At 69.1% G+C, this 225,562-nt stretch carries 207 protein-coding genes and 2 pseudogenes (2 of these 209 running past the window's edge); 137 read left to right on the top strand and 72 right to left on the bottom strand.

Annotation, left to right across the window (positions count from 1 at the left end):
• Positions 1-541, top strand: the 3' portion of a protein-coding gene (locus tag ACZ5PO_RS08455) for an SDR family NAD(P)-dependent oxidoreductase (protein WP_464192238.1). Its footprint begins 239 nt before the window's first position; 541 of the gene's 780 nt are visible here — the last part of the coding sequence; its start codon lies beyond the left edge, outside the window; the stop codon is at positions 539-541.
• A gap of 262 nt (positions 542-803) precedes the next feature.
• On the opposite strand, the gene ACZ5PO_RS08450 is transcribed toward ACZ5PO_RS08455, so the two are convergent.
• On the bottom strand, positions 804-1,514 hold the full coding sequence (locus ACZ5PO_RS08450; RefSeq protein ID WP_464192236.1) for a L,D-transpeptidase: 711 nt from the start codon (positions 1,512-1,514) through the stop codon (positions 804-806).
• A gap of 38 nt (positions 1,515-1,552) precedes the next feature.
• Here ACZ5PO_RS08450 and ACZ5PO_RS08445 point away from each other — a divergent pair, with 38 nt between their 5' ends.
• Complete coding sequence (locus tag ACZ5PO_RS08445; RefSeq protein ID WP_464192233.1) at positions 1,553-2,110, top strand: type II toxin-antitoxin system TacA family antitoxin; 558 nt, start codon at positions 1,553-1,555, stop codon at positions 2,108-2,110.
• 18 nt (positions 2,111-2,128) lie between these two features.
• Complete coding sequence (locus ACZ5PO_RS08440) at positions 2,129-2,611, top strand: GNAT family N-acetyltransferase (RefSeq protein ID WP_464192231.1); 483 nt, start codon at positions 2,129-2,131, stop codon at positions 2,609-2,611.
• Positions 2,612-2,710: 99 nt separating this feature from the next.
• Here ACZ5PO_RS08440 and ACZ5PO_RS08435 read toward each other — a convergent pair whose 3' ends face one another.
• Positions 2,711-3,301: a TetR/AcrR family transcriptional regulator gene (locus ACZ5PO_RS08435; protein WP_464192229.1), complete on the bottom strand. Its 591-nt coding sequence runs from the start codon at positions 3,299-3,301 to the stop codon at positions 2,711-2,713.
• Positions 3,302-3,426: 125 nt separating this feature from the next.
• Between ACZ5PO_RS08435 and ACZ5PO_RS08430 the strand changes: the two genes are divergently transcribed.
• Positions 3,427-4,458 carry an aldo/keto reductase gene (locus ACZ5PO_RS08430; protein WP_464192227.1) on the top strand — a complete coding sequence of 344 codons (1,032 nt, stop codon included), beginning with the start codon at positions 3,427-3,429 and terminating at the stop codon, positions 4,456-4,458.
• Between the two features lie 118 nt (positions 4,459-4,576).
• On the opposite strand, the gene ACZ5PO_RS08425 is transcribed toward ACZ5PO_RS08430, so the two are convergent.
• On the bottom strand, positions 4,577-5,674 hold the full coding sequence (locus ACZ5PO_RS08425) for an ISAs1 family transposase (RefSeq protein WP_464192225.1): 1,098 nt from the start codon (positions 5,672-5,674) through the stop codon (positions 4,577-4,579).
• Positions 5,675-6,085: 411 nt separating this feature from the next.
• Complete coding sequence (locus tag ACZ5PO_RS08420; protein ID WP_464192222.1) at positions 6,086-6,694, bottom strand: NAD(P)H-dependent oxidoreductase; 609 nt, start codon at positions 6,692-6,694, stop codon at positions 6,086-6,088.
• A gap of 75 nt (positions 6,695-6,769) precedes the next feature.
• Between ACZ5PO_RS08420 and ACZ5PO_RS08415 the strand changes: the two genes are divergently transcribed.
• On the top strand, positions 6,770-7,381 hold the full coding sequence (locus ACZ5PO_RS08415) for a TetR/AcrR family transcriptional regulator (protein WP_464192220.1): 612 nt from the start codon (positions 6,770-6,772) through the stop codon (positions 7,379-7,381).
• Positions 7,382-7,472: 91 nt separating this feature from the next.
• Here ACZ5PO_RS08415 and ACZ5PO_RS08410 read toward each other — a convergent pair whose 3' ends face one another.
• Both ACZ5PO_RS08410 and ACZ5PO_RS08405 read right to left on the bottom strand, forming a co-directional pair.
• Positions 7,473-7,901 (bottom strand): GFA family protein, encoded by a 429-nt coding sequence (locus tag ACZ5PO_RS08410; protein ID WP_464192218.1) that lies wholly within the window; start codon positions 7,899-7,901, stop codon positions 7,473-7,475.
• A 278-nt stretch (positions 7,902-8,179) separates the two neighbouring features.
• Positions 8,180-8,575, bottom strand: coding sequence for a winged helix-turn-helix transcriptional regulator (locus tag ACZ5PO_RS08405; RefSeq protein WP_464192216.1), 396 nt, complete (start codon positions 8,573-8,575; stop codon positions 8,180-8,182).
• 45 nt (positions 8,576-8,620) lie between these two features.
• On the opposite strand from ACZ5PO_RS08405, the gene ACZ5PO_RS08400 reads away from it, so the two are divergent.
• Positions 8,621-9,430: an SDR family NAD(P)-dependent oxidoreductase gene (locus ACZ5PO_RS08400; RefSeq protein WP_464192214.1), complete on the top strand. Its 810-nt coding sequence runs from the start codon at positions 8,621-8,623 to the stop codon at positions 9,428-9,430.
• 54 nt (positions 9,431-9,484) lie between these two features.
• Here ACZ5PO_RS08400 and ACZ5PO_RS08395 read toward each other — a convergent pair whose 3' ends face one another.
• The 3 genes from ACZ5PO_RS08395 to ACZ5PO_RS08385 form a co-directional block, all read right to left on the bottom strand.
• A complete protein-coding gene (locus ACZ5PO_RS08395; RefSeq protein ID WP_464192212.1) occupies positions 9,485-9,865 on the bottom strand; it encodes a cupin in 381 nt (126 codons plus the stop codon).
• Positions 9,866-9,911: 46 nt separating this feature from the next.
• Positions 9,912-11,402, bottom strand: a complete 1,491-nt coding sequence (locus ACZ5PO_RS08390; RefSeq protein WP_464192210.1) for a 4-hydroxyphenylacetate 3-hydroxylase family protein — start codon at positions 11,400-11,402, stop codon at positions 9,912-9,914.
• Between the two features lie 109 nt (positions 11,403-11,511).
• Complete coding sequence (locus ACZ5PO_RS08385; protein WP_464192208.1) at positions 11,512-12,030, bottom strand: flavin reductase family protein; 519 nt, start codon at positions 12,028-12,030, stop codon at positions 11,512-11,514.
• A 146-nt stretch (positions 12,031-12,176) separates the two neighbouring features.
• On the opposite strand from ACZ5PO_RS08385, the gene ACZ5PO_RS08380 reads away from it, so the two are divergent.
• The gene (locus ACZ5PO_RS08380; RefSeq protein ID WP_464192205.1) at positions 12,177-12,764 is read left to right on the top strand and encodes a MarR family winged helix-turn-helix transcriptional regulator; all 588 of its coding nucleotides are present in this window, start codon (positions 12,177-12,179) and stop codon (positions 12,762-12,764) included.
• Between the two features lie 147 nt (positions 12,765-12,911).
• On the opposite strand, the gene ACZ5PO_RS08375 is transcribed toward ACZ5PO_RS08380, so the two are convergent.
• The gene (locus ACZ5PO_RS08375) at positions 12,912-13,928 is read right to left on the bottom strand and encodes a zinc-binding alcohol dehydrogenase family protein (RefSeq protein WP_464192203.1); all 1,017 of its coding nucleotides are present in this window, start codon (positions 13,926-13,928) and stop codon (positions 12,912-12,914) included.
• A gap of 106 nt (positions 13,929-14,034) precedes the next feature.
• On the opposite strand from ACZ5PO_RS08375, the gene ACZ5PO_RS08370 reads away from it, so the two are divergent.
• Entirely contained in the window at positions 14,035-14,421 is a 387-nt protein-coding gene (locus ACZ5PO_RS08370; protein WP_464192201.1) for a winged helix-turn-helix transcriptional regulator, read from the top strand.
• A gap of 39 nt (positions 14,422-14,460) precedes the next feature.
• Positions 14,461-15,117, top strand: a complete 657-nt coding sequence (locus ACZ5PO_RS08365; protein WP_464192199.1) for a class I SAM-dependent methyltransferase — start codon at positions 14,461-14,463, stop codon at positions 15,115-15,117.
• A gap of 76 nt (positions 15,118-15,193) precedes the next feature.
• Here the strand turns inward: ACZ5PO_RS08365 and ACZ5PO_RS08360 are convergent, their stop codons facing one another.
• Entirely contained in the window at positions 15,194-15,883 is a 690-nt protein-coding gene (locus ACZ5PO_RS08360) for a FadR/GntR family transcriptional regulator (protein WP_464192197.1), read from the bottom strand.
• A gap of 192 nt (positions 15,884-16,075) precedes the next feature.
• On the opposite strand from ACZ5PO_RS08360, the gene ACZ5PO_RS08355 reads away from it, so the two are divergent.
• The 13 genes from ACZ5PO_RS08355 (at position 16,076) to ACZ5PO_RS08295 (ending at position 30,348) form a co-directional block, all read left to right on the top strand.
• Entirely contained in the window at positions 16,076-16,633 is a 558-nt protein-coding gene (locus ACZ5PO_RS08355; protein WP_464192195.1) for a gluconokinase, read from the top strand.
• A gap of 64 nt (positions 16,634-16,697) precedes the next feature.
• The gene (locus tag ACZ5PO_RS08350) at positions 16,698-18,239 is read left to right on the top strand and encodes an ABC transporter substrate-binding protein (protein ID WP_464192193.1); all 1,542 of its coding nucleotides are present in this window, start codon (positions 16,698-16,700) and stop codon (positions 18,237-18,239) included.
• A 127-nt stretch (positions 18,240-18,366) separates the two neighbouring features.
• Positions 18,367-19,308, top strand: a complete 942-nt coding sequence (locus tag ACZ5PO_RS08345) for an ABC transporter permease (protein ID WP_464192191.1) — start codon at positions 18,367-18,369, stop codon at positions 19,306-19,308.
• On the top strand, positions 19,305-21,062 hold the full coding sequence (locus tag ACZ5PO_RS08340) for a dipeptide/oligopeptide/nickel ABC transporter permease/ATP-binding protein (RefSeq protein ID WP_464192188.1): 1,758 nt from the start codon (positions 19,305-19,307) through the stop codon (positions 21,060-21,062). Before ACZ5PO_RS08345 ends, ACZ5PO_RS08340 begins: the two co-directional genes overlap by 4 nt.
• Entirely contained in the window at positions 21,059-21,913 is an 855-nt protein-coding gene (locus ACZ5PO_RS08335; RefSeq protein ID WP_464192186.1) for an ATP-binding cassette domain-containing protein, read from the top strand. The genes ACZ5PO_RS08340 and ACZ5PO_RS08335 overlap by 4 nt, the downstream gene beginning before the upstream one ends.
• A 59-nt stretch (positions 21,914-21,972) precedes the next feature.
• On the top strand, positions 21,973-23,466 hold the full coding sequence (locus ACZ5PO_RS08330) for a carboxylesterase/lipase family protein (RefSeq protein ID WP_464192184.1): 1,494 nt from the start codon (positions 21,973-21,975) through the stop codon (positions 23,464-23,466).
• Positions 23,459-24,382: a D-isomer specific 2-hydroxyacid dehydrogenase family protein gene (locus tag ACZ5PO_RS08325; protein ID WP_464192182.1), complete on the top strand. Its 924-nt coding sequence runs from the start codon at positions 23,459-23,461 to the stop codon at positions 24,380-24,382. The genes ACZ5PO_RS08330 and ACZ5PO_RS08325 overlap by 8 nt, the downstream gene beginning before the upstream one ends.
• 251 nt (positions 24,383-24,633) lie before the next feature.
• Entirely contained in the window at positions 24,634-24,909 is a 276-nt protein-coding gene (locus ACZ5PO_RS08320; protein ID WP_464192180.1) for a hypothetical protein, read from the top strand.
• A 122-nt stretch (positions 24,910-25,031) separates the two neighbouring features.
• Positions 25,032-25,988, top strand: coding sequence for an NUDIX hydrolase (locus ACZ5PO_RS08315; RefSeq protein WP_464196746.1), 957 nt, complete (start codon positions 25,032-25,034; stop codon positions 25,986-25,988).
• A gap of 58 nt (positions 25,989-26,046) precedes the next feature.
• Positions 26,047-27,030, top strand: a complete 984-nt coding sequence (nadA, locus tag ACZ5PO_RS08310) for a quinolinate synthase NadA (protein ID WP_464192178.1) — start codon at positions 26,047-26,049, stop codon at positions 27,028-27,030.
• Entirely contained in the window at positions 27,027-28,577 is a 1,551-nt protein-coding gene (locus tag ACZ5PO_RS08305) for an L-aspartate oxidase (protein ID WP_464192176.1), read from the top strand. Before nadA ends, ACZ5PO_RS08305 begins: the two co-directional genes overlap by 4 nt.
• A gap of 16 nt (positions 28,578-28,593) precedes the next feature.
• On the top strand, positions 28,594-29,445 hold the full coding sequence (gene nadC / locus ACZ5PO_RS08300) for a carboxylating nicotinate-nucleotide diphosphorylase (protein WP_464192174.1): 852 nt from the start codon (positions 28,594-28,596) through the stop codon (positions 29,443-29,445).
• 129 nt (positions 29,446-29,574) lie between these two features.
• Positions 29,575-30,348: an SDR family NAD(P)-dependent oxidoreductase gene (locus ACZ5PO_RS08295; protein ID WP_464192172.1), complete on the top strand. Its 774-nt coding sequence runs from the start codon at positions 29,575-29,577 to the stop codon at positions 30,346-30,348.
• A gap of 134 nt (positions 30,349-30,482) precedes the next feature.
• Here the strand turns inward: ACZ5PO_RS08295 and ACZ5PO_RS08290 are convergent, their stop codons facing one another.
• The gene (locus ACZ5PO_RS08290) at positions 30,483-30,728 is read right to left on the bottom strand and encodes a GlsB/YeaQ/YmgE family stress response membrane protein (protein ID WP_464192170.1); all 246 of its coding nucleotides are present in this window, start codon (positions 30,726-30,728) and stop codon (positions 30,483-30,485) included.
• Between the two features lie 495 nt (positions 30,729-31,223).
• On the opposite strand from ACZ5PO_RS08290, the gene ACZ5PO_RS08285 reads away from it, so the two are divergent.
• From ACZ5PO_RS08285 to ACZ5PO_RS08275, 3 genes are all read left to right on the top strand, one after another.
• Complete coding sequence (locus ACZ5PO_RS08285; protein ID WP_464192168.1) at positions 31,224-32,594, top strand: UDP-glucose dehydrogenase family protein; 1,371 nt, start codon at positions 31,224-31,226, stop codon at positions 32,592-32,594.
• Positions 32,595-32,817: 223 nt separating this feature from the next.
• A complete protein-coding gene (locus ACZ5PO_RS08280; protein WP_464192166.1) occupies positions 32,818-34,173 on the top strand; it encodes a nucleotide sugar dehydrogenase in 1,356 nt (451 codons plus the stop codon).
• Positions 34,174-34,677: 504 nt separating this feature from the next.
• The gene (locus ACZ5PO_RS08275; protein WP_464192164.1) at positions 34,678-35,262 is read left to right on the top strand and encodes a L,D-transpeptidase; all 585 of its coding nucleotides are present in this window, start codon (positions 34,678-34,680) and stop codon (positions 35,260-35,262) included.
• A 172-nt stretch (positions 35,263-35,434) separates the two neighbouring features.
• On the opposite strand, the gene ACZ5PO_RS08270 is transcribed toward ACZ5PO_RS08275, so the two are convergent.
• Positions 35,435-36,082 (bottom strand): alpha/beta hydrolase, encoded by a 648-nt coding sequence (locus ACZ5PO_RS08270; protein ID WP_464192162.1) that lies wholly within the window; start codon positions 36,080-36,082, stop codon positions 35,435-35,437.
• Between the two features lie 213 nt (positions 36,083-36,295).
• Positions 36,296-37,228, bottom strand: coding sequence for a ring-cleaving dioxygenase (locus tag ACZ5PO_RS08265; RefSeq protein ID WP_464192160.1), 933 nt, complete (start codon positions 37,226-37,228; stop codon positions 36,296-36,298).
• Positions 37,229-37,568: 340 nt separating this feature from the next.
• Here ACZ5PO_RS08265 and cobU point away from each other — a divergent pair, with 340 nt between their 5' ends.
• From cobU to ACZ5PO_RS08250, 3 genes are all read left to right on the top strand, one after another.
• Positions 37,569-38,111, top strand: coding sequence for a bifunctional adenosylcobinamide kinase/adenosylcobinamide-phosphate guanylyltransferase (cobU, locus tag ACZ5PO_RS08260; protein ID WP_464192158.1), 543 nt, complete (start codon positions 37,569-37,571; stop codon positions 38,109-38,111).
• Positions 38,108-38,728, top strand: coding sequence for a cob(I)yrinic acid a,c-diamide adenosyltransferase (gene cobO, locus ACZ5PO_RS08255; protein WP_464192156.1), 621 nt, complete (start codon positions 38,108-38,110; stop codon positions 38,726-38,728). The genes cobU and cobO overlap by 4 nt, the downstream gene beginning before the upstream one ends.
• A gap of 477 nt (positions 38,729-39,205) precedes the next feature.
• Complete coding sequence (locus ACZ5PO_RS08250) at positions 39,206-40,669, top strand: cobyric acid synthase (protein ID WP_464192154.1); 1,464 nt, start codon at positions 39,206-39,208, stop codon at positions 40,667-40,669.
• Between the two features lie 289 nt (positions 40,670-40,958).
• On the opposite strand, the gene ACZ5PO_RS08245 is transcribed toward ACZ5PO_RS08250, so the two are convergent.
• Both ACZ5PO_RS08245 and hrcA read right to left on the bottom strand, forming a co-directional pair.
• A complete protein-coding gene (locus ACZ5PO_RS08245; protein ID WP_464192152.1) occupies positions 40,959-41,774 on the bottom strand; it encodes an SDR family oxidoreductase in 816 nt (271 codons plus the stop codon).
• Positions 41,775-42,177: 403 nt separating this feature from the next.
• The gene (hrcA, locus tag ACZ5PO_RS08240; RefSeq protein ID WP_464192150.1) at positions 42,178-43,272 is read right to left on the bottom strand and encodes a heat-inducible transcriptional repressor HrcA; all 1,095 of its coding nucleotides are present in this window, start codon (positions 43,270-43,272) and stop codon (positions 42,178-42,180) included.
• Positions 43,273-43,499: 227 nt separating this feature from the next.
• On the opposite strand from hrcA, the gene rph reads away from it, so the two are divergent.
• Both rph and ACZ5PO_RS08230 read left to right on the top strand, forming a co-directional pair.
• The gene (rph, locus tag ACZ5PO_RS08235; RefSeq protein WP_464192147.1) at positions 43,500-44,213 is read left to right on the top strand and encodes a ribonuclease PH; all 714 of its coding nucleotides are present in this window, start codon (positions 43,500-43,502) and stop codon (positions 44,211-44,213) included.
• Positions 44,213-44,887 carry a non-canonical purine NTP pyrophosphatase gene (locus tag ACZ5PO_RS08230; protein WP_464192145.1) on the top strand — a complete coding sequence of 225 codons (675 nt, stop codon included), beginning with the start codon at positions 44,213-44,215 and terminating at the stop codon, positions 44,885-44,887. The genes rph and ACZ5PO_RS08230 overlap by 1 nt, the downstream gene beginning before the upstream one ends.
• 191 nt (positions 44,888-45,078) lie before the next feature.
• Here the strand turns inward: ACZ5PO_RS08230 and ACZ5PO_RS08225 are convergent, their stop codons facing one another.
• The gene (locus tag ACZ5PO_RS08225) at positions 45,079-45,429 is read right to left on the bottom strand and encodes a DUF2852 domain-containing protein (RefSeq protein WP_464192143.1); all 351 of its coding nucleotides are present in this window, start codon (positions 45,427-45,429) and stop codon (positions 45,079-45,081) included.
• Positions 45,430-45,722: 293 nt separating this feature from the next.
• Here ACZ5PO_RS08225 and hemW point away from each other — a divergent pair, with 293 nt between their 5' ends.
• Positions 45,723-46,898 (top strand): radical SAM family heme chaperone HemW, encoded by a 1,176-nt coding sequence (gene hemW, locus ACZ5PO_RS08220; RefSeq protein WP_464192141.1) that lies wholly within the window; start codon positions 45,723-45,725, stop codon positions 46,896-46,898.
• A gap of 12 nt (positions 46,899-46,910) precedes the next feature.
• Here the strand turns inward: hemW and ACZ5PO_RS08215 are convergent, their stop codons facing one another.
• Complete coding sequence (locus tag ACZ5PO_RS08215) at positions 46,911-48,089, bottom strand: penicillin-binding protein activator (protein WP_464192139.1); 1,179 nt, start codon at positions 48,087-48,089, stop codon at positions 46,911-46,913.
• A 280-nt stretch (positions 48,090-48,369) separates the two neighbouring features.
• Between ACZ5PO_RS08215 and rsmI the strand changes: the two genes are divergently transcribed.
• From rsmI to pnp, 12 genes are all read left to right on the top strand, one after another.
• Positions 48,370-49,302 (top strand): 16S rRNA (cytidine(1402)-2'-O)-methyltransferase, encoded by a 933-nt coding sequence (rsmI, locus tag ACZ5PO_RS08210; protein ID WP_464192137.1) that lies wholly within the window; start codon positions 48,370-48,372, stop codon positions 49,300-49,302.
• Positions 49,299-50,279 (top strand): ABC transporter ATP-binding protein, encoded by a 981-nt coding sequence (locus ACZ5PO_RS08205; protein ID WP_464192134.1) that lies wholly within the window; start codon positions 49,299-49,301, stop codon positions 50,277-50,279. The genes rsmI and ACZ5PO_RS08205 overlap by 4 nt, the downstream gene beginning before the upstream one ends.
• Positions 50,276-51,019 carry an ABC transporter permease gene (locus ACZ5PO_RS08200; protein ID WP_464192132.1) on the top strand — a complete coding sequence of 248 codons (744 nt, stop codon included), beginning with the start codon at positions 50,276-50,278 and terminating at the stop codon, positions 51,017-51,019. Before ACZ5PO_RS08205 ends, ACZ5PO_RS08200 begins: the two co-directional genes overlap by 4 nt.
• Positions 51,020-51,315: 296 nt before the next feature.
• Positions 51,316-51,960, top strand: coding sequence for a ribosome maturation factor RimP (gene rimP / locus ACZ5PO_RS08195; protein ID WP_464192130.1), 645 nt, complete (start codon positions 51,316-51,318; stop codon positions 51,958-51,960).
• A gap of 186 nt (positions 51,961-52,146) precedes the next feature.
• Positions 52,147-53,760, top strand: a complete 1,614-nt coding sequence (nusA, locus tag ACZ5PO_RS08190; RefSeq protein ID WP_464192128.1) for a transcription termination factor NusA — start codon at positions 52,147-52,149, stop codon at positions 53,758-53,760.
• A gap of 65 nt (positions 53,761-53,825) precedes the next feature.
• A complete protein-coding gene (locus ACZ5PO_RS08185; protein ID WP_464192126.1) occupies positions 53,826-54,497 on the top strand; it encodes an RNA-binding protein in 672 nt (223 codons plus the stop codon).
• Positions 54,498-54,733: 236 nt separating this feature from the next.
• Positions 54,734-57,469 (top strand): translation initiation factor IF-2, encoded by a 2,736-nt coding sequence (gene infB, locus ACZ5PO_RS08180; RefSeq protein WP_464192124.1) that lies wholly within the window; start codon positions 54,734-54,736, stop codon positions 57,467-57,469.
• Between the two features lie 431 nt (positions 57,470-57,900).
• Complete coding sequence (rbfA, locus tag ACZ5PO_RS08175; RefSeq protein WP_464192122.1) at positions 57,901-58,353, top strand: 30S ribosome-binding factor RbfA; 453 nt, start codon at positions 57,901-57,903, stop codon at positions 58,351-58,353.
• Positions 58,350-59,336, top strand: coding sequence for a tRNA pseudouridine(55) synthase TruB (gene truB, locus ACZ5PO_RS08170; RefSeq protein ID WP_464192120.1), 987 nt, complete (start codon positions 58,350-58,352; stop codon positions 59,334-59,336). The genes rbfA and truB overlap by 4 nt, the downstream gene beginning before the upstream one ends.
• A gap of 158 nt (positions 59,337-59,494) precedes the next feature.
• Positions 59,495-59,782: a peptide-binding protein gene (locus ACZ5PO_RS08165; protein ID WP_464192118.1), complete on the top strand. Its 288-nt coding sequence runs from the start codon at positions 59,495-59,497 to the stop codon at positions 59,780-59,782.
• Positions 59,783-60,054: 272 nt separating this feature from the next.
• Positions 60,055-60,324: a 30S ribosomal protein S15 gene (rpsO, locus tag ACZ5PO_RS08160; protein ID WP_464192116.1), complete on the top strand. Its 270-nt coding sequence runs from the start codon at positions 60,055-60,057 to the stop codon at positions 60,322-60,324.
• A 679-nt stretch (positions 60,325-61,003) separates the two neighbouring features.
• Positions 61,004-63,157, top strand: a complete 2,154-nt coding sequence (pnp, locus tag ACZ5PO_RS08155) for a polyribonucleotide nucleotidyltransferase (RefSeq protein ID WP_464192114.1) — start codon at positions 61,004-61,006, stop codon at positions 63,155-63,157.
• 336 nt (positions 63,158-63,493) lie between these two features.
• On the opposite strand, the gene ACZ5PO_RS08150 is transcribed toward pnp, so the two are convergent.
• From ACZ5PO_RS08150 to ACZ5PO_RS08130, 5 genes are all read right to left on the bottom strand, one after another.
• On the bottom strand, positions 63,494-63,844 hold the full coding sequence (locus ACZ5PO_RS08150; protein WP_464192112.1) for an HPr family phosphocarrier protein: 351 nt from the start codon (positions 63,842-63,844) through the stop codon (positions 63,494-63,496).
• 122 nt (positions 63,845-63,966) lie between these two features.
• Positions 63,967-64,368, bottom strand: coding sequence for a PTS sugar transporter subunit IIA (locus ACZ5PO_RS08145; protein WP_464192110.1), 402 nt, complete (start codon positions 64,366-64,368; stop codon positions 63,967-63,969).
• 163 nt (positions 64,369-64,531) lie between these two features.
• Complete coding sequence (locus tag ACZ5PO_RS08140; protein ID WP_464192108.1) at positions 64,532-64,987, bottom strand: HPr kinase/phosphorylase; 456 nt, start codon at positions 64,985-64,987, stop codon at positions 64,532-64,534.
• Positions 64,984-66,687, bottom strand: coding sequence for a stimulus-sensing domain-containing protein (locus tag ACZ5PO_RS08135; RefSeq protein ID WP_464196744.1), 1,704 nt, complete (start codon positions 66,685-66,687; stop codon positions 64,984-64,986). The genes ACZ5PO_RS08140 and ACZ5PO_RS08135 overlap by 4 nt, the downstream gene beginning before the upstream one ends.
• Before the next feature lie 229 nt (positions 66,688-66,916).
• Positions 66,917-67,615, bottom strand: a complete 699-nt coding sequence (locus ACZ5PO_RS08130) for a response regulator transcription factor (RefSeq protein WP_188607875.1) — start codon at positions 67,613-67,615, stop codon at positions 66,917-66,919.
• A 333-nt stretch (positions 67,616-67,948) separates the two neighbouring features.
• Between ACZ5PO_RS08130 and ACZ5PO_RS08125 the strand changes: the two genes are divergently transcribed.
• The 10 genes from ACZ5PO_RS08125 to ACZ5PO_RS08080 all read left to right on the top strand — a co-directional run bounded on the left by ACZ5PO_RS08125 (position 67,949) and on the right by ACZ5PO_RS08080 (position 79,560).
• Positions 67,949-68,677, top strand: a complete 729-nt coding sequence (locus ACZ5PO_RS08125) for a HugZ family pyridoxamine 5'-phosphate oxidase (protein ID WP_464192105.1) — start codon at positions 67,949-67,951, stop codon at positions 68,675-68,677.
• Positions 68,678-68,690: 13 nt separating this feature from the next.
• The gene (locus ACZ5PO_RS08120) at positions 68,691-69,671 is read left to right on the top strand and encodes a PAS domain-containing protein (protein WP_464192103.1); all 981 of its coding nucleotides are present in this window, start codon (positions 68,691-68,693) and stop codon (positions 69,669-69,671) included.
• Positions 69,672-70,034: 363 nt separating this feature from the next.
• Complete coding sequence (locus ACZ5PO_RS08115; protein WP_464192100.1) at positions 70,035-71,648, top strand: phosphoenolpyruvate carboxykinase; 1,614 nt, start codon at positions 70,035-70,037, stop codon at positions 71,646-71,648.
• Positions 71,649-72,162: 514 nt separating this feature from the next.
• On the top strand, positions 72,163-73,173 hold the full coding sequence (locus tag ACZ5PO_RS08110; protein WP_464192098.1) for a hypothetical protein: 1,011 nt from the start codon (positions 72,163-72,165) through the stop codon (positions 73,171-73,173).
• A complete protein-coding gene (locus ACZ5PO_RS08105; protein WP_464192096.1) occupies positions 73,170-73,790 on the top strand; it encodes an RES family NAD+ phosphorylase in 621 nt (206 codons plus the stop codon). Before ACZ5PO_RS08110 ends, ACZ5PO_RS08105 begins: the two co-directional genes overlap by 4 nt.
• Positions 73,791-74,271: 481 nt before the next feature.
• Positions 74,272-74,988 carry an ABC transporter permease gene (locus tag ACZ5PO_RS08100; protein WP_464192094.1) on the top strand — a complete coding sequence of 239 codons (717 nt, stop codon included), beginning with the start codon at positions 74,272-74,274 and terminating at the stop codon, positions 74,986-74,988.
• 29 nt (positions 74,989-75,017) lie between these two features.
• The gene (locus ACZ5PO_RS08095; RefSeq protein ID WP_464192092.1) at positions 75,018-76,007 is read left to right on the top strand and encodes an ABC transporter substrate-binding protein; all 990 of its coding nucleotides are present in this window, start codon (positions 75,018-75,020) and stop codon (positions 76,005-76,007) included.
• 12 nt (positions 76,008-76,019) lie between these two features.
• A complete protein-coding gene (locus tag ACZ5PO_RS08090; protein ID WP_464192090.1) occupies positions 76,020-76,841 on the top strand; it encodes an ABC transporter ATP-binding protein in 822 nt (273 codons plus the stop codon).
• A 40-nt stretch (positions 76,842-76,881) separates the two neighbouring features.
• Positions 76,882-78,555 carry a carbon-nitrogen hydrolase family protein gene (locus ACZ5PO_RS08085; protein ID WP_464192088.1) on the top strand — a complete coding sequence of 558 codons (1,674 nt, stop codon included), beginning with the start codon at positions 76,882-76,884 and terminating at the stop codon, positions 78,553-78,555.
• A 96-nt stretch (positions 78,556-78,651) separates the two neighbouring features.
• On the top strand, positions 78,652-79,560 hold the full coding sequence (locus tag ACZ5PO_RS08080; protein WP_464192086.1) for a LysR family transcriptional regulator: 909 nt from the start codon (positions 78,652-78,654) through the stop codon (positions 79,558-79,560).
• A gap of 29 nt (positions 79,561-79,589) precedes the next feature.
• Here ACZ5PO_RS08080 and ACZ5PO_RS08075 read toward each other — a convergent pair whose 3' ends face one another.
• The 6 genes from ACZ5PO_RS08075 to murJ all read right to left on the bottom strand — a co-directional run bounded on the left by ACZ5PO_RS08075 (position 79,590) and on the right by murJ (position 84,947).
• Entirely contained in the window at positions 79,590-80,075 is a 486-nt protein-coding gene (locus ACZ5PO_RS08075) for a GNAT family N-acetyltransferase (RefSeq protein ID WP_464192083.1), read from the bottom strand.
• 22 nt (positions 80,076-80,097) lie between these two features.
• On the bottom strand, positions 80,098-80,781 hold the full coding sequence (tsaB, locus tag ACZ5PO_RS08070; RefSeq protein WP_464192081.1) for a tRNA (adenosine(37)-N6)-threonylcarbamoyltransferase complex dimerization subunit type 1 TsaB: 684 nt from the start codon (positions 80,779-80,781) through the stop codon (positions 80,098-80,100).
• A 105-nt stretch (positions 80,782-80,886) separates the two neighbouring features.
• Entirely contained in the window at positions 80,887-81,450 is a 564-nt protein-coding gene (locus tag ACZ5PO_RS08065; protein WP_464192079.1) for a NifU family protein, read from the bottom strand.
• A gap of 114 nt (positions 81,451-81,564) precedes the next feature.
• Positions 81,565-82,065, bottom strand: a complete 501-nt coding sequence (locus ACZ5PO_RS08060; RefSeq protein WP_464192077.1) for a universal stress protein — start codon at positions 82,063-82,065, stop codon at positions 81,565-81,567.
• Positions 82,066-82,163: 98 nt separating this feature from the next.
• Positions 82,164-83,204, bottom strand: coding sequence for a tryptophan--tRNA ligase (gene trpS, locus ACZ5PO_RS08055; protein WP_464192075.1), 1,041 nt, complete (start codon positions 83,202-83,204; stop codon positions 82,164-82,166).
• 183 nt (positions 83,205-83,387) lie between these two features.
• A complete protein-coding gene (gene murJ / locus ACZ5PO_RS08050; RefSeq protein WP_464192072.1) occupies positions 83,388-84,947 on the bottom strand; it encodes a murein biosynthesis integral membrane protein MurJ in 1,560 nt (519 codons plus the stop codon).
• A gap of 275 nt (positions 84,948-85,222) precedes the next feature.
• Here murJ and ACZ5PO_RS08045 point away from each other — a divergent pair, with 275 nt between their 5' ends.
• The gene (locus tag ACZ5PO_RS08045) at positions 85,223-86,452 is read left to right on the top strand and encodes an MFS transporter (protein WP_464192070.1); all 1,230 of its coding nucleotides are present in this window, start codon (positions 85,223-85,225) and stop codon (positions 86,450-86,452) included.
• A gap of 214 nt (positions 86,453-86,666) precedes the next feature.
• Positions 86,667-88,040 carry a magnesium transporter gene (gene mgtE, locus ACZ5PO_RS08040; protein WP_464192068.1) on the top strand — a complete coding sequence of 458 codons (1,374 nt, stop codon included), beginning with the start codon at positions 86,667-86,669 and terminating at the stop codon, positions 88,038-88,040.
• Between the two features lie 60 nt (positions 88,041-88,100).
• Here mgtE and hslU read toward each other — a convergent pair whose 3' ends face one another.
• Together hslU and hslV are read right to left on the bottom strand one after the other, a co-directional pair.
• Entirely contained in the window at positions 88,101-89,408 is a 1,308-nt protein-coding gene (gene hslU, locus ACZ5PO_RS08035; protein ID WP_464192066.1) for an ATP-dependent protease ATPase subunit HslU, read from the bottom strand.
• Positions 89,409-89,508: 100 nt separating this feature from the next.
• Positions 89,509-90,072 carry an ATP-dependent protease subunit HslV gene (hslV, locus tag ACZ5PO_RS08030; protein ID WP_464192063.1) on the bottom strand — a complete coding sequence of 188 codons (564 nt, stop codon included), beginning with the start codon at positions 90,070-90,072 and terminating at the stop codon, positions 89,509-89,511.
• A gap of 201 nt (positions 90,073-90,273) precedes the next feature.
• Here hslV and ACZ5PO_RS08025 point away from each other — a divergent pair, with 201 nt between their 5' ends.
• Both ACZ5PO_RS08025 and ACZ5PO_RS08020 read left to right on the top strand, forming a co-directional pair.
• The gene (locus ACZ5PO_RS08025) at positions 90,274-90,786 is read left to right on the top strand and encodes an SAM-dependent methyltransferase (RefSeq protein ID WP_464192061.1); all 513 of its coding nucleotides are present in this window, start codon (positions 90,274-90,276) and stop codon (positions 90,784-90,786) included.
• Between the two features lie 61 nt (positions 90,787-90,847).
• Positions 90,848-91,072, top strand: a complete 225-nt coding sequence (locus ACZ5PO_RS08020) for a hypothetical protein (protein WP_464192059.1) — start codon at positions 90,848-90,850, stop codon at positions 91,070-91,072.
• Positions 91,073-91,208: 136 nt separating this feature from the next.
• On the opposite strand, the gene ACZ5PO_RS08015 is transcribed toward ACZ5PO_RS08020, so the two are convergent.
• Both ACZ5PO_RS08015 and ACZ5PO_RS08010 read right to left on the bottom strand, forming a co-directional pair.
• Positions 91,209-91,991: an enoyl-CoA hydratase gene (locus tag ACZ5PO_RS08015; RefSeq protein WP_464192057.1), complete on the bottom strand. Its 783-nt coding sequence runs from the start codon at positions 91,989-91,991 to the stop codon at positions 91,209-91,211.
• A 236-nt stretch (positions 91,992-92,227) separates the two neighbouring features.
• On the bottom strand, positions 92,228-93,226 hold the full coding sequence (locus ACZ5PO_RS08010; RefSeq protein WP_464192054.1) for an NAD(P)H-dependent flavin oxidoreductase: 999 nt from the start codon (positions 93,224-93,226) through the stop codon (positions 92,228-92,230).
• Positions 93,227-93,494: 268 nt separating this feature from the next.
• On the opposite strand from ACZ5PO_RS08010, the gene ACZ5PO_RS08005 reads away from it, so the two are divergent.
• On the top strand, positions 93,495-94,550 hold the full coding sequence (locus ACZ5PO_RS08005; protein WP_464192052.1) for a cyclase family protein: 1,056 nt from the start codon (positions 93,495-93,497) through the stop codon (positions 94,548-94,550).
• Positions 94,551-94,781: 231 nt separating this feature from the next.
• On the opposite strand, the gene ACZ5PO_RS08000 is transcribed toward ACZ5PO_RS08005, so the two are convergent.
• A complete protein-coding gene (locus ACZ5PO_RS08000; protein WP_464192050.1) occupies positions 94,782-95,534 on the bottom strand; it encodes a GntR family transcriptional regulator in 753 nt (250 codons plus the stop codon).
• 214 nt (positions 95,535-95,748) lie between these two features.
• Here ACZ5PO_RS08000 and ACZ5PO_RS07995 point away from each other — a divergent pair, with 214 nt between their 5' ends.
• From ACZ5PO_RS07995 to ACZ5PO_RS07965, 7 genes and pseudogenes are all read left to right on the top strand, one after another.
• Positions 95,749-96,972 carry a branched-chain amino acid ABC transporter substrate-binding protein gene (locus tag ACZ5PO_RS07995; RefSeq protein WP_464192048.1) on the top strand — a complete coding sequence of 408 codons (1,224 nt, stop codon included), beginning with the start codon at positions 95,749-95,751 and terminating at the stop codon, positions 96,970-96,972.
• Between the two features lie 283 nt (positions 96,973-97,255).
• Positions 97,256-98,191: a branched-chain amino acid ABC transporter permease gene (locus tag ACZ5PO_RS07990; RefSeq protein WP_464192047.1), complete on the top strand. Its 936-nt coding sequence runs from the start codon at positions 97,256-97,258 to the stop codon at positions 98,189-98,191.
• Positions 98,188-99,036 (top strand): annotated as a pseudogene (locus ACZ5PO_RS07985) (branched-chain amino acid ABC transporter permease); the annotation flags it as partial. The gene ACZ5PO_RS07990 and the pseudogene ACZ5PO_RS07985, both read left to right, overlap by 4 nt.
• Before the next feature lie 466 nt (positions 99,037-99,502).
• Complete coding sequence (locus ACZ5PO_RS07980) at positions 99,503-100,252, top strand: ABC transporter ATP-binding protein (RefSeq protein WP_464192044.1); 750 nt, start codon at positions 99,503-99,505, stop codon at positions 100,250-100,252.
• A 20-nt stretch (positions 100,253-100,272) separates the two neighbouring features.
• Positions 100,273-100,968, top strand: coding sequence for an ABC transporter ATP-binding protein (locus ACZ5PO_RS07975; protein WP_464196742.1), 696 nt, complete (start codon positions 100,273-100,275; stop codon positions 100,966-100,968).
• Between the two features lie 302 nt (positions 100,969-101,270).
• A complete protein-coding gene (pimC, locus tag ACZ5PO_RS07970) occupies positions 101,271-102,473 on the top strand; it encodes a pimeloyl-CoA dehydrogenase large subunit (protein ID WP_464192042.1) in 1,203 nt (400 codons plus the stop codon).
• 75 nt (positions 102,474-102,548) lie between these two features.
• Positions 102,549-103,709: an acyl-CoA dehydrogenase family protein gene (locus tag ACZ5PO_RS07965; protein WP_464192040.1), complete on the top strand. Its 1,161-nt coding sequence runs from the start codon at positions 102,549-102,551 to the stop codon at positions 103,707-103,709.
• Between the two features lie 128 nt (positions 103,710-103,837).
• On the opposite strand, the gene ACZ5PO_RS07960 is transcribed toward ACZ5PO_RS07965, so the two are convergent.
• Complete coding sequence (locus ACZ5PO_RS07960; RefSeq protein ID WP_464192038.1) at positions 103,838-104,521, bottom strand: histidine phosphatase family protein; 684 nt, start codon at positions 104,519-104,521, stop codon at positions 103,838-103,840.
• Between the two features lie 383 nt (positions 104,522-104,904).
• On the opposite strand from ACZ5PO_RS07960, the gene ACZ5PO_RS07955 reads away from it, so the two are divergent.
• Positions 104,905-106,278 carry a TAXI family TRAP transporter solute-binding subunit gene (locus tag ACZ5PO_RS07955; protein WP_464192036.1) on the top strand — a complete coding sequence of 458 codons (1,374 nt, stop codon included), beginning with the start codon at positions 104,905-104,907 and terminating at the stop codon, positions 106,276-106,278.
• Between the two features lie 114 nt (positions 106,279-106,392).
• Entirely contained in the window at positions 106,393-106,770 is a 378-nt protein-coding gene (locus ACZ5PO_RS07950; protein ID WP_464192034.1) for a hypothetical protein, read from the top strand.
• Positions 106,771-106,873: 103 nt separating this feature from the next.
• On the opposite strand, the gene ACZ5PO_RS07945 is transcribed toward ACZ5PO_RS07950, so the two are convergent.
• A complete protein-coding gene (locus ACZ5PO_RS07945; RefSeq protein ID WP_464192032.1) occupies positions 106,874-109,057 on the bottom strand; it encodes a mechanosensitive ion channel family protein in 2,184 nt (727 codons plus the stop codon).
• A 569-nt stretch (positions 109,058-109,626) separates the two neighbouring features.
• Between ACZ5PO_RS07945 and hisB the strand changes: the two genes are divergently transcribed.
• The 7 genes from hisB to coaA are packed head-to-tail and all read left to right on the top strand — an operon-like array spanning position 109,627 to position 114,260.
• On the top strand, positions 109,627-110,214 hold the full coding sequence (hisB, locus tag ACZ5PO_RS07940; protein ID WP_464192030.1) for an imidazoleglycerol-phosphate dehydratase HisB: 588 nt from the start codon (positions 109,627-109,629) through the stop codon (positions 110,212-110,214).
• A gap of 21 nt (positions 110,215-110,235) precedes the next feature.
• Positions 110,236-110,739 (top strand): DUF2628 domain-containing protein, encoded by a 504-nt coding sequence (locus ACZ5PO_RS07935; protein WP_464192028.1) that lies wholly within the window; start codon positions 110,236-110,238, stop codon positions 110,737-110,739.
• Positions 110,736-111,386 (top strand): imidazole glycerol phosphate synthase subunit HisH, encoded by a 651-nt coding sequence (gene hisH, locus ACZ5PO_RS07930; protein ID WP_464192026.1) that lies wholly within the window; start codon positions 110,736-110,738, stop codon positions 111,384-111,386. The genes ACZ5PO_RS07935 and hisH overlap by 4 nt, the downstream gene beginning before the upstream one ends.
• Positions 111,383-112,159 carry a 1-(5-phosphoribosyl)-5-[(5-phosphoribosylamino)methylideneamino]imidazole-4-carboxamide isomerase gene (gene hisA, locus ACZ5PO_RS07925; RefSeq protein WP_464192023.1) on the top strand — a complete coding sequence of 259 codons (777 nt, stop codon included), beginning with the start codon at positions 111,383-111,385 and terminating at the stop codon, positions 112,157-112,159. Before hisH ends, hisA begins: the two co-directional genes overlap by 4 nt.
• A gap of 1 nt (position 112,160) precedes the next feature.
• A complete protein-coding gene (gene hisF, locus ACZ5PO_RS07920) occupies positions 112,161-112,934 on the top strand; it encodes an imidazole glycerol phosphate synthase subunit HisF (RefSeq protein ID WP_464192021.1) in 774 nt (257 codons plus the stop codon).
• A gap of 1 nt (position 112,935) precedes the next feature.
• A complete protein-coding gene (locus ACZ5PO_RS07915) occupies positions 112,936-113,256 on the top strand; it encodes a phosphoribosyl-ATP diphosphatase (protein WP_464192019.1) in 321 nt (106 codons plus the stop codon).
• A gap of 17 nt (positions 113,257-113,273) precedes the next feature.
• Positions 113,274-114,260: a type I pantothenate kinase gene (gene coaA, locus ACZ5PO_RS07910; RefSeq protein WP_464192016.1), complete on the top strand. Its 987-nt coding sequence runs from the start codon at positions 113,274-113,276 to the stop codon at positions 114,258-114,260.
• Between the two features lie 210 nt (positions 114,261-114,470).
• Here the strand turns inward: coaA and ACZ5PO_RS07905 are convergent, their stop codons facing one another.
• From ACZ5PO_RS07905 to hemP, 4 genes are all read right to left on the bottom strand, one after another.
• The gene (locus ACZ5PO_RS07905) at positions 114,471-115,286 is read right to left on the bottom strand and encodes a heme ABC transporter ATP-binding protein (RefSeq protein ID WP_464192014.1); all 816 of its coding nucleotides are present in this window, start codon (positions 115,284-115,286) and stop codon (positions 114,471-114,473) included.
• The gene (locus ACZ5PO_RS07900) at positions 115,283-116,383 is read right to left on the bottom strand and encodes a FecCD family ABC transporter permease (protein ID WP_464192012.1); all 1,101 of its coding nucleotides are present in this window, start codon (positions 116,381-116,383) and stop codon (positions 115,283-115,285) included. Before ACZ5PO_RS07900 ends, ACZ5PO_RS07905 begins: the two co-directional genes overlap by 4 nt.
• A 363-nt stretch (positions 116,384-116,746) precedes the next feature.
• Entirely contained in the window at positions 116,747-117,604 is an 858-nt protein-coding gene (locus ACZ5PO_RS07895) for a heme/hemin ABC transporter substrate-binding protein (RefSeq protein ID WP_464192009.1), read from the bottom strand.
• A gap of 159 nt (positions 117,605-117,763) precedes the next feature.
• Entirely contained in the window at positions 117,764-117,946 is a 183-nt protein-coding gene (hemP, locus tag ACZ5PO_RS07890) for a hemin uptake protein HemP (protein WP_464196740.1), read from the bottom strand.
• A gap of 273 nt (positions 117,947-118,219) precedes the next feature.
• Between hemP and ACZ5PO_RS07885 the strand changes: the two genes are divergently transcribed.
• Both ACZ5PO_RS07885 and ACZ5PO_RS07880 read left to right on the top strand, forming a co-directional pair.
• A complete protein-coding gene (locus tag ACZ5PO_RS07885) occupies positions 118,220-120,337 on the top strand; it encodes a TonB-dependent hemoglobin/transferrin/lactoferrin family receptor (protein WP_464192007.1) in 2,118 nt (705 codons plus the stop codon).
• Positions 120,338-120,412: 75 nt separating this feature from the next.
• Complete coding sequence (locus tag ACZ5PO_RS07880; protein ID WP_464192005.1) at positions 120,413-120,745, top strand: antibiotic biosynthesis monooxygenase family protein; 333 nt, start codon at positions 120,413-120,415, stop codon at positions 120,743-120,745.
• A 157-nt stretch (positions 120,746-120,902) separates the two neighbouring features.
• On the opposite strand, the gene ACZ5PO_RS07875 is transcribed toward ACZ5PO_RS07880, so the two are convergent.
• The 4 genes from ACZ5PO_RS07875 to ACZ5PO_RS07860 all read right to left on the bottom strand — a co-directional run bounded on the left by ACZ5PO_RS07875 (position 120,903) and on the right by ACZ5PO_RS07860 (position 124,571).
• Positions 120,903-121,907 (bottom strand): adenosine kinase, encoded by a 1,005-nt coding sequence (locus tag ACZ5PO_RS07875; protein ID WP_464192003.1) that lies wholly within the window; start codon positions 121,905-121,907, stop codon positions 120,903-120,905.
• A gap of 107 nt (positions 121,908-122,014) precedes the next feature.
• Positions 122,015-122,572, bottom strand: coding sequence for a Smr/MutS family protein (locus tag ACZ5PO_RS07870; protein WP_464192001.1), 558 nt, complete (start codon positions 122,570-122,572; stop codon positions 122,015-122,017).
• 24 nt (positions 122,573-122,596) lie between these two features.
• Positions 122,597-123,706 (bottom strand): murein transglycosylase A, encoded by a 1,110-nt coding sequence (gene mltA / locus ACZ5PO_RS07865; RefSeq protein WP_464191999.1) that lies wholly within the window; start codon positions 123,704-123,706, stop codon positions 122,597-122,599.
• Between the two features lie 139 nt (positions 123,707-123,845).
• Positions 123,846-124,571: a Tim44/TimA family putative adaptor protein gene (locus tag ACZ5PO_RS07860; RefSeq protein ID WP_464191997.1), complete on the bottom strand. Its 726-nt coding sequence runs from the start codon at positions 124,569-124,571 to the stop codon at positions 123,846-123,848.
• 411 nt (positions 124,572-124,982) lie between these two features.
• On the opposite strand from ACZ5PO_RS07860, the gene ACZ5PO_RS07855 reads away from it, so the two are divergent.
• Together ACZ5PO_RS07855 and secB are read left to right on the top strand one after the other, a co-directional pair.
• Positions 124,983-126,053, top strand: coding sequence for a carboxylesterase family protein (locus ACZ5PO_RS07855; RefSeq protein ID WP_464191995.1), 1,071 nt, complete (start codon positions 124,983-124,985; stop codon positions 126,051-126,053).
• Between the two features lie 142 nt (positions 126,054-126,195).
• Entirely contained in the window at positions 126,196-126,687 is a 492-nt protein-coding gene (secB, locus tag ACZ5PO_RS07850) for a protein-export chaperone SecB (protein WP_464191992.1), read from the top strand.
• A gap of 83 nt (positions 126,688-126,770) precedes the next feature.
• Here secB and dnaQ read toward each other — a convergent pair whose 3' ends face one another.
• From dnaQ to ACZ5PO_RS07825, 5 genes are read right to left on the bottom strand one after another with little or no spacing between them, the layout of a single operon-like run.
• The gene (gene dnaQ, locus ACZ5PO_RS07845) at positions 126,771-127,481 is read right to left on the bottom strand and encodes a DNA polymerase III subunit epsilon (protein WP_464191990.1); all 711 of its coding nucleotides are present in this window, start codon (positions 127,479-127,481) and stop codon (positions 126,771-126,773) included.
• Between the two features lie 26 nt (positions 127,482-127,507).
• The gene (coaE, locus tag ACZ5PO_RS07840) at positions 127,508-128,122 is read right to left on the bottom strand and encodes a dephospho-CoA kinase (RefSeq protein WP_464191988.1); all 615 of its coding nucleotides are present in this window, start codon (positions 128,120-128,122) and stop codon (positions 127,508-127,510) included.
• Positions 128,119-128,955: a shikimate dehydrogenase gene (locus ACZ5PO_RS07835; RefSeq protein WP_464191986.1), complete on the bottom strand. Its 837-nt coding sequence runs from the start codon at positions 128,953-128,955 to the stop codon at positions 128,119-128,121. The genes coaE and ACZ5PO_RS07835 overlap by 4 nt, the downstream gene beginning before the upstream one ends.
• A 4-nt stretch (positions 128,956-128,959) precedes the next feature.
• Positions 128,960-129,580 (bottom strand): Maf family protein, encoded by a 621-nt coding sequence (locus ACZ5PO_RS07830; protein WP_464191984.1) that lies wholly within the window; start codon positions 129,578-129,580, stop codon positions 128,960-128,962.
• Positions 129,581-129,584: 4 nt separating this feature from the next.
• Entirely contained in the window at positions 129,585-130,415 is an 831-nt protein-coding gene (locus ACZ5PO_RS07825; RefSeq protein WP_464191982.1) for a pyruvate, water dikinase regulatory protein, read from the bottom strand.
• Positions 130,416-130,807: 392 nt separating this feature from the next.
• Between ACZ5PO_RS07825 and hemE the strand changes: the two genes are divergently transcribed.
• The 9 genes from hemE to ACZ5PO_RS07780 all read left to right on the top strand — a co-directional run bounded on the left by hemE (position 130,808) and on the right by ACZ5PO_RS07780 (position 141,544).
• Positions 130,808-131,821 (top strand): uroporphyrinogen decarboxylase, encoded by a 1,014-nt coding sequence (gene hemE, locus ACZ5PO_RS07820; RefSeq protein WP_464196738.1) that lies wholly within the window; start codon positions 130,808-130,810, stop codon positions 131,819-131,821.
• 2 nt (positions 131,822-131,823) lie between these two features.
• Positions 131,824-132,246 (top strand): protoporphyrinogen oxidase HemJ, encoded by a 423-nt coding sequence (gene hemJ / locus ACZ5PO_RS07815; RefSeq protein ID WP_464191980.1) that lies wholly within the window; start codon positions 131,824-131,826, stop codon positions 132,244-132,246.
• 155 nt (positions 132,247-132,401) lie between these two features.
• A complete protein-coding gene (gene rho, locus ACZ5PO_RS07810; protein WP_464191978.1) occupies positions 132,402-133,715 on the top strand; it encodes a transcription termination factor Rho in 1,314 nt (437 codons plus the stop codon).
• Between the two features lie 559 nt (positions 133,716-134,274).
• Positions 134,275-135,618 (top strand): tRNA uridine-5-carboxymethylaminomethyl(34) synthesis GTPase MnmE, encoded by a 1,344-nt coding sequence (mnmE, locus tag ACZ5PO_RS07805; RefSeq protein WP_464191976.1) that lies wholly within the window; start codon positions 134,275-134,277, stop codon positions 135,616-135,618.
• 8 nt (positions 135,619-135,626) lie between these two features.
• Positions 135,627-137,504, top strand: a complete 1,878-nt coding sequence (gene mnmG, locus ACZ5PO_RS07800; RefSeq protein ID WP_464191974.1) for a tRNA uridine-5-carboxymethylaminomethyl(34) synthesis enzyme MnmG — start codon at positions 135,627-135,629, stop codon at positions 137,502-137,504.
• On the top strand, positions 137,501-138,154 hold the full coding sequence (gene rsmG, locus ACZ5PO_RS07795) for a 16S rRNA (guanine(527)-N(7))-methyltransferase RsmG (RefSeq protein WP_464191972.1): 654 nt from the start codon (positions 137,501-137,503) through the stop codon (positions 138,152-138,154). Before mnmG ends, rsmG begins: the two co-directional genes overlap by 4 nt.
• Position 138,155: 1 nt before the next feature.
• Positions 138,156-138,974: a ParA family protein gene (locus ACZ5PO_RS07790; protein ID WP_464191970.1), complete on the top strand. Its 819-nt coding sequence runs from the start codon at positions 138,156-138,158 to the stop codon at positions 138,972-138,974.
• Positions 138,975-139,204: 230 nt separating this feature from the next.
• Complete coding sequence (locus tag ACZ5PO_RS07785) at positions 139,205-140,080, top strand: ParB/RepB/Spo0J family partition protein (RefSeq protein WP_464191968.1); 876 nt, start codon at positions 139,205-139,207, stop codon at positions 140,078-140,080.
• A gap of 210 nt (positions 140,081-140,290) precedes the next feature.
• Positions 140,291-141,544, top strand: coding sequence for an IS4 family transposase (locus ACZ5PO_RS07780; protein WP_464191966.1), 1,254 nt, complete (start codon positions 140,291-140,293; stop codon positions 141,542-141,544).
• A 118-nt stretch (positions 141,545-141,662) separates the two neighbouring features.
• On the opposite strand, the gene holA is transcribed toward ACZ5PO_RS07780, so the two are convergent.
• Genes holA through leuS form a run of 3 tightly spaced genes read right to left on the bottom strand, consistent with a single transcriptional unit; the run spans position 141,663 to position 145,910 of the window.
• Positions 141,663-142,697, bottom strand: a complete 1,035-nt coding sequence (gene holA / locus ACZ5PO_RS07775; protein WP_464191964.1) for a DNA polymerase III subunit delta — start codon at positions 142,695-142,697, stop codon at positions 141,663-141,665.
• 23 nt (positions 142,698-142,720) lie between these two features.
• A complete protein-coding gene (locus ACZ5PO_RS07770; protein ID WP_464191962.1) occupies positions 142,721-143,290 on the bottom strand; it encodes a hypothetical protein in 570 nt (189 codons plus the stop codon).
• The gene (leuS, locus tag ACZ5PO_RS07765; RefSeq protein WP_464191960.1) at positions 143,277-145,910 is read right to left on the bottom strand and encodes a leucine--tRNA ligase; all 2,634 of its coding nucleotides are present in this window, start codon (positions 145,908-145,910) and stop codon (positions 143,277-143,279) included. Before leuS ends, ACZ5PO_RS07770 begins: the two co-directional genes overlap by 14 nt.
• A gap of 260 nt (positions 145,911-146,170) precedes the next feature.
• Between leuS and ACZ5PO_RS07760 the strand changes: the two genes are divergently transcribed.
• Positions 146,171-146,896: a YggS family pyridoxal phosphate-dependent enzyme gene (locus tag ACZ5PO_RS07760; RefSeq protein WP_464191958.1), complete on the top strand. Its 726-nt coding sequence runs from the start codon at positions 146,171-146,173 to the stop codon at positions 146,894-146,896.
• Between the two features lie 9 nt (positions 146,897-146,905).
• On the opposite strand, the gene ACZ5PO_RS07755 is transcribed toward ACZ5PO_RS07760, so the two are convergent.
• The gene (locus ACZ5PO_RS07755) at positions 146,906-148,081 is read right to left on the bottom strand and encodes a calcium:cation antiporter (RefSeq protein ID WP_464191956.1); all 1,176 of its coding nucleotides are present in this window, start codon (positions 148,079-148,081) and stop codon (positions 146,906-146,908) included.
• A gap of 333 nt (positions 148,082-148,414) precedes the next feature.
• Positions 148,415-148,999 carry a L,D-transpeptidase family protein gene (locus ACZ5PO_RS07750; RefSeq protein WP_464191954.1) on the bottom strand — a complete coding sequence of 195 codons (585 nt, stop codon included), beginning with the start codon at positions 148,997-148,999 and terminating at the stop codon, positions 148,415-148,417.
• 202 nt (positions 149,000-149,201) lie between these two features.
• Here ACZ5PO_RS07750 and ACZ5PO_RS07745 point away from each other — a divergent pair, with 202 nt between their 5' ends.
• Both ACZ5PO_RS07745 and ACZ5PO_RS07740 read left to right on the top strand, forming a co-directional pair.
• Positions 149,202-149,888, top strand: coding sequence for a response regulator transcription factor (locus ACZ5PO_RS07745; RefSeq protein ID WP_464191952.1), 687 nt, complete (start codon positions 149,202-149,204; stop codon positions 149,886-149,888).
• Positions 149,889-149,898: 10 nt separating this feature from the next.
• On the top strand, positions 149,899-150,357 hold the full coding sequence (locus ACZ5PO_RS07740) for a Crp/Fnr family transcriptional regulator (RefSeq protein ID WP_464191950.1): 459 nt from the start codon (positions 149,899-149,901) through the stop codon (positions 150,355-150,357).
• A 99-nt stretch (positions 150,358-150,456) separates the two neighbouring features.
• On the opposite strand, the gene ACZ5PO_RS07735 is transcribed toward ACZ5PO_RS07740, so the two are convergent.
• The 6 genes from ACZ5PO_RS07735 to tesB form a co-directional block, all read right to left on the bottom strand.
• Complete coding sequence (locus ACZ5PO_RS07735; RefSeq protein WP_464191949.1) at positions 150,457-151,272, bottom strand: exodeoxyribonuclease III; 816 nt, start codon at positions 151,270-151,272, stop codon at positions 150,457-150,459.
• A gap of 71 nt (positions 151,273-151,343) precedes the next feature.
• A complete protein-coding gene (locus ACZ5PO_RS07730; protein WP_464191947.1) occupies positions 151,344-152,279 on the bottom strand; it encodes an outer membrane lipoprotein carrier protein LolA in 936 nt (311 codons plus the stop codon).
• Between the two features lie 239 nt (positions 152,280-152,518).
• Entirely contained in the window at positions 152,519-155,335 is a 2,817-nt protein-coding gene (locus ACZ5PO_RS07725; protein WP_464191945.1) for an FtsK/SpoIIIE family DNA translocase, read from the bottom strand.
• A 186-nt stretch (positions 155,336-155,521) separates the two neighbouring features.
• A complete protein-coding gene (locus tag ACZ5PO_RS07720; protein WP_464191943.1) occupies positions 155,522-157,027 on the bottom strand; it encodes an ammonium transporter in 1,506 nt (501 codons plus the stop codon).
• A 34-nt stretch (positions 157,028-157,061) separates the two neighbouring features.
• Entirely contained in the window at positions 157,062-157,400 is a 339-nt protein-coding gene (locus tag ACZ5PO_RS07715) for a P-II family nitrogen regulator (RefSeq protein WP_188607802.1), read from the bottom strand.
• 248 nt (positions 157,401-157,648) lie between these two features.
• Positions 157,649-158,551, bottom strand: coding sequence for an acyl-CoA thioesterase II (gene tesB / locus ACZ5PO_RS07710; RefSeq protein ID WP_464191940.1), 903 nt, complete (start codon positions 158,549-158,551; stop codon positions 157,649-157,651).
• Between the two features lie 157 nt (positions 158,552-158,708).
• On the opposite strand from tesB, the gene ACZ5PO_RS07705 reads away from it, so the two are divergent.
• On the top strand, positions 158,709-159,959 hold the full coding sequence (locus tag ACZ5PO_RS07705) for an FAD-dependent monooxygenase (protein WP_464191938.1): 1,251 nt from the start codon (positions 158,709-158,711) through the stop codon (positions 159,957-159,959).
• Between the two features lie 121 nt (positions 159,960-160,080).
• Here the strand turns inward: ACZ5PO_RS07705 and ACZ5PO_RS07700 are convergent, their stop codons facing one another.
• The 4 genes from ACZ5PO_RS07700 to ccmA all read right to left on the bottom strand — a co-directional run bounded on the left by ACZ5PO_RS07700 (position 160,081) and on the right by ccmA (position 162,322).
• Positions 160,081-160,377, bottom strand: coding sequence for a helix-turn-helix domain-containing protein (locus ACZ5PO_RS07700; protein WP_464191936.1), 297 nt, complete (start codon positions 160,375-160,377; stop codon positions 160,081-160,083).
• Complete coding sequence (locus ACZ5PO_RS07695) at positions 160,374-160,730, bottom strand: type II toxin-antitoxin system RelE/ParE family toxin (RefSeq protein ID WP_464191934.1); 357 nt, start codon at positions 160,728-160,730, stop codon at positions 160,374-160,376. Before ACZ5PO_RS07695 ends, ACZ5PO_RS07700 begins: the two co-directional genes overlap by 4 nt.
• A 198-nt stretch (positions 160,731-160,928) precedes the next feature.
• Positions 160,929-161,594, bottom strand: coding sequence for a heme exporter protein CcmB (gene ccmB / locus ACZ5PO_RS07690; RefSeq protein WP_464191932.1), 666 nt, complete (start codon positions 161,592-161,594; stop codon positions 160,929-160,931).
• A complete protein-coding gene (ccmA, locus tag ACZ5PO_RS07685) occupies positions 161,594-162,322 on the bottom strand; it encodes a heme ABC exporter ATP-binding protein CcmA (RefSeq protein ID WP_464191929.1) in 729 nt (242 codons plus the stop codon). The genes ccmB and ccmA overlap by 1 nt, the downstream gene beginning before the upstream one ends.
• A gap of 281 nt (positions 162,323-162,603) precedes the next feature.
• Here ccmA and acnA point away from each other — a divergent pair, with 281 nt between their 5' ends.
• Both acnA and ACZ5PO_RS07675 read left to right on the top strand, forming a co-directional pair.
• On the top strand, positions 162,604-165,288 hold the full coding sequence (gene acnA / locus ACZ5PO_RS07680) for an aconitate hydratase AcnA (RefSeq protein WP_464191927.1): 2,685 nt from the start codon (positions 162,604-162,606) through the stop codon (positions 165,286-165,288).
• Positions 165,289-165,461: 173 nt separating this feature from the next.
• Positions 165,462-166,883, top strand: coding sequence for a mannose-1-phosphate guanylyltransferase/mannose-6-phosphate isomerase (locus tag ACZ5PO_RS07675; protein WP_464191924.1), 1,422 nt, complete (start codon positions 165,462-165,464; stop codon positions 166,881-166,883).
• Between the two features lie 29 nt (positions 166,884-166,912).
• Here the strand turns inward: ACZ5PO_RS07675 and ACZ5PO_RS07670 are convergent, their stop codons facing one another.
• From ACZ5PO_RS07670 to ACZ5PO_RS07660, 3 genes are all read right to left on the bottom strand, one after another.
• Entirely contained in the window at positions 166,913-167,659 is a 747-nt protein-coding gene (locus tag ACZ5PO_RS07670; RefSeq protein ID WP_464191922.1) for an ABC transporter ATP-binding protein, read from the bottom strand.
• Between the two features lie 8 nt (positions 167,660-167,667).
• Positions 167,668-168,477 carry an ABC transporter permease gene (locus ACZ5PO_RS07665; RefSeq protein ID WP_464191920.1) on the bottom strand — a complete coding sequence of 270 codons (810 nt, stop codon included), beginning with the start codon at positions 168,475-168,477 and terminating at the stop codon, positions 167,668-167,670.
• A gap of 249 nt (positions 168,478-168,726) precedes the next feature.
• A complete protein-coding gene (locus tag ACZ5PO_RS07660) occupies positions 168,727-169,887 on the bottom strand; it encodes a glycosyltransferase (protein WP_464191918.1) in 1,161 nt (386 codons plus the stop codon).
• Positions 169,888-170,119: 232 nt separating this feature from the next.
• On the opposite strand from ACZ5PO_RS07660, the gene ACZ5PO_RS07655 reads away from it, so the two are divergent.
• The 9 genes from ACZ5PO_RS07655 (at position 170,120) to ACZ5PO_RS07615 (ending at position 179,879) form a co-directional block, all read left to right on the top strand.
• Positions 170,120-171,811 (top strand): glycosyltransferase family 2 protein, encoded by a 1,692-nt coding sequence (locus tag ACZ5PO_RS07655; protein WP_464191916.1) that lies wholly within the window; start codon positions 170,120-170,122, stop codon positions 171,809-171,811.
• A 141-nt stretch (positions 171,812-171,952) separates the two neighbouring features.
• Positions 171,953-172,234 carry an acyl carrier protein gene (locus tag ACZ5PO_RS07650; protein ID WP_464191914.1) on the top strand — a complete coding sequence of 94 codons (282 nt, stop codon included), beginning with the start codon at positions 171,953-171,955 and terminating at the stop codon, positions 172,232-172,234.
• Between the two features lie 98 nt (positions 172,235-172,332).
• Positions 172,333-172,797: a 3-hydroxyacyl-ACP dehydratase FabZ family protein gene (locus tag ACZ5PO_RS07645; protein ID WP_464191912.1), complete on the top strand. Its 465-nt coding sequence runs from the start codon at positions 172,333-172,335 to the stop codon at positions 172,795-172,797.
• The gene (locus ACZ5PO_RS07640; protein WP_464191910.1) at positions 172,794-173,936 is read left to right on the top strand and encodes a beta-ketoacyl-ACP synthase; all 1,143 of its coding nucleotides are present in this window, start codon (positions 172,794-172,796) and stop codon (positions 173,934-173,936) included. Before ACZ5PO_RS07645 ends, ACZ5PO_RS07640 begins: the two co-directional genes overlap by 4 nt.
• Positions 173,937-174,033: 97 nt before the next feature.
• Positions 174,034-175,317 (top strand): beta-ketoacyl-ACP synthase, encoded by a 1,284-nt coding sequence (locus ACZ5PO_RS07635; protein ID WP_464191908.1) that lies wholly within the window; start codon positions 174,034-174,036, stop codon positions 175,315-175,317.
• Positions 175,318-175,406: 89 nt separating this feature from the next.
• Positions 175,407-176,156, top strand: a complete 750-nt coding sequence (locus tag ACZ5PO_RS07630) for an SDR family oxidoreductase (protein ID WP_464191906.1) — start codon at positions 175,407-175,409, stop codon at positions 176,154-176,156.
• A gap of 160 nt (positions 176,157-176,316) precedes the next feature.
• Entirely contained in the window at positions 176,317-177,597 is a 1,281-nt protein-coding gene (locus ACZ5PO_RS07625; RefSeq protein ID WP_464191903.1) for a DUF2865 domain-containing protein, read from the top strand.
• Between the two features lie 111 nt (positions 177,598-177,708).
• Positions 177,709-178,731 carry a zinc-binding dehydrogenase gene (locus ACZ5PO_RS07620; protein WP_464191901.1) on the top strand — a complete coding sequence of 341 codons (1,023 nt, stop codon included), beginning with the start codon at positions 177,709-177,711 and terminating at the stop codon, positions 178,729-178,731.
• A gap of 77 nt (positions 178,732-178,808) precedes the next feature.
• Positions 178,809-179,879: a MaoC family dehydratase gene (locus tag ACZ5PO_RS07615; RefSeq protein ID WP_464191899.1), complete on the top strand. Its 1,071-nt coding sequence runs from the start codon at positions 178,809-178,811 to the stop codon at positions 179,877-179,879.
• A 260-nt stretch (positions 179,880-180,139) separates the two neighbouring features.
• Here ACZ5PO_RS07615 and ACZ5PO_RS07610 read toward each other — a convergent pair whose 3' ends face one another.
• Together ACZ5PO_RS07610 and ACZ5PO_RS07605 are read right to left on the bottom strand one after the other, a co-directional pair.
• Complete coding sequence (locus tag ACZ5PO_RS07610) at positions 180,140-180,925, bottom strand: enoyl-CoA hydratase/isomerase family protein (protein ID WP_464191897.1); 786 nt, start codon at positions 180,923-180,925, stop codon at positions 180,140-180,142.
• Positions 180,925-181,869 (bottom strand): LysR substrate-binding domain-containing protein, encoded by a 945-nt coding sequence (locus ACZ5PO_RS07605; RefSeq protein WP_464191895.1) that lies wholly within the window; start codon positions 181,867-181,869, stop codon positions 180,925-180,927. The genes ACZ5PO_RS07610 and ACZ5PO_RS07605 overlap by 1 nt, the downstream gene beginning before the upstream one ends.
• Before the next feature lie 424 nt (positions 181,870-182,293).
• Here ACZ5PO_RS07605 and sdhC point away from each other — a divergent pair, with 424 nt between their 5' ends.
• From sdhC to ACZ5PO_RS07580, 5 genes are all read left to right on the top strand, one after another.
• A complete protein-coding gene (gene sdhC / locus ACZ5PO_RS07600) occupies positions 182,294-182,713 on the top strand; it encodes a succinate dehydrogenase, cytochrome b556 subunit (protein WP_464191893.1) in 420 nt (139 codons plus the stop codon).
• Positions 182,714-182,724: 11 nt separating this feature from the next.
• Positions 182,725-183,126, top strand: coding sequence for a succinate dehydrogenase, hydrophobic membrane anchor protein (sdhD, locus tag ACZ5PO_RS07595; protein ID WP_464191891.1), 402 nt, complete (start codon positions 182,725-182,727; stop codon positions 183,124-183,126).
• 10 nt (positions 183,127-183,136) lie between these two features.
• Complete coding sequence (sdhA, locus tag ACZ5PO_RS07590) at positions 183,137-184,975, top strand: succinate dehydrogenase flavoprotein subunit (protein WP_464191889.1); 1,839 nt, start codon at positions 183,137-183,139, stop codon at positions 184,973-184,975.
• Between the two features lie 87 nt (positions 184,976-185,062).
• Positions 185,063-185,848 carry a succinate dehydrogenase iron-sulfur subunit gene (locus tag ACZ5PO_RS07585; RefSeq protein ID WP_464191886.1) on the top strand — a complete coding sequence of 262 codons (786 nt, stop codon included), beginning with the start codon at positions 185,063-185,065 and terminating at the stop codon, positions 185,846-185,848.
• 222 nt (positions 185,849-186,070) lie between these two features.
• A complete protein-coding gene (locus ACZ5PO_RS07580) occupies positions 186,071-186,736 on the top strand; it encodes an AprI/Inh family metalloprotease inhibitor (protein WP_464191884.1) in 666 nt (221 codons plus the stop codon).
• A 75-nt stretch (positions 186,737-186,811) separates the two neighbouring features.
• Here ACZ5PO_RS07580 and ACZ5PO_RS07575 read toward each other — a convergent pair whose 3' ends face one another.
• Complete coding sequence (locus ACZ5PO_RS07575) at positions 186,812-187,414, bottom strand: N-acetyltransferase family protein (protein WP_464191881.1); 603 nt, start codon at positions 187,412-187,414, stop codon at positions 186,812-186,814.
• 187 nt (positions 187,415-187,601) lie between these two features.
• Here ACZ5PO_RS07575 and zapE point away from each other — a divergent pair, with 187 nt between their 5' ends.
• From zapE to ACZ5PO_RS07525, 10 genes are all read left to right on the top strand, one after another.
• Entirely contained in the window at positions 187,602-188,825 is a 1,224-nt protein-coding gene (gene zapE, locus ACZ5PO_RS07570; RefSeq protein WP_464191879.1) for a cell division protein ZapE, read from the top strand.
• Between the two features lie 182 nt (positions 188,826-189,007).
• Positions 189,008-189,625 (top strand): TetR/AcrR family transcriptional regulator, encoded by a 618-nt coding sequence (locus ACZ5PO_RS07565; protein WP_464191877.1) that lies wholly within the window; start codon positions 189,008-189,010, stop codon positions 189,623-189,625.
• 171 nt (positions 189,626-189,796) lie between these two features.
• Positions 189,797-190,759 (top strand): malate dehydrogenase, encoded by a 963-nt coding sequence (gene mdh / locus ACZ5PO_RS07560; protein ID WP_464191875.1) that lies wholly within the window; start codon positions 189,797-189,799, stop codon positions 190,757-190,759.
• A gap of 91 nt (positions 190,760-190,850) precedes the next feature.
• Entirely contained in the window at positions 190,851-192,044 is a 1,194-nt protein-coding gene (gene sucC, locus ACZ5PO_RS07555; RefSeq protein WP_464191873.1) for an ADP-forming succinate--CoA ligase subunit beta, read from the top strand.
• 4 nt (positions 192,045-192,048) lie between these two features.
• Positions 192,049-192,933 (top strand): succinate--CoA ligase subunit alpha, encoded by an 885-nt coding sequence (gene sucD, locus ACZ5PO_RS07550; RefSeq protein ID WP_464191871.1) that lies wholly within the window; start codon positions 192,049-192,051, stop codon positions 192,931-192,933.
• 446 nt (positions 192,934-193,379) lie between these two features.
• Positions 193,380-196,340 (top strand): 2-oxoglutarate dehydrogenase E1 component, encoded by a 2,961-nt coding sequence (locus tag ACZ5PO_RS07545; RefSeq protein WP_464191869.1) that lies wholly within the window; start codon positions 193,380-193,382, stop codon positions 196,338-196,340.
• 173 nt (positions 196,341-196,513) lie between these two features.
• Entirely contained in the window at positions 196,514-197,827 is a 1,314-nt protein-coding gene (odhB, locus tag ACZ5PO_RS07540) for a 2-oxoglutarate dehydrogenase complex dihydrolipoyllysine-residue succinyltransferase (protein ID WP_464191867.1), read from the top strand.
• A gap of 88 nt (positions 197,828-197,915) precedes the next feature.
• Complete coding sequence (locus ACZ5PO_RS07535) at positions 197,916-198,560, top strand: LysE family translocator (protein ID WP_464191865.1); 645 nt, start codon at positions 197,916-197,918, stop codon at positions 198,558-198,560.
• 151 nt (positions 198,561-198,711) lie between these two features.
• Entirely contained in the window at positions 198,712-200,112 is a 1,401-nt protein-coding gene (gene lpdA, locus ACZ5PO_RS07530; protein ID WP_464191863.1) for a dihydrolipoyl dehydrogenase, read from the top strand.
• A gap of 51 nt (positions 200,113-200,163) precedes the next feature.
• Complete coding sequence (locus ACZ5PO_RS07525; RefSeq protein WP_464191861.1) at positions 200,164-200,700, top strand: hypothetical protein; 537 nt, start codon at positions 200,164-200,166, stop codon at positions 200,698-200,700.
• A gap of 200 nt (positions 200,701-200,900) precedes the next feature.
• Here the strand turns inward: ACZ5PO_RS07525 and ACZ5PO_RS07520 are convergent, their stop codons facing one another.
• Positions 200,901-201,827 carry a tyrosine recombinase XerC gene (locus tag ACZ5PO_RS07520; protein ID WP_464191859.1) on the bottom strand — a complete coding sequence of 309 codons (927 nt, stop codon included), beginning with the start codon at positions 201,825-201,827 and terminating at the stop codon, positions 200,901-200,903.
• 84 nt (positions 201,828-201,911) lie between these two features.
• On the opposite strand from ACZ5PO_RS07520, the gene ACZ5PO_RS07515 reads away from it, so the two are divergent.
• The 14 genes and pseudogenes from ACZ5PO_RS07515 to bla all read left to right on the top strand — a co-directional run bounded on the left by ACZ5PO_RS07515 (position 201,912) and on the right by bla (position 216,229).
• Entirely contained in the window at positions 201,912-204,131 is a 2,220-nt protein-coding gene (locus ACZ5PO_RS07515) for a primosomal protein N' (protein ID WP_464196736.1), read from the top strand.
• Positions 204,132-204,576: 445 nt separating this feature from the next.
• Positions 204,577-205,152 carry a F0F1 ATP synthase subunit delta gene (locus ACZ5PO_RS07510; protein ID WP_464191857.1) on the top strand — a complete coding sequence of 192 codons (576 nt, stop codon included), beginning with the start codon at positions 204,577-204,579 and terminating at the stop codon, positions 205,150-205,152.
• Complete coding sequence (atpA, locus tag ACZ5PO_RS07505; RefSeq protein WP_464191855.1) at positions 205,152-206,681, top strand: F0F1 ATP synthase subunit alpha; 1,530 nt, start codon at positions 205,152-205,154, stop codon at positions 206,679-206,681. Before ACZ5PO_RS07510 ends, atpA begins: the two co-directional genes overlap by 1 nt.
• A 98-nt stretch (positions 206,682-206,779) precedes the next feature.
• On the top strand, positions 206,780-207,667 hold the full coding sequence (locus ACZ5PO_RS07500; RefSeq protein ID WP_464191853.1) for a F0F1 ATP synthase subunit gamma: 888 nt from the start codon (positions 206,780-206,782) through the stop codon (positions 207,665-207,667).
• A gap of 14 nt (positions 207,668-207,681) precedes the next feature.
• On the top strand, positions 207,682-208,095 hold the full coding sequence (locus ACZ5PO_RS07495) for an organic hydroperoxide resistance protein (protein ID WP_464191851.1): 414 nt from the start codon (positions 207,682-207,684) through the stop codon (positions 208,093-208,095).
• Positions 208,096-208,130: 35 nt separating this feature from the next.
• Complete coding sequence (gene atpD / locus ACZ5PO_RS07490; RefSeq protein ID WP_464191849.1) at positions 208,131-209,579, top strand: F0F1 ATP synthase subunit beta; 1,449 nt, start codon at positions 208,131-208,133, stop codon at positions 209,577-209,579.
• 162 nt (positions 209,580-209,741) lie between these two features.
• Positions 209,742-210,142, top strand: a pseudogene (locus tag ACZ5PO_RS07485) (F0F1 ATP synthase subunit epsilon).
• 158 nt (positions 210,143-210,300) lie between these two features.
• Positions 210,301-211,041, top strand: coding sequence for a heme ABC transporter permease (locus ACZ5PO_RS07480; protein ID WP_464191847.1), 741 nt, complete (start codon positions 210,301-210,303; stop codon positions 211,039-211,041).
• On the top strand, positions 211,038-211,259 hold the full coding sequence (gene ccmD, locus ACZ5PO_RS07475; RefSeq protein WP_464191845.1) for a heme exporter protein CcmD: 222 nt from the start codon (positions 211,038-211,040) through the stop codon (positions 211,257-211,259). Before ACZ5PO_RS07480 ends, ccmD begins: the two co-directional genes overlap by 4 nt.
• Positions 211,256-211,876, top strand: coding sequence for a DsbE family thiol:disulfide interchange protein (locus tag ACZ5PO_RS07470; RefSeq protein ID WP_464191841.1), 621 nt, complete (start codon positions 211,256-211,258; stop codon positions 211,874-211,876). Before ccmD ends, ACZ5PO_RS07470 begins: the two co-directional genes overlap by 4 nt.
• A gap of 397 nt (positions 211,877-212,273) precedes the next feature.
• Positions 212,274-212,573, top strand: coding sequence for an HdeA/HdeB family chaperone (locus tag ACZ5PO_RS07465; protein ID WP_464191839.1), 300 nt, complete (start codon positions 212,274-212,276; stop codon positions 212,571-212,573).
• A gap of 13 nt (positions 212,574-212,586) precedes the next feature.
• The gene (locus ACZ5PO_RS07460; RefSeq protein ID WP_464191837.1) at positions 212,587-212,880 is read left to right on the top strand and encodes an HdeA/HdeB family chaperone; all 294 of its coding nucleotides are present in this window, start codon (positions 212,587-212,589) and stop codon (positions 212,878-212,880) included.
• 282 nt (positions 212,881-213,162) lie between these two features.
• Positions 213,163-214,911 carry an N-acyl-D-amino-acid deacylase family protein gene (locus ACZ5PO_RS07455; RefSeq protein WP_464191835.1) on the top strand — a complete coding sequence of 583 codons (1,749 nt, stop codon included), beginning with the start codon at positions 213,163-213,165 and terminating at the stop codon, positions 214,909-214,911.
• 430 nt (positions 214,912-215,341) lie between these two features.
• Complete coding sequence (gene bla, locus ACZ5PO_RS07450; protein WP_464191833.1) at positions 215,342-216,229, top strand: class A beta-lactamase; 888 nt, start codon at positions 215,342-215,344, stop codon at positions 216,227-216,229.
• Positions 216,230-216,429: 200 nt separating this feature from the next.
• On the opposite strand, the gene ACZ5PO_RS07445 is transcribed toward bla, so the two are convergent.
• The gene (locus tag ACZ5PO_RS07445; protein ID WP_464191831.1) at positions 216,430-217,122 is read right to left on the bottom strand and encodes a glutathione S-transferase family protein; all 693 of its coding nucleotides are present in this window, start codon (positions 217,120-217,122) and stop codon (positions 216,430-216,432) included.
• 310 nt (positions 217,123-217,432) lie between these two features.
• Between ACZ5PO_RS07445 and ACZ5PO_RS07440 the strand changes: the two genes are divergently transcribed.
• The 6 genes from ACZ5PO_RS07440 to ACZ5PO_RS07415 all read left to right on the top strand — a co-directional run.
• Entirely contained in the window at positions 217,433-217,636 is a 204-nt protein-coding gene (locus ACZ5PO_RS07440; protein WP_464191829.1) for a hypothetical protein, read from the top strand.
• Positions 217,637-217,875: 239 nt separating this feature from the next.
• Complete coding sequence (locus ACZ5PO_RS07435) at positions 217,876-219,402, top strand: class I SAM-dependent methyltransferase (RefSeq protein ID WP_464191827.1); 1,527 nt, start codon at positions 217,876-217,878, stop codon at positions 219,400-219,402.
• Positions 219,399-222,542, top strand: a complete 3,144-nt coding sequence (locus ACZ5PO_RS07430; protein ID WP_464191825.1) for a glycoside hydrolase family 99-like domain-containing protein — start codon at positions 219,399-219,401, stop codon at positions 222,540-222,542. Before ACZ5PO_RS07435 ends, ACZ5PO_RS07430 begins: the two co-directional genes overlap by 4 nt.
• A gap of 508 nt (positions 222,543-223,050) precedes the next feature.
• On the top strand, positions 223,051-224,061 hold the full coding sequence (locus tag ACZ5PO_RS07425; RefSeq protein WP_464191823.1) for a UDP-glucuronic acid decarboxylase family protein: 1,011 nt from the start codon (positions 223,051-223,053) through the stop codon (positions 224,059-224,061).
• 23 nt (positions 224,062-224,084) lie between these two features.
• Positions 224,085-225,095, top strand: coding sequence for a UDP-glucose 4-epimerase GalE (gene galE, locus ACZ5PO_RS07420; protein WP_464191821.1), 1,011 nt, complete (start codon positions 224,085-224,087; stop codon positions 225,093-225,095).
• Between the two features lie 339 nt (positions 225,096-225,434).
• On the top strand, positions 225,435-225,562 hold the 5' end (the start) of the coding sequence (locus ACZ5PO_RS07415; RefSeq protein WP_464191819.1) for a COG4315 family predicted lipoprotein. Its footprint extends 262 nt past the window's final position; only the first 128 of its 390 coding nucleotides appear in the window; its start codon is at positions 225,435-225,437; the stop codon falls past the right edge of the window.

Raw genomic sequence — 225,562 nt, 5'->3', positions numbered from 1 at the left:
CATCGGCGACATCGCCGCGGCGTTCGGACGGCTCGACATCATCGTCAACAACGGCGGCATCTCGGCCATGATGAAGATGGAGGATCCCAGGTATGACGAGACCTGGGACCGGGCGGTGTCGATCCTGCTGACGGCGCACCAGCGCATCGTGCGCACCGCGCTGCCGCACCTGCGCCGATCGGATGCCGCTCGCATCGTCAATATCGCCTCGACCGAGGGCTGGGGCGCAACTCCGAACGACACGATCTACGTGGCGGCGAAGACCGGCGTGATCGGCCTGACGCGCGCCATGGCGGTCGACCTCGGCCCCGAGGGGATCACGGTGAACTGCATCTGCCCCGGCCCGATCAACACCGGCATGACGGCCGCGATCGAGGACGAGCACAAGACGATCTTCGCCAAGCGACGCACGGCCCTGAAGCGCTACGGCGAGCCGGAGGAGGTGGCGGCGATCACCTTCAGCCTGTGCCTGCCGGCATCGTCCTACATCACCGGCGTCGCCATCCCGGTGGACGGCGGGCTGACCATCCGCAACGCCTGACCTTGGGCCATCCCGCGCGGCGCATGGCCGTTGCGGGATGGCCTGGCGCCCACAAGTGATGCTGCACAGAGATGAGCCGATTGGGGCACGGCGACCGCTTGGCTTTCAAGTGGATGGATGGCCGGGTCAAGCCAGGCCATGACGCTGGAAGGCTTGCGCCTCACGTTCATGCCGTCATGGCCTGGCTTGACCCGGCCATCCATCCGCTCAAAGACTCAAGGGCTCGGCCCAGTGCTCCCCGCACATAAGCTGAAGCGGCCGCCTATGCCGGCAGGACGACCACCTTGGTCTTGACCGGGGTTTTTGTATAGAGGTCGACCATGTCCTGGGTGAGGAGGCCGGTGCAGCCGCTGGTCACGCCGGTGCCGATCGTCTCGGGGTCGCTGGTGGCGTAGATCGTGTAGAGCGTGTACTTGCCGTTCTGATAGAGATAGAGCGTGCGGGCGCCGAGCGGGTTGTCGAGGCCGGGCGGCATACCGCGGGCGTATTTGGCCGCCTCGGGCTGGCGCGCGATCATCTCCTTGGGCGGTGTCCAGATCGCCCATTCCGCCTTGCGCCCGACATAGGCGTCACCGCTCCACAGGAACCCGGAGCGGCCGACGTTGGCGCCGTAGCGGGTGGCGTTGCCGTCACCTTCGATGCGGTACACATAGTAGTTGCTGGGATCGACGATGATCGTGCCGGGCGCTTCCTTGCTGTCGTAGCGCACCGTCTTGCGGAAATATTTCGGATTGAGCTTGTCGAGATCGACCGCCGGGATCGGGAATTTCTCCTCGGGCAGCGGCGCGTAATGCAGCGCCGCATCGGCGCGGCTCATGCCGTCGGGCGTCACGCAGCCGGCGAGCCCCAGCGCGCCGAGACTGGCGGCAGAGCCGAACAGAAACGACCGGCGGTTGAGACGCCCCGAGCCAAGCCCGCGCAGAGCTCCCTCGTTCATCTCTCCGGCATCGGCATTCCCACCGTCCATGATCATGATCTGGCCGTTCCCATATCCTGTCGCACGACGCGACAATGCGCCGGCCTACACCGGCCGCACGCCTTGCCGGGCTGACATTGCCGTCACACGGCGCGACTGGCAAGCCTGAGCCTTCGCTGCACCGGGCTTGGCATACACCCAAGTCGTTAACGTCCACCCGGTCTCGCAGCCTCACACCGCGCCAGCCTCGACAAAAACAGGCAGATCACGGCATTCGTGAGGGGTGCCTTGCGGTGCTTTTCGGACAAATCGCGCTTGTCGTGTCCGGCGAAATGCCGTACATTATGAGCCTGAAAGCGAGGTGCAGTGTGCCGCAATCATCGACGCGGACGGCGCGCATCGAAGCGCGCCTTTCGCCGGAGGCGCTGGCCATCGTCAAGCGCGCCGCCGAGATCCAAGGGCGCAGCGTGAGCGATTTCGTCGTCTCGGCGGCGCAGGAAGCCGCGCGGCGGACCATCGAGGACGTGCAGGTGCTGCGGCTCGCGGTCGAGGATCAGCGAGCGCTCGCCGCCGCCCTCCTCAATCCGCCGGAGCCTAACGACGCCCTGCGCCGCGCCGCGGCCGCGCATCGCCGGCTCGTCATCTCCTCGTAAATGCAAGACGGCTTCCGCATGGAGCTGCTGGCGGGCCAGGACCGCGCAGGCTTCGCCTCCGGCGTGGAACCGCTCGACCGTTATCTCAAGACCCAGGCCAGCCAGGACATGCGGCGGCGCGTGTCCAACTGCTTCGTCGCCCTGCCGGACGGGGCCACGGCGGTAGCAGGGTTCTACACGCTGGCCGCCGCCAGCATCCCGGTTCACGACCTGCCCGATGAGGCGATCCGCCGCCTGCCACGCTATCCCGTGCTGCCGGCGGCGCTCATCGGGCGGCTCGCGATCGGTCAGGGGTTCAGGGGGAAGCAATTGGGGGCGGCGCTGCTGTTCGATGCCGTCCTGCGTGCGCTGCGCGCCGAGCCGGCGGTGCTGACGGTGATCGTCGATGCCAAGGACGACACGGCCTCCGCCTTCTACCGGCATCACGGCTTTCAGCCGTTCGCCAAGCGCCCGTCTAGCCTCTATCTCCCGATCGACACGGCCGCGAAACTGTTGCGGTAGCTGAGGCTATCCAGCTTCCAGGCGTGTGAGCGCGGCGACCTCGCCGCCTCGGTGAGGCTGCCGCAGACCCGTAGCGCCCGTCCGAACAGCGCTCGAGCCTCAACCCGATGTCGCGCGCGGCTGCCGGCGAAGGCCGTCGAACAGCAGCGCCAGCATGCGCCGCGACTGGGGCGTCAGACCGCCGCTGTCGTCCGGCGCGGACAGGCGCGCAATCGCCAGCAGGACATCCACCGGGTCGACGTCGGATCTGATCTCGCCCGCCGCCGCCGCGGCGCCCAGCAATCCGCCCAAGGTCGGCGCCAGGCGATCCATCAGGTAGTTCGGCAGCGGCTCATAGGCCGGATCGCCGGAATGGAGCGCGGCGGAAAACCCGCGCTTGGTCGCGACGAAGCCGATGAAGCGCTCGAGCCAGCGGTCGAGGGCCTCGCCGGGCGGGTAGTGGGCCGACAAAGCGGGGGCTGCCTCGGCGCAGGCGTCGACCTCGTTGCGGAAGACCGCCACGATCAGGTCGGAGCGCTGGGGAAAGTGGCGGTAGACCGTGCCCACGCCGACGCCGGCCTTTTCCGCGATCATGCGGACCGGTGCGTCGACGCCGGCGACCAGAAAGACGTCCTTGGCCGCCTGGAGCAGGGCCGCGAGGCTGCGCCGCGCGTCCGCCCGGACCGGCCCGTCGCTGTTCGATTCCACCACTACGCCGCCGTCCGCTGCCTGCCGCTTGCAAAACGGAACATTGTTCCGTATTTAAAACGGATCGACGTTCCGTTTGCCCTCCTAGCACGGAGCGCGGGATTTTTCCATCGCGAGGGATCACGGCCATGCAGTACCGCCCGCTCGGACGAACCGGCATCAAGGTCAGCCCCTATTGCCTGGGCGCCATGATGTTCGGAAAGTTGGGCAACCCCGATCACGGCGAAGCCATCCGCATCATTCACAAGGCTCTGGACCACGGCATCAACTTCGTCGACACCGCCGATCGCTACAGCGACGGGGAGTCCGAAGAGATCGTCGGCCAAGCGCTCAAGGGACGGCGTGACCGCATCGTGCTCGCCACCAAGGTGCACGGCCCGATGGGCGACGATCCGAACATGCAGGGCAACTCCCGCCGTTGGATCACGCAGGCGGTGGAGGGGTCGCTGCGGCGGCTCCAGACCGATCATATCGACCTCTATCAGATCCACCGCCCGGCGCCGGACACCGACATCGAGGAGACCCTCTCGGTGCTCACCGACCTGATGCGCGCCGGCAAGGTGCGCGCCATCGGCAGCTCGACCTTTCCCGCCTCCGAGATCGTCGAGGCCCAGTGGGTGGCGGAGCGTCGCGGGCTGGCCCGCATGCGCACGGAGCAGCCGCCGTACTCCATCCTCGATCGCGGCATCGAGCGGGACGTGCTGCCCACCTGCCAGCGCTACGGCATGGGCGTGCTGGTGTGGAGCCCGCTGTCCAAGGGCATGCTCACTGGGCGCTACCGCAAGGAGCAGCCGCTGCCCGACTCGCTGCGCGTCAGGCACTTCCAGAAGCAGATGTCGGATGCGCGCAGCCTCGACACGATCGAGCGGCTGATCCCGATCGCGCAGGGCGCGGGCCTGTCGCTCACCCACATGGCGCTTGGCTTCGTCACGGCCCATCCGGCCGTCACGTCCGCCATCCTCGGGCCGCGCACCATGGAGCAGCTCGACGACCTGCTGGCGGCGGCCGAGGTGCGGCTCAGCGACGAGGTTCTGGACCAGATCGACCAGATCGCGCCCGCCGGGGTCGACATCGGCGTGAACGAAGCCAACTACAACCCGCCCGCCCTCGTGCATGCCGGGCTGCGCCGCCGGCCCTTATTGGACCGCAGGGCAGCGTAGGATCCACGTCGGCGTACATTTCGCGGTGGCAGGTTCTGCCGGCGTCGAGGCAACACCCCCACCAGTCCCTTCCGCGTCGCTTCGCTCCGCACGGGACAGCCTCCCCACAAGGGCAGGGCTATCGCATATGAGTGATGAGTCGGAGGAGATCTTGATCAGCCCATCTCGCCTTGAGCCGTTTGTGGCTGAGTGGGATTTTTTCGGGATCAGCTCTGAGGACATTGAGCGTCAGTCGGCGCAGGAGGGCGTGATTTGCTGGGGCGTTGTTCTTGCGCGCCCTGAGTTGATCTTCGCCGAGCAGGACATCGAGTTGCCAGTGCAGGTCATTCTCGATGCCCCAGTGACGTCGTACGGTGGCGAGCAACTCGTAGGCCGGCATTTTGCGCGACAGCGCATAGCAGCGGACCTCGTGGGTGGTCTTGCCGTCGACGGTGCGCCAGCTTTCGACCCGGCCGACGGCGCGCAGGTCGACAAGCGCGCTCTTGCCCGGCGTCTGGGAGAAGGGAACGACAAAGGCACGACGCACCTGGTGGCGACCATGCCCGTCCTCTTCGGTCTGATGGGTTGGTTGGCGAGCCGCCGCCGCATCGAGGGCGGCCTTGGCTTCGGTGGCCAGTTTCGACTGGTTGCCTTTGATGGCGATCACGTAGTGGCCGCCGCGGTCGCGGATGGTCTCGGTCATCCGGCGATGGCAGTGCAAGGCGTCGGCTGTGACGGTCAAGCCCTTGAGCGACAACAGCTCGAGGGCCGCGATGGCAGCCTGGGCCTCGCCCCCGGCTCCAGCCACGGTCTGGGCCAGGCTCATGAAGGTGTCGGAGGCGAAGACCGTGACCACCAGCGGCGGCATATGGGAGCACCCCTTGGCATAGGCTCTCCGCAGGCTCTTGCCGTCGATGGCGACATGGCCTTGGGGCGCATCGATGCGCGCCTGCTCGCCAAACGCCGCCATGAAGCGCATGAAGGCTTCGTTGAGCGCGACCGGATCGACCGCCGCCAACACCCGGCTGAAGGTGTCGTGACTGGGCACGCCATGCTCGAGCGGGACGAACTGCCGCAACAACTCCAGTCGCGACTTGGCAAACAGCTCCATCTCCGTGCAGTGCCTGGCTCCGCAAAGCACGGCCGCAAGTGCGACGAACAAAATCTCCGGCAGCGGGTGCTTGGCGGTGAAATCTCGCGGGTCTGGAACCTCGCTGAATATCTCCACAAACCCCATCGCGGCCTCCTCTTGGCGGGAAGCCCCTCAGAATCAATTTTCCACAGTCCCGCAAGAGTCCCATTCTACTCATGTGCGATTCCCCTGCCCACAAGGGGGAGGCCGTTCGTCTGGCCGCCTCGCCCAACTTCTCCGCGCTTGAAAATGAGGCTCCTCCCTCCCCCTTGTGGGGAGGGATTAAGGGTGGGGGTGAACCGCGACGCTTTCAGAACAACAGCTTAGGCGGCATGCCTGAAATGTGTGAATCCGACAGGCCTGCGGCCTGCCGCGGTCATGCGACCGGCCTGGGGCCTCCTCCGGCAGGCCCCCTCACCCGCCTTGCGCTGGCGCGCAAGGCGACCTCTCCCCGCAGGCGGGGCGAGGTACGCAGCTGAACTGTCAGCCGCCCTCAAAGGGCTCGATGCAAAACCCCTACGCCGCCACGGCGACCGCGCCCGCCGCGATCGACCGGCCGATGTCGCCGGCGCGCGCAAGCGCCGAGGCGGGGAACGGCGCCTCGGTCGGCAGCAGGAACTCGGACGTCAGAACCGGAGCGCCGCAGTAGCCGAAGATGCCGTGGTCGATCTGGGTGCGCATGGCGCGCCCGTAGCCGTGCCGCTCATAGACGCCGTCGTCGGCACCGCCGATGCCGACCAGATGCACGCGCAGCCGTCCGAGCAGCTTCGCCACCGACCCGCCGGCCTGCTCCTCATAGGCCCAGCCGTTCACGAACACCCGGTCGATCCAGCCCTTGAGCTGCCCCGGCATCGACCACCAGTACACCGGGTAGACCAGGACGAGCGCGTCGGCCCGGTCGACACGGGCCTGTTCGGCCAGGACGTCGGCCGGCGGCGGCACCCGGTCGCGGAAGTGGGCGATATCCGCGGCGCCGAAGCTCGGGTCGAAGCCCTCGGCCGCGAGGTCGGCGATCTCGACCACATTCACAGGATCCGAGGCCTGGACGGCCGCGGCGATGCGGGCGGCGACCGCGTGCGTGAGGGACGCGGGATCAGGGTGGGCGAGGACGATCAGCGTGCGCATGAGGGCTCGTCTCCGGGCTTGGAAACCAGGGGTGGGCGTTATATACTTTTAGTAAGTTACTTTTGGTATATAACGATGTCAACACGCCCGACCGACGTTCCCGCCAGTCCCCGCCGCCGCCTGTCGCGCGACGACCGCCGCCGCAACCTGATCGAGGTGTCGTGGCGCATCGCCCAGGCGGAGGGCGCCGATGCCCTGACGCTCGGCCGCCTCGCGGAGCAGGCCGAGGTGGCCAAGCCCGTGGTCTACGACCATTTCGGCACCCGCAACGGCCTGCTCGCGGCGCTCTACCAGGATTATGACCAGCGGCAGACCGCGGCGATGGAGGAGGCGCTCGCGGCGAGCCCCGCCACGCTCCCCGGCAAGGCCGGGGTCATCGCCGACGCCTACGTCGATTGCGTGCTCGCGCAGGGCCGCGAGCTGTTCGGCGTCGCAGCGGCGCTCGAGGGCTCGCCCGAGCTCGAGACGCTGAAGCGCGAGTGCAACGCGGCCTTCCTCGAGAAATGCAAGGCGGCGCTCGATCCCTTCGCGGCGGCAGGCGTGTCGCGGACGAGCCTGGTGGGAGCGTTCGGCGCCGCCGAAGCCCTGTCGCTCGCCGCCGCCGCGGGCGAGATCGGAACGGACGAGGCAAAACGCGAGCTTGCCGCGGTCATCCTCGCGGCGGCGCAGAGGAACGTCAGTGCCTAGATCGGGATGATTTATCTTCGAATCATCATCCCGCTCTCAGTCTTTGTTTTGAGCATGATCTTGTCCAAAAACCGGAGGCCACTTTTTGGGATCATGCTCTAGCCGGGATGAAGCGCAGCGTGCCTGCTCGACGCGTGGGCCGGCCGGTGTCGTTGGTGTGATTGACGCCATCCATGACAGGCACCTCGGAGAAATCGAATGGGCTTACCCCGTCCAGGCAAGCCACGTTCACGGCAAATAGATTCTGGTTGGATCGTCTTTGATGATGCGTGTATATCCCGCAGCGAGAACAGAAGAAGTGCTGCGCTGATCCGGTGTGGAAGCGGTAGCTTGTCAACGCATCCTCGCCTTGCAGGACCTTGAGCCCACCCATGTCCGCCATGACGACGACGGCGCCTCGCATCCGGCAGTAAGAGCACGTGCAGCGGCGGATCGAATTGAAGCCGTCGTTGAGCGTCACCTCGAAACGCACCGCACTGCAATGGCACCGGCCGGCCCGAACGGTCGTGTCGCCCACCATGTTGCCTGGGTCTCCTGTTCGGATCACGTCGACGCCCGGTCTTGGTGGGCGGACGAGAACGTTAGAACCGTGCAGCTATGATTATTTGCTGGCTGCGACAGATCTCAATACGGACGTATCTCTAAACTTTGGGCCGGACAACCCTTCAAGAATTCGCGCATAGTGTGAGAAAAATTCACGCGAAGGCTCGAAGTCGACCTCAACGGTGCCGCGAGCGGGGATCAGGGCCCATTTGTCCGGCCAGACGACAACTGTCGCCGCGATGCAGATCGCGCCGCTCAACCCCGTATGTCGCCAGCCGTCTCGGGATGATGACGGGAGAACTCCCTGACCGACATCAGGACCGGCATGAGACCGCGACCTGAATTCGTAAGCCCATACTCGACATGTGGCGGCTGCTCGCCGAAGTCTCGCCTCGCTATGAGCCCGTCGTTCTCGAGCTCCCTGAGATGCTGCGTCAGCATTTTCTGCGAGATGGTTGGGATATCCCGCAACAACTGCGAGGTCCGCATCGATGGTTCGGCGAACAGGCGGAACAAGATCGGCAGCTTCCATCGTCCGCTGATCATGCGGAGCACCCGGCTCACATGGGCGACGGAACCATCCGGGCCGAGGCAGATATCTCTCTCCTCCCCTTCTATAGGCACTTTTAAGTGCGTAATTGCCTCGCTCATCGTCCCGTCCTCATAAAGTCCCGGCACCAACATGGGAGTTGCGTGATGGATTTGAAGCTTGATGGACGGGTTGCCCTGGTCACGGGCAGCAGCAAGGGCATCGGTGAGGGTGTAGCCCGCGGGCTGGCACGCGAGGGCGCGATCGTCATCGTCCACGGCCGAAACAAGACCAAGGCGGAGGACGTCGCCCACGACATGATCGCCGAAGGCGGACGGGCCTATGTCGTCATCGGCGACCTGACGAACGACGACGACGTCCGGCGCCTTGTCGACGAGGCGCAGGCTTTCGTTAAGCCCGTCGAGATCCTGATCAATAACGCGGGCGGCTCCGGCGAGACGGAGGACTGGGCCACGACGCGCCCCGCGACCTGGGCGACCGGCTACGATCGAAACGTGCTCGCAGCCGTCAGGATCACCACCCGCGTCCTGCCACACATGCAGGCGGCGAAATGGGGCAGGATCGTCAACATATCCAGCCTTGCAGCGTTGATGCCTCCATCGGGGAGACCGGACTATGCGGCGGCCAAGGCAGCCATGATCGCTATGACCGCTTCCCTCGCGAAGGCCGTCGCGATGGATGGCGTCACGGTGAACACCGTCTCGCCGGGAACGATCCACAGCGGCCGCCTCGACGAGGCCTTCCGGAAGGTGGCCGTCGACCACGGGCATGCAGCGGATGCGCCGTGGCGGGAGATCGAACGAGCGGCGCTACCGGTCTTCGCCCAGGTTCCCATGGGACGGGTCGGAACGCTGGAAGAGATCGCCGATGCCGTCTCGTTCCTCGTCAGCCCCCGAGCCGGCTACATCACCGGCGCGAACCTGAGGCTCGATGGCGGCATGTGGCCTGGACTTTAGGAGTCCGCTTTGGCCGAAACCGTCATCTGACGCCCGGGCTGGGCAGGTGCCCCCTCACGCCGGATCGAAGTAGTGGATCTCCAGCAGCAGGCAGCCCGTGTTGGACTTGAACGGGCCGTGGTAGGCGCCCGGCGGGCGCACGGCGTAGGTGAAGGGGGCGAACGCCTCGCCACCGTTGCCCTCCGCGTCGTTGCCGACGGTGAGGTCGCCGCTGACGAGGAACACCTCCTCCCAGTATTCGTGCACGAACGGCGCCGTGGTGAACACGCCGGGCGCAAAGCGTAGCAGGCGGGTGCGCGAGCCGCGGCGGTTGGGCTCGTCGAGCGCGCCGGAGAGGATTTTTTGCTGGATGCCCTGGGGATAGCCCGGCGGCACCTCCCAGCCGGTGGCGAGGTCGACGGCCTTGAACTCGTCGTGCAGCTTGTTGATGGCCATGGCGGCGCTCCTTCAGGGCATCATGCGGGCGATATCGGTGTCGGGCCTATTCGGCCGCCTGCGGGCGGGCCGCCGCCGGGCTCACCTCGTCCGCCAGCCGGTAGCCGGCGAGCATGCGCTCGACGAGGGCCGAGGCCCCGTCCCAGTCGCAGGTGCGGAAGGCGTGGTTCTTCACCACGAAGCTGGCGCCGGCATAGAACATCTCGTACTGGGTGTGGCGCGAGGCGAATTCCGAGCCCACCGCGTCCCAGGCGAGCTTGTAGAACTTCACCTTCTCCTCGGCGCTGGCGGCCGGCGACTGCTGGGTCTTGGCGATCAGCGCCGCCACCTCCGGGTTCTCGTAGTCGTGCACCGAGGAGGGCAGCATGATCATGCCGCCGCCGGCGAGCTCGCGCAGGGTGGTGATGAACTTGCCGTAGAGCTGCTGGGCCAGCGTCTGCGCCGCGTAGAGGGTGTGCCGGTCGGGCACGAAGTACGGCCCGTGGAAGCGGCCCTTGGCCTCCATGGCGGCGACGAAGGCGTCGATCATGGCCGCCTCGGAGGCGAGCTGGCCCAGGGTCTCGCGCACCTGCGGGAAGCCCGTGGTGCCGTTCACCTCGCAGATGCGCCGGGCGAGGCCGAGCAGGAATTTCAGCTTCACCGAGAGGCGGATCTGCGCCTGGTAGTTCTGGTAGACGTGGGCCGGCGTGGCGTGGAACTGCTGCGCCGTCATGGCGATGTCGCCGGCGACGAAGACGCGGTCCCACGGCACCTTCACGTCGTCGAAGTAGAGCACCGCGTCGTTCTCGTCGAAGCGGCTCGACAGCGGGTAGTCGAACACCGACGGGGCGCCTGCCTCGTAGGACTTGCGCGACAGGATCTTCAGGCCTTTGGTGTTCATCGGCACGGCGAAGGAGACGGCGTAGGCCTCGTCGCCCGGCTGCAAAGGCTGGATGCAGGTGACGAACACCTCGTTGGCCATGATGCCGCCGGTGGCCAGCATCTTGGCGCCGCGGATGGTGAGGCCCTCGGCGTCCCGGTCGACGATGCCGGCCGACAGGAACGGATCCTGCTGGGCGGCGGCGCTCTTGGAGCGGTCCGCCTGCGGGTTGATGATGACGTAGGTCAGGTAGAGGTCGTTGTCGCGGGCGTAGCGGTAGTAGTCGGCGAGCGCCCGGGCGCGGGCCGGATCGTGCGCCTCGAACAGCTCCAGCCCCATGAACATGCCGGAGATGCAGGAGGCGACGTGGTCCGGGGCGCGGCCGAGGAAGCCGGCGTGCAGCTCGGTCCAGGCCTCCAGCGCCAGGCGCCGGCCCTTGAGCTCCTCGTAGCTGGTGGGCAGCTGCCAGATGCGGTTGGCGCGGGTGCCGGTGTCGGTCTCGAACGTCATCAGCTCGCGGTTCTCCGGCGCGCTGTGGAAGTCGAACATGCGCCCGACGGAGGCGATCGAGCGACGGAACGCGGGATGCGCCGTGGCGTCGGTGACGAGGCGGCCGTCGAGGAAGATCTCGCGGCCGTCCCTGAGGCTGGCGGTATGCTCGGCGCCGGTCTTGATCATGGTCTGGGTCCTTCGAGCTCGAAGCGGCTTCAGCTGGATGCCGCGCCGTCGCCGGCGGCGGCGAGCGCGCGTTCCGCGCTCACGATTCAAAGATCTGGAGCATTCCCGATCAGGTGGTTCCGTCCGATCGGGAGTGCTCCAGAGAATGGTAGCGGCCGCGGAAGAAGATGAGCGGATCGCCGGCGCCCGGTCCGCTGAAGCGCAAGACCCGGGCCAGGAAGATCTCGTGGTCGCCGCCGTCGTGATGGGCGAACGGCACGCATTCGAAATGCGCGATGGCGCCGTCGATGAGCGGCACGTCGTTGGCGCCGCGGCGGTGCTCCACCTGGTCCCACTTGTCGGTGAGCGCCCGGGCGAAGCGATCCGACAGGTCCGCCTGATGGTGGCCGAGGATGTTGATGCCGAAACCCTTCGCCGCCCGCATGGCCGGCAACGACTTGGCCGAGCGCGCCACCGAGAACAGCACCAGCGGCGGCTCGAGCGAGACGGAGTTGAACGAGCTCATGGTCATGCCCACGACCTCGCCGGCGGCGGTCGAAGCGGTGACGACGGCGACGCCCGTGGCGAACTGGCCCAGCGTCCGCCGGAACGCGGATGCGTCGAAATCCTGGCGCGCGGCTTCGCTCATGGTCGTGGCCCTTGCGTCCTTCATCGAATGAATTTAGCTTTGTTACAAAGCTAATATCATGAATGGATGGACGTCAAGGCTGATATTTCACTATGACATCACCCCGTACGCTGAAGACCCAAGACCGAACAGTGAGCCGCCGCCGCATGTCGTCCAAACCCGCCGGAACCGGACGGCCCTTGCCGTTGACCGCCTCCAGGCCCGCGCTGCTGGTGGATGGCTCCGATGTCGAGTTCCGCGATCTGGTGCACGACATGCTGGCGTTCGCGGCCGCCATCCAGGAGGTGCGCAACCGCCTGGGCGCGCTCATCGGGCTGTCGGGCACCCAGTACACCATCCTCACCACCATCGCCCGGCTCGGCACGCGGATGGCGGAGCCGGGCGTCAACCACGTGGCCGAGCACCTGCATCTCAGCGGCGCCTTCGTCACCATCGAGGTGAACAAGCTCGTGGCGGCCGGGCTGGTGACCAAGTCGACCAACCCGGAGGATCGCCGGCGCGTGGTCCTGGTGGTCACCGCGGAGGCCGAGCGGCGCCTCGCCGCCATGGCGCCGGTGCAGGCGCCGGCCAACGACGTGCTGTTCGAGCCGCTCTCCGCCGAGGACTTCAAGGCGCTGCGCGGCATCATCGCCAAGCTCGCCGGCACCGGCGACCGCACGCTGCGGCTGATCGACTACCTGGCGCCCGACGGCGTGCTGGACGAGGGCTCACCCCCGGCGCCCGTGCCGGGCTGATCGGGCGGCGCCTGAGTTCGCAAGTCGATGGATGGTCGGGTCAAGCCCGACCATGACGGGTTGGGGTCGGAAAGCCTTTATTCTCAACGTTATGGTCGGGCTTGACCCGACCATCCATCCGCTCAGAGACCCAGAGCGCTTAGGTGCTCACGCCCAGCCCTCGAGCACGATCTTGCCGCGGGCGGCGTGGCTTTCGATCTGCGCGTGGACGGCCCTGAGATTGGCCGCGCTGATCGGCGCCAGGCGCTCGGTCAGCGTGCTGGCGAGCTGGCTCGCATCGACCAGGCGCGACACCTCGCGAAAGATGGCGCCCTGCTCGGCCATGTCGGCGGTGGCGAACAGGGAGCGGGTGAACATCAGCTCCCAGTGCACCGAGACCGACTTGCGCTTGAAGGGAACGACGTCGAGCGTCGGCGGATCGTCGATCAGGGCGAAGCGGCCCTGCGGCGCGATCAGCGCGGCGATCTCGGCCACGTGGGCGTCGGTGTGCGTGGTGGAGAAGACGAAGGCCGGCGCGCCGAGCCCCAGCGCCGCGACCTCCGCGGCAAGCGGCTTGCGGTGATCGATGACGTGGTGGGCACCCATGCGGCGCACCCAGTCCACGGTCTCGGGCCGCGACGCGGTGGCGATCACGGTGAGGTCGGTGCGGGCGCGGAGCAGCTGGATGGCGATGGAGCCGACGCCGCCGGCGCCACCGACGATCAGGATGGCGGGGGCAGCCCCGGGGACAGGCGCCGTCACCCGCAGGCGGTCGAACAGGGCTTCCCAGGCGGTCACCGCGGTGAGCGGCAGCGCTGCGGCCGCCGCCCAGTCGAGCGAGCGCGGCTTGGGGCCGACGATGCGCTCGTCCACCAGGTGGAGCTCGGCGTTGGTGCCGGGGCGGTCGATGGCGCCGGCGTAGAACACCTCGTCGCCGGGCCGGAACGCGGTGACGTCCGAGCCCACGGCACGGACGACGCCGGCGGCGTCCCAGCCCAGCACCTTCCAGGCGTCGGCGGCCGGCCTGGCGCTCGCCCTGACCTTGACGTCTACCGGGTTGACCGAGACGGCCTTGACCTCGACCAGGAGGTCACGGCCGCTCGCCACCGGATCCGGCAACGTGATGTCGACGAGCGCCGCCTCCCGGTCGATCGGGCCTGGGGTCTGGTAGCCAACGGCACGCATGGCGCCTCTCCTCGCTTGTTGCAGGCGCAAGATGGCCGTTACGCTGCACGCAGGAAAGAACGCACAATTCTTGCCGATAGTGTCTCCGTGAGCTCATAGGATCAAAATGGATACCGTGAGGACGCCACCGCGCCATTCCCGCTTCGATTGCAGCCCCGGCTGCGCCGTCGAGGCGACGCTGAGCCTGATCGACGGCAAGTGGAAGGGCGTGGTGCTGTTCCACCTGCTCGACGGCACCCTGCGCTTCAACGAGATCCGCCGCCGCGCCGGCGACGTGACGCAGCGGACGCTGACGCACCAGCTGCGCGAGCTGGAAGCCGACGGGCTGATCGCGCGCAAGGTCTACGCCGAGGTGCCGCCGAAGGTGGAGTACAGCCTGACGGCGCGCGGGCGGACGCTGGAGCCGGTGTTGATCGCCCTCAAGCAGTGGGGCGACGCGAACATCGGGTTGTTCGCGTCGCGGCGGCCCAGCGCCGCCGTGGCGCAGGCTTGATCGGATCGCCTGATCACGCAAAGCAGCCGGGGCAGGCGCATGCAGGACCAAAGGGACTACTGGGATCGGGCGGCGGCCCGGAAGACGTTCACCCATCCCGTCGACCGGGCCTGGCTGGAGGCCTTCGTGCCGCGGACGGCCCGCATCCTCGATTACGGCTGCGGCTACGGCAGGACGATGGCCGAGATGGCCGCGCTCGGCTACGCCGACCTCGTGGGGATGGATGTCTCGCCGGCCATGATCGAGCGCGGACGACGGGCCCACCCGGCCATGGATCTCCGCGTCGTCGGGTCGCTGCCGACCGCGGAGCCGGACGGCAGCTTCGACATGGTGCTGCTGCTGGCCGTGCTGACGGCGATCCCCGGCGACGGCGACCAGCAGGCGGTCATGCGCGAGCTGCGGCGGCTGCTGCGGCCGGGCGGCCTGCTCTACCTCAGCGACATGCCGCTTCAGGAGGACGGTCGCAACCTCGCGCGCTATGCGGGCGACGCACCCGCGTTCGGCACCTACGGAGTGTTCCGGACCGATGACGGCGCCGTGGTGCGCCACCATGACGAGGCCAGAATGCAAGCCCTGCTGCAGGGCTTCGCGCCGCTGCGCACCGCCGAGGTGGGGCTCAGCACCATGAACGGTCATCCGGCGACGGCGATCCAGATCCTCGCGCGCCGCTCGGGCGAACCGGCGACGCCACCGTAGACCGTTGGAGCGGGTTCGCACCGGCGCCGGCAGGATGCACGCGGCGCCGCTGCCGCCGGAGCACAGCCGTCGCGCCTCAGTCCGCGGTGTCCCGCAGCTTGGCGACGGCCACCTTGACCTCCTCCAGCAAGGCCCTCATGGCCGTCTCGGCGGTGGTGGAATCGCCGCTGGCGACGCTGGCGGCCACCAGGCGGTGCAGATACTGGCCTTCCGGGTTGGGGCGTTCGGGCATCAGCTTGTGCTTCGTCCGGCCCTCCAGGACGGCGGCCACGCTCGTCGACAAGGCGCAGAACATCTCGTTGCCGCTGGCGCGCAAGAGCAGCTGGTGAAATTCGATATCGTGGACGAGAAACTGGTCGAGATCGCCCCGATCGCCAGTTTCCGTCATCAATGCGGCCAGTTTCGTCGCCCTTTTCCGCTGCTCGTCCGTCGCATTCACGGCGGCAAGTCCTGCGGCCGCCGGTTCGACGGCCTGTCTCAACTGCGTCAGCGACAGCAACTGGTTCTTGCGGTCCGGCCCGGCGAGACGCCATTCGATGACGCGTGGGTCGAAGACGTGCCAATTGTCCTGAGCTAAAACCACGATCCCGATCGAGCGGCGTGCCGCGATCAGCCCCATGGACTCAAGTACTTTCAGCACCTCCCGCACGACGGTACGCGACAGAACGAACTCGTCCGATAAAGCTTCAGTCTTCAGAACCTCGAGCGGGCGGTACGTGCCACCGCAAATCCTGGCCCCCAGAACGCTCAGCAGATCATCATGCATCGTTTGACGTGACAGAACGCAACCCCTTTCGTCGTCAATACATCAATACATCATGGCAGAGGGCCACCCGCCCGGTCCGGCACGCGCATCGAAGTTAGTATGACCAATCGGCGATCGCAACGACGCTCCCCGCCCGAATCGGCCGGATCTCGTCGCGTTGACACCCCTATCTTAGATGCTATGTAGTACTTAGTGAATGGCGCGAAGGCGCAGGGCAGCGCTCGCGGGAGGGGCATGGCAATCGCACCACGGCACTTCGTCGTCTTTGGGGTGTCCGGGGCGGGCAAGACGACCGTCGGCCGCAAGCTGGCCGAAGTCCTCGACCGTCTCTTCGTCGACGCCGACGATTTTCACTCGCGCGAGTCGATCAGGAAGATGGCGGCGGGAATCCCGCTGACCTGGAGCGATCGCGAGCCCTGGCTGAAGTCCATCCGGACCTGGATGGATGCGCAAGCGGCCGACGGCAGCAGCACCATCGTCGCCTGCTCGGCCTTGAAGCGCGCCTACCGCAATCAGCTGCAGGGCGCGACGGGCGGAGTGATGTTCATCTTTCTCTCGGGACCGCGCGAAACCATCGAGCAGCGCATGGCGGCGCGGGCGGACCACTTCATGCCCGTCAGCCTCCTCGCGTCCCAGTTCGAGGCGCTCGAGCCCCTGGCCTCCGATGAGTCCGGCATCGCCGTGGATGTCAGCTCGCCGGTGGACCGCATCGTGGAGCAGATACGAAGCGAATTCAGTCCCGCCTGCTGAGAGCAATCGTTTGCGGACGGAACCCGGAGAAATGAATTCGCAGCCCTGGAGGAGCACCAAGCGTATGAACAGATTGATGAAGCGCTGCGCCATTGCCGCGGCGGCCCTGACCATCGCGCTGTCGGCCGCCGCGTATACGGGCGACGCCTATGCGCGCAGCTCGACGATTACGATCGGTGTGCAGCGCGGTCCCAACTCCTTCGATCCGCTGCTCAGCGTCTGGGGCGGCCAGTACCAGATGTACCTGCTGCCGGTCTACGAGCCGTTGCTGCGCCAGAACACGGACGGCACCTATTCGCCGGGCCTCGCCGTCGAGTGGGGCTACCTCGACCCGGGCAAGCTCCAGTTCCGCCTGAAACTGCGCGAGGGCGTGACATTCTCCGACGGCAAGACGCCGGTGGACGCCGACGCCGTCAAGCAGAACCTCGACCGCCTGTTCAAGGTCACCGGGCCGCAGACCAAGGAGCTCGCCGACACGCTGCAAAGCGTCGAGGCGCCCGATGCCGCGTCCGTGGTCATCAAGCTGAACACGCCCAATCCGGACCTGGAGCGCATCATCAGCCAGCTGAGCGGCATGATCGTCAATCCGGCCGCGCTGGGCGAGCCGGGCAAGCTCGCCAACAATCCGGCCGGCGCCGGCCCCTATCTGCTCGACACCGCCAACACCATCGTCAACGACACCTACGTCTACACCAGAAATCCGAACTACTACGATCCGAAGGCCTATCCTTACGAAACCATCAACGTGAAGGTCTATGCCGACCAGAACGCCATGCTGGCGGCCTTGCAGTCCGGCGTGGCGCAGCTGGGCTACGGGGCGCCGGACAATGCGGAGGTCGCCAAGCGGTCGGGGCTGAAGGTGGTGAAGCAGCCCACCAACGTGTTCCACATCGTCCTCAGCGATCGCGCCGGCACGCTGGCGCCCGCGCTCGGGGACGAGCGGGTTCGCCAGGCCCTCAATTTCGCCGTCGACCGCGAGGCGATCCTGAAGTCCGTCTACCGCGGCGAGGGCACCGTCACGACCCAGATCTTCGCGCCCAACACCGAGGCCTACGATCCCGCGCTGGCCGGCACCTACACCTACGATCCCAAGAAGGCGAAGCAGCTGCTGGCCGACGCCGGCTATCCCAACGGCTTCACCTTCTCGACCGCCGTGTTCTTCCCGCAGCGCGACGGCGATTACGTGCAAGCGGTGGCCGCCTACCTCGACGATATCGGCGTGACCATGAACATCGCCTCGCTCGCCGGCCACGGCGCCGACGCCGCGACGCTGCGCAAGCATTCGGCCTTCGTCAACGGTTTCGGCGGGCAGGGCTCCTTCACCGACGCCAAGACGCTCTTCCTCTCGCAGGGGACCGTCTTCAACGCCTTCTCGTCGGTGGATCCCGAGCTCGGCAAGCAGTGGAGCGAGGCGGCCGCGCAGTCCGACACGGCCGCCCGCAAGGTCAAGTTCCAGGAGCTCAGCCGGGCCGTCACCCAGAAAGCGTGGTTCCTGCCGACGACCGTCGTCAACGCCATCGCCTACTACCGCGACGATGCGCTGACCGACGTGAAGATGACGCCCGGCGTCACAGTTCCTCTCTTCTATGAGCTCCGCAACAAGTAGGTCCTGGTACGGGGCTGGGGACTGCGGGGCGTCGCTCCGCAGTCCCTAGAGCATTTTGAATCTGGAGCGCTTCTCTTGCGATTGGGTGATTCTGCCCAATGGCAAAGCGCTCTAGGGAGGCAACCCTATGTTCTGGTTCGTGGCCAAACGGCTCCTCACGGCCATTCCCACCTTCTTCATCATCACGAGCCTGACGTTCCTGCTCGTGTACGTCCTGCCGGGGGATGCGGCCCAGACCATCCTGGGCGATCAGGCCACGCCGGACCAGCTGGCCCGGGTGCGCAGCGAGCTCGGCCTCGATCAGCCGCTGCAGCTGCAATACCTGGCCTATCTCGGCAATCTGCTGCGCGGCGAGTTCGGCCATTCCCTGGTGACCAAGCAGAGCGTGCTGCAGGCGATCGGCCAGCGCTCGACCGTGACGCTCACGCTGGCGATCGGGGCCACGCTCTTCTCGGCCATCGTCGGCATCACCCTGGGCATGTGGGCCGCGCTGAAGGGCGGCGCCGTCGACCGCGTGCTGCGCACCGTCACCAGCGCGGGCATGGCGATCCCGAGCTTCTGGGCCGGCCTGCTGCTCGTGCTGCTGTTCGCGGTGACGCTGAACCTGCTGCCGGCGAACGGCTTCGTCGCCTTCGCAACCAGCCCCTCCCGTTGGGCGCTCTCCCTCATCCTGCCGATCACGGCGATCTCGATCGCGGCGATCTCGACCCTGACCCGGCAAACCCGCGCCTCCTTCCAGGAGGTGCTGGGCAAGGACTTCATCCGCTCGCTGCGGGCGAGCGGGCTTCCGGTGCGGGTCATCGCCTTCAAGCACGGGCTGCGCAACGCGGCCATCCCGGTGATCACGGTCATCGGCCTGCAATTCGTGGCCCTGCTCGGCGGCGCCGTCATCACCGAGCAGGTCTTCGCGCTGCCCGGCATCGGCCAGCTCGTCGTCAATGCCGTGCATCAGCGCGACATTCCGGTGGTGCAGGGGGTCGTCGTCTACATCACCATCGTGGTCCTGCTCGTGAACCTCACCCTCGACCTCGTGCAGGGCTGGCTCAATCCCAAGGTGAGGCTGTCGTGACCCAGATCGACGTCGAAGCCGCCGCACCCGTCGGCGCCCGCCCGCCTTCCGCCCGCGCCGGCTATATGCGCAAGGTGCTGACGTCGCCCACCGCCGTCATCGGCCTCGTGTGGCTCCTGATCGTCGCCGGCTCGGCGATCTTCGCGGATGGGCTGTCGCCCTATTCGCCGCTCAAGAACAGCCTGTCGTCCACCTTCCAGCTGCCGTCGTGGGCGCATCCGCTCGGCACCGACCAGCTCGGGCGCGACATCCTCAGCCGCCTGATGCACGGCGCCGGCGAAGCGCTGCTGGGCTCGATGCTGGCCGTCGCCGTGGCCGTCGCCATCGGCCTGCCGGCCGGCTTGCTGGCTGGCTACTACGGCGGGGCCGTGGGCCTCTTGGCGAGCCGCTTTGCCGATCTGTTGCTGACCATCCCCGCCATCATCGTGCTGCTGGCGGTGCTCGCGGTGTTCGGCAACAACATGTACCTCGCCATGATCGCGCTGGGCGTGCTGCTGTCGGCCGGCTTCCTGCGCCTGTCGACGTCGGCGACGCAGGGGGTGGCCCGCGAGCTCTTCGTCGACGCGGCGCGGGTGTTCGGCGTCCGCGATCCGCGGATCCTGACCCGCCACGTGCTGCCCAACATGATCGGCCCGGTGGTGGTGCAGGCCTCGATGACGCTGGGCATCGCGCTGCTGCTGCAATCGGGGCTCAGCTTCCTCGGCCTCGGGGTGCGTCCGCCGTTCCCGAGCTGGGGCCAGATGGTCGCCGAGGCCTCCATGCAGGTCTACTCGCAACCCTGGCTGATGGTGCCGGCCGGCGGCGCCATCGCGCTGACCACCCTGGCCTTCAACTTCATCGGCGACGCGGCCCGGGATGCGCTGCCGCAGGCCCAGCGCGGCAACCTGCTCGCGCCGAGCCGCGTGGAGACGAAAGCCAAGCCCGACCGTGCGCCCGACGTTCCGTCGGACGTGGCGCTGTCGATCAGGAGCCTCGACGTGTCCTACCCCGACGCCGACGGCCGCGAGGTGCCGATCGTGCGCGGCGTGAGCTTCGACCTGAAGCGCGGCACCACGCTGGGGCTGGTCGGCGAATCCGGCTCGGGCAAGACGATGACGGCGCTGGCGATCCTCGGCCTGCTGCCGGCCCCGCTGCGGATCTCGGGCGGCAGCATCGTTCTCGACGGTAAGGATCTGGCCGGTGCGGACGAGGCCGGCTACCAGGGCGTGCGCGGCCGCCGCATCGCCTTGATCTCCCAGGAGCCGATGGCGGCGCTCGACCCCTGCTTCAAGGTGAAGACCCTGCTGCGCGGCCCGCTCATGCGGTTTCGCGGCCTGTCACGCCGCGACGCCGATGCGGCCGCCCTGGCGCTGCTGAAGACCGTCGGCATGCGCGATCCGAAGGCCGTGTTCGACAGCTATCCGCATCAGCTCTCGGGCGGCATGGCGCAGCGCGTCGCCATCGCCTGGGCGCTGGCGGGGCAGCCCGACGTGCTGATCGCCGACGAGCCGACGACCGCCCTCGACGTGACGGTCGAAGCCGGGATCCTCGATCTGCTGCGCGAGCTGCAGGCCGACCTCGGCATGTCGATCGTGCTGGTGACCCACGATCTCGGCGTCGTCGCCGACATCTGCCACGAGGTCGCCGTCATGCGCGACGGACAGGTCGTCGAGCATGCGCCGGTCGACGACCTGTTCCGGGGCCCGCGCCATCCCTACACGCAAGCCCTCCTGTCCCATGCCCGCGCGCTCGAGCGCGACCTGGGCACCGCATGACCGAAGCCATGATGGACGACACGCTGCTGACCGTCGACGACGTGGTCGTCGAGTATCCGGGCGTCGGCTTCTTCGCCAAGCCCAAGCGCGCCCTCAACGGCGTCTCCCTGGACATCCGAAGAGGCGAGACCGTGGGCCTGGTCGGCGAATCCGGCTCGGGCAAGACGACGCTCGGCCGCGCCATCCTGGGGCTCGCCGCCGTTCATTCCGGGCGGATCCGCTTCGACGGCAACGACATCACCCACACCGGCAAGGCGGCGCGCCGCGCGCTCAGCCGGCATATTCAGGTGGTCTTTCAGGATCCGTATTCGTCGTTGAACCCGGTGATGACGGTCGAGGAGATCCTGATCGAGCCCCTGCGCGTGCATCGCATCGGCGACATGTCCGACGCCCGGGCCAAGGCCGCACGGCTGCTGGACCGGGTGAAGCTGCCGTCCGACGCGTTGCGGCGCCTGCCGCGCGAGTTCTCGGGCGGCCAGCGCCAGCGCATCGCCATCGCCCGGGCGCTGATGGTCGACCCGAAGCTGGTGGTCTGCGACGAGCCCGTCAGCGCGCTCGACGTCTCCACGCAGGAGCGCGTCACCGCCCTGCTCACCGAGATCCAGAACGAGACCGGGGTCGCCTATCTGTTCATCGCCCATGACCTGGCGCTGGTGCGGCAGATGTCGCGTCGGGTGGCCGTCATGTGCCACGGCGACATCGTCGAGTGGGGCGATGCCGAGGTCATCGGCAGCCGGCCGCAACACCCCTACACCAAGCGCCTGTTGCTGGCGGCGCCGGTTCCGGACCCCGCTCGCCAGATGCAGCGCCGGCAGCGGCGCCGCGAGCTGGCGCAAGAGCAGGCGGCCTGAACCGGCGGCCTGAACACCAGCGCCGTTCTGTAGCGGCGGAACCGACGGGAAGATTTGGGATGAGCAACAGCTCCATCGTCGTGACCACCGAAAGCGGTGCGGTCGTCGGCTTTCGCAAGACCGCCGGGGCCCTGCACTTTCGCGGCATCCCCTATGCGGCGGCGCCGTTCGGGGCGCTGCGGTTCAAGGCGCCGCAGCCGCATCCGGGCTGGACGAGTGACCGGGATGCCACGGTGACGGGGCCGACGTCGCCCCAGAAGGAACCCGCGTTCCGCGGCCGCGGCTTCAACTACCGGGCCGTGTTCTCGCCGGCCTGGGTGCACGGGGACGAGATCCTCAACCTCAACATCTGGACGCCGGACGTGGCGGGCGGCGCGCCCGTCATGGTCTACATCCACGGCGGCGCCTTCGATCACGGCAACGGGGCGTTGCCGATGTACGACGGCGCCCGCTTTGCCGAGCATGGCGTGGTGCTGGTCACCATCAACTACCGGCTCGGCCTCGAGGGCTTTCTGAAGCTCGAGGGCGGCGACGCCAACGTCGCCATCTCCGACCAGATCGCCGCCCTGGCCTGGGTCAAGCGCAATATCGGCGCGTTCGGCGGCGATCCCGGCAACGTCACCATCTTCGGCGAGTCGGCGGGAGCCGCCAGCGTCAACCTGCTGCTGACCGCGCCGGGGGCGCGCGATCTCTTCCACAAGGCGATCAGCCAGTCCGGCATGGCGCCGGGGGCGCCGTCGGCCGAGCATGCGGTCGCCGTCGCGCAAGCCGTGGCGCAGGAGCTGGGCCTCCGGCCCACCATCGACGCATTCCGCGACGTCGGCCGCGAGCAGCTGCTGGCGGTCGTCGAGGCCGTTGCAGCCAGCAAGGCCAACCCGCTCGTCGCCTCGGAGGGGACGCTGCTGGCGCGCCCGCACGCCGATGGCGATGTGCTGCCGGCCAACCCGCGGGATGCCTTCATCGCCGGCGCGTCGCTCGGCAAGAAGGTCATCTGGGGCTTCAATACCGACGAGGCGACCCTGTTCACCGTGCCCAACGGCCTCCATGCCAAGGCGACGATGGCCGACGTGGAGCGCTACGCCGCCGGCGTGCACCCGGACCCGCAGGCGCTGATCGCTTACGTGCGCCAGCAGCTCGGCGCCGGCGCCACGCCCGGGCAGTTGCGCGACCGCATCCAGACCTGGGCGATGTTCGGCGCCGGCACGGTCTGGGCCGCCGGACAGCATGCGGCGGGCGGCGGTACAGCGTGGCTCTACGAGTTCGCCTGGAAATCCCCGCAACTGGACGGCGCCATCGGCGCTTCGCATCTGGTAGAACTGCCGTTCGTCTTCGACATCCTCGACAATCCCAACATCCCGGCCATGCTGGGTGACGGCGCGCCGCAACGGCTCGCCGACGAGATGCATGGGCGCTGGGTGGCCTTCGCCACGCACGGCGACCCCGGCTGGCCGGCCTACGATCGGCGACAGGCCGTCTCCATGACCTTCGACAGCGAGAGCGCCACGGCCGCTCATCGCCACAGCGCCGAGATGGAGATCTGGAGCCATGACTGAGCCACGACGAGCCGTGACGCTCGCTGCGCCCGACGAGGTGCTGGCCCAGGCGATCCGCGCGGGCGGCGGCGACATCGTCCCGCAAGGCCCGACGACGCGCGCGCTCGTCTGGAACCGGTTCCACAACACCGAGGCGTTGCGCGCCGCGCTGGGGCAGATGCCGGCTCTGGAATGGATCCAGCTGCCGAGCGCCGGTGTCGACGACTTCGCCCAGGCGGGCGTCCTCGATCCCGCCTACGTCTGGACCAGCGCCAAGGGGGCCTATGCGGCGCCGGTGGCGGAACATGCCCTGGCGCTCACCCTGGCCGGCCTGCGGCAGCTTCAGGTGCGGGCCAGAGCCAGCGCCTGGGGCAAGCAGGCGGGCAAGACCCTGTTCGGCGCGCATGTCGCCATCGTCGGCGCCGGCGGCATTGCCCAGGAGTTCATGCGCCTGACGGCGCCCTTCCACGTCCGGGTGACCGCCGTGCGGCGCAGCGCCCAGGCCGTCGACGGGGCTGCGCGAACCGTCCGGCCGGATCAGCTGCTCGCGGTTCTGCCCGACGTCGATGTGCTCCTGCTCGCGACGCCGCTGACGGACGAAACGCGCGGGCTCATCGGGGCGCGCGAGCTCGCCGCGCTGCCGAACGATGCGGTGCTGGTGAACGTCGGCCGGGGCGGCCTGATCCGCACGGACGATCTGGTGGAGGCGCTGAAGAACGGGCAGCTGGCCTGCGCGGCGCTCGACGTGACCGATCCGGAGCCGTTGCCGCCCGGCCATCCCCTGTGGAGCGAGGCGCGGGCGCTCATCACCCCGCACACCGCCGATACGGCCGACATGATCCGCCCGCTGCTCGCCCGGCGAATCACCGAGAATGTCGAGCGGTTCATCGCCCATCGGCCGCTGATCGGACACGTCGATCCCGCAGCCGGATACTGACGGGGCGCCCGCCGCCGCATCTGCCAGCTTACCAGATGCGGATCGCGACAAGTTACAAGGGTAGGTGAGGGGGCCGGCTGCGCGGCGTGACCGGCCTCGACTCTCTTGGGCGCCCCCCTCACCCGGCCTGCGCTGGCGCGCAAGCCGACCTCTCCCCGCACGCGGGCGAGGTGGGCAGCTGCGCGACGGCTTGGAACTCCCGCCGACCCGGGCCGTTCGTATGGATGGCCCGCCCATCCGACACCCCCCTCGTGCCCGTCGTCACAGTCCGCGCCGAGCAGGGGCCGATCGACATTCCCACCCTGCTCGACGCGCTGCGCTACGTCGAAAGCCGCCCGCGCGCCGCCGCCGGCAACCGCGAGGGCGTGATCTTCCGGCTCGAGGAGGCCCACACGGCCGACGAGATCGACGAGGCGGGCAAGGCCTTCATCGCCTGGGCGCAGGCCAACGGCCTGTTCGTGGGTGCCCATGACATCTCGGGCAGTGACGTGGAGCCGACGGCCGGCAGGCCGGGCCGCGCGTCCTGAGGCAAAGGTCGCAGGATTCCTCGGCTTGCTGGCGGCCGCCGGATCGCCGAAAATGCATACCGATTCCACGAACAGGTGCTGGAGCGAGGCGTCGGGTGGCCACCGCAGACCGTGCGCCTATCATCGAACCGGGTTCGCATGCGGTCGGCCCGCTCCCGGCCGAGCCAGCGCTTGCCCGCGCCGTCGCCGTCGACCTCATCGCCGTGCTCGTCGCGGTGACCGGCGGCGAGCCGCGGGTGATGACGCTGCAGGACGGACGGGCGCTGCCCTCCGGGCCGTTCGAGCTGGCGCATCGCTCGCTGCAATCGGGCCTGCGCGGCTGGGTCGAACAGCAGACGCGGCACCCGATCGGCTATGTGGAACAGCTCTACACCTTCGCCGACAAGGACCGCAGCAGCGACAGCGGCCAGCGCACCATCTCCATCAGCTATCTCGGCCTCACACGCGCCTCGAGTGAACGCGAGGCCGGCTGGCGCAGCTGGTACCACTACTTCCCGTGGGAGGACTGGCGCGCCGGCGAGCCTGCGATCATCGCCGGCCGCGTCGCGCCGCTGCTGCGGACCTGGGCCGAGGCGGGCGAGCGTGCCCCGCTGCGCCGCGATCGCTGGCAGCGCGCCTGCGTGACCTTCGGCCTCGACGGCGGCACCTGGAACGAGGAGCTCACGCTGCAACGCTACGAGCTGCTCTACGAAGCCGGCCTGCCGCCCGAGGCGGCCCGGCGCGCGGCGGCCACGGGTGAGCGCATCGACGGCTGCCCGATGATCGCCGACCACCGGCGCATCCTGGCCACCGGCATCGCCCGCCTGCGCGCCAAGATCAAATACCGGCCGGTGGTGTTCGAGCTGATGCCGCCCACCTTCACCCTGCTTCAATTGCAACGCTGTGTTGAGGCATTGGCCGGCCGCCTGGTGCACAAGCAGAATTTCCGGCGGCTCGTGGAGCAGCAGGAACTGGTTGAGGAAACGGGCGAAACCGCCGCCGAGACGGTGGGGCGTCCGGCCAAGCTGTTCCGCTTCCGCCATGCCGTGCTGGCCGAGCGCGAGGCCATCGGGACCAAATTACCGCTCGTTCGCTCTTGACAGGGGTTATGCTCAGAGTAAGCATATAGCCGATATATGCTCAAAGTGAGTATAGCCTATGCACGCCTCAGCCGACGTTCTCGCCCGCACCCGTCCCATTTACGAGCGCATGCACCGCGTCGTGCCGCCGGCCGAATGGGAGCTGTTCGCCGACGATGTCGACGCCATCCTGCGGCTCAAGCGCGAGCGCAACGCCGTCATCCTGGCGCACAATTATCAGACGCCCGAGATCTTCCACGGCGTCGCCGACATCGTCGGCGACAGCTTGGCCCTGGCCCGCGAAGCGACCAAGGTGGAAGCCGACACCATCGTGCTCGCCGGCGTCTACTTCATGGCCGAGACGGCCAAGCTGCTGAACCCGGCCAAGACGGTGCTGATCCCGGACACCGGGGCGGGCTGCTCGCTCGCCGACAGCATCACGCCGGCCGACGTGCGGCTGATGCGCGAGGCGCACCCGGGCGTGCCGGTCGTCGCCTACGTCAACACCTCGGCCGACGTGAAGGCGGAGTGCGACATCTGCTGCACCTCCGGCAACGCCAAGGCGATCGTGGAAGGCCTCGGCGTGCCGAAGGTGATCATGCTTCCCGACCAATACCTGGCGCGCAACATCGCCGCCGAGACCAAGGTCGAGATCATCGCCTGGGCCGGCCAATGCGAGGTGCACGAGCGCTTCACCGCCGCCGACGTGCGTGAGCTGCGCGAGGCCTATCCCGGCGTCACCGTGCTGGTGCATCCGGAATGCCCGCCCGAGGTGGTGGCGGAGGCCGACTTCGCCGGCTCGACCGCGGCCATGGCGGGCTACGTCGGCGACCGGCGGCCGCCCCGGGTGGTGCTGCTCACCGAATGCTCCATGAGCGACAACGTGGCCGTCCACTATCCCGACATCGACTTCGTGCGGCCCTGCAACCTGTGCCCGCACATGAAGCGGATCACCTTGGCCAACATCCGCCAGGCGCTGGAGCAGAACCGCCACGAGGTGACCATCGATCCCGCGCTCGCCGAGCGGGCGCGAGCCTCAGTCGAACGGATGCTGGCGCTATGACGATCGACGCAGCTGCCCTCAGGGACAGGCCCGTCGTCGTCGGCGGAGGCGTGGCCGGGCTCGCCACGGCGCTGTTCCTGGCGCCGGAGCCGGTGGTGCTGCTGGCCAAGGCGCCGCTCGGCCTCGAGGCGTCGAGCCCCTGGGCCCAGGGCGGCATGGCGGCCAGCCTCGGCGACGACGACGACCCGAGCCTGCATCTGGCCGATACGCTCGCCGCCGGCGACGGCCTCGGCGACGCCGCGGTGGCGCGGCGCATCGTCGACAGCGCGCCCGGCGCCATCGCCGCGCTCGCCCGCCTCGGCGTCCGCTTCGACCGGGATGCCCGCGGCGCCCTCGCCCTGGGGCTGGAGGCCGCGCACCAGCGTCGCCGCATCGTCCACGCCGACGGCGACGGCACCGGCCGCGAGCTGGTGCGGGCGCTGGGCGAGGCGGTGCGGCGCACCCCGTCGATCACGCTGATCGAGCACATCGACGTGCGCCGGGTGCTGACCGACGAGCGCGGCGTGGCCGGCATCCTCGCCGTCGGCCCGCAGGGGGTGCTGGTGCTGTCGACGTCCCGGGTCGTCCTGGCGACCGGCGGTGTCGGCGGCCTGTTCGACGACACCACCAATCCGCCGGGTTCCTTCGGCCACGGGCTGGCGCTGGCCGCCCGCGCCGGCGCCGCGCTCGCCGACGTGGAGTTCGTGCAGTTCCACCCCACCGCGCTTGCCACCGGCAGCCGGCCGCTGCCGCTGGTCAGCGAAGCCGTGCGCGGCGAGGGCGCCATCCTCGTCGACGCTACCGGGCGGCGCATCATGGACGGTGTCGCCGGCGCCGAGCTCGCCCCGCGCGACGTCGTCGCCCGCGCCGTCTGGCATGAGCTGGCGCAGGGCCGGTCCGTCTTCCTCGACGCCCGCGCCTGCCTCGGCGCGCGCTTCGCCGCCCGCTTCCCGGGCATCGACGCCGCCTGCCGCGCCGCCGGCTTCGATCCGGCCACCATGCCGATCCCGATCCGGCCGGCCGCGCACTACCACATGGGCGGCATCGCCGTGGACGGCGAGGGGCGCAGCTCGGTCGAGGGCCTGTGGGCCTGCGGCGAGGTCGCCGCCACCGGGCTGCACGGCGCCAATCGCCTGGCCAGCAACTCGCTCACCGAAGCGGCCGTGTGCGCCGCCTGGGTGGCGGAGAGCGTTGCCGGCGCCGGGCCGCGCCTGCAGGCCGGGCCGCGGTCGCTGCACGACGTGCCGCCGGCGCCGCGGACCGAGCGGGTGCGCGGCATCGTCTCGCGCCACCTGGGCGTCATCCGCGACGGGGCCGGCCTCACCGCGGCGGCGGCGAGCCTGCTGCCGCTCGCCCGCGAGGGCCGCGCCGCGGCCGACCCCGCCGTCGTCGGCCTGATGATGGCGGTCGCGGCCCTGCGCCGCACCGAGAGCCGCGGCGCCCACCTGCGCGTCGACCATCCCGGCCGCGCGCCGCACGCCGCGCACGCGCGCCTCACCCTGGAGCAGGCGGTGACGCACGCCGAGGCGCTCGCCCGCCCCGCCCTGCCTCTGGCCCAAAGCAACTAGACGAGCAGCAACTGCCATGAGTGACTTCTCCCTGCCCGCGCTCGTCGTCGAGCCGATCGTCCGCGCCGCGCTGCTGGAAGACCTCGGCCGCGCCGGCGACCTGACCACCGACGCCATCGTGCCACCCGCCCACCGGGCGCGCATGAGCCTCGTCGCCCGCCAGGACGGCGTCGTCGCCGGCCTCGACCTGGCCCACGCCGCCTTCCGCCTCATGGATCCGGAGATCACCGTGCGCCGGGCCGTCGACGACGGCGGCGGCGTCGAGCCCGGCCAGCCGATCGCGACGATCGAAGGCCCGGCGCGCGGCATGCTCACGGCGGAGCGGACGGCGCTGAACTTCCTGTGCCGGCTCAGCGGCATCGCCAGCGCCACAGCCTCGCTCACCCGCGCCATCAGCGGCCACAAGGCCAAGATCGTCTGCACGCGTAAGACCACGCCCGGCCTGCGCGCCGTCGAGAAGTACGCCGTGCGCGCCGGGGGCGGCAGCAACCACCGCTTCGGCCTCGACGACGCGGTGCTGATCAAGGACAACCACATCGCGGTCGCCGGCGGCATCCGTCCGGCCCTGGAGCGCGTCAAGGCGCGCGTCGGCCACCTCGTCAAGGTGGAGATCGAGGTCGACACGCTGGCGCAGCTGGAGGAGGTGCTGGCCTTCGGCGCCGACGCCGTCCTGCTCGACAACATGCCGCCGGAGACCCTGCGGCAGGCGGTCGGCATGGTCGGTGGCCGCATGCTCACCGAGGCCTCCGGACGGATCTCGCCGACGACGGCGCCCGCCATCGCCGCCACCGGCGTCGACCTCATCTCCGTCGGCTGGCTGACCCACAGCACGCCGATCCTCGACATCGGCCTCGACGCGGAGGTCTAGCGGGCTGTCGGATGGATGGCCGGGTCGAACCGGGCGATCCATCCGCTCGGCGGCAAGGGCGAACGGTGGCGGGGCGGAAGCGCATTTGTTAGCAAAGTGCATCCACACCCCAAACATCAGGAAACGCCCATGTCCTTCCCGCTGCCCAACTTCAGCTCGGATCTCTCCGGGCAGACCGCCCTCGTCACCGGCGCTTCCTCGGGCCTCGGCGTACGCTTCGCCAGGACGCTCGCGGCCTGCGGCGCCAAAGTCGCCATCACCGGCCGCCGGCTCGACCGGCTCGAGCACGTGGCGGCGGAGATCAAGGCCGCCGGCGGCCACGCGCTGCCGTTGCAGCTCGACGTCACCGACGCGGATCAGCTTCTCGCCGTGGTCGGCAAGGCCGAGGCGGAGCTCGGCACCGTCAGCATCCTCGTCAACAACGCCGGCATTCCCGACGCCCAGCGCGCGGTGAAGATGCCGGTCGAGCTGATCGACAAGGTGCTCGATACCAATCTCCGCGCGCCTTACATCCTGTCGTGCGAGTTCGCCCGCCGGCTGATCGCGGCGAAGAAGCCGGGCCGCATCGTCAACATCGCCTCGGCCGCCGCCTTCGATTACGGCGGCAACGGCGCCGCCCTCTACTCGATCAGCAAGGCGGCTGTGGTGCGCATGAGCGAGGCGCTGGCCGTGGAGTGGGCGCGCTTCCACATCAACGTCAACGCCATCGCGCCCGGCGCCTTCATGTCCGAGATGATGGAGGGCATGCTGGAGCGCATGGGCGACATCACCAAGCACTACCCGCGCGGGCGGCTCGGCGACGCCGCACAGCTCGACAGCACGCTGCTCTATCTGGTGTCGCCGTCGTCGGAGTTCGTGACCGGCACCTGCGTACGCGTCGACGACGCCCAGCATCACCGCTGAGCCGTCCGGAGCATTTCATTCTGGAGCGCTTCATTTGTGATTGGGTGAATCCACCCAATCGCGAAGCGCTCTAGGCCGAGGCACGCCTGATGCAAAGCCCGCCGCGCCGCCCCATGCCGGCGCGGCGGCGGCGGTCAGCCCGGGCGGACGATCTTGAGGATCACGAGCAGAATGATCGCGCCGATGGTGGCGGAGATGATCGAGTCGATCATGCCCGACCCCAGGTGCAGACCGAGGCGCGGCAGCAGGAAGCCGGCGACGAAGGCGCCGATGACGCCGACGATCAGGTCGCCGACGAGGCCGTAGCCGCCGCCCTTGACGATCAGGCCGGCGAGCCAGCCGGCGATCAGGCCGACCAGGAGAAACACCAACAACTGCATGAGCCCATCCCCAAGCCCGGCCTTCCGCCGGTAGCCATGAGGGTACCACAATCGGCGCCGGTCTCGGAGGCCGCGCGCCGGCCGCGGCGAGCGCCGGCGCGCAGCAGAAAATGCTTGTTGCTTCAGTAGCATGACGGGCGCGGGCGCGCGCCGGCGCGGACGCTGCAACCCGGCCCGCACGCGTCCGTCGGCGCTTGCGACATTTTTGCCGCAGGGGCCACTCGCGCCTCGCGGGCGAGGCGACGCCCAGGCGCGCCACGCCGACTGGCGCACGCTCCGCTTTGACGCCGCGTCACGCGGAGGTTGCAGCGTGGCCGGAGCCCGGCCGATCCGTTCGCACTTTGCCGACATCAGACCGACATCGTCACAATTTATGCTGCGCTGCGATAACAGCTGACATAAGCTTCGGTCTCGGAGCGAGCGTGACGACGCTTGCGGGTGCGGCCCGATCGGGGCTCGCTGTCGACCGGCTCTCAATCCGAAAGGATGGCAACGATGCGTGTAGCGATGATCGGGTCCGGCTATGTGGGCCTCGTTTCGGGAACTTGCTTTGCCGACTTCGGCCATCAGGTGACCTGCGTCGACAAGGACGCGGTGAAGATCGCCGAGCTGCAGAACGGGCGGGTGCCGATTTACGAGCCGGGGCTGGCCGAGCTCGTCGCCGCCAACGTGCGCCAGAAGCGGCTTGCCTTCACCACCGACCTGGCGGCGGCGGTGGCCGAGGCGGAGTGCGTGTTCATCGCCGTGGGCACGCCGTCGCGGCGCGGCGACGGCCATGCCGACCTGTCGTTCGTCTACCAGGCGGCGCGCGAGATCGCCGCGGCGATCGACGGCTACACGGTGGTGGTCAACAAGTCGACGGTGCCGGTGGGCACCGGTGACCAGGTCGAGCGCATCATCCGCGAGGCCAACCCGGCGGCGGACTTCGCCGTGGTCTCCAACCCGGAGTTCCTGCGCGAGGGCGCGGCGATCGAGGACTTCAAGCGGCCCGACCGCATCGTCATCGGCAGCGACGACGAGCGGGCACGGGAGGTGATGCGGGATCTCTACCGGCCGCTGTTCCTGAACCAGGCGCCGCTGCTGATGACCGAGCGGCGCACGGCGGAGCTCACCAAGTACGCGGCCAACGCCTTCCTGGCGATGAAGATCACCTTCATCAACGAGATCGCCGACCTGTGCGAGCAGGTGGGCGCCGACGTGCAGGAGGTGGCGCGTGGCATCGGGCTCGACAAGCGCATCGGCCCCAAGTTCCTGCACGCGGGCCCCGGCTACGGCGGCTCGTGCTTCCCCAAGGACACGCTGGCGCTGATCAAGATCGCGCAGGACTATGCCAGCCCGGTGCGGCTGATCGAGACGACGGTGGCGATCAACGACCAGCGCAAGCGGGCGATGGCGCGCAAGGTGATCCTGGCCTGCGGCGGCAGCGTCGACCGCAAGCGCATCGCGGTGCTGGGTCTGACCTTCAAGCCCAACACGGACGACATGCGCGAGGCGCCGTCGCTGGCGATCATCGCGGCCTTGCAGGATGCCGGCGCCACCGTGGTGGCCTACGATCCGGAGGGCATGGAGCAGGCGCAACACCTGCTGGAGGACGTGATCTACGCGGAGGACCCGTACAGCTGCGCCACCGGCGCCGACGCGCTGGTCATCGTCACCGAATGGGACGCCTTCCGCGCCCTCGACCTGGCCGAGCTCAAGCGGGTGATGAAGGAGCCGGTCGTCGTCGACCTGCGCAACATCTATCCGTCCGAGGATGTCACCGAGGCCGGCCTCTCCTATTGGAGCGTCGGCCGCAGCGACAGCGCGCACGGATCGCAGGCGGGCCTGACCGTCGTGCCGATGCGGCCGCTGCAGAAGGCCGGCTGAGGGCGCGTCGTCTCCCAAGGCGCCATGTCCGGACTTGACCGGACAGTTTCCCCGCGGCGTCATGGCCGGGCTTGACCCGGCCATCCATCCGCTAAGAAACCCAGCGACATGCGAATCGGGCCGGTTTTCGTCGGTCGATGGATGGCCGGGTCACGCCCGGCCATGACGCGTTGAGGCGGGTGGCCGGCCTTCGGCCGGGGCGGCGTAGGGACGGGTGCGGGACGTGCAGGACGAAGCCATCGACGCGCGCGCGCTGGCGGAGCGGCTCCGCCAGCGCCTGGACGACCGGTCCGCCGTAATCGGCATCATCGGCATGGGCTACGTCGGCCTGCCGCTGACCCTGGCGGCGCATCGCGCCGGCTTCACCGTCATCGGCTTCGATATCGACCCCGCCAAGGTCGAGGGCCTCAACGCCGGCCGCTCCCACTTGAGCAGCGTGCCTGAGTCGCGCGTCGCCGCCATGGTCGAAGCCGGCCGCTTCTCGGCGACCGCCGACTACGGCCGCATCGCCGACACGGACGCGATCCTGATCTGCGTGCCGACGCCGCTGTCGCGCCACCGCGAGCCCGACCTGTCGTTCATCCGGACGACCGCCGCGTCGATCGCGCCACGCCTGCGCCGCGGCCAGCTCGTGGTGCTGGAATCGACCACCTATCCCGGCACCACGCGGGACGTGCTGAAGCCCATCCTGGAGACCAGCGGCCTCAAGGTGGGGCAGGACGTGTTCCTGGCCTACTCGCCGGAACGGGAAGACCCCGGCAACATCGATTTCGAGACGGCGACCATTCCCCGCGTGGTCGGCGCCGACGACGAGCTTGCCGCCGGCCTGGTCGCCCGCCTCTACGCCACCATCGTCAGCCGCGTCGTGCCCGTCGCCGACACGGCGACGGCGGAGGCGGTCAAGCTCACAGAGAACATCTTCCGCTCCGTCAACATCGCCTTGGTCAACGAGCTCAAGCTGATCTACGAGCGCATGGGCATCGACATCTGGGAGGTGATTGCGGCGGCCAAGACCAAGCCCTTCGGTTACATGCCGTTCTATCCCGGCCCCGGGCTCGGCGGCCATTGCGTGCCCATCGACCCCTTCTACCTCACCTGGAAGGCGCGCGAGTTCGGCGTGCCGACGCGCTTCATCGAGCTCGCCGGCGAGATCAACACCGCCGCCCCCCTGCACGTGGTGGACCGGCTGATCGACGCCTTGAGCCGACGGCGGCGCCAGAGCATCGGCGGCGCGCAGATTCTCCTGGTCGGCATGGCCTACAAGAAGAACGTCGACGACACGCGCGAGAGCCCGGCGCTGGTGCTGATGGAGGAGCTCGAGCGCCGCGGCGCCGAGGTGGCGTTCTACGATCCGTTCGTGCCGGTCATCCCGCCGACGCGGGAACACCCGCTGCTGGCGGGCCGCCGCGCCATCGCCTGGACGCCCGCCGAGCTCGAACGTTTCGACGCGGCGCTCATCGCCACCGACCATGACGGGGTCGACTATGCGGAGCTGACGGCCCGCGTTCCCCTGGTCGTCGACACGCGCAACGCGACCGCCGCCGTCACCGCCGGCCGCGAGCGGATCGTCCGCGCCTGACGCGCCTCTTTCCGCGCCTGACGCGCCTCTTGCGCTGATCGCGACAGGGGCGCGACCGTGGGCCATTGCGGCGCTCGGACGACGCGCTGTGCGGCAGCGCACCGCGGCTCCGGCGCGCCGCCATTAACCTTAAGAAAAGGTTGATTTTTTGCGGCTTGCTTCAGCGCCGCGGCAGCCCTAGGGACGGTCGCCATGGTTCGCAACCTCCTCCCCATCCTGTTCGGCATCATCGCTCCGCTGCTCAGCACCGGCTGGCTGGTCTTCGTCCACGGTTAGGCCGAGTCCAGGCGCGGTATTGGCAGCAACCTGCGCGGCTAGACGAAAGTCGAGCCGCGACAAAATGCCGAGCTGCCGCCCCGAATACAGGGGCGGCCGGCGCGCCGGCGGCGAAGACTCGCCGGCCCTCGCAAGGCACCGCGTTTACCGTACACGTCATTGTAGCTTTACGTAACGCGTTGCTTAATGGATCATTAAAGTCGATCGCTTTTGCCAAAGGGGGCTACGATGCGTCTACTCGGTCTTGCAGCGCTCGTTCTCGGCGCGGTGCTCGCAACTCCCGCGAGCGCCGGTGTGACGGTGAACGTCAACCTGTCGTCTCAGCGGATGACGGTCAGCGTCGACGGTCAACCCAGGTACAACTGGGCGATCTCGTCGGCACGGGCGGGCTATATCACGCCGAATGGCGTGTATCGCCCGCAACGCCTCGAGAAGTACTGGTATTCGCGCAAGTACGGCGGCGCCATGCCGCATGCGGTGTTCTTCCGTGGCGGCTACGCCATCCACGGCACGACGGCCGTCGGCGCGCTCGGCAATCCCGCCTCGCACGGCTGCATCCGCCTTCATCCGGCCAACGCCGCAACGCTCTACTCGCTGGTCAAGAGCCAGGGCGGCACCCGCATCGTCATCACCGGCTCGCGGCCGGGCGCCGCCTATGCGGCGCGGAAGTCCAAGCACCGCGTGGCCAAGCACCGCGTGCGCACCCAACATCACTATGCCAGCCGCGGCACGCCGTCCCGCGCTCTCGCCTATGCGCCGGCGCAACGGGCGCCGGTCGGCTCGTTACAATACTGGCTGTCGAACCACCGCTGACGGCTCGCCTGATCGGATCGTGATCCGATCGACCACCGACTTGCGCGGTGCGGGACGATCGTCCCGCACCACGCCAGCCCGCACTCTAGAGCGGGATGATGTTTCTCTGTTTCATCATCCCGCTCTCGGTCTTCATCTCGAGCGTGATCTTTTTTGAGATCATGCTCTAGGTCTAGGTTGCCGTGCCACCGAGACGGCGCAGCCAAGCCTGCGCCAGCGCCACGTCGGCCGGTGTGAGCCCGTGCCCGACGGGCAGGGTGTGCTGCTCGACATCGGCTCCCGCCGCGCCCAGACGCTTCGCCAGCGCAGCCGCGTTGGCGGCCGGCACGATCGGATCGGCGGCGCCCGACAGCAGCAGCACCGGCTTGCCGGCCAGCTGCCGCTGCTCTTCCTCCGGCTGACGGGCCGCAAGCGGCACCATGGCACGGATGAGAGCAGCCCCGGCCAGCGCCTCCGGCTGCGCCAGCAGCACGGCCGCCGCGATATTGGCGCCGTTCGAGAAGCCGACGGCGATCGGCGCCGCCAGCCCGTAGCGCTGGCGGGCGTCGGCGACGAAGGCGGCGAGCTCATCGGCGCGGTGCCGGACATCGGCCTCGTCGAAGACGCCCTCCGCCAGGCGGCGGAAGAAGCGCGGCATGCCGTTCTCGCTCACCCGGCCGCGCGGCGACAGCAGCGCCGAGCCGGGCGACAGGGCCCGGCCGAGGGGCAGAAGATCATTTTCGTCGCCGCCGGTGCCGTGAAGCAGCAGTAGCGGCGGCGCGCCCGCGTCCCGCCCGGGCTCGAATCGATGGGTCCAGGGGCGATCCAGAATGGTCTGCATGGGGGCCTCCTTGCGGAGCCCCCGCGCCACGCCGGGCGGTCTGCACCCTGGCTGGAGCGGAGGCTCCGGAGTCGTCGTGTTTGACTGTATCGCTTGAGCATTTCGCCAGTGGACGGGGTCGTCCAATGGCGGGGAAATGCTCATAACCTTTTGAATCTGGAGCGCTTCTTCGCGATTGGGTGAGTCCACCCAATCGCGAAGCGCTCCAGACGTTCAAGCGACGGCCGGCAACACGGCTTCGAGCTGGCTGCGCCGTCCCTCCAGGAACGCCGGCAGCTTCAGCGCCTCGCCGAGCGCATCCACCGGCTCGTCCACGGCGAAGCCGGGGATATCGGTGGCGATCTCGAACAGCACCCCGCCGGGCTCGCGGAAGTACACCGAGCGGAAGTAGTTGCGGTCGCGCTGCTCGGTCGTGGCGATGCCATGGCGCTCGGCGAGCTTGCGCACCATCTCGGCCTGCTCGGCATCGTCAGCCGCGCGGAAGGCGATGTGGTGCACCGAGCCGCCGCCGGGCCGGCCGCGCAGGAAGTCGCCCGCGCCCCGCACGTCGACGATGCCGCCCATGGCGGTATCGCCGGCCTTGAGGCGCACCGTCGTGCCGTCGCGTCCGGCCTCGCTGAAGCCGAGCACGTCGGTGAGGATCGCCGCGGTGGGCGCGGTGTCCCTGACCAGCAACGTCACCCCGTGGAAGCCGCGGATAGCCGCATCCGGCCCGATGCCGTCGACCGTCCAGGCCAGCTCCGCCTCGCTGCCGGCGACGCCGACGAGCGCGAGCTTCATGCCGTCCGGGTCGGTAAACGCCAGCACGCTCTCGCCGAAGCGCTTGACGATGGCCTCGTGCGGCACGGCCGCAGCCACCAAGCGCTGGACCCAGAAGCCCAGCGCCGCCTCGGGGACGCGAAACGCCGTCTCCAGGGTCTCGCCGACGCCGATGCGCCCGGGCGCCACGTGCTCCCACGGAAAGAAGGTGAGGATGGTGCCGGGCTCGCCCGCCTCGTTGCCGAAGTAGAGGTGATAGGTGCCGGGATCGTCGAAGTTGACGGTCTTCTTGACCAGGCGCAGCCCGAGCACCCGCGTGTAGAAATCGTGGTTGCGACGGACCGGGCCGGCGATGGCGGTGACGTGGTGAATGCCAGGATGAGTCATGGTCAGCTCCATTGCGGAGACCGGGGCGCCGTGCGCGGCGCGGGCCGGTGTCTGCTGGTGTTGACGATGAAATAGTCCGATCGGCACGCAGCGCTAGCGGCAGAGCATTGCGTTGATGCAAGACGATTTGTGCATCTTGGATCATAACCTTGCATGTGAGCCATGGCGAAGCCCGCGCCTCAACCATCAGGGCCGGGCTTGACCCGGCCATCCATCGGCTCGAAAGAATGTCAGCCTGCCGGGGCTGGCCGACATGGCGCGGTCCTCAGCCGATGGATGGCCGGGTCGAGCCCGGCCTAACGGACCGTAAGTGCCCGACGCGAGGAGCGACGCGACGCCGATGCCCCCTGACCGCGCGCCGAGGCGCCTCACCCTGGTGCTGGGCGGCGCCCGTTCCGGCAAGAGCCGGCAGGCGGAGGCGCTGATCGAGCAGATGCCGGCGCCGTGGCTCTATGTGGCGACTGCCGAGGCGTTCGACGACGAGATGCGCGAGCGCATCGCCCTGCACCGCTCCCGCCGCGATGCCAATTGGCATACGCACGAGGCGCCGCTGGCGCTGGCCGACACCCTGGCCGCCCTCCCGGCCGGGCCGCTGCTGATCGACTGCCTCACCCTCTGGCTCAGCAACCACCTGCTGGCCGGCAGCGACATCGCGGTCGAGGGCGCCCGGCTGGAGCAGGCACTCGCCGCCCGGGCCGGCTCGACGGTGGCGGTCGCCAACGAGGTCGGTCTTGGCATCGTGCCCGACAACGCGCTGGCGCGGCGCTTCCGCGACGAGGCCGGCCGGCTGAACCAGCGCCTGGCGGCGCAGGCCGACCGGGTCTTGTTCATGGTCGCCGGCCTGCCCATGGTGGTGAAGGACGAAACCGGAGGCGGCCGATGACCGATCGAATCGACGAGGAAGCCGCCGCGCGCCACCGGGCCAAGATGGCCAAGCGCAAGTCCGTCCAGGACGCGGAGGTGGCCGGCAAGACGACGCACGAGAAGGGCCTGCTCATCGTCAACACCGGGCCGGGCAAGGGCAAGTCGACCGCCGCCTTCGGACTGGCGCTGCGCATGCTAGGCCACGGCCGGCGCGTCGGCGTGGTGCAGTTCATCAAGGGCGCCTGGGGGACGGGCGAGCGCGACGCCTTCGCCGTCTTCGGCGACCGCGTCGTCTGGCACACCATGGGCGAAGGCTTCACCTGGGAGACCCAGGACCTCGCCCGCGATATCGCCGCCGCCGGGCGCGCATGGGCCAAGGCCTGCGAGCTCATGGCCGACCCCGAGCTCGATCTCGTCGTGCTCGACGAGCTCAACGTGGCGCTCCGCTACGACTATCTCGACCGCGACGAGGTGGTGGCGACGCTGACGGCGCGACGCCCGTCCCTGCACGTCGTCGTCACCGGCCGCAACGCCAAGCCGGAGCTGCTCGCCGCCGCCGACCTGGTCACCGAGATGGGCCTGGTGAAGCACCATTTCGCCGCCGGCGTGCGGGCCCAGGCGGGCGTCGAGTTCTGATGGCGATCGAGCCCTTGCGCCGGGCGCTCGATGGGTTGGCGCCAATCGGGCCACGGCGCATCCTTTCCGCGGACGCGGGGTTATCGGATGCACACATCTCGTGCCAACCGCAGGATTGGACGGCGCGAGGGAGCTGCGTCTGGCCGTCCAGGCACGTAAGCGCTTGTTCTGAAGCCACAAAGCAGCTGGACCACCCCCCACCCCTACCCCTCCCCACCACTTCGTGGGGGAGGGAGGAGCATCATTTTGCGCGCTTGGAGGGTTGGCCGGGCGCCCTGCCGAACGGCCTCCCCCTTGTGGGGAGGCTGTCCCGAGCGAAGCGGAGGGACTGGTGGGGGTCGGCTCCCACCGCCTCAACGACAGCAGAACCTGCCTCGTCGAGATGTGTGCATTCGATAGGCGCGCGGGGAGAGGTGCGCAGCTGCACCGTTTCGCCTCCACGTCATCGGCTTGGCAGGAAGCGTGCGAGCCCGCGCCATGACCGCCCGCGCGCTGATGATCCAGGGCACCGGCTCGGACGTCGGCAAGTCGCTGGTGGTCGCCGGCCTCGCCCGCGCCCTCGTCCGGCGCGGCCTGACGGTGCGCCCGTTCAAGCCGCAGAACATGTCGAACAATGCGGCGGTCACGGCCGACGGCGGTGAGATCGGCCGGGCCCAGGCGCTGCAGGCGCGCGCCGCCGGCGTCGCCCCGTCGGTGCACATGAACCCGGTGCTGCTGAAGCCGCAGAGCGAGACTGGCGCGCAGATCGTCGTCCAGGGCCGCGTGTTCGGCGCCGCCCGGGCGGCGGAGTATCAGGCGATCAAGCCACGGCTGATGGGGGCGGTGCTCGACAGCTTCGGCCGGCTCAGGGCCGAGAGCGACATCGTCGTCGTCGAAGGCGCCGGCAGCGCCTCGGAGGTCAACCTTCGGGCGGGCGACATAGCCAACATGGGCTTTGCCCGCGCCGCCGGCGTGCCCGTGATCCTGCTCGGCGACATCGAGCGCGGCGGCGTCATCGCCAGCCTGGTCGGCACCAAGGCGGTGCTGGACGCGGCCGACGCCGCTCTGGTCCGCGGCTTTCTGGTCAACAAGTTCCGCGGCGATCCGGCGCTGTTCGCCAGCGGCATGGAGACGGTGGCGCGGCTCACCGGGTGGCCGGGGCTGGGGCTGATCCCCCACTTCGACGATGCCCGGCGCCTGCCGGCGGAGGATGCGCTGGCGCTGGCGGAGCTCGGCCGCGGGCGCAAGGCGGGAGCGCGCCTGCGCATCGCGGTGCCGATCCTGCCGAGCATCTCCAATTTCGACGATCTCGATCCGCTGGCCGCCGAGCCCGACGTCGAGCTGCTGCCGGTCCGCCGCGGCGAGGCGCTGCCGAGCGACGCCGACCTGGTGCTGCTCGTCGGCTCCAAGGCGACCATCGCCGACCTGGCGGCGCTCAGGGCGGATGGCCTCGACATCGACATCCTGGCCCACGTCCGCCGCGGCGGGCGGGTGCTGGGCCTGTGCGGCGGCTATCAGATGCTCGGCCGCGCCATCGCCGATCCGGACGGCGTCGAGGGCCAGCCACAGTCGGTGGCAGGCCTCGGCCTGCTCGACGTGCACACGACGCTCGGCGGCGACAAGCGCCTGGTCGAGGTGACCGGCGCGACCGCGGACGGCACCAAGTTTGCCGGCTATGAGATGCACCTCGGCGTCACCGCCGGGGCGGATACGGGACGTCCCTTCGCTCGCTTGGCGGACGGCAGCGCCGACGGCGCCGTCTCTGCCGACGGCCGCATCGCCGGCACCTACGTGCACGGCCTTTTTGCCCACGACGCCCAGCGTTCGGCCTGGATCGCCCGCCTCGGCGGCACGGGCGCCGGGCTCGACTACGAGGCCGGCGTGGAGGCGGTGCTGGAGCGCCTGGGCAGCCACATCGCCCGCCACGTCGACCTCGACCGGTTGCTTGAGATTACGCAGTAGTTCGCTGGCTAATGGATAGCTGGCTATCTAACTAGAGTGCGGCCGCACGTGCGCCTATCGTATGCGCACGTCTCGACTGGGACGAGCAAGGGCGAAACTCTGTTTGACGGCGTTTGCGTCGACGGAGCCGCCGCGCGCCCTCGCCCCACTTGTGGGGAGAGGGAGGGGTGAGGGGGCTTGCCGCGTGTCGTGACCGGCCTGAGCCTCCTCCGGGAGCCCCCTCACCCGCCTTGCGCTGGCGCGCAAGGCGACCTCTCCCCGCAAGCGGGGCGAGGTCCGCAGAGCGGGTCTAGGCGCCGCCGGCGCCTTCCATCTTCCAGCTGTTGCCCTCGAAGCCGCCCTTGCCGAAGGCGATGCCGCCGTCGACCGTGAGCGTCGAGCCGACCACGTAGTCGCCGGCGCGGGACGCCAGGAAGATGGCGGCGCCCGCCATGTCCTCCTCGGTGCCGATGCGGCCGGCAGGAACGCGCCTGGCGACGCCGTCGGCGTTGTCCCGCGCATCGATGTTCATGTCGGACTGGAACGGGCCGGGGGCGATGGCGGTGACGACGATGTGGTCGGCGATCAGCTTGGCGGCCATGCGCCGGGTCAGATGGATCAGGCCGGCCTTGCTCGCCGCGTACGAATAGGTCTCCAGCGGGTTGACGAAGATGCCGTCGATCGAGGCGATGTTGATGACCTTGGCCGGCTTCTCCGCCGTCGCGCCCTTGCGCAGCAGGGCGACGAGCGCCTGGGTCAGGAAGAACGGCGCCTTGAGGTTGAGGTTCATCACCTTGTCCCAGCCGTTCTCCGGGAAGGTGTCGAACTCGGCGGCCCAGGCGGCGCCGGCGTTGTTGACCAGGATGTCGAGCTTGGGCTCGCGTTCGCCGATCGCCTTGGCCAGGAAGCGGGCGCCGTCGACGGTGGAGACGTCGACCGGCAGCGAGATGCAGGTACCATGCTGCGACAGCTCCGCCGCGGCGGCGTCACAGGCAGCCGCCTTGCGGGCGGTGATGTAGACCTTGGCGCCGCTCTCGACGAAGCCCCTGGCGATCATCTTGCCGATGCCGCGCGAGCCTCCGGTCACCAGCGCGACCCTGCCCGCGAGCGAAAACAGCTCCTTCATCGGTCCTCCCAACAAAATCGTATAACAGATACACTTGCTGTTCTGCGCCCGGCGGACGCCCGAGACAAGCGCCGACGGCGCTCGTCCGTCGTCACGGCCGGGCGTGACGCGCTAGTGTGGTGGATCTGAAGTTCCTGCCCCCCACATGGCATCCACGTTCAGGAACTTCAGATCCATTAAACCACACTAGAATCATAGAGTTGCTAGTGTGGCTTGAGAATCCGAAATTCGCCCCCAGCGCTGCCCCGAGGTGGTGCGAATTTCGGATTCGCCACACTAGAGCATTTCGTCATTGGATGGGATCATCCAATGACGGAGAAATGCTCATAACCTTTTGAATCTGGGGCGCTTCGCTTGCGATTGGGTGAGTCCACCCAATCGCAAGAGAAGCGCTCTAGGGAGGTCACCGCCCCTCGTAGAGGATCGACACCAGCCGGGCGGTGTAGTCGACCATGGGGACGATGCGGGCATAGTTGAGCCGGGTCGGGCCGATGACGCCGACGACACCCACGATGCGCTGCTGGCCGTCGTGGAAGGGCGCCGCGATCATCGACGAGCCGGACAGCGAGAACAGCTTGTTCTCGGAGCCGATATAGATGCGCACGCCTTCGCCGCCTTCGGCCCGGGCGAGCAGGTCGATCACGTCCTTCTGCGTCTCCAGGTCGGCGAACAGCAGGCGCACCCGCTCCAGCTCCTCGCCCACGGTGACGTCTTCCAGCAGGTGCGCCTGGCCGCGCACGATGAGCTGGCGGGCGTCCATCGAGGTGCCGACGGCGATCGCCAGGCCCATGTCGACCAGCCGCGCCGTCAACGCATCCAGCTCGCGCTCCACGTCGGAACGGCGGCTGCTGATCTCGCGCTTCAGGTCCGCCAGCGTCTTGCCGCGCACCTGGGCGTTGAGGAAGTTGCTCGCCTCGATCAGCGCCGAGCCGGGCAGGCCCGCGGGCAGGTCGACGATGCGGTTCTCCACATTGCCGTCCTCGCCGACGAGCACCACCAGCGCCCGGCGCGGGTCGAGCCGGACGAACTCGACATGCTTCAGCAGGGCGTTGCTCTTGGTGGTCACCACGACGCCGGCGCTGCGCGACAGCCCCGACAGCATCTGGGTCGCCTGGGTCAGCGCGCTTTCGAGCGAATGGCCCGCGGCCGCAGCGCGCAGCTCGGCTTCCATGCGCCCCTGCTCGTCGGCGGCGAGATCGCCGATCTCCAGCATGGCGTCGACGAAGAAGCGCAGGCCGGTCTCCGTCGGCAGACGGCCGGCGGAGGTATGCGGGGCGTAGATCAGGCCCGCGTGCTCCAGGTCCGCCATGACGTTGCGGATCGAGGCCGGCGACAGCGTCATGGGGATGATGCGGGACAGATTGCGCGAGCCCACCGGCTCGCCGGTGGCCAGATAGCTCTCGACGATCTGCCGAAAAATCTCGCGGGACCGCTCGTTGAGCTCGGCCAATGCGCGGATGCGATCCGGAACGGTCCCGGCTCCGATAGGAACTGTCATCCACGGCCTCGCGCCATCACCGAAACATAAGTGGTGTTGAGCCTCTCTTTCAAGCGCCGGTGCCTGCATGAAGCGCGGAGCTCACCGGTTCATCCTGTCCCAGGCGGCCGGCCCGGGCTGCGGCCCCTGGCCGCCGCTCGCGCGGCGTGCATCGGCAAATAGCACTTCACACCTGTCTTCGTCCCGCTCTAGAAGCGCATTCCGGCACCGGTAACCAGGACTTGTTCATGCGGCCTTCCAAACGCGCTCCCGACGAAATGCGCAAAGTGACCCTCGAACGCGGGGTGGCGCGGTACGCGGAGGGGTCCTGCCTCGTCAAGTTCGGCGACACGCACGTGTTCTGCACCGCCTCGCTGGAGGAGCGGGCGCCGCCGTGGCTGCGCGGCCAGGGCCGCGGCTGGGTGACGGCCGAATATTCCATGCTGCCCCGCGCCACCCTCGAGCGCACCCGGCGCGAGGTCACCGCCGGCAAGCCGTCCGGCCGCACCCAGGAGATCCAGCGCCTCATCGGCCGCTCGCTGCGCGCCGTCGTCGACCTTCCGGCGCTCGGTGAGCGGCAGATCTCGGTCGATTGCGACGTGCTGCAGGCGGACGGCGGCACCCGCACCGCTGCCATCACCGGGGCGTGGGTCGCCCTGCATGATTGCATCGCCTGGATGAAGGCGCGTTCGATCGTGTCGGGGCAGCCGCTCAAGGACCACGTGGCGGCCGTATCCTGCGGCATCCACCAGGGGGTCCCGGTGCTCGACCTCGACTACGCCGAGGATTCGACCGCGGAGACCGACGCCAACTTCGTCATCACCGGCACCGGCGGCATCGTCGAGGTGCAGGGCACGGCCGAAGGCAAGCCGTTCTCCGACGCGGAGCTGCTCGAGCTGCTGCGTCTCGCCAGGATCGGCGCCGCCAAGCTGGTCGACCTGCAACAGCTGGCGGTGGCGTGATGGCCGGTCCGCTGCCCGTCCAGGCCGCGCGCCGGCTCGGCGGCCGCGTCGTCATCGCCACCCACAATCCCGGCAAGCTCCGGGAGATGCGCGAGCTGCTCGGGCCCTTCGGGGTCGATGCGGTGTCGGCGGGAGAGCTCGGCCTGCCCGAGCCGGAGGAGACCGGCACCACCTTCGCCGAGAACGCGGCGATCAAGGCGCGCGCCGCGGCCGCCGCGGGATGGCCGGCGCTGGCGGACGATTCCGGCATCTGTGTCGATGCGCTCGACGGTGCGCCCGGCATCTTCTCGGCCCGCTGGGGCGGCCCGACGAAGGACTTCGCCGCCGCCATGGCCCGCATCGACGCCGAGCTCACCCGCCGCGGCATCGGCCGGGATGCGGTGCGGAAGGGACACTTCGTTTCGGCTCTGGTGGTCGCCTGGCCGGAGGGTGAGGAAGCTCTGTTCGAAGGCCGGGTGTTCGGCGACCTCGTCTGGCCGCCGCGCGGCAGCCAGGGCTTCGGCTACGATCCGATCTTCCGGCCGGCGGGCATGGCCGAGACCTTCGGCGAGCTGCCGAGCGAGGCCAAGCACGGCATCGACTGGTCCAGGGCCGCGGCGGGCGGCGAGGCGGCGGCGTTGTCGCACCGGGCCCGCGCCTTCGTCAGCCTGGCGCGCAGCTGCCTCGGCGTCTGACAACAACGCGTCATGGTCGGGCTTGACCCGACCATCCATCCGCGCTGGGGAACGCCGGCGATAGCCGGCCCTGCGGGCCGATGTCGTCTTCGAACAATGGATAGTCGGGTCAAGCCCGACTACGACGTGCCGAAGGCATCAAAAACAAAATGGCCGGACCACGGGGCCCGGCCATCGGTCCGCCCTGAAGCTTACGCCTCGCGGGTGGTGTCGGCGGCGCGACGGCGGCGCATGTAGGCGTCGAACTCCTCGCGATCCTTGGCCCGCTTGAGCTCCTCGACGAAGGCCGCGAACTCGCGGGCCTCCTCGTCGAGCCGGCGACGCTCAGCCTCGAGGCGCTCCAGCTCGCCGCGACGATAGTCGTCGAAGTGGCTGTTGCCGGTCGGGGAGTAGGCGCCGTAGGTCGGGCGGAACGAGCCTTCCGACAGGAAGGAGAAGTTGCGCTCGACGAAGTCCTTGAGGTCCTTGGGCACGGGATAGCCCATGACCTTCCAGGCGATGTAGGCGACGGCCAGCGGCCAGAACCAGATGAAGGCGAACACGATGCCGCCAATCTCGAGGGCACGCTTGGGGGGCGGCCGCAGCGTTGGGCGGCAGCGTTGCCGTTCCAGGCGGAGGCAGAGGTGGACATCAACGTCTCCAAAAAGTGAACCAGGCTGGTATGTGGGGGGACGATCCTGGCGCTTTCAAGAAGTCGCGGCGACGATTTCGTTGAGCCGATCCGGCGCGGGCGTGCCAGGCGCTCGGATTCTCGCGCGTAGTCTGCGGAGTCGTTGCGGGCCTTGACCCTGCCCTCCATCTCCACTCAACACATGCCAATGGCCATCTCGACCCCATGATCAGCCCGACCGCAGATGCTCGACCGCCCTTCGACGCGGGCTTCGCCGTCTACGTGCACTGGCCGTTCTGCGCCTCCAAATGCCCCTACTGCGACTTCAACAGCCACGTGCGCCGGGCGCCGGTCGACGAAGCCCGCTTCCTCGCCGCCTTCGAGCGCGAGCTGGCGCACCGTGCCGCCGTCGCCCCCGGCCGCACGGTGACGAGCATCTTCTTCGGCGGCGGCACGCCGTCGCTGATGCAGGGCCGCACCGTCGGCGCCATTCTCGACGCCATCGGTCGCCATTGGGCGGTGGCCGGCGACGCCGAGGTCACGCTGGAGGCCAATCCCACCAGCGTCGAGGCCGATCGCTTCCGCGACTACCGGACGGCCGGCGTCAACCGGGTGTCGCTCGGGGTGCAGGCGCTCAACGACGCCGACCTCAAGCGGCTCGGCCGGCTGCACACCGCGGCCGAGGCGCTGGCTGCGGTCGCGGTCGCGGCGCGGCACTTCGAGCGCTTCTCCTTCGACCTGATCTACGCCCGCCCGGAGCAGAGCCCGGCGGACTGGCGGATCGAGCTGGAGCAGGCCCTGGCGCGCGCCGCCGAGCATCTCTCGCTCTACCAGCTGACCATCGAGCCCGGCACCTGGTTCGAGCGGCTGTACCGGGCCGGCAAGCTCACCATTCCCGACGAGGAGCTCGGCCGCGCCCTGTGGGACGTCACCCAGGAGACCTGCGAACGACACGGCCTGCCGGCCTACGAGGTCTCCAACCACGCCCGCCCGGGACGCGAGTGCCGGCACAATCTGGTCTACTGGCGCTACGGCGAATACGCCGGCGTCGGCCCGGGCGCGCACGGCCGCCTGGTCGGGCCCGAGGGGCGGCTCGCCATGGCGACGGAACCGGTGCCGGAGACCTGGCTCGCCGCCGTCGAGCGGCAGGGACATGGGCTGATCGAGGCCGAGCCGCTCACGGCCGAGGCCCAGGGCGACGAGCTGCTGGTCATGGGCCTGCGGCTCGCCGAGGGCGTCGACAGCGGCCGCTACACCATGCTCGCCGGCCGCGCCTTGCGCCGCGAGCGCATCGACGAGCTGGCGCAGGCCGGCCTGCTGACGCACGAGGCGGGCCGCCTGGCGCTGACCCCGGCGGGGTTTCCGCTGCTGGACGCGGTCATCGCGCGCCTGGCGGCCTGAGCCGACGGCGGCTCAGCTGCCGAGGCTTTTGGGCGCCGGACTCACCACCTCGCCGTCGCCGCCCCTCACCTCGTAGACGGCGAGGGTGCGCTCGTTGAGGCCGTCACGGCGGAAGCGGAACACCCCGTCGGCGCCGCTGAAGCCGGACGGATTGGTCAGCGTCGCCTCGGCGAAGCGCTTCTCCCCCTGCGTCCGTTCCAGCGCCGCCACCAGCGAGACGGCATCGTAGCAGACGCTGGCGACACGGGCCGGCGCGCCGCCGTACTTGGCGCGATAGCGGTCGGAGAAGGCGTAGAACCCGGTCGACGGCGGCGCCGCGAACCAGCCCCCTTGCAGGGCCGGAAGGCGCAGGAGCGAGCCGTCGTTCCATTGGCTGGTGCCGAGGAGCTTCACCTTGGCCTTGTCGAACTGCACGCTCGGCAGGGCGCCGGCGATCGACGGCAGCGTGGCGCCGTCGGGCAGGAACAGGGCGTCGGCGCCGGCCAAGGCGCCGCCGAGCCGCCGCACCGCGTCGGCCCCATTGTCACCGGAGAAGCGCTCCAGGCCGACGATGCGGCCCTGCCGCGCCGGCACCACCTGCTGGAAGGCGGCGGCCACGACGTTGCCGTAGGCGGTGTCGGGGATCGCCGCCGCGAACGCCGACCGGCCTTGCGAGGCGGCGTAGCTCACCACCCGCTGCACGTCGCTCTCCGGCAGGAAGCTCATCAGGTAGACGCCGGGGGAGGCGACGGAGGCATCGGTGGAGAAGGCGATGACCGGCCGCCCGGCCGCCTTTGCCACCTGGCCCGCCGCCGCCACCGCGGGCGCCAGCAGCGGCCCCAGGATCAGCTCGACGTTCTGGGCCACCGCCGCCCGCGCGGCGGCGCGGGCACCCTCCGCCGTGCCGCCGTCGTCGAACACCAGGATCTGGATGTTGGCCTTGCCGAACTCGGCGATGGCGAGATCGGCGGCATTGCGCATCGAGGCCGCGGTGCCGGCCATGCCGCCCTGCGCCGACAGCGGCAGGATCAGCGCCACCTTGACCGTGCCGGTGCCGATCGTCGCCGCAGGCTGCACCGGCTCGCTCGAGGTCAAGCCGGCCATGTCGTTGGTGCATCCGCCGGCCAGGCCGACCACCGGCGCCGCGGCGCCGAGCTTGAGGGCGAGGCGCAGCGCCTCGCGACGGCTCAGGGGATCGATCCAGACCGGCACCGGCTTACTCCCGTTCGTATCGGCCGATGAAAGGGCGGCCGCCCTGCACGAATAGCGGACGGCCAGGGCGTACAAAGCACAGTAGAGGGTAAATGTGTAGCTTCCGATTCATTTGCGATGCGCCGCTGGCTGCGCTGGCAGTCATCTTCGGCCACAGCGGTAAACGGGGGATTTCGTTTGACCTCGACTGGTTAGGCCGATCGCTGTCCTCCGGCGGCCGGCGGCGCTTCCGGTCGGCACCGGTTCCGTGCCAGGGTGCGGCGTGGGGTGAGGGTCGAGCGTGGCGAAGGTACCGGAGCAGCGGACGGCAACAGCGGCGGAGCCCTCGCGTTTCACCGCCTTCGGCCTGGCGGCGGAAGCCGATCGTATCGCGCCGGGGCTGCACCTGGTCGCCACGCCCATCGGCAACCTGAAGGACATCTCGTTCCGGGCGCTCGGCACGCTGGCGGCGGCCGATGCGGTGATCGCCGAGGATTCGCGCGTCACCAAGAGCCTGCTCGCCCACTACGGCATCACCACGCCGCTGCTGAGCTATCACGAGCACAACGCCGCCCAGATGCGGCCGAAGATCCTGGCGCGGCTGCGCGAGGGCCAGGCGCTGGCCCTGGTCTCCGACGCCGGCACGCCGCTCGTCTCCGATCCCGGCTACAAGCTGGTGGAGGATGCGCTGGCCGCCGGCATCGAGGTGACCAGCGTGCCCGGCCCCTCGGCGGTGCTGACCGCGCTGGTGGTGTCCGGCCTGCCGACCGACAGCTTCTTCTTCGGCGGCTTCCTGCCGCCGAAGACCGCAGCGCGGCGCGCACGCCTGCTCAGCCTGGCCCAGGTGCCGGGCACGCTGGTGTTCTTCGAATCGGCCCAGCGCCTGGCCGACATGCTCGAGGACGCCGCGGCCATCCTGGGGCCTCGCCCGGCGGCGGTGGCCCGCGAGCTCACCAAGCTCTACGAGAGCGTCGTGCGCGACGAGCTGCCGGGCCTCGCCCGCCATTACGCCGAGGCGGGGCCGCCGCGCGGCGAGATCGTGGTGCTGATCGGCGGTCCGATCGCCGCCGCCGTGGCGGACGACGACCTCGACGAGCGCCTCGGCCGCCTGCTCGGCGAGCATTCGCTCAAGGAGGCGGTGGCGCTCGTCACCGCCGAAACCGGCCTGCCGCGGCGGGACGTCTATGCCCGGGCGCTGCTGCTCGGCGCCAAGGACCGCCGGGGGCCAGAATGACCGCCGCCGCGGCACCGCCCGACGGCGCCGCGAGCGGGCGACCCGCGATCGTGTTCGAGGCCGTGACCAAGGCGCTCGGCGGTCGCACCATCCTCGACCGCCTCGACCTCGCCGTGCCGCCGGGCCGTTTCCTGGTGCTGATCGGCCCGTCGGGCTGCGGCAAGACGACGACGCTCAAGCTCATCAACCGGCTGGAAAACCCCGATCTCGGCCGGGTGCTGGTGGACGGCGAGGACATCGCCGCGCGCGACGCCGTGGAGCTCCGGCGCGGCATCGGCTACGTGATCCAGTCCGGCGGGCTGTTCCCGCATTGGACCATCGGCGACAACATCGCCACCGTGCCCCGCCTGCTGGGCTGGCCCAGGCCGCGCATCCGCCAGCGGATCGAGGAGCTCGTCGGCCTGCTGCGCCTGCCGGCCGAGCACATCGGCCGCTACCCGCACCAGCTGTCCGGCGGCCAGCAGCAGCGGGTCGGCATCGCCCGCGCACTCGCCGCCGATCCGCCGATCCTGCTGATGGACGAGCCGTTCAGCGCGCTCGACCCGGTGACGCGGCTCGACCTGCAGGACGAGATCAAGGAGATCCAGCGCCGCACGGGCAAGACGATCGTATTCGTCACCCACGACGTCGACGAGGCCATCAAGCTGGCGACCGACATCGCCCTGCTGAACGCCGGCCACCTCGTGTCGTTCGGCTCCCCGCGCCAGGTGACCGCCGCGGCCGCCGGCTCCTTCACCTACGATTTCCTCGGCGGCGGCGAGATCGGCCTGCGCCGCCTGGCGCTGGAGCAGGTGGCCGACCGGGTCCGGCCGACGCGGGCCGGCGACGGCGCCGAGGGGCCGCGGGTCGACGCCGCCGCCAGCCTGCGCGAGGCGCTCTCGGCCATGCTGGAGCAGCGCGCCGACCGGCTGAGCGTCGTCGACGCGGCGGGGCAGCCGGTGGGCACCCTCGACTGGTCGGATCTGGCGCCGCGATGAGCACCATGGCCGCGGCCGGCCGACGGCTCGGGATGCTGCCGGCGCTGCTGGCGGGCTGGCTCGCGCTGCTATGGGCCTTGCCCCATGCGGGAGCATTGTTCGCCGGGCTGGCGCCGGCTGGCGCCAGCCCGGTCTACGGGCGCTCGCCGCTGCTGGCGCTGGCGCTCAATCACCTGCTGCTGGTCGGCGTGGCCTGCACCATTGCCCTGGTGCTGGGCCTGGGCACCGCCATCGCCGTGACGCGCGGCGCCGGCACCGCGTTCCGCCCGCTGGCCGAATCGCTGGTGGCGCTGGGCCAGACCATCCCGCCCGTCGCCGTCCTGGCGCTGGCGGTGCCGATGATCGGCTTCGGTGCGGTGCCGACGATCGTGGCGCTGGTGCTGTACGGCCTGCTGCCGGTGCTGCAGACGGCGCTCGCCGCCTTCGACGGCACGCCGCCGCAGCTCAAGGAGGCCGCCGCCGGCATGGGCCTGAGCCCCGGCCAGATGCTGCGGCAGCTGGAGCTGCCGCTGGCCGCGCCGCTGGTGCTCGCCGCCCTGCGCACCAGCGCGGCGACGGCCATGGGCACGGCGACGATCGGCTCCGTCGTCGGCGCCTCCACCCTGGGCGATCCGATCATCGCCGGCCTGGTCGGCTCCAACCCGGCCTTCGTGGTCCAGGGCTGCATCGCCGTGGCGGCGACCGCCATCGCCGTCGACGCCGTGCTGCGGCGGCTGGAGCGGGCGAGCCGCCCGCGGTAGCTAAGGTTTGATGGCTTGCTGTCGACCAGGTCCTGGTGGCGTCGAGGTTCACTCCTCCCTCGCCCTGCTGGGGAGGGGTAGGGGTGGGGGAACCTCGCGCTTTCAGAACAAGAGCTTAGAGAGCGACGGCAAGACCTTGCAGTAAGCCGCCTTTTCGATTACATCTGCGCCATTCCAACATTCCAGACAGGTCCTTCAATGGACTTATCCGGAGAGTGGTCCTCCTGGCGGGGGCCGCTCTTTTGGCACTGGCTCGGCACATATCGGCCTGCTCGGCACCGGGGGACTGGCGGCTCATGACTGTGGAGACATCCGACAGACGCGTCATCGGCGAAGGCGGCGTGGCGGCGCGCGTGGCGGCGATCATCGAGCCGGTGCTCGCCGATCTGGGCTACCGGCTGGTGCGGGTGCGCGTCACCGCCCTCAACGGCTGCACGGTGCAGATCATGGCCGAGCGGCCGGACGGGACCATGAGCGTGGAGGATTGCGAGGCGGTGAGCCGCGGCGTGTCGCCGGCTCTCGATGTCGACGACCCCATCGCCCGTGCCTACCATCTCGAGGTGTCGTCGCCGGGCATCGACCGGCCGCTGGTCCGCCGCTCGGATTTCGAGCGCTGGGCCGACCATGAGGCCAAGCTCGAGCTCGCGGTGCCGATCGCCGGCCGCAAGCGCTATCGCGGCGTCATCCGCGGCGTGGACGGCGACGACGTGCTGCTGGAGCTGCCCGACGCGGGGGTGGGCGAGGACCGCCTGGTGCGGCTGCCGCTGGGCGAGATCGGCGAGGCGCGGCTGGTGCTCACCGACGCGCTGATCAGCGAGGCGTTGCGCCGCGACAAGGCGGCGCGGCGGGCGCGGGCCGATGCCACGCTCGACGACGAGGCCAACGAGGACGGCCAGGACGAGGACGGCGAGCACGATGGACCGGCCGGGCGGCCGCATTAGCGCGGCGGCCCAAGAGATCGGCCCAAGAGGTCGACCCGAAAGGTCGACCCAAGAGCAGACATCGGCTTCCGGGTGAACCGATGCCACCACAGAGTTTCTACGTCGTGAAACCGATGGTTTCTGGCGTTGCGCGCGGACAAAGACCCGAGGAGCCGCCCGCAACGATGGTTGAAGAAGGAGAATTCCATGGCCGTCAGCGCCAATAGGCTCGAGCTCTTGCAGATCGCCGATGCGGTCGCCCGTGAAAAGGTGATCGATCGGCAGATCGTGCTCGCGGCCATGGAGGACGCCATCCAGAAGGCGGCCCGCTCCCGCTACGGCAGCGAGACCGAGGTGCGCGCCGAGATCAACCCGAAGAGCGGCGAGATCCGGCTGTCGCGGCTGCTGCTCGTCGCCGATACCGTCGACAACGACGCCACGCAGATTTCCGTCGAGGACGCGCGGCGCCGCAATCCGGCGGCCCAGGTCGGCGACTACATCGCCGAGACGCTGCCGCCCTTCGACTTCGGCCGCATCGCGGCGCAGTCGGCCAAGCAGGTGATCGTGCAGAAGGTGCGCGAGGCCGAGCGTGACCGCCAATACGACGAGTACAAGGACCGCATCGGCGAGATCGTCAACGGCCTGGTGAAGCGAGCCGAGTACGGCAACGTCGTCGTCGACCTCGGCCGCGGCGAGGCCATCGTGCGGCGTGACGAGCTGATCCCGCGCGAGACCTTCCGGCCGGGCGACCGCGTGCGCGCCTACGTCTACGACGTGCGCCGCGAGACCCGCGGGCCGCAGATCTTCCTGTCGCGCACCCATCCGCAGTTCATGGCCAAGCTGTTCGCGCAGGAGGTGCCCGAGATCTACGACGGCGTCGTCGAGGTGAAGGCCGTCGCCCGCGATCCGGGCTCGCGCGCCAAGATCGCCGTGATCTCCCGCGACAGCTCCATCGATCCGGTCGGCGCCTGCGTCGGCATGCGCGGCTCGCGCGTGCAGGCTGTGGTCGGCGAGCTGCAGGGCGAGAAGATCGACATCATTCCCTGGTCGCCCGACCACGCCACCTTCATCGTCAACGCCTTGCAGCCGGCCGAGGTGGTCAAGGTGGTCCTCGACGAGGACAACGAGCGCATCGAGGTGGTCGTGCCCGACGACCAGCTGTCGCTGGCCATCGGCCGCCGCGGCCAGAACGTGCGGCTCGCCTCCCAGCTCACCGGCTGGGACATCGACATCATGACCGAGGCGGAGGAATCGGAGCGCCGCCAGAAGGAATTCACCGAGCGCACCGCCGCCTTCATGGACGCGCTCGACGTCGACGAGGTCGTCGGCCAGTTGCTCGCCTCGGAAGGCTTCAGCTCGGTCGAGGAGCTCGCCATGGTCGACCTCCCGGAGCTGGCCTCGATCCAGGGCTTCGACGAGGAGACCGCACAGGAGATTCAGATGCGGGCGCAGGAATACCTGGCCAAGGTCGAAGGCGAACAGGATGCGCGCCGGCGCGAGCTCGGCGTCGAGGACGCGTTGCTGGAAATCGACGGCGTCACCATGCCCATGCTGGTGGCGTTCGGCGAGAACGACATCAAGACGGTGGAGGACCTCGCCGGCGCGGTCACCGACGACCTGGCCGGCTGGACGGAGCGCAAGGACGGCGAGGCGATCCGCCACAAGGGCGCGCTCGACGGCTTCGATCTGTCGCGGGCGGAGGCCGAGGCGATGATCATGGCGGCGCGCGTCAAGGCCGGCTGGATCGAGGCGCCGGCGCCCGTCGAGGACGCCGAGGAGGCGGAGGACGACGCCGCCGGCGAGCATCAGCCGGACGCTTGAGACCAGCGTTCATCGTCATGGCCGGGCTTGACTCGGCCATCGACGCAACCGGAAGGACGACGTGATTGGCGCAGCGGCGCAGCAAGGACGACGACGGGCCGGAGCGATCGTGCATCGTGTCGCGCGAGGTCCGCGCGCCGCATGAGATGATCCGCTTCGTCGCCGGGCCGGACGGCGTGCTGGTGCCCGACCTCAAGGGCCGTCTTCCCGGTCGCGGCGCCTGGGTGGCGGGGCAGGCCGAGCTGGTGCGCGAGGCGGTGCGGCGCAAGGCCTTTGCCCGCAGCCTGAAGACGCAGGTCACCGTGCCGGCGACGCTGGCCGAGGACGTCGACCGCCTGCTCGAGCGGGATGCGCTGCAGGCGTTGTCCTTCGCCAACAAGGCGGGCGAGGCGGTCTGCGGCTTCACCAAGGTGGAAACTGCCATCGGCAAGGGCCATGTGGTGGTTCTGCTGCATGCCCGCGAGGCGGCCGCCGATGGCGTCCGCAAGCTGGGTCAGGCGGTGCGGCGGCAGGGTGATGCCGCGGCGGAGCGAATAATTGTCGCCGATGTCTTTGCCGGCGATGATTTGGGTTTGGCATTAGGGGCACCACATGTGATACATGCAGCCCTTATTGCCGGCCCGGCGAGCACAGGCTTCCTGGCTCGATGGCGACGGCTATCTTGTTTTCGGGGGTCGCGGCCGATCGAGCCGGTCGGCGGGCTCGATGGGCCCAGCGTCCCCGAAGCGGATAAATAGCACCAGTCGCAACGCGGTGCCCATGGGCACGGAGGCTAGAGTCCCGGCAGGTCTGGGGCTGCGCGTGGGCCGAATTCGGCCGGAACGGAACATCAGGGTCAGGGTGACCCGCCGGAGCACGTCTCGATCGGATGTTTCCGACCGGTGGAAATGCTCCCACTTTTCAGTCATGAGCGCATGTCGCTCGGGCGGACGACCCGACCGATGAGCGCTGAAGGGCGAGCGGCAGGAACGGAATGAGCGAGAGCAAGAACCCGGGCGACAAGACGATCAGCGTCGGACAATCCAAGACGTTGACGCTCAAGCGCCCGGTCGAGCACGGGACAGTACGCCAAAGCTTCTCGCACGGCCGCAGCAAGTCGGTCGTGGTCGAGAAGGTGAAGCGTCGTGCCCTGGGCCCGGGCGAGCTGAAAGAGGCGCCGCCGACCCCCATCGTGCGTCAGCCGCCGTCGCAGACCGTGCCCAGCCGCCCGGCCCCGCCGCAGCAGCGCCCGACCGGTGTGGTGCTGCGGACGCTGACCGAGGACGAGCGCGAGGCCCGCATCCGGGCCCTCACCGAGGCCAAGGGCCGCGAGGAGGAGGACCGCCGCGCCGCCATCGAGGAGGCCCGCCGCCGCGCCGAGCGCGAAGCCCGCGAGCAGGCCGAGCGCGACGCCGCCGAGGCGCGCAAGCGCGAGGAAGAGGAGCGCCGCCGGCGCGAGGACGAGAGCAAGCGCCGGGCGGAAGAGGAAGCCCATCGTCGGCTCGGCGACACGCGGGCCGCCGCCGCCGCGGCGGCGCGTGAGCCGACGCCGCCGCCGGCGCGCGCCGAGGCAGGCCCGGGCACGCCGACAGCCATCGTGTCGCGGCCGCGACACGACGGCCGTCGCCCGCCGGTGCTGCTGTCGCCGACACCGCCGGCACCGCCCGCCGCGAAGCCTGCGCCGACGACCTCTCAGCCGGCCGCGGCAGCACCAGCCGCCCGCGCCGCGCAGACGACCGACGAGGAGGCGCCCCGCCCCCGCCGGCCGCTGGGTGCCGGCGCCCCGGCGCGGCCCGCGCTCGCCCCCAAGCCGGCCAAGACTGCCGGCGACGCCCGCCAGCGTGGCCGTCTGACGGTATCGACGGCGCTGACCGCCGGCGACGAACGCACCCACTCGGTGGCCGCCTTCCGCCGCCGCGTGCAGCGCATGAACCGCGGCAGCGCCAACGAGCCGCGCGAGCGCCTGTCGCGCGAAGTGGTGGTGCCGGAGACGATCACCATCCAGGAACTCGCCAACCGCATGTCCGAGCGGGCGGTGGATGTCATCCGCATGCTGATGAAGCAGGGTGACATGCACAAGATCACCGACGTGATCGACGCGGACACCGCCCAGCTGATCGCCGAGGAGTTCGGTCATACGGTGCGGCGCGTCGCCGAATCCGACGTCGAGGAAGGCCTGTTCAGCGCCGACGACGCCGACGAGACGTTGAAGCCGCGGCCGCCGGTCGTGACCATCATGGGCCACGTCGACCACGGCAAGACCTCGCTGCTCGATGCGGTCCGCAAGACCAACGTGGTCTCCGGCGAAGCCGGCGGCATCACGCAGCACATCGGCGCCTACCAGGTGACCTCGCCGCTCGGCGGCAAGATCACCTTCATCGACACGCCCGGCCACGCGGCGTTCACCTCCATGCGCGCCCGTGGCGCCAAGGTGACCGACATCGTCGTACTGGTGGTCGCCGCCGACGACGGCGTGATGCCGCAGACGGTCGAGGCCATCAACCACGCCAAGGCGGCGCAGGTGCCGATCATCGTGGCGATCAACAAGATCGACAAGCCGGACGCCAATCCGCAGCGGGTGCGCACCGAGCTGCTCCAGCACGAGATCGTGGTGGAGTCGATGGGCGGCGACACGCTGGAGTTCGAGGTCTCGGCCAAGGTCGGCACCAACCTCGACAAGCTGCTCGAGGGCCTGCAGCTGCAGGCGGAAATCCTCGACCTCAAGGCCAACCCGGACCGCTCGGCCGAGGGCAACGTCATCGAGGCCAAGCTCGATCGCGGCCGCGGCCCGGTGGCGACGGTGCTCATCGACCGCGGCACGCTGCATGTGGGCGATATCGTCGTCGCCGGCAGCGAGTGGGGCCGCGTGCGTGCGCTCATCGCCGACACCGGCGAGCACATCAAGGAGGCGGGCCCGTCGGTGCCGGCCGAGGTGCTCGGCTTCAACGGCACGCCGGAGGCCGGCGACCGCGTGGCGGTGGTCGAGAACGAGGCGCGCGCCCGCGAGATCACCGAGTTCCGCGCCCGCCAGCGGCGCGACCTGGCGGCCGCGCGCGGCGCCGCGAGCGGCCGCTCGCTGGCCGACATGATGCGCGACCTCAAGGAAGGCGCCGGCAAGAAGGAGTTCACCCTCGTCGTCAAGGGCGACGTGCAGGGCTCCGTCGAGGCCATCCGTGGGGCGCTGGAGAAGCTCGGCAACGATGAGGTCACCGCCCGCATCCTGCATGCGGCGGTGGGCGGCATCACCGAATCCGACATCACGCTCGCGGAAGCCTCCAAGGCCGCCGTGGTCGGCTTCAACGTGCGCGCCAACAAGGAAGCACGCGAGGCGGCGGAGCGAGCCTCCGTCGAGATCCGCTACTACAGCGTGATCTACGACCTCGTCGACGACGTGAAACAGGCCATGTCCGGCCTGCTGGCGCCGACGCTGCGCGAGCATCGCCTGGGCGAAGCGCAGATCCTGGAGATCTTCGACGTGTCGAAGGTCGGCAAGGTGGCGGGCTGCCGGGTCACCGACGGCGTCGTCGAGCGCGGCGCCTTCGTCCGCCTCATCCGCGACAACGTGGTCATCCACGAGGGCAAGCTCTCGCAGCTCAAGCGCTACAAGGACGACGCAAAGGAAGTCGGCGCCGGCCAGGAGTGCGGCATGTCGTTCGAGAACTACCAGGACATGCGCAAGGGCGACGTCATCGAGTGCTATCGCGTGGAGGAGATCCGGCGCAGCCTGTAGCCGGCGCCTGGAACGGGGACTGGCGCCTTTCCCTGAAAGCGCCGCGGTTCACCCCCACCCCTACCCCTCCCCACAAGGGGGAGGGAGGCGCCTCTTTTTTAATGCGTCGAGAGTAGGCGAGGCGGCCAGCCGAACGGCCTCCCCCTTGAGGGGAGGCTGTCCCGTGCGGAGCGGAAGGGACTGGTGGGGGTGCTGCCTCGACGCTAGAGCGCTTTGCGATTGGGTGGACACACCCAATCGCGAGAAAGCGCTCCAGATTCAAAAGATTATGAGCATTTCTCTGCCATTGGATGGGTCTATCCAATGGCAGAGAAATGCTCTAGCCGAACAGGCCGCCGACGCCTTGAACATCAACTGTGCAGCGCTGCCAGAGCATGATCCCGAGCGGGATGCCTCCGGCGCGGGACCCGGTCCGATCCCGGGAGAAGACGATGAAGAAAGCAAGCCCCTCCTCCGGTCCGTCCCAGCGCCAGCTGCGCGTCGGCGAACTGGTCCGCCATGCCCTCGCCGAGGTCCTGTCGCGTGGCCATATTGCCGACGACGTCCTGGCACGACACGTCATCACGGTGCCCGAAGTCCGCATGTCGCCGGACCTGCGCCTGGCCACCTGCTACGTCATGCCGCTCGGCGGCAAGGACGAGACGGCGGTCGTCGCTGCGCTCGAACGCAACAAGAAGGCGCTGCGCGCCGAAGTCGCCCACCGGGTGAACCTGCGCTACGCGCCGGATCTGCGCTTCCAGCGCGATACCACCTTCGACGAGGCGGACCGCATCGATCGCCTGCTGCACACGGACAAGGTGCAGAGCGACCTCGCCAAGCCGCGCGCCGACGACAAGCCTCACGACGATCAGCCCCTCGACGACAAGTCCCGCGACACGCCATGACCAGCGATATCCCGCCGACGGCGGATCCGGCCGCCCAGCGCGCCGCCCCGGCCGACGCCTCCCAGCCGCGCCCGCCGCGACCCAAGAAGCGCGACGTCAACGGCTGGGTCGTGCTCGACAAGCCGGTCGGCATGACCTCGACCCACGCGGTCGCCGCCGTGAAGCGGCTGTTCCGGGCCAAGAAGGCAGGGCACGCAGGCACGCTCGATCCGCTCGCCTCGGGGCTTCTGCCGGTGGCGCTGGGCGAGGCGACCAAGACCGTTCCCTTCGTCATGGACGGCCGCAAGGCCTACGCCTTCACCGTCGCCTGGGGCGAGGAGACGGATACGGACGATGCGGAAGGCAAGGTCATCGCACAGTCCGACGACCGGCCGCAGCCGGACGTGATCACCGAGCTGCTGCCACGCTTCACCGGGACGATCCTGCAGGTGCCGCCGCGCTTCTCGGCCATCAAGATCGACGGCGAACGCGCCTACGACCGGGCCCGCGACGGCGAAGACGTGCAGCTCAAGCCGCGCGCGGTCACCATCGACCGGCTGACGCTGGTGTCGCACATCGAGGACCGCACGCTGTTCGAAGCCGAGTGCGGCAAGGGCACCTATGTCCGAGCCATCGCCCGCGACCTGGGCCGCGCCTTGGGCTGCTTCGGCCACGTCTCGGCGCTGCGGCGGACCCGGGTAGGGCCGTTCGGCCTGGCCGACGCGGTCACCCTGAACGACCTCGGCCGCGCCGCGGACGAGGGCGGCACGGCGGGCCTGCTGCCGGTGGCGTCGGCGCTCGGCGAGCTGACCCACGTCGAGGTGAGCCGCGGCGACGCGGCGAAGCTGGCACGCGGGCAGAGCATCCTCATCCGCGGCCGCGACGCCCCGATCCATGCGGGAACGGTCGCCGTCACCGCGCTCGGCCAGCTCGTCGCCCTGGGCGAGCTGGAGAACGGCGAGCTGCATCCCCGCCGCATCTTCAACCTCAATCCGCGGGGCTGAGCGCCGAAGGCGTTCGTCATGTCCGTTCGTCATGTGCGATGCCACCCGCCCCCGCTCCTCCGCCGGGAGCATGATCCCAGGGCTGTCGTCTCCGGCAGCGCCATGACGATGGCCGGCGCCACGGGACATCCGCGGCTGCCGCGCCGGCAGGAGGAGCCATGCGTCTTCAGATCGCACTCGCGAGTGCATTCATCGCCACCGTGGCCGCCGCTCAGGCACAGGCAGCGGGCCGCTGCGCAGTGACCGACCCGACGGGCACGCCCCTGAACCTGCGCGCCGCACCGAACGGGCGCATCCTCGCCTCGCTCAGCAACCGCCAGACCGTGCAGCTCCTCGACCAGGTCTACGACGGCCAGGGACGAGCCTGGGCGCTGGTCCGGATGTCCGGCGGCGGCGGCACCGGCGTGCGCGGCTATGTCTTCCGCGAGTTCGTGAGCTGCTACTGACGGCGCCCCGGCCGACGGCGGGCTCGCGAGAACGCGGGGCCCGCCCGGTACTCGCCGCGGCCGGAAACGCATGGCGGTAGCCAAGGCGGCCGCTTTCGTGCATAAGGTCCGCTCCGGATGGAGCTGACGGCTTCAGGCGGACCCACCGCGCACGACTCCGTCCATCACCGCCGGGCGTATCCGCCCGCCGGATAGGCGTTTGTCAAAGCGGTTCCCAGACCTCGCTGGACGACATCCCGGCCAGGCCAAATCTCTCAACGAAAGGACTATCGATGTCGATCACTGCCGAGCGCAAGAAGGCGCTCCTGTCGGAGTATGGGCTGAAGGCCGACGACACCGGCTCGCCCGAAGTGCAAGTGGCCATCCTGACGGAACGGATCGTCAATCTGACCGAGCACTTCAAGACTCACGCCAAGGACAATCACTCCCGGCGTGGACTGCTGAAGCTCGTCTCGCAGCGGCGCTCCCTCCTCGACTACGTCAAGCGGAAGGACGAAGCCCGCTATCGCTCGCTGATCGAGCGCCTGGGCATCCGTCGCTAACGGCTCCTGCTTGAGCATCGGACCCAAAGGCGGCCGTCGGCTTTGGGAAAAATCCGACGCTAGGACAAAGCTGGAGGGGCGGCTCCGATTCCATCGGAGCGTCCGTCGTTCCGGCGTCGAGGTCGCGGCCGGGCCTGACCCGGCCATCTGTCCGTCCGGACCGCGGCGAGAGGTCCCGTGCGGCGCTGCAGGCCACCACGCCGGCACAGGCTGCACGACAGCCAGGGCACGCAGGGCCCTGGGCTTGGGGATGATGGATGGCGGGGCCAAGCCCGGCCGTGACGACGCGGGGAGGGCCGACCTATCGTCCCCACCCGAGAGCGCTTCGCGAGGGGGCGGACTTGCCCAGTTGCACAGGAAGCGCTCCAGATTCAAAGTGTTGGAGCATGTCTCGCCGAGACCTGCTCCAGGCGGCGGTCGCCGCCGCGGACGCCCGATGGTCGGGCGTTCGGTCCCGACACCCGGCCCGACCAGGGCAGGATAGCCGGATGCTCGTGGCCTGAAGTGCTTCGCGATGGGCGGACTCCCCCGATCGCACGAGAAGCGCTCCAGGTTCAAAGACTTGGAGCATGTCCGTCCGATCGGATGCGCGCATCTGATCGGGCCCGGCTCCAGTCGCCAGCATCCCGCCGTCTTGCTCATGGCGCGCATGGGTGTGCATGCATGAGAAAGATGGACGATGTTCGATATTCAACGTGAAGAGCTAATCTGGGCCGGCACCAAGCTCACCCTCGAGACCGGCCGTATCGCCCGCCAGGCCGATGGCGCGGTGCTCGCGACCTACGGCGAGACCACCGTGCTCGCCACCGTCGTCGCCGCCAAGGAGCCCAAGCCCGGCATCGACTTCATGCCGCTGACGGTCAACTACCAGGAGAAGGCCTTCGCCGCCGGCCGCATTCCGGGCGGCTTCTTCAAGCGCGAGGGGCGCCCGAGCGAGAACGAGACGCTGGTCTCGCGCCTCATCGACAGGCCCATCCGGCCTCTGTTCATCGACGGCTGGCGCTGCGACACCCAGGTCATCGTGACGGTGCTGTCGCACGACCTGGAGAACGATCCCGACATCGTGGCGATGGTGGCCGCCTCGGCGGCGCTGACGCTGTCGGGCGTGCCCTTCATGGGCCCGATCGGCGGCGCCCGCGTCGCCTACAGCAAGGGTGAGTTCAAGCTCAACCCGACGCTCGCCGAGCAGGAGGCCTCGGACCTCGACCTGGTCGTCGCCGGCACGCAGGACGCGGTGCTGATGGTCGAGTCGGAGGCCAAGGAGCTCAGCGAGGAGGTCATGCTGGCGGCCGTCATGTTCGGCCACAAGCACTTCCAGCCGGTGATCGAGGCCATCATCCGCCTGGCCGAGCGCGCCGCCAAGGAGCCGCGCGACATCACCACCGCCGACAATTCCGAAGTCGAGAAGGTGGTGCTGGAGATCGCAGAGGCGGACCTTCGCCAAGCCTACGCCATCACCGACAAGCAGCAGCGCTACGCGGCGGTCGATGCCGCCAAGCAGAAGGTGGTGGGCGCCCTGCTGCCGGCCGGCGCCGAGCCGCGCTTCCCGGCCGAGACGGTCAAGGCCGTGTTCAAGGACGTGCAGGCCAAGATCGTCCGCTGGAACATCCTCGACACCGGCTCCCGCATCGACGGTCGCGACGTCCGGACCGTTCGTCCGATCGTCGCCGAGACCGGCTTCCTGCCGCGCACCCACGGCTCGGCCCTGTTCACGCGCGGCGAGACGCAGGCCCTGGTGGTCGCCACCCTCGGCACCGGCGACGACGAGCAGTTCATCGATGCGCTTGAAGGCACCTACAAGGAGACCTTCATGCTGCATTACAACTTCCCGCCCTATTCGGTGGGCGAGACCGGCCGCATGGGCTCGCCCGGCCGCCGCGAGATCGGCCACGGCAAGCTGGCCTGGCGCGCCGTCCGGCCGCTGCTGCCGGCCCACCACGAGTTCCCCTACACGGTCCGCGTCGTGTCGGAGATCACCGAGTCGAACGGCTCCTCGTCGATGGCGACGGTGTGCGGCACCTCGCTGGCGCTGATGGACGCGGGCGTGCCGCTGCGCCGTCCGGTCGCCGGCATCGCCATGGGCCTGATCCTGGAAGGCGAGCGCTTCGCCGTCCTGTCGGACATCCTGGGCGACGAGGATCACCTGGGCGACATGGACTTCAAGGTGGCGGGCTCGGAAGCCGGCATCACCTCGCTGCAGATGGACATCAAGATCGCCGGCATCACCGAGGAGATCATGCGTGTCGCGCTGGAGCAGGCGAAGGGCGGCCGCGAGCACATCCTCGGCGAGATGGCCAAGGCGCTGACCTCGGCCCGCGCCGAGCTCGGCCAGTATGCGCCGCGCATCGAGACCATGAAGATCCCGCAGGACAAGATCCGCGAGGTCATCGGCTCGGGCGGCAAGGTCATCCGCGAGATCGTCGAGAAGACCGGCGCCAAGATCGACATCAGCGACGACGGCACCATCAAGATCGCCTCGTCGGACTTGAAGTCCATCCAGGCGGCGCAGAACTGGATCAAGTCGATCGCGTCCGAGCCCGAGGTCGGCATGATCTACGACGGCACCGTGGTGAAGACCACCGACTTCGGCGCCTTCGTGAACTTCTTCGGCGCCAAGGACGGCCTCGTCCACATCTCCCAGCTCGCGCCGCAGCGCGTGCAGAAGGTGACCGACGTCGTCAAGGAAGGCCAGAAGGTCAAGGTCAAGCTGCTCGGCTTCGACGAGCGCGGCAAGGTGCGCCTGTCCATGCGCTCGGTCGATCAGACCACCGGCGAGGACCTGGAGGCGAAGCAGAAGGCCGACACCGACGAGGGTGGCCAGGCGGCGGAGTAATCCGCCCCTCCCAGCTGCCTCATGGCCGGGCTCGACCCGGCCATTCATCGGCTCAAGAGAAACGCCGGTCCTGACAGGGCCAGCGTTTTGCTGTGTTGGCCAAGCCAAGCGGATGGACGACCGGAAGACGTTGGCCTCGAGCTAACACCCCCCACCAGTCCCTTCCGCTTCGCACGGGACAGCCACAAGGGGGAGGCCGCTCGGCTGGCCGGCCCGCCTCATACTCCGACCCTGAAAAACTGAGGCGCCTCCCTCCCCCTTGTGGGGAGGGGTAGGGTGGGGGTGAACCGCGACGCTTGCGGGAGAAGAGCTCAGTCCTAGCCGAGCGAAGGCCCGCTACTCGTCCTCGCCGAAGCGTTCGGCCAGCAGCCGTTCGATGGCTTCCAGGCAGGGCTCGGCGTCGCCGCCCTTGGCGGTGACGGTGATGGTGGTGCCCTGCGCCGCCGCCAGCGTCAGCAGGCCCATGATCGAGGTGCCGCCGACGGTCTCGCCGCAGCGGGTGACGGTCACGTCGGACTCGAAGCGGTCGACCGTCTGGACGAACTTGGCCGACGCGCGCGCATGCAGCCCCTTGCGGTTGACGATGGGCAGCACGCGCACCAGCGCCCCCTCGGGCACCGGCGCGGGCGGGCAGTCCTCCTCGAGCTCCTGCACGAACGCGGTCCCTCCCCTAGAGCATTCCGCCATCGGATGGCGGCCATCCGATGGCCGAGAAATGCTCATAGCTTTTTGAAGCTGGCGCGCAAGCCATCCGTAATTGGATGACATCATCCAATTGCGCAATGCTCAACGCTTGGCATCCGGAGGGCTTATTTTCCGGCGAGCACCCGGCTCGCCACGTTGATGTACTTGCGGCCGGCCTCCTGCGCCTGCAAGACCGCATCGGCGAGCGGCTTGTCCTCGCGCACGCTCGCCAGCTTGATCAGCATCGGCAGATTGATGCCGGCGATCACCTCGACCTTGAGGCCGTTCATGCAGGAGATGGCCAGGTTCGACGGGGTGCCGCCGAACATGTCGGTGAGGACGACGACGCCCTCGCCGGTATCGACGCGCTTGACCGCGTCGAGGATGTCCCGTCGTCGGCCATCCATATCGTCGTCGGGACCGATCGTGACGGTCTCTACCTGTTTCTGCGGGCCGACGACGTGCTCGAGCGCGGAGCGGAATTCCGTCGCCAGACAACCGTGCGTCACGAGCACAAGACCGATCATTTGGGTGTCCGAGCGAGACGCCTCGACAGCGCCCTCCGAAGAGGGCTCATTTTGTGCATTGCGGCGCGAAGCGCAAGCCGGATGCGACCATTTAGTCATGGGCGTGTCACGCTTGCCGCAATTTGCGCCACCGGGCGCAACCGGAAAGGTTGCATCATGTCCCTCACACGATCCGGTCTGGGTCCCGGATCTGGCTGAGCGCCGCCCAGACGATGGCTTCGGCGTTGTCGTCGACCCGCACCTGGAGACGGTCGATCACGATCCCGTCGATCGCCGTGGAGCGGGACCCTGCGGCCGGCAGCCGCTCCGGCTCGCCGCGGCCGCAGTCGACGACCAGCCGCACCACGGCCGCCGCCTCGTGGGCGAACGGCACGATGCCCAGGCCGCGGATCTCGCAGCGGCCGGCGATCGCCGGCGCGGGCCTGGCGATCAGCCGGCCGCCGCTGACCGCAAGACACGTGCGGTCGTCGGCAACGAGGCGGGCGAACAGCCCCCGAGCCCGCGCCGCGGCGATGAGCCCGAGCCCGAGGCGGGACTTGCCGGCGCCGCTCTCGCCGCGGATCAGCACCCCGGCCTCGCCGAGAAGGACGCAGCCGGCGTGGATCGAGGCCGCGCTCATTGGGCCGCAGCCGCCGGCAGGCGGACGACGAAACGCGCCCCCAGGCAGCGCTGCTCCCCGGCGGAATCACGGACGGCCAGCCGGTTCTCGGCGCGGATGGTGCCCTGGTGCGCCTGGACGATCTGGCGCGAGATGGACAGGCCGAGGCCGGAGTTCTGGCCGAAACCCTCGGGCCGGTCGGTGTAGAAGCGCTCGAAGATCCGCTCCACGGCGTGCTCGGGGATGCCCGGGCCGTCATCGTCGACGCGGATCTCGATCTCGTTGCGCAGGCGGCGCAGATTGAGGCGCACGCTGGCGCCCGGGGGCGAGAACGAGCGGGCGTTGTCGAGCAGATTGTTCACCACCTGGCCCAGGCGGCCGTCGTGGCCGAGGGTGAAGTAGGCATCCCGGCCCTGCGGGTTGGCCTCGATGCTCACCACGATCGGCGCCTGGCCGTCGCGGCGGACCTCGTTGGCGACGGCGGCGACCGCCTCCACCAGGCGGGCCAGATCGACGGGCTCGGCGTCCTCGCGCGACAGCTCGGCGTCGAGCCGCGAGGCGTCGGAGATGTCGCTGATCAGCCGGTCGAGGCGGCGCACGTCGTGCTGGATCACCGCCAGCAGGCGCCCGCGCGATTCCTCCGAGCGGGCGAGCGGCAGCGTCTCGACGGCGGACCTGAGCGACGTCAGCGGGTTCTTGAGCTCGTGCGCCACGTCGGCGGCAAAGCTCTCGATCGCATCGATCCGGTTGTAGAGCGCCCGCGTCATGTCGCGCAGCGCGCCCGACAGGTGGCCGATCTCGTCGGAGCGGCTGGTGAAATCGGGAATCTGCGGACGCGAGCGGGTGCCGCGGCGGACGCGCTCGGCCGCTTCGGCCAGCCGCCGCATGGGGCCGGCGATGGTCCCGGCGAGGAGGAACGACAGCACCACCATCACCAGCGCGGCGACGATGAAGACCTGCAGCAGGCTCATGCGCTCCTTGGCGATGATCTGGTCGATGTCGCCCCCCTGGGTGGAGAGCAGCAGGGCGCCGCGCACGGTGCGCAGCCGCTGGATCGGGACGGCGACCGAGACGATGGTCTCGCCGGCGGGATTGACGCGCACCACCGTGCCGGGCGTCCCGGTGAGGGCGCGCGTCACCTCGGGCAGCGAGCGGCCGCTGATGGTGCTGAGGTCTTCCGGCGCCAGGCCCTTGCTCTTGAACACGCCCTTGGCCGCCGCCCATAGCCGCTGGAGCAGCGTCGGCGGCTCGCGCGGGATGGGCGGCAGGTCGAGCCGCAGCACGTCGCCGCGGCTGTAGAGCGAGCGCGAATCCAGGAGCGGCAGCCCATCCCGGTCGTAGATGCGGGCGCGCGTCCGCGTCGGCGTCACCAGGCGGCGCAGCAGCGGCGCGACCCGCTCCGGGTTGATCGAGAACTCGAGCGGCGACAGCGTATCGTCGTTCAGGCCCGAGCTTTCGCCTGCCTGCAATTGCAGCAGCTTGTCGGGATCGATGGTGATCGTATCGGTCTCGACCGTGGCCGAGGCGGCGATGGCGCCGGCAATGATCTCACCCTGGGTGAGCAGGCTCTGCACGCGGGCGTCGATGAGGCCTTCGCGGAACTGGTTGAGATAGCCGAAGCCGACGAGCAGCGCGACCAGGCCCGCCAGGTTGAGAATGACGATGCGCCGCGTGAGGCTCGACGATGCCCGCGCCAGCATCGCCCGGCCGACGCGGCGCAGCCGCCGTGCGAACTTGCGGCCGAAGCCGCGCGACGGGACCGGACGCGGCGCGCAGCCTCCCCCGTCGTCCTCCTCCGCGTGGTGGACGGCAGCCTCGGGCAGCGCGGGCGCGGCGCCGTCGTCCCGGCGCGGCGCCAGGCGCACGACCGCGTCGGCGCGCTCGTCCACCGCCGAAGCCGACGCCGGCGCGTCCGTCTTCGCAGCGAGGTCCGCGGCGGACACGCGCTGCTCAGGCTTCCTTGAAGCGATAGCCGACACCGTACAGGGTCTCGATCATGTCGAAGGCGTTGTCGACCACCTTGAACTTCTTGCGCAGCCGCTTGATGTGGCTGTCGATGGTGCGGTCGTCGACATAAACCTGGTCGTCGTAGGCAGCGTCCATGAGCGCGTTGCGGCTCTTCACCACCCCGGGCCGCTGGGCCAGCGCCTGCAGGATCAGGAACTCGGTCACGGTCAGCGTCACCGGCTCGTTGCGCCAGGTGCAGGTGTGGCGCTCCGGGTCCATCTTGAGCGCGCCGCGCTCGAGCGCCTTGGCGTCGGCCTCCTTGACGGCAGCCTGGTCGCGAGGGCTGGCGCGGCGCAGCACGGCCTTGACGCGCTCGACCAGCAGGCGCTGGGAGAACGGCTTCCGGATGAAGTCGTCGGCGCCCATCTTGAGGCCGAACAGCTCGTCGATCTCCTCGTCCTTGGAGGTCAGGAAGATGACCGGCAGATCGCTCTTCTGGCGCAGGCGGCGCAGCAGCTCCATGCCGTCCATGCGCGGCATCTTGATATCCAGGATGGCGAGATCCGGCACATTCGTCTTGAGACCGTCGAGCGCGGACGCCCCGTCCGTGTAGGTGAGGATCCGGTAGCCTTCCGACTCGAGCGCGATCGAAACGGAGGTCAGGATGTTGCGGTCGTCGTCAACGAGGGCAATAGTCGGCATGGGCTTCTTCGATGTTCCTGGCGCTCGCCAGGTGACGCGACATTCGCCTCACCTCGGAGCAGCACGATGGGTGAATTTCGGATTCGCCACGCTAGCAGATCTTTAGAATCCAGTTTGGTTCTCGGGTTTGCAAGTTTCTCGGGTTTGCAAGTCCTGAACGCGGAGGCCAAATCCACCGCACCGAGGCCGATGGCTTGACAACTCGGAACGCTGTTAGGGCTCAGTGCGGCCGAATCATGACATCGGCCGGTGCATAACGCGGGATTGTAGCCTTGCGCCCGATGGAAAACCACTGCCGTTCGTCGGCTCCGCATCGATTGGAAGGATAGGCCCGTGAGTGCGTTCGACCCCAAACACGCCGCCAAGACGCTGCTTCGCCAGGCGCGGATCGGCACGCTCGCCACCATCGCCCCGGACGGCGCGCCCTACGCCTCCCTGGTCAGCGTGGCGACCGACGTGGACGGCGTGCCGGTGACGCTCATCTCCAACCTGGCGCTGCACACCGCCAATCTGGCCCGCGATCCCCGCGCTTCGCTGCTCGTCGCCACCATCGGGGCAGGCGATCCGCTGACCCATCCGCGGCTGAGCGTCGCCGTCGTGGCCGAGCGCGCGGCGACGGAACGGCCGCGGCGCCGCTTCCTCGCGCGCCACCCGGGGGCGGCGATGTATGCCGACTTTCCCGACTTTTCGCTTCGCCGGCTGGTGCCGACGGGGGCGCACCTGGTCGCCGGCTTCGGCCGCATCGTCGACCTTGCCCCGGCCGACCTGCTGAGCGATCTCGCCGGCGCCGCCGAGCTGGTCGAGGCCGAGCCCGGCGCCGTCGCCCACATGAACGAGGACCATGCCGACGCGCTCGTGCTCTACGCGACCCGGCTGCTCGGCGAAAGCGACGGGGCCTGGACGGCGACCGGGCTCGATCCGGACGGGCTCGACCTCGCCTGCGGCGAGCGCACCGCTCGGCTGCCGTTCCCGCGCCGTGTCGCCTCGGCGGGCGTCCTGCGCGGGACGTTGAAGGAGCTGGCCGACGCGGCCAGGGCGGCGAGCACCGCCGCGGCGTCCTGAGCCGGGCGTCGCCATGGACGCCGGCGCCGGCTTCGTTGCGCGTCTCGCCGCGGCCGCCTTCCTGGTCGACGCGCATGCACCCGGCCGGCCGATCGGCTACGTCAACGACGCCTTCGCGCGCTTCACCGGCCTGACCCCCGAGCAGGTGGCGGGCCAGCCGCTGGCGACCGTGCTCGGCCGGCACGCCAACGCGCGCGATCGGGCCCGCCTGGAGGGCCTCGTCGCTGCGGGTGAGGCCTTCGCCATGATGGTCAGCGGCACGCAGGCGGACGGCTCCATCTGGCGCGCCGCCATGCAGATGGCGCCGATCGCGGGCGATCCGGGCCAAGAGCCTAGCGAAGATCCGGGCCAAGAGCTTGACCAAGAGCCGGGCCATCAGCTCTGGCTCGGCCTCCTCGTCCCCGCCGAGCGCTCCGAGGCGCCGGCCGTTTCGCAGCTCCGCCACGGCTATCAGAACATCATGCAGACCATGACGAGCCTGGTGAGCCTGCACGGGCGCCACGCGCCGTCGCCCGCCGCGGCCACCGCCATGCGCGATCTCGCGGCGCGCTTCGAAGCGCTCTCGGGCCTCTACGGCCCGGCCGACTCGGCCCCCGGCGACCTGATCGACCTGGGCGACTTCCTGCACGGGCTGGCGGGCCGCGTCACCGCCGTCTGCGATCCCCGCCATCATCGGCCGATCCAGCTGAAGGCCGACCCCGTGTCGACGTCGCGGCGGACCGCCGCCGTCGTCGGGCAGCTGCTGGCGGAGCTCCTGATCGTCATCTGCGACGACGGCAGCGCGCCACGGCCCATCGGTATCACCCTGGCGGCCCATCCCGGCGGCGCCGAGCTCGTGGTCCGGGCCGGCCCGGCGGGCGGGAGCCACGACGGCGACGAGCGGACGCGGCTCCGCGCCATGCTGGTCCGCGTGCTGGTGCGCGGTCTCGCCGGCGGCCTGACCGAGGAGGCGGACGACGCCGGCCGCACCTGGCGCCTGACTTGGCCTGTCTGACCTGGCCTGTCTGACCTGGCGCGCCCGAAGCATGGCCCGATCAGATGGGCTCATCCGATCGGATAGCAGCGCTCCATCTTTTTTGAATCTGGAGCGTGCCCGGCCGACCGGGTTAGATCGTATGGACCGGGACGAACGAACGGGGACATGGGGCCTTGGACGTGGGGGCCGATGCACTGAGATGTCCCCGGAGGCCTGCTGCCGCCGCGACCGTTGGACGCTCTTGAAGGTAGGTCACCCCCGCCCGCACGCACGTAGCAAGTTTGCTATTTTTCTGTCATAGGACTTTTGTGGGATCGACAGGACGCCGCCGCTGATGAAGCCGTTTCGCATGGCGCCGCGGCGGCCGAGGGAGGACGTTTCGTGGAGAACGTAGGCGTATTCAACGGAGCGGCCGGTGCCGAGGCCTCCGGCTTGCAGGGGCTGAAGCGGGTCTACTGGAACCTCGAGGCTCCGCGTCTCTACGAGGAAGCGCTGAAGCGCGGCGAGGCGGAGCTGGTCCGCGGCGGCGCCCTGCTCGCCGAGACCGGGGTCCACACCGGCCGCTCGCCCAAGGACAAGTTCGTCGTCCGCGACGCGTCGACCGAGAACGAAGTCTGGTGGGACAACAACGGCGCCATCTCGCCGGCCCAGTTCAAGATCCTGCTCGACGATTTCATCGCCCATGCCAAGGGCAAGGAGCTGTTCGCCCAGGATCTCTATGGCGGCGCCGATCCGGTGCACCGGGTCAAGGCCCGGGTGTTCACCGAATACGCCTGGCATTCGCTCTTCATCCGCAATCTGCTGATCCGTCCGGAGCGCGCCGAGATCCCAGGCTTCGCGCCCGAGCTGACGATCATCGATCTGCCCTCGTTCAAGGCCGATCCCGCCCGCCACGGCGTCCGCAGCGAGACGGTGATCGCCATCGATTTCTCGCGCAAGATCGTGCTCATCGGCGGCACGAGCTACGCCGGCGAGATGAAGAAATCGGTCTTCACCTACCTCAACTACGTGCTGCCCGCCGCCGGCGTCATGCCCATGCACTGCTCGGCCAACAGCGGCTCGGACGGTGACGTCGCCATCTTCTTCGGCCTGTCCGGCACCGGCAAGACGACGCTCTCGGCCGATCCGCTGCGGACGCTGATCGGCGACGACGAGCACGGCTGGGCGCCGACCGGCGTCTTCAACTTCGAGGGCGGCTGCTACGCCAAGACCGTGCGGCTGTCGCGCGAGGCCGAGCCCGAGATCTACGCCACGACCGAGCGCTTCGGCACGGTGCTGGAGAACGTCATCGTCGATCCGCTCACGCGCGAGCCCGATTTCGACGACATCTCCAAGACCGAGAACACCCGTTGCGCCTACCCGTTGGATTTCATTCCCAACGCCTCCAAGACCGGCCGCGCCGGCATCCCCAAGAACATCATCATGCTGACGGCCGACGCCTTCGGCGTCATGCCGCCGATCGCCAAGCTCACGGCGGCCCAGGCGATGTACCACTTCCTGTCGGGCTACACGGCCAAGGTGGCGGGCACCGAGAAGGGCGTGACCGAGCCGCAGGCGACGTTCTCGACCTGCTTCGGCGCGCCGTTCATGCCGCGGCACCCGTCCGTCTACGGCAACCTGCTGCGCGAGCTCATCGCCAAGCACGGGGTCGACTGCTGGCTGGTCAACACCGGCTGGACCGGCGGCAAGCACGGCGTCGGCCGCCGCATGCCGATCCGCGCGACGCGGCGCCTGCTGACGGCGGCCCTGGACGGCTCGCTCAACCGGGCCGATTTCCGCACCGACCCGTACTTCGGCTTCTCGGTGCCCACGTCGGTGCCGGGCGTCGAGCCGCACATCCTCTATCCGATCAAGACGTGGGCCGATAAGGCCGACTTCGCCAAGACCGCCACCCGGCTGGTCGAGATGTTCCACGAGAACTTCACGAAGTACGAGGATCACGTCGACGCCGACATCCGCGCCGCCGCGCCGGAGTCGCAGCTCGCGGCGGAGTAAATCGGCCTTTCCTGCAACGCGGCCCGTTACGCACGGGCCGTGCTCGCCTGATCAGGCATCGTGAACGGGCCGCCGGCTGCTGTTCGTTAGCCTAGCTAGAGCGCTTCGCGAAGCGCTCTAGATTCAAAAGACTATGAGCATGTCTCTGCCATTGGATGATCCCATCCAATGACGAAATGCTCTCTAGGCAGACACCGCTACGGCCCGGCACAGTGCCGCCGGCTCGCCCGAGCCGCGGCCGGACGTGCCCCATGATGCCGCCGTCGATCCGGCACGGCGCCCCATTGAGCTGTTGCGCCAGCCCTCCATATCGACTGACCCGCTCGCCATGCCAGCGTAGCCGCTGAAGGCTTGAGTACGAAGTTGACAATCGCCATCTAGCGACAATATCAACCTTGATTATCAACCGTCCGAAGGGGAAGTCTGACCCTGGCCGGAGGCCGAGATGGCTTCGAATGAACTGATGGCCCTTTGGGCCGCCCCGGGTGCTGGCGAGTCGATCCTCGACCTGCCGATGCGCGAGGTGTTTCGTCGCGCGGCTCTTCACGGCGATGCGCATCCGCGCCTGAGCAACAGCTGGCTGCTCAACCTGACCAGTTTATACGTGCCGTCGCCCGGCTCCATGTGGGACAACGCGCTGCTGCCGTCCTCGGCGTCCGACGGCTTCCAGATCCTCGACTTCGAGCGCAGCGACATCGCCTCGATGGCCCGCTTCGGCCATCGCGTGGAGCTCGCGTCCTATTGCGTCTATGTCGCGTTCGACAAAGCGCATGTCGCGGATTTCGAGCCGACGGCAGCACGCAGCTTTGTCAAGCCGAAGCATGGCAAGAGCATCTGGTACAGCCAGCTCGTGAACACGACCTTCAATCGCTATCGCGATCTGAAGCGTGCGCTGCTGCATCATTGGACGCCGCCGACGGAGGTCGAGCCGCTGACGTTTTGCGCGTTCAAGACGCTGAGCGAGATCACGCCGGCCGAGAGCCAACTGCGCGATCTGTTTTTTCACGACAGACCTCGCGCCTATTACGAGCTGACGCGCCACCTCGATCTCGTTGTCGATCAACTGCGTGCGGCGTTCGATCTCGCCAACGATCTTGAAGCGGTCGGATCTGACGAGGCGTCTGCCGAGGACCGCGCGCGCCTGGAGGCGGTCCAGACGGAGCTGCTGCAGAAGGCGGGCGCCGCGCTGTCCCTGACGGAAGCCTCAAAGCGGCTCGGTGTGACGCGCCAGGCACTTCACAAGCGCATCAGCGCCGGCACGGCGCTCGGCCTGATGCTGGGCTCCGAACTGGTCGTTCCGGAAGTGCAGTTCGTCGCGAAGGACGGCAAGCTATCGATCATGAGCGGGCTCTCCGACGTCGTACGCCTGTTCGACGGCTCCGGTGCGGGCCGATGGTCGGCGTTGCAGTTTCTGGTCGAGGTCGATCCGAACCTTGGCCGGACCCCGCTGGAGGCGCTCAAAGCTGGCGAGCGGGACGCCACCGTTCACGCAGCTCGGGCCTTTCTGGGCCTCGATGAGGCGTGAGCGGTGCGATCGTGCCGGGCTATGTGCTTCCCGCCGACCTCGCGATTGTCACCATTCGGGCTGGTCAGCCGATCATCAGGGTGCACCATCTCGATAATGGCCCGCTTTGGTTCGGGCCGGGCGACGGCAAACCGCCGGCCTACCGCTTCGATGCGCCGGCGGGCCAATACGGCACGCTCTATTGCGCCGAGCAGCTAACGGGCGCCTTCGTCGAAACCGTCTTACGCAGGGCCAAGCGCGTGATCGGGCGGCCTTACGTCGATGAACGCGGGTGGACGGAGCTCGTCTGCAAGCGCGACCTCACGCTCGCAAAGATCTATGACGAGGGCCTAATCCGCCATGGCGTGACGGCCGACATCTGCACGGGCGACGACTACACGAGCCCGCGCCAGTTCGCGGCGGCGATCCATGGTCACGGAGCCGAGGTGGATGGGATCGCTTACCGCGCGCGCCATAACAATGGCCAGATCTGCTACGCCCTGTTCGATCGCATCGGCGTCGACCAGTTCGTCATCGGGACGCGGTACGAATTCCGCAGCGAACGCGCTGCCGTCGAGATGATCATGGCGACCCACGGTGCCATTTGGGACCCGATGACGCCTCTGCTGCCGCTCTAACCGATCGGGCCCCGGCGCCGGTCGCGCCTCGCCGCGCGATCCAGCTCGGTGGACGCGCCACCACCGGGGCCGCCCGCGCCCCGGCACGGCACTCCTGCGACATGCCGCCGCGACCGGGCGCGTGGCCGCCGCCCATGCGGCGGCGGACCGATGGCGCCCCGCCGGACGGAGCGCGTCCTCTGCACAAAGACTAGGCATTGCCCGGCAGGTGACGAATCCCGACGCCGCCTGCCGAGACGGCGGCCGATTGCTCGTCGCTGCACCGGCGCCGCCCAATCCTAGATCAACTTAATTGCACATCTGCGCATAAAAATCGCAGCTTAAAAATGCAAATTTGCCCACTGCAATGCACAACTGACCATGTCGGCCCGCCCCATCGCTGGTTAAGTCTTAGCCGCAGAGAGCAACGGGCATTTCCAGCATGTCGCAACTTTCGACCCGGGATAGAGCAACGCGTACGCTGCAATATGCAGCCGGACCCGTGTTGCTGGTGGCCGTATGGTGGATTGCTTACGCGACCGGCGCCGTAAACCGTGATCTTCTGCCTTCGCCTTTTCTCACGATCGCCGACACGCTGGGCAATATTCAATCCGGCCGCCTGGGCGTCGACTTCGCCGCGACTCTAATGCGCGTGGGCTATGCGATCCTCATCGCCGTGGCCGCCGGCGTCCCCGCCGGCATCGCGCTCGGCGCCAACGCCGCCGTCTATCGCTCGGTCGAGTTTCTCATCGACTTCTTTCGCTCCACGCCGGCGACGGCGCTGTTTCCGCTGTTTCTTCTTCTGTTCGGGCTGGGTGACGCGGCCAAGATCGCCGTCGCGGCCTTTGCCGCCTGGCTCGTCCTCGTCTTCAACGTCGCCTACGGCGTGTTGAACGCGCGCCAGACCCGCATTCTCGCGGCCCGCTCCATGGGCGCGTCGCCGCTCCGGGTATTCCGCGACGTCACCTTCTTCGAAACCCTGCCCCAGACCTTCGTCGGGCTGCGCACGGCGGTATCGATCGCGTTGGTCGTGATCATCGTCGCCGAAATGTTCATCGGCGCCTCCGACGGGCTCGGCCACCGCATCATCGACGCGCAGATCTCCTACAACCTGACGGACATGTACGGCTCGATCGTCGCCGCCGGGGTCATGGGCTACGGGCTGAACCTGCTCCTCCTGCTCGTCGAAAAATCCGTCATCCACTGGTCCGGTCGCTGACCGGTTCCTGAAACGCCGAGGTTTGAACCATGCTCAAGCTTGCGCCTCTGCTCACCGCCGCCGCCATCGCCGCGTCGACCGTCCACGCCCAGGCGGCGTGCGAGAAGATGGACAAGGTCGTCGCCGCCTGGCTGCCGATCATGCAGACCACGGCCTACTACGTCGCGCTCGAGGAGAAGCTGTTCGAGAAGGCGTGCATCGAGATCGACTCGCAGAAGATGGAGTCGCCCAACCACATCATCGATGCCCTGGTCGGCGGCCGCGCCGATTTCGGGCCGCCGGGCGCCGCGGCCGGCATCGCCATGCTGGCGGAAAGCAAGTTTCCCGGCAAGTTCAAGATCTTCGGCCTGCAGGGCGGCGGTATCCGGGTCAACCGCATCAACGACGGGCTCATCGTCAAGGCCGGCAGCCCGATCGCCGGCTTCGCCGACCTGAAGGGCAAGACGCTGGGGCATGTGCCGGGCATCCAGTGGCGCACCATCGCCCGCCACATGGTGCGCTCGGCCGGTCTCGACCCGGACAGGGACGTCAAGCTCGTCGACCTGGCCGTGGCGATGCAGGTCCCCGCGGTGCTCGGCGGGACCGCCGATGCGGTGCTGGCGCTCGAGCCCGTCGGCTCGGTCGCGGTGGCGACCGGCAAGGCCAAGCGCGCCGTCACCAACCCCGTGGCGATGACCATCGCCGACCCGTTCTATTCGGGCGCCTCGGTCATGACCACGACGTTCCTGGCCGAACGCCCGGACGTGGCGCGGCGGGTCGTCGCCGTCATCGACCAGGCGACGGACCTGGTCAATGCCGACTTCGACAAGTACAAGTCCGTCATTCCCAAATATACGCCGGTCAAGGACGATCAGCTCGCGCTGCTGGCGCAGCCCTATCTGCGCGGCTTCAAGGATCTCGATGAGACGGACCTGAAGTCCTACCAGGCCCTCGTCGACGTGTTCGTCTCCGAGGGCGTGCTCAAGAGCCCGGTCGACGTGCGCACGAAGATGCTCACGCCAGCCGATCTCGGGCGGTAGGGGAGCCTTGCCATGTATGCTCCTCGTCGCGAAGCGGAGGTCGGGCCCGGCGCGGTCGGCCCCCGCGGTCCGGGGCGCACGCGCCTGATCACCATCCGGGGCCTCGACAAGAGGTTCGGCGGCTCGGCGATCTACCGGAACTTCTCGCTCGACCTGCCGCAGGGGCAGTTCATCTCGATCTTCGGCCCCAACGGCTGCGGCAAGAGCACCCTGATCAACATGATCTCGGGCCTCACGCCGATGGACGCCGGCGAGGTGCTGTACGACGGCCAGACCATCCAGGAGACGCGGATCTCCTACGTTTTCCAGAACTACCGGGAAGCGCTGTTTCCCTGGCTGCGGGCCATCGACAACATCCACTATCCGCTCAAGGTGATGGGCGTGCCCGCCGCCGAGCGCAAGGCACGGGTCGAGAACCTGCTGGCGGAGTTCGAGGTCAAGATCGACCTCAACGCCTATCCCTACACGCTCTCCGGCGGGCAGCAGCAGACGGTGTCGATCCTGCGGGCCCTGGTCACCGCGCCGGAGGTGCTGTTTCTCGACGAGCCGTTCTCGGCGCTCGACTACGAGATGACGCTGTTCATGCGCGAACAGCTGCAGAAGATCTTCATGAAGACGCGGACGACCATGCTGCTCGTGTCGCACGACCTCGAGGAGGCGATCCAGCTCGCCGACAAGGTGCTGCTGCTGACGCGCCGGCCGACCCGCGTGGCGGAGATCGTCGATGTGGACCTGGCGTGGCCTCGCACCACCGAGGTCACCACGAGCGAGCGCTTCACCGGCCTGAAGCGGCATTGCCTGGACGTCTTCTGGCGCCAGGTCAAAGGCGAATAGCCTCCCCGTAAATCAACGACCATCAAGACTGGAGACGACCATGACGAAGCGACGCTTCCGCGCCGCGGCGGTGCAGACCCTCGCGCGCCTCGGCGACATCGACCACAACATCGCGCTCGCCCGCGGCTACGTCGAGGACGCCGTGCGGCAGAAGGCGGACTTGATCGTGTTCCCCGAGTGCATGGACACGGGCTACCTGTTCGATTCGCCTGAGCATTGCCGCGCGCTGGCGGAGCCGGTGCCCGACGGCCGCTTCGTTCGCGCCCTGGCCGACATGGCCCGCGAGCACGGCGTCTACATCGCCAGCGGCATCACCGAATGGGATCCGGGCAAGTCGAAGATCTTCAACAGCGGGATCATGTTCGGGCGCAACGGCGAGGTGGTCTGCCACTACCACAAGCAGTTCCTGGCGACCCACGACCAGAACTGGTTCGCCTTCGGCGAGCGCGGCTGCCCGGTGGTCGACACCGATCTCGGCCGCATCGGCCTGCTCATCTGCTTCGATGGCCGCATCCCCGAGATCTTCCGCTCGATGGCCATGCAGGGGGCCGAGGTGATCGTCGACATGGCGAACTTCTTCGCCATGGACCAGGCCGACATGTGGGGCCCCGCCCGCGCCTACGAGAACGGCGTCTGGCTGGTCGCCGCCACCAAGTCCGGCTACGAGCGCTCCATATACTATCCCGGCGGCAGCATGATCGTAGATCCGCGCGGGCGCGTGCTGTCCAAGGTTCCCTACGACACGCACGGCCTGGCGATCTGCGACGTCGACCCGGAGATGGCCGGCGACAAGGCGATCTATGCGGCCAACGACAAGCTCGCCGACCGCCGCCCCGACACCTACGGCATTCTTGCCGCGCCCTACGAAACGACGCCGGTCTACCGCGTCGCCGACAAGCCGCTGATCCCGTCGCAGTCGACCGCGAAGGTGGCCGCCGTCCAGATGCACGTCTCGGCCGACACCTCCGCCGACGACGTCTTCGCCATGGTCGATCACACCGCCAAGCTCGGCGTGAAGGTCATCACCCTGCCCGAATACGCCTTCTGCCCTGCCTGGCTGCCGACCGCTGCGGAGGCCCGCGCGCTGGCGGAGCAGACGCCGGCGCTCGCCCGGAGGGCGGCCGAGATCGCCGAGCGCTACGGCAGCCTGATCGCGCTGCCCAGCGTCGAGGCGGACGGCGGACGGCTCTCCGTCACGACCCTGCTCATCGGGCCGGACGGACAGCAGATCGGCCGCTACCGCAAGACGCACCTGACGGCGGAGGAGCGCGCCTGGGCCACCGCGGGCGACAGCTATCCGGTGTTCGACACGCCCTTCGGCCGCATCGGCGTCATGTCGGGCTACGACGCCGTCTTCCCGGAGACCTCGCGCTGCCTCGGCGTGGCGGCGGCCGACATCATCCTGTGGCCGGCGGCGTTGCGCGAGCCGTTCGAGCGCGAGCTGCTGGCCGTGCCCCGCGCCGAGGACAACCGGGTGGCCGTCGTCCTGGCCAACCGGGTCGACAGCGCCTACCCGGGCGGCAGCGTCGTCATCCCGCCGAATGGCTTTCCGCTGTGGGACATCAACGTCGTGGCGCCGCGCAGCCTGAAGATGGGCGCGGTCATGCCCAAGCACATCGACCTGGCCGTATGCCGCCAGAAGCTGATGATCCCGAAGGTAGACATGTTCGCCAATCGCCTGACGCAGACCTACGCGCCCCTGGTGGCGGCGTAGGCGGCGCGCACCCGCCACCCGCTGCCGACGCGGCGGGTGGCTGGCCCCCGCAGAACGGGTAGATTGGTCATGTCAACGTCCCTGCCCGAGACCTCCGTGAGCACGTCATCGAAGCTCAGATACGACTGGAACGACATCGTCTACTTCCTGGAACTGGCCCGGCAGCGAAATCTGGTCCGCGCCGCCGCGACGCTGAAGGTGGACCACACGACCGTCGGCCGGCGCATCCGCGAGCTCGAGCGAAACCTCGGCTGCACCCTGTTCAACCGCAACAAGCACGGCTTTGCGCTCACCGAGGACGGCTACCGCTTGCTGCAGTATGCCGAGGGCATGGAGAACCAGGCCAACCTGATCGCCGAGGCCATCGGGCTCGACGGCGAGGCCGGCGGCGCGGTGCGGGTGGCCAGCCTGGAGGGCATCGGCAGCTTCTACCTCACGCCCTGCATCGCCGACTTCAACCGCCAGCAACCCACCATCCAGATCGAGCTGATCACCGACAGCCGCATCCTCGACCTGAGCCGGCGCGAGGCCGACATTTTCGTCAGCTTCTTCAATCCCCGCGGCCGCCGCCTCAGCGCCAACAAGGTCGGCGAGTTCAAGGTGTCGCTCTTTGCGTCCCCGGATTATCTCAAGACCAGGGAGCCGCCGCGCAATCTCGCCGACCTGGACAGGCACGATTTCATCGACTTCATCGACGAGCACGTCCACATCAAGGAGAATCTCTGGCTGTCGGATATCCTGCGGCCGACCAAGGTGGTGTTCCGCTCCACCAGTCTCCTGGCGCAATACATGAGCGCCACGGCGGGACAAGGCATCGTCATGCTGCCGTCCTTCGTCGCCGCACACGACCGGGCGCTGATCCCGGTGCTGCCTGAGGTCTTCACGGTGCGCGACATCTGGATATCGGCGCACGAGGATCTGCTTCACATCTCCCGCATCCGCGCGGTGCTGCGCTTCTTCGAACGGCGCATCGCGGCCGACCGCGCGTTTCTGCGGGGGACGTGACCACGGCGCGGCACACCGCCGCCGTACGGTCAGGCGAGCGTGCGCGCCATGAGCAGCGCGCCGACGGCCGTGCCGTCCGGCCGGGTGTAGTAGCCCGGGCGCTGCCCCACCTGCGCGAAACCGAGCGAGCGGTAGAGCGCCAGGGCCGGCGCATTGCCGTCCTCGACCTCCAGATGCAGCGTCCGCACGCCCAGGGCCGCCAGCCGCGGCATGTGGGCGACGAGCAGGGCGTGGCCGTAGCCGCGGCCGCGATAGCGGCGGGCAACGGCGATGGTGAGGATCTCGGCCTCGTCCAGCACCCGCCGCGACAGCGCGAAGCCGGCCGGCTGACCCAGACCGGCCGCGCGGATGCCGTCGGCGACGACCGCCGGATCGGTCAGCATCTGCTCGAAATCGGCGGCACCCCACGGCCTGGCGAAGCCCTCGGCGTGGATCGAGGCCAGCGCCGGCGCGTCGGCCGGGGTCAAACGCCCGATACGCCCGGCCAGATCCCGCCGCCAGGGCCAGAGCGTCACTGGTCCACCCTCACGGCCGGTCTCACAGCCGCGGCAAAGCGCCGTGGTCCTGCGGCTTGGCGTCGGGGGCACGCAAGTAGAAGGGCTTTGGCAGCGCCTGGGCCGGATCGGCCAGCATGCCCAGCCGTGCCACCCACAGCGGATCGGCGTAGAGCGCCTCCGGCGCGATGGCGGCGTTGACGCCGAGCGCGCTCGCCTCCGCCGCCAGCAGGCCGGCGCCGGAGCCGGCGATCACCACCGAGCCGGACCCCAGCAGACGCACCGCCTCGCGCGCCGGCAGCAGCCGCGGCGCCACGATCACCCGCCCGCCCGGCGCCAGGGCCTGGATGTAGACGTGGCCGTGGCGCGCATCGACCGCGGCCACGGCGACCCGATCCGAGCTGCCGGCGACCAGCGGCCCCAGCAGCGCCGACAGGGTGGTCACGCCGACGACAGGAATCTCGAGCGCCAGCCCGATGGCGCGGGCGGCGGCGATGCCGATGCGCAAGCCCGTGAAGCTCCCCGGTCCGACGACCACCGCCACGCGGTTCAACGCGGCGAAGCCGCCTGGCGTATGGGCGATGACGCGCTCGACCAGGGGCAGCAGCGCTTCGGCATGGCCGCGCTCCATGGTGATGGTCTCGCGCGCCAGCGCCTCGGCGGCGCCGTCGTCGGCAACGCATGCGGAACAGGCGCCGAGCGCCGTATCGATCGCCAGGATGGGCACGCGGCTAGATCAAGCTCCCGAATGACGCGAACACCAGATTCGCGACATCCTGTTTAAGCATCATCCGCCCGCCGCTCCAGTCCTACCGGCGACCGTGCAACGGCATCAAACGGCTTCGACTTCCCTCACGTCGGGGAGGAAGTGGCGGAACAGGTTCTCGATGCCGTGCTTGAGCGTCGCCGTGGACGACGGGCAACCGGAGCACGAGCCCTTCATCGACAGGTAGACCACCCCGTCCCGGTAGCCGGCGAAGGTGATGTCGCCGCCGTCGCCGGCCACCGCCGGCCGCACCCGCGTCTCCAGCAGGTCCTTGATCGTCTCCACCAGGCCGGCGTCCTTCTCATCGAAGAACTCGTCGCCGTCCTCGGCGGCAGCGTGCCGGTGCTCGTCCACCACGACCGGCGCGCCGGACTGGTAGTGCTCCATGATGGCGCCCAGGATGGCGGGCTTCAGGTGCTGCCATTCGCCGGCAGCCTTGGTGACGGTGATGAAATCGGAGCCGAAGAACACGGCGGCGACGCCGTCGACGGCGAACAGCCGCTCGGCCAGCGGCGACTTCTGGGCCTGCTCGCCGTCGCGGAGGTCCAGGGTGCCCTTGTCCATGACCACCCGGCCGGGCAGGAACTTCAGGGTGGCGGGATTGGGCGTGGCTTCGGTCTGGATGAACATCTCGTCCTCCTCGCGTGCCGGTTCAAGGCCGGCCGTTCGGTCGCGTCACCTTGCATATGGATGAGCGGCGGCCGCAGATCAACGCAGTCGTGACGTTGAGCCCCACGCCCGGCATCATGCCACCGCATCGATCTCGCTGTCGCTCAGGCCGCCCGGCACGATCGCGACGGGAATCGGAAAGACCGGGCCGGACGAGCTCGCCAGCATCGAGACCAGCGGCCCGGGGCCGCTGGCATCGGTGCCGGCGGCGAGCACCAGGAGCGCGATGTCGGTGTCTTCGTCGATCAGCCGCAGCACCTCCTCGGACTTGGGGCCGGCGCGGATGATGCGCTCGGGCACGGCACCGGTGATCTCGCGCACGCAGGCCTCCGCCTCATCGAGGCGCTGGTTGGCCTCGTCCTCGGCCTCGGCCCGCAGCGCCTCGCCGACGCCGAGCCAGGTCTGGAACTCCGCCGACGAGATGACACAGAGGAGCGTGACGCCGACGCCGGTGCGGAGTGCCCGGCGCGCGGCGAAGTAGACGGCCCGGTCGCACTCGGGCGTCTCGTCGACGACGACGAGAAACTTGGCCCGATGGCCCGGCTCGTAGGCGGTGCGCCGTCGGCTGCTGCTCATCGCCTCTCCAACCGCGGTCCGATGCCGCGGCCGGATCGATTCTTCGGCGGATGGGCGGCCGGGTCAAGCCCGGCGGTCGGCCCCTCGCGAACGCTGCGTCAGCGCTTGCGGATGAAGCCGACGATGTCCTTCACATCGTCCATGGTCTGGCACGCCATGAGGCGGGCGCGGTCGGCGCCGTCCACCAGCACCTGGTCGATGTAGGCGTGATCGGCGACGAGCCGCTGCATCTCCGAGCCGATCGGCCCGAGCTTGGCGACGGCGAGGTCGACGAGGGCGGACTTGAAGGCCGAGAACTGGGCACCGCTGAACTCGCGGAGCACCGTCGCCTTGGTCGTGCCGGCGAGCGCGGCATAGATGCCGACGAGGTTGTCGGCCTCGGGCCGGGCCGCCAGGCCCGCCTCCTCGCCCGGCAACGGCTCCGCGTCGGTCTTGGCGCGGCGGATCTTCTGGGCGATCGCGTCGGGTCCGTCGGTCAGATTGATGCGCGAGAAATCCGACGGGTCCGATTTCGACATCTTCTTGGAGCCGTCGCGCAGGCTCATGACGCGGGTCGCCGGCCCCTGGATCAGCGGCTCGGTCAGCGGGAAATACCCGTCGCCGAAACCATGGGCGGCGATGGTCGCGGCGAAGTCGTTGTTGAATTTCTGGGCGATGTCGCGCGTCAGCTCCAGGTGCTGTTTCTGGTCCTCGCCGACCGGCACGTGCGTCGCCCTGTAGACGAGGATGTCGGCGGCCATCAGGCTCGGATAGGCGTAGAGGCCGAGCGAGGCGTTCTCGCGGTCCTTGCCCGCCTTCTCCTTGAACTGGGTCATGCGGTTGAGCCAGCCGATGCGGGCCACGCAATTGAACACCCAGGCGAGCTCCGCGTGCTCGCTGACCTGGCTCTGGTTGAAGACGATGTGGCGCTTGGGGTCGATGCCGCAGGCGATGAAGGCCGCCGTGACCTCGCGGATATGCCGCGTCAGCTCGGCCGGATCCTGCGCCACCGTGATGGCGTGCATGTCGACCACGCAGTAGATGCAGTCGAACTGCTCCTGGAGCGACACGAACCGCGCGATGGCGCCCAGGTAATTGCCCAGGTGCAGGTTGCCGGTGGGCTGGACGCCGGAAAAGACGCGCTGGCTGAACGTCGCCATGGCCACTCCCCTAGAGCATTCCGCAGACATGCTCCAAGTCTCTGAATCTGGAGCGCTTCTTTCGCGCTTGGGTAAGTCCGCCCAATCGCGAAGCGCTCCGCCGGAAAGCGCGGGTTATGGCGGCCCGCCGCTGCGGGCGCAAGACGCGTTGTGCGACAGGCGCCGGACCGGTCGGCGCGTGGCTCAGCCGGGCCGCAAGCGCGCCAGCAGGCGTCGGTCGATGCCGCCGAGCGCCAGCGCCGCGACGGCATAGATGGCAAGCCCTGCCAGGCACAGGCCGGCGAGCGCGGCAGCGCGCGACGCGAGGTCTTCCCCCGCCAGCGCGGGCGCAAGCCAGCGCGCCAGCCCGGCCACGCCGAGGCCCATGGCGAGGCTGGCGGCGAGCAGCTTGGCGGTCCGCCCGGCGAGCGTCCCATCGGGACGCCACCAGCGCCGGGCGGCCAGGATGGCCCCGAGCGCGACGGCCTGGACGGCGAGGCCGAGGGCGACCGCGGCGGCGAGGCCGCCGACGCCGAAGGGGGTGGCCAGGGCCAGCGCCGCCAGCCAGGTGACGGCGACGGCGCCGAGGCCGGTCAGCAGCGGCATGAGCGCCAGCTCGCGTGCGAAGAACGGCTGCAGCAGCACCTTGGCGACGACGCCGCAGGGCAGGCCCGCGGCCAGGCCGGCGAGCGCCGCCGCGGTGCCCGCCGTGTCGCCGGCGACGAAGGCGCCACGCTGGAACAGGATGCGCACGATGGGCTCGGCCAGCACCGCCAGGGCCACCGCCGCCGGCAGGGCGAGCGCCAGGGCCGCCTCGAGCGGGGCATTGAGCGGATCGCGGCCATCGGCGCGCGCCGCCGGGACCGGCCGCGCGGCGCCGGCCGCCATGTCGCTGAGCAGCACGGTGCCGGCGGTCACGCCCGCAAACGACAGCGGCAGCTGGAACAGGCGATCGGCGTAGTAGAGCCAGGAGACGGCACCGGCCTCGGCCGAGGCGACGCCTGCCGCCACCAGGACGAGCATCTGGGCGCTGGCGCTGGCGACGAGGGCCGGGGCGCCCAGGACCAGAAGGCGGCGGAGCTCGCGCCACGGCGGTGGCCGCAGCAGGCGGAAGGCATGGGGCAGCCGGCGCGCGGCGAGGAGCACCACGCCGAGCTGCAGCGCGCCCGCCAGCGCCAGGGCAGCGGCCATGGCCCGCGCCACGGCTGCGTCGCCGAGCACCAGATGAGGAATCAGAGCGTAGGCGGCGAGCAGCAGGGCGTTGACCGTCGCCGGCGCCACGGCGGCGGCGAGGAAGCGCTGCTCGGCGTTGAGCCAGGCGCCGACGAGGGAGGCGAGCGAGGCCAGGCCGACGAACGGCAGCATCAGCTGCAGGTAGCTGCGGGCCGGACCCAGCCGCGCCGGATCGTCGGCGAACCCCGGGGCCAGCGCCAGCACCAGCGTGGAGGCGGCGAGCATGGCGAACGCGGTGAGCGCCGCCAGCCCCAGCCCGGCGGCGAGGATCGCGTGGCCGGCGAAGCTCGCCGCGGGCTGCGCGCCACGGTCGCGCAGCAAGCGGGCGTAGATCGGCACGAAGCCCGCGTTCAGGGCGCCTTCCCCGAGCGTCCGCCGCAGCGCGTTGGGCAGCCTGAGCGCAGCCAGGAAGGCGTCGGCCACCGGGCCCGCCCCCAGCAGGCCGGCCACAGCCACGTCGCGGGCGAAGCCGAGCAGCCGCGAGGCGGCGGTGGCGAGGCCGACGATGAGCGCGGGGCGGAGCAGGGACATGCCTGGCGGGCTCGCGGATGGGGAGGGGACGCTGCGCGGGCGTGTTGCGTGCGGCGCACGGCCGGGTCAAGCCCGGCTGCTCGTCCGCACGCGCAAGCGATGTCCGGCGCCGCCGCGCAGGCTCGCCCTGCTCCAAGCTGTCGCGTCGCGCATGACCCTCTCCCGAAAACCGGCATCCCGCTTTTGGGGATCATGCTCTATGGTGGCCGCGGCGCCCGGCAGCGCAAAGCCCGGCCCGTCCCACCGCCTCGTCGGGCGTTCAGCCAAAGCAGTCCATGAATCTCTCCGTCAGCCCGATCGAGCCCGGGCCCGATCGCGAGCGCGCCGTAGCGCCGCCGGTGCCGCGGCGCTCGATCCTGCTCCTCGCCTTCGCCTCCTTCGTGTCCGCCGGAACGGCGCGCGTCGCCGATCCGCTGCTGCCGAGCATCGGCCACGCATTCTCCGTCACCACCGGGGACGCCGCGGCGGTCATGGCGGCGTTCTCGATCTCCTACGGGCTGCTGCAGGCCTTCTACGGGCCGATTGGCGACAGCCTGGGCAAATACCGCATGGTGGCGTTGACGGCGCTGCTGTCGTCGGTGGGCGTCGGCGCCTGTGCCGTTGCCGGCTCGCTGCAGACCCTCGCCGCGGCGCGCCTGCTCTCGGGCGCCACGGCCGCCGCCATCATCCCCCTCAGCATGGCCTGGATCGGCGACGCGGTGCCCTACGAGCAGCGCCAGCCGGTGCTGGCCAAGTTCCTGTCGGGACAGATCCTCGGCGTGGTCCTCGGCCAGGCGGGCGGCGGCGTGCTGAGCGAGATCATGGGCTGGCGGCAGGTCTTCGTCGTGCTGGCGCTGCTCTACCTGGCGGCGGCCGTCGGCCTCGGGCTCGAGCTTCTGCGGCCCGCCCATCGCCACGGCGTCCGCGGCAACGGCAGCGCCCTCAACGGCTTGCGGCAGATGTTCGGGCTGCTCGGCCGCCGCTGGCCGGCCACGGTGGTGGCCACCGTGTTCCTGGAGGGTGCCATCGTCTTCGGCGCCTATTCCTACGTGGGCGCCGAGCTGCAGCACCGCTTCAGCGTCGGCCCGGGGGCGGCCGGTCTCATTCTCGCGGCGTTCGGGCTCGGCGGCCTCACTTACGCCTTCAGCGCCAGCCGGCTGGTGGCGTGGCTCGGCGAGGGCGGCCTTGCCCGCATGGGCACCGCCGGCCTCTGCGTCGCGCTGCTCGCCATCGCGCTCGCGCCGGTGCTATGGCTGGCGCCGCTGGCGACGGTCCTCTGCGGCCTGTCGTTCTATATGTTTCACAATACGTTGCAGACCAACGCCACGCAGATGGCGCCGGAGGCGCGCGGCGCCGCCGTGTCGCTGTTCGCCGCGGCGTTCTTTCTGGGCCAGACCGCGGGCGTCGCCGTCATCGGGCCCTTCTTCGACCGCCATGGCGGCGCTCCACCGCTGATCGCCGCCGCGATCCTCGTGCCGCTGCTCGGACTCTGGTTCGCCGCGCGCCTCAGGCACAAACCACTGTAGCCGCGGCGCGCCGTCCGCGTTATGGGCGTGTCGTGATTTGCTGGACAAGGTGAGCCGTCCGCGCCGCCGCCACGTGCGGCGGCGCGGACGGCGATCGCGGCTCATGCGCCGTGGCGCGCTTCCCCGTCGGGAAACGCGCCGCGGGGCAGGCGGCGCGTTGGGCCAACAAGCTTCGAATCCACCACGCGAAACTCAGCACGGAAAGGGGCGTGCCATGAACATTCGGACGGGTGGCGGACAGGGTTCGCCGGACGCAATCGCCATCTCGGCGCGCCTGGGCAAAGAGCACGTCGGGGACATCGTCGAGTACCTCAACCAGCGCAAGCCGGACGACGCGGCCGAAATCATCGGCCACATGCCGGACGCCTGGGCGGTCGAGGTGCTGGACCAGCCGGATTTCGAAGCCGCCTCCGAGGTGGTCGAGGCGCTGCCGGACGACAAGGCGGCGACGCTGCTCGAAGCCATGTCGGCCGACCGCGCCGCCGACGTGCTGCGCTGGGTCGATCCGGACGCCAAGACGCGCCTGGAGAGCCGCCTGCGCCCGGAGACCCGCGCCTCGCTCGAGCAGCTGCTGGCCTATCCCAAGGACACCGCCGGCAGCCTGATGACGACCGAGTTCGTCAGCGTGCCATCCAACTGGACGATCGGCCAGACGCTCGACCATATCCGCAGCGTCGAGCGCAGCCGGGAGACGGTCTACTCGATCTACGTGCTCGACCCCGGCACGAAGAAGCTGGTGCAGTCGGTCTCGCTGCGCCGGCTGATCACGGGTGATTCGAGCGCGCCGATCCTCTCGGTCGCACCGGAGCACCCGCCCATCACCACCGGACCGCTGGCCGACCGTGAAGCCGTCGCCCGGCAGATCTCCAAATACGACCTGCTGGCCATACCGGTGGTGGATTCGACCGGCCACGTCATCGGCATCGTCACCGTCGACGATGCCATCGACGCCTTGCTCGCCGAGACCAGCGAGGACCTCCAGAAGCTCGGCGGCATGGAGGCGATCGACGAGCCCTACCTCCAGATCGGCTTCCTCGGCATGCTGAAGAAGCGCGCCGGCTGGCTGTGCGTGCTGTTTCTGAGCGAGATGCTGACGGCGAGCGCCATGCAGTTCTATTCGGACGAACTGTCGAAGGCGATCGTGCTGGCCCTGTTCGTCCCGCTGGTGATGAGCTCGGGCGGCAATTCGGGCTCGCAGGCGACGTCGCTGATCATCCGGGCGCTGGCGCTCCAGGAGGTCAGGCTGAGGGACTGGTACCGGGTGGCGCTGCGCGAGCTGCCGACGGGCATGGTGCTGGGCGCGATCCTCGGCGTGATCGGCATCCTGCGCATCACCATCTGGCAGCAGGCCGGCCTCTTCGACTACGGCGAGTACTGGAAGCTGCTGGCGCTCACCATCGCCTTCGCGCTCGTCGGCATCGTCACCTTCGGCTCGCTCGCCGGCTCGATGCTGCCGTTCATCCTGAAGCGCGTCGGCTTCGACCCGGCCAGCGCCTCGGCCCCCTTCGTCGCCACCCTCGTCGACGTGACCGGGCTCGTGATCTACTTCAGCATCGCCTACGTGATGCTGCGCGGGACCATTCTTTAGCGGAGCTACGCGCTTCGATCCGATGGATGGTCGGGTCAAGCCCGACCATCCATCAAAAATTCAAAGAATATACCGGCTCAGGTCGGCGTTCTTGGCGAGCTCGCCGACGTGGGTGCGCACGTAGTCGCCGTCGATGGTGACGGTCTCGCCGGAGCGGTCGGCGGCGGTGAAGGAGATGTCGTCGAGCACGCGCTCCACCACCGTCTGCAAACGGCGCGCGCCGATGTTCTCGACCGAGGTGTTGACCTCGACCGCCACCCGCGCCAACGCGTCGATGGCGTCGTCGGTGAAGCTCAGCGTCACGCCCTCGGTCGCCAGCATGGCCACCGATTGCCGGATCAGGTTGGCCTCGGTCTCGGTCAGGATGCGCCGGAAGTCGGCCTCGTCCAGGGAGGTGAGCTCGACGCGGATGGGCAGGCGGCCCTGCAGCTCCGGCAGCAGGTCCGAGGGCTTGGCCACGTGGAAGGCGCCCGAGGCGATGAACAGGATGTGGTCGGTCTTCACCGCCCCATGCTTGGTCGACACGGTGGTGCCCTCGATCAGCGGCAGCAGATCGCGCTGCACGCCCTCGCGCGACACGTCGGCGCCGCCGCGGTGCTCGCGCGCGCAGATCTTGTCGATCTCGTCGAGGAAGACGATGCCTTCCTCCTCGGTCTGACGGATCGCCTCCTGGACGACCTGGTCCTGATCGAGCAGCTTGTCGCTCTCCTCGGCGATCAGCGGCTCGTAGGCGTCGCGCACATGGGTGCGGCGAGTCTTGCGGGCGCCCCCGAGCGCCTTGCCGAAGATGTCGCCGAGCGAGATGGCGCCGACCGAGGCGCCCGGCATGCCGGGCAGCTCGAACATGGGCATGCCGCCGCCGCTCGCCTGCACCTCGATCTCGATCTCCTTGTCGTCGAGCTCGCCCGCCCGCAGCTTCTTGCGAAACGATTCCCGCGTCGTGCTGCTCGCCTGCTGGCCGACCAGGGCGTCGAGCACGCGCTCCTCGGCGGCCATGTGGGCGCGCGCCTGCACGTCCTTGCGCTTGGCCTCCTTGACCAGGCCGATCGCCACCTCGAGCAGGTCGCGCACGATCTGCTCGACATCGCGGCCGACGTAGCCGACCTCGGTGAACTTGGTCGCCTCGACCTTGAGGAACGGGGCGCCGGCGAGCTTGGCGAGCCGGCGCGAGATCTCGGTCTTGCCGCAGCCCGTCGGCCCGATCATCAGGATGTTCTTGGGCAGCACCTCCTCGCGCAGCGGCCCGGTGAGCTGCTGGCGGCGCCAGCGGTTGCGCAGCGCGATGGCCACGGCGCGCTTGGCGTCACGCTGGCCGACGATGAAGCGGTCGAGCTCGGAGACGATCTCGCGGGGGGAAAAGGTGGTCATCGCGGCTATTCTTGTCCTTCAGATCCGGTGCGGGACCGCCACGGCGCGGCGAAAGCGCGCATGCGGGCGCGGCCGAGCACGGCCGGGTCGCCGGCGAACGTCATGCACCGATGCTTTCGATCACCAGGTTGCCGTTGGTATAGACGCAGATCTCGGCGGCGATCGCCATCGACTTGCGCACGATGGCTTCCGGATCGGGCTCGCTGTCGAGCAGCGCCAGTGCGGCCGCCAGGGCGTAGTTGCCGCCGGAGCCGATGGCCATGACGCTGTGGCCGCCCCGCACCTCCGGCTCGACCACGTCGCCGGTGCCGGAGAGCAGGAGGCTCGCATCCTTGTCGGCCACCAGCATCATCGCCTCCAGCCGCCTGAGGTAGCGGTCGGTGCGCCAGTCCTTGGCGAGCTCGACGCAGGCGCGTGTCAGCTGCGCCGGGTATTGCTCGAGCTTGGCCTCGAGCCGCTCGAACAGCGTGAACGCATCGGCCGTGGCGCCGGCGAAGCCGCCGAGCACCCCGCCGCCGGCGAGGCGCCGCACCTTGCGGGCGTTGGCCTTGATCACCGTCTGGCCGAAGCTGACCTGGCCGTCGCCGCCCATGACGACGCGTCCGCCCTTGCGGACCATCAGGATCGTGGTGGCATGAAAGGTCGCGGGTTCGTTCGACCGCATGGGCTCCATCGCGTGCGAAGGCCCAGATGTATGCGTCTTCGCGCCGCTGTTCCAGACGTGCGCCTTCGATAGCGCTGCTGTAGCCTCTGAGGCCGCCAAGGCCCACCGAGGCCGACGCGGGTGGGACGAGCTAGATCAGAACTGGCAGCGGAATATGCGCCTTGTGGATTGTGTGGATAAGTGGAGGCGGACGGGACGATGATGAGCGCCGACACGATCGCCGCAACGGACGCAGGCGCGGGGCTGCCGGACGGCGGCCCTCTGCGCCCCGGGGAGACGACTATCGATTTGCCGGCTCAGTATAACGCCGGCCTTTATTTCATCGGCCGCATCCGCACGCCGTGGCCGACCCGCGCCGACTGCCCGCGCCAGGGCGACAGCGAGCAAGGCCCGCTCTGCCGCATCGAGATCGACCCGCACTGGGCCGGCGCGCTCGCGAGCATCGCCCGCCACAGCCATCTGCAGGTGCTGTATTGGATGCACGAGGCGCGCCGCGACATTGCGCTGCTCAGCCCGCACGGCGCCGCCTCACCCAGCGGCGCCCTGGCGCTGAGGGCGCCCCTGCGGCCGAACCCGATCGCCAGCTCGACCGTGGCGCTCGTCGCCGTCGAAGGCGTGGTGCTGACGGTGCGCGGCCTCGACTGCGTGGACGGCACACCGCTCCTCGACCTCAAGCCCGTACGCTGCCCAATGGACACCGCGGCCAAAGGCTGATTGTCGCCCGCAGGCCGAGGAAACCTTTTCGCGTGAAGGGTTCTGAGGCACACTCTGACGCATGACCGACATCGTCGACCAAGCTTTTCGCGCCGTTCGAGACCTGCCCGCTGCTCGGCGGGAGGCGATTGTCCGCCTCATCCTCGATCTTGCAGGGGATCCCGGGCCCGTCGCGCTATCGCCTGAGGAGCGCGACGCGATCGCGATCTCCAAGGCGGCCGCAGCGCGGGGCGAGTTCGCAAGTGAAGAGCAGGTCCGCGCAGTGTGGGCGAAATACGGGCTGTGAGGCTCCGCTACACCCGTCCTGCCTTAGCCGACCTCGCCGCCGTCCTCGAAAACATCGAACAGCACTCGCCGAGTGGTGCGCGTGATCCACAGACGCCGCCGCCCAAAGGCCGTCGCTGAATTCTGCGCTTTAAAGCCTAAGCGAACTTGGAAAAGTCCGGCGGCCGCCGCTCCAGCACCGCCGCCATCGCTTCGCGGGCCTCGGGCGAGTGCAGGCGCTCCTCGAACACCTTGCCCTCCTCGCCCATGCGCTCCAGCGTCGTCGCCGACGCGGTGCTCTTCATCAGCGCCTTGGTGGCCCGCACGGCACCGGGCGGCTTGGCAGCGAGGCGGCCGGCGACGGCCTGGACCGTCCCGTCCAGCTCGGCGGCGGGCACGACGGCGTTGACGATGCCGATCTCGCGCGCCCGCTCCGCGCCGAAGAAGTCACCCAGCAGCAGCAGCTCGGCGGCCGCCTGGTGGCCGGCGAGGCGCGGCAGCAGCAGGCTCGAGGCGGCCTCCGGCACGATGCCGAGGCTGACGAACGGCAGCTGGAACCTGGCGGTATCGGCGGCATAGACGAAGTCGCAATGCAGCAGCATCGTGGTGCCGACGCCGACAGCGAGCCCGTTGACGGCGGCGATGAGCGGCTTGGAGAACGCCGGCAAGGCGCGGACGAAGCGGAACGCGGCGCTCTCCTCGCCCGGCTTGGCGGCCAGGAAGTCCTTGAGGTCGTTGCCGGCGGTGAAGCTGTCGGCCGTGCCGGTGATGACGACGACGCGCACCTCCGGCGACCGGTCGGCCTCCGCCAGCGCCTCCGTCATGGCGTCGTACATCGCCTGGGTCAGCGCATTCTTCTTGTCCGGACGGTTCAGACGGATGGTCAAGATGCCGCCGTCGCGGCCCACCACGACCGTTTCGTTCGCCAGTTGCGTGCTCACGGGGGGTCTCCTCGCCAGAGCCAAGACGGCGGCTCGCTAGAGCGCTTTGCGATTGGGTGGACACACCCAATCGCGAGAAAGCGCCGCAGTTTCAAAAGGCTATGAGCATGATCCCAAAAAGCGGGCACCGGTTCTTGGACCAGATCATGCTCAAGACAAAGACTTGGAGCGGGATGATGGGTCGAAGAAAGATCATCCCGCTCCGGTTCACAGGGAGGGGGTGACTGCCGCCGGACTCACGCCGCAGCGGGGGCGAGCGACCGGTAGCGCGCCCCGAGCCGGGCGACGTCGTCGAGGGCGGCCACATATTCGCGCTTCAGGCGCGCCACCAGCTCGCCGGCGCCGACCACCTCCTTGACCGCGCCGATGCCCTGGCCCGAGCCCCAGATGTCGCGCCAGGCCTTCACCTTCTTGCCGTCGTCGCCGAAGTTCATCTTCGACGGGTCGGAGGTCGGCAGATTGTCCGGGTCGAGCCCGGAGCGGACGATGGAGGCACGCAGGTAGTTGCCGTGCACGCCGGTGAACAGGTTGGAGTAGACGATCTCCTCGGCGTCGGCCGCGACGATGCCCTGCTTGTAGTCGGCCGTGGCATTGGCCTCCGTGGTGGCGATGAAGGCCGAGCCGATGTAGGCGAGATCGGCGCCCATGGCCTGGGCGGCGAGGATGGCGCGGCCGGAGGCGATGGCGCCTGAGAGCGCCAGCGGGCCGTCGAACCACTCGCGGATGTCCTGGATCAGCGCCAGCGGCGAAACGGTGCCGGCATGGCCGCCGGCCCCGGCCGCCACCGCGATCAGCCCGTCGGCGCCCTTCTCGATCGCCTTGCGGGCGAAGCGGTTGTTGATGATGTCGTGCAGCGTGATGCCGCCGTAGGCGTGGATGGCCTGGTTCAGGTCCTCACGCGCGCCGAGCGAGGTGATGATGATGGGCACCTTGTGCTTGACGCACAGCTCGACGTCGTAGTCGAGCCGCTCGTTGGAGCGGTGCACGATCTGGTTGACCGCGAACGGCGCCGACGGCCGGTCCGGATGCGCCGCGTCGTGGGCGGCGAGCTCCTCGCGGATGCGGTGCAGCCACTCGTCCAGCAGCTCCTTGGGCCGGGCGTTGAGGGCCGGGAAGCTGCCGACGATGCCCGCCTTGCACTGGGCGATGACCAGATCCGGGTTCGACACGATGAACAGCGGCGAGGCGATGGCCGGAAGGGCCAGACGTTCGCTCAGGATCGGCGGCAGGCTCATGCAGTCAAACTCCTTGGGATGCGGCCCGACGTGGCCGTCGTTGTCGATGCGCGATGAACCGCGCAGGCCGGCGTTGACGCAAGTGTAGTTGCACCATCCGCGGCTTGACAAGCGAAGGCCCGCGGTCCGCGGCCGGACCGCATTCGCCTGCGACGCACCAGCCCCTCCCCCGGCCGCGTTGCCGATCGCCGCCAAAGCCGCGACAGTCGGCCGACAGGCTGCCGGACGCGTGTGGCCGCCGGCCCGCAACGAGACGAATGGGGAGAAGATGCCGACATCACCACGCTGGACGCGCCGCCCGGACGGGTCGACCTGGGGCGATTTCGGCCCCGACGATCAGCTGGGGCGCGTCAACCTGCTGACCGCCGAGAAGGTGCGCCAGGGCGCGGCCGAGGTGCGCGAGGGCCTGGCCTTCTGCCTGAGCCTGCCGCTCGAGTATCCCGGTGGCAACGTGCTCAACCCGCGCCGATTTCCGCCGGTGGTGCGGCCCACCATGCGCGAGGGCCACGCCAACATGAACGTGCGGGTGGGCCTCCATGTGAAGGGCGCGACGGACGTGGTCAGCGACGACCTGGTGGTGCTGCACCTGCAGTACTCGACCCAGTGGGACAGCTTCGCCCACGTGGGCTCCATGTTCGACGTGGACGGCGACGGCGTGCCGGAGGCGGTCTACTACAACGGCTTCCGCGCCGGCGAGGATGTCGTCGGGCCGGAGAGCGCCGACGACGCCGGCGTGCCGCACGGCCCGGGCGGCGTCTCGACGTCGCAGGCCAAGCGCCTCGGCGTGGAGAACATGGCGGTCAAGGGCATGCAGGGGCGCGGCGTGCTGATCGACCTCGCCGCCCACGTAGGGCGGGCCCGAGAATATATCGGCTACGACGCGCTGATGCGCATCATGGAAGCTGACCGGGTCGAGGTGGAGAGCGGCGACATGGTCCTGCTGCACACCGGTTTCGGCGAATTCCTGCTGGAGGCTGGTGGCGCGCCGACTCATTTTGCGCTTGAGAACACCAGCGCCGTCCTCGACGGCCGCGACCAGCGCCTGCTCCAGTGGATCACCGACAGCGGACTGGTGGCCCTGATTGCCGACAATTACGCCGTCGAAGGTATCCCGGCCCGTCCGGGCGGCGATTGCTGCGCCATGCTGCCGCTGCACGAGCACTGCCTGTTCAAGCTCGGCGTGCACCTGGGCGAGCTCTGGTACCTGACGCCGCTGGCCACCTGGCTGCGCGCCAACGGCCGCAGCCGCTTCCTGCTGACGGCGCCGCCCCTGCGCCTCACCGGCGCCGTCGGCTCCCCGGCGACGCCGATCGCGACGGTGTAGAGGAAGGCCGTTTCCGGCGGCGTCGAGCTAACACCCCCACCAGTCCCTTCCGCTTCGCTTCGCTCTGCGCGGGACAGCCTCCCCACAAGGGGGAGGCCGTTCGTTTGGCCCCCTCGCCAATTCTCCAAGCTCAAAAAAGTGAAGCGCCTCCCTCCCCCTTGTGGGGAGGGTAGGGGTGGGGGTGAACCGCGTCGCTTTCAGAACAAGTGCTTGCGCCGCAAGGAGCGCCAGCTACCCCACCAGCTCCGACGGTGCGGCGGGACGGACGGGCGCCATGCCGCGCGCGGCGCCCAGGTCGAAGGCGCCGGGCTCGCGCAGGTAGGCGAGCAGCGGCTCTGCGTTGATGCGGATGTCCTCCTCCACGCCGCGCCGCGCCGTGGCGCCGTCGCCGGCGCGCAAGCCGTCGAGGATGATGCGGTGCGGGTGGCGCCGGGGCAGGTTGGTCGGCCGGCAGACGAGCAGCGCGTTCATCAGCGGCCCGACCTGTAGCCACAGGGTCTCGGCGAAGCGGTAATGCAGGGGCATATCCGCCAGGGCGCACAGCGCGGCGTGGAAGCGCTGGTTCTCGACCAGCGACGCCTTGATCTCGCGCGCGTTCTTGAGCGCGGTCAGGCGTGCATGGATGGCCTCGAGCTCGTCTACCTCGGCCGCCGTGGCCCGCTCCGCGGCGCGTTCGGCGGCGCGGCCCTCCATCTCGGCGCGGAGCAGGCAGATCTCGTTGAAGCGCTCCACGTCGAGGTGCGGCACCCTGACCGAACGATGGTCGAGCTGCACCACCGCCATGTCCGAGACGAGCCGCGCCAGGGCCTCGCGCACCGGCGTCGGGCTCACGCCGAGCTCCTCTGCCAGATCGCGCAGCTTCAGCTTCTCGCCGGGATTGTAGCGTCCGCCCATGAGGTCGCGGCGTAACCTGTGATAAGCCTGATAGCTCAGGCTTTCGCGGGCCAGCGGCGCATCGGCGGTTGGTTCGGATGAAAGAGTCACAGAGCCAGCTTAGCCCGCCGGCCGGGCTCTGTCGAACTGTGATTTCGTATATGTGATGTGCTTCTTGCGGTTCACAGCCGTTTGTGCTGCAAAGGCCCCCGCACGGATTGCGTGCACCTGGCGCCCCGCACACGGTGATGCCGGGCGGTGGACGAAACGCGGACAAGGCGGCCGCCGGCGCCCGCGACGACAAATCAAGCGGAGGAAAATGGCCATGCGATCCCTCGTCGTTGCCGCGTCGCTGGCGCTCGGCGCCTCGCTCGCCCAGGCGGACACCGTCAAGATCGGCTACATCGACCCATTGTCCGGCGGCGGCGCCTCGGTCGGCGAGATCGGCCTGAAGCACTTCCAGTTCCTGGCCGACGAGATCAACGCCAAGGGCGGCATGAACGGCCAGCAGGTCGAGATCGTGCCCTTCGACGGCAAGACCAATCCGCAGGAGAGCCTGGTCCAGGCGCAGAAGGCCATCGACCAGGGCATCCGCTTCATCACCCAGGGCAACGGCTCGTCGGTGGCCGGCGCGCTCGTCGACTTCGTCGCCAAGTACAACGACCGCAATCCGGGCAAGGAAGTGCTCTACTTCAACTATGCCGCGGTCGACCCGATCCTGACCAACGACAAATGCAGCTATTGGCACTTCCGCTGGGATGCCAACTCCGACATCAAGATGGCGGCGCTGACCAGCTTCCTGAAGCAGCGCCCGGCGGTGAAGAAGATCTACCTGATCAACCAGGACTATTCCTTCGGCCAGTCGGTCCGCACCCAGGCGCGCGCCATGCTGAAGGAGAAGCGGCCGGACATCGAGATCGTCGGTGACGAGCTGCACCCGCTGCTCAAGATCACCGACTTCAGCCCCTACATCGCCAAGATCAAGGCGTCCGGCGCCGACACCGTCATCACCGGCAACTGGGGCCAGGACATCGCCCTGCTGCTCAAGGCCGCGGCGGACGCGGGGCTGCAGGCCGACTTCTACACCTACTACGCCGGCGGCGCCGGCGGCCCGACCGCGATCAAGCAGACCGGGCTCGCCGACCGCGTCTTCGACATCGTGGAAGGCAACGCCAACGACGCCCCGGCGGCGGCGCAGAAGACCGAGCAGGAGTTCCGCGACAAGTACGGCGTCACCCTCTGGTACCCGCGCGCCGTCAACGAGATGCGCATGCTCGCCGCGGCCGCCAACGAGGCCAAGAGCAACGACCCCAAGGCGGTGGCGGCGAAGCTGGAGGGCATGAAGGTCGAAGGCTTCGACGGCGGCGAGCTCGTGATGCGCAAGGACGACCACCAGCTGTTCCAGGACATGTTCATCCGCAGCTTCGGCCCGCTGAAGGCCGGGCAGAAGTTCGACGAGGAGAAGACCGGCTGGAGCTGGACCACCCAGGGCCGCGTCGCGGGCAAGGACACCATCCTGCCGACCACCTGCAAGATGGAGCGGCCCTGATCGCGGGCTGTTCCATAGCCGAATTGACGATCCGGAGTGTCGTAGCCTTGGTCGCGACCGGCGCAGGCGCCCACCTCTCCTCGCTTGCGGGGAGAGGTCGACTTGCGCGCCAGCGCAAGGCGGGTGGGGGGGGTCTCAGGAGAGGGCTCGAGGCCGCTCACGCCACGCGGCTGGCCCCCTCACCCCTGCCCTCTCCCCGCAAGCGGGGCGAGGGTGCGCAGCGGCCCCCGCGACGCCAAACCCTCAAGATCGCCACTCGATACCCCACCTCCAGGACGGGCGCATGCTCGAGCTGATCACCTTCTCGACGCTCAACGGCGTGCTCTACGGCATGCTGCTGTTCATGATGGCGAGCGGGCTCACCCTCATCTTCTCGATGATGGGGGTGCTGAACTTCGCCCACGCCAGCTTCTACATGCTGGGCGCCTACTTCGGCTTCGAGGTCAGCCGGCGCATCGGCTTCTGGCCCGGCTTCATCGTGGCGCCGCTGCTGGTCGGCTGCGTCGGCGCGCTGGTCGAGCGCTACGGCCTGCGCCGCGTCCATCGCTACGGCCACGTGGCCGAGCTCCTGTTCACCTTCGGCCTCGCCTTCGTCATCGAAGAGCTGGTCAACATGTTCTGGGGCAAGCTGCCGGTCGACTACCGCGTGCCGCCGGCCCTCGACTTCGTCGCCTTCCGCCTGTTCGATACCACCTACCCGGCCTACCGCATGTTCATGCTGCTGGTCGCCATCGCCATGTTCGCGTTCCTCATCGCCGTGCTGACGCGGACCCGCGTCGGCCTGATCATCCAGGCGGCGCTGACCCATCCGGACATGGTCGCCATGCTCGGCCACAACGTGCCGCGGATCTTCATGATGGTGTTCGGCGTGGGCGCCGCGCTGGCCGGGCTTGCCGGCGTCATCGCCGGGCCCGCCCTGGTGACCCAGCCGGCCATGGCGGCGCTGCTCGGCCCCATCCTGTTCGTCGTCATCGTCGTCGGCGGGCTGGGCTCGCTCGCCGGCGCCTTCGTCGCCTCCCTGCTGATCGGCCTGGTGCAGACCTTCGCCGTGGCGCTCAACGTGTCGCTGGCGGACGTGGTGGGCGCAGACGCAGCCGCGCGGCTCGGCGACCTCGGCACCGTCACCGTGGCGCAGGTGGCCCCGGTGATCCCTTACCTGCTGCTGGTGCTGGTGCTGATCTTCCGGCCCAAGGGCCTCATGGGAACGCGCGAGACATGACCGGAGGAACTCTGTCCTGGCGCGCCTGGGCCCCCTGGGCCGCGCTGGCGCTCGTCCTGGTGATGCTGCCGCGGCTGCTGAGCTCCGGCAGCTCGCTCACCATGATGAGCCTCATGGGCATCATGATCGTCTTCGCGCTGAGCTACAACATGCTGCTCGGCCAGACCGGCATGCTGTCCTTCGGCCACGCAGTCTACTACGGCCTCGCCGGCTTCGTCGCCATCCACGCCATGAACACCGTCGCCCAGAACAAGTGGGCGATCCCGCTACCGGTGATCCCGCTGATCGGCGGCCTGGCCGGGCTCGCCTTCGGCATCCTGTTCGGCTCGGTGTCGACGCGGCGCGGCGGCACCGTGTTCGCCATGATCACGCTCGGCCTGGGCGAGCTCGTCGCCTCGAGCTCGCTCATCCTGCGCGGCTTCTTCGGCGGCGAGTCCGGCGTCACCGCCAACCGCACCAAGCTGATGCCCTTCCTCGGCTACAAGTTCGGCCCGCAGATCGAGATCTATTACCTCATCGCCGGCTGGGCCTTCGTCGCCATCCTGGTCATGTACTTCATCACCCGCACGCCGTTCGGCCGCATGTGCAACGCCGTGCGCGAGAACCCGGAGCGAGCCGAGTTCGTGGGCTACTCGACGCAGCGGATCCGCTTCATCGCCTTCTCGCTGGCGGGCTTCTTCGCCGGCATCGCCGGGGCGCTGGCGGCCATCAACTTCGAGATCATGAACGCGCTGTCGCTCGGCGCCACCCAATCCGGCACGGTGCTGCTGATGGCCTTCATCGGCGGCATCGGCCTGTTCTGGGGGCCGATCGTCGGCGCCATCCTGGTCACCTTCCTGCAGGTGACCCTGTCGGACCTGACCGGCGCCTGGATGCTGTACTTCGGCCTGCTGTTCATCCTGGTGGTGATGTTCGCGCCCGGCGGCATCGCGGGCTGGCTGGCGCTGCACGGGCCGGCGCTGCGCAAGGGCCAACTCGGCAAGCTGCTGCCGGCCTATGCGCTTGCCGCCGTGCCGCTCGCCATGGCGGCGGGCGGCGCCGTCCTGCTCGTCGAGCTGGCGCACCACATGCTGGTCAAGGCGAGCAGCGACGGCAGCATCCTCCATGTCTTCTGGATGACCCTCGACGGCGCCTCGCCCTGGCCCTGGCTCGCCGCGCTGGCGCTGCTCGGGGCGGGGCGGCCCTCACGCACGTCGTCTGGGGCCGGGTGCGCAGCGCTTGGGGCTCGGTCCACGCCGCCATCGCAGGGTCGACCGGCGCCGCGGACGAGGCGGCGCTTTCGCCGGCATCGACGCAGGGAGCGCTGCCTACATGACCGCCGTCCTCTCCCTGGCCGACGTGCACAAGAGCTTCGGCCCCACCGCCATCATCCGCGGCGTGACGCTCGACGTCCCCGCCGGCGAGCGCCACGCCATCATCGGGCCCAACGGCGCCGGCAAGTCGACGCTGTTCCACCTGATCAGCGGCCGCTTCCCGGTCTCGTCGGGCACGGTCAGCCTGCACGGCCGGCCGATCACCGGCCTCAAGCCGTTCGAGATCTATCGGCGCGGCCTGTCGCGCAGCTTCCAGGTCACCAACATCTTCCCGCGCCTGTCGGTGTACGAGAACATCCGCTGCGCCGTGCTGTGGTCGCTCGGCTACAAATATGCGTTCTGGCTGGGCGTCGACGCGCTGCGAAACGTGCGCGAGCGCGTCGAAACGGTGATGACCGCGATCGGACTGACGGCGCGGCGCGACGTGCAGGCGGGGGTGCTGACCTACGCCGAGCAGCGGGCGCTGGAGATCGGCCTCGCGGTGGCCGGCGGCGCCGACGTGATCCTGCTGGACGAGCCCACCGCCGGCATGAGCCGCGGCGAGACTGAGCAGGCGGTGCAGCTGATCCGCAACGTGACGGAAGGCAAGACGCTGATCATGGTGGAGCACGACATGAGCGTCGTCTTCGGCCTGGCCGACCGCATCTCGGTGCTGGTCTACGGCCAGATCATCGCCAGCGACGCGCCCGGGGCCATCCGCGAGAACGCGGCGGTGCGCGAGGCCTACCTCGGCCAGGCGGTGCACTGATGCGCGATCCGGTCGAGCCCATGCTCAAGGTGGAGGGCCTGCACGCCTTCTACGGCAAGAGCCACATCCTGCACGGGGTGAGCTTCACCGTCGGCCGCAGCGAGATCGTCAGCCTGCTCGGCCGCAACGGCGTCGGCCGCTCCACCACGATCAAGGCCATCATGGGCGACGTGCCGCCACGCGGCTCGATCCGCTTCAAGGGGCGGGAGATCGCCGGCCTGAAGCCGCACCAGGTGGCGCGGCTGGGGCTCGGCTACGTGCCGGAGAACCGCGACATCTTCCCGTCGCTGACGGTGGAGCAGAACCTGCTGCTCGGCTGCAAGTCGTCGAAGCCCACCGGCCGCTGGTCCTACGACGACATGTACCGCATCTTTCCCCGCCTCAAGGAGCGGGCGACCACGCCGGCCGGGGTGCTGTCGGGCGGCGAGCAGCAGATGCTCACCATGTGCCGCACGCTGATGGGCGACCCGGACCTGGTCATGATCGACGAGCCCACCGAGGGCCTGGCACCGATGGTGGTCGAGCTCGTCGGCAACCTGCTGACCGAGATCGCCCAGCGCGGCATCTCCATCCTGCTGGTGGAGCAGAAGCTCGCCATCGCGCTGCGCATCAGCCACCGCCTCTACGTGATGGGCCACGGCCAGATCGTCTTCGAGGGCACCCCTGCGGACCTGGAGGCCAACGCCCAGGTGCGCCGCGACTGGCTGGAGGTGTGAGGAGTCTCCGGATCGCGGTGGCGGCGCAGCCGCACACCTCGCCCCGCTTGCGGGGAGAGGTCGCCTTGCGCGTCAGCGCAAGGCGGGTGAGGGGGCTCTCAAGAAGAGGCTCCTCGCCGGTGTCACCTTGTTCGGCAGCCCCCCTCACCCTGCCCTCCCCGCAAGCGGGGCGAGGGTTCTCCGGCGGCGCCTTCTTCACCTGGTCGACCGCTAGAGCACGCCCCTCGCGCTCAGCCCTTGGCAGGGCGCGTCGGGCGGCCTAGAAATCGTTTACACATAGACCATCTCGGCAGGATACGACCATGGACCTGAGCTTCACCGCCGACGAGCAAGCCTTCCGTGAGGAGGTGCGCGAGTTCTTCCGGACCTCGCTGCCGGAGCCCATCCGCAAGAAGCTCGAGGCCGGGCACCACACCACCAAGGAGGAGCTGGTCACCTGGCAGCAGATCCTCAACAAGAAGGGCTGGGCGGTGCCGCACTGGCCGGTGGAATGGGGCGGCACCGGCTGGGACCCGGTGCGGCAATACATCTTCCGCGAGGAGCTGATGATGGCGCCGGCGCCGGAGCCGCTGGCCTTCAACGTCAGCATGTGCGGCCCGGTCATCATCGCCTTCGGCAACGAGGAGCAGAAGAAGCGCTTCCTGCCGCGCATGGCCAACCTGGACGACTGGTGGTGCCAGGGCTTCTCCGAGCCCGGCGCCGGCTCCGACCTCGCCTCGCTCAAGACCACCGCCAAGCGTGACGGCGACTTCTATATCGTCAACGGCCAGAAGACCTGGACGACGCTGGCCCAGCACGCCGACTGGATCTTCTGCCTGGTGCGCACCAACTCGGGCGCCAAGCAGCAGGAGGGCATCTCCTTCCTGCTCATCGACATGAAGACGCCGGGCATCACGGTGCGCCCGATCATCACCATCGAGGGCGGCCACGAGGTCAACGAGGTCTTCTTCGACGACGTGAAGGTGCCGGCGGAGAACCTGGTCGGCCAGGAGAACCGCGGCTGGGACTACGCCAAGTTCCTGCTCGGCAACGAGCGCGTCGGCATCGCCCGCGTCGGCGCCTCCAAGGAGCGCATCCGTCGCATCAAGGAGCTCGCCTCGGCGCAGCGCGACGGCAACGCTCCGATCATCGACAACCCGCGCTTCCGCGAGAAGCTCGCCGCCGTCGAGGTGGAGCTCAAGGCCCTTGAGATGACGCAGATGCGCGTCGTCGCCAACATCAAGAACCTGGAGAAGGGCAAGCCCGATCCGGCGTCCTCGATCCTCAAGATCAAGGGCTCGGAGATCCAGCAGGCCACCACCGAGCTGCTGCTCGAGGTGGTCGGCCCCGACGCCATCGCCTACCAGCCCGAGCAGGGCGAAGCGGGCTGGAACGAGCCGGCGGTCGGCCCCGACTGGGCGACGACCGCGGCGCCCAACTATTTCAACTACCGCAAGGTGTCGATCTACGGCGGCTCCAACGAGATCCAGAAGAACATCATCGCCAAGGCCATCCTCGGCTTCTGATCCCGCGGGCGAGCCCTGCGGGGCTCGCCGTCCGCCTCGGCCACAGGCACCCGTTCAGCATCAAGGCTTCATCCCATGGACTTCGACCTCACCGACGAACAGCGCCTGCTCAAGGACAGCGTCGACCGTCTCGTCGCCGACCGCTACGACTTCGAGGCCCGCAACGCCATCCGCAAGCAGCCGGAGGGCTTCAGCCGCGAGCTCTGGGCCCAGTACGCCGAGCTCGGCATCCTCGGCCTGCCGTTCGCCGAGGAGGACGGCGGCTTCGGCGGCGGCGCCGTGGAGACCATGATCGTCATGGAGGCGCTCGGCCGGGCGCTGGCGCTGGAGCCCTATGTGGCGACGGTGATCCTCGCCGGCGGCGCGCTACGCCGGGCAGGCTCCGCCGCGCAGAAGCAGGAGCTGGTGCCGCAGATCGCCGCCGGCGAGCGTCTGCTGGCACTCGCCCATGGGGAGCGCCAGGCGCGCTACAACCTGGCCGACGTGGCGACGACGGCACGGCCCGACGGCGACGGCTGGGTGCTGAGCGGCAGCAAGAGCACCGTCCTGCACGGCGATGCGGCCGACACCCTGATCGTCAGCGCCCGCGTCTCCGGCGGCCAACAGGACGAGGAGGGCGTCAGCCTGTTCCTGGTGCCGGCCGACGCCGCGGGCGTGAGCCGCCGTGGCTATCCCACGCAGGACGCCCAGCGCGCCGCCGACATCACGCTCGCCGACGTGCGCGTCGGGCCCGACGCCCTGCTCGGCACGCCGGGCAAAGGCATCGAGGTGGTGCGCCGGGTCGCCGACGAGGCCATCGCGGCGCTCTGCGCCGAGGCCGTCGGCGCCATGGAGGCGACGCTCCATCTCACCGTCGACTACCTCAAGACGCGCACCCAGTTCGGCCGGCCGATCGGCAACTTCCAGACGCTGCAGCACCAGTCGGTCGACATGTTCGTGGCCACCGAGCAGGCCCGCAGCATGACCATGTACGCCACGATGATGGCCCAGAGCGACGACGCGGTGGAGCGCGCCCGCGCCATCGCGGCGGCCAAGGTGCAGATCGGCCGCTCCGGCAAGATCGTCGGCCAGAAGGCGATCCAGCTGCACGGCGGCGTCGGCATGACCATGGAGTACAAGGTCGGCCACTACTTCAAGCGGCTGACGGTCATCGACCTGCTGTTCGGCGACGCCGACCACCACCTGGCGATCCTCGCCCAGCTCGGCGGCCTCATCGGCAACGACAAGGCGGCGTAAGGCGGGGATTTTTCGAGTTCGATGGATGGCCGGGTCAAGCCCGGCCATGATGCTGAGAGGTCGCGCATTCCGTTCCGACGTCATGGCCGGGCTTGACCCGGCCATCCATCATTCTAGGAAGCCATTCCTCACGCCCCCATCAGCTTGATCGCCGCCGCCGGCGCGCTGCCCGCGCCCCAGGGGCGGTGGTTCACGCTGAGCACGCGCCAGTGGTAGGCATCGGGCGCGCCGCCGAGGTAGTCGAGGCGCGTGATCGAGCAATTATCGATGGCGAAGGTCAGCGCCGCCTCCAGGTCGAGCCTGAGCGCCGCGGCGATCGCCGCCTTGATGGTGCCGCCGTGGGCCACGGCGACGATGTCGCGCCCCGCATGCTCGACCGACAGCTGCTCGACGGCACCGCGCACGCGATTGGCCAGATCCTCGAAGCTTTCGCCGTTCGGCGCCCGCACGCTGGGCGGCGAGAACCAGAAGGCGTGGGTGCGCTCCGGGCTCGCCATGAACTCCGCGCGGTTGCGGCCTTGCCAATCACCCAGATGCTGCTCCGCCAGCGCCGGCACGGCCACCGGCTGCCAATGGGCGCCGTAGTCCTCGGCCGCCCGCGCGATCGCCTCGGCGGTGAGGCGGGTGCGCAGCAGATTGCTGGTCAGCCAGACGGCATCGCGCGGCAGGTCGCGCGCCAGCGCCTGGAACACGATCTCGTCGCTGCAATCGCACGGCAGATCCCGCTGGCCGTAGATATAGCCGCCGTCGTCCACGGGCGCGTGCCGCACCCACCACCACCGTGTCGTCGGTCGATCGCTCGTCGCCGCCATGCTTCGCTCCCGTCATTGGCTCTGGAGCGTTTTCCGGTCGGGCGATGCTGTGCCACCCGATCGGAAAGCACTCCAGGCAGATCGCCCCGCTTCAGAGGCCGCTGGGCTCGCCTCGGGCCTTTCCCGCGGCGGCCGCTTTTCGCTCGCACGGAATCCGGCTTCTCGCAACCGCGAGATCGGTGCCGGTCGCGGCCATCGCCGCGAGGGTGCGGGACCGGCTGCAAGTTCGTGGGGGAGATGCACGATTTTGCCATTGCTGCGGCTTATTTCGCGGCGGAGGTTAGCGCGAGAGGCGCGGCCGGCACGGAACGTGCTGTCCAGCTGTCGAGGCATGCGCCGTGCGTCGAACGGCGAGCCCACCGGCGCAGTGAGGAGAAGCCCGCGTGATCCGTGGCATCATTGCCAGCATCATGCTCGGGGTCGCGATCGTTAGCGGCTTCATCTATCTCGGCCTGCAGCCGACGACGCTGAAGCTCGCCATCGCGGCGGAGGACAAGGTCGACCGCGCCATCTTCGAGGCGGCGGCGACGGCCTTGAAGGACAAGCGTCGCCAGGTCCGGCTCGCCATCAAGCTGAAGCCGAGCAGCGAGGACGTCGCCGCGGCGCTCGGCGTCGGCACCGTCGACCTGGGCGTGCTGCGCTCGGACGCCGCGACGCCGACCGGCGTGGAGGCCGTCCTGATCCTGCGCCGGGAGGCCGCCGTCGTCGTCGCGCCCGAGTGGGCCGACGTCACCACCTTCGCCGACCTCGCCGACAAGCGCGTCGCCGTCGTGCGCCACGGCGGGCCGGCGGGCCACAACATCAACATCCTGCGGGACTATTACGGCCTGACGCCCGCCAGGGCCCACGATGCCGTCATCTCCTTCGAGGACCTCGAGGAGGCGCTGGCCGCCAAGCGCTTCGACGCCTATGCGCTGGTGGGCAGCCCGACCTCCGGCCCGCTGGCGGCCAGCGTGCGGCGCATCGCCAATGCTTCCGACGGCAAGATCGTCTTCATCAACATCGATGAGGCGGAGGCCATCTCCCGGCGCGGACCCGACGCGGAGGCGATCCGCATCCCGGAGGGCACCTTCGGCGGCCGGCCGCCGCTGCCGCGCAAGGAGCTGCTGACGCTCGCCGCGCCGGTCCGCCTGGTGGCGCGGGCGGACCTCGACAACCAGCCGATCAGCGAGCTGATCCGCCAGCTCATCGCCATGCGCTCGGTGCTACGGCGGATCGCGCCCGGCGCCGAAGCGCTCGAGACGCCGGACCCGGACACCTCGCAGATGCTGGTACAGGCCGGCGCCCGCGCCTTCCGCGAAGGCGACGAGGAGACCTTCCTCGACCGCTACAGCGACTACCTCTACCTCAGCCTGTTCCTGGTCGGCGGCCTGGGCTCGATGGTCACGGCCGTGACCGGCCGTTTCCAGCGCCGGCAGCGGCAGACGGTGATGCGCGTCCTGGAGGAGGTGATGCTGACGCTCGACGGCCTGCCCAGGGCGCCGTCGCTGGCCCAACTCGACGAGGCGGACCTGCGCATCGCCGACGTCTACCGCCTCGCCATGCAGCGGGCGGCCGAGTGCAACCTGTCGGCGGACGACATCGCCGCCTTCTCGCTGGCGCTCAGCCACGCGCAGACCCGCCTCGACGTGCTGCGCACCCGGGCCGAGCTTGCGGCGTCCCACCCGGGCTCGCGTCCTGTAGCGGCCGGCGAAGGACCGGGCGCCCTCGCCCGCTCCACCGAGGCAAAACGGCCACATCCCGCCGATCGCTTGTGAACGACGGCTTGCGGCGCACGCGCGATACGGAAATAGGATAGACGGAGATCACCGCGGGTCCGCTTCCGGGATCGCGTGATCGATAATCCTGCCGCCCGGCCCGGGGAGACGACGATGCGCAGCCTTCAGTTCGTGACGCCATTCCTCTCGGCGGCGGTCCGCCTCGTTCCGGCGCCGGCGCTGCTCGGGGGGCTGCTGCTGGCCGGCGGCCTCGTCGCGCCGGCGGCCGCCGAAGGCGTGCCCAACCTGAACGTGCGGCCGAGCTGCGACGCCGCGGCGCAACTGGAATCACTCGACAAGAAGCAGCTGCAGGCGTGCATGGACGACGAGGCGACCGCCCGCCAGCTGACCGAGAAGGAGTGGTCGACCTTCTCGGAGAGCTCGCGCCGGGAGTGCGACGCCGAAACCAACCTGGACGGCTCGCCCAGCTACGTGGAGATGCTCGAGTGCCTGCGGCTCGCCCGCGACTCCAAGAAGTACCCGCAGCAATAGCGCTGCCACTCCAGCCCTTTGCCGGTGCCCGCATGCGTGCCCGATGCTCGGAGCGCCTCTCCGCAATTGGATGATGCTCATCCAATTGCGAGATGCCCTGGCTTCAGCCCGCCGCCGCGGCGTCGGCTGCCATCTTGTTGGCGGCGAGCACATTCTGGGCAGCGGCCGCCTCCGCGTTGCCGCCGGCCACCTGGACGGTCGGGAAGGCGAACTTGATGCCGTTCTTCTCGAATGCCTCGCGGATCATGGCGTAGGCCCGCCGGCGGATCATGAACTGCTCACCCGGCTTGGTCATCATCTTCATCTGGATCTGGATGGCGAAATCGCCGAAGGCGTCGATGCCCTGCAGCTTCAGCGGCTGGAGAACATGCGGGGCGAATTCGGGATCCTTGGCCAGCTCCAGCCCGATCTCCTTGACGATCTTCTTCACCTTGGCGAGATCGCTGTCGTAGGTGACGTTGACGCTCATCTTGTCGATGACCCAGTCGCGGCTCAGGTTCTCCACCGCGCCGAGCTGGCCGAACGGCACCGTGTAGATCGGGCCGCGGTGGTGGCGCAGCTTGATCGACCGCAGGCTGAACGACTCGACCGTGCCCTTGTAGCGGCCGCAGACGATGTACTCGCCGACGCGGAAGGCGTCGTCGAACAGATAGAACATGCCGCTGATGACGTCCCTGACGATGGTCTGGGCGCCGAAGCCGACGGCGACGCCGACCACGCCGGCGCCGGCGATCAGCGGCCCGATCTCGACGCCGAGCGCCGCCAGAGCCGTGAGCACGGCCATGGCCGCCAGCACGATGAAGATGATGTTGCGGAAGATCGGCAGCAGCGTGCGCAGCTTGGCGCGCCGCGCCCGCTCGGCGTCGTCGTGGTCGGGCCCGATCTGGCTCTCGGCGAGCTTGCGGTCGATGAGCGACTTGATCAGCTGCCAGAGCAGGTCGGCGACGAGCAGGATGACGACGCTGCTGAGCAGCCCGCGCACCAGCCGCGTGACCATGTTGTCACGATCGGTGAGGGCGACGAGGTCGATATTCCACATATAGGCCAGGAACAGGGCGGCTCCGGCGATGAGCACGGCGCGCACCCCACGTTCGGCATAGATCGCCGCGACCGGCTTGGGCGCCGGCTCCTCGTCGCCCTCCGGCGGCGGCGCGGCGACGATGGCGTCGGTGATCTGGCCGGCGAGCTGGATGGCCTTGGGCAGCAGCAGGGCGAGGACGCCGACCCACAGCAGGCCGGTCAGGCTGCCGACCCACAGCAGCCACAGCGCGATGCAATAGAGCGACAGCAGGATGTTGATGAAGGTGTGGCCGGTCGCCCGCGACGGCCCGGGGCCGTCCGCCCGGGCCGGGCGGCGCCACACCACCTCCAGGGCGATGGCGAGCAGGCCGAGGCCCAGCACATAGGCGATCAGCGCCCGCGACGGCTGGCTGAAGCCGAGCGGCGCGAGCATGCTCACCGTGGCCCAGCCGAACATGAACCAGCCGACGAACAGGGCGATGCGCCGGTACCAGAACGTGGCCGCGCCGTCGGTGAGCGGCACCAGGCGCGGATGGCCTTCGTAGGCGACGAGGCGGGCGGGCACCAGCACGAAGCGGCTGACCGCCAGGACCCCGCGGAACACCACCGCCGCCATCAGGTATTGCAGGACGATCTGCTTGAGGATCGGCGGCCAGGTGAAGGCCAGGAAGGCGACGACGCTGCCCAGGGCGAACACGCCCACCAGGGCGAGGTCGAAGCCGAGCCGGACGCCGATCGCCCTCAGGCGCTGCCAGGGCGTGACGGTCGGCAGCGCCTCCATGAAGTGGCGCGTCCTGGCCGCCATGCGCCACACCAGCCGCTCGACGCCCCAGCCCAGCGCCAGGAAGCCGACGACCAGGATGAGGATGCCGATCGGGCGGCGATCCTGGATCTCCGACCGGATCACCGTAGCGGCATGCGCGAGCTCCGGGCCGAGCAGCGGCACGGCCGCCGCCAGCCCGGCAAAATGGAGCCGTATCTGCTCCATCCGCCGCGTCGCCTCCGCGCCGGCCGACATGTCCTGGGGTGGCGTTTCGGGCTTCGTCGCGGCGGGCGCCTTGCCCTCTGGCGCCTTGCCCTCTTGAGCGGCAAGCCACGCCTTCACCGCGGGGTCCTGGAGCAGGCGGACGAGCTCCTGAACATTGGCGGGGGCTGCGGCCGAAGCCGGTGTCTCCGTCGCGGCAGCCTGCGCCCCGACGCTCAGCAGCAGCACGAACAACGCGGGCGCCAAGGCCCCGGCAAGCCTGCGCAGGCCACTCTGGATCATTGCTTCCCCCTCGACGATTTTTGATACGTTCCAGCCGCAGCGCTTGCAATGGCTTCGCCACGGCCGCGGCGCCGCTACGCCCTTTTGCTGCTTGAGCCGATCGCGGCTCGCCACCTGTCCGGAACCGCCCTCGATCGTCCCGCCGCAGCAGCTCCGGAGCACTTTCTCACGGCACCCATGGCGAGCGGCCCGGCCTTTGCTTCAGCAGACTGCGCAGAGGGTAGAGCAGAACGCGCAGAGGCCGGCGGGCAGGGGGCTGGCATGTCGGGATCGCAATCCGGCTTCGGTGTCCAATGATGGTAGAACCGGGTGGCCGCACCGCGGGCCTGACGATCGTTCCCAAGCCGTTGAAGTGGGGGCGGTTTTGCGCCGACGCCACATTCCATCCAACGCAGATTCGCTCTAAGAACGGCGTTGGGGCGGCCGGCGTCGCGTCGCCCGGCAGCCGGAACCCTTTGCGATCGGGTGGCATCACCCATCGCGAAGCGCTCCGGATTCAAGAGATTGGAGCATGTCTCCGCAATGGGATGACCACATCCGCTTGCGACATGCTCTCGGGAGTTGAACGAATGCGTGTGGGCGAGATTGCGCGCCGGACATCTGAGACCGACATTTCGGTCCGCCTCGATCTGGACGGCTCGGGCACGGCGGACATCGCCACGGGCGTGGGCTTCTTCGACCATATGCTCGACCTGTTGGCGCGCCACAGCCTGTTCGACCTGACGCTCAAGGCCACCGGCGATCTCCACATCGACCAGCACCACACGGTGGAGGACTGCGGCATCGCGCTGGGCCAGGCGTTCCGCCAGGCACTGGGCGACAAGCGCGGCATCACCCGCTACGCCGACGTGCACCTGCCGATGGACGGCACCCTGAGCCGCATCGCGGTCGACATCTCGGGGCGGCCCTTCCTGGTGTTCCGCACGGAGTTCACCGCGGCCAAGATCGGCACCTTCGACACCGAGCTCGTGCGCGAGTTCTTCCAGGCCTTCGCCATCAACGCGGGCGTCACCCTGCATGTGGAGACGCTGTACGGCGACAACAATCACCATATAGCGGAGAGCTGCTTCAAGGGGCTGGCGCGCGGGCTCCGCAAAGCGGTGGCGATCGACGACCGCGAGGGAAGCCGCGTGCCGTCCACCAAGGGCTCGCTCTAGGCGGCGCCGGGATCCATGCCCATGAACCCGTATGTACTCTACGTGCCGAAGAATGCGGAGCCGGGGGACGGCGCCGCGCTGGACCGGGCCGAAGTGGTGAAGGACGGCATCGCTTGGTGGGCGCTGCTGTTCTCGCTGCTGTGGTTCATCTGGCACCGGCTGTGGCTCGGCACGCTCGTCGTCCTCGCCGCCGGCGCCGTGCTCAGCCTCGCCTGCTACCTGCTCGACGTCGACCGCTCGGCGGCCAGCCTGGCGCATCTGGCGCTCGCCGTCTTCTTCGCCCTCGAGGCCAACCAGATTCGCGGCTGGACGCTGCAGCGGCGCGGCTTCGTCCCCGTCGATGCCGTCCTCGACCGCAGCAGGGCCGGCGCCGAGGCCAAGCTGTTCGCGCGCTGGCTCGGCAGCACGGGGACCGCCGGGCCCGTCGTCCCGGTGACGCCGCCGCCCGCGGCGGGCGGCGTGCCGCGCGGCGCCGCGCCGAGCCCGATCGTCGGCCTGTTCCCCGAACCAGGAGGCGGCCGATGAGCGTCGCCATCATCGATTACGGCTCCGGCAACCTGCACTCGGCGCACAAGGCCCTGGAGCGGGCCGCCCGCGAGGCCGATCTCACCGTCGCCATCGAGGTCACGTCCGATCCCGAACGGGTGCGCGCCGCCGAGCGCATCGTGCTGCCGGGGGTGGGCGCCTTCGCCGATTGCCGCCGCGGCCTCGACGCCGTGCCCGGCATGATCGAGGCCATGACGGAGGCCGTGCGCAAGGACGGCAAGCCCTTCTTCGGCATCTGCGTCGGCATGCAGCTGATGGCGACGCGCGGCCTCGAGTACGAGACGACGGCGGGCCTCGACTGGATCCCCGGCGACGTGGCGCCGATCGCCCCCGACGACCCGGCCCTCAAGATCCCGCACATGGGCTGGAACGATCTCGAGCCCCGGCGCGAGCACCCGTTGCTCGCCGGGCTGGCGCTGGGGACGGGCGGCCTCAACGCCTACTTCGTCCACTCCTATGCGCTGACGCCGGCCGTGCCGGAGCATCTGGTGGCGGCGACCGACTACGGCGGCCCGATCACCGCGCTCGTCGCTCGCGACAACATGGCCGGCAGCCAGTTCCATCCCGAGAAGAGCCAGACGCTCGGTCTTGCGCTCCTCGCCAACTTCCTCAGGTGGCACCCGTGATCCTGTTCCCCGCGATCGACCTGAAGGAAGGCCGCTGCGTCCGCCTCGTGCAGGGCGACATGAACCAGGCGACGGTCTTCAACGAAGACCCGGCCGGGCAATCGGCGACGTTCCGCGACCAGGGCTTCACCTGGCTCCACATCGTGGACCTGGACGGCGCCTTCGCCGGCCATCCGGTCAACGCCGCCGCGGTCGACGCCATCCTCGCCCGCGTGCCGACCATGTCGGTCCAGCTCGGCGGCGGCATTCGCGACATGCGCACGGTCGACGGATGGCTCGCCAAGGGCGTCGACCGTGTCATCATCGGCACCGCCGCCGTGCGCGATCCGGCCTTCGTGCGCGAGGCGGCGCGCCAGCACCCGGGCCGCATCGCCGTCGGCATCGATGCCCGCGACGGGCGGGTGGCCGTCGAGGGCTGGGCGCGGCTCTCGGAAATGAGCGCCGAGGACCTGGGCCTCGCGTTCGAGGACGCGGGCGTCTCCGCGCTCGTCTTCACCGACATCAGCCGCGACGGCGCCATGCGCGGGCTCAACATCGAGTCCACGCTGAAGCTTGCCCATACGGTGAGCATCCCGGTGATCGCCTCCGGGGGGCTCGCCTCGATCGACGACGTGAAGCGACTGACCGAGCCCGATTGCGCTATCCTGGAGGGGGCGATCTCCGGCCGCGCCCTCTATGACGGCCGGCTCGATCCGGCCGAGGCGCTGGCGCTGATCGCGGCGCGCGCCCAGAGCCGGCCGGCGCTGTCGGAACCGGCCGTGACCAGGGCATGACATGCTGAAGGTCCGCATCATCCCCTGCCTCGACGTCAAGGACGGCCGCGTCGTCAAGGGCGTCAAGTTCCTCGACCTCGTCGATGCCGGCGATCCGGTCGAGGCGGCGAAGGCCTATGACGCCGCCGGTGCCGACGAGCTCTGCTTCCTCGACATCACCGCCAGCCACGAGGACCGGGCCATCCTGTTCGACGTGGTGACACGGACGGCGGAGGCCTGCTTCATGCCGCTCACCGTGGGCGGCGGCGTGCGCACGGTGGAGGACATCCGCCGGCTGCTGCTGGCCGGCGCCGACAAGGTGTCGATCAACACCGCCGCCGTCACCAACCGGCGCTTCGTCAAGGAAGCCGCCGAAAAGTTCGGCGACCAGTGCATCGTCGTCGCCATCGACGCCAAGATGGTGTCGCTCGGCGACGAGCCGGAACGCTGGGAGATCTTCACCCACGGCGGCCGCAACGCGACCGGGCTCGACGCCATCGACTATGCCACGGAGGTGGTCGAGCTCGGCGCCGGCGAGCTGCTGATCACGTCGATGGACCGGGACGGGACGAAGGCCGGCTACGACCTGGCGCTGATGAGCGCCATCGCCGAGGCCGTGCCGGTGCCGGTGATCGCCTCCGGCGGCGTCGGCTCGCTGCAGGACCTGGTCGACGGCGTGCGCGACGGGCATGCCAGTGCCGTGCTGGCCGCCTCGATCTTCCATTTCGGCGAGCACACCATCGGCGAGGCCAAGGCGTACATGGCGCACGCCGGCCTGCCGATGCGGATGGCTTGAGATGAGCACCTTCTCCCTCGACGACCTGGCGCGCATCGTGGCCCAGCGCGCGAGCGCCAGCCCCGACGCGTCCTATACGGCGAAATTGCTGGCCGGCGGGCCCCTGAAGGCGGCCAAGAAGCTGGGCGAGGAAGGCGTCGAGGCGGCGCTGGCCGCGGCGGTGGGCGATAAGGCCGGCCTGACGGCGGAAGCCGCCGACGTGCTTTACCACCTGTTGGTTGTACTCCATGGCGCCGGCGTCCCCTTGCGCGACGTCATGAACGAACTAAATCGTCGCACTGCACAATCAGGTCTGGACGAGAAGGCCTCGCGCAGCTCCTGATGGAGCGGGGATCCGCCATGGACGATATGACGCCCGAAGCCTTGAAACCGCCGTCCACCCTGGACGATGAGCTTTCGCCGTTCCGCATCTTCCGGCGCGACGAATGGGCCAAGCTGCGTGCCGACACGCCGATGACCCTGACGGGCGAGGAGGTCATGCGGCTGCAATCGCTGAACGACCCGATCTCGCTCGAGGAGGTCATCGCGATCTATCTGCCGCTGTCGCGCCTGCTGTCGCTCTACGTCGCGGCGACGCAGGGGCTGTTCAAGGCGACCCAGCGCTTCCTGCTGGCCGAGCGGGAGAGCAAGGTCCCCTACATCATCGGCATCGCCGGATCGGTGGCCGTGGGCAAATCGACCACGGCGCGCATCCTGAAGGCGCTGCTGGCGCGCTGGCCCAACACGCCGAAGGTCGACCTCGTCACCACCGACGGGTTCCTCTACCCCAACGCCGAGCTCGAGCGCCTGGGGCTGATGGAGCGCAAGGGCTTCCCGGAGAGCTACGATACCCAGCTGCTGCTGCGCTTCCTCGGCGACATCAAGGCCGGCAAGCGCAATGTCGCGGCACCCGTCTACTCGCACCTCGTCTACGACGTGGTGCCGGGCGAGGCCACCATCGTCGACCGGCCGGACATCCTCATCGTCGAGGGCCTGAACGTGCTGCAGCCGGCACGGCTGCCGCGCGACGGCAGCGACATCCCGTTCGTGTCGGACTTCTTCGACTTCTCGGTCTATCTCGATGCCGACGAGGACTCGCTGCACGAGTGGTACGTCAGCCGCTTCATGCGCCTGCGCGAGACGGCGTTCCGCGATCCCCAGTCCTACTTCCGCAAATACGCCTCGGTGAGCGAAGGCGAGGCTTTGCAGATGGCCGAGCGGCTGTGGAGCCGCATCAACCTCGTCAACCTGCGCGACAACGTGCTGCCGACGCGCCGGCGCGCCAGCCTGATCCTGCGCAAGGGTGACAGCCACCGCATCGAAGAAGTGGCGCTGCGGCGGCTGTGAGCCGGAAGCCGGTTCTGTAGATGTCGAGGTTCACCCCCACCAGTCCCTCCCCTTCGGTCGGGACAGCCTCCCCACAAGGGGGAGAGGCGTTCGGCGGGCCGCCTCGCCCAACTTCCCCAGCTTAAAAAATGAGCCTCCTCCCTCCCCCTTGTGGGGAGGGATTAAGGGTGGGGGTGAACCTCAACGCTCAAAGCAAAGGCAGAAAGCCGCTCAACGATCACCGCCGGACATCGAGAATCCGTAGATCGCGGCGCCGTCGGCGCCGCGGAGAATCTCCGCCTCGACGGCGAACACCTCGCGGATCCGCGTCGCGCTCAAGGCCTGCTCCGGCGTGCCGGTGGCGACCAGGCGGCCGCCGCGCATCAGCACGACGCGGTCGGCCACCGCCGCCGCCAGGTTGAGATCGTGCAGCACCGCCAGCACCGCCAGGCCGTCGTCGGCCAGCCGCCGCGCCTCGCGCATCAGCAGCAGCTGATGGTGGATGTCGAGGCTGGCGGTCGGCTCGTCCAGGAACAGGGCCTGCCGCGGCGGCGCATCGGTCGCGGCCAGCCGGCCGGCGGCGAGCTGGGCGACGGTGCGGGCGAAGTGGACGCGCTGGCGCTCGCCACCCGACAGCGTCTGGTAGCTGCGGCCGGCGAGGTGGCCGACGTCGCCGCGGGCGAGCGCATCGCGCACCACCTCCTCCCGGCGGCGCGGCGGCAGGGCCCGTCCGACCACGTCGAGGCCGAGGCGCACCACCTCGCCGACGGTGAAGGGAAAGGCCAGGGCCGAGGCCTGCGGCAGCACGGCGCGGGCCGCGGCGAGGCGCCAGGCCGGCCAATGGCCGAGCTCCTGCCCCTCCCAGAGGACCCGCCCGCCGGTCGGCGCGAGCTCGCCGCAGGCGAGCTTGACGAGGGTCGACTTGCCCGCCCCGTTGGGACCGACGATGACCACCACCTCGCCCGGGACGAGCGTGAGCTCCGCCGCATCGACGAGCTTGCGCCCGCGCACGGCGTAGGATGTCTCATCGAGCGTCAGCAGGCTCATGACAACGCACCCTGGCCGCGGCGCAGCAGCAGCCACAGGAAGAACGGCGCGCCAACGGCCGCGGTGAGGATGCCGATCGGCAGCTCGGACGGCGCGACCAGCATCCTGGCCAGGATGTCGGCGCCGAGCAACAGCGCACCGCCCAGCAAGGCGCTCGCCGGCAGCAGCAGGCGGTGGTCGGGGCCGGCCACCAGGCGCACCAGGTGCGGCACGACGATGCCGACGAAGCCGATGGTGCCGCAGCTCGCCACCGCGGCGCCGACGCCGAGCGCCGTCAGCAGAATGGCGGCGGTCTTCACGCGCTCGATGGCGATGCCGATGTGGAACGCCTCGGCCTCGCCCAGCAGCAGGGCGTTCAGCCCCCGCGCCAGAAAAGGCATGAGCACGAGCACCGCCGCCACCGCCGGGGCGACGGCCGCGACCTTGGCCCAGGTCGCGCCGCCCAGGCTGCCGAGGGACCAGAAGGTCAGATCGCGCAGCTGCCGGTCGTCGCTGATGTAGACGAGCAGACCGGTGAGCGCGCCCGCCAGCGCCGCCAGGGCGACGCCCGCGAGCAGCATGGTGGTGACCGACGTGCGGCCCTCGCGCGTGGCGATGACATAGAGCGCCAGCGTCGTCACCAGGCCGCCGGCGAAGGCGGCGAGCGGCAGCAGCGCAAAGGGCACGCTGGCGCCGAGCGCGGCGAGCAGGCGATCGCCGACGACGATGGTGGCGGCCGCCGCCAGCGCGGCACCCGCCGACACGCCGACCAGGCTCGGATCCGCCAGCGGGTTGCGGAACAGGCCCTGCATCAGCGCGCCGGACACCGCCAGCGTGGCGCCCACCATCAGCCCCAGGACCGTGCGGGGCAGCCGGATATCGTACAGGATCAAGGCTTCGCGCGCCGAGGCCGGCGCGTCGGCGAGGCCGAGCCAGCCGGCGATGATCGACACGACGCGGCCGGGCGGGATCGAGACGGCGCCCGCCCCCATCGACACCACCGCAATGGCGGCACAGAGCAGCACCAGGGCCGCGAGCAGCGGGACGGCCCCGGGACGACGCGGACCCGTTGCGGCGCGGAGCGCTTCGGTGGAGGTCAACGGTGTGGATCTCGCCATCGTCAGCTATCGAACGCGAACATCTCGCCGGGCGGATTCTGCGCGCGCGCGGCGGTTGGACCCCACCCCCACCAGTCCCCTCCGCTTCGCCCGAGTGCGCTTCGCGCTTCTGATTCAAAAAGGGGTGGGGGCTCCAGCTGCTTTACGATTTCAGGCCGCTGCCCCCTCCACCATGCTCCGCATGGTCCCCCTCCCCCGCTACGCGGGTGAGGAGCAGGCCTCACCGCTTGATCCTCCCCTGCGCAGCGGGGGAGGGGGACCGCCGAAGGCGGTGGAAGGGGCGGTTCAGCCGCTCTGACGCCGCAGGACAATGACTTACGCTTCAACCCAAGCCTCCCTCGCCGATCCGATGGGACCCGCGGCCTATTTCGCGCCGGCGGGCGGCGTCGCGAGCTTGGGGTAGAACGCGACCATCAGATCGTGCGCCGCCGCCGGCGCCCGCGGCCCGAAGCCCAGCAGGTAGAGCCCTTCCATGGCGATCACCCGCTTGTTCTCTCCCGCCGGCGTCGCCGCCAGCGCCGGCTGCTTGAAGACGTCGGCCGGCGCCAGCGGCTGGCCCTGCCGTTCCATCATGACGATCACGTCGGGCGCCGCCGCCACGACCGCTTCCTCGGTCATCGGCTTGTAGCCCTCGAAGGCGTCGGCGACGTTCTCGCCGCCGGCGAGCTTGATCATGCCGTCGGCGCCGGTGCCGCGGCCGGCCACCAGCGGCCGGCCGTTCTGCAGGCTCATGACGAACATGGCGCGCACCGGCTTGCCGGCGATGCTACGGTCTTCGGCGAGCTTGGCGAAGCGCTCGCGGGTCGACTGGGCCAGGACGTCCGCCTTGCCGGTCTCGCCGGTCAGCGCACCGATGCGGACGATCCGCTCCACCACGCCCTCCGGCGTCGGCTGATCGGTGATCCGCTCGACCTTGACGCCGGCCTGCTCGATCAGCTTCAGCGCGTCGGGCGGCCCTGCCCCCTCCTGCGCGATGACCAGATCGGGCTGCAGCGACAGCACGCCTTCGGCCGACAGCTGGCGGACGTAGCCGACGTTCGGCTTCTTCGTCGCCTCGGCCGGATAGAGGCTCGTCGTGTCGACGCCGACGATGCGGTCGGCCAGCCCCAGATCATACAGGATCTCGGTCAAGGCGCCGCCGGCGACGACGATTCGCCTGGCTTCGGCCGCCGAAGCGGCCGTGGGCAGGAGCCACATCCCGGCGCAGAGCGCGCCGAGCATCGTGATCCAAAAGCCACATCGGCCCGGATTCAGGGCGCCGGAGCCCCCTTGGCGACGGGCCTGCCGCGGCGCGAGATCGGAATTCGGGGTGCTGTTCGTCATCGATCGCTCTGTGCCGGAAGTGGGCCGGCCGGCCACATGGCCCGCCGCCCGCGGGGTTCATTTGGTGAGAATGAGCTTGCCTTTGGAGGTCACACGCAACCGGTAGCGTTCATCATTGTGCACGATGATGACCTCGCGATTATCCGTAAATAGTTCCCGCGCCTCGACAATTCGGGGTGGGGACGGTGTCTGGCCGGCTTGTGCCGCCGCCGGGGCTGCTGGTCGTCGCCGTTGCTCCATCGCCTCCACTCTTTTGATCCAATCTAATGTAGAGTTTGGACCCACTCTAATCAGGCCATGCCATGCCATGTATTTCTTACTTTAGAAGACATAAAAACTGCGTCTCCCTGTGATTTGACTTGAGTAGGACAAGTATCTAGGGAAAGCAAACCGCCACGCTCTCGCGCAGCGGCTACCATTATAATGTAGCCAGCCAGCCACGCGGGTTGCCCGCAACCCCCCAAGCCAGCCAGCCAGAACAGCAAGAAATCGAACACGCTGGGGCTTCTCGCCATGCGCATCCGGTCAAGCGCCGCACTCTTCCTATCGGTATCCGTCCTCGCCATCTCGGCGGCCAAGGCCGAGGACGTCACGCTCGACACGATCAGCGTGACGGCGACCAGAACCGAGGAGCCGGCGATCGACGTCATGGGCGGCGCCAGCATCGTCAACAGCGCCCAGATCGAGCGCTTCCAGGCGAGCCGGCTGTCCGACACCCTGCGCGACGTGCCCGGCGTCTGGGTGCAGGAGAACGCCAACGACCCGGCCCAGGCGATCAACATCCGCGGCCTGCAGGACTTCGGCCGCGTCGCCGTGTTGATCGACGGCGCCCGCCAGAACTTCCAGGTCAGCGGCCACAACGCCAACGGCCAGTTCTACCTGGACCCGGAGTTCATCAGCCAGATCGACGTGACCCGCGGCCCGATCGCCAACACCTACGGCTCCGGCGCCATCGGCGGCGTCGTGCTGTTCAAGACCCGCGGCATCGACGACCTGCTGAAGCCGGACGAGAAGGTCGGCATCTCGCAGAAGGGCATGCTCGGCACCAACGGCGCCGGCTTCCTCAGCAGCACCATGGCCGGCGCCCGCCTCGGCCCGAACGTCGACGTGTTCGGCCAGTTCCTGACGCGTGAGACCTACAACTACAAGGACGGGCGCGGCGACGTGATCGCCGATACCGGCAACGAGATCGTCGGCGGCCTGTTCAAGGTCAACGTGCGGCCGGCGGAAGGCCACGAGGTCTCGCTCAGCGCATTCCGCCAGAAGTTCGAGTTCGACAACAACGGCTCGAGCAACCAGGGCGCCCGCTTCGGCGACGTGCTCAACACCGAGACCTACACGCTCGGCTACCGCTTCACCCGGCCGGACACGCCGCTCGTCGACCTCAACGTCAAGCTCTACGACAACAAGTACCACATGTCGCAGCGCTACCTGGCGGATTCGTCGAGCGGCATCTACGGCATCCTCGGCGCCAAGCCCGGCCTCAGCCGGATCATCTACGACCTGGAGACCAAGGGCTTCGACATCTTCAATACGTCGCGCTTCGACACGGGGGCCTTCTCGCACGCCCTCACCTACGGCGGCGACGGCGTGTGGGACAACGTCAAGAACTTCGACACCGCCGGCGGCTACGGCTCGGCGCTGACCCCGTCCGGCGAGCGGCAGCTGAACGGCGCCTACATCCAGGACGAGATCCGCTACGGCAACTGGCTGCGCGTCCTCGGCGGCGCGCGCTACGACTACTACAAGCTGTCGAGCCCGGTGAACACCAGCGACGGCAGCCGCGTCTCGCCGAAGATCACCCTCGGCATCACGCCGATCACCGGCATCGAGTTCTACGGCACCTATGCGGAAGCCTATCGGGCGCCGTCGATCACCGAGACGCTGATCCAGGGCGTCCACCCGTTCCCGGCGTTCAAGCTGCTGCCCAACCCCTACCTCCGCCCGGAAACCGCCCACAACCTGGAAGCCGGCGTCAACGTCAAGTATAACAATATCTTCACGGCCGGCGACAGCTTCCGCGCCAAGGCAACGATCTTCCGCAACATCGTCGACGACTATATCGAGCTCGAGAACGCCTCGACATCGACTTTGGTCATCTTCATTCCGGGGGCGCCGACCTCGCTCTGCAACCGCATCCCCGGCGCCTTCCGCAGCGGCGTCTGCATGTACATGGCCGACCAGCAGTACCAGAACATCGCCAAGGCGAAGCTGACCGGCGCCGAGCTGGAAGCCGCCTACGACTGGGGCTGGGGCTTCATCTCGGCGGCGGGCACCTACGTCGAAGGCAAGAACGAGCAGACCGGCTACGGCCTCACCACCGTGCCGCCGAACCGGGTCTCCAGCACCGTCGGCTTCCGCTTCCTCGACAACCGGCTGACCGTCGGCGGCCGTGTGACCGGCGTGGCGGCGAAGACCGCCGGCGACCTGCCCCCGGGCTCGGCCATCCTGCCGACCAAGGCCTACGGCCTGGTCGACCTGTTCGCCTCCTACAACTACAACGACTGGGTGCGGGCCGACATCAGCATCCAGAACCTGTTCGACAAGCAGTACGTCCAGTATCTGAACTACGAGGCGAGCGCGGGCTTCCAGGCCAAGTTCGGCCTTACGGTCAAGTTCGCTTCCAAGTAAGCTGGCCGCGGCCGCGGCGTGGCTTCGAGCCGACGCCGCCAACTCACGGTCGCGAGCCCTGTTAAGGAGAGATGCATGTTCATTGCCATGAACCGGTTCAAGGTCCTCAAGGACGCCGTCAAGGACTTCGAGAACGTCTGGCTCACGCGCGAAAGCTTCCTGACCGAGCTCCCCGGCTTCATCGAGTTCCACATGCTGCGCGGCCCCGAGAAGGAGGACCATGTCCTCTACTCGTCGCACACCACGTGGGCGTCGCGGGCGGATTTCGAGGCGTGGACGAAGTCGGAGCAGTTCCGCAAGGCGCACCATCGCGCCGGCGAGAACAAGCCGATGACCACGGGCCATCCGGAGTTCGAAGGCTTCGAGGTGTTCCAGACGGTGCGCCACGTGCCGCAGGCGGCGGAATAATCGACAGGCGCGGCACGCGCGTTATGGCCGGGCTTGACCCGGCCATCCATCCACTTGAAAAACAACAACATTCGGTCAGCCCTGTCGGGCTGACGTAGCTCGCTTTGATGAATGGCCGGGTCAAGCCCGGCCCTGACGGCGTGCGACAGGCACCGCCCTACTGAGACAGCAGCCCGTTCTCAGCCGCGAGGTCCTCGAGCCGCCGCTCCGGTCGCGCGCCCAGGTGCTGGATCACCTCGGCTGCGGCCAGCGCGCCCAGCCTGGCGCTGGTGACGGCGTCGGCGCCCTGGGCGAGGCCGACGAGGAAGCCCGCCGCAAACAGGTCCCCCGCCCCCGTCGTATCCACCAGCCGATCGATCGGGAACGCGGCGACTGCCTTCGTCTCCTCGCGGGTCACCAGCAGCGAGCCGCGCTCGGAGCGCGTGATCACGCCGAGCACCGGGCTCCGGCGCAGCGCCGCGACGGCGGTATCGATGTCGGACGTCTGATACAGGCTCTTCAGCTCGTGCTCGTTGGCGAACAGGATGTCGACGACGCCGTCGTTCACCAGCCGCAGGAACTCGTCGCGATAGCGATCGACGCAGAAGGCGTCGGATAGGGTCAGGGCGACGCGGCCGTCGCCCGCATGGGCGATCTCCGCCGCCTTGAGGAAGGCGAGCTTGGCCTCGGGCGGATCCCACAGGTAGCCTTCCAGGTAGACGATCGCCGACGCGTCGACGACCGCCTTGTCGATATCCGCCGGGCCCAGGCCTTGGCCGGCGCCCAGATAGGTGTTCATCGTCCGCTCGCCATCAGGCGAGACCAGGATGAAGCAGCGACCGGTGGCCGGTCCCTGAGTCGCCGCCGGCGTCTCGAAGGCGACGCCGATGGCGTGCAGGTCGTGGGCGAAGACCTTGCCCAGCTCGTCGTCGCGCACCTTGGCGATCAGCGCGCCGCGTCCACCGAAGGAGGCGACGCCGGCGATGGTGTTGGAGGCCGAGCCGCCGGACACGGTGACGGTCGGGCCCATGGCCGCGTAGAGCGCCTCGGCCCGCTCCTCGTCGATGAGCTGCATGGCGCCCTTGAGGACCTTCTGGGCGAGGAGAAAATCGTCGTCGGCAGGGGCCAGGATATCGACGAGGGCATTGCCGATGCCGAGGACGTCGTGGCGCTTCAGGGTCATGCGAGGGTTCCGGCGCTGGGGCTGTCGGCCCGCTGTAGCAAACCCTGCGCTGAGGCCAAAGCGTCGGCCGGTTCTTTCGGGTCGATCGACGCCGGGCAAAGGGGCCTTCAGCCGCGCGGTGCCCGGCGCAGGCGCACGTAGAGGGCGCCGCTGCCGCCGTGGCGCTGGCCGGCCTCCTCGAAGCCCGCGACCAAGGCGCGCAGCTCGGGCTGCGTCAGCCAGTGCGGCACCAGGCGGCGCAGCACGCCGCGCTCGCCGGGGCGGCCGATGTCGAGCTCGGCACCGCCCTTGCCGGTGATCACCAGGACGATGCGCTCGCCGCGGCGGCCGGCATCGACCACGAACCGCACCAGCGCCCGATGGGCTTCGTCCTGGCGCAGGCCGTGCAGGTCGAGCGCGGCATCGATCGGCAGCGCGCCCCGCTTCAAGGCCAGGCGCAGCCGCCGCTCCAGCGGCCCGGCCGGCGCGGGGCCCAGGCGTCGTGCGGCGGCGGTTTCCGCCCGGCGCTCGCCGGCCGCGGCCGTGGCAGCGGCGGCAATGGGCTCGGGCTCCGGTTGCGGCTCGGCGATGCGCGGCCGCCCGGCGAGCGGCGTCACCGAGCGCGTCACATGCGCCCACAGCGCCAGCTCGTCGCGGCGGAGGTTGCGGTTGCGTCGTCCCGCCATGGTCGCCGCTCCAGCGCGAAGCCGTCAGCTCGCCGCGGCGGCTGCCGGCAGCAGCACGACGAGCTGCGCCGGCTCCCGGACCAGGCCGGCCAGCAGACCGGCGACCGCGCCGCTGCCCATGAAGATGTCGCCTCGCGCCGGCCCCTGGATCGCCGAGCCGGTGTCCTGGGCGACGAGCAGCCGCGCGAACGGCTCGCGCTCGCCATCGGGTCGGGGCAGGGCCGTCGTCACGAACATCGGCAATCCATAGCTCCAGATCGATCTGTCGACGGCAAGGCTGCGCAGCGGCGTCAGCGGCACGCCGGCGCCGCCCACGGGCCCGTCGTCGGGCTCCAGCTCGTCCGCCGGCCTGAAGAAGATGTAGGACCGGTTCTGCCGCATGAGGAGACGGCCTTCCACCCGGTTCGCCTTGAGCCAGGCGTAGAACTTGTCCGCGGTCATGGCGGCGGGCGCCACGCCAAGCCTGTCGACGAGCAGCTTGGCGGTGGAGGTGTAGGGATGACCATTGCGGCCGGCGTAGGCGAAGCGCCGGACGCGGCCGTCATCGAGGCGCACCCGGACCGATCCCTGGATATGCGCCATGAACAGATCGACCGGGTCGAGATAGACCAGCGGTGTGGCAGCTGCTCCAAGCGCACCGTCCTCGATCGCCGCCCGGTCGGGATAGGGCTCGAGCGCCGGCGCGCCCGTGGGCACGGCCCGCCAACGCGCGGCGGTCAGCGCCGGATCGACGTCGGCGGGGCGGTTGGCGGCGGTCAGCTGCACGAGGTCGGCGGGCCGGGCCAGAAGCGGGGCGGAACAGACCGCCGTGGGCCGCGACGAGCCCGCGATCTCAGGCTCGAAATAGGCGGTGACGAAGCCCGTCGCCGTCACCGCGAACGGCCTGAACCGGGTCTCGAAGAAGCGGCGCGCGGCGGCGCCGTCGAGCTCGCCGCCGTCGAGCGCTGCACGGCAGACATCGGCGAGTCCCGCTGGAGCCGGGCCGGCGGCCCGCACGGGGCCGGCATCGGCCATGACGAGCCGGCAGGTCTTGCGGAAAACGGCGAACGCTGCCGCGTGGTCGTCCGCCGCCCATCCCGCCACGGCCGCGTAACCCGTCGGCTCGAGCTCGACGCCCGCCAGCTGTGCAGCCATGATCGGGACGGGGCCTAGAGCATGTCCCGATCAGATCTGATCATCTGATCGGGACATGCTTCACGTTCTTGAATCCGGAGCGCTCCCCTTGCGATCGGGTGAGCCCACGCGATCGCCAGATGCTCGAGGCCCCTGCGGCTCATTGTCCCGATTCGGTCGCGACCAACTGCCAGTTCGGGTCCTTCGCCCCAAGCGTGCGGGCGAACGTCCACACATCCGTGACGTCGACGACGGTATCGGGGCTGCCGTCGACGACGGCGCCGGCGGCGTTGCGTGTCACCGTGATCAGCTTGGAGGTGAAGCGCACCGTGACCTGGGCGTTGCGACCCTTCACCTCGACGCCCGTAACCTCGGCATTGTCCACCGAGACGAACGTCGTTTCAGCCCGCTCGCCGCGCTTCTCGCGCTCGGCGATGGCGCCTTCGAAACCGTCGAACACCTCGCGCGACAGCAGGCCCTTCAGGGTGCGGCGGTCACCGGACGCGAAGGCGGTCACGATCGCCTCGTAGGCCGCCTTGGCGCCTTGGACAAAGACGCGGCCGTCGAACGAAGGCTCCTGTGCAACGACGGCATCGAGGCCGCTCGCCACCGCCGAGCCGGGCTCGGCCAGCCCCTTCCAACGCTCCTCCGGCGGGATCTCCACCGCCGGCGCCGCGTTGGTGCCGGGAAGCTGGACCACGTTGTCGTCCCGCCGGTCGGCAGTCGCCTGCTCCGGCTTGGGCAACGGCGGCTCCCGGCGGGCGAAGGGATCCGTCGGCGGCCGTTCGCTGCCGGTGCGCTGGCCGAGGACCGAGCGCAGCCGCCAGATGACGAACACCGCGAGGGCGAGGAATATGATCGTCGTCAGATCGAAAGAATCTTGCATGGTCGAGGACGTTTAGAGCACGGTGGCAAGATGGGGCCGTCGATCCCCGCGAAGGCAAACCTGAGGTGGGGACGATTGCATGCCCTAACTCTCTGAAATCGATCACGTCCATCCGCGCGGGCCAGTCGACCCCACTCGCAACGTGATCTGGGTGATCGTACAGGAGATCGCAACGTGCCGCCACCGCGGCCATTGGTTCCACGCCCCTTACGGCGCCTCCCGGTCGGGCTCGGGCCACCCGATCGGCAAGCGCTCCGAAGCGAGAACGGATGGTCTTCGCCCAAGAGCATATAATGACGCCCGGCCTAACATCCACCGGCGGCGGCGACAAGCGGCAGCCGTTGCGCGATGCGCTCCGGGCATGCAGGGGTTCGAGGCCGATGCCGCCCAACGGCTGACGGGGAGGATGTGGTGGACGACCGCGCGATCGACGACCTCGTGGCCCTGCTGCCGCCGCTGCTCGAGACCCTGGAGGGGCTCGGCTTCGTGGCCCGCCACCTGAATCCGCCGGACTTCGCCGGCCTCTTGGAGGCTGTCGGCAGCCCGGACGAGCCGCTGCGCAGCGCGCGGGCGCGCCTGGCGTCCTGGCCGGATGCGCTCGCCCACGTGCGCACCGTGCTGGAAGCCGCCAGCGATGCGGCGGTCGCGGCTTTCGACGGCCTGCGGGCGGCCAATGCCCAAAACGACCTGTGGGCGGTCTACAGCGCGTTGCGATATCTGCCCCGCGCCCAGGAAGCCCTGTACCCGCTGGCGGCGCGCCTGCCGCCGGTCAGCCGCTTCTTCATGGAGCCGGCGGTTCGAGGCGACGCCGACCTCGAAGCCCGTATCGCCCGTAGCGAGCCGCGCGGCGACACCGGCATCGCGCACGTCGGCAACGAGCCCGGCTCCCGCGGCGGCTTCTCGATGTACGTGCCGGAGTACTACACGCCTGACACCGCCTGGCCGCTCGTCGTCGCGCTGCACGGCGGCAACGGCAACGGCAGGGGCTTCCTCTGGAGCTGGCTGCGCGATGCCCGCAGCCACGGCGCGATCCTGCTGTCGCCCACCGCGACCGGACGGACCTGGGCGCTGGCCGGCCCGGACACGGATACGCCCAACCTCATGCGCATCCTCGACCGCGTCCGCGCCGGCTGGAACATCGATCCCGAGCGCCTGCTGCTGACCGGCATGAGCGACGGCGGCACGTTTACGTACGTGAGCGGGCTGGAGCCGGGCTCGCCGTTCACCCATCTCGCGCCGGTCGCCGCAGCCTTTCACCCCATGCTGGCCCAGATGGCTGAGCCGGAGCGGATCCACGGCCTGCCGATCCACCTCGCCCACGGCGTCCTGGACTGGATGTTCCCCATCGAGGTCGCGCGCCAGGCGCGGCAGGCCCTGGAGGCCGCCGGTGCCGCCTTGACCTACCGGGAGATCGACGATCTGAGCCACACCTATCCGCGGGAGCTGAACCCGGTGATCCTGGACTGGCTGCGCACGACCTGAGAACCGCCGGCGGCGGCGCTCGATCGCCGAGGCCGAGCTTGTCGACCACCCCGTTCCGTGTTAGCCGCCGACCGCCTTCGACACCCGCGGCCCCAGGCATCTGCAACGACCGCGGGCAGCCGCACCGAAACGAGGACCTCCCATGTCTGATCCCTCCATCAACGGCGGACCCTTGTGGCAGGGCGATCCGAATGGTCCCGCGCTCAACGCGCTGGCGCAGTACACGCGCGATCTCTCGTTCGAGAACCCGAACGCGCCGCGCTCGCTCACGCCCCAGAACAAGCAGCCGCAGATCTCGATCCAGGTGAACGTCGGCGCCAAGCAGCTGGCCGACGCCGATTTCGAGGTCGAGCTGAAACTCGAAGGCAATGCCGCCATCGATGGCGAGACGCTGTTCGCCTTCGAGCTGACCTATTGCGGCATCTTCCGCGCCCTGAACATCCCGGCGGAAAACCTGCACCCGGTCATCATGATCGAGTGCCCGCGCCTGCTGTTCCCGTTTGCCCGGCAGATCGTGGCGGACGCGGTGCGCGGCGGCGGCTTCCCGCCGCTCTACGTCGACCCGATCGATTTCGCTGCGCTCTACCGCGACCGCGCCGGCCAGTTCGCCCAGGCTCCCGCCCAGGCGCAGTAAGGTCTTTCCTTCTCGATGGATGGCCGGGCTTGACCCGGCCATCCATCCAGGAACGAGCATCAGCCCGGAAGGGCTGCCACTGTTCAGCTCAGGTCGATATACTCGCGCCAGATGGCAGCTTCGCCGAGGCTCGCGACGAATGCCGCGTGCGCGGCAAGCTCGTCAGCATTGACGAGCGGCGCCAGCGGCGCCGGCCGCTGCAGTGTGGGCGCACGGGCGCCGCGCGCGCCGCCCGTGCCGGCGGAGCCGGCCAGCATGGGCGAGAGATCGAACCCCGCCTGGCGGCCGCCGATCAGCTCGATATAGACCTCCGCGAGGATCTCCGAATCGAGCAGCGCTCCGTGCTTGGTGCGGCGGGAATTGTCGATGCCGTAGCGCGAGCACAGCGCATCCAGGCTGTTGCCGGCACCGGGGTGGCGCCGCCGCGCCAGTGCCAGCGTGTCGAGCACGCGCGCCGCCGCCACCGGCGGGCGCCCGACACGGGCGAACTCCGCGTTGATGAAGCCGACGTCGAAGGCCGCGTTGTGGATGATCAGCATGTCCTCGCCGATGAACTCGGCGAATTCGGCGGCGAGGTCGGCGAAGACCGGCTTCTCCTTGAGAAAGTCCTCGCTCAGCCCGTGCACGGCGAAGGCCTCCGCCGGCATGGACCGCTCCGGATTGATGTAGAGATGGAGGTTGCGGCCGGTCGGGAAGTGATTGATCAGCTCGACGCAACCGATTTCGACGATGCGATCGCCGTTGTTCGGCTCGAGGCCGGTGGTCTCGGTGTCGAGAACGATTTCACGCGTCACGGGCCACCTTTGCCGCCGGGCTTGCTTCAGGAAACGATCGTCGCGATCCGGCCGGTGCGGCCGGCCAGCGCCCGCAGAATATCGTCGACTTGCCGGCTGGCGGCAGCAAAGCCGCGCCCGGTGTCCACAATGAAATGCGCCCGGGCACGCTTGATCGCGTCCGGCACCTGTTTCACGTGAATCAGCTCGAACTTCTCGGCCGTCATGCCCGGCCGCGCCAGGACCCGCTGGCGCTGAACCGCGGCCGGCGCGCTCACCACCACCACCGCGTCGCAGCGCCCCTCGCCGCCGGTCTCGAACAGCAGGGGAATGTCGAGCACCGCGACGGGCAGCGACCGCCTGGCCGCATCGGCGAGGAAATCCAGCTGCGCCCCGCGCAGCAGCGGGTGGACGATCTGCTCCAGGCGCTTCAACGCCACATCGTTGCCGAGCACGGCGGCACCGAGCTTCTGGCGATCGACGACGCCGTCCGCCGTCGTGCCGGGAAAGGCGGCTTCCACCAGCGGGGCGGCGGCGCCCCGGTAGATCGCGTGCACCGCCGCGTCGGCGTCGTAGACCGGCGCGCCCCGCTGCCGGAACATGGCGGCGGTGGCCGATTTACCCATGCCGATCGATCCGGTGAGGCCAAGCACAAACGTCATCGTGATCCCTCGATATCGGCGACGAGCATGGCGCGCAGCTCCTCGGTCACCTGCGGCCGGACGCCGAACCAGCGCTCGAAGCCCGGCACCGCCTGGTGCAGCAGCATGCCGAGGCCGTCGACGGCGGTGAGGCCACGGGCTCGGGCCTGGGCCAGCAGTTGCGTCTCCAGCGGCACATAGACGATGTCGTAGACCGTTGCGCCGTCCGGCAACGGCGAAAGGTCGATGGCCAGCGGCGGCTGGCCGGTCAGGCCGAGCGAGGTGGTGTTGACCAGCAGGCCGGATACGGCCAGGGCGGCGGCAAGGTCGCGCCACGATGCCGGCCGGACGCATGGCCCGAAGGACTGCGCCACTTGCGCTGCCCGCTCCACCGAGCGGTTGACGACGTGAACCGTGTCGACGCCGCGTGCGAGAAGCCCGTGGATCGCGGCGCGGGCGGCCCCCCCCGCACCCAGCACGGTGACCGTCGCGGCACGATCCCGCCACTCCGGGGCGGCCTGGTCCAGGTTGGCCATGAAGCCGGCCACGTCGGTGTTGTCGGCCTTGAGCTGCCCCTCCTCCAGCCACAGCGTGTTGGCCGCGCCGAGCGCCGCCGCCACCGGCGTCAGCTCGTCGACCATCGCCGCAACGGCCTCCTTGTGCGGCACGGTGACGTTGCAGCCGCGCCAGCCGCCGCCGCGCAGCTCGGCAACGAAGGCCGGCAGCTCCGCCGCGGTGACGTGACGGCGGCCGTAGCTGCCGTCGATGCCGTGATGGTCGATCCAGTAGCCGTGGATCAACGGCGACCGGGAATGGGCGATCGGATCGCCGATGACGCAGGCCTGCAGGGTCATGATATCACCTCGCCAACGCCCCGAGGCGCCGCAGCGCATCGAGCAGCGGCAGCAGCGGCAGGCCCAGGATGGTGAAATGGTCGCCGCTGATGGACTGGAACAGCTGCACCCCCAGGCCTTCGACCTGGTAGCCGCCGACGCTGCGCGTCACCGCCTCGCCGACGCTTGCGACGTAGCGATCGATGAAGGCAGCGGATAGCGGCCGCACGGTCAGCTCCGCGTCCGAGCGCAGCTCGGCCAGGACCTCGCCGTCGCGCACCAGCGCCGCTGCCGAATGCAGCGTGTGGGCGCGGCCGGCGAGTGCCGCGAGCTGTGCCGCGGCGGCCGCGGCATCACGGGGCTTGTCGTAGACCTCGCCGGCGCAAGCCAGGGTCTGATCGGCGCCGAGCACCAGGCGCCCGGGCGACCGCCGGCCCACGGCCAGCGCCTTTTCGCGAGCCAGCAATGCCGCGATGCCCGGCGCGGGTGTGGCCGCCGCGCGGGCGGCGGCGTCCACCGCCCGTTCGTCTACATGAGGCGCCATGGTCTCCACCGGCAGCCCGGCGGCGCGCAGCATGTCGCGCCGGGTCGCACTGGTCGAGGCGAGGAGCAGCGGCTGGGGGTCGAGCCAGAAGGGATCGGTCACGGCATCACGTCGCGATGAAGGTGAACTGGTGCTCACGGTAGAGATCGAGGATGGCGGCGGCCGTCTCCTCGATGGAGCGGCGCGTGACATCGATGACCGGCCAGCGATTGCGCAGGCAGATCCGCCGCGACTCGGAGATCTCGTCCGACACCGCCTGCCGGTCCACATAGGAGGAGCGATCGTTGGCGTTGAGGCTGAGCAGCCGGTTCTGTCGGATCTGCACGATGCGCTCCGGGCTCGCGACGAGGCCGACGACGAGCGGCCGCCGCACGTTCTCGAGCTTGGGCGGCAGCGGCGCGCCGGGCACGTAGGGCACGTTGGCGGTCTTGATGCCGCGATTGGCGAGGTAGATCCCGGTCGGCGTCTTGGAGGTGCGGCTGACGCCGAACAGCACCACGTCGGCCTGGTCGAGGTCCTCGTGCATCTGCCCGTCGTCGTGGAGCAGCGTATAATTCATGGCGTCGATGCGCTTGAAGTACTCGGCGTTGAGCACGTGCTGGGCGCCCGGCCGCGCCTGCGACGAAGCGCCGAGGTAGGACTGGAACATGTTGAGCACCGGCGCCAGCACCGACAGGCAGGGCGAGCTGGTCTCCCGACACACCTCCTCGAGCGCCGTGGCGAGCTCTTCGTCGACCAGCGTGTAGAGCACCATGCCGGGCGCAGCCTGAATGCCGCCGATCGCCCGATCGAGCTGCTGGCGCGAGCGCACGAGCGGGTAGACGTGCTCGATCGCGGCAACGCCCTCGTACTGCGCCGATACGGCCCGGCTGACCGCGATGAGGGTTTCGCCGGTCGAGTCGGAGACGAGATGGAGATGAAAGAAGCTGCGGTTCACGGAAGGCTTCCGACGACGGAGCGGGGGACAACTCTGCGCGTCTGTGGACGGCGCCGCGAGTCGAAGCGATCGCGGCGCGCCACTTTGGCGTGGCGGGGGACTGCGATCAACAGCACCGAGCCTGTGTCGTGCCGGCCTGGGGATGGCGGGACGAATCGGGACGGGGCGCGACAAGCGCCGGCGAGGAGGTTAACAAATCGTTAATCGGTCTGCCTTTGCGCTGCCGGCCGCCGGGCCGCATGGGTCGCCGTTTTGACGCAGGCGCCTGGGGAACGATTGTGGACAGCCCTGCGCCGCGCTAATCCGCCGTCCAACAGAAACTACAGAGTCCAGATTCAAAGATATTTTTAGGAGAAGGGTCGCCTGTGCCTAACGCCGAGACGTCACCCTTCATGCGGGCGCTCCGCGGTGAACGCAGCGAGACGCCGCCGCTGTGGCTGATGCGTCAGGCCGGCCGCTACCTGCCGGAGTATCGCGAGCTGAGGGCCAAGGCGCCGAGCTTCCTCGAATTCTGCTACACGCCCGAGCTCGCCGCCGAAGCGACCCTGCAGCCGATAAGGCGCTTCGGCTTCGACGCGGCCATTCTGTTCTCGGACATCCTTGTCATCCCGGATTCGCTCGGCCAGCGCGTCCGCTTCGTGGAAGGCGAGGGGCCGCGGCTCGACCCGGTCACCGATGGCGGTGCCCTCCGTCTGCTCGATGGCGATCCAGGGCGGCTGGACGCCGTGCTGGAGACCGCCCGCCGGGTGCGCGGCAGCCTGGGACCCGAGACGGCCGTGATCGGCTTCTGCGGCGCGCCCTGGACGGTTGCCAGCTATATGATCGCCGGCAAGGGCACGCCGGACCAGGCGCCGATCCGGCTGACGGCCTACCGCGATGCGGATTTCCTGCAGGCGATGATCGACCGGGTGGTCGAGGCCTCGGCGCGCTATCTGGTCGGACAGATCGATGCCGGCGTCGATGCCGTGCAGATCTTCGAGAGCTTCGGCGGCGCCCTGCCGCCGGCGCTGTTCGAGCGGTGGTCGTTCGATCCGGTCATGCAGCTGGTGCGTCACGTGAAGCGCGAGCGCCCGCATGCGGGCGTCATCGTCTTCGCCCGCGGCGTCGGCGACAGGCTCACACGCTTTGCCGCGGAGCCCGACGTCGACGTTCTCGGCCTCGATTGGTCGATCGATCCGGCCTGGGCCGCGGATGCGCTTCAGCCACGGGTGACCGTGCAGGGCAATCTCGATCCGCTGGCGCTGGTGGCGGGCGGGGCGGCGCTCGACGAAGCCGTCGAGCGGATCCGCAGCGCCTTTGGCGGCGGCCCACACATCTTCAACCTCGGTCACGGCATCCAGCCGGAGACGCCGATCGCGCATGTCGAGCGCCTGGTCGAGCGGGTGCGGGCGGGCAGGGGCGGCTAGGCATGTACGACTGGTTCAAGGCGCTTCACGTGATCGCCGTGATCGCCTGGATGGCGGGGATGCTCTATCTGCCGCGGCTCTTCGTCTACCACGCGGCGGCGGCGCCCGGCTCGGAGCTGTCGGAGACCTTCAAGGTGATGGAGCGCCGGCTGCTCCGCGGCATCGTGACCCCGGCGGCGATCGCCACCCTGGTCTTCGGCCTCGTCGTGCTGTTCCAGGGCGAATGGTGGCGGTTCGGCTGGATGCACGCCAAGCTGACATTGGTGCTGCTGATGTTCGCCCTGCACGGCTATCTGGCGCGCACGGTGCGGGTCTTCGCCGCCGACGGCAACCGGCGAAGCGCCAAATTCTACAAGTACGTCAACGAGATACCGACGGTCCTGATGATTCTGATCGTGCTCCTGGTGGTGCTCAAGCCGTTCTGAACAGGTTTTGGCTTGAGCGGACGCTCAAAACGGGGTATCGAGGACGGGTCTTTCCCCAGACGAGTCGGCGTAAGCGGTCCACCCGCTTCATTTCCGTGACGCCGATTGTGGTCGCGCCCCGCGCGCGTGATCCCATTGATTTACCCATCACACATATGCCGCGGTCGGTCCCCGACGCGGCTCATCCGCGAGAGCTTCCCCCCATGCGGGAGATCAAACTACAGGACCTCAAGTCCAAGACGCCGACCGAGCTGCTCGCTTCGGCCGAGGAGCTGGAGGTCGAGAACGCTTCGATCCTGCGCAAGCAGGAGTTGATGTTCGCCATCCTCAAGCAGCTCGCCGCCCGCGAGACCGACATCATCGGCGAGGGCGTGGTCGAGGTGCTGCAAGACGGCTTCGGCTTCCTACGCTCGTCCGATTCGAATTATCTGCCCGGTCCCGACGACATCTATATCTCGCCGTCGCAGATCCGCCGCTTCGGGCTGCGTACGGGCGATACGGTCGAGGGGCCGATCCGTGGGCCGAAGGAGGGCGAGCGCTATTTCGCCCTGCTCAAGGTCAACACGATCAACTTCGAAGACCCGGAAAAGATTCGCCACAAGGTCCACTTCGACAACCTGACGCCGCTCTATCCGGACGAGCGGCTGCGGCTCGAGGGCGAGGACCCGACGCGCAAGGATTTTTCGGCGCGCATCATCGATATCGTCTCGCCGATCGGCAAAGGCCAGCGCGGCCTGATCGTGGCGCCGCCGCGCACCGGCAAGACGGTGCTGCTGCAGAACATCGCGCAGTCGATCACCAACAATCACCCCGAGTGCTACCTGATCGTGCTGCTCATCGACGAGCGGCCCGAGGAGGTCACCGACATGCAGCGCTCGGTGAAGGGCGAGGTCATCTCGTCGACCTTCGACGAGCCGGCCGCCCGCCACGTGCAGGTCGCGGAGATGGTGATCGAGAAGGCCAAGCGCCTGGTCGAGCACGGCCGTGACGTCGTCATCCTGCTCGACTCGATCACCCGCCTCGGCCGCGCCTACAACACCGTGGTGCCGTCGTCCGGCAAGGTGCTGACCGGCGGCGTCGACGCCAACGCGCTGCAGCGGCCGAAGCGCTTCTTCGGCGCCGCCCGCAACATCGAGGAGGGCGGCTCCCTCACCATCATCGCCACGGCGCTGATCGACACCGGCAGCCGCATGGACGAGGTGATCTTCGAAGAGTTCAAGGGCACCGGCAACTCGGAAATCATCCTCGACCGCAAGGTGTCCGACAAGCGCACCTTCCCGGCCATCGACATCACCCGCTCCGGCACCCGCAAGGAAGAGCTGCTCGTCCCGGCCGACATCCTCAAGAAGATGTACGTGCTGCGGCGCATCCTCAACCCGATGGGCACGGTCGACGCGATCGAGTTCCTGCTCGACAAGCTGCGGCAGACGAAGTCGAATTCCGAGTTCTTCGACTCGATGAATACGTAGGCTCGGCCCCCGCAAGTCGATTCGCTTTGGGAACGGTATCGGAGCCTGCGCTCGTATAGACGGATAGAGGGCACAGGCGGTTCTGCCAGTGTCGTGGCGGTTGGAGCCGACCCCCCACCAGTTCCTCCGCTGACGCTCGGGACAGCCTCCCCACAAGGGGGAGGCTATTTGGACTGCCCGACTTGCCAACCTTCCCAAGGCTGTAAGCAACTGCTCCACCCTCCCCCCACGAAGTGGAGGGTAGGGGGTGGGGGCGGTCCAGCTTGCGTTGCGCTTTCAGAACACGAGCTCGCTGCAAGCCGCGCCTGTCTCATCGACTGGCGCTCTTCGCTCGTCGCCAAGTCCTCGGATAGGTTACCTTGTGGCGTGGGGTACGCGGAAACGCCCTTGGGCATGGTCCGGCTCCAGCTGCCGCGCCGCTGCTCCGCCGCAGGCGAGAGTGGCCGAAGCCTGACCGGCCGTCTATCTCTTCATCTCAGCATCGGGTTTGCCTCGGAACCGGTGTGCTCCCAGACCGGACGTCCCTGCCCGGTCGCGCAGCGATGTCGCGGTGATTCATGTGAAACACCCTGTGATTCGTGATGGTGATACCATCTGCGCGCCGGCGACAGCGCCGGGCCGCGCAGCGCTGGCTATTGTCCGCATCTCGGGCCCGCAGACTCGATTCGTCCTCGAAACATTAGCGGGCGAGCTTCCACAGCCGCGCTACATGAGCCTTCGACGGCTGCGGGATGGGCGGGGCGACGTGCTCGACGCAGCCCTCGTCGTGCTGTTTCCCAAGCCGGCGAGTGCCACCGGCGAGGATATGGCCGAGCTTCACCTGCACGGCGGCACCAGCGTCCTGGCGGCGGTGATGGCGGCGCTCGCGGCGCTGCCGGGGGTGCGGCTGGCGGAGCCCGGCGAGTTTACCCGGCGCGCCGTTCTGGCCGGCAAGCTCGACCTGACCGAAGCTGAGGCGATCGCCGATCTGGTCGATGCGGAAACCGACGGCCAGCGGCGGCAGGCGCTGCGCCAGCTCGATGGGCGGCTCGGCCGGGCGGTCGAGGACTGGCGCGATGGCCTGATCGGCGCGCTGTCGCGCGTCGAAGCGGACCTGGATTTCTCGGACGAGGCGGACGTGGGCGACGAGCTGATCGGCCCAGCGATCGCCGAAGCGATATCGATTCGGACCCAGATCGAATCCGCACTGGCCGACAACCGCATGGGCGAACGTGTCCGCGAGGGATTCACGGTGGTCATTGCCGGACCGCCCAACGCGGGCAAGTCGACGTTGCTCAACCACCTAGCCGGACGTGATGTCGCCATCGTGTCGCCGTACCCGGGCACGACGCGGGATATGCTTGAGGTGCGCTGCGACCTTGGCGGCCTGCCGATCACGCTGATCGATACGGCGGGGGTGCGGCACTCCCACGAGCCGATCGAGCGCGAGGGCATCCGGCGGGCCGCCGCCCGTATGAGTGACGCGGATCTCGTGCTATGGCTCACGGCGAGCGACGATGTCCGCATGAACACCCCTGGGGACACCCCTGCCGGTGCCCTCGCCGTGCGGACGAAGAGCGATCTCGATCGAGAGTCCGGGACCGCGGGCGACGCCGTGTCGGTCTCGGCCCTGACGGGTGGCGGCATTGACGATCTCTTGGCGGAGATCGAACGTCGCTTGCGGGCGATGGTGGGGCCGGGATCAAGCTTAATCACGCGCGACCGGCATCGGCACGCGCTGAGAGACACACGAGAGGCCCTCGCGCGCCTGAGCGCTGATCATGCGGTCGGCGCGCGTTTGTACCCGGAGCTGATCGCGCAGGATCTGCGCGATGCGGTCCAGGCGCTGGGGCGCATCACCGGCCACGTGGGCGCCGAGGAGATCCTCGATCGGATCTTTTCGTCGTTCTGCATCGGAAAATAGTTAACGGAATGTTTCACGTGAAACCTGCCCTGTTCGACGTGATCGTGATCGGCGGCGGCCACGCCGGGACGGAGGCAGCAGCGGCGGCTGCGCGGTTTGGCGCGCGGACGGCGCTGGTGACGCAGCGCGCCGCCACGATCGGCGCCATGTCCTGCAATCCGGCCATCGGCGGGCTGGGTAAGGGCCACCTCGTGCGGGAGATCGACGCCCTCGACGGCATCATGGGCCTGGCGGCGGATCGGGGTGGCATCCAGTTCCGTCTGTTGAACCGGCGCAAGGGTCCTGCCGTCCGCGGGCCCCGCGCGCAGGCGGACCGCAAGCTCTACGCCGCGGCCGTTCAGGATCTGCTGGAGCGACAGGAGAACCTCACGATCGTCGAGGCGGAGGCGACGGAGATCATCATCGATGACGGGCGGGTCGCGGGCCTGGCGCTGGCCAACGGCGATCGATTCGGCTGCGCAACACTTGTCATCACCACCGGCACGTTCCTCAATGGGTTGACCCACGTCGGCGAGGTCAAGGTTCCGGCCGGCCGGAGCGGCGAGCCGCCGGCGCTGCATCTGGCCCGTTCGATCCGCGCGCTGGGTCTGCCCATGGGGCGCCTCAAGACCGGCACGCCGCCGCGCCTCGATGGGCGCACCATCGATTGGGCGAGCCTGGACCGGCAGGAGGGCGACGATCCGCCGGAGCCCTTCTCGGCCATGACCGAGCGCATCACCAACCCGCAGATCGCCTGCGGCGTGACGCGAACGACGACGGGCGGCCACGAGCTGATCCGCGCCAACCTGCATCGGGCGCCGATGTACTCCGGCGAGATCACCGGCCGCGGTCCGCGCTATTGCCCGTCGATCGAGGACAAGGTGGTGCGCTTTGCCGACCGCGACAGCCACCAGATCTTCCTGGAGCCGGAGGGACTGGACGACTCGACCGTCTATCCCAACGGCATCTCCACTTCATTGCCGGAGGACGTGCAGCACGCCTTCCTCGCCACCATTCCGGGCCTTGAGCGAGCCCGGATGCTGCGGCCGGGCTACGCCGTGGAGTACGATTTCGTCGACCCCCGCGCTCTGGATCCGACGCTGGAGCTGCGCACGGTTCAGGGGCTTTTTCTGGCCGGGCAGATCAACGGCACGACCGGCTACGAGGAGGCAGCCGCCCAGGGGTTGGTCGCCGGGCTCAATGCGGCGCGTGTGGCCGGCGGCGCTGAGCCGATCGCCTTCGATCGCACCGAGTCCTACCTCGGTGTGCTCATCGACGATCTCGTCACCCACGGCGTGACCGAGCCTTACCGCATGTTCACGTCGCGGGCCGAATATCGCCTGTCGCTGCGGGCCGACAACGCCGACGAGCGCCTCACCCCGAAAGGTATCCGGCTCGGCTGCGTCGGCCGGCCGCGGCAGGATGCCTTCCTGGCCAAGGCGAGCGCGCTGGAACAGGCGCGGGCGCTGCTGCGGTCGGTCAGCCTCACGCCGTCCGAGGCAGGCCGCCATCAGCTGTCCCTGAACCAGGACGGCGTCCGGCGCTCGGCGCTGCAGCTGTTGTCTCACCCAGGCATCACCATCGACCGCTTGAGCGCGATCTGGCCGGCGCTGGCCGACATTGGCCCGCATCTGCGCGACAGGCTCGAGACCGACGCCATCTACGCCGTCTACCTGGACCGGCAGGCGACGGATATCGCCGCATTTCGACGCAGCGAGAGCGTCGCGCTGCCGGCGGGCCTCGACTTCAACCTGCCGGGCCTGTCCGCCGAGCTGCGGCTGAAGCTCGAGGCGACACGACCGGTGACCTTGGGGCAAGCATCGCGCATCGAGGGCATGACGCCGGCGGCCCTGACGCTGCTCGCTGCCCTGGCGCGGCGCGAGCGTTCCGCCGGACCGGCCGCGTGAAGCGGGATCGTTTGGCGGCCGACCCCGCCGGCGACCGTCGGCGGGCGTTGGCCATTCGCCCGGTTTCACGTGAAACGGAAGAGCGCCTGGCCCGGCTGGAGAGCGAGCTGCGGCGCTGGCAGATGGTCAAGAACCTGGTCGGGCCGGACACGCTGAACCGGGTATGGACGCGCCACATCGTCGATTCCGCCCAGCTGTTCGACATCGTCCCCGACGCCCGACGCTGGCTGGATCTCGGCTCCGGCGGCGGCTTCCCGGGGCTGGTGCTGGGCATTCTGCTCGCCGAGGTCGGCGGCCATATCGACCTTGTTGAGTCGAATGGCCGCAAGTGCGCTTTTCTCCGACATGCCGCGCGAATCACGGGGGCCTCTGCTACAATCCACGAAGCCCGCATCGAAGACTGCGTCACGCGCTTTGTGGGTCAGACCGATGTCGTCACGGCGCGCGCGGTCGCCTCGCTCGACGTCCTGCTTGGCTGGACCAAAGACTTGTTGAGAACTGGCACAGTTGCACTGTTTCCCAAGGGTCAAGATGTAGAGACTGAGTTGACCCAGGCCACTAGATCTTGGAAACTTGATGCAACATTGGTCCAAAGCTTGACGGATTCAGCGGGCCGCATCGTGTTCGTTCGGGGCCTGGAGGGCTCTTAAAATGACCATTTCTGCTACGCCTTTGCCGCGGGTGCTTGCGCTGGCAAACCAGAAGGGCGGCGTCGGCAAGACGACCACCGCCATCAATCTCGGCACCGCGCTCGCGGCCATCGGCGAGCGGGCGCTGATCGTCGATCTCGACCCCCAGGGCAATGCCTCGACGGGCCTGGGCATCGATCGCAAGAGCCGGCGGCTGTCCACCTACGACGTCCTGATCGGCGAGGCCCGGCTGGTGGACTGCGCGCTCGAGACGGCGGTGCCGAACCTCGCCGTCGCCCCCTCGACGCTCGATCTCCTGGGCGTCGAGCTGGAGATCGCCAGCGAGAAGGATCGGGCGCATCGCCTGCGGCGCGCCGTCGAGGCGCTGAGCCGCGACGGCCAGGAGCGGCCGTTCGACTACATCCTCGTCGACTGCCCGCCGTCCTTCAACCTGCTCACCATCAACGCCTTGACGGCCGCCGACTCGGTGCTGGTGCCGTTGCAGTGCGAGTTCTTCGCGCTGGAGGGTCTGAGCCAGCTGCTGAAGACGGTCGAGCAGGTCAAGACGGCCCTCAACCCGCGGCTCACCATTCACGGCGTCGTCCTCACCATGTTCGATCCCCGCAACAATCTGTCGGGCCAGGTCGTCGACGACGTGCGCAAGTACATGGGCAGCAAGGTCTACGATACGGTCATCCCCCGTAACGTCCGAGTCTCCGAGGCGCCGTCGCACGGCAAGCCGGCGCTGCTCTACGACTTCAAGTGCTCCGGCTCGCAGGCCTATCTCAAGCTGGCCTCCGAGGTCATCGCCCGCGAGCGCCAGATCCGCACGGCGGCGTGAGAGGCGCGCGGCGTCTCACCTGCACGCGCGACGTCATGGCTCGCGACGTCATGGCCGGACTTGATCCGGCCATCCATCGATTCGAAAAAAGCTCCGGCCTGTCGCGGCTGGTCATAGGCGATGGTTCCGAGCGGATGGCCGGGTCGAGCCCGGCCATGACGTGCCGGACGTGACCTCGACAGCGGCTTGGCGCACGTCGTCATGCCGCACGAGAAGACGAGGAGAAGATCATGGCGGACGAAGCGCGGCCTAGACTGGGCCGAGGACTCGCCGCGCTCATCGGCGACGTGAGCGACGAAATGCAGTCCGCCGACCGCTCGCGGGCGCCGCAGCGACGTGTGCCGATCGAGCTGATCAGGCCCAATCCGCGCAATCCGCGCCGGCACTTCGTCGACGAGGATCTCGACGAGCTCGCGGCCTCGATCCGCGAGCGCGGTGTCATCCAGCCCATCGTCGTGCGGCATATGCCGAACCTGCCCGACGTGTTCGAGATCATCGCCGGCGAACGGCGCTGGCGCGCCGCCCAGCGGGCCGGCCTGCACGACATGCCCGTCGTGATCATCGATGCCGACGATCGCACCTCGCTGGAGCTCGCCATCGTCGAGAACGTCCAGCGCACGGACCTGAACCCGCTCGAGGAAGCCGCGGGCTACCACCAGCTCATCGGCGACTTCGGCTATTCGCAGAACGAGCTGGCGCAGATCATCGGCAAGAGCCGCAGCCACGTCGCCAACACGCTGCGCCTGCTCAAGCTGCCGGACAGCATCAAATCGCTGGTCAACGAGGGCTCCCTCTCCGCCGGCCACGCCCGCGCCCTGCTCTCCGTGGCCGAGCCCGAGGCCGTGGCGCGGCGTATCATCGACAAGGGCCTGAACGTCCGCGACGTGGAGCGCATCGCCCAGGAGGAGACCGAGCACGAGGTGAAGAGCTCGGTCGCGCGCCTGAAGCCGGAGAAGGACGCCGACACGCGGGCGCTGGAAAAGGCGCTGGAGGATGTCCTCGGCCTGTCCGTGCGCATCGACCACCGCGGCGAGCGCGGCGAGCTACGGCTCCGCTACAGCTCACTGGAGCAGCTCGACTCCCTGTGCCAGCGCCTGCGCGGGTAGGGTTGCAGCGGTAAGGCGCGTCGCGCCCCCTCCACCATGCTGCGCATGGTCCCCCTCCCCCGCTCCGCAGGGGCTATCGCATTCACAGAAGTCGGTTGCTGAGTTTTGGCGAGTCAGCTTCCTTGAGCCGATTGGTTCGCGGGAGCGTGAGATGATGGAAGGCTTGCTGGGGCGGTTTGGCGACCGCCGCCTGCAAAAAGGGGGGCCTTTTTGCTGGACCGTCTGGTGGCGCTGGGCGGCCGCGGCATTCGGGTGCGGCGGCTTGGCGGCGACCGGGCTGGGGAGATCCGCCTGACGCGGTTCCTGCGCAATGGCTCGGTCAGCCCCGAGGAGATGGTGCGGACGGCGGCAACGGGGCTTTCGGCGCGCACGGCGGGGCGTCATGTCCTGGCGATCCAGGACACCACAGTGGTGCGTTCGGCGGGCGGCGGCGGACTGTACTTGCACGCGGTGCTCGGGGTGGATGCGAGCGACGGCGCGATCCTGGGCCTGGTGCACGGGCAATTCCTCACCCGGACCGAGGGCAAGAAGGCGACCCGCCGACACAAGCTGATCGAGGACAAGGAGAGCTATCGCTGGCTCCAAGGGGCCGAGCGGGCGGCGGAAGTCTGCGCGGCGGCCGCGCGCATCACGGTGATCGCCGACCGGGAAGGCGACATCTTTCAAGCCTTCGCCCGCCGCCCGTCTGCGGTCGACCTGCTGGTGCGGGTCGCCCAGGATCGGGGCCTGGACAACGATAAGCGACTGTTCGCCACGATCGATAGCCTCGCTCCAGCGGCGCGCGCCGAGCTCGCCCTTCCGGCCAAGCCCGGACGCAAGGCACGCACGGCCCAGTTGGCGCTGCGCTTCATGGCGGTGACGCTAGCGCGGCCCCGCAATGGCTTGGTCGGCGACGCCCCAGCCAGCCTCAGCGTCAATCTGGTGGACATCCGCGAGACCAGCCAGCCGGCGGGCGAGGAGCCCATACACTGGCGGCTGTTCACCACCCACACCGTCACCAACGCTGCCGAGGCTCTGACGGTTGCCGATCTCTACCGTCGTCGCTGGATCATCGAACAGTTGTTCCGCACCCTCAAAACTCAGGGCTTCGACATCGAAGGCCTGCGTATCGAGGAGGAGCGGCCGCTGTCCAACATGGTCATGGCCGCTCTCGTTGCCGCCGTCATCGTGCAACAGATGGTGCATGCCCGCGATGGCTCGATCCGACCTGTCACCGACGCCTTCGAGCCCGAGGATATGCCCCTGCTGGAGGCCTTCTGCGCCAAGCTGGAAGGCAAGACCCAACGGCAAAAGAACCCCCATCCCAAAGCCTCGCTCGCCTATGCTGCATGGGTCTGCGCCCGCCTGGGGGGATGGACCGGCTATTACGGAAAACCTGGCCCCATCGTCATGCTGAACGGATGGCTCCGCTTCAATGACGCTCGAGACGGCGCTGCCCTAACTGCCCAATCCACACTTACGTGAATCCGATAGCCCACAAGGGGGAGGGGGACCGCCGAAGGCGGTGGAGGGGGTCGCGTGGGGGAAGGAGGAGCTTCGGTAGGACGTAGCGCAGTCCGACGATCACCAGCGCAAAATCAGATCACCGCATGCGGCCGGCGGCGCGGCGGGCGGCGGCGGCGACGCTCCAGATCGTCGTCTCGGCGGTCTCGGCGGCCAGGGCGGGCATCCGGCGGATACGACCGACCGCACCGCCGCAGTCGCGGATCGCCTTGGCGAGCGCCGGCGACGTCCACAGGCGCAGGTGGCGCTCGACCAGGGCCTTGCGCTTGAAATGGACGCGCATGCCCGCGACGACGCTTTCCGGCGTGCCGCCGCGGTCGATGGCGATGCGGCCGCCGGCGAGGCTCACGGCGTGGCGGAGCAGGAACCCCATGATGACGCCGGCGTCCATGCCCTCACTGCGCAGCTTGGCAAAGGCCTGGTCGGCCCCGGGCAGATCGCCGGCAAAAGCCGCGTCGACCAGTTCGTCGGCGGCGATCGCCGACACGTCGCCCACGGCGGCGGCGACATCCTCTTCCGTCACACGGCCTTGGCCATGGGCGTAGAGCACCAGCTTCTCGAGCTCGTTGCGGCTGGCCAGCCGGTCGCCGCCGAGCAGCGCCACCAGTTGCTCCCTGGCGTCGCGATCGATCTGCAGCCCGGCCTCGCGCAGGGTGGCGTCGACGAGCCCGGCCAGCTCCCGCGGCCCGTCCGCATAGCAGGGAATGGCCAACGCGGCGGGCGAGCGTTCGCAGAGGGTTCGCACCGGCGACGTGCGCGCCAGGTCACCGGCCTCGACGACGACGATGGCGTCCTCCGGCCGGGTCTCCAGGATGGGCGTGAGCGCCGGCACCAGGCTGCGGCCCGTCGGCTTGATCCAGATGGCGCGGCGGCCGCCGAACAGGCCGATGGTATTGGCCTCGTCGGCGAGTTTTAGCGGATCGGCCGCGACGCCATCGCCCTCCAGCCGTACCAGCTGGAAGGGGTCGGCCGGATCGTCCACCGCGTTCTCGGCGATCCGGCGGGCGCGCTCGGCCACGAGGCCGCTGTCGGGGCCATAGACGAGCACGACCGCAGCCTTGAGCCGCTTCTGGTCGAGGACGCCGGCGATGTCGCCCGGTTTGACCGCAACCATCGACGTGCCTCGGGCGCCGCCGCCTATTGCGGACGGCTGGCGAAGTAGGCGGCGAGCTTGGTCTGCAGCTGCTCGGCCAGCACCTTGGAGGCACGGATCTGGGCGTCGCGCGCGGCGCGCACGTCCTGGAAGCGCTGCGGCGTGCGGTCGTAGCCGGCCGACGCCTTGGCCTGCCCCTGCATCACCGTCGCGCCGCTATTGGAAGCGATGAGCTTGTAGTCGGCTGTGAGGCTCAGGATGGCCGCGACGGCCTGGCCGGTGCTCTGGTTGACGCTCGAGGTGGCGAGCGCCTCCGTCAGCGTCATCTCCAGCCGATACTGCTTCACCGCGGCGGTGCCGCTGCCGTTCAGATCGAAGTTGAGCTCGTTCTCGACGTAGTGGACCAGGCGCTCCTGGTTCGCCTTGGGGGTGATCGCGACGTCGACCGCGGCCAGCTGATCCCGGACGCTGACGCCCGATGCGGTCGGGCCGTAGAGCGGTCGGAAGCAGCCGCCCAGCAAGAGTGCGGCCGCCAGCGTGGCGGCCGTAGCGAACAAGCGGGAGCCGCGGTGGCGGCGCGGGCGGCCGGATCCGCCGACATCAAGCGACGACATTCACGATCCTTTGCGGGACAACGATGATCTTCTTGACCGGTGCATCGCCGATGGCGCGCCGGACGGCGTCGAGGTTCAGGACCGCGGCCTCGATGGCGGTGCGGTCGGCGTCGCGGGCGATGGTGATGTCGGCGCGGCGCTTGCCGTTGACCTGGACGGGCAGGGTGATCTCGTCCTCGACCAGCAGGCTGCGGTAGGCCTGCGGCCACGGCGTCTCGGCGACCAGCGCGGTATGCCCCAGCTGCTCCCAGCAGGCTTCGGCCAGGTGCGGCATCATCGGCGCAACGAGCTGAACCAGGATGTCGGCCGCCTCGCGCAGGGCGAAGCCCATGTCGGCGGGCACCTCGCCTGCCTCGCGGGCGCCGGCGAGCGCGGCCTGGAGCGCGTTGGCGAGCTCGTAGATCTGGGCGACGCAGCGGTTGAAGCGCAGCCGCTCGATATCGTCCTCGACGCCGGCCAGCGCCCGATGCGTCGCCTTGCGCAGCAGGAGGGATTCGGGCCCGAGCGTGCTCTCGGCGCTGGCTTGCGGCTCGGCTACGGCCTCGACCACGTCGTTCACCAGCCGCCACAGGCGCTGCACGAAGCGCCAGGCGCCCTGCACGCCCTCCTCGCTCCAGATCACGTCGCGCTCGGGCGGCGAGTCGGAGAGCATGAACCAGCGCGCCGTGTCGGCGCCGTAGGCGGCGATGATGTCGTCCGGATCGACGGTGTTGCGCTTGGACTTCGACATCTTCTCGATCGAGCCGATCTCGATCGGAGCGCCGGTCTCGGCATGCACGCCGCGGCGGTCGGCGCCGCTGCCGTCGATGCGGACGTCGGCCGGCTGCACCCAGGCCCCGTCCGCGTCCCGGTAGGTCTCGTGAACGACCATGCCCTGGGTGAACAGGCCGGCGAAGGGCTCGTCCAGGCCCACGTGGCCGGTGGCCCGCATGGCCCGCATGAAGAAGCGCGAATAGAGCAGATGCAGGATCGCATGCTCGATGCCGCCGATGTACTGGTCGACGGGCATCCGCTTGCCGGTGATGGCGGGGTCGCTCGGCGCCGCCTCGTCCCACGGATCGGTGAAGCGGACGAAGTACCAGGACGAGTCGACGAAGGTGTCCATGGTGTCGGTCTCGCGGCGCGCCGCCGCGCCGCAGGCGGGACAGGCCACGTGCGTCCAGGTCGGGTGCCGGTCGAGCGGGTTGCCGGGCACGTCGAAGGAGACGTCCTCCGGCAGCGTCACCGGCAGCTGGTCGACGGGCACCGGCACGATGCCGCAGGCCTCGCAGTGGATCACCGGGATCGGGCAGCCCCAGTAGCGCTGGCGCGAGATGCCCCAATCGCGCAGGCGGAAGTTCACCTTGCGCTCGCCCACCGGCCGGTTGCCGAGGCTCGCCGTCTCCAGCCGCCGCGCCACCTCCTCCTTGGCCGCCGCAATGGTCATGCCGTCGAGGAAGCGCGAGTTGATCAGCCGGCCGTCGCCGTCGTAGGCGGTATCGCCGATCTTGAAGGTGGCGGGGTCCACATCCGGCGGGCACACCACCGGGGTCACGCCGAGGCCGTGGGCGTGTACGAAATCAAGGTCGCGCTGGTCGTGCGCCGGGCAGCCGAAGATGGCGCCCGTGCCGTACTCCATGAGCACGAAGTTGGCGACGTAGATGGGCAGCTCCCAGGCGGGGTCGAAGGGATGAACCGCCTTGAGGCCGGTGTCGAAGCCCTTCTTCTCGGCCTTGTCGATGGCCTCCTGGGCGGTGCCGGTGCGGCGGCACTCGGCCACGAAGGCAGCCAGCTCGGCGTTGTCGGCGGCCAGCGCCGCCGCCAGCGGATGGTCCGGGGCCACGGCGATGAACTGCGCGCCGAACAGCGTGTCGGGCCGCGTCGTGTAGACCTGGATATCCGCGGGCGCCACCACGCCGGGCTTGCCGTGCACGGCGAAGCGCACCAGCAGGCCCTCCGACCGGCCGATCCAGTTGCGCTGCATCACGCGCACCTTCTCCGGCCACCGGTCGAGGCCGTCCAGCGCGCTGTTCAGGCTCTCGGCATAGTCGGTGATCTTCAGGAACCACTGGGTCAGCTCGCGCTGCTCCACCAGGGCGCCCGAGCGCCAGCCGCGGCCGTCGATGACCTGCTCGTTGGCGAGGACGGTCATGTCGACCGGATCCCAGTTCACCTTGGCGGTCTTGCGGTCGACCAGGCCGGCGGCCAGGAAATCCAGGAACAGCCGCTGCTGATGCTTGTAGTAGGCGGGATCGCAGGTGGCGAACTCACGCGCCCAATCGAGCGACAGCCCCATCGACTTGAGCTGGTTCCGCATCGTGGCGATGTTGGCGTAGGTCCATTCCTTCGGATGAACCTTGTTCTGCATGGCGGCGTTTTCCGCCGGCATGCCGAAGGCGTCCCAGCCCATGGGATGAAGGACGCTGAAGCCTTTCGCCCGCTTGTAGCGGGCCACCACGTCGCCCATCGTGTAGTTGCGTACGTGCCCCATGTGGATGCGTCCCGACGGGTAGGGAAACATCTCCAGCACGTAGTAGCTCGGGCGGGGGTCGTCGTTCTTCGTCGCGAAGAGCTTGTGATCGTTCCAGGCGGCCTGCCAGCGGGGTTCGGCGTCCTTGGGATTATAGCGCTCGCGCGTCATCGTGCCTGTCGTCTCGGACCGGGTGTCTTCTTGTCAAGCCGCGGGTGATCGCGGCTTGCGTCGTCAAGTCGGCGCGGACTAGGACACGATTGCTCGCAGCGGTCAATGCGGGGCGCCGACCGCATTCTAGGGCGCATTCGTTGCGACTCTGTTCACCGGGGAACCGTGGCCCGCGGGTGACGCGTCGGCAGCTCGCGCGCGTCCTGCCATTGGGTGAGTCCACCCAATCGCGAAGCGCTCTAGGTCCAGGGGAGATGATGATGAGTTCTGCTGATCTGCCGCCGACAGCCGCCGATCATGGACACGGGACGGCGCCGGCCGATCGGGTGGACGCTTGGGTTGCCGTCCGCCAGGCGTGCGACCGTGCGGCCACGGAGAGCGGCCGCGACGCGGCCTCGGTCCACCTCGTCTGCGTCTCCAAGACGTTCGATGCCGAGGCGATCGAGCCCGTCCTCGCCGCCGGCCAGCGCATCTTCGGCGAAAACCGCGTGCAGGAGGCGAAGGGGAAGTGGCCGGCGCTGCGCGAGCGCTACCCCGGCATCGAGCTGCACCTGATCGGACCGCTGCAGACCAACAAGGTGCGTGAGGCGCTGGCGCTGTTCGACGTCATCGAGACGGTCGACCGGATGTCGCTGGCGGAGGCGCTGGCCAAGGAGATCGAGCGCGCCGGCCGCGCGCCGCGCCTGTTCGTGCAGGTCAATACGGGCGAGGAGGAGCAGAAGGCCGGCGTCGCGCCGGGCGAGGCGGACGCCTTCGTCGCCGCCTGCCGTGAGCGCTACGGCCTGGCGATCGAGGGGCTGATGTGCATCCCGCCGGCCGAGCAGCCGCCGAGCCCGCATTTCGCGCTGCTGGCCAAGATCGCGCGGCGCAACGGCCTGACGAACCTGTCCATGGGCATGAGCGCCGACTACGAGCAGGCCATCATGCTCGGCGCCACGCACGTGCGCGTCGGCAGCGCCATCTTCGGCGCCCGCCCGCGGGTTTGACGAGAGCGCTCAGGGCACGAAGAGGAACAGGATGTAGGCGGCGAACACCACGAGGTGGACGGCGCCATAGAGGATGTTGGTGCGGCCGGTGCCGAAGCTGATGATGCTGACCGCGAGCACCAGCAGCAGCATCATCATGTCCCGCACCTCCAGCCCCAGGGTCATGGCGCGGCCGCTCACCAGCGAGACGACGACCACGGCCGGGATGGTGAGCCCGATGGTGGCGAGGGCGGAGCCGAGCGCGATGTTGAGGCTGGTCTGCAAGGCGTTGCGCTGGGCCGCCTTGATCGCCGCCAAGCCTTCCGGCAGCAGCACCAGCACGGCGATGATGAGGCCGTTGATCGCATCGGGCCGGGGCAGGCCGAGCCCCCAGGTCAGGTCCTCCAGGCGCCTCGCCACGAATTCGGCGAGCAGGATGACGCTGAGCAGGCTGAGCGGCAGGCCGACGAGGCTGGCCAGGAAACGCTCGCGCGCCAGCTCGCCGGAATGGCCGTGGGCGCTGCCGCCCGTGTCCACCTCGGCGAAGTCGGCCGGATGGCGGACGGTCTGCGCGAACAGGAAGGCGCCGTAGAGCAGCAGCGAGACGATCGCCGCGAACATCAGCTGCTCCCGCGAATAGATGGGATCCGGCGTCGTGGTGGTGTAGCGCGGCAGCACCAGGGTGAGCACGGACAACGCCACCAGCACCGAGAGGTAGGCGCTGGTCCCCTGCGTGCGGTGCTCCTGCGTCTTGTGGCGCACGGCGCCGATGAACAGGCAGATGCCGACGAGCCCGGCGCAGACCACCATGATGACCGAGGTCACCGCCTCCCGCGCCAGCGTCGGGTTGGGGTCGGCGTAGAGCATCATCGAAGCGACGATCGTCACTTCGATGGCGGTCACCGAGATCGTCAGGATCAGGGTGCCGAACGGCTGCCCCAGCCGCTCGCTGACGATCTCCGCATGGTGGAGCGCGGCGAACACCGCCCCCATCATGACGATGAGGCCGAAGGCCGGAAAGCCGATCTGGACCCATTCGGGCGCGACCAGGAGCGAGCTCTCGAAATGGTGGGCGAGCACCGTCGTCGTGTATGCGGCGAGCGGAAACAGCACCGCGTAGAGCGGCATGCCCACCTTCGCGCGCAAGGAGCGCGCATCGCCTCGATCAGGGACGGCCGCGTCGGCCTCGAGCTCGCTGCGATCCAAGTTAATCATCGTGCGTCCGCCGGTCCGGTTCCTGGAGCAACGTGCCGATCCAACGGCTTCATCGGATCGAATGGACTTGCTCCAGCTTTTCGAAGCTGGAGCACTTCTCCTGCGATCGGGTGAGTCCATCCGATCGGCAAGCACTCTGCGGTCGCGCCTGGCCTGCTGACAGGGCCTGGCTACCGAGGCCGACCTCTTGCCGGGCAGCGTCGGCGCAAGCTCGCGGCGCAGCATGGCGACTCGGCGGCCTCAATCCGCCGAGAGCATGGTGCCGCAGGCATTCGACGCCGTGGGGGTCTGCGCGAAACAGCTACCCACCGCTCCTCCGCGGGCTCAGTGGATGACGATGCACGTGCCATGCCCGATGCGCTCGAGCAGGGCCCGCATCCGGCCTGGCGGCAGGGCGACGCAACCTTCCGTCGGCGACAGGCCGCGTCCGTGCGCGCGCGTCCCGTCCATCTTCGTCTTGGTCGCGTTGATCTTGGCCATATGCAGAAAGATGGCGCTGCCGCGGCCGCGCACCCGCGGCCGCGTGTTGTGATCGATCTCGATGACGATGTCGTAGAGCCCGTCGTCGCGCCACATGCGCTCGTGGCCGCCGGCGAACGGCCGCTTGACCGGCCGGTTGTAGCTGCGGTGAGCCATGTCGTCGCACCAGGCGTCGTTAGGCGCCAGCGGCCTGATCGGCAGTGCCGAGCGCGGCCGGCGGCCACGGTCGGCCCGATAGAAGACGTGCAGGGCGTGGTAGCGGCCCGTCGGCGTGGCGCCGTCGCCTTCGCGTTTCGCCGCCGCCGTCGTCACGCCGCTGCGGCCGAGCGCGCACGGGAAACGCATCGCGCCGGCGACCATGAGGCCGCGGGTCGGTTGTAGCGGCGAACGGTAGACGTGCAGGACGTTGAGGAGCTTACGTTGGGTCACGATCGAGGCGTCTCCGGCGCGGACGCGGTTGCACCGGGCACGGCCGACACCCCGCCCGGCCGCGGCCGCAGCCGTTCAGCCGAACGAAAAGTCACCGGATCGACGGTGCAAGCCTGCAATTCACCACAAGTGCTTGTTGCACCACAGGCTTTGAATGGTCTACCTCTCGTCGCTGACGTGTTCCGGGGGGAGATTCGCGCGGATGCCTCATCGCAGCCATATCCTGATCGTCGACGACGAGATGGATCTGCGCGATACGCTGACCGAGCAACTGGTGCTCACCGAGGAATTCGCCGTATCCGGCGCCGAAACCGCCGGCGAGGCGCTGGCGACGCTGAACGCCGAGCGTATCGACCTCGTGGTCATGGATATCGGTCTGCCGGACATGGACGGTCGGGATGCGGTGCGGCTGTTGCGTCGCGGCGGTTTCCGCAGCCCGATCATCATGCTCACCGGGCATGCGGGCGACGCCGACACCATTCTCGGGCTGGAAGCGGGCGCCAACGACTATGTCGTCAAGCCGTTCAAGTTCGCCGTCCTGCTGGCGCGCATCCGCGCGCAGCTGCGGCAGCACGAGGCGAGCGAGGACGCGGTGTTCAGCATCGGGCCCTACACCTTCCGGCCCAGCGCCAAGCTGCTCGTCAACGATCGCGGCTCGAAGCTCAAGCTGACGGAAAAGGAAACCGCCATCCTGCGCTTTCTCTACCGCGCCGATCAGAAGGTGGTCGGCCGCGACGTGTTGCTGCAGGAGGTCTGGGGGTACAACGCCACGGTCACCACCCACACCCTCGAAACCCACATCTATCGGTTGCGCCAGAAGATCGAGGACGACCCCACCCATGCCCGCATCCTGGTGACTGAAGCCGGCGGTTACCGGCTCGTGCCCTGATGGGCTGCGGATGTCGCTGGATGCCGATATCAGCCTGCTGACGAAAGTTCCGACGCTATCGGTGCTCGAGCCCGACGCTCTGCGGCTGCTCGCCTTCGCCGCGCAGATCCGGCACGTCGAGGCGGGCGAAGTCCTGTTTCGCCGGGGCGCACCGTCCGACGGCGCCTATGTGGTCAGCGCCGGCAGCATCGCGCTGACGGCGAAGGCCGACGGCGGCGTGGCCGAGCTCTACGCGCCGGTCGGCACCCTGATCGACGAGCTGGCCATGTTCGTGGAAATCGACCGCGACGCCGACGCGGTCGCACGCGAGCCGTCCGACCTCATCCACCTGTCGCGGGAGCTGATACGGCGCGTGCTGCAGGAATTTCCCGCGTCCGCGGTGGCCGTTCGTGACGGGCTGGCACGCCGGCTCAGCGAGATGACCCACGATCTGGCGGCGGTGGGGGAGCGGCTGTTGCGCCTGGGCTAGATGTGAGCGGGATCATCCCGCTCTAAGTCTTTGTTTTGAGCATGATCTTGTCCAAAAGCCGGTGTCCACTTTTCGGGATCATGCTCTAACGGCCGCGGCTCAGACCTGCAGCGTGACGGTGACCGGCACGTGGTCGGACGGCCGCTCCCAGGTGCGTGCGGCGCGGTCGACGACGGCCGCCTGGAGCGTCGGCAGCAGATCCGGCGACAGCCAGACGTGATCGAGCCGGCGGCCACGGTCGTTGACGGTGAAATCCGGCGAGCGGTAGCTCCACCAGGTGAAGACGCGCTCCGGCTCCGGCCGCAGGTGGCGGACCGCGTCGACGAAGCCCGATTCGGTGCGGAACCGCTCGAGCCGCTCGGTCTCGGCGGGGGTATGGCTGACGACGCCGAGCAGCGCCTTGTGGCTCCAGACGTCGCTCTCGTAGGGCGCGACGTTCAGATCGCCGACCAGGATGCTGCGGGCTGCCGCCGGCAGCGTCCGCGCGCTCCAGTCCTGCATCTCGTCCAGGAATGCCAGCTTGTGGGCGAACTTGGGATTGAGCTCGGGATCGGGGATGTCGCCGCCGGCGGGCACGTAGAAATTGTGGACGACGAGGCCCGCGGCCGCGCCGGAACCGGGGCCGAGGCGCACGGCGATATGGCGGCAGTCGTTCTTGTCGCAGAAGCCGATGACATCGGTGCTCGCGAAGGGCAGGCGCGAGAGCACGGCGACGCCGTGGTAGCCCTTCTGCCCGTTGATGGCGATATGCCGGTAGCCGGCGGCGCGAAACTCCGCCAGCGGGAACCGGTCGTCAGGGCACTTGGTCTCCTGCAGGCACACGACGTCCGGCTCGGCCTGCTCCAGGTGGCGCAGGATGTGTCCGAGGCGGAGCCTGACGGAGTTGATGTTCCAGCTGGTGACGACGAGACGCACGGGGGCGGGTTCTTGAGGAGATCGGGCGCCGGGTCAAGCCCGGGCGTGGCAGCAGGGACGGGCAGACGGGCTTAGCGGCCGCCGAACAGCTTGTCGAAGGCGGACTTGGTCTCCGCCGGGGGCGCCTGGGAGGCGCGCCGGCTGAGCCTGACGTTGTAGAGCGCGACGGTGGTGCGATAGCCCTGGGCGTCGACCACGTTCCACTGCTTGAGCTCGTTGGCCTTCGAATCGAAGATGAGCGTCAGCCGCGACGTGCCGCCCAGCGTCGAGCTGTCCTCCACGGTGACGCGCACGATCCCGGTCGGGTCGGTGGTGACGTTGAGCAGCTTGGTGTCGCCGGCGAGGTCGACGCGGTCGCGCAGCAGGAACTTGAGCGGCGTCTGGCCGATCGAATAGACGTCGTTGGTGCCGAGCCGCTTGTCGCGCACCGCCACCGACCGGCCGTCCGCCACCACCTCCAGCGTGCTGGGCGGATCGTATTTGAACATCAGCTGCCCCGGCCGCTTCACGTAGAGCGAGCCCTCCGCCTTCTGGCCGTTCGGGTTGTGCTGGATGAAGTTGGCCTGGATCGCGTCGTAGCTGTTGAGATAGGCGTTGACGCGGGCCAGCGCCGCCGCGGGCGTCGTTGGAATCGGGCTGGCGGCCTCGGCCGCGGTCGCGACCTTGGTCGGTGCGGCCGCTGCCGCCGCTGCCGGCGGCTCGGCCTGCGCGGTGCGGGTCGCCGCCCCGCCGAGATCCGCGGGCCGCCGCGGCGGCAGCGGCACCTTGGCAACGGGCTTGGGTTGCGGCGGCTTCACGGCCGGCGGGGCCGGTGCGGCCGCCGCCGGCGGGGCTGTCGCCGGCTCCTGAGCCGGCGCGGGCTGCTCCGGCGTCCGGCCGAAATCCGGCTTGAACGGGTTCCACTGGGCTGCGGCCGGGGCGCCCGCGAGCAGCAACGTGCCTGCGGCAAGGCACGCCATGGCCATTGCCGGCAAGGTCCGTCCGCACTGCTCGATCGTCTTTGCCACGCCAGAAACCAGATTGGGCGGGCCGCTGCCCGCATGCGATGTATTTAGGCGCACTCCGGTCCGATTGGGAGCCCTGGCGCGCCTCGCGATGAAGGGGAATCACCCGATCGCAGAAGAAGCGCTGCGGATTCCGGATGATTCCGAATCGCTCGCCGCGCCGCCGCCGCACTGTCTTAGAGCGGCAGACGCGCCGATGGAATCGCCAGCTGCATCGGGGCGAGCCCCAAAGCCCGGGCCGGCTATTCGTCGTCGTCGCCGCCGCCCGACCCCTCCAGCAGGATCTCGCGCTTGCCGGCGTGGTTGGCCGGGCCGACGATGCCTTCCTTCTCCATCCGCTCCATCAGCGAGGCGGCGCGATTGTAGCCGATCTGCAGCCGGCGCTGGATGTAGGACGTCGACGCCTTCTTGTCGCGCAGCACCACGGCGATGGCCTGGTCGTAGAGGTCGCCGGACGGCGCGCCGAAGGCTCCCTGGTCGAACACCGGGGTATCGCCCGCTTCGTCCATGTCGCCGTCGGCGGCGGTGACCGCGTCGAGGTATTGCGGCCGGCCCTGCGATTTCAGGTGGGCGACGACTTTCTCCACCTCGTTGTCGGAGACGAAGGGGCCGTGCACGCGGGTGATGCGGCCGCCGCCGGCCATGTAGAGCATGTCGCCCTGGCCGAGCAGCTGTTCGGCGCCCTGCTCGCCCAGGATGGTGCGGCTGTCGATCTTGGAGGTGACCTGGAAGGAGATGCGGGTTGGGAAGTTGGCCTTGATGGTGCCGGTGATGACGTCGACGGACGGGCGCTGGGTGGCGAGCACCACGTGGATGCCGGCGGCGCGCGCCATCTGGGCGAGCCGCTGGATGGTGCCCTCGATCTCCTTGCCGGCGACCATCATCAGGTCGGCCATCTCGTCGACGATGACGACGATGTAGGGCAGGGTCTCGAGATCCATGATCTCGTCCTCGTAGACCGCCTCGCCCGTCTCCTTGTCGAAGCCGGTCTGCACCGTCCGGGTGATGACCTCGCCCTTGGCCTTGGCCTCGCCGACGCGCACGTTGAAGCCGTCGATGTTGCGCACACCGACCTTCGACATCTTCTTGTAGCGTTCCTCCATCTCGCGCACGGCCCATTTGAGCGCCACCACCGCCTTCTTGGGGTCGGTGACGACCGGCGTCAGCAGGTGCGGGATGCCGTCGTAGACGGAGAGCTCGAGCATCTTGGGATCGACCATGATCAGCCGGCACTCCTCCGGCTTGAGCCGGTAGAGCAGCGACAGGATCATGGTGTTGATGGCGACCGACTTGCCCGAGCCGGTGGTGCCGGCGACCAGCAGGTGCGGCATGCGCGCCAGGTCGGCGATGACCGGCTCGCCGCCGATGGTCTTGCCGAGGCAGAGGGCGAGCCGCGACTTCGACGACTCGAAGTCCTGGCTGGCCAGCAGCTCGCGCAGGAAGACCATCTCGCGGTTGTGGTTGGGCAGCTCGATGCCGATGGCGTTGCGGCCGGGGACGACCGCGACGCGGGCCGAGATGGCGCTCATCGATCGGGCGATGTCGTCGGCGAGCGAGATCACCCGCGACGACTTGGTGCCCGGCGCCGGCTCCAGCTCGTACAGGGTCACCACCGGGCCCGGGCGGACGTTGATGATCTCGCCGCGCACGCCGAAGTCGTCGAGCACGCCTTCCAGCATGGTGGCGTTCTGCTCCAGCGCCTCGGCCGAGACGAGGCTGCCGGACGGCTGCTTCTTGGGCTCGGCGAGGAGCGTGAGGGCCGGCCGCGTGTACTCGTCCATCTCCAGCAGCGAGGGCTGCGCCTCGCGGGCGAGCCGGCGGCCAAGCTTGGGCGCGCTCGGCACGGGCGCCACCCGCGGCGCCACGTCGGCCGGATCCTCGTCGTCGACGGGAAGGGCGGCGGCCACGCGGCGCGACAGGGCGGCTCCGGGCTGAGGGTCGGGCGCCGCGTCGGCGTCCGGCTCGCTGCCGCGGCCCCGGGCGGCCTGGCGGACGCGGGAGGCGAAGCGGGAGGACAGGTCGGCGGCCGCAGCGATCGCCGCCGCGGTCGGGATCACCTTGGAGAGGCCCGTCCCGGCCGTTGCGGCCGCACGCGCCGCGGCCTCTTCCGCCGCCACGATGGCGGCGGCCTGGAAGGAGAAGTCGCCCTCGTCCGAAGCGGCCGGCTCCGGCGGCAGGGTGACGCGCGCCGGCCGTGCCGGCGGCGCGGGCGCGGGCTCGGCGGTGCGGCGGCGTGGCTCGACCGGCGGCTCCAGGTTGATCTGGCCGAAGTCGCGCCCGCCTGCGGCGGCCAGGGTCGGGTCGGCGCCGCGGCTGCGGGCCGCGGCTGCGGGCCGCGCCGCCATGCGGCGGCCGACCGCCGCCTTGAGCACCATCAGCCCGTGCACGAGCGCGCCGAGCGAAACGATGCCCCAGCCGGGCTCGTCGCTGTCGTCCTCGTTCGCCCGCTCGTCGCGTCGGTCGGGCGTGTCGGGCTCGGCCTCGCCGTTCTCGATGCCGAAGCCGCAGGCGGCGCTGAGCGCCAGGATGGCGATGCCGGCGAAGACGAAGCCGGCGAGCCCGGCGGCAAGGCGTCCGAACAGGCCGAGCACGCCACGGGCGATCGACAGCACCGCGTCGCCGAGCACGCCGCCCAGGCCGGTGGGCAGCGGCCAGCGCTCGGTCGCCGGCAGCGCGCTGAAGACGGCCGAGGCGGCGACGGCACCGATGACGAGCAACGGCAGCCGCAGCTTGAGGCGGCCGAGGCGATGGCCGGTCAGCAGGGCGAAGCCCCAGACGGAGAGAGGCACGAGCCAGGCGACCGTGCCGATGCCGAACAGCTGCATGGTCAGGTCGGACACGATGGCGCCGGGACCGCCGAGCCAGTTGGTGACCCGCCCGTCTGTGGCGTGGGTGAGGCTCGGGTCGTTCACCGACCAGGTCGTGAGCGCCACCGCGGTGGCGCCGGCCAGCGCCATCAGCGCCAGGCCGAGGAGCTCGATCGCTCGCCGGGCTGCGAAGCGCCGCAGGGCGTCGGAGACGTCGTCGGCGGTTGAGGTGGTCCGTCGGATGGTGCGCATGCCGTCCAGGCGTTTCGAGGTTCGCCCGAAGCCTAAACGGGTACGGTTAAGGCGCGCTTACCTCGCGGCTTTTCCGACACCTTGCCGGGTGGCCGCCGTGGTTTCGTCATGAAAAAGCCCCGGCCGAACGGGCCGGGGCTCGTACCTCCGTGGCGGCCGGGAGGAACGGCCGCCCTATGCGGAGGCTCAGTAGTTGTAGGCGCGCTCGCCGTGGTCGGTGACGTCCAGGCCCTCGCGCTCCTCTTCGGGGGTCACCCGCAGGCCGACGATGAGGTCGACGACCTTGTAGAGGATGGCCGAGCCGACGCCGGACCACACGAGGGTGAGCGCCACGCCCTTGAGCTGGGCGATCACCTGGGTGGCCATCTCGTAGGTGCCGGCCACCGCTTCGCCCGGCTTGGTGATGTAGTCGGTCAGGCCGACGCCGCCGAGCGCCGGCGCCACCAGGATGCCGGTGGCGATGGCACCGATGATGCCGCCGATGCAGTGCACGCCGAAGACGTCGAGGGAGTCGTCGTAGCCGAAGGCGTTCTTCACCGACGAGCAGAAGATGAAGCAGACGAGGCCGGCGACGAGGCCGAGCACGATCGAGCCCATGGGGCCGGCGAAGCCGGACGCCGGGGTGATGGCGACGAGCCCGGCCACCGCGCCCGACACCAGGCCGAGGAGCGACGGCTTACCCTTGGCGGCCCACTCGACGAACATCCACGACAGCGCGGCGGCTGCGGTGGCGACGAAGGTGTTGACGAAGGCGAGCACCGTCGTGCCGTTCGATTCCAGGTTGGAGCCGGCGTTGAAGCCGAACCAGCCGACCCACAGGAGGGAGGCGCCGATCATCGTCATCGTCAGCGAGTGCGGCGCCAGCAGGTCCTTGCCGTAGCCGATGCGCTTGCCGATCAGCAGGCAGCCCACCATGCCGGCGATACCGGCGTTGATGTGCACCACCGTGCCGCCGGCGAAGTCCAGCGCACCCCACTTGAAGATGAGCCCGGCGTCGGCGCTGACCTCGTCGAGCTTGGCCTGTGCGGCAGCCTTGGCGGCGTCGCCGGAGGCGGCGGCAAGAGCCTTGGCGGCATCACCCAGCGCGTCCGGGCCGGCCCAGTACCAGACCATGTGGGCCATCGGGAAGTAGATCAGCGTCACCCACAGCAGCACGAACAGCAGCAGCGCCGGGAAGCGGACGCGCTCGGCGATGGCGCCGACGATCAGCGCCGGCGTGATGCAGGCGAAGGTCATCTGGAAGGCCATGTACGCCATCTCCGGGATGACGACGCCGTTGGAGAAGGTGGCCGCCGTGCTCGACGGCGTGACGCCCGACAGGAACGCCTTGGAGAAGCCGCCGATGTAGTCGTTGAGGCCGCCGCCGTTGGTGAAGGCGAGCGAGTAGCCGTAGATGACCCAGACGATGGCCACCAGCGAGACGATGGCGAACACCTGGGTCAGGATCGAGAGCATGTTCTTGGTGCGCACCAGCCCGCCATAGAACAGCGCCAGGCCCGGAACCGACATCATCAGGACCAGCGCGGTGCTGATCAGCATCCAGGTCGTGTCGCCCTTGTTCGGCACCGGAGCGGCGGCTGCCGCTGCCTCGGCTGCCGCCGGCGCCGTCGTCTGCGCGATCGCTGGAGCCGCAAGGAGCAGGGCGAGCCCAAGCCCCGTCAGGCCCACCCCCATTTTGCGCATGAGCGTCATCAGTTTCTTCTCCCGTTCCAAATCAGAGGGTGGATCAGAGGGCGTCGATGTCGGTTTCGCCCGTGCGGATGCGGACGGCTTTCTCGATGCTCGAGACGAAGATCTTGCCGTCGCCGATCTGGCCGGTGCGGGCGGCGGCCGAGATGGCGTCGATGACCTTGTCGACCATGTCGGAGGGCACCGCGACTTCGATCTTGATCTTGGGCAGGAAGCTCACGGCGTACTCGGCGCCGCGGTAGATCTCGGTGTGGCCCTTCTGTCGGCCGTAGCCCTTGACTTCCGTCACCGTGAGCCCGTGCACGCCGATGGAGGTCAGCGCGTCGCGCACCTCCTCCAGCTTGAACGGCTTGATCACCGCCATCACAATTTTCATCACTGGCATCCCCCGTTGCGCCGTCTCCGCCGTGGCAGTCGATCGGCTTGGTGTGGTGAACGGGCCTATGCTGGCTCGGCCCGCTCATATCCGCGACGAGCAAAACAAGCTGCGTGCCAAGTGCAGGGGATGCGGCGGCTTCGTGGCCATGCACAGCGATCCCACCTTGACGATAAGAAAAGAGGCGTCGCGGCGAGCGATTCGTAGCTCACAATTGATGCATCAGATTAAATTTTATGCATTTTGTCTTAGGGTTGGGCAAGATCTGGGGGTTGGGCCAGATCCGGCCGCGGCCGGATGAGGCCTTCCTGGGCGACGGAGGCGATCAGGCGGCCCTCGCGAGTGTAGATCAGCCCGCGCGACAGGCCGCGCGCGCCGGTCGCCACCGGGCTGTCCTGGACATAGAGCAGCCACGCGTCGGCCCGGAACGGCGCATGGAACCACATGGCATGGTCGAGGCTGGCGCTCTGGATGGTGGGCTCGATGGCGCTGCGGCCGTGCGGCAGCAGGCTGACGTCGAGCAGCGTCATGTCCGAGGCGAAGGCGAGCACGCACTGGTGGATCGCCGGGTCGTCGGGCAGCCGGTCCACCGCCCTGATCCACACGCACGACGGCAGGGCCGCCGGCTGCCGCGAGAAATAGCGCGCGTAGTAATGCTCGTAGTCGACGGGCTTGATCTCGATGGGGCGCTCGCTGGAAAAGAAGCGCCGCACGTGCTCCGGCATCGCCGCCAGCAGCGCGGGCTCGATGTCGAAATGGCTGGGGAGCTCGTCCGGCCCCGGCACGTCCGGCATCGGGGTGGCGTGCTCCAGCCCGTCCTCGTGGACGTGGAACGAGGCGGTGAGCGCGAAGATCGGCTGGCCGTGCTGGATGGCGACGACGCGCCGGGTGGTGAAGCTGCGGCCGTCGCGGATGCGGTCGACCTCATAGATGATCGGTACCCGCGGGTCGCCGCCGAGGAGGAAATAGCAGTGCATCGAGTGAAGGGCGCGGCCGTCCACGGTGCGGCAGGCGGCGACCAGCGCCTGGCCGATCACCTGTCCGCCGAACACCCGTTGCCAGCGGTCCTGCGGGCTGCGGCCACGGAACAGGTTCACCTCGATGGGCTCGAGGTCCAGAATTGAAAGCAGGTTGTCGACGGCTTGGCTCATGCACGGTCCCCATTCTGGTCCGGCGGCGCTCTAATTCTTTGAATCTAGGGCGCTTCTTTCGCGCTTGAGTGATTCCACCCAATCGCGAAGCGCTCTAGGCTGTCGCTGCCCGCGCGGCCTTCCGGCGCAAATCTCTCTTGCCGCTCTCAACTTCGCAATGGAGCACGATGTGCCGCACAGCAGCCGCACAATTCTGATCGCCGGCGGCGGAGCGGCCGGCCTGACCCTCGGGCTGGCCCTGAAGCAGGCGCTCGGCGGCCGCGCCGAGGTGACGGTCGCCGATCCGGTGCTGGCCGACGGCGGTGCGCGCGACCGGCGGGCCTACGCCTTGTCGGCGAGCTCCCGGCGCATGCTCGAGGTGCTCGGCGTCTGGGACGCGCAACGGTTCGCGGCGGAGCCGATCCGCGACATGGTGATCACCGACAGCCGGCTCGACGATCCGCTGCGGGCGGCGCTGCTGTCGTTCGGCGGCGACGCCGCCCCGGGCGAGCCGTTCGCCCACATGGTGGAGAACGCCGCGCTCAACGCGGCGCTGCGCGAGGGCGCGCGGGCGGCGGGCGTCGGCCTGGAGCCGGTCCGGGTCGAGCGCTGGAGCGCCGCCGCCGGCGACGGCTCGGCGGCCAGCGCCGGCATCGCCCGCACCTCCGGCGGGCCGCGGCCGGCGGCGCTGCTCGTCGCGGCCGACGGCGCACGCTCGGCCCTGCGTGCCCAGGCCGGCATCGGCTGGGTGGGGTGGAGCTACGCGCAGTGCGGCCTGGTCGCCACCATCGGCCATGCGCGTCCCCATCACGGCCGCGCCGTGCAGCATTTCCTGCCCTCGGGCCCGTTCGCCATCCTGCCGCTCGCGGGCCAGCGCTCGTCGATCGTCTGGAGCGAGCGGCGCGACAACGCCGCCGCGCTGCTGGCGCTGGACGCCGCCGATCAGCTGACCGAGATCGAGCGCCGCTTCGGGCTCGAGCTCGGGGCGTTGACGCTCGAGACGCCGCTGCACGCCTATCCGCTGAGCTTCGGCATGGCTCGCCGCTTCGTCGCCGACCGCCTGGCGCTGGTCGGCGAGGCGGCCCACGCCATGCACCCGCTCGCCGGCCAGGGCCTCAACGTGGGCCTGCGCGACGTGGCGGTTCTGGCCGAAGCGGTCACCGACGCCGTGCGGCTGGGGCTGGATCCCGGCGACGCCGGCGCGCTCGCCGCCTACGAGCGGGGCCGCCGCGTCGACGCGTTGTCGATGGGGGCTGCGACCGACATCCTCAACCGGCTGTTCTCCAACGACGCGCTGCCGCTGCGCCTGGGCCGCGACCTCGGGCTCCGTCTCGTGGACCGGCTGCCGCCGCTGAAGCGCTTCTTCATCCGCGAGGCGGCGGGCCTGATCGGCGCACAGCCGAGGCTGATGCGCGGCGAGGCGCTGTAGGGACAGCGCCTGGGCGTGCTCGGGGCGACGCTCCGATGGAATCGAAGCTGTCGCTCTCGCCGTCTGTCGTGGCACCGGATTGTCCCAAAACCGGCGTCCACTTTTTGGGATCATGCTCTAGCTAGACGGCCAGCAAAGCCTTCTGGACAGCCTTGGGCGCACGGTCGATGACGAGAAGATAAGCCCTGGTCGGGCCTTCCGGCTGGCGCGACCCCTGCTCCCAATGGCGCAGCGTGTTGACCGAGAACCCAAAGCGGCCGGCGAACTCCTCCTGCGTCATGTCGAGCTTGGTCCGGATCGCCTTGACGTCGATCTTTTCGGGCACGTGGACACGATAGACGCTCGCGTCGGCCTTGCCCTCCGCATAGGCCAGCGCTTCTTGAAGGCCACGCCGGATGCTGTCGGCAGCCTTGCTCATGGCTCTCTCCTTTTGAAGGCGTCCACCAGCAGCGTGGTCAGCTGCCGGAAGTCGTTGCGGTCCTGCTGGCTCAGATCGGACCGCTCGTTCTTGGCATAGGCGCTGAGCGCAAAGAGCGGCATGCCGACGTCGTGGTAGAAATAGATCACCCGCGCTCCGCCGCGCTTGCCCCGTCCCTCCAGCGCCCATCGCAGCTTGCGAATACCGCCCGTTCCCGGAACGAGGTCCCCAGCTGTTGGATTGTAGGCGAGATAGTCCACCAGCAATGCGCGTTCATCGTCGGCCATGAGCTTGCGGGCGGTCGAGAGGAACTCTGGCGTCTCCACAACGCTGATTGGAGCCGACCGAGCCATGCCGCATACTAGTCCAATGGGTCAGTAAGTGCAATCGGAAAAGTACTCCATTGGATTATAGTAGATGCACCGTTGAGGTCACCGCCGCCCGCGACGGCTTTCGACGAAGCCATGCCAGTCCTGGTCCGCCCGCTGCCGGCGGCCGTGATGCCTCGGGGATGGGCTGCGTCCCTTCGGCAATCGCTGCCTGCCGGCAGCTCACAGCCCGCGCAGCGCGGCGGCGGCACCGATCGAGCCGGCGACCAGGGCGATCAGCGACAGGGCGACGAGGACCAGGAACGGGGTCAGGAACGGCACCGTGCCGCCGAGCGCGGCGTCGGTCGCCGAGACGCCGAAGATCAGCGTCGGCACCATCAGCGGCACGACGATGATGGCGAGCAGCAGGCCGCCGCGGCGGATGCCGGCCGTCAGCCCGGCGCCGACGGCGCCGACGAAGGTCAGCGCCGGCGTGCCGACCAGCAGCGTGACCGTCACCGCCGCCATGGCCTCCGGGGTAAGGGCGAGCAGCAGGCCGAACAGCGGGGCGGCCAGCGCCAGCGGCAGGCCGGTGGTCAGCCAATGGGCGACGACCTTGGCGATGACGATCAGCTCGAGCGGCGTGCCCGCGAGCCGCATCTGGTCGAGGGAGCCGTCGTCCTCGTCGGCCTGAAACAGTCGGTCGAGCCCGATCAGCGTCGCCAGCACGGCCGCCAGCCACAGGATGGCGGGGCCGATGCGCGACAGCAGGGCGAGATCGGGGCCGATGGCGAACGGCACCAGCGTGACGATCATCAGGAAGAACAGCAGGCCGAGGCCACCGCCGCCGCCGCTGCGGGCCGCCAGCTTCAGGTCGCGCCCGATGATCGCCGCCGCGGCCCGGAGCATCAGGCTTGGTCGGCGGGGCCGGAGCGCGGCCGGGCCGCAGCCCCGCCGGCCCGGCCGGCGTCGAGCGGCCAGCCCAGCTCGCCGTCCCAATCGTCCTCCAGGAAGGGGTCGTCCGGCTCGCCGCCGGCGTCGGCCGGGCGCTCGAGCTGCAGCGTCCTGGCCCCGTCCAGGCCGAGCGGCTGGTGGGTGGCCGCCACGATGATGCCGCCGGCGGCCAGGTGATTGCCCATCATGGCGGCGAGCATGCGCAGCGAAGCGGCATCGAGCGCCGCGGCCGGCTCGTCCATGAGCCAGATGGGACGGTCGCAGACCAGGAGGCGGGCCAGCGCCACGCGGCGGCGCTGCCCGGCGGACAGGATGGCGACGGCCATGTCGGCGGCGTGGCCCATGCCGACGGCGGCCAGGCCTTCGGCGACCGAGCGCCGCGAGGCACCGAGGAGCTCGCGGGCGAACGTCAGGTTCTCGCTGGCGGTGAGCTGGGCCTTGAGGCCGTCGCGATGGCCGACCAGGCCGATCAGCTCGGCGAGCGGCCGGCTGTCGCCCTCGATCGAGACGCGGCCGGCGTCGGGGGCGAGCAGCCCGGCGACCACGGCGATCAGGCTCGACTTGCCGGCGCCGTTGTCGCCGGTCACCACCAGGGCCTCGCCGGCGGCGAGCCTGAAGCCGACATTGCGAAAAATCATCCGGCCGCCGCGCCGGCAGGCGAGATCGTGCGCATCGAGGATCATCGCCCGTCCTCTGCCATGGCGGCCGGCGCGAGCGCAACAGCAGCGGAGCTGCCGGGTGCCTGCGTCGGACCGATGGGCGCTTGCAGTGGCGGTAGCACGGGCCGGCGCTACATTAGAATCGCTCAGGCCTATGGCGGCGGGGCGGGAAACGATCTATAGACGTCGCGGCTGCGCCGCGCGCGTGACGCGCGGGGCCTGGGCACTCCCGGGGCGGCGTGCGCTCTCCTCAGCGCTTGGGCCGAATTCTTGCTTGATTCCCCGCATTCACGCCAGGATCTGCCATGACCTCTCTCGACAGCTTCAAGAGCCGCCAGACTCTCGACGTCGGCGGCAAAGCCTACGCTTATTATTCGCTGAAGGCCGCCGAAGCAAACGGGCTGCCCGACATTTCCCGCCTGCCCTTCTCGCTCAAGGTGCTGCTGGAGAACCTGCTGCGCTTCGAGGACGGCCGGTCCGTCAAGAAGGACGACGTTCTGGCGATCGCCGCCTTCCTGCAGAACCGCGGTGCGGAGGAGCGCGAGATCGCCTTCCGGCCGGCGCGCGTGCTGATGCAGGACTTCACCGGCGTTCCCGCCGTCGTCGACCTGGCCGCCATGCGCGACGCCATGACCTCGCTCGGCGCCGACCCGGAGAAGATCAACCCGCTGGTGCCTGTCGACCTGGTCATCGACCATTCGGTGATCGTCGACGAGTTCGGCACCCCCAAGGCCTTCGGCGACAACGTGAAGCTCGAGTACGAGCGCAACGGCGAGCGCTACCGCTTCCTGCGCTGGGGCCAGGAGGCCTTCGACAATTTCCGCGTGGTGCCGCCGGGCACCGGCATCTGCCACCAGGTCAACCTGGAATACCTCGCCCAGACGGTGTGGACGCGCAAGGAGGACGGCCAGGAGGTCGCCTATCCCGATACGCTGGTCGGCACCGACTCGCACACCACCATGGTCAACGGCCTGGCCGTGTTGGGCTGGGGCGTCGGCGGCATCGAGGCGGAAGCGGCCATGCTCGGCCAGCCGCTGTCCATGCTGATCCCCGAGGTCGTCGGCTTCAAGCTCACCGGCAAGCTCAAGGAGGGCATGACGGCGACCGATCTGGTGCTCACGGTCACGCAGATGCTGCGCAAGAAGGGCGTCGTCGGCAAGTTCGTCGAGTTCTACGGCCCGGGCCTCGACGGCATGACCATCGAGGACCGCGCCACCATCGGCAACATGGCGCCGGAGTACGGCGCCACCTGCGGCTTCTTCCCGATCGACCAGGCCACCATCGCCTATCTCACCAAGTCGGGCCGCGCCGACGACCGCATTGCCCTGGTCGAGGCCTACGCCAAGGCGCAGGGGCTGTTCCGCACCGCCGAGACGCCCGATCCGCTGTTCACCGACCTGCTCGAGCTCGATCTCGGCGACGTCGAGCCGTCGCTCGCCGGCCCCAAGCGGCCGCAGGATCGGGTGCTGCTGAGCGGCGCCAAGAGCGGCTTTGCCGCCTCCATGGAGAGCGAGTTCAAGAAGGCGGCCGAGATCGCCAAGCGCTGGAAGGTCGACGGCAAGAATTTTGACCTCGGCCACGGCGACGTGGTCATCGCCGCCATCACCTCGTGCACCAACACGTCCAACCCGAGCGTCATGATCGGCGCCGGCCTCCTGGCACGCAACGCCGCGGCCAAGGGCTTGACCTCCAAGCCATGGGTGAAGACCTCGCTGGCGCCGGGGTCGCAGGTCGTCGGCGAATACCTCGCCGCGTCCGGGCTGCAGGCCGAGCTCGACAAGCTGGGCTTCAACCTCGTCGGCTACGGCTGCACCACCTGCATCGGCAATTCCGGCCCGCTGCCCGCCGAGATCTCGAAGGCCATCAACGACAACGATATCGTGGCGGCCGCCGTGCTCTCCGGCAACCGCAACTTCGAAGGCCGCGTCAACCCGGACGTCAGGGCGAACTACCTGGCCTCGCCGCCGCTGGTCGTCGCCTACGCGCTCGCCGGCTCGCTCCAGGTCGACCTGAGCACCGAGCCGCTGGGCACCGGCTCGGACGGCAAGCCGGTCTACCTGCGCGACATCTGGCCGAGCACCGCCGAGGTGCAGGCGTTCATCGACAAGAACATCACCCAGGCCCTGTTCCGCAGGCGCTACGCCGACGTGTTCGCCGGCGACGACAACTGGAAGCAGATCACCATCTCGGGCGGCAAGACCTACGGCTGGGACAACAAATCCACCTACGTGCAGAACCCGCCGTATTTCGCCGGTATCTCGATGACGCCGAAGCCCGTCGCCGACGTGGTCGGCGCCCGCGTCCTCGGCCTGTTCCTCGACTCCATCACCACCGACCACATCTCGCCCGCCGGCTCCATCAAGGCGGCGAGCCCGGCCGGCAAGTACCTGCTGGACAACGGCGTTCCGGTGGCCGACTTCAACCAGTACGGCACCCGTCGCGGCAACCACGAGGTGATGATGCGGGGTACCTTCGCCAACATCCGCATCAAGAACCAGATGGTGCCGGGCGTCGAGGGCGGCGTCACCATCCACTACCCCGGCGGCGAGCAGCTGCCGATCTACGACGCCGCCATGCGCTACCAGGCCGAGGGCGTGCCGCTGGTGATCTTCGCCGGCAAGGAGTACGGCACCGGCTCGTCGCGCGACTGGGCGGCCAAGGGCACCAACCTGCTCGGCGTGCGCGCCGTCATCACCCAGAGCTTCGAGCGCATCCACCGCTCCAACCTGGTCGGCATGGGCGTGCTGCCCCTCGTCTTCGAGGACGGCACCTCCTGGCAGACCCTCGGGCTCAAGGGCGACGAGACCGTCAGCATCCGCGGCCTCGGCGAGAGCCTCAAGCCGCGCCAGACGCTGGAGGCCGAGATCACCTATGCCGACGGCAAGGTGGCCAAGGTGCCGCTGATCTGCCGGATCGATACGCTCGACGAGCTCGAGTACTTCCGCAACGGCGGCATCCTGCACTACGTGCTGCGGCAGCTGGCGGCTTAGCCGGTTGCCAGATTCGCCCGGCGGGTAGCGGGGTCGGGTTTCCAAGTCGATGGATAGCCGGGTCAAGCCCGGCTATGACGTTGAGAATAAAGGTATTCCGCCTCCACCTCGTCATGGCCGGGCTTGACCCGGCCATCCATCCCACTCAAGAGTGCGGCGTGGATATCCGAACGATGCATCGCAAAGTCACGCCCGTGATCCTGTGCGGCGGCGGCGGCAAACGCCTGTGGCCGCTGTCGCGCGGGCAATACCCCAAGCAGTTTCTCAAGCTCACCGGCGGCAACAGCCTGCTGCAGGAGACGGCGCTGCGGATCAAGGATCCGGCCCGCTTCGAGCCGCCGCTGGTGATCGCCAACGAGGACTACCGCTTCATCGTGTCCGAGCAGCTGGCCGAGGTCGGCGTGCCGCCGCGCGCCATCCTGCTGGAGCCTGCGGCGCGCAACACCGCGCCGGCGTTGGCGGCGGCGGCGCTGCTGATCGGCGAGACCGCGCCCGACGCGCTGCTCCTGGTGCTGCCGTCCGATCACATGATCACCCGGTCGGACGCCTTCGGCCTGTCGGTGGCGGCCGCCACCATGGCCGCCACCCAGGATCGGCTGGTGACCTTCGGCATGAAGCCGACGGCGCCGGAGACCGGCTACGGCTATATCGAGGCCGGCGCGGCGCTGGCCGAGGCGCCGGGCGCCCACGTCGTCGACCGCTTCGTGGAGAAGCCCGATCTCGCCACGGCCGAGGGCTATCTGGCGAGCGGCCGCTACCTCTGGAACAGCGGCATGTTCATGTTTCCCGCCGCGGTGCTGATGGAGGAGCTGACGGCCCTGGAGCCGGACCTCACCGCGGCCGTCGCCGAAGCGCTGGCGGAGCGGACGGTGGACGGAGACTTCATCCGGCTCGGCGCGCGCTTCCGTGACGCCCGCGCGGTGTCCATCGACTACGCCGTCATGGAGAAGACCAGGCGCGCAGCAGTCGTGCCCGGCGAGATGAGCTGGACCGACGTGGGCTCCTGGAATGCCCTATGGGAGGTGGCGGAGCGCGACGCGGCGGGCAACGCGGTGGCCGGCGACGCCGTGCTGGTCGAGACCCGTGGCAGCTACGTCAAGTCGTCGGGGCCGCTGGTGGCCCTGCTCGGCGTGTCGGACCTGGTCGTCGTCGTCACCGACGACGCGGTGCTGGTGACGCCGCGCCGCCTGAGCCAGGACGTCCGCAAGGTGGTCGAGCGGCTGGAGGCCCTGGACCGGCCCGAGGTGGACCATCCGCGGCTGGTCTACCGGCCCTGGGGCCATTACGAGGGCATCCACGCCGGCCAGCGCTACCAGGTGAAGCGTATCTTCGTGAAGCCGGGCGCACAGCTGTCGTTGCAGAAGCACTTCCACCGGGCCGAGCACTGGGTGGTGGTGAACGGCACGGCGCTGGTGACGCGCGACGGCGAGCAGATCCTGCTGCGCGAGAACGAGTCGACCTTCCTGCCGCTGGGCTGCGTCCACCGCCTGGCCAACCCGGGCAAGATCCCCCTGACCCTGATCGAGGTGCAGTCCGGCGCCTATCTCGCCGAAGACGACATCGTCCGGCTGGAGGACAGCTACAACCGCACGTGATCGGGACGCGCTCCCAGGGTGAGCGCCGTTCAGGCCTCGACGACGAGATCGGTCTGCGCGAGCGCGTCCTCCAGTGGCCCGTCGAAGACGATCCGGCCGTGGCTCATGACGATGCCGCGGTCGCAATACTCGCGCAGCGTCTTGGCGTCGTGCGAGGCCAGCACCAGGATGCCGGCCTGCTCCATCATGGTCTCGATCCGGTGCCGGGCCTTGAGGGCGAAGCTCGCGTCGCCCACGCCGATTAGCTCGTCGAGCAGCAGGATGTCGGGCTGCACGGCGGTGGAGATGGCGAAGGCCAGCCGCATGTTCATGCCGGACGAATAGGTGCGCATCGGCAGATCGATGAACGAGCCGATCTCGGCGAACTCGTCGATTTCGGCGACCCGCTGCCGCGCTTCGCGGATGGACATGCCGATCAGCGTGCCGCGCAGGATGATGTTCTCGGCGCCGGTGAGCTCCGGGTCCATGCCCATGGTGATGTCGAGCAGCGACGACACGCGCCCGACGATCTCGGCCGTGCCGGAGGAGGGCTCGTAAGCGCCCGACAGCACCCGGAGCAGGGTGGATTTGCCGGCTCCATTGTGGCCGATGAGGCCGAGGCGGTCGCCGTCGCGCAGGCTCAGATCGATGTTCTTGAGCGCCGACACCGAGACGGCGTCGCCCGATGAATCGACCGACCCGCCGACGCGGGCGAACAGGTTCTTGCGGATGGAGCGCCCGCGGGCGTTGTAGATCGGGAACTCGACGCTCGCATTGGCGAGAGTGACGGAAGCCATGACGTCCCTCAGAGCCAATAGACGATGCGCGCGCGGAACCGCGCCAGGAAAGGCGAGGCGATGGCATAGAGCGCGATCGTGCAGATGATCGCGGCGGCATACGTCGCAAGCCCGGGAATGCGGCCGTACAGGGGCTCGGAGACGAGCCGCAGGAAGACGGCGAAGGGGTTGAGCCCGACGACGTAATTGCCGACCGGGCCGAGCTGCTCGGGCCGCCACATCACCGGCGTCAGGAAGAAGGCGACCTGGAGCAGGTTCTGGATGATCAGCGGCATGTCGCGGAAGCGGGTCGAGATGGCGCCGATCAGCATGACGGTCGGAAAGGCAGCGATCACCAGCACCACCAGGCCCGGGATCGCCATCAGGATCGTCCAGGACGGAACGACGCCGAAGATGAGGAAGACGAACGGCACGATCAGGATGTTGTGCGCGAACGTGATCAGGTTGCGCAGGATCAGCCGCATGACGAAGGTCGTGCGCGGCATCGCCTCCTGGCGCAGATAGACGGACGAGCTGGTGAACACCGTCGTCGCGTCGGACACGATCATCTGGATCATGCTCCAGACGACGTAGTTCGCTGCCAGGAACGGCAGGTAGCTGTTGATCTCCTGCTTGAACAGGACGGAGTAGACCAGACCGATGCCGCCCACGAACAGCGCCATGCTGAGCGTGATCCAGAACTGGCCGATGCGCGAGCGCGTATAGCGCTGGCGGATGTCGGTGAGCGCCAGCAGCCCCCAGACCTGCCAGTCGCCAAGGCCCTTGCGGACGTCGTGGGCCGCCAGGCGCCAGTCACGGGATGAGGGGAGAAGCGTCATGGATGCTCTGGTTGTGGCCATCGCCAACCGGCGATTGCGGCGCGCCGCGGAGGCCCGCTTCGGTCGAGGCCGTGGCATGGCGGAGCCGCCATCGGGCCCCCGCCGCGCGGGCGGCCATATCGCGGCCGTTGCTCTACACAGCGATGCCGGCGAAAGCAACCTGACTCGCGGGAGCGCGTTCCGATCGGACGGCGCCATCCCCTCCGATCGGCGTGCGCCGCCCCTTCGAATCCGGAGCGGAGACACGCTCTAGGGGGCATGGACGCTTGCGGCAACGCGGCTCAGGGCATCGGCGGCGAAGGCCACGTCGGGCTCGGCCCAGCGCGCGCCCGGGACGCGGTCGTAAAGATGCTGGCCGTCGACGACGCCGACCAGCGTTGACGGCACCGGAATGAACAGCCGGTGGTCGCCGATGGCATCGCCCAGGCTCCAGCGCGTGCCGATGACGGGAAGCCCCATGCTCAGCGCTTCCGCCAGATTGAGGCCGAAGCCTTCGCTCCGGTGCAGGCTGAGATAGACGTCGCACGCCAGATACGCGTCCTCGATCGAGCTCTCCTCGCGCCCGATGGCGACGATGCGGATGCGGCCGTCGCCGTCCGCCGCCGCCTCCATGCGGCGCATCCCCTCGGGAAAGGCCGCGTGGTCGAGGCAGCGGATCAGATGGACCGCGTTCGTCTCCGGCGCCGGGAAGGCGCGGCGGAACGCCTGGATCGCCGCCACCGGATTCTTGCGGGCGAGCGTCGATTTCATCGAGAACGACGTCAGGACGAGGAAGGCGTCCGGGTCGACGCCGAGCTGTGCCCGGGCCGCGAGCCGCGCTGGCATCGTGCGCTGGGCCATCGGGTCGAGGTCGACGGCATAGGGCCGCACCCGCAGGCGACTGCGCAGGTCCGGGAAGGTGGTGGTGATCGCCTCGGCGACGAAGGGGGAGGGCGCCCACACCTGGTCGCAGCACTGAACCGCCTCGCGCCAGTTCTGCGGCACCCGGTCCAGCTCCCACAGGAAGACGCCGAACAGCGGCACCTGGAAGAGCTCCGGCGCGAGCCGCGTCCTCAGCTGCGAGAACTCCGGCGGATTGAGATGGATGATGATGAGGTCGTAGCTTCCGGGCCGCAGCTCCGCCAGGGCCTGGACGTCGGCCCGCACCTGGTTGCGGGGCAGGCTCAGCTCCTCCGCCACGTCGACGCGGGCGACCAGCGCCCCCTCCGCCGTGAGCTGGCGCGCCAGCAGCTCGGCACCCTGGCCGAGCCCCATGCGGTTCGAAAAGATGCCGAGCAGCGCGACGCGCAGACCCAGCAGATCATCCGGCCCGCCCGGCGGCCGGGCCACTGCGGCCAACCGCCGCCGGAGCGTCCGCTCGGCCAAGGGCCGCAAACCCTGGCCGACCAGGTCGCGCATCCACGGCGGCAAGTGACTCCCGAGACCTGTCCCTAGCAATACACCTCTCCGGCGCCGCCCCGTGGCCCGCTCTACAGGCACTGCGCCGGCTTTCCAAGACCGAGGCATCACCGATATGGCCAAGACATCACCGATATGGCTTTGACGGCGACGTCGATCCGTGGCTGCTATCGGCCCATGCGTGCGTCCAGATCTGTCGCGAGCGCCCCCGGACGGCACCCGATACGATGGCAGGCCCCGGCCGATGAGCGATAAGCGGCCGGCGCCGGCATGGCCCGCGCATCTCGCCCATCAGCTGCGGCGGTTTCGGGGCATCGTCCATGAGCTGCGGGCCCGCGGCCTGCGCCGCGCCGTGCGGCGGCTGGCGCGCGCCGCCCGCCCGCCGCAGGCGCTCGACTACGGCGCGTGGATCGAGCGCTTCGACAGCATCGGCCCGCGCGAGGCCGCCGCCGTCCGCCGCATGGTGGCCGGCCTTCATCCGGCACCCGTCATCACGGTGATCGTCTACGGCGAGGCCGACGCAGCCGCATCGGCAGCCGGCCTGGCCAGCCTCACGGCCCAACTGTACGGCGCCTGGTCGGCGATCGTCGTCGCGCCTCCACCCCCGGCGCCGCCGGGCGATGGACCGGACAGCCGTATCAGCTTCACGCCAGCCGGGACGCCGCCCGCCATCGGCGGCGACGCCGTCGCCTTCGTCGCGGCCGGGGACCGCCTGGCGCCGCACGCGCTCGCGGCCGTCGCCGCGGCCATCGTCCGGCACGCCGGATCGGAGCTGTTCTACTCCGACGAGGACCTGATCGACGACGACGGCCGCCGCCGCGCCCCGTACTTCAAGCCGGACTGGAACCCGGAGCTGGCGCGACATCAGGATTACCTGAGCCGCCTGGGCGTCGTTGCCGCCGGCCGGCTCGACCGGTTGCCGGGCTCGGCCACTGAGGTCGAGGCGCTCGTCGGCCGGGTCGCCGCGACCACGACCGCCCCCGTCGTCCACCTGCCGTACGTGCTCTACCACCGGCGTGCGGCTTCGGCCGGCGCCCCGGCGGCAAGGCCCGTTGCCGCCCCTCCCGATCCGGCTCGCTGGCCCCGGGTTACGGCCATCATTCCCACCCGCGATCACGCCGATCTCCTGGCGACGTGCGTGTCCGGCCTGCTCGACGCCACCGACTACCCGGATCTGGAGATCGTCGTCGCCGACAACGGCAGCATCGAGCCGGACACCGCCGCCCTGTTCGCCCGGCTCGGCCGGCGCGGCGTTGCCGTGATCGATGCCGCCGGGCCGTTCAACTACGCCCGCATCAACAACACCGCCGCGGCGTACGCCACCGGCGAGATCCTGCTGTTCCTCAACAACGACATCTCGGTGGTCGAGCCCGGCTGGCTGAAGGCCATGGTCGCCTATGCGTGCCGGCCCGGGGTCGGCGCCGTGGGGGCCAAGCTGCTCTATCCGGACGGCACGCTGCAGCACGGCGGCGTCGTGCTCGGGCTGCTGGGCGTCGCCGGCCACGTCCACGTCGGCGCGGCGGGCGATGCGCCGGGCCACGGCGGCCGGCTGCTCGTGCCCCAGGACGTCTCGTGCGTGACCGCCGCCTGCATGGCGATGCCGCGCGCGGTGTTCGCGGCGGTCGGCGGCTTCGACGCGGCGCATCTGGGCGTCGCCTTCAACGACGTCGACCTCTGCCTGCGCGTGCGCGCCGCCGGCTACCGGATCATCTGGACGCCCACGGCCGTGCTCGTGCACCACGAATCGAAAAGCCGGGGCAGTGACCGCAGCGGCGCCAAGCTGATCCGCTTCCAGAATGAAATGCATTACATGTACCGGCGCTGGGGCGAGGCGCTCGACCACGACCCCTGCTGGAACCCCAACCTGTCGCTCGATGCCACCACGCCCCGCCTCGCCGTGCCGCCGCGGACGCCGAGGCCGTGGCAGGGCCGCTGACGCGACGGCAGGCGCTTGCTGCCATTGGACAAGGGGGGGCGGTGCTGTATAGGAGCCCCTTTCATCGTGGCGCCGAGCCGCCTGCCAATCACCTCAGCCCTCGTCCGCGGCCGGGGATCGCTACCAGAACAGGAGCACGCGATGGCGTCTACGTTCGAGACCGTCGCCAATATCATTTCGGAAACGTGCGACATCCCGCGCGAGCAGATCACCCCGGAAAGCCACGCCATCGAGGACCTGGGCGTCGATTCCCTGGCCTTTCTCGACATCGCCTTCGCGATCGACAAAGCCTTCGGCATCAAGCTGCCGCTGGAGCAGTGGACGCAGGAGGTGAACGAGGGCAAGGTTCCCGCCGAGGAATACTTCGTGCTCAAGAACCTGTGCGCGCGGATCGATCAACTCGTCGCCGCCAAGAAGGCTTGAGCTCAGGCTTGAGCGCAGGCCTGAATGAAGGCGTGAGCCGAGCGGGCTCGTGGCCTCTTGGTCGCGGGCGACTGCACCTGAAGGCGCCGTAGGTCCCGATGCGTCTGGAATACTTTCAAATGATCGACCGCGTCGCGTCGTTCGATTCGGCGGCGCAGACGCTTTCGGCCATCTCCACCGTTCCCGACGCCAGCCCCATCTTCGAAGGCCACTTCCCGGGCCATCCGCTGATGCCCGGGGTGCTGCTGACCGAGACCATGGCGCAGGCGTCCGGCTACCTGGTGCTCGGCCTGCTGAAATTCTCGCACATGCCGTTCCTGGCCGGTGTCGAGAAGGCGAAGTTCCGCAGCTTCGTCGGCCCCGGCGCGGGGCTCGCCATCGAGGCGCAGCTCGTCCACCTCGGCTCGGGCTACGCCGTGACCAAGGCCAAGATCCGGAGTGACGGCAAGGCCGTCTGCGACGCCGAGCTGATGTTCCGCCTGATGCCTTTTCCCAATGACATGGCCACGGTGATGCGCGGGCAGGCGCAGGCGATCGGCCTGGTGCTGGAGCTGCCTGAATGAGCAAGCACGAGGTGTGGATCACGGGCATCGGGCTCGCCTCGTCGCTCGGCGAGGGCACGCAGGCCCACGTCGCCGCGCTCGGCGGCGTCACGCCCCATGTGGACGGGACGCGGTTCGCGCCATACCGGGTCCATCCGGCGGCGCCGCTGGCCTGGGACCAGCAGATCCCGAAGAAGGCCGATCAGCGCCAGATGGAGGCGTGGCAGAAGCTCGGCGTCTACGCCGCCGGCCTGGCTTTGGCCGATGCCGGCCTCAAGGACGACAAGGAGCGCCTCGGCCGCATGGAGCTGGTGGTGGCAGCCGGCGGCGGCGAGCGCGACTACGCCGTCGACGGCCAGATCCTGACGGAGCTGCCCAAGGCCAACGATCCCGGTGCGTTCCTGAACGAACGGCTGATGAACGACCTGCGGCCGACGCTGTTCCTGGCGCAGCTGTCCAATCTGCTGGCCGGCAACATCTCGATCGTCCACGGCGTCACCGGCGGCACGCGCACCTTCATGGGCGAGGAGCAGGCCGGCGTCGATGCGGTCCGCATCGCCGCCGCCCGCATCGCCGCCGGCCAGGGCGACAGCTTCCTCGTCGGCGGTGCCTACAACGCCGAGCGGCCGGACATCCTGCTCATCTACGAGATGGGTGGCTTCCTGTGGGCGCACGACTTCGCGTCGGTGTGGGACCGGCCGGGCCACGGGGGCGGCTTCATCCCCGGCAGCGGCGCCGCCTTTCTCGTGCTGGAAGCGGCCGAGACGGCCAGAGCGCGCGGCGCCCGGCCGCTGGCGCGGCTCGACGCTGTCGTGGCCGATCTCACCCGCCGTGCCCCGGGCTCCGTCGATCAGTCGCTCGCCAGCCTGTGGGCCCAGGTGGAACCGGGCGTCCAGCGCAGCAAGGGCGCTATTCTGTCCGGCGCCACCGGCGTGGTCGGCGTCACCGAGGAGGAGCGCGGCTCGCTCGCCCGGCTCGCCCAGGGGGTGCGCGTCTATGCCACCGGCGACCTCATGGGCCATATGCTCGAGGCTCAGTTTCCCGCCGGCCTGGCGGTGGCCGCCGCCGCCGTCGCCGCCGGCAGCTTCGAGGAGGCGGTGGTGACGAGCGTGGGGCACATGCGTGGCGAGGGCCTGGCGCGCGTCACGCGCATCGCTTGATCGAAGGCCGCGCACCGCCCATCTGCGGCGGCGACAATCGCGAACTGATCCGCTTGGCGACGGAGCCGTCCGGCCTCGCGACGCATTGGAGGGGACCATGACGACACCCCATCGGGACCGCTCGGGCCGGCCGTTGGTGGCCGTGACCGGGCTCGGCATCGTCACCTCGCTCGGCGAGGGCAGGGACGACAATTGGGCGGCGCTGACCGGCGGGCGCTCCGGCATCCACCGCATCGATCGCTTCGCCACCGACAATCTGAGGACGACGATCGCCGGAACGGTCGATTTCGTCGGCGTCGAGCCCCTCTGCGCGCCGGCGCTGTCGCAGGAGCTGGCCGTGCGGGCCGCCGCCGAAGCCATCGGCCAGGCGGCCATCGGCCAGACCGGCGATTTCCCGGGGGCGCTCTTCATCGCCGTGCCGCCGGTGGAGATGGAATGGCCGCAACGCCTGGCCCTGGCGCAGGCGTCGGGGGCCGCGGGCGACGTGACCTACGCGGATCTGATCGAGGCGGCCAGGAGCGGCCGCTTCAAGGCGTGGCACCCGCTGTTCCTGTTCGGCAGCGTGGCTGACCACGTCGCCGAGCGTTTCGGCACCAAGGGCTCGCCGGTGTCGCTGTCGACCGCGTGCTCGTCCGGCGCGACCGCCATCCAGCTCGGCGTCGAGGCCATTCGCCGCGGCGAGGTCGAGGCGGCGCTCTGCATCGGCACCGACGGCTCGGTCAACCCGGAATCCCTGATCCGGTTCTCGCTGCTGTCGGCGCTGTCCACCCAGAACGATCCGCCCGGCGCAGCCTCCAAGCCGTTCTCCAAGAACCGTGACGGCTTTGTCATGGGCGAAGGGGCGGCCGCCCTGGTGCTCGAGGACTACGACCACGCGCTGGCCCGCGGCGCCAAGGTCATCGGCTTCGTCCTCGGCTGCGGCGAGAAGGGCGACAGCTTCCATCGCACGCGCTCGAGCCCGGACGGTGCGCCGGTCATCGCGGCGATCCGCGCGGCGATCGACGATGCCGGGCTGGCGCCCGACGCTATCGATTATGTGAACGCCCACGGCACGGCGACGCCCGAGAACGACAAGATGGAGTCGCTCGGCCTGATGGCGGTGCTGGGCGAGCGCATGAGCGGCGTCCCGATCTCGTCGAACAAGTCGATGATCGGCCACACGCTGACCGCGGCCGGCGCGATCGAGGCGGTCGCCTCGCTCCTGACCATCCAGACCGGGCGGCTGCCGCCGACGATCAATTTTCAGGTACCGGATCCGGCCATCGCGCTCGACGTCGTGCCCAATGTGGCGCGCGATGCGAGCGTGACGCGGGTGCTGTCGAACTCCTTCGGGTTCGGCGGGCAGAACACCTGCCTGGTGTTCGGGGCCGAGCCGGCCTGAGGCATCTGCCAGGCCGATGGACGGTGGGGGTGGCCGGGTCGAAGCCCGGCCATGCCCCGCCATGACGACCCTCACAACGGGGAGCAGCTATGACCCGACGGGTACTGGTGACCGGCGGCGGCAAGGGCCTTGGCGCCGCCATCGTGCGCGTCCTCGCCGCTGCGGGCTTCGATGTGGATTTCACCTACCGCGCCTCGGCGCAGGAGGCGGAGGCGCTCGTCGCCGAGCTCCGCGACACCGCTCCCGGCCGCTCGGTGACGGCCCTGCCGCTCGATCTGGCCGATGCCGCCGCGGTCGACGGGTTCTGCGCGGCGCACGAGGACGCGGGCTACTACGGCCTCGTCCACAATGCCGGCCAGTCCTACGACAGCCTGGTCGCCACCATGGCCCGCGACAAGGCGGAGGCGGCCATGCAGGTGAACTTTTGGTCGCTGACGGCGTTGGTCAAGGCGCTCGTGCGCGGCATGATCCGGCAGCGAGCCGGCCGCATCGTGGCCATCGGCTCGGTGACCTCGTTCCAGGCCAACCCGGGCAACGCCGCTTATGCCGCGTCCAAGGGCGCGCTCACCGCGTATCTCAGGACGCTTGCCCTGGAGACGGCCAAGCGGGGCGTGACGGTCAACACGGTGGCGCCCGGCTTCATCGATACCGACATGATGGCGCGCTACGCGGACCATCGGGCCGGGCTCGAGAAACAGATCCCCGTGGGCCGCTTCGCCCGGCCCGAGGAGATCGCCGTGGTGGTGAATTTCCTGATGAGCGACGCGGCCAGCTACGTCACCGGCGCGGCGATTCCCGTCGACGGTGGGCTGATGGCGCAGATCAGCGCGCACCGCTGACTCCCCGCTCCGATAGGACGATTGCTTTGCAACACGGGTATGCGCGATTAGAACGCTTGCTGAAACATGCTTGACATGGAACGAGGTCTATCCTTTGAACGATAGACCTAGCCTGCGGCAGGGCCGTCTGGCACCCGGATCGGATCACATGCGGCCGAAGATGTCAGTACAACCGCACAGCGTGCCCGCGTTCGCGGCCACGCCGTCCGGCTGCGCGCGCGCCTATGCGGCGCCCGCACGTCATGCGCCTGCAGTGCGTTTTCGCGGTCTGGCTGCCGTTGCTGCCGCCTGTCTGCTCGGGCTTGTGTCGGCGACACCCGGCCAGGCCGCCGACAACGCCGGCATTTATGAGTTCCTCTCGAGCAGCGGCGGCGGCGCTCGCCCGACGGCCCGGCCGCAAGCGCAGCCGCGCGGCGCGGCGCCGTCCCGCGAGGTCCGCGCCTACGCGCGTCCGTACGTCGCGTCCGCACCGTACGAGCAGCAGCCGTCGTTTGCGCCGACCCAGAACGTGATCCGGGTGCAGGCGCGCAAGCGGCCGTCGATCCGCAAGGCGACGCGGAACCAGGGGCCGGCGACGGCAGGGCGGTCCTCGGGGCCCCAGTCGGGCCGGGTGTTCAGCAATCCCGCCAACATGGCCGACGGCGGCGCGTTTGCCCCGGTCAGCCGCGGCAAGGTCTGCGTCCGGCTGTGCGACGGCTTCCAGTATCCGGCCGAGAACGTCGGCGGCAGCGACGAGGTCAACGAGAAGCTGTGCCAGGCGCGCTGCCCGGACGCCGAGGTCCGGGTGTTCAGCGTGCGCGACTCCGGGGACCTCAACGCCGCCGTCGACCGCGACAAGCGCGCCTACCGCGAGCTGGTGACGGCTTTCTCCTACCAGAAGGAGCGGCCGGCCGCGTGCAGCTGCCGCAACCCCTCCAAGCTGGGCCGGACGCTGTCGCCGCTCGAGGATCCGACATTGCGCAGCGGCGACACGGTCGTCACCGATGACGGCGCCAAGGTGTTCAAGGGATCCCCGGGCCTCGTGCACCGCGAGCGCGAATTCACCGACGCGACCAAGGCCGGCTACCTCTCGGCGTCGCAGAGGGCCGCGCTCGGCATCGCGCCGCTCAAGCAGTTCGTGTCCAAGACCAAACGCAAGGATGCGCGCATCCTGGCGAACGAGGAGTACGGGCCGCTGTTGCCGGGGACGGTCGTGCCCAAGCCCGCCACCGCCCAGGACGCCGGATCGGCCAGCGACCCGCGGGTCATCCTGGCATCGCCGTTCGCCGACGCGAGCGCCTTCGGCCGGCCGGAGGAAGCACCGACCCCGGTCGTCGATCCGGCTGCCGACACCGGCCCGGCTCCGGCCGCCGGCGAGCGCAAGGCCGGCGCGGTCGGCGATCAGGTCGGCGCCGTCGGGGGGGCGGCCGTGTCCGCGGGGACGACCACCGTCGCCCGCTGATCGACGCCATCGCCGGGCGGGCGCTCTTGTGCTGCCCGGTGCGCGCCTCTAGATCGCGTGCATGAGGTGGATCGGCATCGATCCGACCGCGCCGCGATCCAGGAAGCTTTTATGCGTGCGTTGCAGCTCTTCGGCGATCGCGATCTGCGATTGACCGATATCGATCCCCCGTCGGCGCCGGCGGCGGGCGAGGTCCAGATCCGCACCCGGGCCATCGCGCTCAACTATCTCGACGTCTGGGGCTTTCGCGGCATGGCTTTCGCGCGGCGCAAGATGCCGCAGATCGCCGGCGTCGAAGCGTCGGGCGAGGTCGTCGGCCTCGGCGACGGCACCAGCCGCTTCAAGGTCGGCGACAAGGTGGTGATGTACGGTGCCGAGACCTGCGGCACCTGCAAGGCCTGCCGCGAGGGGCGCGACAATCTGTGCGAGAACGTGGCCGGTATCCTCGGCTTTCACGTGGACGGCTTCGCCCGCGAGCTGATCAACCGCCCTGAACGGCTGGTGGTCCGGGTGCCGGACGACGTGAGCTTCGACGATGCCGCCTGCGCGCCGATCGGTTTCGGCACCGTGCAGCACATGCTGTTCGACAATGCGAAGCTGGAGCCGGGCGAGAGCATCCTGGTGCACGCCGGCGGCTCCGGCATCGGCACGGCGGCGATCAAGATGGCCAAGGCCATCGGCTGCACCGTCTACACCACGGTGGGCGACGACGAGAAGGGCGCCAAGGCCAAGGCGCTCGGTGCCGACGTCGTGATCAACTACCGCACCGAGCGCTTCGAGGGCGAGGTGCGCAAGCTGACCAAGCGCAAGGGCGTCGACGTGGTCTTCGAGCACGTGGGCGTCGACACTTGGAACGGCAGCCTGCTCTGCCTCAAGCGCGGCGGCCGCCTGGTCACCTGCGGCTCGACCTCCGGCATCTCCACGACGATGAACCTGATGCAGCTGTTCCAGCAGCAGTACCGCATCTTCGGCTCGTTCGGCTGCTCGATGCGCAACATCCGCGAGTCGCTGGACAAGATGGCCGCCGGCATGACCCCGGTGATCGACACCGCCTACGAGCTTCCCGACTTCCAGAAGGGCCTGGAGCGGCTGGAGGGGCGGCAGGCCTTCGGCAAGATCGTCGTGCGGTTTTGAAGGATGGCCGGTCGGGCTTGACCCGGCCATCCATCCCCTCAACAAAGAGCCATCCCACCCACGGCAAAGAGATGGCGATGACCGCTACCAGCAAGTCCGGCGGCAAGACGGATGCCGGCCGCTTCTTCGAGCACTTCCGCATCGGCGAGACCATCCGGCATGCCACGCCGCGCACGGTGACCACCGGCGACGTGGCGCTCTATACTGCCCTCTACGGCCCGCGCGTGGCGGTGCAGTCGTCGGACGCCTTCGCCCAGGCGATCGGCTATCCCAGGAGCCCGATCGACGACCTGCTGGTCTTCCACGTGGTGTTCGGCAAGACCGTGCCGGACATCTCGCTCAACGCCGTCGCCAACCTGGGCTACGCCGAGGCGCGCTTCCTGAAGCCGGTCTATCCCGGCGACACGCTGTCCACCGTGTCGGAGGTCATTGGCCTCAAGGAGAACTCCAACCGCAAGACCGGCGTGGTCTACGTGCGCTCCACCGGCTCCAACCAGCATGGCGAGCCGGTGCTCCAGTACGTGCGCTGGGTCATGGTGCGCAAGGCGGACGAGGCGGCGGCGCCCACCGGCGAGCACGTGCCGCAGCTCGCCAAGGTGGTCGATCCGGGGAGCCTGGGCGCGGCCGTGCCGCCGCTCGATCCGGCCAAATGGGTGGACGATCTGGCCGGCAGCCCCTACCGCTTCGGCGATTACGCCGTGGGTGAGAAGATCGACCACGTCGACGGCATGACCGTCGAGGAGGCCGAGCACCAGATCGCCACCCGCCTCTACCAGAACACCGCCAAGGTCCACTTCGACGGCCATGCCGCCAAGGAGACGCGCTTCGGCAAACGGCTGATCTACGGTGGCGTCGTCATCTCGCTGGCGCGGGCGCTGTCGTTCAACGGGCTCGCCAACGCCTTCCACGTCGCCGCGATCAACGGCGGCCGTCACGTGGCGCCGCTGTTTGCCGGCGACACCGTCTACGCCTGGAGCGAGGTGCTCGAGACGGCCGAGATCCCGGGCCGCACCGACGTGGGGGCGCTGCGGCTGCGCACCATCGCGACCAAGAACAAGCCCTGCGGGGATCACCCGGACAAGCTGGGCGAGGAGGCCGACCCCGCCGTCATCCTCGACCTCGACTATTGGGTGCTGATGGCGCGGTAGGGCGGACCTAAGGTCTCGTTCTGAAAGCGCGAGGTTCGCCCCCAGCCCTTCCCACAAGGGGGCTATCGGACTCGCACGTCTGCGCCAGGCGGGTGAGGGGGCTGACGGAGGAGGCTCCCGGCGGTCACGCCACGCGGCCAAGCCCCCTCGCCCCTCCCTCTCCCCACAAGTGGGGCGAGGGTGCGCGGTGGCTTCGTCGGCGCTCAGTCGTCAGGACCAGGGCAGCGGTTCCGTATCGGACGCCCGCAGAACAAGCTCCATCACCTCCCCCGGAACACCGGGCGGCGCTTTTCGGCGAAGGCGGCGGCGCCCTCCTTGAGGTCGTCGCTGCGCAGGCTGGCGTGATGACGCGCGTCGGCGGCGTCCGCGTCCAGGTCGTCGCGCAGGATCTCGTTGATCGTGCGCTTGAGCCCCTCGACGGCGAGCGGCGCGTTCGCTGCCAGCTGGACGGCGAGGGCGGCGACGTCTTCATCCAGCCGCTCGGGCGGGACCAGGGCGTCGAGGAAGCCGATGCGCAGCATCTCCTCGCCGTCGATCCGCCCGGCCGTCAGGAACAGCTTCTTGGCCGCCGCCGGGCCGAGCCGGCTGACGTAACGCACCACGCCGCTGCGATAGTAGTGCAGCCCGAGCCGGGCGGCGGGCATGACCATCTCCATGCCGGCCATGCCGATGCGAAAATCACAGGCCAGCGCCAGGTCGGTGGAACCGCCGTAGACGCTGCCGTTGAGCCGGCAGACCGTCGGCACCCGCAGGTTCTCCAGGCGGTCGACCATGGCGGCGAAATCCGGCCGGCCGGCCTCGGGGCTCGCGTCCGGGCCGGCGGTCCGGCGCCCCAGGTCGCCCAGGTCGTAGCCGGCCGAGAAGGCCCGCCCCGTGCCGGTGAGCACCAGCACGCGCACGGCCCGGTCCGCGTCGACGCGGTCGAAGTGGGCGGCGAGGATATCGATGTCCTCGCGCTGGATGCGATTGAGATGCTTCGGCCGGTTGAGCCGGATGGTCGCGCATGCGGCCTCGATCGTCAGCAGCGGCGGGCTCGCCTCGTCCATCACGCTCTCCCATGCGGCGTGGCGCCCGCGGTCCCGGTCGAGCGCAGGTGCTCGACGAGTTGGCGGGCGTAGGGCAGCAGCCCGTCGAGGCTGCGGATCGTAATCGTGAGGTCGCGCTCGGCCCAGGCGTCGCTGAGCGGCACGATGGTGATGGCCATGGTCTTGGCGGCACGCTCGGCCGAGGTCTCCGGCACGATGCCGACGCCCACGCCACACTCCACCAGCCGGCACACGCCGTCGAAGCTGCGCAGCTGCACCCGCAGCCGGATCGGGCGGCCGATGCGGCTCGCCTTGCCGGCCAGGAAGCGTTGCAGCGCGCTGGCGCGGTCGAGGCCGATGAAGTCGTGGTCCAGCACCTCGGCGAACGAGATGGGCGCCGCCTCGCCGGAGCGGGCGTCGACCGGACGGGCCGCCAGCGGGTGGCTCGCCGCCACTACCAGCACGAAACGGTCGCGGCGGAACGGGAACGTCTCCAAGGCGCCCGGGTCGACGGTGCCGGCAACGATGCCGATCTCGGCGACGCCTTCGGCGATCAGGCCGACGATCTCGTCCGACAGCCGCTCCTCCAGGTCGATCGACACGTGCGGATGGGCCGCCAGGAACGACGACAGGGCTTCGGGCAGGAACTCGGTCAAGGCGTTGGTGTTGGACAGGATGCGGATCTGGCCCGCCAGGCCGCCGGCAAACGAGCTCATGTCGTCACGCAGCAGCTCGGCCTGGGCGAGAATGGTGCGGGCGTGCTGCAGCAGCGTGCGGCCCGCCTGGGTCACCGTCACGCCCTGGCGGCTGCGCACCAGGAGCGCCGCGCCGAGCGCCTCCTCCATGTGCCTGATGCGGGTCGAAGCCGCCGCCAGCGCCAAATGGCTGCGCTCGGCGCCGTGGGTGATCGAGCCGGCCTCGACCACGTTGCGGAACAGGGAGAGATCGGTGAAATCGAAGCGCATCTCTTTTCCTTCGCGTACGGCGAAGGCAGCCTACGCGAAAAGCCAATTGCTCACGGCTGCGCAAAGATTACCTTCATTCTAAATCGCATGAAAGCTGTTTCAATGGTGCCGACTTGCCCGCACGCTTCCTTGCCGCCGCGGCCGCCCGTGCGGGGGCAGGGGCGGGCGGCAGGTGTCGGCGGCATCGGCTCGGTGCATTGTCGTTTCGTATCCGGCGAAGTAAGCACGGATTCGGCGGGACCTGGCGCGGCGTCCGACGCCATTGCGGGCCGCGCCGACTTTGGATAGGAACCGTTCCAATCTAGCGCGGGCTCGGCATGCCTGACGAGCCCCGGGACGCTCGCGGTGGCGGCAATGGACGCTGCGCGCGGGCCGGCCCAGATCACGATTGCCTGCTTTGCCGGCAGCGGAGTGGAGAGCAAGGATGTCGGATGTTCGGGCCAAGGCGCCTGGCGTAGGGGTCGAGCAGGCCCGGCCGCTGTCGCCGCACCTGCAGATCTACCGGTGGACGTGGACCATGGCCATGTCCATCTTGCACCGCGCCACGGGGGTCGCGCTGTATGTCGGCACGCTGCTGGTGGTGTGGTGGCTGGTCGCCCTCGCCGCCGGGCCCGGCCCCTATGCCGCCGTGCAGTGGGTCATGACCTCGTTCCTCGGCCGGCTGGTGCTCTTCGGCTACACCTGGGCGCTGTTCAACCACATGCTCGGCGGCATCCGCCATTTCGTGTGGGATCTCGGCTACGGCTTCGAGCGCGAGGCCCGCATGAACCTCGCTCGTTTCTCCCTGTTCGGCTCGCTCACCCTGACGGTCGTCTTCTGGGTGGTCGCGCTGGCGCTGGCCTGAGGAGTTCCGCCATGGCCGAACAAGCGAAGACACTGCGCACGACGCTGTCCAGGATCCAGGGCCTGGGCGCTGCCCACGCCGGCACCGACCACTTCTGGCGCCAGCGGCTGACGGCGGTCGCCAACCTGATCCTGATCCTCGCGTTCGTCGTCATCCTGCTCGCCGCCGGGGGGCGCGACTATGCCACGGCGGTCGCCGTCGTCTCGCACCCGCTCGCAGCCATCGTGCTGGCGCTGCTGGTGATCTCCGTCGCCATCCACATGCGCCTGGGCATGGCGGTGGTCATCGAGGACTACGTGCACGACGAGGGCCTGAAGCTCGTCGCCGTCATCCTCAACACCTTCTTCGCGGTGGCCGTGGCGGCAGCCGCGCTGTTCGCCGTTCTCAAGCTCGGTCTCGGCCGCGTCGTCTAAGGAGGATCGCATGGCATCCAACGGATCCACCAACGGCGCAGCCGGCCCGGCCGTGAACGGGCGCGCCTATCCGATCACCGACCACACCTTCGACGTGGTGATCGTCGGCGGCGGCGGCGCCGGCCTGCGCGCCACCGTCGGCTGCTCGCAGGCGGGCCTGCGCACCGCCTGCATCACCAAGGTGTTCCCGACGCGCTCGCACACCGTGGCGGCCCAGGGCGGCGTCGCCGCCTCGCTCGGCAACATGGGCGAGGACAACTGGCGCTGGCACATGTACGACACCGTCAAGGGGTCGGACTGGCTGGGCGACCAGGACGCCATCGAATACCTCGTCCGCAACGCGCCGGCCGCGGTGTACGAGCTGGAGCACTGGGGCGTGCCGTTCTCGCGCACCCAGGACGGCAAGATCTACCAGCGCCCGTTCGGCGGCATGACCACCGACTACGGCCGCGGCCCGCCGGCCCAGCGCACCTGCGCCGCCGCCGACCGCACCGGCCACGCCATGCTGCACACGCTCTACGGCGAGGCGCTGCGCAACTCGACGGAATTCTTCATCGAGTATTTCGCCATCGACCTGATCATGGAGGACGGCCGCTGCCGCGGCGTCGTCGCCATCAAGCTCGATGACGGCACCATCCATCGCTTCCGCTCGCACCTCACCGTGCTGGCCACCGGCGGCTACGGCCGCGCCTACTTCTCGGCCACGTCCGCCCACACCTGCACCGGCGACGGCGGCGGCATGGTGCTGCGCGCCGGCCTGCCGTTGCAGGACATGGAGTTCGTGCAGTTCCACCCCACCGGCATCTATGGCGCCGGCTGCCTGATCACCGAAGGCGCGCGCGGCGAGGGGGGCTACCTCACCAATTCGGAAGGCGAGCGCTTCATGGAGCGCTATGCCCCCTCGGCCAAGGACCTGGCGTCGCGCGACGTCGTCTCCCGCTCGATGACGGTGGAGATCCGCGAGGGCCGCGGCGTCGGCAAGGGCAAGGACCACATCTTCCTGCACCTCGATCACCTGGATCCGAAGATCCTGGCCGAGCGCCTGCCCGGCATTTCCGAGAGCGCCAAGATCTTCGCCGGCGTCGACGTCACCAAGGAGCCGATCCCGGTGCTGCCGACGGTGCACTACAACATGGGCGGCATCCCCACGAACTATCACGGCGAGGTGCTGACCAAGGTCGGCGGTGATCCCGACGCGGTGGTGCCGGGGCTGATGGCGCTGGGCGAAGCCGCCTGCGTCTCGGTGCACGGCGCCAACCGCCTGGGCTCCAACTCGCTGATCGACCTCGTGGTGTTCGGCCGCGCCGCCGGCCTGCGCGCCGCCGAGATCGTCACCCCCGGCGAGAAGCACGCCGAGCTGCCGGCCAATTCGGCCGAGCTGGCGCTGTCGCGGCTCGACCGCTTCCGCTACGCCAGCGGCAGCATCCCGACGGCCGACCTGCGCCTCGACATGCAGAAGACCATGCAGACCAACTGCGCCGTCTTCCGCACCGGCGAGGTGCTGGAGGAGGGCAAGAAGCTCATCCACGAGGTCTGGGGCCGGGCCAAGGACGTGCGCGTCACCGACCGCTCGCTCGTGTGGAACTCCGATCTCATCGAGACCTTGGAGTTCGACAATCTGATCGTTCAGGCGGTCGTGACCATGGACTCGGCGGTGAACCGCACCGAGTCGCGCGGCGCCCACGCCCGCGAGGACTATCCGGACCGCAACGACAAGGACTGGATGAAGCACACGCTGACCTGGGTCGATGATCTGGCCAAGAGCGTCACCATCGATTACCGGCCGGTCCACACCTACACGATGACCAACGAGGTCCAGTACATCGAGCCCAAGGCCCGCGTGTACTGAGCTGGGCGCCGGCGCGGCCGGCACGACCAGCGGCTGGAACGCATCGAACGGCGTCTCGACGGCGTCGAGGCATAAGAAAGTCTGACCATGGCCGAATTTACCCTGCCCAAGAACTCGCGGATGACCGAGGGCAAGACGTGGCCGAAGCCCGCGTCGGCCAAGCGGATCACCACCTTCCGGATCTACCGGTGGAACCCGGACGACGGCAAGAACCCGTCGATCGACACCTATTATGTCGACCGCGACGACTGCGGGCCGATGGTGCTCGACGCGCTGCTATGGATCAAGAACAAGGTCGACCCCACCTTGACCTTGCGCCGCTCCTGCCGCGAGGGCATCTGCGGCTCCTGCTCGATGAACATCAACGGCGCCAACACGCTCGCCTGCACCATGGGCATCGACGAGTGCAGCGACGGCAAGCTGGTCAAGATCTACCCGCTGCCGCACATGCCCGTGGTCAAGGACCTGGTGCCGGACCTCACCACCTTCTACGCCCAGCACGCGTCCATCGAGCCCTACCTCAAGACGGTGACGCCCTCGCCGGAGAAGGAATGGCGCCAGTCGCCGGAGGACCGGCAGAAGCTCGACGGGCTCTACGAGTGCATCCTGTGCGCCTGCTGCACCACCTCCTGCCCGAGCTACTGGTGGAACGGCGACCGCTACCTCGGCCCGGCCGCGCTGCTGCAGGCCTACCGCTGGCTCATCGACAGCCGCGACGAGGACACCGGCGAGCGGCTCGATCGGCTGGAGGATCCGTTCCGGCTCTACCGCTGCCACACCATCATGAACTGCGCCAACGTCTGCCCGAAGCACCTCAATCCGGCCAAGGCCATCGCCGAGATCAAGAAGATGATGGTGACCCGGCACCTGTGAGGGCAGCGGCAAAACTCGATTTACCATTCCGACGTAAGGTCCGCGGCGTGGCAGCGCGGCTTCCGGGACACACCTCGTGTGAAACGGTGGCTGGTGCCTCGAAAGCAACGGGCTTGTGCGTTAGAGCTTGATGCCGGACGCAAGCCCGCGGTTCCCGGATCGGGGGCGTCGGATGGCGGCGGCCATGCCGACGCGCCCAACAGCAGCGGTGTCGGATATACGATGATGCAGGTCGCCGTCGAACATGCCACCCAGGCGTCTGCAACGCCTGTCGGCTTCCGGGCCGGCCGCAGGTCGCGGGCCGCCTGGGCGATCCTGCCCGTCGCGCTCGCCGTCGCCGGTTGCCAGTCGAGCCGCTTCGATCCCGGTCCATCCGTCTATACCAGCCCGCAGCGCCGGGTCGCGTCGGCCCCGCCCCTCGAGCCGGAGGTGACGCCGGCCCCCGCGCCGACGCCGCGGGTGGAGGCGAGCCCGCTGCCGCCGGCACCGGGCACGTCCGTGGCGCCCGGCAGCCCCGGCGGCGTCGCCGTCGTCGAGCCGGGCCAGCCGTCGGTTGCCGCGCTCGGCACGCCGGCAACCGCCACGCCGGCGCCCGCCCCTGCTGCGCCGGCGCCGACCCGCTCCGGCGCCGTCGGGCGGTGGACGGCGAAGGAGGCGGCCGGCTCATGCGCCGTGACGCTGTCGTCGACGCCGGCGCTCGATCTCTACAAGGCCAACACGGCCGGATGCGCCAACAAGGACTTGCAGAGCGTCAACGCCTGGGAGCTGCGCGACGGCGAGGTCTACCTCTATGCCCGCGGCGGCGTGGTGGCGCGCCTGCGCGACTCCGGCGGCCAGTTCAACGGCGTCATCGCCAAGTCGGGCGCGCCGCTGACGCTCAGCAAGTAAGGCTGGCCAAGTAAGGCTGACATAGCGCGCTGCCGTCATGGCCGGGCTTGACCCGGCCACGACGTCGCGAGCGCTTTAAGCCACCGGGCGCGGCTCGTCGCGGCTGCCGGGGCGCCAGATGCGCCGCTGCAGGCTGATCGCCGCCTTGGTGAAGTCGATGGCGTCGTTGATGGCCTCGTTGTAGAGCGTGAACAGCGTCGGCGCCTCGGCATCGAGGTGCGCGATGGTTTCCCACCGGTCGAGCACGAGCTCGGCCTTGAACTTGCGGGCCAGCGCCTGCATGGCCCGGTTGTGGGCGAGGCAGTTCATGCGCAGGTGGCGCACGCCGTAGGCACGGGCGCAGCGGATCAGGTGCGCGAACAGCTCGCGACCGACGCCCTGGCGGCGGAAGCCGGGCTCGACGCTGAAGGCCGCTTCAGCCGTGGCCGCGTCGCCGGCATCGGTCGGATGCAGCTCGGCGGCGCCCCGCACCTCGCCCTCGACGATGTAGCCGAATACGATGGCGCCCTTGGCGAAGCAGCGCGCGGCGTAGCCGACGATGAACTCGTCGCTGACGCCGCCGATGAAGCGGTTGCGGCGGCTGTCCGCATCGAGGCGGAGCAGGTGGTCGCGAAAGAGCGGCAGGTCGGTCGCGAACAGCTTCCTGATCGCACCGGTTGCCGAAAGAGTCTGAGCCATTGCCGAATCCTTATTGTTTTTCCTGGCGGCGGCTCCCTAGACCGGCGGAATATTGTGCATTGCAGCATGGCTGGCAAGGGCCGCTGCGGCCGTCCCGTGCTCCAGCACACATGACGGGCGCCGCGTCGGCGCCGGCATCGACAGCGCGACGATTGTCGCAATGCGGCAAAGACGCTAAAGCGACGGCGTGACATCCCTGCCGTCAGCCTCCTCCCTCAGCTCGGCCCATCGCCGCGGTCCGGTCCAGGCCCGCTACGACGGCCTCGTCGCCAACGGCGCCATTGAGCGCGACGACGCCCAGGAACTGCTGGTGGAGCGGCTGGACGAGCTCGCCGCGGAGCTCGCGGTGCCGCGGCCGACCGCCCGCTCGGGTGTCCTCGGCCGCCTGTTCGGCGGCACGCCCAAGTCCGCCGCCGCGCCGGGCGCCAAAGGGCTCTACGTCTGGGGCTCGGTGGGCCGCGGCAAGACCATGCTGATGGACCTCTTCTACGACGAGATCACCGTCGAGACGAAGCGGCGCGCCCATTTCAATGCGTTCATGGCCGACGCGCACGAGCGCATCTTCCAGTTCAGGCAGGCCGTGAAGCGCGGCGAGCGCAAGGACTCCGACCCGATCCCGTTCGTCGCCGCCGCGCTGGCGGCGGAGGCGACGGTGCTCTGCTTCGACGAGTTCACCGTGACCGACATCGCCGACGCGATGATCCTCGGCCGGCTGTTCAAGGTGCTGTTCGAGAAGGGCGTGACGGTGGTCGCCACCTCCAACGTCGAGCCCGACAAGCTCTACGAGAACGGCCTCAACCGGGCGCTGTTCCTGCCCTTCATCGCCCTGATCGAGGCGCACATGGAGGTGTTCCGCCTCGATTCGCGCACCGATTTCCGGCTGGAGAAGCTGGGCGGCTCGCCGGTCTACCACGTGCCGGCCGGGCCTGCGGCGCATGCCGCGCTGGGGCAGATGTTCCAGCGGCTGTCCGGCCTGACGCGGGGGCGGCCGCGCACCCTCGTCGTCAAGGGCCATGCCGTCGAGGTGCCCGAGGCAGGCTCGGGCGTCGCCCGCTTCGCCTTCGCCGACCTCTGCGGCAAGCCCTACGGCGCCAGCGACTACATGGCGATCGCCCAGAACTTCCACACGGTGATCCTGGAGGACATCCCGGTCCTCGACGTCGACCGCCGCAACGAGGCCAAGCGGCTGATCACCCTGATCGACGTGCTCTACGACAGCCACGTCAAGCTCCTGGCCTCGGCGGCGGCGGAGCCGCCGGGCCTCTACGTCGGCACGAGCGGCCGCGAGGCCTTCGAGTTCGAGCGCACCGCGTCGCGCCTGATCGAGATGCGCTCGGATGCCTATCTCGGCACGCCGCACGGCAAGGGCCACCAGCCCGGCGACGACACCGCCGGCGTGGTCGAGACCTGATGCGCGGGCGCCGGCGGGCTCCCTCGCCCCGCTTGCGGGGAGAGGGTCGGGGTGAGGGGGGGCTGCCGCGTGGCGTGATCGGCCTCGAGCCCTCTCCTGCATCGCCCCCTCACCCGGATCGCGCTGCGCGCGCTCCGACCTCTCCCCGCAAACGGGGCGAGGTACGCGGCGGAGACTGACCGGTGCGCGCCGCCCAGCCCATCCGCAGCAGCCGGGCGCCGCGCAGCCGGCTGATCGCCATTGCCGCCGACCATGTCCACCGCGTCGGCGCCAAGCGGGTGCGGCTGGTCGCCGTGGCGGAAGACGCCGGCATGACGCACGCCAACGTCTACCGCTACTTCGCCTCCAAGGACGACCTGCTCGACGCCGTGGTGGGCGCGGCGCTCAGCCCGATCGAGGCGCTGCTGGCCGACATTGCGGGGGCGCCGGATCCCGCCGACGACAAGCTGGAGCGCATGATCCTGGCGCTCGCCCGCGGCTACCGCGACGTGCTGGAGCGCGAGCCGGAGCTGTTCTCGCTGTTCGCCACCGCCGTCGAAGAGAACCGCCCGGTGGCGCGCCGGCACCTGGGACGGGCGCGGCGGCTGTTTGCCGAAGTGCTCGACGACGGCATCGGCACGCAGGTCTTCGACCTGGAGGACCGCGAGGCCGGCCTGTCGCTGCTCATCGATGCGCTGCACCGCTTCACCCATCCGATGTCGATCCGGCTCGACGCGCACCGGGTGCGCAGCAGCCTCGACGGCCGGCTGCAGGCGACGATGGCGATCGTCCTGCGGGCGCTCAAGTCGCGCGGCGTCTGACGTTCATATAAATTACAGAAATTGAAATTTGTCCCATAAACTCGGATTAAGCCCGCGGCATTCCTTGCTTTTGTCACGCAAACGACTTGATGGCCGCAAGAGATTGAGTCAGACAGACGCCGCTTTCCGGGGGCCATGGCCGCCCCTCTCGTCCCGAGGTTCCTTCTCCCCATGGCCCGCAAGAAGATCGCGCTGATCGGTGCCGGTCAGATCGGCGGCACCTTGGCCCACCTCGCCGGCCTGAAGGAGCTGGGCGACGTCGTGCTGTTCGACATCGCCGAGGGCGTGCCTCAGGGCAAGGCGCTCGACATCGCCGAGAGCGCCCCGGTCGACGGCTTCGGCGTGGCCTTCAGCGGCACCCAGTCCTATGCCGACATCGCCAGCGCCGACGTGGTCATCGTCACCGCCGGCGTGCCGCGCAAGCCCGGCATGAGCCGCGACGACCTGCTCGGCATCAACCTCCGGGTGATGGAAGGGGTGGGCGCCGGCATCGCCCGCTATGCGCCCGACGCCTTCGTGGTCTGCATCACCAATCCGCTCGACGCCATGGTGTGGGCGCTGCAGAAGTTCTCCGGCATTCCCCACCACCGCATCGTCGGCATGGCCGGCGTGCTCGATTCCGCCCGTTTCCGCCGCTTCCTCGCCGACGAGTTCCAGGTGTCGGTGAAGGACGTCAGTGCCTTCGTGCTCGGCGGTCACGGCGACGACATGGTGCCGCTGGTGCGCTACTCGACCGTGGGCGGCGTGCCGCTGCCGGCGCTGGTGGACATGGGCTGGACCACCTGGGAGCGGCTCGACGCCATCGTCCAGCGCACGCGCCAGGGCGGCGGCGAGATCGTCGCCCTGCTCAAGTCCGGTTCCGCCTTCTATGCCCCCGCCGCGGCGGCCATCGCCATGGCCGAAAGCTACCTCAGGGACCAGAAGCGGGTGCTGCCCGCGGCTGCTTTCCTCGATGGGGAATATGGTGTCAAAGACACCTTCGTCGGCGTGCCCGTCGTCATCGGCGAGCGCGGCGTCGAGCGCATCGTCGAGATCGCGCTCACCAGCGACGAGAAGGCCATGTTCGACAACTCGGTTGCGTCCGTCCAATCCCTGATCGAAGCCTGCAAGGGCATCAATGGAGCTCTGACTTAATCAAACCGTCGTCATCGTAGGGTTTGACGCCCCTGTCATACAACCATAACCGCCCCGCACGCAGGACCACCGGCGCAGAGGAACGTTCCGCATGAATATCCACGAATACCAGGGCAAAGCCGTCATCAAGGAGTTCGGCGCCCCCGTCTCCCGGGGCAAGGCGATCTTCTCGCCGGACGAAGCCGAGGCGGCCGCCCGCGAGCTCGGCGGCCCGCTCTGGGTGGTGAAGAGCCAGATCCACGCCGGCGGCCGCGGCAAGGGCAAGTTCAAGGAAGCCAGCGCCGGCGAAAAGGGCGGCGTGCGCCTCGCCAAGTCGATCGAGGAGGTCAAGCAGTTCGCCGAGCAGATGCTCGGGGCGACGCTGGTCACCATCCAGACCGGCGAGGCCGGCAAGCAGGTCAACCGCCTCTACATCGAGGACGGCTCCGACATCGACAAGGAGTTCTACCTGTCGATGCTGGTGGACCGCGCCACCGGGCGGGTGGCCTTCGTGGTCTCGACCGAAGGCGGCATGGACATCGAGCAGGTGGCCCATGACACGCCCGAGAAGATCCTGACCTTCGCCATCGATCCGGCGACCGGCGTCATGGCCCACCACGGCCGCCGGGTGGCGCAGGCGCTGGGCCTCGCAGGCGATTTGGCCAAGCAGGCCGACAAGCTGGTCCACGTCCTCTACAAGGCCTTCGTCGAGAAGGACATGGCCATGCTCGAGGTCAACCCGCTGATCATCACCAAGGATGGTCACCTGAAGTGCCTCGACGCCAAGGTGAGCTTCGACGACAACGCCCTCTACCGGCATCCGGACGTGGTGGCGCTGCGCGACATCACCGAAGAGGATTCCAAGGAGATCGAGGCCTCCAAGTACGATCTCGCCTACATCGCGCTCGACGGCACCATCGGCTGCATGGTCAACGGCGCCGGCCTCGCCATGGCGACGCTCGACATCATCAAGCTCTACGGTGAGGAGCCGGCCAACTTCCTCGACGTCGGCGGCGGCGCCACCGAGGAGAAGGTCACCGCGGCCTTCAAGATCATCACCTCGGATCCCAACGTGAAGGGCATCCTGGTCAACATCTTCGGCGGCATCATGAAGTGCGACGTCATCGCCCGCGGCGTCATCGCGGCGGTGAAGGCAGTCGGCCTCAAGGTGCCGCTGGTGGTGCGCCTCGAAGGCACCAACGTCGAGCTCGGCAAGCAGATCCTGCGCGAGTCCGGCCTCAACGTCATCCCGGCCGACGATCTCGACGACGCGGCACAGAAGATCGTCAAGGCGGTGAGGGGCTGATCACATGTCCATTCTGATCGACAAGAACACCAAGGTGATCTGCCAGGGCTTCACCGGCAAGAACGGCACCTTCCACTCCGAGCAGGCGATCGCCTACGGCACCAAGATGGTCGGCGGCACCTCGCCCGGCAAAGGCGGCGCCACCCACCTCAACCTGCCGGTGTTCGACACGGTGGCCGAGGCCCGCGAGGCGACGGGCGCCGACGCCACGGTCGTCTACGTGCCGCCACCGGGCGCCGCCGACGCGATCTGCGAGGCCATCGACGCCGAGATCCCGCTGATCGTCTGCATCACCGAGGGCATCCCGGTGCTCGACATGGTGCGGGTCAAGCGCTCGCTCTCGGGCTCCAAGTCGCGCCTCATCGGGCCGAACTGCCCGGGTGTCGTCACCGCCGGCGAATCGAAGATCGGCATCATGCCGGCCAACATCTTCAAGCCCGGCAGCGTCGGCATCGTCTCCCGCTCGGGCACGCTGACCTACGAGGCCGTGTTCCAGACCACCAACGAGGGCCTGGGCCAGACCTCGGCCGTCGGCATCGGCGGCGATCCGGTCAAGGGCACCGAGTTCATCGACGTGCTGGAGCTGTTCCTGGCCGATCCCAACACCCAGTCGATCGTCATGATCGGCGAGATCGGCGGCTCGGCCGAAGAGGATGCGGCGCAGTTCATCAAGGACGAGGCCAAGCGCGGCCGGGCCAAGCCGATGGTCGGCTTCATCGCCGGCCGCACCGCCCCTCCCGGCCGCCGCATGGGCCACGCCGGCGCCATCATCTCCGGCGGCAAGGGCGGCGCCGAGGACAAGATCGCCGCCATGGAGGCCGCGGGCATCCGCGTGTCGCCGTCGCCGGCGCGCCTGGGCAAGACCCTGGTCGAGGTGCTCAAGGGCTGACGGGTGGCGGGCTCCCGCCACCATGCCCATATAGCGGCCGTTCGCCGCTCACCGCCGCAGGTGCCGACGCCAGGATCGTTGTCCTGGCGAAGGCCTTGGTCGCCGCGCGGCGGACAGGCCGGCCCGGTTGGCCGGGCGGACGATTTCGCTAGAGCGCCTGGCGATTGGGTGGACTCGCCCAATCGCAAGAGAAGCGCTCCAGATGCAGAGAGCTGGAGCATTTCTCCGCAATTGGATGAGGCTCATCCGACGGCGAAATGCTCCAGCGCAGAGGTGCTCCGGCGCACCGCACGGATGCCTTCATCTGCGCCCATTGAACGACCGCGGACCAGCCGGTCCGCTCGACCCGGAGCCCACCGGAGGGCCGAGGGACGAGGCTCGACGAAGCCTTTCCAGCGGTGCCCGCCCACGCGGCGCGGACACCGGTTCCGGCAGGGACATGACTGATGGCACGCCAGGACGCCAACGCGCTTTTCGCCGATACCGCCTTCCTGTACGGCGGCAATGCCGCCTATCTCGAGCAGCTCCAGGCCCGCTACGAGCGGGATCCGAGCTCGGTCGACGCGGAGTGGCAGACGTTCTTCTCCGCGCTCAAGGACGATTCCGCCCTCGTCGCCAAGAACGCCAAGGGCGCCTCCTGGCGGAAGCCGAACTGGCCCGTCGCCGCCAATGGCGAGCTGGTGGCCGCCCTCGACGGCAACTGGCCGGTCGAAGCCGTGATCGGCGACAAGATCAAGCGCCAGGCCCAGGGCAACGGCGTCGACCTGTCGGACGCCCAGGTGGCCCAGGCGACGCGTGACAGCGTCCGCGCCATCATGATGATCCGCGCCTACCGCATGCGCGGCCACCTGCATGCCGATCTCGACCCGCTGCATTTGCAGCCGCGCGGCGATCACATCGAGCTGCACCCGTCCTCGTACGGCTTCGACGAGGCGGACTACGACCGCAAGATCTTCATCGACAACGTGCTCGGCCTCGAGTTCGCGACCGTGCGCGAGATGCTGACCATTCTCGAGCGCACCTACTGCCAGACGCTCGGCTTCGAGTTCATGCACATCTCCGATCCCGTCGAGAAGGCGTGGATCCAGGAGCGCATCGAGGGCCCGGACAAGGAAGTCACCTTCACCGAGCAGGGCAAGCGCGCCATCCTGAACAAGCTGATCGAGGCGGAAGGCTTCGAGAAGTTCATCGACCTCAAGTACACCGGCACCAAGCGCTTCGGCCTGGACGGCGGCGAGGCGATCATCCCGGCGCTCGAGCAGATCATCAAGCGCGGCGGCGCGCTCGGCGTGCGCGACATCGCGCTCGGCATGGCCCACCGCGGCCGCCTGAACGTGCTCGCCCAGGTGATGGCCAAGCCGCACCGCGCCATCTTCAACGAATTCAAGGGCGGCTCCTTCAAGCCGGACGACGTCGAAGGCTCCGGCGACGTCAAGTACCACCTGGGCGCCTCGTCGGACCGCATCTTCGACGGCAACCAGGTGCACCTGTCGCTGACCGCCAACCCGTCGCACCTGGAGATCGTCGATCCGGTCGTGCTGGGCAAGGTGCGCGCCAAGCAGGACCTGCTGGGCGACAGCGGCGAGCGCGCCTCGGTCATGCCGCTGCTGATCCACGGCGACGCCGCCTTCGCCGGCCAGGGCGTGGTGGCGGAGTGCTTCGGCCTGTCGGGGCTGAAGGGCCACCGCACCGGCGGCTCGGTGCACTTCATCATCAACAACCAGATCGGCTTCACCACCAACCCGCGCTTCTCGCGCTCCTCGCCCTATCCGTCCGATGTGGCGAAGATGGTGGAAGCGCCGGTGTTCCACTGCAACGGCGACGACCCGGAGGCGGTGGTGTTCGCCGCCAAGGTGGCGACGGAGTTCCGGCAACGCTTCCACAAGCCGGTCGTCATCGACATGTTCTGCTACCGCCGCTTCGGCCACAACGAGGGCGACGAGCCGGCGTTCACCCAGCCGGTGATGTACCGCAAGATCCGCCAGCACCCGTCGACGCTGGAGATCTACGCCAAGAAGCTGGTGAGCGAGGGCATCGTCAGCGAGGCCCAGGTGGAGGAGCGCAAGGCCGAGTGGCGCGCCCACCTCGACGCCGAGTTCGAGGTCGCGCAGGACTACAAGCCCAACAAGGCCGACTGGCTCGACGGGCGCTGGTCCGGCATGAAGGCCGTGCGGGAGGACGGCGACGATCCGCGCCGGGGCCAGACCGGTGTGGCCGTCGCCACGCTCAAGGAGATCGGCGAGGGGCTGACGCGGATGCCGAAGGGCTTTACCGCCCATCGCACCATCCAGCGCTTCATGGACACCCGCCGCAAGATGATCGAGACCGGCGAGGGCCTCGATTGGGCGACGGCGGAGGCGCTGGCCTTCGGCTCGCTGCTGCTGGAGGGCCATCCGATCCGGCTGTCCGGCCAGGACGTGGAGCGCGGCACCTTCTCCCAGCGCCACTCCGTCCTGCACGACCAGGAGACCGACCGCCGCTACAAGCCGCTGAACCACCTGCGGGAGGGCCAGGCGCGCTACGAGGTCATCAACTCGATGCTCTCGGAGGAGGCGGTGCTGGGCTTCGAGTACGGCTTCTCGCTGGCCGAGCCCAACGCGCTGACCCTGTGGGAGGCGCAGTTCGGCGACTTCGCCAACGGCGCCCAGGTGGTCGTCGACCAGTTCATCTCGTCCGGCGAGCGCAAGTGGCTACGCATGTCGGGCCTGGTGATGCTGCTGCCGCACGGCTACGAGGGCCAGGGGCCGGAGCACTCCTCCGCCCGCCTCGAGCGCTACCTGCAGCAATGCGCCGAGGACAACATGCAGGTGGCCAACTGCTCGACGCCTGCCAGCTACTTCCACATCTTGCGCCGGCAAATGAAGCGCGACTTCCGCAAGCCGCTGGTGCTGATGACGCCCAAGTCGCTGCTGCGCCACAAGCGCGCCGTGTCGACCCTGTCGGAGCTCGTGGAAGGCACGACCTTCCACCGGGTGCTCTACGACGACGCCCAACGCAACCCTGAGGGCAGCGCCGTCAAGCTGGTGCGCGACGACAAGATCCGCCGCCTCATCCTGTGCACCGGCAAGGTCTACTACGACCTCCTGGAGGAACGGGAGAAGCGGGGCATCGACGACGTCTACCTGCTGCGCGTCGAACAGCTCTATCCGTTCCCGGTCAAGTCGATCGCCAACGAGGTGTCGCGCTTCCCGAACGCCGATCTGATCTGGTGCCAGGAAGAGCCGCGCAACATGGGCGCCTGGACGTTCGTGCAGCCCTACCTGGACTGGGTGCTGGAGCACCGCGAAGCCAAGAACAAGCGGCCGCGCTACGTCGGCCGGCCGGCGGCGGCGTCGCCCGCCGTGGGGCAGATGTCCAAGCACCTGGCCCAGCTTCAGGCCTTCATGGACGACGCCTTCGCGGCGTAGTCAGCTTTGTGGGATGGATGGTCGGGTCAAGCCCGACCATCCATCAACTCAAGAACGCATGATGGGGACCTGATCCTCCGGATCCGCACCGCGCGTTCGCTTCCAACAGCTCAAGGCGGGGGCATCCGCCCCGATAGCCCGAAATGCGAGGGGGCCCGCAAGGGCACATCACCATGGCGACCGAAATCCGCGTTCCGACTCTGGGCGAGTCGGTGACAGAGGCCACCATCGGCCGTTGGTTCAAGAAGGCCGGTGACCCGGTGAAGGCCGACGAGCCGCTGGTCGAGCTGGAGACCGACAAGGTCACGCTGGAGGTCAATGCGCCGTCGAGCGGCGTGCTGTCCGAGATCGTCGCCAAGGACGGTGAGACGGTCGAGGTGGGGGCGCTGCTGGGCTCGATCGGCGAGGGCAACGGCGCCGCCAAGGCCGAGCCCAAGGCGGCCAAGAGCGCGGACAAGGTGGCCGAGAAGCCGGCCGAGCCGGCCGTCGCCCAGGCGGCGGGTCCCGCCGCGGTGGCTGGCAAGCCGGCCGCGACCGGCGACAAGCCCGGCGCGGTGCTGGGCGGCGCCGAGGAGGTCAAGCCGCGGGCAGCCGTCGACAGCGGGCCGGCGGTGCAGCGCATCGCCGCCGAGAGCGGCGTCGATCCGGCGACCGTCGGCGGCAGCGGCAAGGACGGCCGGGTGACCAAGGGCGACATGCTGGAGGCGGTGGCGCGCATCGGCACCGCGGTGGCGAAGCCGGCCGAAGCGCCTGTCCAAGTGCGCGCGCCGTCCCCGGCGGACGACGGCGCCCGTGAGGAGCGGGTGCGCATGACCAAGCTGCGCCAGACCATCGCGCGCCGGCTCAAGGAAGCGCAGTCGAACGCGGCCATGCTGACGACGTTCAACGACATCGACATGAGCGGCGTCATGGACCTGCGCAGCCAGTACAAGGATGCGTTCGAGAAGAAGCACGGCACCAAGCTCGGCTTCATGGGCTTCTTCGTGAAGGCCTGCGTGCAGGCGCTCAAGGACGTGCCCTCGGTCAACGCCGAGATCGACGGCACCGACATCATCTACAAGAACTACTATCACATCGGCGTCGCCGTCGGCACCGACCGGGGCCTGGTGGTGCCGGTGGTGCGCGACGCCGACCAGATGTCGATCGCCGAGATCGAGAAGTCGATCGCCGAGTTCGGCAAGAGGGCCCGCGACGGCCAGCTCAAGATCGAGGAGATGCAGGGCGGCACCTTCACCATCTCCAACGGCGGCATCTACGGCTCGCTGCTGTCGACGCCGATCCTGAACGCGCCGCAGTCGGCGATCCTCGGCATGCACCGCATCGAGCAGCGGCCGGTGGTGGTGAAGGGCCAGATCGTGGCGCGGCCGATGATGTACCTCGCCGTCAGCTACGACCACCGCATCATCGACGGCAAGGAGGCGGTGACCTTCCTGGTGCGCGTCAAGGAGAACCTGGAGGATCCGGCCCGCCTGGTGCTGGACCTCTGAACGCGGGCGGCGACGCCGCACAGCCGTCAGGGCCGGGCCGAGCCCGCCCCTGTGACGCTGCTGGGAACGCCAGGGGACGGGGCAGGCCATGGCAAGCACGCTGGTGGAGTACCTGACGCTGTTGTCGGTCTTCGCCCTGGCCGCGGTGTCGCCGGGGCCGGATTTCGCCATGGTGGTGCGCCAGAGCGTGGCGCACGGCCGCCGCGCCGGCCTGATGACCAGCCTCGGCATCGGCTCGGCGCTGCTGGTGCACGCCGCCTATACGCTCGCCGGGCTCGGCCTCCTGGTCGCCCATTCGCTGCTGGCCTTCAGCATCCTGAAGTGGGCGGGCGCCGCCTACCTGATCTACGTCGGCATCAGGACCTGGACCGCCGCGCCGCCGAGCGCCGAGGCTGCGGCCTCGATGGACGCGGCGACCGGCCGGACCATGTCGGACGCGCGCAGCTTCGGCCTCGGCTTCCTCACCAACGCGCTCAATCCCAAGGCCGTCCTGTTCTTCCTGTCGCTGTTCTCCACCCTGATCAGCCCGGCGACGCCGCTCGCCGTGCAGGCGGGCTACGCGGTGTCCATGGCGGCGTTGCTCATCGGCTGGTTCACCCTCGTCACCTTCTTCTTCACCGGCCGCGCCGTGCAGGAGCGGCTGCGCCGGCTCGGCCGCTGGTTCAACCGGATCACCGGGGCGTTGCTGGTCGGCCTCGGCGTCCGGCTGGCGGTCCAACGGGCCGTCGGCTGAGGACGCCGGGACATGTGCAGATCAGCCCCGCGCCGCCGCACCTGACTGAAACGTCTCACCCTTCCCACCTGGGCGATCGAGGAGAGCAATGTCCATGGCCTTCGGTCCTCACGTCCTGCCCCTCCAGGCGCATATCTAGGAACCATCCTTCATGTCCTACGACGTCATCGTCATCGGCTCCGGGCCGGCCGGCTACGTGTGTGCCATCCGCGCCGCGCAACTCGGGCTCAAGACCGCCGTGGTCGAGAAGATGAAGACTTTTGGCGGCACCTGCCTCAACATCGGCTGCATCCCGTCCAAGGCACTGCTGCACGCCTCCGAGCTGTTCGAGGAGGCGGGCCACGGCTTCGCCGCCTTCGGCATCGGCGTGGGCACGCCCAAGCTCGACCTGCCGCAGATGATGACCCACAAGACCGAGACCGTGGCGGCGAACGTCAACGGCGTCGCCTTCCTGTTCAAGAAGAACAAGATCGACAGCCATATCGGCGCGGGCCGGCTCACCGGACCGAACAGCGTCGAGGTGACTGCCGAGGACGGCAGCAAGACCACCATCGACGGCAAGGCCATCGTCATCGCCACCGGCTCGGACGTGGCCCCCCTCAAGGGCGTGGAGATCGACGAGAAGCGCATCGTCTCCTCGACCGGGGCGCTGGCGCTCGACAAGGTGCCCGGCAAGCTGGTGGTGATCGGCGCCGGCGTCATCGGCCTGGAGCTCGGCTCGGTGTGGCGGCGCCTCGGCGCCGAGGTGGAGGTGATCGAGTTCCTCGACCGCATCCTGCCCGGCATGGACGCCGAGGTCGCCAAGCAGAGCCAGCGCCTGTTCCAGAAGCAGGGCATCAGCTTCCGCCTGTCGTCCAAGGTCACCGCGGCGACGCCCTCCAAGAAGGGCGTGACGCTGACGGTCGAGCCGGCGGCCGGCGGCGCGGCCGAGAGCGTCGAGGCGGATATCGTGCTGCTCGCCATCGGCCGGCGCCCCTACACCAACGGGCTCGGCCTGGAGGAGGTCGGCGTCAAGCTCGACGCCCGCGGCCGGGTCGAGACGGATGACCACTACCGCACCAGCGTGCCCGGCATCTACGCCATCGGCGACGTCATCGCCGGGCCGATGCTGGCCCACAAGGGCGAGGACGAGGGCATGGCGGTGGCCGAGATCATCGCCGGCAAGGCGGGCCACGTGAACTACGAAGCGATCCCGGCCGTGGTCTACACCTATCCGGAGATCGCCTCCGTCGGCCGCTCCGAGGAGGAGCTGAAGGACGCCGGCATCGCCTACAACGTCGGCAAGTTCCCGTTCACCGCCAACGGCCGCGCCCGCGCCAACCGCACCACCGAAGGCTTCGTCAAGGTGCTGGCGGACAAGGAGACCGACCGGGTGCTCGGCGTCCACATCGTCGGCGCGCAGGCGGGCGAGATGATCCACGAGGCCGTCGTGCTGATGGAGTTCCGCGGCTCGTCGGAGGACCTGGCCCGCTCCACCCACGCGCACCCGACGATGTCGGAGGCCGTCAAGGAGGCGGCCCTTGCCGTCGACAAGCGGGCCATCCACATCTGAGCGGCCGCCCGCGGCGCCGCCTGCGCGGCGCCCGGTGGCGTCGAGGTGACTATGCGCCGTCTGCTCAAGCCGCTCTGGTTCCTGCTCGCGGTCCTGTTCCTGATCGAGGCCTGGTTCTGGGATCATCTCCAGCCGGTCTTCGCCTGGCTGGGCCGCGTGCTGCCGTGGCAGCAGGTCAAGCTCGCGCTCACCAACGCGGTGCGGCACCTGCCGCCCTACGCGGCGCTGGTGCTGTTCGCCGTGCCGATCGCCCTGGTCGAGCCGATGAAGCTGCTGGCGCTCTGGCATCTGGCCGAGGGCCGGGTGTTCACCGCCGTGTGGCTGTTCGTCGTGGCGCAGGTCCTGGCGCTCGGCCTGAGCGTCTTCCTGTTCGATCTGGTGCGGCCCAAGCTGCTCAGCATCGGCTGGTTCGCGCGGCTCTATGCCTGGGTGATGCGGCTCAAGGACTGGGCCCACGCCCAGGTCGAGCCGGTCAAGCAGAGGGTCGTCGCCATGGTTCGGGCGCTACGGCTCGACAGCGGCCGCTTCGCTCGGCGCTGGTCGCTGCTGCGCAAGCGCGCCCGCGCCGCCTCGGCGCGCAATTCGTAGCGGTCGCAGCCTCCTCCAGCACGTCCGGCCCCCTCCACCATGCTACGCATGGTCCCGCTCCCCCGCTACGCGGGTGAGGATCATACGGCGCGACCTGTTCCTCACCCGCGCAGCGGGGGAGGGGGCCGCCGAAGGCGGTGGAGGGGGCGCGTCTCCTGGCCAACCGCTGCTGAAACAGGAGCTTACGGCTGCAATTGCGCTCACGCCCGCGGATGGGCGGAGTCGTAGGCGGCGAGCAGCCGCGCGGCATCGATCTTGGTGTAGCCCTGGGTCGTCGACAGCGAGGCGTGGCCCAGAAGCTCCTGCACGCCGCGCAGATCCGCGCCCTTGCCCAGCAGGTGCGTGGCGAAGGAATGCCGCAGCGCATGGGGCGTGGCACTGTCCGGCAGGCCGAGCGCGCCGCGCAGGCTCTCCATGGCGAGCTGGATGATGCGCGGCGACAGCGGGCCGCCGCGCGCGCCCACGAACAGCGGCTCGTCCGGCGGCAGCGGCCACGGGCACTGGGCGATGTAGTCGCCCACGCGGGCGGCGACCTGAGGCAGGATCGGCACGCTGCGGGTCTTGTTGCCCTTGCCGGTGATGGTGAGGCTGTCGATGTCCGGCACCGGGGCGTCGCGGCGGCGGATCGACAGTGCTTCGCCGATGCGCAAACCGGCGCCGTAGAGCAGCGACAGCACGGCGGCGTCCCGCGTCAGGATCCACGGCGGCCGCGCCTCGCCGGCCCGCGTCTCGCTCGCGGTGACCGCCCTGGCCTCGGCGGCCGCGACAGGCCGGGGCAGGCCGCGCGCCAGCTTGGGCCCGCGCACGGCGGCGATGGCGGTCGCCACCCCCAGCCCTTCGCGTTCGCAGAAGCGGGCGAACGAGCGCAACGCCGCAAGCTGGCGCATGAGCGAGCGGCTCTCGATGCCGTCGCGCCGCCGCGCCGCGAGGAAGGCGCGGACGTCGAGCGGCTTCAGCCCGACGAGCGCGGCGAGCGACGGCGGCGCGCCCAGGTGCACCGTCAGGAAGGCGAAGAACTGCCGGAGGTCGCGGCTGTAGGCTTCCAGCGTCAGCGGCGACAGCCGCCGCACGGTGGCGAGGTGGTCGAGCCAGCGCTGAAACGCCTGGGCGAGATCGGCTTCGGTCATGGGGCGAACTTGCGGCGCATTGCCCTAACAGGCCGTTGCAGCTTTGGGCGGCGGGTGCGAATCGATGTTATCTGCCGCCCGATGATGCAGCCATCCGACCGATCCGACGAGGCAGGCCGCGCCGCGGCCGCGCCGGCTGGCCTGATCGCCGACGTGCTGGTGCCGCTGGCGCTCGACACCGCCTATTCCTACCAGGTGCCCGAGGGCCTGGACTTGGCGCCCGGCGACGTGGTGCAGGTGCCGCTGGGCCCGCGCGAGACGCTCGGCGTCGTCTGGAACCTGCGCAGCGGCGCCGGCGCCAACCTCAAGCCGGTGAGCGGCTGCTTCGACGCGCCCCCGGTGCCGCCTCCGCTGCGCGAGCTGCTCGACTGGATCGCCCGCTACACGCTGGCGCCGCGCGGCATGGTGCTGCGGCTGGCGCTGCGCGACCCGGCCCGCGGCGGCCCGGAGCCGCCGCGCCTGGGCGTGCGGGCGACCGGCGGGCTGCCGCGGCGCCTCACGCCGGCGCGCCAACGGGTGCTGGCCGCGGCCGCAGGCGGTCTGACGCACGCCAAGCGCCAGCTCGCCGAGGCGGCTGGGGTCAGCGCCGCGGTGATCGACGGCCTCGTCGACGAGGGCTGCCTGGAGCCGGTCGTGCTGGCGCCCGAGGCGACGCCGATCCCCGATCCCGACTTCGCGCCGGCGTCGCTGTCGGCCGACCAGCAGGCGGCCGCCACGGCGCTTCGCCAGTCCGTGACCGCCGGCGGCTTCGGCGTCACGCTGCTCGAGGGCGTCACCGGCTCGGGCAAGACCGACGTCTACTTCGAGGCGGTGGCGGCGGCGCTGCGGGCCGGCCGGCAGGCGCTCATCCTGATGCCGGAGATCGCGCTCACCGGCCAGTTCCTGGCGCGCTTCGCCGCGCGCTTCGGCACGCCCCCGGCCGAGTGGCACTCCGGCGTCGGCGGCCGCCGACGCGAGCGCATCCATGCGGGGGTGGCGAGCGGCGAGATGTCGGTAGTGGTCGGCGCCCGCTCGGCCCTGTTCCTGCCCTTCGCCCGGCTCGGCGTCCTCGTCGTCGACGAGGAGCACGAGGCGGCCTACAAGCAGGAGGACGGCGTGCACTACCACGCCCGCGACATGGCCATCGTGCGGGGCCGGATCGAAGGCTTCCCCGTCGTGCTGGCGTCGGCGACGCCGTCCATCGAGACCCGCGTCAACGCGCAGACGGGCCGTTTCGCCCGGCTGCTGCTGCCCGAGCGCTTCGGCCAGCGCACCCTGCCCGCCGTCGCCACGATCGATCTGCGCCGCGATCCGCCGCCGCGCGGGCACTGGCTGTCGCCGACCCTGGTCGAGGCCGCCACGGCGACGCTCGAGCGCGGCGAGCAGGTGCTGTTCTTCCTCAACCGCCGCGGCTACGCGCCGCTCACCCTCTGCCGCCGCTGCGGTCATCGCTTCCAGTGCCCGAATTGCTCGGCCTGGCTGGTCGAGCACCGCTTCCGCCGGGCGCTGGTCTGCCACCACTGCGGGCACGCCGAGCGCCGCCCCGACACCTGTCCCTCCTGCGGCGCGGCGGACACGCTGGTGCCGGCCGGGCCGGGGGTGGAGCGCCTGGCCGAGGAAGTGACGGAGCTGTTTCCCGACACGCCGACGGTCGTCCTCTCCAGCGACTTTCCCGGCGGCACGGAGCGCCTGCGGCGCGAGCTCGCGGCGGTGGCGGCCGGCGAGTTCCCGATCCTCATCGGCACCCAACTCGTCGCCAAGGGCCACAACTTCCCGCACCTGACCCTCGTCGGCGTGGTCGATGCCGACGTCGGGCTCACCAGCGGCGATCCGCGCGGCAGCGAGCGCACCTTCCAGCTGCTGCAGCAGGTGACGGGTCGCGCCGGCCGCGGCGCCAAGGCCGGCCGGGCGCTGCTGCAGACCCATCAGCCCGAGCATCCGGTGATCGCCGCGCTGGTCTCGGGCGAGGCCGAGCGCTTCTACGCCGAGGAGACGGCGGCGCGCCGGGCGGCGGGACTGCCGCCGTTCGGCCGGCTGGCGTCGCTGATCGTGGCGGCGCCGGATCGGGGCGAGGCGGAGGCGCACGCCCGCGCCCTGGTCCGTGCGGCCCAGGCGGTGCAGGGCTTCCCGGACGACGTCGTGGTGCTCGGCCCGGCGGAGGCGCCGCTGGCGCTGCTGCGCGGCCTGCACCGCTTCCGCATCCTGGTGAAGACCGCCCGCGCCACCGACATGCAGGGCTTCCTGCGCGCGGTGCTCGCCGGCGCGCCGCGGCCGCCGCAGCGCATCCGCGTGACGGTCGACGTCGATCCGCAGAGCTTTTTCTGAGTCGGCTTCAGCCGGGCCGCCTGCTGCGGCCAAACGCAGCACGCGCGCGGAATTTGCCGCTAGAGCGCTTCGCGATTGGGTGGACTCACCCAATCGCAGAAGAAGCGCTCCAGATTCAAAAGATCATGAGCATTTCTCTGTCATTGGATGATCCCATCCAATGACGAAATGCTCTAGCGTCACGGCTCGCGCGGCTGACGGAGCCGCGGCGGCAACGGGATTTGTGACATCGGCGCGCGGCTCACCGCAACGTGGCGCTACTGTGACCATTTCGCGACTTTGCCGTGGGCTGCGCTGGTTGCGCACCCCCCATCACCATGCTAGGGAGCCGCCAATGGGTGACGGCTGCCGTCGCCCTGCTCCCTAAACCCTGTGCTCGCGAAACTTGGCGCACCGCACCCGGTGGCGTCTGCGCGGCTAGCGAGGACCAACGTGAGACGCCGAAGTGCCTGACCAGCCCTCCTCGTCCGGTCCTGTTTCAGGGGTGGCCTCCCGTTTCGCGTCCGCGCTGCTGGAAACGGCGGATGAAGCCGGACCCGGCGCGATCGATCAGGTCGAGCAGGATCTCGACCGCTTCAACGCCCTGATCGCCGAGAGCCCCGATCTCGCCCGCCTCGTCCGCAGCCCGGTGTTTTCCTCCGAGCAGCAGCTGAACGCCATCAAGGCGATCCTGGACAAGGCCGGCATCGGCGGCCTCGCCGCCAACTTCCTGAAGCTCGTCGCCAGCAAGCGCCGTCTGTTCGCCGTGCAGTCGATGATCGCCGCCTACAAGGCGATGGTGGCGGCCAAGCGCGGCCTGGTGCACGCCGAGGTCACCGTGGCCGAGCAGCCCTCGCCGCAGATCGTCGACGACATCAAGACGGCGCTCAAGGGCGTGGCCGGGGACAAGGTGGTCCTCGACATCAAGGTCGACCCGTCGATCATCGGCGGTCTCATCGTCAAGCTCGGCAGCCGCATGATGGACGCCAGCTTGCGCACCAAACTCAATTCGATCCGTCTCGCGATGAAAGAGGTCGGCTGATGGACATTCGGGCCGCAGAAATTTCCGCCATCCTCAAGGAACAGATCAAGAATTTTGGTCAGGAGGCGGATGTAACGGAAGTCGGGCAGGTGCTGTCCGTCGGCGACGGCATTGCGCGCTGCTTCGGCCTGGACCAGGTCCAGGCCGGTGAGATGGTGGAGTTCGAGTCGGGCGTGCGCGGCATGGCCCTCAACCTCGAGCTGGACAATGTCGGCGTCGTCGTGTTCGGCTCCGACCGCGAGATCGCCGAGGGCCAGACGGTCAAGCGCACCGGCGACATCGTCGACGTGCCGGTCGGCAAGGGCCTGCTCGGCCGCGTCGTCGACGCGCTCGGCAACCCGATCGACGGCAAGGGCCCGATCGCCGCGACCGAGCGCCGCCGCGTCGACGTCAAGGCGCCGGGCATCATTCCGCGCAAGTCGGTGCACGAGCCGATGGCCACGGGCCTCAAGGCCATCGACTCGCTGATCCCGATCGGCCGCGGCCAGCGCGAGCTGATCATCGGCGACCGCCAGACCGGCAAGACCGCGATCGCGCTCGACACCATCCTCAACCAGAAGCCGCTGAACCAGAGCAACGACGAGAAGCAGAAGCTCTACTGCGTCTATGTCGCGATCGGGCAGAAGCGCTCCACGGTCGCCCAGTTCGTCAAGGTGCTCGAGGAGAACGGCGCGCTGGAGTACTCGATCGTCGTCGCCGCGACGGCGTCCGACCCGGCCCCCATGCAGTTCCTGGCGCCGTTCGCCGGCTGCGCCATGGGCGAGTTCTTCCGCGACAACGGCATGCACGCGGTCATCATCTATGACGACCTGTCGAAGCAGGCCGTCGCCTACCGCCAGATGTCGCTGCTGCTGCGTCGTCCGCCGGGCCGCGAAGCCTATCCCGGCGACGTGTTCTACCTGCACTCCCGCCTGCTCGAGCGCGCCGCCAAGATGAACGACGAGCATGGCGGTGGTTCGTTGACGGCCCTGCCGGTCATCGAGACCCAGGCCAACGACGTGTCGGCCTACATCCCGACCAACGTGATCTCGATCACCGACGGTCAGATCTTCCTCGAGACGGACCTGTTCTTCCAGGGCATCCGCCCGGCCGTGAACGTCGGCCTCTCGGTGTCGCGGGTGGGCTCCTCGGCCCAGACCAAGGCGATGAAGAAGGTCGCCGGCAAGATCAAGGGCGAGCTCGCCCAGTATCGCGAGATGGCCGCCTTTGCCCAGTTCGGCTCGGACCTCGACGCCACCACCCAGCGCCTGCTCAACCGCGGCTCGCGGCTGACCGAGCTGCTCAAGCAGTCGCAGTTCTCGCCGCTCAAGATGGAAGAGCAGGTGGCGGTGATCTACGCCGGCGTGAACGGCTATCTCGATCCGCTGCCGGTCGATCGCGTCAAGGACTACGAGAGCGGTCTCCTGGGCGCGCTGCGCGCGCGCCACCCGGAGATCCTCGAGGCGATCCGCAGCTCGAAGGATCTGAGCGACGACGTGGCCGGCCAGCTGAAGAGCGTCGTCGGCGAGTTCACCAAGACGTTCGCCTGAGGCGTGCAGTCGTCAGGCGCGGGCTCTAGCCCGCGCCTCCACGCCGTCCCGACCCACCGCGACTGGTCGGGCGAGCCCGGGACGGACAGGGGCCCCGAATGGCAAGCTTGAAAGACCTTCGCAATCGCATCGCCTCGGTCAAGGCGACGCAGAAGATCACCAAGGCCATGCAGATGGTGGCGGCGGCGAAGCTGCGGCGTGCCCAGGCGGCGGCCGAGCAGGCGCGGCCCTTCGCCGAGCGCATGGGCCAGGTGCTCGGCAACCTCGCCCAGGGTGTCGCCGGTCAGCCCGGCGCGCCGCGGCTGCTCGCCGGCAGCGGCTCCGACCAGACCCATCTGTTCATCGTCTGCACCGGTGAGCGCGGCCTTGCCGGCGCCTTCAATTCGGCCATCGTGCGCCTCGCCCGCGAACGGGCCATCGCGCTCACGGCCCAGGGCAAGACGGTGAAGTTCTTCCTAGTCGGCAAGAAGGGCTACGACGCGCTGCGCCGCCAGTTCGAGAAGGACATCGTCGACCGCACCGAGCTGCGGAGCGTCAAGACCATCACCTTCGATACGGCCGACGAGATCGCCCAGAAGGTGCTGCGCATGTACGAGGACGGCGCCTTCGACGTCGCCACCTTGTTCTACTCGCACTTCGGCTCGGTCATTCAGCAGACCCCGACGGCCCAGCAGATCATCCCGGCGGAGGTGCCGGCGAGCGGCAACGGAGCCACCGCCAGCCTGGGCGGCGCCGTCTACGAATACGAGCCGAGCGAGGAAGAGATCCTGGAGAGCCTGCTGCCGCGCAATGTCGCCGTGCAGATCCTCCGGGCGCTGCTTGAGAACAACGCCTCCTTCTACGGCGCCCAGATGAGCGCCATGGACAACGCCACCCGTAATGCGGGTGACATGATCCGCAAGCAGACGCTGCTCTACAACCGCACGCGCCAGGCCATGATCACGAAGGAACTGATCGAGATCATCTCCGGCGCCGAGGCACTCTAGCAGGGAGTCTCACGATGGCAGCGGCATACACCACGACGGCGACCGCAGAGGGCGGCCGCGACGGCCGCGCGAGCCTGGCCGAGGGCGGCCTGGCGCTCGCCTTCGCCATCCCCAAGGAGATGGGCGGCGCCGGCAACGGCAGCAATCCCGAGCAGCTGTTCGCGCTGGGCTATGCCGCCTGCTTCAACTCGGCGCTGCTGTTCGTGGCGCGCGCCAAGAAGGTCGACGCGAGCAAGGCCAAAGTGACGGCGACGATCGGCATCGGCCCCAAGGCGGGCGGCGGCTTCCAGCTCGAGGCGGCGCTCAAGGTGCACATTCCGGGCCTGCCGGCCGACGAGGCCAAGGCGCTCGTCGACGAAGCGCATCAGGTCTGCCCCTATTCCAACGCGACGCGCGGCAACATGCCCGTGTCGCTCGAAGTCATCTAACGGCGAGACCCGGACGGGGTCGGACGGGAGCTTCCATGGCCAACGGACTTTCACCCAACACCAACGGACGCATCACGCAGGTCATCGGCGCCATCGTCGACGTGCAGTTCGATGGGCACCTGCCCGAGATTCTGAATGCGCTGGAGACCCAGAACCAGGGCAACCGCCTGGTGCTCGAGGTGGCGCAGCAGCTCGGTGAGAGCACCGTCCGCTGCATCGCCATGGACATCTCCGAGGGCCTGGTGCGCGGCCAGGAGGTCGTCGACACCGGCAAGCCGATCCAGGTGCCGGTGGGCGCCGGCACGCTCGGCCGCATCATGAACGTCATCGGCGAGCCGGTGGACGAGGCCGGCCCCATCGAGGCCGAGAGCTACCGGGCCATCCACCAGGAGGCTCCCAGCTACACCGACCAGTCGACGGAAGCGCAGATCCTGGTGACGGGCATCAAGGTCGTCGACCTGCTGGCGCCCTACGCTCGCGGCGGCAAGATCGGCCTGTTCGGCGGCGCCGGCGTCGGCAAGACGGTGCTGATCCAGGAGCTGATCAACAACATCGCCAAGGCCCACGGTGGCTACTCGGTGTTCGCCGGTGTCGGCGAGCGCACGCGTGAGGGCAACGACCTCTACCACGAGATGATCGAGTCGAAGGTCAACGTCGACCCGCATGAGAACAACGGCTCCGCCAAGGGCTCCAAGTGCGCCCTGGTGTTCGGCCAGATGAACGAGCCGCCGGGCGCCCGCGCCCGCGTCGCGCTCACCGGCCTGACCGTCGCCGAGAACTTCCGCGACCAGGGCCAGGACGTGCTGTTCTTCGTCGACAACATCTTCCGCTTCACCCAGGCGGGCTCCGAGATGTCGGCGCTGCTGGGCCGCATCCCCTCGGCGGTGGGCTATCAGCCGACGCTCGCAACCGACATGGGCGCGTTGCAGGAGCGCATCACCACCACCACCAAGGGCTCGATCACTTCGGTGCAGGCCATCTACGTGCCGGCCGACGACCTGACCGACCCGGCGCCGGCCACCTCCTTCGCCCACCTCGACGCGACGACTACGCTGTCGCGCTCGATCGCGGAGAAGGGCATCTATCCGGCGGTCGACCCGCTCGACTCCACCTCGCGCATGTTGTCGCCGCTGATCGTCGGCGAGGAGCACTACGCCGTCGCCCGCTCGGTCCAGCAGGTGCTGCAAAAGTACAAGTCCTTGCAGGACATCATCGCCATCCTGGGCATGGACGAGCTCTCCGAGGACGACAAGCTGACCGTCGCCCGCGCCCGCAAGATCGAGCGCTTCCTGAGCCAGCCGTTCCACGTCGCCGAGGTGTTCACCGGCGCGCCGGGCCAGCTGGTCTCGCTCGAGGACACCATCAAGGGCTTCAAGGGACTGGTCGAAGGCAAGTACGACCACCTGCCCGAGGCCGCCTTCTACATGGTCGGCACCATCGAGCAGGCGGTCGAGAAGGCGCAGAAGCTGGCCGCCGAGGCGTAAGCCTCGTCCGCCCGGGCATGATCCGGTCAGATGTGATCATCCGATCGGATCAGATGCTCCGACTCCTCTAAGGGCGGCTCGTACGGCCGCCCGCCGATTGATGATCGCGGCCGGACGGCGGGCGACGATGCGCGGCCGCCGAGCCGCCTGGAGCAGGTCCACATGGCGGAACCCTTCCCCTTCGAGCTCGTCGCCCCGAGCGGCTGCTGTTCTCGGGCCAGGTCGAGGCCGTCATCGTCCCGTCGATCGAAGGCGACATGACGGTTCTTGCCCATCACGCGCCGGTGATGGCCGTGATCAAGCCCGGCGTCATCACGGTGGAAGAGGCCGGCCGCGCCCAGCAGATCTTCGTGCGCGGCGGCTTTGCCGACGTGCGCCCGGATGGCCTGACGATCCTGGCCGAGCACGCGGTGCCGGTCGAGGAGCTGTCGCCCGAGATCATCGAGATCGCGATCCAGGACGCCCAGGAGGACGTGGACGACGCCAAGACCGACCAGCAACGCATGGTCGCCTTGCAGCGCCTCGGCCAGCTCAGGGAAGTGCGCGGCGTTCTCAAGATCTGAGCCCGCGGCCGCGGATGAATGGCCGCGGCCAGCCCCGGCCATGACGATTTGGGAGACGGCTTGAGCGGACGCGCGTTCATCGCCATCCATGCGCTCGAGATCCCCAGCGGCCGATGGACGTATTGTACGGCAGTGCGGCCCGATCTAGATCTGGCCCCATGATGCGCCTCGCCAATCCGACCCGCTTCATGGCCCTGTCCGGCGCCGTGCTGCCTTGGCTCGCCGGCACCGCCGCCGTGGTCATCGCCGCCGGCCTGTGGCTGTCGCTGGTGGTGGCGCCGCCCGACTACCAGCAGGGCGAGACGGTGCGGATCATGTTCCTGCACGTGCCGTCGGCGTGGCTGGCGCTGATGATGTACTCGATCATGTCGCTGTCGGCGATCGGCACGCTGGTCTGGCGCCACCCGCTCGCCGACGTGTCGCAGAAGGCGGCGGCGCCGATCGGTGCCGCCTTCACCCTCGTCTGCCTGGTCACCGGCTCGCTGTGGGGCAAGCCCATGTGGGGCACCTGGTGGGTGTGGGATGCCCGCCTCACGTCCGTGCTCGTGCTGTTCCTGATGTATTGCGGCATCCTGGCGCTGTGGGCGACGCTGGAGGAGCCGAACCGGGCGGCGCGCGCGGTGGCGATCCTGACCCTGGTCGGCTTCGTCAATATCCCGATCGTCAAGTTCTCGGTCGACTGGTGGAACACCCTGCACCAGCCCGCCTCGGTGCTGCGCATGGGCGGCCCGACGATCGATCCCGCTATGCTGTGGCCGCTGCTCGTCATGGCCGGCGGCTTCACGCTGCTCGCGCTGGCACTGCATGTCTCGGGCATGCGCACCGAGATCCTGCGGCGCCGCATCCGCACCAGACGCATCCTGGAGGCGGAGCGGCTCGACAGGGGTGCGCCAGCGTGACCGAAGCCGCCCATTGGGGCTACGTCGCCGCGGCCTACGCGGCGGGCCTGATCGTCGTCGGCGCGCTGGTGCTGCATGCCGTGCTCGATGCGCGGGCGCAGCGGCGCATCCTGGCGAGCCTCGAGGCGCGGGCCGCGCCGCAGCGGCGGGCGGCGCGCGGCGGGCTGCCCCAGGCGGTCGCCCCCGCGGCCGACGGCCGGCCACGGGTGCAGCCGTGACCGAGGAGGTCCGGCCCGACGCGGCTGCGGACGAGGGCGCATCCCCCCGGCCACGGCGGCTGCTGGTGCTCATCCCGCTCGCCGTCTTCATCGCGCTCGCGGTGCTGCTGCTGGCGCGGCTCTACGGTGGCGGCGACCCTTCGGCCGTGCCGTCGGCGCTGATCGGCCGGCCGGCGCCGAGCTTCGAGCTGCCGCCGCTGCAGGGGCTCGTGCAGGACGGCACCGCGCTGCCCGGCTTCAAGGCCGCCGACCTCATGGGGCACGTCACCGTCGTCAACGTCTGGGCCTCCTGGTGCGCGCCGTGCCGGCTGGAGCATCCGCTGCTGCTGCAGCTGGCGCGCGACCCGCGCATCCGCCTGGTGGGAATCAACTACAAGGACACGCCCGAGAACGCACGGCGCTTCCTCGGCCAGCTCGGCAACCCCTTCGCCGCGGTCGGCCAGGACCTCACCGGGCGCACCGGCATCGACTGGGGGGTCTACGGCGTCCCCGAGACTTTCGTTGTGGATGCCGGCGGGATCATCCGGCACAAGCACGTCGGGCCGCTGACCGCCGAGGCGCTCGCCACGACGCTTGCGGCGGCGATCAGTGCCGCGCAGAAGCCGCCGGCCCGCTAGTGTGGCGAATCCGAAATTCGCACCACCTCGGGGCACCGCTGGGAGCGAATTTCGGATTCCTAAGCCACACTAGCAACCCTATGATTCTAGTGTGGTTTAATGGATCTGAAGGTCCTGAACATTGATGCCGGGTGGGGAGCAGGAACTTCAGATCCACCACACTAGAGCATTTCGCGATTGGGTGATTCCACCCGATCGCGAAGCGCTTCAGGCCGCGCCCAACCCCGACCAAAGTTTGTCATTCAGGCGTGACATTGGCCGGCTCTATAACGGTCGCCGAGCTCGCGCCGGGGATGACGACCGGCGGGGCTCTCCCGCCTTTCCCTTGATCTCGCGGGCGCCTATAAGCATCGCCGCGAGTATTCATTCTGCCGCCAACAACCCATTTGGAGGAGCGATGAGGTACCTGAAAGCCGCCCTGATCACCGTGGGGCTCATCGCCCCCGGCATCACCCAAGCGCAGGTCGCGATCGACATGTCGCGCGTCACCTGCGGAGACTTCCTGGCCCTTCCGGCGGACGATGCTCGTCTGTTCGGCGCCTGGATGGGTGGATACTTCAGCCAAAAGCGCGGTTACGGGTCGGTCGACCTGGAAAACCATGCCAAGAGCGTCGCCAACGTGACGGCGTGGTGTCAGTCCAACAAGAGCGCCACGATCATGTCGGCCCTCGCGCAGTTCACCGCGCCGCAGCGCTGATTGGGGGGATGAGATGAAGTTCAAGGCATTGATCGTTGCCGCGGCGCTCTCCACGGCGAGTGTCGTACCGGCCAGCGCGCAGGTCATCGTCGACATGACGCAGATCACCTGCGGCGAGTTCCTCAAGGCGCCGCCGGACCGGCAGGCTGTCGTGGCCGCCTGGATGAGCGGCTATTTCAGCGCCTCCCGCAATATCAACCTCGTCGACCTGCGCTATGTCGAGCGCAACAACAAGGTCGTCGGTGGCTACTGCGAGAAGCACCACGGCGAGCGCCTGCTGAGCGCCATCGAGAAGAACGCCAAGTAACGGCGGCAAGTAACGGCGGCAAGCCACGCCGCCGCCTGCCCCGGGTTTCCGCCGGGTCCGAGCGGGCCGCCCCGCCCCGCGCCATGACGGAGGCGGCCGAGGCCGATGGGCGAGGCTCATCGGCCTTTCTTGTCATGCAGGCCGGGCCGTCCGCCCCTCGGCCAGGCCCGCGGCGCCCTCCGCTGCACGGCTGGCCTGTCCCGTGCGCCCTTGACCCGCACTCACCATAATGCCGATTATGGTGCGAAGGCGCCTCCAAGGCTGCCACTGCGGGAGAGATGCATGGCCAGGGATTTCGATTTGGTCATTCGCCACGGCACGGTGGTGGATGGCAGCGGCGGGCCGTCCTACGAGGCCGACGTCGCCATCCGCGACGGGCGCATCGCTGCCATCGGGCGCGTGCTGGGATCGGGGGCGGAGGAGATCGACGCCAAAGGCCAACTCGTCACCCCCGGCTTCGTCGACATCCACACCCACTACGACGGCCAGGCGGTGTGGGACCGCCACCTGGCGCCGAGCGCCTGGCACGGCGCGACGACGGTGGTGATGGGCAATTGCGGCGTCGGCTTCGCGCCGGTGAAGCCCAATGACCATACCAAGCTGATCGCGCTGATGGAGGGTGTGGAGGATATTCCCGCGCCTTGCCTGGCCGAAGGCCTCGATTTCAACTGGGAAAGCTTCGGCGACTACCTCGACGTGGTGGCGGCGCGCCCGCGCGACATCGACGTCTGCGCCCAGCTGCCCCATGCCGCCGCGCGCGTCTATGTCATGGGCGAGCGCGCCCTGGCCCTGGAGAATGCGACGCCCGCCGACGTGGCCCAGATGCGCCGCATCGTGGCGGATGGGGTGCGCGCCGGCGCCTTCGGCGTCTCCACCTCGCGGACCATCAACCACAAGACCCTGGCCGGCGACCCGACCCCGACGTTGAAGGCGCAGGAGGACGAGATCCTCGGTCTGGCCATGGGCCTGGCCGACGCCGGTAGCGGCAATTTGCAGCTGGTCTCCGATTTCAACCAGCCGGATGCCGAGACCGAGTTCGCCATGCTGCGCCGGGTGGTGGAGCGCTCCGGCCGGCCCTGCGTCTTCTCGCTGGTGCAGCGCCACGACCGGCCCACCGAGTTCCGGCGGCTGCTCGACCTGTCGGACGCGGCGACGCGCGACGGCCACATCATGCGGCCGGTGTTCCCGCCGCGGCCGATCGGCATCCTGTTCGGCCTCAACGGCAGCCAGAACCCGTTCTCCGGCACGCCGAGCTACAAAGCGATCGCCGACAAGCCGCTCGCCGAGCGCGTCGCCATCATGCGCGACCCGGCCTTCCGCGCCCGGGTGCTGAGCGAGGATCCGCGCAAGGGCAGCAACTTCCCGCTGCTGCGGGCGCTCAACTACGAGCGGCTGTTCCCGTTCGGCGACAATCCCGACTACGAGCCGCCCCGTGAGAACTCGATTGCCGCCATTGCCGCACGGGAAGGCCGCACGCCGCCGGAGGTGGCTTACGACCATCTGGTGGCCAACGACGGCACCGATTTCATCCTGTTCACCCTGGTGAACTATGCCGACTTCACGCTGGCGGCGAGCCGCGAGATGCTGGGACATCCGAACGCCATCATGGGACTGGGGGACGGCGGCGCCCACGTCGGCTTCATCTGCGATGGCAGCTTCCTCACCTACCTCCTGAGCTGGTGGGGCCGCGACCGGCCGAGCGATCGCCTCGCCGTCGAGGAGTGCGTGCGGCGGCTCACCAGCGACACCGCCCACGCCATGGGCCTGCACGACCGCGGCTTGCTGCGTGTCGGCCTGCGCGCCGACGTGAACGTCATCAACTTCGGTCGGCTCGGCATCGAGAAGCCCTACATCAAGGCCGACCTGCCCGCCGGCGGACGCCGGTTCCTGCAGAAGGCGCGCGGCTACACCGCGACGGTCGTGGCCGGGAAGATCACCTATCGCGACGGCGAGGCGACGGGCGCCCTGCCGGGCGCGCTGGTGCGCGGCCCGCAGGCGGCACCCGTGCAGCAGGGCGTCGCGGCGGAATAGGGCCGGGCGCGCCCCGCCCTAGAGCATTTTGTCATTGGATGAAATCACCCAATGACAGGAAAATGCTCATTACCTTTTGAATCTGGAGCGCTTCTCTTGCGATTGGGTGATTCCACCCAATCGCAAAGCGCTCTAGTGTGGTGGATCTGAAGTTCCTGCTCCCCACATGGCATCAATGTCCAGGAACTTCAGATCCATTAAACCACACTAGAATCATAGAGTTGCTAGTGTGGCTTAGGAATCCGAAATTCGCTCTGAGCGATGCCCCGAGGTGGTGCGAATTTCGGATTCGCCACACTAGCGCGAGGCGCGCGATCACGGGCCGCGGGTGAGCGTCTCCGGCTGGAAGCCCATCCGCGCCGCCATGAGCCACGCGATTTATGCGCCCGGCGCCCATATATGGATCGCGTAGCCATGGAGGACGATGCACTTGCTGACCAGACGGCAATTTGCGGCGCGCACGGCTTGGGCCGTTCTGGCCTGCGCGCCGGCAAACAGCGCCCCGGCCTTGGCCGAGCCGGCTGCCGCTGACCCGTTGGCCGCCGAGCTCCAGGCGCTGGAGCGCGGCAGCGGCGGCCGCCTCGGCGTCGCCGTGCTGGATACGGCGACGGGCCGCGTGGCCGGGCAGCGTCTCGACGAGCGCTTCCCCCTGTGCAGCACGTTCAAGGTCCTGGCCGCCGCAGCCGTGCTCGCCCGCGTCGACGGCGGCGTCGACGACCTCGGCCGGCGGGTGGTGTTCCAGGCAAGCGACCTCGTCGACTACTCGCCGGTGACCAGGGACCGGGTCGGCGGCGACGGCATGACGCTCGAGGAGCTGTGCGCCGCGGCGATGACCGTGAGCGACAACACCGCCGCCAACCTGCTGCTCGCCGCCATCGGCGGCCCCGCGGCGCTGACCCGCTATGCGCGCTCGCTGCGCGACGATCAGACCCGGCTCGACCGCATCGAGCCGGCGCTCAATGAGGCGTTGCCCGACGACCCCCGCGATACGACGACGCCGGCGGCCATGGCCCGCAATCTCAACGCGCTCGTGCTCGGTCCGGCGCTCAAGTCGGCCTCCCAGGCCGCGCTGACCGGTTGGCTGGAGGCCAACAAGACCGGCGACAAGCGCCTCCGCGCCGGCCTGCCGACGGGCTGGCGCGTGGGCGACAAGACCGGTTCCGGCGAGCGCGGCACGGCCAACGACGTGGCCGTGCTCTGGCCGCCGGGCCGGCCGCCCCTCATCGTCACCGCCTATCTGACGGGTGCCGGCGGTTCGCCCGACGACCGCAATGCCGTCATCGCCGGTGTCGGCCGGCTGGCGGCTGCGGTCGTCTAGAGCGCTTTGCGATTGGGCGGGGAACCACCCAATCGTAGAAAAGCGCTCCAGATTCAAAAAGTTATGAGCATTTCTCTGCAATTGGATGATCCCATCCAATTGCGAAATGCTCTAGACCATGTCTCGATCGGATGGGCTCATCGGATCGAGACGAGATGCTCCAAGCGTTTTGAATCCGGAGCGCTTCTCAGCCCCCAGGCTCAGGCCGCCTTGACGGCGAGGTGGCGGAACATGTGGTTGCGCGCCTCCTCGTCCATCTCGGCCTTGAAGGCGTGCCGGTCCTTCAGCGTCAGCGCCGCCTGGGCCGCCGGCCGGGCGCCGATCTCGTCCATCAGGCGCTTCAGGTTCGGCAGGCTCGCCCAGGCCTCGTCGCCCAGGATGAACGGCACCATGCGCGCCCAGCCCCACACCGCCATGTCGACGATGGTGTAGGCGTCGCCCAGCATGTAGCGGCGCTCGGCCAGGCGCGCATCGAGGATGCCGTAGTGGCGCGTGGCCTCGTAGATGTAGCGGTTGACGGCGTAGTCCTTCGGCTCCGGCGCGAAGTGCTTGAAGTGCACGGCCTGGCCCGAATAGGGGCCGATGCCGGTCGCCACGAACATGAGCCAGGAGAACAGCTCGCCGCGCGCCACCGGCGTGGCGGCGGGCATGAAGCGGCCGGTCTTCTCGCCGAGGTAGAGCAGGATGGCGTTGGAATCGAACACCGTCGCGCCGGTGTCCTGGTCGACGACGACCGGCACCTTGGCGTTGGGATTGAGCGCGGTAAAGGCCTCGTCGTGCTGCTCGCCCTTGCGCGTGTCCACCGGCCTGGCCTCGAACTCGAGGCCCATCTCCTCCAGGCAGAGGACGACCTTCATCGGATTCGGAGCTAGACTATAGTAGAAGGTGATCATTGCATCTCTCCCTCACGACCGCAGTCGTGTGGGGCGCACGTTAGAGCACGTGGAAGCGGGCTGAGAAGGCCGTGCCGGTGCCGGCGGCTGCATTGGCTCGCTTGGGGGGTGCTGCTAATCGGCTGCTCCGCCGTTGGCGGACACGGGGCGCTATCCGAATGCTGCGCGCGGTTGCGGCGGATCGGCTTGTCCACTTCCTCCCAGTGCGCGACGTCGCCGACATCGCGGCCGTTCCCACTAGCTTCCACGCTCGCGCCGAAAGCGGCTTTGTCGCGATAGGCATCTGCTTGTTAGGATGGAACCCTAATGCATGTGCGACATCGTCGCCGCCAAACCACACCGGCCCGGATTCTCAGCCCTGCCCAAAAAGCGCTACCTTGATCTGGGCTTGCTACCCTGCGTCATGAGCGATGGCGTGAAAGTATTTCGTTCGACGGAGCAACTGGAGCGTGCCGAAGCCGGTCAGCCGCCCGTTAATACGTTCGACCGTCGAAGGTTGTTCTTACTAAATTAAGATTGCATGGACCAAAGTAAACTTAAATAATCATTAATATTGATTGATATAACTATAAGTATCGAGGATGGATGCGAACGGATACCAATAACTACAAGCGACCGTCCGCGCGGTCGATACTCTCATGGTCGCATTGACTAGATGGTCGATCGCTTGTAGCACAACCCCCGTTAGACGGCCCTGATCTCACAGGCTCCGAGGCAGTCCCCACTCAAGCTAGCTCACTAGGATTTGCCTCCATGGGAGAGATTATCCCGAGACCGCTGCCGCCCACGCCGTTGCGATTTACCGGCGAGAGGCTGACCTCAGAGTACGGCGGCCAGACGCAGATCGAACATATCCATCGCTACCTGTTTGCGCGGGAATGGTGTCGCGGCAAGGATGTGCTGGACGTGGCGAGCGGCGAGGGCTACGGCACCGCGTTGCTCGCGCAAGTGGCGCGGAGCGCCGTTGGGGTAGAAATAGCGCCCGAGGCGGTGGCGCATGCCCAAGCCGCCTACGCGCGGGAGGGGCTGCGCTTCATCCACGGCGACGCCCGCGCCTTGCCCGTGGGAGATGCCGAATTCGACGTCGTTGTCTCGTTCGAAACAATAGAGCACTTTTCCGAGCACAGGCAATTTCTGGACGAGATCCGGCGAGTGCTGCGGCCCAATGGCTTGCTGATCGTGAGCACGCCGGATCGGGATAACTACTCGATCGCCGAGACGCCAGCGAATCCTTACCATGTTCGTGAGCTGACCGGGCCCGAGTTCAGCGAATTGCTACGGTCCCGCTTTGAGGAGGTCTCTCTACTCCAGCAGAGGCCGGTCTTTGGTTCGGTCCTCTTGCCGACTGAGGCCGGCGGTGCGCCGCCGCTGTGCTTTGAACGTCGTGGCGCCGAGCATTTCGAGGCCTCGATCGGCATCGCTCGTCCACAATACTTTGTCGCTTTTGCATCCAGGGAGCCGGTGGCCGCTCTCCCTCCGAGCGTGTACATTGAGACCGGTCGGCTCGGCATGCTGAATCCGTCGGAAGCAGAAGCTCAGCTTCGTGCTGCACAGGCCGCCTTGGAAGCCGATCGGACGGCCTTCGGGGCCGAGCGGGCGGGCACGGCAGCGGAGATGGCAGCTCTCATTCAGCGTCTCGGCGAGGTCGAGCGGGGGAGCGAGAACGAGCGGGACGCACTGCTCGCAAGCGGTCGGGAGCATGAAGCTCGAACGGCTGCCTTGAACGAGGAATTGGTTGCGCATCGCGCCGAATTGACCGACGCGCAGACGGCTTTGGAGGCCGAGCGGGCGCGCGCGGAGGCGGAGATAGCAGCTCTCACCAACCGCGTCGCCGAGGTTGAGCGGGGGAGCGAGACCGAACGGGCGGCATCGCTCGCACGCGATCGGGAGCATGAAGCTCGAATAGCCACCTTGAAGGCGGACCTAGTTGCACATCGCGCCGAATTGACGGACGCGCAGGGCGAGGCGAGGGGATTGCTGGCCGCCAACGAGATGGCTGAGCGTGCCTGCCGGTCGCTTCGCGCGGAGCTGGTTTCCGAGATGGCCAGCCGGCGCGAGATCGAGGCGCAGGCGCAGCGGTTCGAGAGCGAGTTGGCATGCGTTCGCGAAAAGCTAAAGTTGAGCGAAACTCGCTTGGCAAACACTGAAGATCACTTGCTGAACACCGAAGATCGCTTGACGAGCGCCGAAGCGCGCTTGGCGAACACCTACGTATCTCATTCTTGGCGTATGACGGCGCCGTTGCGGCGGATCAGCCGCCTTGTCTACCGCCGCCCATGACCCGACCGACGCTCCTCGACCAGCACCGGGCCAGCATCGCGCCGGGTGCTTTCTACCAACCCGATGCGGCCGGTAGGCCGGCGCCGGCAACGCCGAAGGTGCGCCTTATCGCCTTCTACCTGCCGCAGTTCCACCCTATTCCCGAGAACGACGCTTGGTGGGGGCGCGGCTTCACAGAGTGGACGAACGTCACGAGGGCCTTGCCACGCTTCGTTGGCCACGTGCAACCCTCCCTGCCCGGAGATCTCGGCTTTTACGATCTGCGCAACCCCGCAATATTGCGCGGGCAGACCGATCTGGCGCGCCGCTACGGCATCGGTGGCTTCTGTTTTCACCACTATTGGTTCAACGGCCGCCGGTTGCTGGAGAAGCCGCTGGAGATGCTGCTGGCCAATCCGGACATCGACTTTCCGTTCTGCATCAACTGGGCGAACGAGAACTGGACGCGCCGCTGGGACGGGCTCGATCAGGAGGTGCTGGTTGCGCAAGCGCATTCGCCGGAAGACGACACCGCCTTCGCCCGAAGCCTCATTCCGATCGTAAGCGACCCACGCTACATTCGAATAGATGGCCGGCCGCTCGTCATGCTCTATCGCCCGGGGATTCTGCCCGACGCGGTGGCCACGATGCGGCGGTGGCGTGTGGAGTTCGCTCGCGCGGGCGTGCCCGACCCGTATCTCGTGATGGCTCAGGTCTTCGATGATGTAGATCCGCGCCTCTACGGCATGGACGCTGCGGCGGAGTTCCCACCCCACAAGGTCGCGCGCCTGCCTCCCATCAACGACAGCCTGCAATTGCTCGACCCTGGCTTCGCCGGCCATGTCCTGGACTACGCAGCGGTGGCGGATTATGCGAGCGCACTTCCTGCGCCGCCCTTCAAGCTGTTCCGCGGTGTCTGTCCCAGTTGGGACAACGAGCCCCGCAAGCCTGGCAGGGGCTTCTGCCTCGCACATTCAACACCCGCGAAGTACGGCGCCTGGCTCGATGCCGCTTGCCGCGCAGCAGTCTCCGAAGCGAGCCACCCGGACGAGCGCATCGTCTTCGTGAACGCCTGGAACGAGTGGGCCGAGGGCGCAAGTCTCGAACCGGATCGCCATTTCGGTCACGCTTATCTGCTTGAGACCGCGCGAGTCCTGACCGGCCTTGAACGCCCCCATCCGGCCGCGCGCAGCGCAGACAGTCCACCGAGCATTGCCGTCGTGTCGCACGATGCCTATCGGCACGGCGCACAGTTCATTGCCCTGGCGATCGTCAGGACACTCGTGCGGGACCACGGAATCGACGTGAGCGTGCTGCTGGGCGGCGGTGGCGAGCTGACGCCGGAGTTCGAAGCTCTCGCACCCACCGAAACGATTCCGGGCAATTTCGGCGACATCGCGCAATGGCAGGCCGCTGCGCAGCGTCTGGCTGCCGCCGGCGTGTCGGCCGTGCTGTGCAACACGCTCGTCTCCGCGCGAGCGATCCCGGCCTTTCGTGCGGAAGGGGTGCGTGTTGTTCAGCTGGTGCACGAGCTGCCCGCGGTGATCCGGCAATACGGTTTGGAGGAGGCCGCGCGCTCCGCCGCCGCCCATGCCGCGGCGATCGTTTTTCCCTCCGCGGAAATCCGCGACCGTTTCGTTGAGCTTGCGGGCCCGATCCGCGGCCAAGCCGTCGTGCGTCACCAGGGCCTGTACATGCCGCCTCTGGCTCCCGCGGAGCGGCAGGCTAAGCGCAACGCGGCTCGCCGCGCGCTCGGCATCGCGGACCACAGCCGCGTCGTGCTCGGCGTGGGCTATGGGGATGTGCGCAAGGGGCTCGATCTCTGGCCAGCGCTGGCGCGGGCGGTCCTTCAAAGCTGCCCCGATGCCGTCCTCCTCTGGGTGGGCGGGGCTGAACCCTCGCTGCGCCATTGGTTGGTGCACGACCTGAAGGCGGCCGGGCTGGAGGATCGCGTGCTCCTGCCTGGCTTCTCGACCGACGTGGCTGCAATTTATGCGGCCGCGGACGCCTATGCGCTGACCTCTCGGGAAGATCCCTTTCCCTCCGTGGCGCTCGAAGCGATGGCGAGCGGCTTGCCAATCGTGGTCTTCGAAGGCACGGGCGGCATTGTCGGACTGGTGCGGGATGCCGGCGGCGTTTGCGTGCCCTACCTGGACGTGGCCGCGATGGCACACGAGCTTGCCCGCCTGCTCCTAGACGAGCCGGCGGCTGCTGCAATGGGAGCGTCCCTAGCCGCGCGCATCGGTCGAGATTTCGACTACAAGCACTACGGTGCAGCTCTGTTGGCTCTTGCGGCACCGCCAGCTTTGACAGTCTCCGTCGTCGTGCCGAACTACAACTACGCGCAGCACCTGACGCAACGTCTGAAGAGCATTTGGGCGCAGCCCGTGCCGATCAAGGAAATCATCCTGCTCGACGACGCGTCCACCGATGACAGCGAAGCCGTCATCGCTGCCCTGGAGCAGCAATCGCCAATTCCTCTCCGCGTCATCCGCAACAGCGAAAATTCGGGGTCAGTGTCGCGCCAGTGGGCGCGGGGGGTGTCGCTCGCCAGCGGCGACCTCGTCTGGATTGCCGAGGCCGACGACTTTGCCGATCCAGGGTTCCTTGCGACCGTCTTGCCGGCCTTCGAAGATCCCGACGTGGTGATGAGCTATTCCGAGTCCCGGATGGTAGACGAGGCCGGCCAGATGCTTGCCCCCGACTACCGAAGCTATGTAGCGGATGTGGATTCGGCGCGCTGGACGACAGACTTTCGCGTCCCGGGAGCTGAGGAGATCGCGCACGCGCTCGCCATCAAGAACACCATTCCGAACGTAAGCGCAGTGGTATTCCGCCGGGCGCCCTTGTGGGCGGTGCTCGAGGAGCATCTCGAGGAGATGACTTCATACCGAAACATGGGCGACTGGCTCTGTTACATGCGCCTTCTGGCACGCGGCGGCAAGGTGGCGTTCACGGCGCAGGTCTTGAACAGTCATCGGCGGCACAGCAGCGGCGTTACGCTCGCGGCCGCGGATCGACGTCATCTGTCAGAGATCGCCAAAATGCAGGATCTTGCCGCGACTGTGGTTCCGGTGTCACCAGAAACGCGCGCCGCGGCGTTGCACTACCGCGGCGTCATCGCCCGCCAGTTCGGAATCCCATTGGATGAAGACGCCTGAACGTCGCGACAGTGACGGCCGGCTCAAGCTGCACAATCGTTCTGAGGCGGACGGTGTAGCTGCTCGGTTGTCGGACGAGACGGCATGGGTCGACATGCAGGAAGGCCGGCCGCATAAGCTTGGTTGTATTCAGATAAAGCGGTCAGACGACGCGGAGATGTAGTCCAGCGGTTGGATAGACGCTGAGTCTACGTAAACGGGCATCCTGCCGTGAGGTCGGTCGAGCCGATGCAACCGCGTGCAACCAAGTCGCGGTGAAGACCGGGCCTCGTCACGATGACGGTTCGGCCGACCACGCCGGCGCTCTGCGCGTGGGTTGATCCCGACTCTGCGTTGCAGTAGTGCAACGCTCGGGTGGGTTGCTCGCCACGGAGGCTTCTCCTCGGGCGAGATCGCGCTTGTCCGGCGCGGGCTTGATCAATTGGCTGGAAAGCCAAGGTCAGCTAAATCATCCCGGTTGAGGTCCGTTCTGGCGGCTGCGCTGGGAACGCCTAGCAGGAGCCGATAGATGCATCTGGAGCGCCGCGTTCTGGTCACGGGAGGAGCGGGCTTTCTCGGCTCGCATTTGTGCGAGAGGCTCGTCAGCGAGGGCTTCTACGTCATCTGCCTGGATAATTTTTTCACGGGCACCCACAAGAACATCGAGCATCTGATCGGCCACAAATCCTTCGAGGTCCTGCGGCACGACATCACCCATCCGCTCTTCATCGAAGTGGACGAGATCTATAATCTCGCCTGCCCTGCATCGCCGGTGCACTACCAGCGCGATCCGGTGCAGACCACCAAGACCAGCGTGATCGGCTCCATTATCGTGCTGGGCTTGGCCAAGCGCCTGCGAGCCAAGGTGTTCCAGGCGTCGACCAGCGAGGTCTACGGCGATCCCTCGATCCATCCGCAGACGGAGGCCTATTGGGGCAACGTCAACCCCATCGGGCCGCGCTCGTGCTACGATGAAGGTAAGCGCTGCGCCGAGACCCTGTTCTTCGACTACTGGCGCCAGCACCGCATCCCGATCAAGGTGGCGCGCATCTTCAATACCTACGGGCCGCGCACCCACCCCAACGACGGCCGTGTGGTCTCCAGCTTCATCGTCCAGGCTCTGATGGGCCGCGACATCACCGTATTCGGCGAGGGCCAGCAGACCCGTTCGTTCTGCTACGTGGACGACTTGATCGAGGGGTTCGTGCGACTGATGGCCACGGACGAGCAGGTCACCGGGCCGGTCAACCTCGGCAATCCGAACGAATTCACGATCATCGAGCTCGCGACGATGATCATCGACATCGTCGGCTCGAAGTCGAAGATCGTCCATCGCCCGCTGCCCCAGGACGATCCCAAGCAGCGGCGGCCAGACATCACCCAGGCGCGCGAGGCCCTCGGCTGGGAGCCGACCGTGCCGTTGCGGAAGGGGCTGGAAAAGACCATCCCCTATTTCGAGCAGCTGATCGCCCAATCCGGGCCGGACCGCATCGGCGGCTTTTCCTGGGCGGTGGACGGCTACACGCCGCTCGCGCGCTGAGCCGCACAACGGAGGCTAAGATCATGGCCAGCCAAAGCGTTCTGGTGGTCGGCGGGGCGGGCTACGTCGGCGGCCATACCTGCAAGGCGCTCGCCGCGGCCGGCTACCGCCCCGTCGTGTTCGACAATTTCACCACCGGCCACCGCGACTTCGTGCGCTGGGGACCGACGGTCGACGGCGACATCCGCAACGCCGTCGCGGTCGCCGACGCCATCAGGAGCCACGACGTCGTGGCCGTGCTGCACTTTGCAGCATGCGCCTACGTCGGCGAGTCCGTGACCGACCCACAGAAATACTACGACAACAACGTCACCGGCACCCTGTCGCTGCTGCGCGCCATGCTGGACACCGGCTGTCCGCGTCTGGTCTTCTCCAGCACCTGCGCCATCTACGGCCAACCCGAGCAGGTTCCCATCGGCGAGGCGACGCCGCCCAACCCGGTGAACCCCTACGGCGCCTCCAAGCTCATGGTGGAGCGCATCCTGACCGACTACGCGCGCGCCTACGACATCCGCGCCATCGCGCTCCGCTACTTCAACGCCTGCGGTGCCGACCCGGACGGCGACATCGGCGAGCTTCGTGATCCGGAGACGCACCTCATTCCACGGGCGATGATGGCGCTGCAGGGCTACATCGACGATTTCCAGATCTTCGGCTCGGACTACCCGACGGCGGACGGCACGGCCGTGCGCGACTACATCCACGTCAGCGATCTGGCCGACGCCCACGTTGCGGCGCTCCAGCGCCTGCTCGACGGTCATGCCGGCGGCGCCTACAACCTGGGCACCGGGCGGGGCTTCTCCGTCAAGGAGGTGCTGGACGCGATCGCGGCGGAGGCCGGGGAGGCCCTGCCGGAAGCCCGGGGGGCCCGTCGCGAAGGCGATCCGGCGGCCCTCATCGCCGATGCGACGCAGGCCCGCGACGTGCTGCATTTCAGCCCCCGCTATTCGGACCTGGCGACTATCGTGCGCACGGCTTGGGCGTGGCACCGCCGCGCCCACCCCCGGCGCAACGCACCGGCCGCAGAGCGCTAGCGCGCTTTGCGATTGGGTGGTTCCAACCAATCGCGAGAAAGCGCTCCAGATCAAAAGACCTGGAACATGTCGCCCCGATCGGATGAGTCCATCTGATCGTGAGATGCAGCTCCGCATGGAGGATTTGACGGTTTGGCAGCGTCGGCGCCGCTCCCCGCCTTCGCCCCGCTTGCAGGGAGGTGCGCATCTGCACCGTTGGCGGCCAACAGAATCCGTCAAAACTACTATGCTGTGGCAGCGACGCGACTGAGCTGTGCCTTCACAAAATCCGTGAGCGTGGAATAGCGGGCCGCCGCCGTCGTCTCCCGTGGACAGGATGTCCTGCCCGAGGAGAGACAGATGCTGAACTCGTTCGTCCGGCCGGCGCTGCTGGCGCTCGCCGTTGCCGGCGCCGTCACCGCCGCGCTCGCCGCGCCTCCGCCCAAGACGGGCGAGACCGCCAAGGGCAAGGCCCTGGTCGATGCCAA

Source organism: Chelatococcus sp. KU-N122, from assembly GCF_055391085.1.
Note: the sequence above shows the minus strand (reverse complement) of the source record. Positions and strands in the feature narration are given on the sequence as shown.

Coding starts and splice junctions, on each gene's coding strand:
- ACZ5PO_RS08450 (WP_464192236.1), bottom strand. CDS start 1,514: ATGATCATGGACGGTGGGAATGCCGATGCCGGAGAGATGAACGAGGGA.
- ACZ5PO_RS08445 (WP_464192233.1), top strand. CDS start 1,553: ATGCGCCGGCCTACACCGGCCGCACGCCTTGCCGGGCTGACATTGCCG.
- ACZ5PO_RS08440 (WP_464192231.1), top strand. CDS start 2,129: ATGGAGCTGCTGGCGGGCCAGGACCGCGCAGGCTTCGCCTCCGGCGTG.
- ACZ5PO_RS08430 (WP_464192227.1), top strand. CDS start 3,427: ATGCAGTACCGCCCGCTCGGACGAACCGGCATCAAGGTCAGCCCCTAT.
- ACZ5PO_RS08425 (WP_464192225.1), bottom strand. CDS start 5,674: ATGGGGTTTGTGGAGATATTCAGCGAGGTTCCAGACCCGCGAGATTTC.
- ACZ5PO_RS08420 (WP_464192222.1), bottom strand. CDS start 6,694: ATGCGCACGCTGATCGTCCTCGCCCACCCTGATCCCGCGTCCCTCACG.
- ACZ5PO_RS08415 (WP_464192220.1), top strand. CDS start 6,770: ATGTCAACACGCCCGACCGACGTTCCCGCCAGTCCCCGCCGCCGCCTG.
- ACZ5PO_RS08410 (WP_464192218.1), bottom strand. CDS start 7,901: ATGGTGGGCGACACGACCGTTCGGGCCGGCCGGTGCCATTGCAGTGCG.
- ACZ5PO_RS08405 (WP_464192216.1), bottom strand. CDS start 8,575: ATGAGCGAGGCAATTACGCACTTAAAAGTGCCTATAGAAGGGGAGGAG.
- ACZ5PO_RS08400 (WP_464192214.1), top strand. CDS start 8,621: ATGGATTTGAAGCTTGATGGACGGGTTGCCCTGGTCACGGGCAGCAGC.
- ACZ5PO_RS08395 (WP_464192212.1), bottom strand. CDS start 9,865: ATGGCCATCAACAAGCTGCACGACGAGTTCAAGGCCGTCGACCTCGCC.
- ACZ5PO_RS08390 (WP_464192210.1), bottom strand. CDS start 11,402: ATGATCAAGACCGGCGCCGAGCATACCGCCAGCCTCAGGGACGGCCGC.
- ACZ5PO_RS08385 (WP_464192208.1), bottom strand. CDS start 12,030: ATGAGCGAAGCCGCGCGCCAGGATTTCGACGCATCCGCGTTCCGGCGG.
- ACZ5PO_RS08380 (WP_464192205.1), top strand. CDS start 12,177: ATGTCGTCCAAACCCGCCGGAACCGGACGGCCCTTGCCGTTGACCGCC.
- ACZ5PO_RS08375 (WP_464192203.1), bottom strand. CDS start 13,928: ATGCGTGCCGTTGGCTACCAGACCCCAGGCCCGATCGACCGGGAGGCG.
- ACZ5PO_RS08370 (WP_464192201.1), top strand. CDS start 14,035: ATGGATACCGTGAGGACGCCACCGCGCCATTCCCGCTTCGATTGCAGC.
- ACZ5PO_RS08365 (WP_464192199.1), top strand. CDS start 14,461: ATGCAGGACCAAAGGGACTACTGGGATCGGGCGGCGGCCCGGAAGACG.
- ACZ5PO_RS08360 (WP_464192197.1), bottom strand. CDS start 15,883: ATGCATGATGATCTGCTGAGCGTTCTGGGGGCCAGGATTTGCGGTGGC.
- ACZ5PO_RS08350 (WP_464192193.1), top strand. CDS start 16,698: ATGAACAGATTGATGAAGCGCTGCGCCATTGCCGCGGCGGCCCTGACC.
- ACZ5PO_RS08345 (WP_464192191.1), top strand. CDS start 18,367: ATGTTCTGGTTCGTGGCCAAACGGCTCCTCACGGCCATTCCCACCTTC.
- ACZ5PO_RS08335 (WP_464192186.1), top strand. CDS start 21,059: ATGACCGAAGCCATGATGGACGACACGCTGCTGACCGTCGACGACGTG.
- ACZ5PO_RS08330 (WP_464192184.1), top strand. CDS start 21,973: ATGAGCAACAGCTCCATCGTCGTGACCACCGAAAGCGGTGCGGTCGTC.
- ACZ5PO_RS08325 (WP_464192182.1), top strand. CDS start 23,459: ATGACTGAGCCACGACGAGCCGTGACGCTCGCTGCGCCCGACGAGGTG.
- nadA (WP_464192178.1), top strand. CDS start 26,047: ATGCACGCCTCAGCCGACGTTCTCGCCCGCACCCGTCCCATTTACGAG.
- ACZ5PO_RS08305 (WP_464192176.1), top strand. CDS start 27,027: ATGACGATCGACGCAGCTGCCCTCAGGGACAGGCCCGTCGTCGTCGGC.
- nadC (WP_464192174.1), top strand. CDS start 28,594: ATGAGTGACTTCTCCCTGCCCGCGCTCGTCGTCGAGCCGATCGTCCGC.
- ACZ5PO_RS08295 (WP_464192172.1), top strand. CDS start 29,575: ATGTCCTTCCCGCTGCCCAACTTCAGCTCGGATCTCTCCGGGCAGACC.
- ACZ5PO_RS08290 (WP_464192170.1), bottom strand. CDS start 30,728: ATGCAGTTGTTGGTGTTTCTCCTGGTCGGCCTGATCGCCGGCTGGCTC.
- ACZ5PO_RS08285 (WP_464192168.1), top strand. CDS start 31,224: ATGCGTGTAGCGATGATCGGGTCCGGCTATGTGGGCCTCGTTTCGGGA.
- ACZ5PO_RS08275 (WP_464192164.1), top strand. CDS start 34,678: ATGCGTCTACTCGGTCTTGCAGCGCTCGTTCTCGGCGCGGTGCTCGCA.
- ACZ5PO_RS08270 (WP_464192162.1), bottom strand. CDS start 36,082: ATGCAGACCATTCTGGATCGCCCCTGGACCCATCGATTCGAGCCCGGG.
- ACZ5PO_RS08265 (WP_464192160.1), bottom strand. CDS start 37,228: ATGACTCATCCTGGCATTCACCACGTCACCGCCATCGCCGGCCCGGTC.
- cobU (WP_464192158.1), top strand. CDS start 37,569: ATGCCCCCTGACCGCGCGCCGAGGCGCCTCACCCTGGTGCTGGGCGGC.
- cobO (WP_464192156.1), top strand. CDS start 38,108: ATGACCGATCGAATCGACGAGGAAGCCGCCGCGCGCCACCGGGCCAAG.
- ACZ5PO_RS08250 (WP_464192154.1), top strand. CDS start 39,206: ATGACCGCCCGCGCGCTGATGATCCAGGGCACCGGCTCGGACGTCGGC.
- ACZ5PO_RS08245 (WP_464192152.1), bottom strand. CDS start 41,774: ATGAAGGAGCTGTTTTCGCTCGCGGGCAGGGTCGCGCTGGTGACCGGA.
- hrcA (WP_464192150.1), bottom strand. CDS start 43,272: ATGACAGTTCCTATCGGAGCCGGGACCGTTCCGGATCGCATCCGCGCA.
- rph (WP_464192147.1), top strand. CDS start 43,500: ATGCGGCCTTCCAAACGCGCTCCCGACGAAATGCGCAAAGTGACCCTC.
- ACZ5PO_RS08230 (WP_464192145.1), top strand. CDS start 44,213: ATGGCCGGTCCGCTGCCCGTCCAGGCCGCGCGCCGGCTCGGCGGCCGC.
- hemW (WP_464192141.1), top strand. CDS start 45,723: ATGATCAGCCCGACCGCAGATGCTCGACCGCCCTTCGACGCGGGCTTC.
- ACZ5PO_RS08205 (WP_464192134.1), top strand. CDS start 49,299: ATGACCGCCGCCGCGGCACCGCCCGACGGCGCCGCGAGCGGGCGACCC.
- ACZ5PO_RS08200 (WP_464192132.1), top strand. CDS start 50,276: ATGAGCACCATGGCCGCGGCCGGCCGACGGCTCGGGATGCTGCCGGCG.
- rimP (WP_464192130.1), top strand. CDS start 51,316: ATGACTGTGGAGACATCCGACAGACGCGTCATCGGCGAAGGCGGCGTG.
- nusA (WP_464192128.1), top strand. CDS start 52,147: ATGGCCGTCAGCGCCAATAGGCTCGAGCTCTTGCAGATCGCCGATGCG.
- infB (WP_464192124.1), top strand. CDS start 54,734: ATGAGCGAGAGCAAGAACCCGGGCGACAAGACGATCAGCGTCGGACAA.
- rbfA (WP_464192122.1), top strand. CDS start 57,901: ATGAAGAAAGCAAGCCCCTCCTCCGGTCCGTCCCAGCGCCAGCTGCGC.
- truB (WP_464192120.1), top strand. CDS start 58,350: ATGACCAGCGATATCCCGCCGACGGCGGATCCGGCCGCCCAGCGCGCC.
- ACZ5PO_RS08165 (WP_464192118.1), top strand. CDS start 59,495: ATGCGTCTTCAGATCGCACTCGCGAGTGCATTCATCGCCACCGTGGCC.
- rpsO (WP_464192116.1), top strand. CDS start 60,055: ATGTCGATCACTGCCGAGCGCAAGAAGGCGCTCCTGTCGGAGTATGGG.
- pnp (WP_464192114.1), top strand. CDS start 61,004: ATGTTCGATATTCAACGTGAAGAGCTAATCTGGGCCGGCACCAAGCTC.
- ACZ5PO_RS08150 (WP_464192112.1), bottom strand. CDS start 63,844: ATGGCGGAATGCTCTAGGGGAGGGACCGCGTTCGTGCAGGAGCTCGAG.
- ACZ5PO_RS08145 (WP_464192110.1), bottom strand. CDS start 64,368: ATGATCGGTCTTGTGCTCGTGACGCACGGTTGTCTGGCGACGGAATTC.
- ACZ5PO_RS08140 (WP_464192108.1), bottom strand. CDS start 64,987: ATGAGCGCGGCCTCGATCCACGCCGGCTGCGTCCTTCTCGGCGAGGCC.
- ACZ5PO_RS08130 (WP_188607875.1), bottom strand. CDS start 67,615: ATGCCGACTATTGCCCTCGTTGACGACGACCGCAACATCCTGACCTCC.
- ACZ5PO_RS08120 (WP_464192103.1), top strand. CDS start 68,691: ATGGACGCCGGCGCCGGCTTCGTTGCGCGTCTCGCCGCGGCCGCCTTC.
- ACZ5PO_RS08110 (WP_464192098.1), top strand. CDS start 72,163: ATGCGCGAGGTGTTTCGTCGCGCGGCTCTTCACGGCGATGCGCATCCG.
- ACZ5PO_RS08095 (WP_464192092.1), top strand. CDS start 75,018: ATGCTCAAGCTTGCGCCTCTGCTCACCGCCGCCGCCATCGCCGCGTCG.
- ACZ5PO_RS08090 (WP_464192090.1), top strand. CDS start 76,020: ATGTATGCTCCTCGTCGCGAAGCGGAGGTCGGGCCCGGCGCGGTCGGC.
- ACZ5PO_RS08085 (WP_464192088.1), top strand. CDS start 76,882: ATGACGAAGCGACGCTTCCGCGCCGCGGCGGTGCAGACCCTCGCGCGC.
- ACZ5PO_RS08065 (WP_464192079.1), bottom strand. CDS start 81,450: ATGTTCATCCAGACCGAAGCCACGCCCAATCCCGCCACCCTGAAGTTC.
- ACZ5PO_RS08060 (WP_464192077.1), bottom strand. CDS start 82,065: ATGAGCAGCAGCCGACGGCGCACCGCCTACGAGCCGGGCCATCGGGCC.
- trpS (WP_464192075.1), bottom strand. CDS start 83,204: ATGGCGACGTTCAGCCAGCGCGTCTTTTCCGGCGTCCAGCCCACCGGC.
- murJ (WP_464192072.1), bottom strand. CDS start 84,947: ATGTCCCTGCTCCGCCCCGCGCTCATCGTCGGCCTCGCCACCGCCGCC.
- ACZ5PO_RS08045 (WP_464192070.1), top strand. CDS start 85,223: ATGAATCTCTCCGTCAGCCCGATCGAGCCCGGGCCCGATCGCGAGCGC.
- mgtE (WP_464192068.1), top strand. CDS start 86,667: ATGAACATTCGGACGGGTGGCGGACAGGGTTCGCCGGACGCAATCGCC.
- hslU (WP_464192066.1), bottom strand. CDS start 89,408: ATGACCACCTTTTCCCCCCGCGAGATCGTCTCCGAGCTCGACCGCTTC.
- hslV (WP_464192063.1), bottom strand. CDS start 90,072: ATGCGGTCGAACGAACCCGCGACCTTTCATGCCACCACGATCCTGATG.
- ACZ5PO_RS08025 (WP_464192061.1), top strand. CDS start 90,274: ATGAGCGCCGACACGATCGCCGCAACGGACGCAGGCGCGGGGCTGCCG.
- ACZ5PO_RS08020 (WP_464192059.1), top strand. CDS start 90,848: ATGACCGACATCGTCGACCAAGCTTTTCGCGCCGTTCGAGACCTGCCC.
- ACZ5PO_RS08010 (WP_464192054.1), bottom strand. CDS start 93,226: ATGAGCCTGCCGCCGATCCTGAGCGAACGTCTGGCCCTTCCGGCCATC.
- ACZ5PO_RS08005 (WP_464192052.1), top strand. CDS start 93,495: ATGCCGACATCACCACGCTGGACGCGCCGCCCGGACGGGTCGACCTGG.
- ACZ5PO_RS07995 (WP_464192048.1), top strand. CDS start 95,749: ATGCGATCCCTCGTCGTTGCCGCGTCGCTGGCGCTCGGCGCCTCGCTC.
- ACZ5PO_RS07990 (WP_464192047.1), top strand. CDS start 97,256: ATGCTCGAGCTGATCACCTTCTCGACGCTCAACGGCGTGCTCTACGGC.
- ACZ5PO_RS07980 (WP_464192044.1), top strand. CDS start 99,503: ATGACCGCCGTCCTCTCCCTGGCCGACGTGCACAAGAGCTTCGGCCCC.
- ACZ5PO_RS07975 (WP_464196742.1), top strand. CDS start 100,273: ATGCTCAAGGTGGAGGGCCTGCACGCCTTCTACGGCAAGAGCCACATC.
- pimC (WP_464192042.1), top strand. CDS start 101,271: ATGGACCTGAGCTTCACCGCCGACGAGCAAGCCTTCCGTGAGGAGGTG.
- ACZ5PO_RS07965 (WP_464192040.1), top strand. CDS start 102,549: ATGGACTTCGACCTCACCGACGAACAGCGCCTGCTCAAGGACAGCGTC.
- ACZ5PO_RS07960 (WP_464192038.1), bottom strand. CDS start 104,521: ATGGCGGCGACGAGCGATCGACCGACGACACGGTGGTGGTGGGTGCGG.
- ACZ5PO_RS07950 (WP_464192034.1), top strand. CDS start 106,393: ATGCGCAGCCTTCAGTTCGTGACGCCATTCCTCTCGGCGGCGGTCCGC.
- ACZ5PO_RS07945 (WP_464192032.1), bottom strand. CDS start 109,057: ATGATCCAGAGTGGCCTGCGCAGGCTTGCCGGGGCCTTGGCGCCCGCG.
- hisB (WP_464192030.1), top strand. CDS start 109,627: ATGCGTGTGGGCGAGATTGCGCGCCGGACATCTGAGACCGACATTTCG.
- ACZ5PO_RS07935 (WP_464192028.1), top strand. CDS start 110,236: ATGAACCCGTATGTACTCTACGTGCCGAAGAATGCGGAGCCGGGGGAC.
- hisH (WP_464192026.1), top strand. CDS start 110,736: ATGAGCGTCGCCATCATCGATTACGGCTCCGGCAACCTGCACTCGGCG.
- hisF (WP_464192021.1), top strand. CDS start 112,161: ATGCTGAAGGTCCGCATCATCCCCTGCCTCGACGTCAAGGACGGCCGC.
- ACZ5PO_RS07915 (WP_464192019.1), top strand. CDS start 112,936: ATGAGCACCTTCTCCCTCGACGACCTGGCGCGCATCGTGGCCCAGCGC.
- coaA (WP_464192016.1), top strand. CDS start 113,274: ATGGACGATATGACGCCCGAAGCCTTGAAACCGCCGTCCACCCTGGAC.
- ACZ5PO_RS07905 (WP_464192014.1), bottom strand. CDS start 115,286: ATGAGCCTGCTGACGCTCGATGAGACATCCTACGCCGTGCGCGGGCGC.
- ACZ5PO_RS07900 (WP_464192012.1), bottom strand. CDS start 116,383: ATGGCGAGATCCACACCGTTGACCTCCACCGAAGCGCTCCGCGCCGCA.
- ACZ5PO_RS07895 (WP_464192009.1), bottom strand. CDS start 117,604: ATGCTCGGCGCGCTCTGCGCCGGGATGTGGCTCCTGCCCACGGCCGCT.
- hemP (WP_464196740.1), bottom strand. CDS start 117,946: ATGGAGCAACGGCGACGACCAGCAGCCCCGGCGGCGGCACAAGCCGGC.
- ACZ5PO_RS07885 (WP_464192007.1), top strand. CDS start 118,220: ATGCGCATCCGGTCAAGCGCCGCACTCTTCCTATCGGTATCCGTCCTC.
- ACZ5PO_RS07880 (WP_464192005.1), top strand. CDS start 120,413: ATGTTCATTGCCATGAACCGGTTCAAGGTCCTCAAGGACGCCGTCAAG.
- ACZ5PO_RS07875 (WP_464192003.1), bottom strand. CDS start 121,907: ATGACCCTGAAGCGCCACGACGTCCTCGGCATCGGCAATGCCCTCGTC.
- ACZ5PO_RS07870 (WP_464192001.1), bottom strand. CDS start 122,572: ATGGCGGGACGACGCAACCGCAACCTCCGCCGCGACGAGCTGGCGCTG.
- mltA (WP_464191999.1), bottom strand. CDS start 123,706: ATGGCTGCACAGCTGGCGGGCGTCGAGCTCGAGCCGACGGGTTACGCG.
- ACZ5PO_RS07860 (WP_464191997.1), bottom strand. CDS start 124,571: ATGCAAGATTCTTTCGATCTGACGACGATCATATTCCTCGCCCTCGCG.
- secB (WP_464191992.1), top strand. CDS start 126,196: ATGTCTGATCCCTCCATCAACGGCGGACCCTTGTGGCAGGGCGATCCG.
- coaE (WP_464191988.1), bottom strand. CDS start 128,122: ATGACGTTTGTGCTTGGCCTCACCGGATCGATCGGCATGGGTAAATCG.
- ACZ5PO_RS07835 (WP_464191986.1), bottom strand. CDS start 128,955: ATGACCCTGCAGGCCTGCGTCATCGGCGATCCGATCGCCCATTCCCGG.
- hemE (WP_464196738.1), top strand. CDS start 130,808: ATGCGGGCGCTCCGCGGTGAACGCAGCGAGACGCCGCCGCTGTGGCTG.
- hemJ (WP_464191980.1), top strand. CDS start 131,824: ATGTACGACTGGTTCAAGGCGCTTCACGTGATCGCCGTGATCGCCTGG.
- rho (WP_464191978.1), top strand. CDS start 132,402: ATGCCGCGGTCGGTCCCCGACGCGGCTCATCCGCGAGAGCTTCCCCCC.
- mnmG (WP_464191974.1), top strand. CDS start 135,627: ATGTTTCACGTGAAACCTGCCCTGTTCGACGTGATCGTGATCGGCGGC.
- ACZ5PO_RS07790 (WP_464191970.1), top strand. CDS start 138,156: ATGACCATTTCTGCTACGCCTTTGCCGCGGGTGCTTGCGCTGGCAAAC.
- ACZ5PO_RS07785 (WP_464191968.1), top strand. CDS start 139,205: ATGGCGGACGAAGCGCGGCCTAGACTGGGCCGAGGACTCGCCGCGCTC.
- holA (WP_464191964.1), bottom strand. CDS start 142,697: ATGGTTGCGGTCAAACCGGGCGACATCGCCGGCGTCCTCGACCAGAAG.
- ACZ5PO_RS07770 (WP_464191962.1), bottom strand. CDS start 143,290: ATGTCGTCGCTTGATGTCGGCGGATCCGGCCGCCCGCGCCGCCACCGC.
- leuS (WP_464191960.1), bottom strand. CDS start 145,910: ATGACGCGCGAGCGCTATAATCCCAAGGACGCCGAACCCCGCTGGCAG.
- ACZ5PO_RS07760 (WP_464191958.1), top strand. CDS start 146,171: ATGAGTTCTGCTGATCTGCCGCCGACAGCCGCCGATCATGGACACGGG.
- ACZ5PO_RS07745 (WP_464191952.1), top strand. CDS start 149,202: ATGCCTCATCGCAGCCATATCCTGATCGTCGACGACGAGATGGATCTG.
- ACZ5PO_RS07740 (WP_464191950.1), top strand. CDS start 149,899: ATGTCGCTGGATGCCGATATCAGCCTGCTGACGAAAGTTCCGACGCTA.
- ACZ5PO_RS07725 (WP_464191945.1), bottom strand. CDS start 155,335: ATGCGCACCATCCGACGGACCACCTCAACCGCCGACGACGTCTCCGAC.
- ACZ5PO_RS07720 (WP_464191943.1), bottom strand. CDS start 157,027: ATGACGCTCATGCGCAAAATGGGGGTGGGCCTGACGGGGCTTGGGCTC.
- ACZ5PO_RS07715 (WP_188607802.1), bottom strand. CDS start 157,400: ATGAAAATTGTGATGGCGGTGATCAAGCCGTTCAAGCTGGAGGAGGTG.
- tesB (WP_464191940.1), bottom strand. CDS start 158,551: ATGAGCCAAGCCGTCGACAACCTGCTTTCAATTCTGGACCTCGAGCCC.
- ACZ5PO_RS07705 (WP_464191938.1), top strand. CDS start 158,709: ATGGAGCACGATGTGCCGCACAGCAGCCGCACAATTCTGATCGCCGGC.
- ACZ5PO_RS07700 (WP_464191936.1), bottom strand. CDS start 160,377: ATGAGCAAGGCTGCCGACAGCATCCGGCGTGGCCTTCAAGAAGCGCTG.
- ACZ5PO_RS07695 (WP_464191934.1), bottom strand. CDS start 160,730: ATGGCTCGGTCGGCTCCAATCAGCGTTGTGGAGACGCCAGAGTTCCTC.
- ccmB (WP_464191932.1), bottom strand. CDS start 161,594: ATGCTCCGGGCCGCGGCGGCGATCATCGGGCGCGACCTGAAGCTGGCG.
- ccmA (WP_464191929.1), bottom strand. CDS start 162,322: ATGATCCTCGATGCGCACGATCTCGCCTGCCGGCGCGGCGGCCGGATG.
- acnA (WP_464191927.1), top strand. CDS start 162,604: ATGACCTCTCTCGACAGCTTCAAGAGCCGCCAGACTCTCGACGTCGGC.
- ACZ5PO_RS07675 (WP_464191924.1), top strand. CDS start 165,462: ATGCATCGCAAAGTCACGCCCGTGATCCTGTGCGGCGGCGGCGGCAAA.
- ACZ5PO_RS07670 (WP_464191922.1), bottom strand. CDS start 167,659: ATGGCTTCCGTCACTCTCGCCAATGCGAGCGTCGAGTTCCCGATCTAC.
- ACZ5PO_RS07665 (WP_464191920.1), bottom strand. CDS start 168,477: ATGACGCTTCTCCCCTCATCCCGTGACTGGCGCCTGGCGGCCCACGAC.
- ACZ5PO_RS07655 (WP_464191916.1), top strand. CDS start 170,120: ATGAGCGATAAGCGGCCGGCGCCGGCATGGCCCGCGCATCTCGCCCAT.
- ACZ5PO_RS07650 (WP_464191914.1), top strand. CDS start 171,953: ATGGCGTCTACGTTCGAGACCGTCGCCAATATCATTTCGGAAACGTGC.
- ACZ5PO_RS07645 (WP_464191912.1), top strand. CDS start 172,333: ATGCGTCTGGAATACTTTCAAATGATCGACCGCGTCGCGTCGTTCGAT.
- ACZ5PO_RS07640 (WP_464191910.1), top strand. CDS start 172,794: ATGAGCAAGCACGAGGTGTGGATCACGGGCATCGGGCTCGCCTCGTCG.
- ACZ5PO_RS07635 (WP_464191908.1), top strand. CDS start 174,034: ATGACGACACCCCATCGGGACCGCTCGGGCCGGCCGTTGGTGGCCGTG.
- ACZ5PO_RS07630 (WP_464191906.1), top strand. CDS start 175,407: ATGACCCGACGGGTACTGGTGACCGGCGGCGGCAAGGGCCTTGGCGCC.
- ACZ5PO_RS07625 (WP_464191903.1), top strand. CDS start 176,317: ATGTCAGTACAACCGCACAGCGTGCCCGCGTTCGCGGCCACGCCGTCC.
- ACZ5PO_RS07620 (WP_464191901.1), top strand. CDS start 177,709: ATGCGTGCGTTGCAGCTCTTCGGCGATCGCGATCTGCGATTGACCGAT.
- ACZ5PO_RS07615 (WP_464191899.1), top strand. CDS start 178,809: ATGACCGCTACCAGCAAGTCCGGCGGCAAGACGGATGCCGGCCGCTTC.
- ACZ5PO_RS07610 (WP_464191897.1), bottom strand. CDS start 180,925: ATGGACGAGGCGAGCCCGCCGCTGCTGACGATCGAGGCCGCATGCGCG.
- ACZ5PO_RS07605 (WP_464191895.1), bottom strand. CDS start 181,869: ATGCGCTTCGATTTCACCGATCTCTCCCTGTTCCGCAACGTGGTCGAG.
- sdhC (WP_464191893.1), top strand. CDS start 182,294: ATGTCGGATGTTCGGGCCAAGGCGCCTGGCGTAGGGGTCGAGCAGGCC.
- sdhD (WP_464191891.1), top strand. CDS start 182,725: ATGGCCGAACAAGCGAAGACACTGCGCACGACGCTGTCCAGGATCCAG.
- sdhA (WP_464191889.1), top strand. CDS start 183,137: ATGGCATCCAACGGATCCACCAACGGCGCAGCCGGCCCGGCCGTGAAC.
- ACZ5PO_RS07585 (WP_464191886.1), top strand. CDS start 185,063: ATGGCCGAATTTACCCTGCCCAAGAACTCGCGGATGACCGAGGGCAAG.
- ACZ5PO_RS07580 (WP_464191884.1), top strand. CDS start 186,071: ATGATGCAGGTCGCCGTCGAACATGCCACCCAGGCGTCTGCAACGCCT.
- ACZ5PO_RS07575 (WP_464191881.1), bottom strand. CDS start 187,414: ATGGCTCAGACTCTTTCGGCAACCGGTGCGATCAGGAAGCTGTTCGCG.
- mdh (WP_464191875.1), top strand. CDS start 189,797: ATGGCCCGCAAGAAGATCGCGCTGATCGGTGCCGGTCAGATCGGCGGC.
- sucC (WP_464191873.1), top strand. CDS start 190,851: ATGAATATCCACGAATACCAGGGCAAAGCCGTCATCAAGGAGTTCGGC.
- sucD (WP_464191871.1), top strand. CDS start 192,049: ATGTCCATTCTGATCGACAAGAACACCAAGGTGATCTGCCAGGGCTTC.
- ACZ5PO_RS07545 (WP_464191869.1), top strand. CDS start 193,380: ATGGCACGCCAGGACGCCAACGCGCTTTTCGCCGATACCGCCTTCCTG.
- odhB (WP_464191867.1), top strand. CDS start 196,514: ATGGCGACCGAAATCCGCGTTCCGACTCTGGGCGAGTCGGTGACAGAG.
- ACZ5PO_RS07535 (WP_464191865.1), top strand. CDS start 197,916: ATGGCAAGCACGCTGGTGGAGTACCTGACGCTGTTGTCGGTCTTCGCC.
- lpdA (WP_464191863.1), top strand. CDS start 198,712: ATGTCCTACGACGTCATCGTCATCGGCTCCGGGCCGGCCGGCTACGTG.
- ACZ5PO_RS07525 (WP_464191861.1), top strand. CDS start 200,164: ATGCGCCGTCTGCTCAAGCCGCTCTGGTTCCTGCTCGCGGTCCTGTTC.
- ACZ5PO_RS07520 (WP_464191859.1), bottom strand. CDS start 201,827: ATGACCGAAGCCGATCTCGCCCAGGCGTTTCAGCGCTGGCTCGACCAC.
- ACZ5PO_RS07515 (WP_464196736.1), top strand. CDS start 201,912: ATGCAGCCATCCGACCGATCCGACGAGGCAGGCCGCGCCGCGGCCGCG.
- atpA (WP_464191855.1), top strand. CDS start 205,152: ATGGACATTCGGGCCGCAGAAATTTCCGCCATCCTCAAGGAACAGATC.
- ACZ5PO_RS07500 (WP_464191853.1), top strand. CDS start 206,780: ATGGCAAGCTTGAAAGACCTTCGCAATCGCATCGCCTCGGTCAAGGCG.
- ACZ5PO_RS07495 (WP_464191851.1), top strand. CDS start 207,682: ATGGCAGCGGCATACACCACGACGGCGACCGCAGAGGGCGGCCGCGAC.
- atpD (WP_464191849.1), top strand. CDS start 208,131: ATGGCCAACGGACTTTCACCCAACACCAACGGACGCATCACGCAGGTC.
- ACZ5PO_RS07480 (WP_464191847.1), top strand. CDS start 210,301: ATGATGCGCCTCGCCAATCCGACCCGCTTCATGGCCCTGTCCGGCGCC.
- ACZ5PO_RS07465 (WP_464191839.1), top strand. CDS start 212,274: ATGAGGTACCTGAAAGCCGCCCTGATCACCGTGGGGCTCATCGCCCCC.
- ACZ5PO_RS07460 (WP_464191837.1), top strand. CDS start 212,587: ATGAAGTTCAAGGCATTGATCGTTGCCGCGGCGCTCTCCACGGCGAGT.
- ACZ5PO_RS07455 (WP_464191835.1), top strand. CDS start 213,163: ATGGCCAGGGATTTCGATTTGGTCATTCGCCACGGCACGGTGGTGGAT.
- ACZ5PO_RS07445 (WP_464191831.1), bottom strand. CDS start 217,122: ATGATCACCTTCTACTATAGTCTAGCTCCGAATCCGATGAAGGTCGTC.
- ACZ5PO_RS07440 (WP_464191829.1), top strand. CDS start 217,433: ATGTGCGACATCGTCGCCGCCAAACCACACCGGCCCGGATTCTCAGCC.
- ACZ5PO_RS07435 (WP_464191827.1), top strand. CDS start 217,876: ATGGGAGAGATTATCCCGAGACCGCTGCCGCCCACGCCGTTGCGATTT.
- ACZ5PO_RS07430 (WP_464191825.1), top strand. CDS start 219,399: ATGACCCGACCGACGCTCCTCGACCAGCACCGGGCCAGCATCGCGCCG.
- ACZ5PO_RS07425 (WP_464191823.1), top strand. CDS start 223,051: ATGCATCTGGAGCGCCGCGTTCTGGTCACGGGAGGAGCGGGCTTTCTC.
- galE (WP_464191821.1), top strand. CDS start 224,085: ATGGCCAGCCAAAGCGTTCTGGTGGTCGGCGGGGCGGGCTACGTCGGC.